This window comes from Streptomyces sp. NPDC026246 (genome assembly GCF_055567995.1).
This window is the reverse complement of sequence record NZ_JBVHPJ010000014.1, coordinates 1-206,738: the sequence shown is the minus strand read 5'-3', so window position 1 is coordinate 206,738 and position 206,738 is coordinate 1. Positions and strand designations below refer to the sequence as shown.

The window sequence follows — 206,738 nt, the reverse complement described above, 5'->3', positions numbered from 1 at the left end:
TGAGTTCTCAAGGAACGGTCGCTTCCTTTGTACTCACCCTCTCGGGCTTTCCTCCGGGCGCTTCCCTTCGGTCTTGCGTTTCCGACTCTATCAGACCTTTCCGATCCGATTTCCTCGGCGCTTTCCAGGTTCCCGCTCTCGCGGTTTCCTTTCCGGCGGATCCGACTTTATCAGAAGTTTCTGAGCCGGATTTCCCTTCCCGGTCGGAAGCGGCCGCTGAGCCTGAGCTGGCTCGGGTGCCCCGTCGGGAGGAGTTGTAAACGTACTGGAGCGGGGCGCCCCGATGCAAATCGAGGCGCCCCGCTCCCAGTTGACCCGGGTGCAGACCCGACGGGTCGTCAGACCTCCACCACGACGGGCAGGATCATCGGCCGGCGCCGGTAGTTGTCCGAGACCCACTTGCCCAGCGTGCGGCGCACGAGCTGCTGCAGCTGGTGCGGCTCGACCACGCCGTCCTGGGCGGAGCGCTCGAGGACCTCCGTGATCCGCGGGATCACGTCGCCGAAGGCGGAGTCCTCGATCCCCGAGCCGCGGGCGTGGACGTGCGGACCGCCGGTGATCTTCCCGGTCGACGAGTCGATGACCACGAAGACCGAGATGATGCCCTCGTCGCCGAGGATCTTGCGGTCCTTCAGAGCCGGCTCGCCCACGTCGCCCACCGAGAGGCCGTCGACGTAGACGTATCCGGCCTGGACCTTGCCGGAGATCTTGGCCTTGCCCTCGACCAGGTCGACGGCGACGCCGTCCTCGGCGATGACGATGCGGTCGTGCGGGACACCGGTCAGTGCGCCCAGCTCGGCGTTGGCCCGCAGGTGGCGCCATTCGCCGTGCACCGGCATCAGGTTCTTCGGCCGGCAGATGTTGTAGAAGTACAGCAGCTCGCCCGCGGAGGCGTGGCCGGAGACGTGCACCTTGGCGTTGCCCTTGTGGACGACGTTGGCTCCCCAGCGGGTCAGGCCGTTGATGACGCGGTAGACCGCGTTCTCGTTGCCGGGGATCAGGGACGAGGCCAGGATCACCGTGTCGCCGTTGACGATGCGGATCTGGTGGTCCCGGTTCGCCATGCGGGACAGGGCCGCCATCGGTTCGCCCTGGGAACCCGTGCAGACCAGGACGACCTCGCTGTCGGGCAGGTCGTCGAGCGTCTTGACGTCGACCACGAGGCCCGGCGGGACCTTCAGGTAGCCGAGGTCTCTCGCGATGCCCATGTTGCGGACCATGGAGCGGCCGACGAAGGCGACTCGGCGGCCGTACTCGTGCGCCGCGTCCAGGATCTGCTGGATGCGGTGGACGTGGCTGGCGAAGCTCGCGACGATGATCCGCTTGCGTGCGCCGGCGAAGACCTGGCGCAGGACGTTCGAGATGTCCCGCTCGGGCGGGACGAAGCCCGGGACCTCGGCGTTGGTCGAGTCGGAGAGGAGCAGGTCGATGCCCTCCTCGCTGAGCCGGGCGAACGCGTGCAGGTCCGTGAGGCGGCCGTCCAGCGGCAGCTGGTCCATCTTGAAGTCGCCGGTGTGGACGACCATGCCCGCCGGTGTGCGGATGGCGACGGCCAGCGCGTCGGGGATGGAGTGGTTGACGGCGACGAACTCGCAGTCGAACGGGCCGATGCGCTCGCGGTGCCCTTCCGTCACCTCCAGGGTGTACGGACGGATGCGGTGCTCCTGGAGCTTGGCCTCGATCAGGGCCAGGGTCAGCTTGGAGCCGATCAGCGGGATGTCCGGCTTCTCGCGCAGGAGGAAGGGGACGCCGCCGATGTGGTCCTCGTGACCGTGGGTGAGGACGATGCCCTCGATGTCGTCGAGGCGGTCCCTGATGGACGAGAAGTCCGGCAGGATCAGGTCGATCCCGGGCTGCTCCTCCTCGGGGAAGAGCACGCCGCAGTCGACGATCAGCAGGCGGCCGCCGTATTCGAAGACCGTCATGTTGCGGCCGATCTCGCCGAGACCGCCGAGCGGGGTGACACGCAGGCCGCCTTCGGCGAGCGGCGGGGGCGTGCGGAGTTCGGGGTGCGGATGACTCAAAAGACTCTCCTCACCACGCGCGCCACGTACCGGTGTGGCACGTGGCGCGCGTGACGTTCGTGCATGAGCAGTTGTCGTGTGGGGTGTGCGGGCACCGGTGGCCCGCGTATTCAGTTGTGAAGCAGGTGCGCGTGAGGCCGCGCGAAGTCTGGTGTCAGAGCTGTACCCCGCCGGCGGCAAGATCGATCTTGAGCTGCTCGATCTCCTCCGGCGCGCACTCGACCATGGGGGCGCGCAGCGGCCCGGCGGGGAGCCCCTGGAGGGCGAGCGCCGCCTTGGTGGTCATCACGCCCTGGGTGCGGAACATGCCGGTGTAGACGGGGAGCAGCTTCTGGTGGATCTCGGTGGCCTTCTGCACGTCGCCCGAGGTGTACGCGTCGACCAGGGCGCGCAGCTCGGGGGTGACCACGTGGCCGACGACCGAGACGAAGCCGACGGCGCCCACGGAGAGCAGGGGGAGGTTGAGCATGTCGTCGCCGGAGTACCAGGCGAGGCCGGAGCGGGCGATGGCCCAGCTCGCGCGGCCGAGGTCGCCCTTGGCGTCCTTGTTGGCGACGATGCGCGGGTGCTCGGCGAGCCGGACGAGGGTCTCCGTGTTGATGGGGACACCGCTGCGGCCGGGGATGTCGTAGAGCATGACCGGCAGGGCGGTCGCGTCGGCGACGGCCGTGAAGTGCCGGTAGAGGCCCTCCTGCGGGGGCTTGTTGTAGTACGGCGTCACGACGAGCAGGCCGTGGGCGCCGGTGCGCTCCGCCGTGCGAGCGAGCTCGATGCTGTGGTGGGTGTCGTTGGTGCCGACTCCGGCCACGACGTGGGCGCGGTCGCCCACGGCTTCCAGGACCGCCCGTACGAGGTCCGCTTTCTCCGCGTCGCTGGTGGTCGGGGACTCGCCGGTGGTGCCGTTGATGATCAGGCCGTCGTTGCCTGCGTCCACCAGGTGGGTGGCGAGTCGCTGAGCGCCGTCGAGGTCGAGTGCGCCGTCCGCCGTGAAGGGCGTGACCATGGCGGTGAGGACCCGCCCGAAGGGGGTCTGCGGAGTCGAGGTCGGAGCCATGGGTTACACGCTACTCGTTGCTCAGGACCGGGTCTGCCCGCGGGTCGGCCGACAAGTTCGGACAAAAGGGAGCCCGGCACTGCTTGCTCGGGGGTTCAAGCAGTGCCGGACCCGCTTGATCAGGCTAGGCGAACTTCGCGAAATGCCGCAATCGGGACACTTCGCACGGCTGAACCGTACATCTGTCCCTGATCGCCGAACCGGGACGCGTTACGGCGCCACACGTCCGTTGGCGTTGAAGGCGGCGTACGTGAGCGGCATGAGCCGGGCCCACTCGGCCTCCATCTTCTCGCCGACCATCTCGATCTCGCGCTGCGGGAAGGAGGGCACCTTCGCCAGCTCGTGCTGGGTGCGCAGGCCGAGGAAGTGCATCAGGGAGCGGGCGTTGCAGGTGGCGTACATCGAGGAGTACAGGCCGACGGGCAGGACCGCGCGGGCGACCTCGCGGGCGACGCCGGCGGCGAGCATCTCCTGGTACGCCTCGTACGCCTGCCGGTAGGAGTCCTCCATGACCCGGCCGACGAGCTCCTGCTGTGCCTGGGTGCCCTCGACGAAGACGTACTTGCCGGGGCGGCCCTCCTGGACGAGCTTGCGGGACGCGTCCGGGACGTAGAAGACGGGCTGGAGCTCGCGGTAGCGGCCGCTCTCCTCGTTGTAGGACCAGCCCACGCGGTGCCGCATGAACTCGCGGAAGACGAAGATCGGGGCGCTGATCAGGAAGGTCATCGAGTTGTGCTCGAAGGGGCTGCCGTGCCGGTCGCGCATCAGGTAGTTGATCAGGCCCTTGGAACGCTCCGGGTCCTTGCTCAGCTCGTCCAGGGACTGCTCGCCCTGGGTGGAGACACGGGCGGCGAACAGGACGTCCGCGTCGGACGCGGTGTGCTTGACCAGCTCGACGCTCACGTCGCTGCGGTAGCTGGGCTTGAGGTCGTCGGCGGGGGTGTCGGTCACGATCGGCAGGGCCTTCCCATCTCGTCATTCGGCGTCGCCACTCTACGGCTCGCCGGAAGGGGCGCGATCGGTGGCGTGCCGCAATGAAGTCGGTGAAACAGGGCACCTGCGGGGGAGCTCGTTCGTCTCTCTTGACGACAGCTGTCCATCGCACCCCTGAAGGGAGACGCACCCCCCATGTTCGGTCGGCGTGAACCCGTACCGTTTGCCTTCGTCGCCGAGGCCGACAGGTTCCGCAGCAATGTCACTCCCCCACCGCCCGAGCGGCCGTCGGCGGGTGAGCTGGCCGGGCGCTGGCTGCTCGGCCTGACGATCGTCGCGGGGCTCGTGGGGTCCCTGGTCATCGGGACCCCCGCACTGTCGCCCGGCCATCCGGCCGACCGGCCGCAGCAGTCGCAGGCGTCCGAGCGGCGCTGAACCGCCCCGCCGGGGCGTGCCTCCATCCGGCCCCCCGCCAGTGGTGACCGGGGACACAGATCGGTAGCCTCACCGGGCACAGCCCACGCATGGATCGAGTGAGGACCCGCCGTGCCCCTGCCCTTCCTGACGGCCGACCGCGTTTTCGAGGCGGCGGACGACGTTCCGCTCCCGCACGAGGACCGTGACCACTGGCGGAGGCCGTACCGGCCCGGACCCTGGCGGGTGGGCACGGCGGCGCTGGCGCTGCTGCTCGCCTCGTTCGTGCTGTTCGCGGCGGTCGTCATCGGGGCGACGGCCGTACTCACCGCGGCGCTCGTGGTGTTGGGTCTCGCCCTGCTGGTCATCGCCGCGGCCGTGCGGCTGCTGCGCATGGGCGTGTGGGTGAGCGCCCAAGGGCTGCGGCACGTCGCGTTCTTCACGACGCGTACGACGCCCTGGGCGCAGGTCTCCTCCGTCCGCACGGTGCAGCAGCCGGTGCGGTGGCTGGGGCTGCCGCGTACGGTGCAGGGCCAGGCTCTGCTGCTCGTGCGGCAGGGTTCCGGCGCGGACGCCGAGCCGCCGTTGATGAGCACCCACGACGCTGACTTCCTGGGCCGCGCGGAGGCCTTCGACCGGGCGGCGGACACCGTGGAGGCCTGGGCCGATGAGTACCGGCCGCACTGACACCCCCTTGGTCATGACGGCGGGGCCGGACCGCGTAAGGTCCGGCCCCGCCGTCATGTGTGGGGGTCGGTCAGGCCGTTTCCGGCTGCTTGCCGTCGTGCAGCGCGATCGCGCGCTGCATCGCCTTGCGGGCCCGCGGGGTGTCGCGGGCATCGTGGTAGGCGACGGCGAGACGGAACCAGGTGCGCCAGTCCTCCGGCGCGGCCTCCGTCTCCGCCTTGCGGCGCGCGAAGACCTCGTCGGCCGAGTCCCGGTCGATGCGCCCGCTGGGGGTCCGCTTCAGCTCGTCGACGGGCAGGCCGCCCTCGGCGTCGAGCTCGGCGGCGAGGGCGTTGGCCCGGCGGACGAACTGGGTGTTCTTCCACAGGAACCACAGCCCGATGCCCGGCAGGATCAGCACCGCCACACCGAAGGTGACGGTGAGGGGTGTGCCGGTCTCGATGAGCAGGACGCCGCGGCTGCCGACCAGGACGAAGTAGACGACCAGGACGGCGGCCGTGAGGGCGTAGGTGAGCTTCGCGCGCATGAGGGTCAGGGGCTCAGTTCAGGTCCAGGAAGTGTTCCAGGCCGAAGGTCAGGCCCGGGGTGGTCACCACGCGGCGGGCGCCGAGCAGGATGCCCGGCATGAAGCTGCTGTGGTGGAGCGAGTCGTGCCGGACGGTGAGGGTCTCGCCCTCGCCGCCCAGCAGGACCTCCTGGTGGGCGAGCAGGCCGCGCAGCCGCACGGCGTGCACCGGGACGCCGTCGACGTCGGCGCCCCGGGCACCGTCCAGGGCGGTGGCCGTGGCGTCGGGCGCCGGGGCGGTGCCGGCGGCGCGACGGGCCTCGGCGATGAGCTGCGCGGTGCGCGTGGCGGTGCCGGAGGGGGCGTCCACCTTGTTCGGGTGGTGCAGCTCGACGACCTCGACCGACTCGAAGTACGGCGCGGCGAGCTGCGCGAACTTCATGGTCAGCACGGCCCCGATGGAGAAGTTGGGCGCGATGAGCACGCCCGTCCCCGGGGACTTCTCCAGCAGGCCGTTCAGCTGCGCGAGGCGCTCGTCGTTCCAGCCCGTGGTGCCGACGACCGCGTGGATGCCGTGGCCGACGCAGAACTCGAGGTTGGCCATGACCGAGTCGGGGGTGGTCAGTTCCACCGCGACCTGGGCGCCGGTGTCGGTGAGCGCCTCCAGTGCGTCGCCCCGGCCGAGGGCGGCGACCAGTTCCATGTCCTCGGCGGCTTCGACGGCCCGGACGGCCTCCGAACCGATCCGGCCCTTGGCGCCGAGGACCGCCACGCGCAGCTTGCTCATCTGTTGTGCTTCTTTCACCAGGGGGGTGGTCAGGCGACGGCGTCGTGCAGGCGGGCCGCCTGTTTGTCCTTCAGCGGGCCGATGACCGACAGGGAGGGCCGCCGTCCCAGGATCTCGCGGGCGACCGCGCGGACGTCGTCCGGGGTGACCGACGCGATGTGCGACAGCATGTCGTCGACCGACATCTGCTCGCCCCAGCACAGCTCGCTCTTGCCGATGCGGTTCATCAGCGCACCGGTGTCCTCCAGGCCGAGGACCGTGGAGCCGCGCAGCTGGCCGACGGCGCGTGCGATCTCGTCGTCCGGGAGGCCGTGCTCGGCGACCTGGTCGAGCTCGTCGCGGCAGATCTTCAGCACGTCGTGCACCTGGGAGGGCCTGCAGCCCGCGTAGACGCCGAACAGGCCGCAGTCGGCGAAGCCCGAGGTGTACGAGTACACGCTGTAGGCCAGGCCGCGCTTCTCGCGGACCTCCTGGAACAGGCGGGAGGACATGCCGCCGCCGAGGGCGGTGTTCAGCACGCCGAGGGCCCAGCGCCGCTCGTCGGTGCGGGACAGGCCCGGCATGCCCAGCACGACGTGCGCCTGCTCGGTCTTGCGGCCGACCAGCTCGACCCGGCCCGCGGTGCGCAGCGCGCGACGGCCGCCGCGCGGGGCGACGGGCTCGGCGGCGAGGTCCCGGAAGGCCCCCGCCTTGTCGAAGGCGGCGCGTACCTGGCGGACGACCTTGGCGTGGTCGACGTTGCCGGCGCAGGCGACGACCAGGTGGGTCGGGTCGTAGTGCTTCTTGTAGAAGCGGCGGATGCGGTCGGCGGTGAGGGCGTTGACCGTGTCGACCGTGCCGAGGACCGGGCGGCCGAGGGCGTTGTCGCCGAACATCGTGTGCGCGAACAGGTCGTGCACGCAGTCGCCCGGGTCGTCCTCGGTCATGGCGATCTCTTCGAGGATGGCGCCGCGCTCGACGTCGACGTCCTCCTCGCGGATGAGCGAGCCGGTCAGCATGTCGCAGACGACGTCGATGGCGAGCGGCAGGTCGGTGTCGAGCACGCGCGCGTAGTAGCACGTGTACTCCTTCGCCGTGAACGCGTTCATCTCGCCGCCGACCGCGTCCAGCGCGGAGGAGATGTCCAGGGCGGACCTGCGGCCGGTGCCCTTGAAGAGCAGGTGCTCCAGGTAGTGCGTGGCGCCGTTCAGCGCCGGGGTCTCGTCACGGGAGCCGACGTGTGCCCAGATGCCGAAGGTCGCGGAGCGGACCGACGGCAGGGTCTCGGTGACGATGCGCAGGCCGCCGGGGAGGGTGGTCTTGCGGACCGTGCCGATGCCGTTCTCGCCCTTGATCAGGGTTTGGGTACGGGCGACGGCCCGCGCCTCCGAAGAGGTGCGGGCCGTCGCCTGGAAACCGCGGGACGTCACTTGTCGCCGTCGTCCTTCGTCTCGTCGCCTTCTTCGCCCTCGATGACCGGGATCAGGGAGAGCTTGCCACGGGAGTCGATCTCCGCGATCTCGACCTGGACCTTCGCGCCCACGCCGAGGACGTCCTCGACGTTCTCCACGCGCTTGCCGCCGGCGAGCTTGCGGATCTGCGAGATGTGCAGCAGACCGTCCTTGCCGGGGAGCAGCGACACGAACGCGCCGAAGGTGGTCGTCTTCACGACCGTGCCCAGGTAGCGCTCGCCGACCTCCGGCATGGTCGGGTTGGCGATGCCGTTGATCGTGGTGCGGGCAGCCTCGGCGGAGGGTCCGTCGACCGCGCCGATGTAGATCGTGCCGTCGTCCTCGATCGTGATGTCGGCGCCGGTGTCCTCCTGGATCTGGTTGATCATCTTGCCCTTGGGGCCGATGACCTCGCCGATCTTGTCCACGGGGATCTTGACGGTGATGATCCGCGGGGCGTTCGGGGACATCTCGTCCGGGGTGTCGATCGCTTCCATCATCACGTCGAGGATGTGGAGGCGGGCGTCACGGGCCTGCTTCAGGGCCGCGGCCAGGACGGAGGCCGGGATGCCGTCCAGCTTGGTGTCGAGCTGGAGGGCGGTCACGAAGTCCTTGGTGCCGGCGACCTTGAAGTCCATGTCGCCGAAGGCGTCCTCCGCACCGAGGATGTCGGTGAGGGTGACGTAGTGGGTCTCGCCCTCGATCTCCTGGGAGATCAGGCCCATGGCGATACCCGCGACGGGGGCCTTCAGCGGCACACCGGCGTTCAGCAGCGACATGGTGGAGGCGCAGACCGAGCCCATGGACGTCGAGCCGTTGGAGCTCAGCGCCTCGGAGACCTGGCGGATCGCGTAGGGGAACTCCTCGCGCGTCGGCAGGACCGGGACCAGGGCGCGCTCGGCGAGGGCGCCGTGGCCGATCTCGCGGCGCTTCGGGGAGCCGACGCGGCCGGTCTCGCCGGTGGAGTACGGCGGGAAGTTGTAGTTGTGCATGTAGCGCTTGCGCGTCACCGGCGACAGCGTGTCCAGCTGCTGCTCCATGCGGAGCATGTTCAGCGTGGTGACGCCCAGGATCTGCGTCTCGCCGCGCTCGAACACGGCGGAGCCGTGGACCCGCGGGATGGCCTCGACCTCGGCGGCCAGGGTGCGGATGTCGGTGACACCGCGGCCGTCGATGCGCTTCTTCTCCTTGATGACGCGCTCACGGACCAGGGTCTTGGTCAGCGAGCGGTACGCGGCGGAGATCTCCTTCTCGCGGCCCTCGAACTCCGGCAGGAGCTTCTCGGCGGCGAGCTGCTTGACGCGGTCGAGCTCGGCCTCGCGCTCCTGCTTGCCGGCGATGGTGAGCGCCTGGGCCAGCTCGGGGCGGACGGCGGCGGTGAGCGCCTCGAGGACGTCGTCCTGGTAGTCCAGGAAGATCGGGAACTCGCCGGTGGGCTTGGCGGCCTTGGCGGCGAGGTCCGACTGCGCCTTGCACAGGACCTTGATGAAGGGCTTCGCGGCGTCCAGACCGGCCGCGACGACCTCCTCGGTCGGCGCGTCGGCGCCGCCCTCGACCAGCTTGATGGTCTTCTCGGTGGCCTCGGCCTCGACCATCATGATCGCGACGTCGCCGTCCTCCAGGACGCGACCCGCGACGACCATGTCGAAGACGGCGTCCTCGAGCTCGGTGTGCGTCGGGAAGGCCACCCACTGGCCGCGGATCAGCGCGACGCGGACGCCGCCGATCGGGCCGGAGAAGGGCAGGCCGGCCAGCTGCGTGGACGCCGAGGCCGCGTTGATCGCGACGACGTCGTACAGGTGGTCGGGGTTGAGCGCCATGATCGTGGCGACGACCTGGATCTCGTTGCGCAGGCCCTTCTTGAAGGACGGGCGCAGCGGGCGGTCGATCAGACGGCAGGTGAGGATGGCGTCCTCGGAGGGACGGCCCTCACGGCGGAAGAAGCTGCCGGGGATCTTGCCGGCGGCGTACATCCGCTCCTCGACGTCCACCGTGAGGGGGAAGAAGTCGAGCTGGTCCTTGGGGTTCTTGGAGGCGGTGGTGGCCGACAGCACCATGGTGTCGTCGTCCAGGTAGGCCACGGCGGAGCCGGCGGCCTGCTTGGCCAGGCGGCCCGTCTCGAAGCGGATGGTGCGGGTGCCGAAAACGCCGTTGTCGATGACGGCCTCGGCGTAGTGGGTCTCGTTCTCCACTAGTGATTTCTCCTCGTCTTCGTCCCGGCTGCCCGTGTGGCAGGGGGACGGTTGCGGAGAAGCGCACGGTGCTGTGCGGGCCGGTCTTCGATCGAAGCACCCGGGGATCGCTTCTCCCGGGGGCCACTACCGAGGACCGGCGGCGGCTCGGTGCGCCTCTCCTCGTTCGTCTTACGTGATACGCCGTACCCATCTCGGTGAGGACGTATCACGCTGTGTCGCATCTTGCGTTGTGCTACCACACTACAAAGCAGGGGTGACACTCCGCACGTACGGCAAAGGGAGCGGTTCCCTTTTCCTGCCGGGAACCGCTCCCCTCACGGCGTCCTACTTGGCGCCCGCCGCACCGCGGCGGATGCCGAGGCGCTCGACCAGCGCACGGAAGCGCTGGATGTCCTTCTTCGCCAGGTACTGCAGGAGGCGGCGGCGCTGACCCACAAGGATCAGCAGGCCACGACGCGAGTGGTGGTCGTGCTTGTGGGTCTTGAGGTGCTCGGTCAGGTCCGAGATGCGGCGCGAGAGCATGGCGACCTGGACCTCGGGGGAGCCGGTGTCGCCCTCCTTCTGGCCGAACTCGGTGATGATCTGCTTCTTCGTAGCGGCGTCGAGCGGCACGCGTACTCCTCATTGGGTCTGTGATGGGCCACCGAGTGCCCCCGGTCTGCATCTCGGGGGAGCTTCCGTGACTCGGAAGGCGGGGATCCGCTGGGCGCGGCCTCCAGGGCGAGGGATCGCTCCGGGGGTGCGTACACAAACGGCCGTCGACCAGGTTAGCAGGCGGTGAGGGGAGGGTTCGCCGGGCGGCTGACCCGGACCGGCCGGGGCGTCTTCCGCCCTCCGGCGCGCGGCGCGTCGGCGGCCGACTCCCCCGGGCCCCTGCCGCCGCCCGGCACATCGTCTCAGGTCAGCCGGTCATGGACCGGACGTCGGTGAGGACGCCCAGGACGGCGAGGCACAGCGGGACCAGGGAGAGCAGCACGGCCCCCTCCGCCAGATCCAGGAACCGGCCCCAGAACGGGGACAGGCCCTTGCGCGGGACGACGAGCCCGACGGCGGTGACGAGTGCGGCGCCCGCCGCGACGGCCGCGGTCAGCCAGACCGTGCGGGCGTCGAGTGCCCCGCGGTCGTCGTGGAGCACGAACTCGGCCAGGGCCGCAGCCGGAGGGTTCAGGGCGAGGCCGAGCATCAGCAGGGCGATCGCCGCGATGCCCGCCACCAGCACGCACACCACCTGGGAGGTGTAGCGGAACAGCCGTGCCCTGATCAGCATGGCCAGCCCGGCCGCCAGGGCCAGCAGCTGGCCCCAGACGTCGTCCGAGAAACCCAGGACCGCCGCGGAGGCGATGACGACGGCCGCCGTGCCGGCCACGAGTCCCAGCAGCATCTCGTGCCCACGCCTGGCCTGCGCCGCGATCCGCTCGGCGTCCAGCGGCTCCTCGTCGGGGCCCTGCCCGGGGTCCGGGTCGAAGTCGTCCTGCGCGGCCGAGCGGGGTGAGGCGTAACCGATGGGCAGGCGCGCGAACCGTGCCGACATGCCGGGCAGGAAGGCCACCAGGCCGATCGCGGCGGGCGCGCACACGGCGGCGGCCGCCGTCGCCGAGGCGCCGGCGACGATGGCGACGAACGTGACCAGCGACCCCACCGCCGCGAGGAAGGTGGCCGCCACGAAGGGCGCGTCCGAGGCCGGGGACAGTGCGGCCAGCACCACCGACGCCACCAGCACGGTCACGCAGCCCAGCATGAACTGGAGCTTGCCGGGTCCGTGACCGGCCTGCGGGCCGATGATGCCGGTGCCGGCGATCATCAGCAGCGGCAGCGCCGAGAGTCCCAGGGCCGCCGCCGAGGCCCGGTCCGCGTAGACGCGGGTGCGGACGCCGGCGAACGCGGTGAGGAGCAGGCCGATGCCGCCGGCGAGGATGCCGGGCAGTCCGCTCATGTCGTGGCGCACCGGGTCGGCGTACCAGAGGACGAACCCGGTCAGCAGCACCAGCAGTGCGCCGCCGGCCAGCCCCGCGGCGCGCAGCAGGTCGTCGCTCCACAGGTGGCGGTCGCGGACCACGGCCGAGGCGACGGCGTCCGAGACGTCGTCGTAGACGGCCGGCGGCAGCGACTCGGCGAAGGGGCGCAGGCTCAGCACCTCGCCGTCCAGGACGCGCTCGTCGGCCAGGGTGCGCGCTCCGTCAAGCACCCGGCCGTCGCGGCGGACCAGGTGATAGCCCGTCGGGGTGCCGGCGGGCTGGGTCTGGCCGGTCAGACGCAGGATCTCCGGGTAGACCTCGGCCACGGCCAGGTCCACCGGCAGCGCCACGTCGATGCGACTGTCGGGCGCGACGACGGTGACTCGGCAGAACCCTGTTGCCGTGGTCGAACTCACCTTCACTGACCCCCTGCTTCGCGGATGCGTACGCTGCGGTGCGCCACCCTACCGACAAGCGCCGTCGGTCGTGCCGAGTAGGATCGCCGGGCAGCGCGGGACGGCCGGTACCACGGGGGTGCCGGTGGGCAATGGCCCGTCGGAGCAGGGGGATTGACCTCGGTGAGCCAGATCGTCGTCAAGCGTCCGCCTCGTGCCCTCCCGCCCGAAGTGCCCTCGGAAGAACTGCAACTGGAAGCTCCTCCCGAGTTGCCGCGCGGGCAGCAGGAGGGCGTGCTCATGCAGGTGCTGCCGACGCTCGGCATGGGCTCGTCGGTGGTGTTCTACTTCGCGTCCCCCAACGCCCATCCGTTCATGCGGATCATGGGCGTGGTCATGCTGGTGTCGACGGCCGCCATGGTGGTCGCGCAGATCGTCCGCTACCGCCGCGGTACGCAGGGGCAAATGGCCGACGTGCGACGGGACTACCTGCGGTACCTGGCCCAGACGCGCCGCCGGATCCGGCGGACCGCGCTGCGCCAGCGCGACGCCCAGTTGTATCTGCACCCCGCACCCGACCAGTTGTGGGCCGTGGTCGCCGAGGGCAGCCGGGTGTGGGAGCGGCGCGTCGGTGACGGCGACTTCGGGCAGGTGCGGCTCGGCCTGGGACCGCAGCAACTGGCCACGCCCCTGGTCGCGCCGGACACCGCGCCGGTCGACGAACTCGAGCCGCTGTGCGCGGGAGCCATGCAGCGGTTCCTCACCGTGCACGGCCAGTTGGACGCCCTGCCGGTGGCGGTGTCGTTGCGCGCCTTCTACCACGTCACGGTGTCCGGTGAGCCGGAGTGCGCCCGGTCCACGGCCCGCGCGCTGGTGGCGCAGGCGGTCACCCTGCACTCCCCCGACGACCTGCTGGTCGCCGTGGTGGCCGCGCCCGCGGCGGTGGAGCGCTGGGACTGGACCAAGTGGCTGCCGCACAGCCAGGTGGCCGGGCAGGTGGATGGGGCAGGCACCCGGCGGCTGTTCGGCGACGACCTGGGAGAGCTGGAGGCGCTGCTCGCGCCCCGGCTGGAGGGCCGCCCGAGGTTCAGCAGGGAAGGCCGCCCGCTCCTGGACCAGCCGCACGTGCTGGTGGTGCTGGACGGCGGCATGGTGCCGCCCACCTCGGCCTTCGCCGCCGCCGAGGGTCTGCAGGGCGTCACCGTGGTGGAAGTCGTCGCCGGAGACCTGGACCAGCCGCGCGGTGACCTCTCCGTCGTGGTGCGCCCGGACCGTCTGTGGCTGGACTCCGGGGGCGGCATCGCCTACGAGGGCACGCCGGACGCGATGTCGCCGGCCGCCGCCGAGGCGCTGGCCCGCCAGCTCGCCCCCCTGCGCATGGGCGGGGGTGACGACGACGAACCTCTGCTGTCCAACCTGGACTTCACCGACCTGCTCGGACTGGGCGACGCCGCCTCCGTGGACGTCCAGCGCACCTGGCGCCCCCGGTCCACCCCGGAGCGGCTGCGCGTGCCCATCGGCGTGGGCGAGGACGGCCGGCCCGTGATGCTGGACCTGAAGGAGGCCGCCCAGGACGGCATGGGGCCGCACGGACTCTGCGTCGGCGCCACGGGTTCCGGCAAGTCGGAGCTCCTGCGCACCCTCGTCCTGGGACTGGCGGTCACGCACTCGTCCGAGACGCTCAACTTCGTGCTGGCGGACTTCAAGGGCGGCGCGACCTTCGCCGGCATGGCTCAGATGCCGCACGTCGCCGCGGTCATCACCAACCTGGCCGACGACCTGACCCTGGTCGACCGCATGGGTGACGCCATCCGCGGTGAACTGCAGCGCAGGCAGGAGCTGTTGCGGTCGGCCGGCAACTACGCGAACCTCCACGACTACGAGAAGGCACGCGCCGCGGGCGCCCCGCTCGAGCCGCTCGCGTCCCTCGTCCTGGTGATCGACGAGTTCAGCGAACTGCTCACCGCCAAGCCCGACTTCATCGACATGTTCATCCAGATCGGCCGCATCGGACGGTCGCTGGGGGTCCATCTGCTGCTGGCTTCGCAGCGGCTGGAGGAGGGCCGGTTGCGCGGCCTGGACACCTACCTGTCGTACCGCATCGGCCTGCGGACGTTCTCGGCCGCCGAGTCCCGTGCCGCGCTGGGCGTGCCGGACGCCTACCACCTGCCGTCCGTGCCCGGCTCCGGCTACCTGAAGTTCGGCACGGACGAGATGGTGCGGTTCAAGGCCGCCTACGTGTCCGGCGTGTACCGCACGGGCGGCCCGGATGCCTCGGCCGGCAGGCTGCCCGTGGAGCGGCGGCCCGCGCTGTTCACGGCGGCTGCCGTGCCGGTGACGTACGCGGCTCCCGAACCGGGGCAGGACCCGCAGCCGCGCGGGGAGGACGACGCCCTCGCCGACACCGTGCTCGACGTGATCGTGCAGCGCCTGGAGGGGCAGGGCGTACCGGCGCACCAGGTGTGGCTGCCGCCGCTGGAGCAGGCCCCGGCGCTGAACGACCTGCTGCCCGCCCTGGCCGTCACCAGGGAGCGCGGCGCGCACGCCGCCGAGTACACGCGGCTCGGCGGGCTGACGGTCCCGCTGGGGCTGATCGACAAGCCGTACGAACAGCGACGCGACGTGCTGTACCAGGACTTCTCGGGCGCGGCGGGACACATGATGGTGGTGGGCGGCCCCCAGTCGGGCAAGTCCACGCTGCTGCGCACGTTGATCTCCTCGTTCGCGCTCACCCACACGCCGCACGAAGTGCAGTTCTACTGCCTGGACTTCGGCGGTGGCGGCCTCACCGCGGTGAACGACCTGCCGCACGTGGGCGGGGTGGCGTCCCGGCTCGATCCCGAGCGGGTGCGGCGCACGGTCGCGGAGGTCGTGGGCATCCTCAACCGGCGCGAGCGGTTCTTCCGCAGCAACGGCATCGACTCGATCGCCACCTACCGGCGCCGCCGCGCGGCGGGTGAACTGCCGAGCGAGGCCTGGGGCGACGTCTTCCTGGTCGTCGACGGCTGGGGCGCCTTCCGCAACGACTACGAAGGGCTGGAAGGCGTCGTCCACGACATCGCCGGGCGCGGCCTGGGCTACGGCGTGCACGTCGTGCTGTCCGCCTCCCGCTACATGGAGGTGCGCGCGGCTCTGAAGGACCAGATCCTGGGGCGGCTGGAGCTGCGGCTGGGCGACGCCATGGACTCCGAGTTCGACCGCAAGGTCGCGCTGAACGTGCCGGCGGGTGTGCCGGGGCGCGGCCAGGTCCCGCAGAAGCTGCACTTCATGACCGCACTGCCGCGCATCGACTCGCTGTCCGAGGCCGAGAGCCTCACGCAGGCCACGGCTCAGCTCGTGCGGACGGTGCGCAGCGGCTGGCAGGGGCCGCCGGCCCCGGCGGTACGGCTGCTGCCGCGCAAGCTGCCCGCCGACCAGCTGCCCAAGGGCTTCGAGTTCCCGCAGCACGGCATCGCGATCGGCATCGACGAGGCCGGCCTGGAACCGGTTTTCGTCGACTTCGACACGGACCCGTTCCTGCTCGTGTTCGGTGACAGCGAGTCGGGCAAGACCAACCTGCTGCGCCTGATCGCCAAGCAGATCGCCGAGCGCTACACCCCGGCCGAGGCACGCATCGTCGTCGGGGACTACCGGCGCACCATGCTGGAGGCGGTGTCGGAGGAACACCTGCTGGAGTACGCGCCGATGGCGTCGGCCATGCAGGTGCACATGGACGCCATCGGCCAGTTCATGGAGCGGCGCGCGCCCAAGCCGGACATCACGCCCCAGCAGCTGCGGGACCGCAGTTGGTGGAGCGGCCCCCAGCTGTTCGTCGTGGTCGACGACTACGAACTCGTCGCGGCGGGCTCCGGCAACCCGATGGCGCAGCTCGTGGAGCACCTGCCGTTCGCCCGTGACGTGGGCGTCAAGTTCATCGTCGCGCGCAGTTCGGCGGGCGCCTCGCGGGCCATGTACGAGTCCTTCCTGCAGCGGCTGAAGGAGCTCGGCGCGCAGGGCGTGATCCTTTCGGGTGATCCGAGCGAGGGCGACATCCTGGGCAACGTGCGGGCGCGTCCCATGCCTGCCGGACGTGGCGTGTTCGTGTCACGCAAGCGCGGGACGCCCCTGATTCAAGTGGGCTTGCTACCGCAACGGCACTAGGGTGATCGGGTCCGGGCGCGGAGACGGGGGCGTCTGGAAGGGAACGGGGAGGTTGCAGAGGTGAGTTCGCACGGGGGCGGCGGCACGGGCGGGGCGCCGGACACGGGCAAGGCGTTCGACACGTTGTCCGGGGTGAACCCCGCGATGGCGCTGGACATCCAGCACAAGGCCATGGCGGGCTTCAAGAAGCGCGTCGACGCCCTGCTGCGGGAACTGGACGAGTCGGAGGCGGCACCGGGCAAGGTCGGCCAGGACCGCCTGCAGCGCGCCCAGCTGGGCGCCGCCGAGTTCAAGGAGGCCCAGTTCCTCTACGACTCCTACGCCGTCGTCCACGACGAACTGGAGAAGCTGTCCAAGGCCCTGGGCACGCAGATCGAGAGCATGGGCCTGGCGGTGCACGCGTCGCGGGTGGGCTACGAGAACCTCGACGCGGACATCAAGGCGCGGATGAGGGCGGTCAACGCGGAGGCGGAGAAGTACTACGTGGCGGGGCGGGATCCGTACGCGGAGCGGCCGGCCGGTACGACGGATGCGACCGGTGGGACCGGTAAGGGTGGCGCGGCCGGCACGCCGGAGCCTTCCACCACCGAGGGGGGAGAGTACTGATGGCCGGGCAGACAGGCCGCGGAACGCCGCAGCCGGGGCGCACGGACTTCGAGTCCATGACCCACGAGCAGTTGGCGGCGCTGCTGGAATCGGCCAGTTCGGCCGGCGCGTCCCAGCTCGCGACGAAGCTCGCCAAGGCCTCGTCGACGATCACGAAGATCGGCGACGACCTCATGACGTACGTCAAGGGACTGGAGTGGCAGGGCGAGGGCGGCGACGCCTTCCGCGACTGGGGCGGGCAGAGCGCGGCCGCGACCCTGCGCCTGGGCCAGTACGCGGAGGTCGCCTCCCGCTGGATGGCCACGGTGGCCCAGGCGGTGGCCGAGGCCAAGGCGGCCATGCCGGCCACGTCCGAGACCACCCGGGCCAAGGCGGACCTGGCCGACGCGCGGAAGGCCTTCGCCACGACGCAGGAGCCGGGCGCACGGAACGACCCCGACGCGCGCAAGCTGGCGCAGACGGCCCAGTCCGACGCGACGGCGGCACAGCAGCGCATGGAGGCGGCGCGGGCGGAGGCGATCCAGCAGCTGCGGAAGCTGGCGCAGACGTATGAGTATTCGGCGCAGCAGGTGAATGGGGTGGAACCGCCTACGTTCTCGCCTCCGGCGCGGCACACTGACAACTCGACTTGGTGGGAGTCGAGTCGGGAATACGTGGCGGACGGCAGTAGCGCAGGAGGAGACGCTGACGTTCGGGGGAACCATGTCCAGTCGGCCTCGTCCAGTGGTCATCACAGCAGCTCGGCGGCACCGCTCAGTACTGTGGTCCCGACGCCTGACAGCACGCGGAGGCAGCAGGCCGTAGGCACGGTGCCTGTGGCCATGGAGATCGACGGCGTCGCAGCCCTCCCGGACACCACCGCGGCAGTTCCGCCGACGGCGCCTACCTCGCAGCCGGCGAGCCTCAAGCCCGAAACGACCTCGCCGTTCCAACCGGGCGTCGTTCCTCCTGCGTTCGGAAGTGGTGGCACGACGGGCCCGGGCGCCGTGCGTACGCCAGCAACGTTCCAGAGCCCCGTAGCGCCGTGGCAGGGCAGCACGGCGAACCCCGGGATCCGTACGCCCAGGGAAAGTGGCGTCATCGGTGGCCGTCCTGTGGCGCCCGGTACGGGACGCCCGCCAAGCATCCCGCAAGGAAACGTGATCGGTAGTGGCAGCGGAGCTGCTGGGGCGCAAGGGCGTGCCCCCATGGCACGGGGGTTGGTGCCCGGCATGTCTGCCGGGACCGGTGCCAACCCGCCTGGAGGGCTGGCAGCCGGACGTCGATTGGTGACTGAAACAGGCGGCTCTGTCGGCAACCGACCAGGTCAGGTCAGCAGCCCAGCAGGCCGGCCCTTTACGCCAGGCGGATCCGGGCTGGTCCGCCAGTCTCCTGCAGGACCGGCGCGAGAACGCGCCGGCGTATTCCCTCAAGGACCTCGGCCCGCCCAACCTGCCAGTCAGCGGAGTGACCGGCAGGACCATGAGCGACCTGACTATCTCGTCGAGGACGAAGCTACATGGGCTCGTGGGTCCCGTCGTACCGTCCCACCGGTTCTTGACTGACCGCGATCGGTTCCATCCTCAGGAAGGCACATGGGCTCCAGAAACAGCGGACTGCGCGCGGTGCGGCACATGTTGGCGTCGTCAGCGGCGTTGAGTCTCCTCTTGACAGGCGCAGCTACAAGCCCGGCTCATGCCGAGTCAGTGCGGTCCCGTCAGTGGCACCTCGACGCCATGCAAGCTGACGAGATGTGGAAATCGAGCACAGGCAGTGGCGTCACAGTGGCTGTTCTGGACTCAGGTGTGGACGACACCCTGACCGATCTCAGGGGACAGGTGCTTGACGGGAAGGACTACTCAGACCAGCGCGGTGACGAGCACACCGATCTGGCCGGCCACGGCACAAGCATCGCGTCACTTATCGCAGCCACAGGGGCGCGGGGCTCAGTCAGCGGCTCTCATGGTCTTGCCCCCGGGGTCAAGATCCTTCCAGTCCGTATGCGCTACACCGAGGAGGATTACGGTCAGGTCGACACAGGTGCCCAATTCTCACGAATCATGTCCAAGGCGATTCGTTACGCCGCCGACACAGATGCCCAGATCATCAACATCTCTATGGGCGCCTACAACGCTCCCGGCAGGCGGAATGTCGACACCCCGCAGCTCACTTCCGCTGTGCGGTATGCCATCGACCAAGGAAAGCTGGTCTTCGCCGCCGTCGGCAATGACGGGGATACGACCAACCTGGCAGGTTTCCCGGCAGCAACACCTGGCGTCGTCGGCATCGGGGCGTCCGACAAGAACGCAAAGGCCCTGGCCAACTCGCAAAGCGGCCCGCAGGTCGACCTCATGGCGCCAGGCAAGGACATGATCCACGCCTGTCTCGGAGGCACCAGGGTTTGCCGCACTGACGGGACCAGCGACGCCACAGCCATCGCTTCCGCATCCGCAGCCCTCATCTGGTCAAAGCACCCCGACTGGACCAACCATCAGGTGCTCCGGGTCCTGCTGAACACGGCGGGCAAGCCCAAGAACGGCGACGAGCGCACCGACTCCGTCGGCTACGGCACCGTGCGACCTCGGGTGGCGCTCAGGACTCCAGGTGATCCAGGCCCGGCGGACCAGTACCCCTTGCCGGACCTCGCCGCGTCCACCGCATCTCCCTCACCGCAGGCCTCCGCACCCAAAAACTCCGAGACACCGACCACAGGTGCGGGAGGAACGGACACGGCCGCTTCTGAGCCCAACGACGACGACAACGTCGCATGGTGGCTCACCCTGGGCGCCGCATCCGCCGCCGTCATCGGCATAGCGGTCACCCTCGCCCTCCTGCGCACACGCCGCCGACGAGCGACGCAGACATCGCCGCTGATGCCCCCACCACCGTCGTACTCCCCCCACGTCCACCCGCAGCAGTACCCGCCCCACAACCCGCCCCAGGGCCATGCCGCCGAACCCTTCCCTCGCGGCGGAACCCACGGCTCAGACCAGCACGGCTGAAACGGCGCCAGCCGACCGGTCAGCCGACGGATCGAGGAACCAACGTGTCATTCGATGAGATGTGGGGGCAGGCCCGCAGCACCGCGGTTGCCCGGCAGCAGAGCAGCATGCAGCTGAATCAGCTACCGGCGGAGCGAGGTGATGGAGGAGGCAAGCAGCTCGTCGCGGACTCCCACTTCCTGAGGAAGCGCGCCACGAACGCCGACACAGTGCGTGAAGCCTTCACGAAGGCGGACAACGATGCGGCCAAGGAAACCGACCAGGTCGGCCCTGGTCTCAAGGGATTCAAATCCGCATCCGCCTTCTCCACATTCATGACGCGGTGGAAAGGTCAGATGCAGTACGTGGACAGCCTGCTCAAGAACGACATCGCCGGCACTCTCCGTACCAGCGCAATCGAGTACGCGGCGCGGGAACAGCAAGAGAAATCTCGCCATGGCCGCGAGAAGCTCAAGTAGCACAACCCTTTGTTGAACGAGGAATGATGCTCGACTACCAGACGCTTCTCGAGGCAGATTTCACGGCACTGTCCGACGCCGTGGACAAGTGGCGCAAACTCCCCGGCGAGTTCCGGAAGGTACACACGCAGTACGGCAACACCGTCCAGAAGGACCTCGAAGGATCCAATTGGCAGGGTGCCGCGGCTAAAGCCGCTCTCGACAAGGTCGAAATCGTGGGCAAGCAGCTCACCGCCGCAGCGGATGAAGCCACGGATATTCACAAGCTACTGGACGATGCGCACGAGGTCTTCACCCGTTCCCAGGCCAAGCTGCGAAGACTCAAGCGCGACATCGACTCCGATGACTACGTGTCGATCAATGCGAGCGGAGACGTCTACCTCGATCCGCCCAAAGGCACCCCGACCGAACACATCGGCGCGCTGAACAAGAGTTACCAGGACACTCTCAGAGCCTACAGAGAGAGCATCCGATCTGCGATCGATGCGGCGCAGGAGGCGGATGACGCGCTCTCCTGGGCGCTCACTCAGGATGTCAATGGGCGAGGCAAGGGTTTTAATCCCAACAGCTACGGCAGCATCGCGGGCGCCAAAAAGGGACGGGAAAAGGCTGACCAGGATCTCAAAGAGCTCGAGCAGCTCATCGGGGACAAGAGCAAGCTGGCCCTGGCTGGAGCCGACGAGCCCTTGGACCTTGCAACCCTTCGTCGCATCAACCAGTTGATGGCCCGCCACGAAGGGGACCCCTACTTCGCCGAGAAGTTCGCCACCCGCCTGGGCGCTGCCGGCACGCTTGAGCTCTGGACTCGCATCGCTGACCGTGTACAGACGGGCGATGCGCACACGAAGGCGTCCGCATCCATCCAGAAGTCACTGAGCTACACGCTTGCCACGGCCTCGCACTCGGACAGCAAGGCCATGAATAAGTGGAAGCACGACGTCATCGCGCTGGGGAGCGAGCAGGTCAAGTACCTGGACATGAAGCGCGGAGTCACCCAGGACGGGCCATACGGCTTCCAGGTGATGAGCAGCCTGATGCGCTACGGGAATTACGACACCGATTTCCTCAATGCCTACGGCGAGAAACTGATCGGATACGAGAAGGAGCACAAGGACCAGAAGCCGAACGAACTCTGGCGAGCGGACGGCAACCCCTCCCCCTTCCTAAACTTCGGCTCCGGGAACGACCAAGGCATGGATCCGATGGCCGGCTACCTAGAAGCATTGGGGCATAACCCAGAGGCAGCGAAGGATCTCTTTTTCTCTAAGAATTGGGACGATGATAAACGAGATCCACATCTACAGCATCTACTGAATCGCGAGTGGCCCAACGCCAATCCCTTCGCCGAAGACAATCGAGGTTACGGCTATGATGAGTTTGGCCATGCCCTCGAAGCCGCTACGCTCGGTGTGCCCTACGATGCTTCCAACGGCATTGTGGTGCGCGACAACCGCACCGCCAACATCATGGAACAGATCGTAGTCGGCGTGTCCGAAGATATAGAATTCGTGAATGATCGACCTGGAATCGGCGATAGTCTAGCCCGAATGGCGGCAGGATATATGGACGATTTGAATTGGTCTGCCATGGACGAAGGAGGCAGGGGATCTTCGGCAGGACGCGATGGGATTTATCAATACACGGGTCCTGGTCATTTGAGTCTTTCCTACGAGACTGCAAGCAACTACCTATACAATATCGCTCAGCATGAGGGAGGATATAAGATCCTGTCCTCGGCACAGCAAGCGTTCACACTTGGCGCACTGGATGCCTACCACAATGATGCTGAGGTGGCCCGCAAAGTCCTCACGAATGGTGGCCATGTTCATGGCATTCTTGATGAGGCCAGACTCTCTTACGTGGACAAACAGTTCGGCGATCAGACAGACAAGATAAACGATAAGCTCGCCGAGTCGGCAGAGTGGAAGAAGTTCGGGATCAGTCAGGGTGCAGGGCTGGCGACAGGGCTGGTTCTCCTCCCGCTGGCCGGGCCAACCACTGCGGCAGCGGCTGCATTTGTTGTTCCCACCCTGGTCGAGGGTGTCAGTGGCGCCGTCGAAACACAATGGGGCATTGAGATTGACCGTGAAACTAAAGAAAAGGAGGTTGACCTCTCGGACAAGAATCGAATGTCGGAGAGTCGATTTGCACAGCTAGGCCAGTTGCGGGCAACTACGCCAGCACTGATTCATATGCAGCAGCACAACGGCCAGGATTACACAGAAAGCGTCCTGAACGCCTACGATCGCGGCGCCAACAACGCCAATCGCACCGATGGAGGTCGCCGCTGATGCGATACAAGCCCTGGCTGTTCCCCACAACGCTGATGGTTATCCTTTGTGCGGCTTGCGGAGGTGATGGAGTCCTGCACGGCAGGGAAGCCGTAAACCAAGCTTGCGGCGACGTACTGGACAGTGCCGCTATGAGAGAAGCAGAGAAGAGTGAGGATTTCGCGTCCTTGTACGTGAAGGGATCTGATTCTCAGTTCTCTCATCCAGCCGCTGCCGAAATCATACTGAACGAGGACCATCTCGCATATGCATGCAATTTGACGATCGATGGCACTAGCGGATGGGATAAGGGGTTTAGCATCACCTTCAAACCGGGCCGTGAGCGACTGTTCGACGAGAGCGCGAAGCGTAGCTATAGCTCGTTCAAGGCCTACGTACTCGATGGGAAAATGCAAGCAACAGTCGAAGCCGAAAGTGCTGACGTAGTCTTTCCTTGCGAGGTAGACGGCCGTCGTAGCCCTCTGTTCGTAATAGGAAGCATCTACGAGCATCTGAACCTTTCAGTGCACTCACGGCTTCGCACGCTTTTCCGCTCAGCTTCCGAGATGGCCGACCTACTAAAGTGCGACAACGCCATTACGTTCCCGGCGCCGAACACTATGAGCCCTTTGCCGACAAAGTGATTCCCTCACTCAACCAAGCACCCTCGACGAAACGCCACGAGGACCCGTCGGCCAATGCGTAGGAGAGCTGCATGTGCGGAAAGGACGGCTAGAAGCCGATCCGCCCCCACATAATTCGACGCGGCGCGCCGCATGTGTAGCACGGAGAGCCGCATCGGCGTCAGCCTTGACCCCCCAGATCGCAGCCGCCGCACGTTGCCCGGGACGCCAGCCGGGCAACTAGCCGCTGCCGCCCCGGCAGCAGCCCGACGCGCCCGTACTGTGCCTGGGAGAAGCACATTCACAATCCGGCGATCTCGCAGCCATCCGATCATTCATCGGAGTTCACCCGTCTCGCTCGCGCGCGAACCGGCCGCCGGATCAGTGCGGAAATTCAGCTTGCGACTGACTTCCTGTGAGATTTGCACCAAGCTTGCCTGTTCAACATCTGGAACGCGATAGCTGTGAGTGCCCATGAAGTCCAGAAAGTCTTTGGGCAATTCGAGTGCGTAGTGTTGCACATAAGCAGCCAGGTCAAGGCGCCATACGAACTGGCCGTCGGTCAAGACTGAAGAGCCTCCAGGCACTCGGAAGACCTTACCGATCGCATCGGTGGTCAGTTCCATGACATCGAGAATCGGATGTCCGCACCTGAGGTACCTGCTGACCTCGACACTAGGATAGTTCACCCCGGAACCCGGCGACGGCATGCTCTCACCATATACTCCTGGGCTTCCACTCGCCAATTCCCGATAAAAGCCGATAAATCTCATCAGTTTCGCCCTACGATTGGGAGGAAAATCCTCCAGTATCCTTCGCTGGCAATCTGCGGAATCTGTCCGGGCCCCAAAACAGGGTTGGTTCCCACTTTGTCAGTAGGCGCCCGCACAGTCACCCCCATTTCATTTGCTATTTGCTGAGCTATTCCGGAACCATCCGATCCAGAATGACACACCAGCAGCCGGAGTGCACCTCCAAGATAATTTGGATTATTCGTTACCGCATCGACGATTTGCCCACCATTCACATTGCCGTCTGGGAACTCGAGGAACCCATCGCGTGAACCGTGAGTGATTACGTCGTGCTCGCCCGCGTTTAGCACGTTCTGGAAGTTGCGGACACTCGCACCGTCCTCCCCGATGAGGGTACCGGTTACGCCATGAGTGACCGGCGCGCCTGCCGGGATACCACTGTCCTCCATGTAGTCCGCACCTGATCTTGCCGAAGTGCAGGGTGCGAGGCCAAGCGGGTCGGTCCAACGGTGTGGGTTGTGGACATAAGAAGCCGGGTTTACGGCTGGCGCCAAGCCGAGTGGATCACTGGTGAGATACCGCGCCGTCTCCGGGTCATAGTGCCGGAAATAGTTGTAGTGCAGTCCCGTTTCCGGGTCGAAGTACTGGCCTGGGAAGCGTAGGGGTGTGTAGGTCGTGCTGGAGGCCGACCAGGTCGTCGAGCCCCACAGAGTGCTTCGGGTGTGCCAGGCGATGTCACCCTGCTCGTCGACGAGTTCCGTCGGAGTGCCGACCAGATCGGTGACTATGGCGAAGAAGCGGGAGTCGATCTCCTGCTGGGGCGCGTCCGCCGCGGTGATGCGTTCCGTCTGGGCGATCGGGTGGAGGCCCTTGTGGTCCCACGTCAGGGTGACCGGGTTGGGGAGCGCCGGCGATGTCGTCGTCTGTTCGCAGAGAGTGGTGCCGTCCCACGTGAAGTGGACGCGTTCGGCGACCGTTTCACCGTCTTCCGCCAAGCGGAGCTTGGCGGTCCGGCGGCCCAGTGGGTCGTAGGTGTAGCGCCAGCGTGTGCCGTCGGGGGTGGTGACCGAGGTCAGGCGGTCTTCCGCGTCCCATGTGTAGCGCCAGGTGTCCGGCTTGCGGGACAGGCGGGACTTCTGGCGGAGGGTGGTGCGGCCCAGAGCGTCGTGTTCGTAGCGGACACGGCCGGCTCGGGTGAGGCGGGTGCCTGTGTAGGTACGGTCACCCGTGGCTTCCTGACCCGGGTGAGACGTCGGCCAGGAGGCCTCGGTCTGGTTGCCGGCCTCGTCGTAGGCGTATCGCTCCGTCCAGTTCGCCGCATGCACGGCCGTCACTCGACCCGTCGCGTCCAGGTCGAAGCGGCGAGGACCGGACAGCCGGTCTTCGATGCGGGTCAGGTTGCCGTCCGGTCGGTACGTGTACGCGCGGTGCTGGAGAGGCTCATCGTCGCGAGGGCGGCTGCTCAGTACCGTCTGGGCCGTCAGTCGGCCCAAGGGGTCGAAAGCATGCTCGAGGGTGAGTACGTCGGTGATGCGGCGGGTCAGTTCCCTTCCCGCCGGGTCGTAGGTGAAGTCGATGGTGCGGCCCGAGGCCGTCATGGCCGTACGGCGGCCTGTCGCGTCGTAGGACCAGGTGGTCGTCGCGCCGGCGGGGGTCGTGCGGGCCGTACGCCTGCCCAGGGCGTCATAGTTGTAGGTGAGGGGACGGCCGTCGACTGTTTCTGAGAGGACTCGGCCGTACGCGTCCCGCTCGATGGTCAGGGTCGTGCCGTCGGGCCCGTTGGCCTCGGCCAGCTGGTCGGTGACGTCGTAGGTGTAGGTCGTACGTCCGTCGGGCGAGTGCTTCGTGGTGACCTGGCCGAGCGTGTTGCGCTCGTACGAGAGGGTCTGGCCCAGCGCGTTGCTGCGAGAGGTGAGGCGGCCCGCCGCGTCGTACGTATAGGTCAGCACCCGGTCGTCGAAGTCGGTCTCCGTGGCCAGGCGGCCAGCCGGATCGTAGGTGTAGTCCCAGGTCAGGCCCTGCGGGTTGGTGACCCTGGTGAGGTTCAGTTCCGAGTCGTGGGCGAATTCGTAGCGCACGCCGTCCGGGCCCGTGCGGGCCGTCAGGAGGTCGAAGTGCGTGTACTCGAACTGCGTGGTGCCGCCGAGTTGGTCGGTGTGCGTCGTGCAGTTGCCCTCGCCGTCGTAGGTCCATGACTCGGTGGTGCCGTCGGCGGCCGTGCGGCGGGCGAGGCGGCCTTCCACCGTCCACTCGAAGCGGGTCACCGCACCTGTCGGGTCCGTATGGAGGACCGGGCGGCCGAAGGCGTCGCGTTCGTAGGTCGTGACCCCACCCAGAGGGTCGGTGATACGGACCGGGAGGCCGGCGTCGTCGCAATCAACCGCAGTCCTGTGACCGAGAGGGTCGATCACGGCCATCAGGTGGCCCTGGTCATCGTGGAGGAAGCGGGTGGTGTGGCCGGCAGCGTCGGTGACGGAGGTTCTGTTGCCGCGCTCGTCGTAGGTCTGGTGGACGGTGGTGCCGTCCGTGTTCCGGATCGCCGTGGGGAGGTGGAGGGCGTTGTGGTCGACCTCCGACCGGCGTCCGTCCGGGCGGACGATCGAGATGAGATCGCCCGCCTCGTCGTAGGTGAAGCGGGTGGTGTGCCCGAGGGGGTCGGTGCGGGACAGCAGACGGTTGTGGGAGTCGCGTTCGAAGCGGGTGATCGCGCCGAGCGGGTCGGTCTCCGCCACGATCTGGGACCAGCGGTTGACGGAGTAGAGGCGGACGTGGCCGGAACCGGTGGTGGCCGTGGTGGTGCGCAGGCCGGTTTCCGGGTCCCGCTCCCCGTAGTGGAGGCGCAGGCTCATGTGGCCGTGCGTTCCGCCCTCGGCGATGCAGCGGTCGCGGTCGTCGTACTCGTAGGTGTAGCCGCGGTCGTTGGTGTCGGTCCAGGAGGTGATGCGGCCGGCCGCGTCGTAGGTGAAGCGCAGGGGACGGCCCGAGGAGTTGATCACCTCGGTGAGGTCGCCCGTCTCCGAGTAGCCGTAACGGATCAACTCCTGGTCGGTGCCGTCCGGGGCCGCACCGGCCAGGTGCAGTGCGGTGACCCGGTCGTCCTGGGTGGTGATCCGGATGTGGTGGCCCGCGCTGTGGGTGAGCGCGGTGGGGGCGCCGGAGGCGTCGTACTCGACGGTGATGCGGTGGTCGTTGCGCTCGGTGATGTGCTGCAGGAGGGAGTAATCGCCCGTCTGCGGCGCGAAATGCCGGACGATTCCGGTGAAGGGATCGGTGACGGTGTAGGAGCCCTCGTCCGTGATGTGCAGGGGCCAGCGGGGGCCCTCCGTCGGGAGGGTGCTCTCGCCCGGCTCCGGGTGCGGGTAGGCGAGGAGCAGTCCGTCCTCGTCGACGAGGACGATGCGCTCGGGCTCGATCTCCAGGCGCTGGTCCACGGTGGAGACCCAGGACGGGCCGAACCAGCGGCCGGCGCGGTAGCCGGACTCCGCGCGGCGCCGGAACACCAGGGGCAGCGCGCCGGGCAGGGCCACGTCCGTCTGCGGCAGGTACATCTTGCCGGTGGCGAGATTGACGGGGTCGGTGGGGTCGTGATGGGCCGGTGGGCTGTTGTCGCTGTGGGTGCCCGGTTCGCTGTCGTCGAGGTGGGAGCCGGCCGTGCCCAGGCCCGTCGGCTTGCCCAGACCGTTCGGGCCGTCCATGCGGCGGCCCAAGGCGCCGGCCCCACGCATGGCCGCGCCCCCGGCCACGCTCGGGGCCAGGTAGCCGAGCATGCGGACCGGGTCCCGCTGGAACTCGTCCCAGGTGTTGGAGGCACCCTGGTAGACGTCCTTCGAGAAGCCCACCGGGTCTCTGACCGCGCCGACACCACCGTCCAGCACCATGCCCGCGTCGTGGACGTAGGCCTTCGGCTCGGTCAACAGCCTGCCCGGGTTGACGGCGAGGCCGAACTCGACCAGGTCGTCCCAGCCTTCCTTCGCGCCGTCCTTCATGCGCTGCCAGCCGCTCGGCCTCTTGGGAGCCGTCTCGGCGGCCTTGTTCAGCTTCTGCTTCGCGGCAGTGGCCGCCTCGGTGACCTCGCCCTTCGCGGTGTTGATCCGCTCGACCAGTTCCGCCATCGCGGTTCTGCCCGGGTCGGCCTCCGGGGGCCGGGTGGGCAGCGTCGTCTCACCGGCCTTGATCGCGGCGTTGTAGCCGTCTACGGCCTTGGCGTATTGGCGGGACAGGTCCCGGGCGACGGGGGCCTCGTGATCGAGGATCTGTCGGGTGAGGCGCTGAGCTCCATCGAGTACTTCGCGATAGGCGAGTACGGCGACGCCTGCCTCGACGAAGGCGTCCATGGCGCCCTCGAGATCCTTGGGCAGCTTCTTGACCGTCTTGCGGAACTCCTCGGCGGCCTCACCTTGCCAAGGGTCGGTGTCGAGTTTGCGCAGGTTCTCGGCGCCTTCGCCGAAGTGGGCGGCCGCACCGCCGAGTTTCTTGATCAGCCGGTCCAGTTCGGAAGGCCTGCCCGGTATCCAGTCCTGGACGGTGTCTTCTGGGCCGATCCATGTACGGCGAAAGAGGAACCGTTTCTCCGTCATGCTGGGTGTTCCTGCTCCTGCCTCTACTTCTCAGCCTGGTGCCGGCCTTGGGCCTGGCCCCCGTGGTCCACCGGCTCCATGCGGGCGCGGAACTCGGTGCGCTTCTCGGCGATCCCGTGTCCCTCCAGCCAGTTGGTGACCGGGTGGTCGTCCTCGAACTGCTGCTGCCGCTCGAGCATCATGGCCTTGTACTTGGTCTTCGTCTCGGTCACCAGGAAGTCGTTGATCGTGGCGCTGAGCGCGGAGACGATCATGTCGGCGTCGTCGGCGATGCAGCCCAGGCCGTGGCACCACTTGTCGAGGAAGTCGTTGACCGCCTGGGTGACCTCACCGTCCCCCGTCGTGTCCTCGGTGATCTGGAAGACGTTGTCCAGCCGTTGCTCGGCTCGCTCCCCGGAGATCTTCCGGGCCGCCGCCGTGGACTCCTCGAGCGGTCGGGCTATCGACTGGAGGAACTGGACCTCCCACTTGAACTCACCGCCGTCCGCTCCGCGGGGTATGAGCCACCCCTGCGTGTCGCTCATGCCGCGCTCCCCCGGGGCTCGTACGAGATGTGCAGGACGGGTTCCACGGCAGTGGCAGCCGTGGAGAGGCGCACCGTGTGCTCGGCGGTCGGGTCGAGCCACACGTCGAGCTCCGGCGGGAGGAGGTCGAGGAGGTCGGCGCCTGTCGTGGAGAACCAGGCACCCCCGCCGGTGAACTGCTCGAACTGGTCCAGTGACGTGAACACCGGAACCAGACGAGTCGGCGCGAGGCCGGCCGCGGGTTCGGTGGCGAGGTCGAGAATGCGTGAACGCCGCTGGGCGGCTTCGGACTCGGGGGCCGCGACCGCCAGGAAGCCCGGCTTCTCCGGGCGTTCGCAGTAAAGACGGCTGCGCAGGAACGCGTGGAAGACGTCCTGTGGGGACACTCTCCCGCGCTTCGCCCCCTTCAATGCCTCCACCAGATCGGCCGATTCCTGCTGCGGCCTGTCGTCTTGCGCCTCACCGGCATCACTGGTCGTCACCATGGCGGCGCCGCCCCCGTTCGCACGCTTGTCGTCAAAGCTCGCACACGCGCTCGGCCCGACGCCCTGCGGACGCGCCGGGCGGTGTGTGGTCGAGTGCACATGTGCGGAAGGGGCGGCGGCCCGAAGCCGGCTCGCCCCCTCCCCGTTCGGCGCGATGCGCCCTGTGTCAGCTCATCAGCATGCGGAAGCGGGCCGCGTTGCCCTTGTCCGTGTCCTGGTAGCCGAGGACCGAGTCGTCCAGGAGCTGGGCGATGCGGGCCAGCTTCTGGCACATCTGGTCCATCTCCGTGCTGCTGCTGCGCTGGATCTCGCCGTAGGCGGTCTTCGCCTCGCCCTCCCAGGTCTCGGCGACGGCCTTGACCTTGCGCATGAGGGTCTCGAGACCCTCGTTCAGCTCGCGCGCGGTCTTGCGGACGTCGATCGCGGCCTGGGTGACCGTGTCGTAATTGACGGCGGTGCGGTCGTAGTTGACACTCATGGTGCGTACTCCTCGATGGCGTTGGGCGCTGGTCAGGCGAGGTCGGTGATGCGGCTGGAGACCTGGTACGAGTTGTCCACCTTGCGGATCTCCGAGACGCGCGACTGCTCGTGCTCGCTGAAGCCCTTGACGCTCATCCGCATGACGTCCTCGAGGTCGACGAGGTTGTCCTGCAGCTTCCTCAGGTGCTGGTTCACACCGCGCTGCACGGCGTCGAACTCCTTGCCCGCGGCGCCCTGCCAGCCCGCCTGGATCATGTCCACCACGGTGTTGAGCGAGGTCACGCGGCTGCTCACGTCCCGGTGGAAGTCTCGGATCTTGTCGGCGAGGTCTGTCAGGTCCTGATCGCTGTAATCGACGCTCATGGTCTCTTGCCCTCCTGTAGAAACACCGCCTGGCGGGCAAGAACCGCTCCGACTCCCGCGCGACGCGTGGTCGCAGCGTCGCACCGCCCCCGTGCGGTACCACACTTGTGGCACCTGGAGGCACTCTAGTCACTCGGTTCGAGGGTTCCAACTGCAAAGCGGGCCAGGGTCAGTTCGTGGCCAGTAAGGTGACTGGCGATCGTTGCTGAGCAGTCGAAGGGATCTCCGCCATGGCCGGTGTGCCGGACGAGGACGTCAAAGCACGCAAGGAGCGGGAGCGGGACGAGCTGTACGGGCTCGACATCTCCGGTGTGGAGTGGCATTGCGCTCCGGGAACGGAGGCGCACGAGGAACGCGTGGAGATCGCGTATCTCCCCCACGGCGCCGTGGCCATGCGCTCGTCGCTCGACCCGGACACCGTGCTGCGGTACACGGAGGCCGAGTGGCGGGCATTCGTCCTGGGGGCCCGCGACGGTGAGTTCGACCTGGAGTCGGCTCCCGGCGGCGGCGTCACCGCCTCCTGACGAGGCGTACCGCCCCCTCGCCGTGCGTCAGGATCCGCCGCGGCGGCGCCGGCGCAGATCGCGCAGAACGACGGCCGCACCCGTGACCACCACGACCAGGGTCACGGCGACGCCCAAGGCGTAGGTGGCGTACCGCTCGTCGCGTTCCGCCGGGGTCTCGGCCAGGGAGAAGGGTGCCACGTCCGGCGCCTCGGCCCTGGCCATTCCCGGGTCGGAGGCCGGCGACGACGGCGGGTCGGCGAGGTCGGACTCCTGGACGGCGCGGACGGGGTCGACCACGCCCCAGCCGACGAAGTCGTCATGGCCGTTGACGGACCGCTCGGCGGTTCGCTCGATCTGCGTGACGATCTGCGCCGGTGACCACCTCGGGTGCTTCTCCTTCAGCAGGGCCGCCACCCCGGCGACGAACGGGGCCGAGAAGCTCGTACCGCTGTCGGTGCACTGCCCGCCACCGGGGACCGTGGAGACGATGTCGACACCCGGCGCGGCGACATCGACGAAGCTGCCGGACTGGGAGAAGGCCGCGCGTTCGTTGTTCCGGTCCGAGGACGCGACGGCGAGGACGCCGTCGAAGGTGGCCGGGTACGTCTCCTTGGGCTTGCCGTCCAGGCCGTCGTTGCCCGCGGACGCGACCACGACCACCTCTGCGTCGAGGGCCTTGCGCACGGCCCGGGCCAGCGTGGAGTCTCCGGACAGCGGCTTGGTGGTGTCCTGGGAGATGTTGATGACATCGGCGTCCTGGGCGACCGCGTGGGCGATGGCCCGGGCCATCGTGTCCGAGTCGCCGTTGCTGTCGGCGTCGTTCTGCCGGATGGGGATGACGGTGGCCGCCGGGGCGAGGCCGACGAACCCGGTGCCCTCGGCGGGACGGGCGGCGATGATGCCGGCCACCTTGGTGCCGTGCCCCACCTCGTCCTTGGTCGGGTCCCCGCCCTCGTCGAGCAGGTCCTGCCCGGCCGCCTTGTCGACGGCGCCGGCCAGCTGCGGATTCTTGTCGTCGACGCCGGTGTCGATGACGGCGACCCGCACCCCCTTGCCCTTCTCGGTGCCCTCCCACAGCTCGTCCAGCAGCACGCGTTGCAACGGCCAGGGACGCGCCTTGAACTCCTGCTCGCTGGGGAACGTGCAGGCACCGCTGCCCGTCAGCCTCGCGGGCACCCGGAGCCCGTCCTGCGCGGGGGCGACGGGGCCGGGCGCGGGTGTGCAGCCGCTCAGGGCGGTGAGCGCGAGCGCCGCGGTGAGCAGCAGGGTCTTCGTGGGCCGCACCGGTTCGGAACTCCTGTTCTTCGGTGCCCGGCAGGAGGGCACGCCGTCGAGGCGGGACGGCACGGGTCACGAACCCTGCGGCTGGCGGGCGCTGTTGGTGTCGAGCCGCGGGCCCTTGGCCAGGAACTCCGCCCACACCAGCGGCACCTTGGCGGGCCGGACGTTCTGGTAACCGAGTTTGACCTGGGCCTCACTCGGCTCCGGGCTTCCGTCCGACGGCTTTCGGTCGCCGTCGGCACCGATCTCCGACTTGTCCGCGTCGCTGTCGCCGTTGGCCTGCACCGCGTAGCGCAGACCCGTGTCGGTGACGAGGAAGAGCGCGCCCGAGTCCGTGGCGGACCCCTGGATCTGCGTGTAGAGCAGGCCGGTTCCGGGCGTGGCGTAGGTGCTGGTGCCGTCCGAGGTGATCCGGGCCGGGTAGTCCTCGCCGGCCCAGGTGCTCAGCGTGGTGCCGCCGTCCTCGTCCACCGCGCGCAGGACGCTGCACACCGTGTCGCGGCCGGTCTCGGCGGCGGAGTTGACCTGGTGGAGGCGGCGGTCCGGCCAGTTCGCGCGCTGGCCCTCGAAGGGCTCGGGGTCGGCCGTGAAGTCCTGGAGACCGACGCTGCGGGCCTTGCCGTTCATGTCGAGCCGGGCGGTCTCGGGTGAGTTGATCAGCAGCCAGGCGGTGAACTCGCTGACGGGCTGCACCTTGCCGGGCAGCACGACGTAGAACCTCGTGCCCTCGCCCGTCTCGGTCTCCAGCACCATCCCGACGCGGTTCTCGTCGTCCGACAGGGCGCCCGGGACGTTCGCGGGGGACCCTACGCCGGACGGCAGGCGCGGGAAGGCGATCGCGTCGCCCGCGTGCAGGGTGGCCAGCCACTCCTTGGTGACGAGCTGCGGCTCGCGCGACCCGACGAGCGTCTCGGTGAGCGGGTCGGACTCGGTGCCCGTCACGGGGTAGGCGCTGCCCCCGGAGGCGACGACGTACCGCTGGCCGGTCCGGGTCTTCACGTACAACGCGTCCCCGCCGGTCAGCCGGTTGCGGCCGTCCGTCTTCGCCGCCTCCCCGGACGCCAGGACGAACGTGGCCTCCTGGACGGTGTCGCCCTTGCCGCCGGGCTGCTCGCAGACCGCCCAGCGCTTGGCCTTGCCGGCCTCCTCGGCCGAGGGCAGCCGGTCGGGTGCGTAGGGGATGCCGAGGATCGGTCCGCGCGGGGGCTTCCCGGCATCGAGGATGTCGTCACTCACCTGGATGACCTGGTAGCTCGCGTCGTTCATGAGCAGCCGGGCGGAGGCCAGGTTCAGCACGGGGTGCAACCGGGTGGTGCCGTCCGTCCTGAGCACGACGTACCGGGTGGTCGACTGCTTGCCCACGATCACACGGGTGCCGGGCTTGTCCCACCCGGAGGGCGCTGTGGGCTGGAACATCCCCCAGGCGCCGAAGACCGCCAGGGTCAGGGCGCCGGCGACGAGGCTCGGCACGACCGCTCTCAGCGGCTTCGGAGCTCCCTCTTCCGTCCCGGACGGGGAGGGCTGGAGGAAGGCCGCCAGCAGGCGCCGCTTCGCGAACGTGTAGGCGTTGAGCTCGTCCCGCCGTGATGCCATCAGTGACCGTCTCTCCCCGTGTCGGCCTCGGAGGTCGTCGTCCCCCGCCCTGCGCTGTCAGACCGGCCCCCTACTATGCCTGGTGATCGCGCGGGCTGCCGGAGCGGGTACGGTAGCCGGACCGTCAAGAGCCCGGCGCGGTGCCGTCATTGCTGCCGACGCGAGGAAATCGGGGGACTCGGGGATGGCTTCCACAACACGGGTGCGCGCGCCTGGCCGCGGGCGCCCCCAGGCTTCCCCGGCGGCGGGCGCGGCGCCCGATCCGGGGACGCCCGCGACGGTGACGCCGGCTTCGGCGCCGGGTGCACCGCAGCTCCGCCTGCGCCGGGGTCCCGGCGGTTCGTCCCGGCTGCAACGGGTCGTCCTCGTCGAACTGGCCGCCGCGGTCGTGCTGGTGGGCTGGGTCGTCGGCACCGTCGGCCTGGTCGTGGCCGCCGTGCTCGCCGCGGGACTGCTGGCGCTCGCTTTCGTACGGCGTCGCGGGCGGTCCGTGCCGGACTGGTGCGCCACCGCGTGGGCGCTGCGGAACCGGCAGAAGCGTGCCGCCGCGCTGGAGATACCGCCGGGGACCGAGCCGGGCCTGGTGCCGGCCCTGGAGTGCGAACCGGCCCTGCGCACCGGGTCGTACAGCCTGCGCGACGGGCGTCCGGTCGGGATCGCCGGGGACGGCACGTTCGTGACGGCGGTGGTGCAGGTGGAGGCCGCCCCGTCGGCGCTGCGCGCCGAGCGGGGCCGTCAGCCGCTGCCGCTCGGGCTGATCCGCGACGCCCTCGAGGTGGACGGGATCACGCTGGAGTCGGCCCAGGTCGTGCTGCACACCCAGCCCGCTCCCGCACTGCACCTGCCGCAGCAGTCGGTGGCCGTGGCCAACTACGCGCCACTGCAGGCGCAGACGGGCACACCCGCGGTGCGCATCACCTGGGTCGCGCTGAAGCTCGACCCCGAGCTGTGCCCGGAGGCCGTGGCCGCGCGCGGCGGCGGGGCGGCAGGGGCGCAGCGGTGCGTCGTCCGCGCGGCGCACCACCTGGCGAGCCGGCTGACGGGTGCCGGTTTCCGCGTCACCGTGCTGGACGAGGACGAGCTGGTCGCCGCGCTGGCCACGTCCGTGTGTGCCAACCCGCTGGTGACGGCGGAGGCGGGGCGGACCGAGGCGCGTCAGCGGCGGACCATGGAGTCCCCGCGCAACTGGCGCTGCGACAACCGCCGGCACACCACCTACTGGGTCCGCTCCTGGCCGCGACTCTCGGGCGCCGGTGGTCCGACGCTGCCGCAGTTCGTCGCACAGCTCACGGCCGTGCCCGCTCTGGCCACGACCTTCAGTCTCACCTTGGCGCACAACGACGGCCAGGAGCTGGCGTTGACGGGACACGTACGGGTGACGGGCCGCAGCGACGACGAACTCGTGGCCGCACGCCGGGCGTTGGAGGAGGCCGCGCGGGGAACCGGCGCGGGACTGACCAGACTGGACCGCGAGCAGTTGCCCGGCGTACTCGCCACCCTCCCCCTCGGAGGTGCCCGGTGACGCATCCCGCTCCGACACCCTCCGGTACGCCGATGCCCGCCGGTACGCCGGCCTCCACCGGTCGGCCGGCACCCCCGGGTACGCCGCTGTCCACCGGCACGGCGGCCGGCGTCACCGGTGGCGCGCGCGCCGTCGCCGGTGCCCCGGACCGGTCCGGGGGCACTCCCTCGGCGGCCGGCCAGGTCATCGACCGCTTGCGCAAGGGCTTCGGACTGGCCGGGCCCCGCCATGGGCGGCACACGCTCAGCGCCGAGCATCTGGACGCCCTCGCCCTGCCCCTCGGGGACGACGGCGTGGTGGCCGGTGTGGACGGCGCGGGGCAGCCGGCGGTCCTCGGGGTCAACCGGCCGACGCCGTACGACGTGGTGCTCATCGGGGGCCTGTGGACCGCGCAGGTGCTGGCGTTGCGGGCCACGGCCACCGGCGCGCACGTCGCCGTGGAGACGGGCCGCCCGCAGGCGTGGCAGCAGATGGTGCACGCCATGGGGGGTGCGCAGAACGGCCTTTCCGTGCACGAAGTCGGGCGGGTCCCGCCGCAGGGCGCCTCCGCCGGAACCCCGGTGCTGGTCGTGCGCGACTGCGGCATGCGGCCGCCCCGCGGGCGGGTCGTCTCCGGGCCGTGGCAATCGGTGCTGACACTCCTGCCGTACCTGAGCCCGGTGGCGCCCCGGCTCCTCCGGCAGGCGCGGCTCGTCGGCATCCAGCGCGTCTCCCCGGACGAGGCCGCCGAACTGGGCCGCAGCATGGCCCTCACGGCTGAGCAGGTGGAGTCGCTGCCCACCCTCGCCGACGGGATGACCCTGTGGTGCGCCGACCGGGACCGTCGCTATGTGCTGACCCGGCCCACGGACGCGGAGATCGGGCTCCTGGGGACGCCCCGGCGGATGGACTGAGAGGGCCGGTTCCGTCCATGCGTCAAGTCCGTGGGGCTCGAAGCGGCTTTCCGACCGTTTCGTCGCCGTCGTCGGCTCATGGGGTTCTCGGCGCGATGTGAAAGTCCTCCGGTTCCGTGCGTTTTGTGACCTGCGGGGCCCGAGGCGGCGGACGGGCGGGGCTGCCGGGGCGGGGCATGTGGTGATTAGGCTGGGGACGGGCACGACGTCACGACCCGTGGCCCGGCGCCGGTGTTGCAGGGGAGGAGCGGGGGAGCCGATGCACCGTGCTGCCCCGGACGCCCGCGGAGTCGTTCGAACCACCGCGGACGACACAGCAGACAGAAGCAAGGGTCGCCCCAGTACGGCATGAGGGTGCTCGACCACACCAGGAGGAACACTGTGAGCAGCGATCGGGACGGGAACCGCGGGGGCTGGGCGACACCCGGCGATGACCAGCCCGACGCGGAGTCCGCAGTGGAGATGACGGGCGAGTTCACCATCGACTACGCGCCGCCCGCCTGGTACACGCAGAACGCCTCGGGGAGTTCCGGGTCCGGGCAGGGCCCGGAGACGTCCGGTGGTCTCGCGGCGGCACCGCAAGAGCCCGGAGTGCCTGGTGGTCCGTCGGGGCCGGGGACGCCCCCAGCGCCGGAGGATTCTGTGCCGCCGCATGCCGGTCCGACGCCTCCGCACCAGACCGCCGAGCCGTTCGGGCAGCCCTCTCCGCCTGCCGCCGAGCCGTTCGGGCAGCCCTCTCCCCCCACCGCCGCATCGGGGCAGGTACCGGCGCCCGGCGTGCCTTTCACGCCGCCCGCTGCTCCGTTCACTCCTCCTCTTCCGCCGCCGAGTGCGCCCTTCACGCCGGCCGCACCGCCGGTGCCGCCGGTGCCGCCGGTGCCGTCCGCCGACTCCGAGGCTCCCCCGGGGGTCCCCAAGCTCCCGACGGGCAGCGGGTTCGAGCCGCAGGGTGCGCAGCCGGGTGTGCCGCCGCAGGGGCAGTGGCCACCCCAGACCGCACCGGAGACGGGTCCGGCCGTCCCGGCCACCCCGGCCCCGCCCCCCGTTCCCGCTGCCTCCGCCGAGGAGGAGCCCGGCAACGGTGATCTGGAGAGCGGCGCCACCATGCGCTTCTCCGCGGTCGCTCTGAAGCGGGAGATCGCGGCCGAGCGGGCCGCCGCGGCGGACGCCGGATCCCCCAGCTCGGAGGACCCGGCCCCCGAGGCGCACCGGAGCGACCGTGAAGGCACGGATGCCCCGCCGTCGGCCGACGGGACGACGACCGGAACGTCCGCGCCGGAGGCCGTCACCCCTCCACGTGACGGCGAGACCCGGGACACAGGCACCGCGGGCACCGCAGGCACCGCGGGCACCGCAGGCACCGCGGGCACCGCAGGCACCGCAGGCACCGCGGACACTGAGCCGGCCTCGGCGGACGGAACGCCCGGGCCCGATATCGAGCCGGGCGCGCCGCAGGACGGTGAGACCTCGGACTCCGTGGCCGAGTCCCCCGCGGCGACGGCATCCACGGACGGCGGTGCGACGGACGACGCGGACGCCGTCGCCGCCGACGCGGCCTCCGCGGTGAACGGGCCCGTTGACGGCCCTGCCGTACAGGCAGGCGAACAGGACCGGCCTGCCGAGCCCTCCGCCGAGCCCGCCCAGCCCACCGAGCCCGCCCAGCCCGCCGACAACGTGCCGTCCGACGCCACGCCGTCCGAGGACCGCCCCGGGAGCGACGCGCCGCAGGGTGATGCGCAGCCCGGCACCACGAAGCTTGCCGCCACCGAGCCCGGTGCCGCCCAGCCCGGTGCCGCTGACGCCGGTGCCGCGGACGGGCAGCCCTCCTGGACGCCTCCGCCTCCCCAGGGTGTCCCGCCCCTGCCGCCGTCGTACCAGCCGGCCGCTCCCGCGCCCGCGAGCCAGTGGCCGGCGCAGTCGCATTCCCAGCCGACGGCTCAGCCCCAGCCGCCCGTCCAGCCTCCGGCCCACCCCGTGGACCCGAACGCCCAGTCCCAGCCGGCGGCGGCTCAGGGGCAGCCGCCGTTCCAGCCGCCCCAGGCTCCGCAGCCGGCGCCCGCCGCCTGGAACCAGCAGCCCGCTCCCGTGCCACCGCACCAGCCGTCGGCGCAGCCCGCACCGCAGCCCGGCGGTTACGGCTTCCCGCAGCAGGCCGCCCCCGCCTCGCCCGGTCCCGGTCCCGGTCCCGGTCCGCAGGGCGGTTACGGCTTCCCGCACCCCGGCACTCCAGGCCCCCAGGACGGCTACGGCTTCCCCCACCCCGGCGCCCAGCCCCCTGCCGCCGGCCGGCCCCAGCCAGGCACCCCTGCCGCACCCGTCCCCGGCCCCGATGCCCAGGGCGGCTACGGCTTCCCCCACCCGGGCGTCCCGCCGCAGGCCCAGCCGCCCCAGCAGCAGGAAGGCGCCGGGCAGCCGCAGCCCCCCGTCGACCCGCGCACGGGTGCCGCCTGGCCGCAGCCGATCCAGCACGACCAGCGGCAGCCGACCAACCCCGGGGCCGCGCCGCTCGGTTACACGGCCGCCGTCGAGCTGTCGTCCGACCGGCTACTCAACAGCAAGCGGCAGAAGGCGAAGAGCAGCCGCCCGGTGGGCGGCGGCGGGCGCTTCAAGCTCGGCGGGAAGAAGGAGGAGGCCGAGCGGCAGCGCAAGCTCGAGCTGATCCGCACGCCCGTGCTGTCCTGCTACCGGATCGCGGTGATCAGCCTCAAGGGCGGTGTCGGCAAGACGACCACCACCACCGCCCTCGGCTCGACCCTGGCCACCGAGCGGCAGGACAAGATCCTGGCGATCGACGCCAACCCGGACGCGGGCACCCTCGGGCGCCGCGTGCGGCGGGAGACCGGGGCGACCATCCGCGACCTCGTCCAGGCGATCCCGTACCTCAACTCGTACATGGACATCCGGCGGTTCACCTCCCAGGCCCCGTCGGGGCTGGAGATCATCGCCAACGACGTCGACCCGGCCGTGTCCACGACGTTCAACGACGAGGACTACCGGCGCGCGATCGACGTGCTCGGCAAGCAGTACCCGGTGATCCTGACCGACTCGGGAACGGGCCTGCTGTACAGCGCCATGCGCGGTGTACTCGACCTCGCCGACCAGCTCATCATCATCTCCACGCCGTCGGTGGACGGGGCGAGCAGCGCGAGCACGACCCTGGACTGGCTGTCCGCGCACGGCTACGCCGACCTCGTCTCGCGGTCCATCACCGTCATCTCCGGTGTGCGCGAGACCGGGAAGATGATCAAGGTCGACGACATCGTGTCGCACTTCGAGACGCGCTGCAGGGGCGTGATCGTCGTGCCGTTCGACGAGCACCTCGCCGCCGGTGCCGAGGTCGACCTCGACATGATGCGGCCGAAGGTGCGTGAGGCGTACTTCAACCTCGCCGCGATGGTCGCCGAGGACTTCGTCCGGCACCAGCAGTCGCACGGGCTGTGGACCTCCGACGGCAACCCGCCGCCGGTCGCCGCCCCTCCCCTGCCGGGCCGGCAGACGCAGCCGGGCCAGCACATGCCCGGCCACCAGCTGCCCGGTCAGGTCCCGGGTCAGGCGCCCTTCCCCGGGCAGTCCGCGTACCCGCAACCGCAGCAACAGCCCCACCCCGGCCAGCCGTACCCGCACCACCCCGGCCAGCCGTACGCCCACCCGGGGCAGCCCCCGGCCCAGCCCGGCCAGCCCTACCCGCAGGCCGCACCGCAACAGCCCTACGCCCAGCCGGGACAACCGGGGCAGCCGGGGCAACCGGGCCGGCAGCCCCAGCCGCCACAGCCCGGGCAGCCCTACCCGCAACAGCCGAACCCCGGCCAGCCGCCCGCCACTCCCCCGCAGCCCGGCTACGGCTACCCGCAGCCGGGACAGCCGGGACAGCCGGGACACCCCGGCGCCCCCGCGCCGCAGCCCCAGCCCCAGCCCGGTCACCCCGAGGACCGGACCCCGCCGCCGCCCCCTACGCAGTAACCACCTCACCCGATCGGCCCCTTTCGAGGGGCCGTTCGTCTGTCGGGCCCGCGTCGTTCCCCCTCGATGCGGGCCCCGGCGCGTTCAGGGGCGAAATCCGTTGCCAGGCCCTGGCCAGCGGCGCGTCAGTGGTCTCGACCAATGGGCGCGAAACACTCGCCAATTCGTTATTTCCGCAGGCCACAAGGGGTGAACGCGCCGTTGACGGGCGGAGACGGCCGCTGATACACACACATCAACCCTCTGACAGCTGATCAACCCGTCCTTCCCGTCCGAGCGATGACGCGAGGTCCGTCCATGGGCACGAACGATCAGAAACGCAGCCTCCCGCGCGGCCTCCGGCTCGTCGCCGTCGCCGGGGCGGCCGCGCTCACCCTCACTGCCGGTCTCGCAACCCCGCTCGACCCGGCTCCCCAGCAGGCGCGGGCGGCCGACGACGGCAAGCAGGTGCTGACCGTCGCGGTGGCGCAGAGCGTGGACTCGCTCAGCCCGTTCCTCGCGGTCCGGCTGCTCAGCACGAGCATCCACCGGCTCATGTACGAGTACCTGACCAGCTACGACCCCAAGGACAACCAGGCCATTCCGGGCCTGGCCGCCAAGTGGGAGCCCTCGCCGGACAAGCTGACCTGGACGTACACGATCCGCTCGAACTCGAAGTGGTCCGACGGTGAGCGGGCCACCGCCGAGGACGCGGCGTGGACGTTCAACAAGATGATGACCGACGACGGCGCCGCCACGGCCAACGGCAGCTACGTGGGCAATTTCCGCAAGGTGACCGCCCCGAGCCCCACGAAGCTGGTCATCGAGCTGAAGAAGCCGCAGGCCACGATGACGGCGCTGGACGTCCCGATCGTGCCGAAGCACGTGTGGGAGAAGGTCGCCGACTTCTCCGAGTTCAACAACGACAAGACCTTCCCCGTCGTCGGCAACGGCCCGTTCGTGCTGACCGGGTACAAGGCCGACAGCTACGTACGGCTGAAGGCCAACAAGGACTTCTGGCGCGGGGCGCCGAAGTTCGACGAACTGGTGTTCCGCTACTACAAGGACCAGGACGCGGCCGTGTCCGCGCTGCGCAAGGGCGAGGTGTCCTTCGTCGCCGGGTCGCCGTCCCTGACGCCCGCTCAGGCGGAGTCGCTCAAGGGCGCGGAGAACATCCAGGTCAACGACGCCCCCGGCCGCCGCTTCTACGCCCTGGCCACCAACCCGGGCGCCCGGGCGAAGAACGGCGAGAAGTTCGGCGACGGCCACCCGTCCCTGCTCGACCAGCGGGTGCGCAACGCCCTGTTCATGGCGGTCGACCGCGAGGCCGTCATCGACAAGGTGTTCCGCGGCCACGCGGTCGAGGGCGAGGGGTACATCCCGCCCCGCTTCCAGGACTACTTCTGGAAGCCGTCCGCGGACCAGAAGCTCGCGTACGACCCGGCGAAGGCGGCCCGGCTGCTCGACGAGGCGGGCTACAAGAAGAACGGCGACGGCAAACGCGTCGGCAAGGACGGCAAGCCCCTCACCTACCGCGTCCTGTGCCACGCCACCGACCCGAACGACAAGGCGGTCGGCAAGTACCTCCAGGAGTGGTGGGGCGACCTCGGCATCGGCGTCCGGCTCGACTGCCTGGACAACGTGACCGACCCCTGGCTCGCCGGCAAGTACGACCTGGCCTTCGACGGCTGGTCCGTCAACCCCGACCCGGACTTCGTGCTCTCGATCCACACCTGCGGCGCGCTCCCCGCGACCCCGAAGGACACCGGCGCGACGGACAACTTCATCTGCGACAAGAAGTACGACGAGCTCTACGCCCGGCAGCTCGCCGAGTACGACCCCGCCAAACGGGCGGACATCGTCCAGCAGATGGAGTCGCGGCTGTACGACCTCGGGTACATGAACGTCATGGCGTATCCGAACGCGGTCGAGGCCTACCGGACGGACCAGATCGAGTCGATCACGACGATGCCGGCGAAGGCGGGGAACATCTACGGCCAGGACGGCTACTGGAGCTGGTGGTCGGCGGTCCCGGCCGATGCGGGCGGGTCCTCGGACAACGCGTCCTCCACGGGTGTCGTGGTCGCGATCGTCGCGGGTGTGGTGGTCCTCGCCGCGCTCGGCGGTTTCGCGGCGATGCGCCGGCGGGCCACCGCCGAGGACCGCGAGTAGACGGGCGAACGGGCACTCATGACCGCTGACGCGACTCCCGCGCTGGTCGAGGACGGACAGACGGCGGCCGGGCCGCGGGTGCGCAAGGGCTCGGCGTACCCGCGGTACCTGGCCGGCAAGGTGGCCGGTGCGCTGGTCTCGCTGCTGGCCGTCCTCGTGACCAGCTTCTTCCTCTTCCGGCTGATCCCGGGCGACCCGGTGAAGACCATGACGGGCGGCCGTCAGGTGTCCGCCGAGCAACTGGCCGCTTACCGTGCGGAGTTCGGGCTCGACCTGCCGCTGTGGCGGCAGTTCACCGACTACTGCGGCAAGGCGCTCACCGGCGACTTCGGGACGTCGTACCAGTTCCGCACCCCCGTCGTCGACAAGATCACCGAGGCGCTGCCGAACACGCTGCTGCTGACGGTGACCGCCTTCGTCCTGTACACGGCGCTCGGGATCTTCCTGGGCACCCGCTCGGCCTGGCGGCGCGGCGGGACCGGCGACCGGATCAACACCGGTCTGGCCCTGACGCTGTACTCCATCCCGTCCTTCTGGCTCGGGCTGCTGCTGATCATCGTGCTGTCGGTGGGCATCGGGCCGATCCCCGGCATGTTCCCCACCGGAGGCATGGAGTCGGGCGGCGAGGAGGGCTTCGCGTACGTCCTCGACGTGGCCCACCACCTGGTGCTGCCGGTGGTGACGCTGGTGGCCGTGGAGTACGGGCAGACGCTGCTGGTCACCCGGTCCGCGCTGCTGGACGAGATGGGCAGCGACTACCTGACGACCGCACGGGCCAAGGGCCTGCGCGACGACCTCGTGCGCCGCCGGCACGCCGTACCGAACGCGCTGCTGCCGACCGTGACCCTGATCTTCATCAACCTGGGCCGGACGGTGGCGGGCGTGATCCTGGTGGAGACGGTGTTCTCCTGGCCGGGTCTCGGCGGGCTGTTCTACCAGGCGCTGAGCGTGCCCGACCTGCCTCTGGTGCAGGGTCTGTTCTTCGTGTTCGCCGCCGCGGTGATCGTGATGAACACCCTCGCCGACCTGGTCTATCCCCTGCTGGACCCCCGGGTGGCCCGATGACGACGACCGAACCGGCTCCGGACCCGCGCGCCCTCGCCCGGCAGCGCCGGCGGGCCTCCGCAGCCCGCTTCTGGCGGAGCTACCGTGCCGAGAGAGCGGGCCTGTACGGGCTGGCCGTGCTGACGCTGTGCGCGCTGCTGGCCCTGTTCGCGCCGCTGTTCGTCGGCTCCGACGTGAGCAGCGTGACGCAGGCCCCGGGGCGTCCGATGCAGAGCCCGAGCACCGCGTTCCCCCTGGGCACGGACCAGTTCGGGCGGGACCTGCTGGGCCTGGTGGTCTGGGGCTCGCGGGTGTCGCTGCTGGTCGGGCTGCTCGCGGCCGTGCTGTCGGTGGCCATCGGCACGCTGATCGGCGTGACGGCCGGGCACTTCAAGGGCTGGTACGCGACGGTGATGATGCGGATCACCGACTGGTTCCTGGTCATGCCGACGCTGGTGCTGGCGATCGCCCTGGCGACCGTGATGTCCCGCTCGCTCACCACGACCGTCGTCGCGATCGGCGTCACCACCTGGCCGACCACGGCCCGCCTGGTGCGGGCGCAGACCCTGGCGGTGGAGACCCGGCCCTACATCGAGCGGGCGAGGGCGCTCGGCGGCGGACACCGGCACGTCATGTCCCGGCACGTCCTGCCCAACGTGATGCCGCTGGTGCTGGCCCAGACGACCCTCATCATCTCCTCGGCCATCCTCGCCGAGGCGACCCTCGCCTTCCTCGGCCTGGGCGATCCGACGGTCGTCTCGTGGGGCGGCCTGCTGCAGGACGCCCGCGAGGCGGGCGCGGTCAGCGCGGGCGACTGGTGGTACCTGGTGCCTCCCGGCATCGCCATCGCCGTGGTGGCGCTGGCCTTCACACTGTGCGGGCGGGCCGTGGAGTCCGTCCTCAACCCCAGGCTGGGGGTGTCGCGTTGAGTCTGCTCGACGTCAGGAACCTGACGGTCACGTATCCGGGCGGGGCGGCCGCCGTGCGCGGGGTGGACCTGCGCCTGGAGGCCGGCCGCAAGCTCGGCATCGCCGGTGAGTCGGGCTGCGGCAAGTCCACGCTGGCGCTGGCCCTGCTGCGGCTGCTGCCCGCGGGCACCCGCATCACCGGGGAGGTGCTCCTCGACGGCGAGGACGTGCTGACCATGAAGTGGGGCCGGGTGCGGGCGGTCCGCTGGGCCGGCGCCTCGGTCGTCTTCCAGGGCGCGATGCACTCCCTGAACGCCGTGCACCGCGTCGGCGACCAGATCGCCGAGCCGATCCTGCTGCACCGCAAGGCCACGCCGGCCGGGGCGAAGAAGCGGGCCGGCGAGCTGCTGGAGCAGGTCGGCCTGCCCGCGGCCCGCGCCCACGCCTACCCGCACGAGCTGTCCGGCGGCCAGCGCCAGCGCGTGATGATCGCCATGGCGCTGGCGTGCGACCCGCGGCTGGTCATCGCCGACGAGCCGACCACCGCCCTGGACGTGATGATCCAGGCGCAGATCCTGCGCCTCATCGAGCAGTCGGTCGCGGACCAGGACCTCGGCCTGATCATGATCAGCCACGACCTGGCGGTCCTGGCCGACACCTGCGACCGGCTCGCGGTGATGTACGCGGGCCGCGTGGTCGAGGAGGGCCCGGCCGCCCGGGTGTACGCGGACGCCCGGCACCCCTACGCCCGGGCCCTGTCGGCCGCCTTCCCGCGGATCGGCGACCCCGCGTCCCGGTTCGCGCCCCGGGGTCTGGCGGGTGACCCGCCCGACCCGGCCGCGCTGCCGTCGGGGTGCACGTTCCATCCGCGCTGCCCCGTGGCACTGGACTCCTGCACCGAGCAGGACCCGGCGCTGCGCGAGACGGCTCCCGACCGCACGGCGGCCTGTGTGCTGGCCGGCCCGTCGGAAGCGGCGACCGGCCAGGAGCGGTCCGACGGCCGCACTGGGCGGTCCCCGGGAGCGCCCGGCGAACCGGCCGGGGATCCCGAAGCCCTGGAGGAAGCGAGGCCCGGCACACCATGACCCTCTCCCCCACGGACCCCGGGGTCACCACGGCACCCCTGCTGAGCGCCCGGAACCTGTACGTCACCTTCCCCGGCCGGCACGGCGGCCCCCCGGCACGCGCGGTGGACGGCGTCGACCTGGACATCCGGCCCGGCGAGATCGTCGCGCTGGTCGGCGAGTCCGGCTGCGGCAAGACGACCCTGGCCCGGAGCCTGCTGGGCCTCGTCGAGCCGACGTCGGGGCAGGTCTCCTTCGACGGCCGCCCGCTGCAGTACACGGGACGCTCCCTGAAGGCCTACCGCAAGCGCGTCCAGCTCGTGCTGCAGGACCCGAGCGGCTCCCTCAACCCGCGGCACACGGTGTACGACGCGGTCGCCGAGGGCCTGCGCATCCACGGCCACGGCGGCGACGAGCGCGCGGCGGTCGCCGAGGCGCTCTCCCGCGCCGGCCTGCGGCCCCCGGAGCGCTTCTTCCTGCGCTACCCGCACGAACTGTCCGGCGGGCAGCGCCAGCGCGTGGTCATCGCGGGCGCGCTGGTCCTCCAGCCCGAACTCCTGGTCGCCGACGAGCCGGTGGCCTCCCTCGACGCCTCCGTGCGCGGCGAGATCCTCTCCCTGCTGCTGCGCCTGCGCACCGAACTCGGCCTGTCCGCCCTGGTCGTGACGCACGACCTGGGCCTGGCGTGGAACATCGCCGACCGGGTCGCGGTGATGTACCTGGGCCGGATCGTGGAGACGGGCCCGGTGGAGCAGGTCCTGACGGCCCCCCGGCACCCCTACACCCAGGCCCTGCTGTCCGTCCTCCCGGAGGCCCCGGGCGACCCGGTGGTGCTCACGGGGGAACCTCCGGACCCCTCACGTGTCCCGCCGGGCTGCCGCTTCCACGCCCGCTGCCAGATCCTGGCGAGCGGCGAGGCGGACCGAGCGGGCGTGTCGGACGCGTGCCGGGGCCGGGACCCGGAGGTGCTGGGCGGCGGCGGGCAGCCGCAGGTCGCCTGTCACTGGGCGACGTCCCTCTAGGGGCGCGGGGGCCGGCGCGGCCAGGCCGGCACGGACCCGTGGACGGCCCTCAAGCGGACGGGCCGGCCTCTTCGGCCGCCACCAGCTCCCGGCACCTCTGCACGTCCTGCCCCATCTGCTCGAGCAGGGCGTCCAGCGTGTCGAACGTGGCCTGCCCCCGCACGAACGCCAGGAAGTCGACCGCGACGTGCAGCCCGTACAGGTCGAGCCCCACACGGTCGATGGCGTACGCCTCCACCGTCCGCTCGGTGCCCTCGAACTGGGGGTTGGTGCCGACGGAGATGGCCGCGGGCATGGCCTCGCCCTGGGCGTGCAGCCAGCCGGCGTACACGCCGTCGGCCGGGATCGCGCTGTGGGGCAGCGTCTCGACGTTCGCGGTGGGGAAGCCGAGCTCGCGTCCGCGCTGGGCGCCCCGGACGACGACGCCCTCGACCCGGTGCGGACGGCCGAGGATCTCCGCGGCGCCCCGGACGTCGCCCTCGGCGACCAGGCGCCGGGTCAGCGTGGAGGAGAACGGCTCGCCGCCGCCCGCCTCACCCGTCACGTACAGGTCGACGACCTCGACCTCGAAGTCGTAGGTCTTGCCCTGGGTGGCCAGGAACTCCACGTTGCCCGCGGCCTTGTGACCGAAGCGGAAGTTGGGGCCCTCGACGACGGCCCGGGCGTGCAGCTTGTCGACGAGCACCTTGACGACGAAGTCGGCCGGCGACAGCTTCGAGAACTCGGTGGTGAAGGGGAGGATGAGCACCGCGTCCACGCCCAGGTCGGCCATGAGTTCGGCACGGCGGTGATGGGGGGCGAGGAGCGGGGGGTGGCTGCCGGGGCGCACGACCTCGCTGGGGTGCGGGTCGAAGGTGACGACGACGGCGGGCACGCCGAGCTCCCGGGCCCGGTCGACGGCATGCCGGATGATCAGCTGGTGTCCGCGGTGGACTCCGTCGTAGGAGCCGATGGTGACGACGCTGCGCCCCCAGTCCTGGGGGATGTCCTCCAAGCCACGCCAGCGCTGCACTGTGCCTGCTCCTTGTCGAAAGCTCGTCGAACCCGTGTCGGTCGGTCGTTCGTGATTGCCTCGTGCGCAGGTCTAAGGGTGCCATGCCGGGTGCCTCCTGCCCGCATCGGCATGGGCGCTGTGACCGGGGGCACGGCTCGACCACACGTCCCGGTGACCGGTTCGCCGCTCAGGCGGGCACGCGCAGGCCTGCCAGGCTCTCGATCGTGCGGCGCGCACTGGGTCCGACCAGGGCGGCCCACTCCCCCGGCTCGTCGGTGAGCCAGCCCGCCACGCGTGCGGCGAAACCCGGCACGTGCCGGCCGAGGTCGACCAGGGCGCGGTCGAAGCGGGTGGCGCCGTGCGGGGTGCGGGCCAGGCGCAGGCCGATCCGGTGGGCGAGGTCGCGCAGGTCCTCGCCCGCGTCCCGGGCCGCCGCGTGCAGCAGCGCGTCGAGGACGTCGGTGTCCTGCTCGCGGGCGAGGAGCGCGTCGCGCAGCTCTCGGCGCAGCGGCCGGGAGGCGGGGATGCCGGGTGGGGTGAGGACGGCGGCCAGGGCGCAGCGCAGCCGTACGCCGCCGGTCTCCAGCAGGCCGGTGACCAGGGGCAGGAGCACGGCCCTGGCGGCGGCGCCGCGGTCGAGCCGCCGGTCCACGCACGCGGCGATCGGCCCGGCGAGGTCCGGGCGTCCTTCGGCGGCTTCCCCGAGGAGGGCGGCGACCCGGTGGGCGAGGCCGGGCGGGGTGGCGTCGGCCAGGGCTCGCAGCGGTTCCTCGGCGCCGGGGCGCTCCAGCCGCCGGGCGAAGGCGTCGAGCACCGGCTCGGGGTGGCTCGCCAGGGCACCGGTCAGCGCGTCCGGCGGGAACCGGGGGTCGCCCGCGGCGAAGTGCTCCAGTGCCCGGGGCAGATGGCGGGGTCTGGTCTGAGGGTCCTGCACGAGCAGGGCGAGGGCGGCGCCGTGCAGGGCGGCGTCCGCGGGGCGGGCGAGGAGGGTGAGGGCGGTGAAGCGCAGCAGGGCGCGGTCGCCCGCCTTGCCGGCCCGGGGTGCGACGCGCAGGCCGTGCTCGACCGCGGCGATCCTGCGTTCGGGCCGTTCGTCGCAGGCCCATCGCTCGACGGCCCGGCAGATCGCCGAGGGTTCCTCCTCGGCCAGGACGGCGAGCAGTTCGTCGGCCCGCCGGTGGCCGCGGTCGGCGAGGACGTCCGTCAGTTCGTCCGGGGCGCGGTGGCGGTGGGTGTGCAGCAGGGCCTGGGCGGCCGTGGCGACGGTCGCGTGCGGGGTGGCGGGCAGCGGCTGTTCGTCGTCGAACCAGCGGGTGAGCTGCGGCTGCACGGCGATCGGGTCGGCTTCGAGCAGCGCGGCCACGGCGTCGAGGAACCGCGGTCCGGCCTCGCACGGCGGGCCGTCGGCGTGCACCAGCCGGCGGAGCAGGGCACACCGCACGTCCTGCGGCAGCCGCAGGCCGGTCCAGAAGGCGGGACCGGCCTCCGCGGGCAGCGGCCGCTCCTGGCGCCGCCAGGCCACGATCCGGTCGGCGAGCAGCCGCAGCACCTCGGTGTACGGCGTCGCGTCGGGCACGGCCGCGAGCGTGCCGGTGAGGAGCCGGGCGGCCCACCAGGAGCCCGGATCGGCGTCCAGGGCGTGCACCAGGTCGGCCAGCCGGGAGGCGAGCCGGTCGCCGCCGTGCTGCCGGGCCAGGTGCAGCAGCGCCTGGACAACGGGTCCGGCGCGGTGGTGCGGGACCGGGCCGGGCGTCGCCTGCCCACCCCGGTGGACGAGGGCGTGCAGCGCTTCGTCGAGGTCGAGGTGCAGGCCCTGGAGCCAGTCGGCGACCTCCTCGTGGGCGAAGCGGTAACCGGATCCGGCGGGGACCAGCAGGCCCTCGGCGAGCACGGCCGGCGCCCAGCCGCTGCCGCCGGGCCGGTCGGACGCGGCCCCCCAGGGGAACACCTCCTCGAACGCCTCCCGGTCCAGGTCACCGGCGCCGGGGCCGAGGCTGCGCCGGGCCGCCTCGTGCACCTGCCCGGCGACCCGCGCGGCCAGCCGGCGCACCGCGGTGCCGTGCAGCCCCTCGGAAGCGGCCAGGCGGGTGGCGACGCGCAGGGACATCAGGTCGAGGTGGGCGGTGAGGACCTCGTGCCGGTCGAGGGCGGCCCCGGTGAGGTCCGGGGCGCCGGGCAGGGCGCCGTGGACCTCGGCGAGCAGCCGCAGGGTCAGGGGGTGCCGGGCGTCGGCCGCGGCGAGGGCTCCGTCCGGAATGCCGAGGCGCAGGCGGGCCTCGCGGGCCTGCGCCTCGGTGAGGTCGCCGAGGCGGACGCACCCGGGCGAGTCCAGCAGGGGTGCGGCCTGCTCCCAGTACTCCTCCCGGCAGGCGACCACGAGCCGCGCCCCGGTGTCGCGCAGCCACCGCACCGTCGCCTCCGCCCAGCCGGCCGCCCGGCGGGTCAGGGCGGGCGGCATCTCCTGGGGGTCGTCGAGCACCAGCAGGAGGGGCCGGCCGAGTCCGGCGGCGAGCCGGGCGAGCCGTTCGGGTGTGGCGTCGGCCGGGTCGGCCGGGAGCGGGTCCCGGGCCGCGGCCAGGACCGGGGCGGAGCGGGCGAGCGCCCGGCGGGCGGCCTCCGCGACCGAGGTGTCCTCGGCGTCCAGGTCGCTGCCGCGCAGCCAGAGCGTAGGGTGCCGGTCGGCCCGGCGGCGGGCGGCGAGCGCGGCGAGTTCCGTGGTCCGGCCGCTGCCGGGCGGCCCGACGAGCCCGAGGACGGCCGTCTCCCCGGCCGTGAAGGCGCCGAACGCGGCGGCGATATCGGGCCGTTCGACGGGATCGGGGACACCGGTGCCGCCGGGCGGGCCGTCCAGGTCCACGCAGGTGCTCGTCAGGGCCAGCACACCGGCCAGGTTGAGGTCGGCGCCGTAGGCGGGCACCGTCGCGGTGTTCTCGGCGAGGAGCGCGCCGAGCGGTCCCGCCCGGTCGGCGACCCGGGCATGCAGCGGCACGGCGAACCCCACCTCGCTGTGGCCGGAGCTGAGGGCGGTGCCGAGCACGCCGACCACGGCTCCGGTGGCGGCGTCGAGGACCGGGCCGCCGGCCGCCCCGCCGCCGAGGCGCAGCGCGTCGCGCCCCGCCGTCCCGACGGCGAGCTCCAGGGCGCCGTCCAGCCGGTGGAAGCGGTCGGTCGCCGCGTACGTCACGGGGGTGAGGCCCAGGACCCGGGCCTCGCGCCAGCCCCCGGCGGGGATGTGCACGTAGGCGCCTGTGTCGATCTCCTCCCGTACGGTGACGGGCAGCGGCGGCACCCCGAGCCCTTCGGTGTGCACCAGGGCGAGGTCCAGTGCGGGCAGCGGTGTGACGGCGTCGGCGTCGACGACCCGGCGGCGGTCGCCGGCGCCGTGCAGGACGAGCCGGGGCAGGCCGTCGACGGCCTCGTGGCTGGTGATCAGCGTGCCGTGGTGGTCGGCCAGGAAGCCGATGCCGCGGGGGCGGCCGGCGAGGTCGTGGATGCGGACCAGGGCGTTCCGAGGGAACGCCCGGTCGCCGTGCCCGGCTGCGCCGGGCTGCTCCCGGCAGTCCCGTGAGCCGTCCTCCGCCTCCCGGGACCGGTTTCGCGACGCCATCGTCCGAGCCTCCCCGCCGTACACCCGTGCCCTTGTGTTCGACAGTAGGGCGGCGAAGATCGGCGGGACAGATCACCTTGCGAAAGCGCCCCCTTCCGCTCCCCCGATTCACTCCGAGCGCTGGCACGGACGGGTGAATGGAGGAGGGCGGGTGGATACACCCTAGGGGTGGGGGAACCGAGGGGGGACCGTGGAGCGGCGGAGGTGGAGGTACCCCGTGGCCGCCGCTCCACGGACGGGCGCCCCCCGGCGGCCGTCAGCCGAAGGCGGCCAGGCTCCTGGCCTTGCCGCGCTGCTCCTCGACGAGGACGAGGAAGCGGCCCTCCGGATCGAAGACGGCGACGGGACCGCGGCCGGCGTACTCGTCCGGCATCTCCAGCCGCACGCCGTTGCCGAGCAGCTTGGCGCGCCGGGCGTCGACGTCCCAGCGCGGGAAGGCCGCCGCGGCGGCCTCGGCCACCGGCATCACGGTCAGCTCCTGCTGGAGCTGGTCGAGCGTGCGCGCGGCGTCCAGCTTGTAGGGGCCGACGCGGGTGCGGCGCAGGGCGGTGAGGTGCCCCCCGACGCCGAGTCCGCCGCCCAGGTCGCGGGCCAGGGCCCGGATGTAGGTGCCGGAGGAGCAGACGACCGAGACGACCAGGTCGAGCACGGGCGTGCCGTCCTCCGCGACGGCGTCCCGCACGTCGTGCACGCCGAAGGAGGACACCCGCACGGGACGGGCGGGGATCTCGAACTCCTCGCCCTCCCGGGCGCGCTTGTACGACCGCACGCCGTCGATCTTGATGGCGCTGACCTTGGACGGCACCTGCATGATGTCGCCGGTCAGCTCGGCGATGCCGGCGTCGACGGCCTCGCGGGTGATGCCGGAGGCGTCGGTGGAGGAGGTGATCTCCCCCTCGGCGTCGTCGGTGAGGGTGTTCTGCCCGAGCCGGATGGTGCCCAGGTACTCCTTCTCGGTCAGCGCGAGGTGGCCGAGGAGCTTGGTGGCCTTCTCGACGCCGAGGACGAGGACGCCCGTGGCCATCGGGTCCAGGGTGCCGGCGTGCCCGACGCGTCGCGTCCGGGCGATGCCGCGCATCTTGGCGACCACGTCGTGCGAGGTGAAGCCCGACGGCTTGTCGACGATGACGAGGCCGTCGGGCGTGGTGTGCTTCTGGGTCATTCGGCGGTGTCGTCCGTCTCGTCGTCCTCGTCCGGCTTGCGGTACGGGTCCGCTCCACCGGCGTACTTCGCCCCGGCGGACGCCTCGCGCACCTTCTCGTCGGACTGGCGCGCCTTGTCGAGGAGGTCCTCGATGTTGCGGGCGGTGTCCGGGAGGGCGTCCATGACGAAGGTGAGGGTGGGCGTGAACTTCACACCGGCGGCCCGGCCGACCTCGGAGCGCAGGACGCCCTTGGCGCTCTCCAGGCCGGCGGCGGCCGCCGCGCGCTCCTCGTCGTCCCCGTACACCGTGTAGAAGACGGTCGCCTCCCTGAGGTCACCCGTGACCCGGGTGTCCGTGATGGTGACGTGCGAGCCGAGCCGCGGGTCCTTGATCCCGCGCTGCAGCTTCTGGGCCACCACCTCTCGGATGAGGTCCGCCAGCCTCTTAGCCCGCGCGTTGTCGGCCACTGGTCCGTCTCCCGTTCTTTCCTGTCCGGTTCGTTCTCGGTTCGTCAGTCGTCTTCGCCGTGGAAGCGCCGCCTGACGGACAGCAACTCCACCTCGGGGTGCCCGGCCACCAGCCGTTCGCACCGGTCGAGCACGTCGCTGAGGTGCCCCGCGTCCCCGGACACCAGCGCGAGGCCGATGGCGGCTCTGCGATGGAGGTCCATGTGGTCCACCTCGGCCGCGCTCACCGCGTACTTGCGCTGGAGCTCGGCGACGATGGGGCGGACGACGGAGCGCTTCTCCTTCAGCGACCGTACGTCGCCGAGAAGCAGGTCGAAGGACAGAGTCCCCACGTACATGTGTGTCCGGATGACCCGCCGGTACGGGATCGGATGGTCCTGCGCTGTCGGGACGGCAGGAACACCAGGAACGTTACCGCGAACGGGCCGGGGGCTCGATCGGGTTTTTCCGGTGCGCACACCGCCCCAACGGCCAGCCGGCCGACGCGGCGGTGCCGCGTCGGCCGGTCAGGACACCGTGGGCGTTACGCCCGCGGCTTCTCGCGCATCTCGTACGTCGCGATGACGTCGTCGACCTTGATGTCGTTGAAGTTGCCGAGGTTGATACCGCCCTCGAACCCTTCGCGGATCTCGGTGACGTCGTCCTTGAAGCGACGCAGGCCCTCGATGTTGAGGTTCTCCGCGACCACCTTGCCGTCGCGGATGAGGCGGGCCTTGGTGTTCCGCTTGACCTCGCCGGAGCGGATGAGAACACCCGCGATGTTGCCCAGCTTGGACGACTTGAAGACCTCGCGGATCTCCGCCGTACCGAGCTCGACCTCTTCGTACTCCGGCTTGAGCATGCCCTTGAGGGCCGCCTCGATCTCCTCGATCGCCTGGTAGATGACCGAGTAGTACCGGACGTCCACGCCCTCGCGCTCCGCCATCTGCTGGGCACGTCCGGCGGCGCGGACGTTGAAGCCGATGACGATGGCGTCCGAGCCCATGGCCAGGTCGATGTCGGACTCCGTGACCGCACCGACACCGCGGTGCAGGACGCGGATGTCGACCTCTTCGCCGACGTCCAGCTGGAGCAGGGAGGACTCCAGGGCCTCGACGGACCCGGAAGCGTCACCCTTGATGATGAGGTTGAGCTGCTGGACCTCGCCGGCCTTGAGCACCTTGTCCAGGTCCTCGAGCGAGACGCGGCGCGTGCGCTTGGCGAAGGCCGCGTTGCGCTCGCGGGCGGCGCGCTTCTCCGCGATCTGACGGGCCGTACGGTCCTCGTCCACCACGATGAAGTTGTCGCCGGCACCCGGGACGTTGGTCAGACCCAGGACCTGCACCGGCGTCGAGGGACCTGCCTCGGCGACGCTGTTGCCGTTGTCGTCGTGCATCGCCCGGACGCGGCCGTACGCGTCGCCGACCACCATGGTGTCGCCGACCCGCAGGGTGCCTCGCTGGACGAGGACCGTCGACACGGCGCCACGGCCGCGGTCGAGGCGGGACTCGATCGAGATGCCCTGCGCGTCCTGGTGCGGGTTGGCCCGCAGGTCGAGCGAGGCGTCCGCCGTGAGGATCACGGCCTCCAGCAGGGAGTCGATGTGCAGACCCTGCTTGGCGGAGATGTCGACGAACATGGTGTCGCCGCCGTACTCCTCGGCCACCAGCCCGTACTCGGTGAGCTGACCGCGCACCTTGGTCGGGTCGGCGCCCTCGACGTCGATCTTGTTGACCGCGACGACGATCGGGACGTCGGCCGCCTTGGCGTGGTTGAGCGCCTCGACCGTCTGCGGCATGACACCGTCGTTGGCCGCGACCACCAGGATCGCGATGTCGGTCGACCTCGCACCACGGGCACGCATGGCGGTGAACGCCTCGTGACCCGGGGTGTCGATGAAGGTGATCTTGCGCTCTTCCTCGTTGACCTCGGTCGCGACCTGATAGGCACCGATGTGCTGGGTGATGCCGCCGGCCTCGCCCGCGATGACGTTCGTCTTGCGGATGGCGTCGAGCAGTCGCGTCTTACCGTGGTCGACGTGACCCATGACGGTCACGACCGGCGGACGGACCACGAGGTCTTCCTCGGTGCCCTCGTCCTCGCCGAACTCCAGGTCGAAGGATTCGAGCAGCTCGCGGTCCTCCTCCTCGGGGCTGACGATCTGAACCGTGTAGTTCATCTCGTCGGCGAGGAGCTGCAGCGTCTCGTCGGAGACGGACTGCGTGGCCGTGACCATCTCGCCGAGGTTCATCATGACCGCGACGAGCGACGCCGGGTTGGCGTTGATCTTCTCGGCGAAGTCGGTGAGCGAGGCACCGCGCGACAGGCGAATGGTCTCGCCGTTGCCGCGAGGCAGCATCACACCGCCGACCGACGGGGCCTGCATGGCCTCGTACTCCTGGCGCCTCTGCCGCTTCGACTTGCGGCCACGACGCGCCGGACCGCCGGGACGGCCGAACGCACCCTGCGTGCCACCACGGCCGCCGGGACCGCCGGGACGGCCACCGAAGCCGGGACGGCCACCGCCGCCGGGACCACCCGGACGACCGGCGAAGCCGCCACCGCCACCGCCGCCACCGGGACGGCCGGCGAAACCGCCGCCGCCACCGCCGGGACGGCCGGCGAAACCGCCGCCACCCGGACGACCGCCGCCGCCACCGGGACGACCGCCGCCGCCGGGACCGCGGCCGCCGGGGCCACCGCCGCCGGGACGCGGGCCGGCAGCCGGACGCTGCGGCATCATGCCGGGGTTCGGACGCGGGCCGCCGGGACCGCCGCCGGGACGCGGACCGCCCTGCGGACGGGGCATGCCGCCCGGGGTCGGACGCGCGCCACCCGGGGCCTGCGGACGGGGACCGCCCGCCGCACCCTGGGGACGGGGACCGCCCTGGCCCTGGCCCTGCGGGCGCGGGGCGCCGCCGGGGGCACCGGGGCCGCCCGGACGCGGGGCGCCGCCGGGACGGGGCGCCTGCGGGCGCGCCATGCCGGTGGAGCCGCCGGAGGTGAAGGGGTTGTTGCCCGGACGGGGACCCGCCGGACGGGCACCGGGACGCGGGGCGCCGCCACCCGGACGCGGAGCGCCGGGACGCTCACCGCGGCCCTGGCCGCCCTGGCCGGAACCGGCCGGACGCGGAGCACCCGGACGCGGCGACTGGCCGGCCGGACGCTGGGCGCCCGGACGCGGGCCGGAGCCCTGGGCCGGAGCGGCGGGGGCCGACGGCGGCGCGGTGAACTCGGGCGCGGCCGGAGCCGGGGACGCCGGGGCGGGCCGCGGCGCGGGCTTCGGGCCCGGGGTGGGACGGGGGCCGGGAGAGGCCGGTGCGGCGGGGGCCGCGGGCTTCTCGGCGGCGGCCGGCTTGGGCGCCGGCGGGCGCGGGGCGGCCGGACGGGCTGCCTGCGCCGGGGAGGGGGCTGCCGGCTTCGCCGGGGCAGCCTTGCGGGCGGGGGCGGACTTGCCGCCGCCGTTGCCCTGCTGGAGGGCGTCCGTCAGTTTGCGTACAACGGGCGCTTCGATGGTCGAAGACGCCGAACGGACGAATTCACCGAGTTCCTGGAGCTTGGCCATGACGACCTTGCTCTCGACACCGAACTCCTTGGCGAGTTCGTAGACCCGGACCTTAGCCACTTCGCTCCTTTGAGGTCCGGGTTGCGTCCGGACCGTCGCTAGTTCATGGGCGTACTCATCGCGTACTCATCGAGTGCTCATCGCAATCTCGACCTGCTTTCGACTCGCGAGGTACCTAGCCGCACGGGGTTCCGTACGGCACGTCTTACGGTGTTGCCTGCTCGGCAACTGTCGTCTGCTCGACGTGGTGGCGCAACGCCTTTGTGTCGAGCGCTCCCGGGGCGCGCAGTGCCCTCGTGAACGCCCGGCGGCGTACCGCCTGGTCGAGACAGACCGTCGCGGGGTGAACGTACGCACCCCGGCCGGGCAGCGTACCGCGATGATCGGGGACGCACTCACCCTCGATCGCCACGATCCGCAGCAGTTCGGCCTTGGCCGCTCGCTCCCGACACCCCACACAGGTGCGTTCAGGGCATGCGCGGGCGCGCGTCCGGCCAGACACTGCTAAGTCTACCTCCCCGTACGCTCCTCACCCCTTTGGGGCAGGATTCGAACAGTTGCCGCGCACAAACCTGTCGTGATCTGAACGGCGCGCGGTCCGGATCTATTCCCCGGAGCCCTCACCGGCCGGTTCGGTGTCCGGCCGGATGTCGATCCGCCAGCCGGTCAGCCGGGCCGCGAGGCGGGCGTTCTGCCCCTCCTTGCCGATGGCCAGGGACAGCTGGTAGTCGGGCACCGTCACCCGGGCCGACCGGGTCGCCATGTCGACGATCTCGACCTTGGAGACGCGGGCCGGGGACAGCGCGTTCCCCACCATCTCGGCCGGGTCCTCCGACCAGTCGACGATGTCGATCTTCTCACCGTTCAGCTCGCCCATCACGTTGCGCACCCGGCCGCCCATGGGGCCGATGCAGGCGCCCTTGGCGTTCAGCCCGGACCGGGTGGACCGCACGGCGATCTTGGTGCGGTGACCGGCCTCACGGGCGATCGCGGCGATCTCGACGGACCCGTCGGCGATCTCCGGCACCTCCAGGGCGAAGAGCTTCTTCACCAGGGCGGGGTGGGTGCGCGACAGCGTCACGGACGGGCCGCGCACGCCCTTGGCCACCCGGACGACGTACGAGCGCAGCCGCATGCCGTGCGGGTAGGTCTCGCCCGGCACCTGCTCCTGCACGGGCAGGATGGCCTCGAGCTTGCCGATGTCGACCAGCACGTTCTTCGGGTCGCGGCCCTGCTGGACCACTCCGGTGACGATGTCGCCCTCGCGGCCGGCGTACTCGCCGAGCGTCGCGTCGTCCTCGGCGTCGCGCAGGCGCTGCAGGATGACCTGCTTGGCCGTGGTGGCGGCGATACGGCCGAAGCCGGACGGGGTGTCGTCGAACTCGCGGGCCTCCTGCCCCTCCTCGAGGTCGTCCGGGTCCTCCTTCGCCCACACGGTCACATGGCCGGTCTCCCGGTCGAGCTGCACGCGCGCGTGGCGACGGCTTCCCTCGGTGCGGTGGTAGGCGATGAGGAGGGCCGACTCGATCGCCTCGACCAGCAGGTCGAAGGAGATCTCCTTCTCCCGAACCAAGCCCCGCAGGGCACTCATGTCGATGTCCACGGCTACGCCTCCTCTTCCTTCTTGTCCTTGCGGCTGAACTCGACCTGCACGCGGGCCCTGACGATCTCGTCGAAGGCGAGCCTGCGTGCGGTGGGCTTGCGGCCCTTGACCCCGGGCACCTCGGTGTCGACGCCCTCGTCGTCGACCGTCAGGATCCTGGCGACCAGCTCGCCGCCCTCGGCCAGCTGGAACCTCACCAGCCGGCCCGTGGCGCGGACGTAGTGCCGGTGTTCCGTGAGGAGGCGCTCCGCGCCCGGGGTGCCGACCTCGAGGGTGTACTCGCCCTCGCCCATCGCGTCGTCCTCGTCGAGCTTCGCCGAGAGCGCGCGGCTCACATCGGCGATCTGGTCCAGGTCCGCACCCGTGTCCGAGTCGACGACGACGCGCAGCACACGCTTCCGGCCGACGGAGTCCACTTCGATCTCTTCGAGATCCAGGCCCTGGGAGGCGACGAGCGGTTCCAGTAGCTCTCGCAGCCTCTCGCTCTGGGTGGTGCTCATCCGGGTGACTCCTCGGCCGCGTGTGCTGTTGTGGGATGGGTCGCGTGTCTGGTCAAAGGGTATCCGGTCGCAGGGAGTGTTGCCGTCCACCCGGTCACGAACGGTGCCGCTGAGTGGTCGGGGGCCGGGGCCCGGGTACCGTGATCACGGGCGTGCCGCCCCGGAAGCCGCTTCTTTCTCGCCACGAGCCCCCTGAGGACGTCTGACGTGCCGTTCCCCTCATCGCCGCGCGCCCGCTCGGGGCCGCCCAGAAGGAGTCTGCTCGCCGCCGCTCCGGCGGCCTTCGCCCTGGCGGGATGCACCGCCGGCTCCGGTGACGGGACCGGTGTCGGCGACGGCACGACGGCCGCCGAGCGGGCCGCACGCGTGCGTGCGGCCCGCGACAGCGAGGAGCTGGCGGCGCGCTACGACGCGGTGATCACCGCCCGCCCGGCGCTCGCGGAGCGGCTGCGGCCGCTGCGTGAGGAGACCGTCCGGCACGCGCGGGCCTTCGGCGGTGGCCGCGGGGCGTCCCCGTCGGCCTCGCCCGCCTCCCCGTCCGCGTCGGCGGCCACGGCGAGCCCCTCCCCCGGTCCCGAGGTGCCCGGCAACGACAAGGACGCCCTGGCCGTGCTGGCGACGGCGGAGCGGGAGCTGGCCGACCGGCGGGCCAAGGCGCTGCTCGGCGTGCCCGGCGAGCTGGCACGGCTGCTGGCGTCCGTGGCCGCCTCGGGGGCGGCGCACGTGTACCTGCTGACGGAGGGCAAGGCGTGAGCGAGGCGGATGACCGCGAGCTGCGGGCGGTGCAGGCGGCGCTGGCGGCCGAGCACGCGGCAGTGTACGGCTACGGCGTCGTGGGCGGGCGGATCGGCGACGACCTGCGCGCGGAGGCGCGGACGGCGTACGACGCGCACCGGTCCCGCCGGGACGCGCTGGTGCGCGAGGTGAGGGACCTGGGGGGCAGGCCGGTGGCCGCGGCGGCCGGTTACGCGCTGCCGTTCCAGGTGCCGGACGCGGCGGCCGCCGTACGGCTGGCCGCGGAGCTGGAGGACCGGGTGGCGGCGGTCTACGCCGATCTGGTGCGCGCGGGGGACGGCGGGCGTCGCGCCCTGGCCGCCGGGGCGCTGCGGGAGGCGGCGGTGCGGGCGGTGCGCTGGCGCGGCGAGAGCGTAGCCTTCCCTGGGCTCGCCGAGCGGGCCGGACAGGCCTCGCCCTCGGCGGCGCCCACGGCGTGACCCGGGAGGGCACGCACCGCCGACAGCAGGAAGGGAACGACTCGCGCATGGTTTTCGAACCGCCGCAGCGTCTGGTCAGGGCGCTCGGCGAGACGGCCCCGGACGGTGACGACTGGCTGGAGAAGCTGCCTGAGGCGGCTCGGCAGGCCGTCGCGCTACGCGAGTTGACCGTGGAACGGGTCCAGCTGCCGGGCGGCCGCAGCAGCCTGGTGGTGCTGGTGCGCACGGCCGACGGCACACCCGCCGTGCTCAAGCTGGCGCCCGGGCGGGCCCGGCCGGAGGCGGAGCGGGCCGCGCTGGCGCACTGGGGCGGGCGGGGCGCGGTCCAGCTGCTCGAACCTCCCCCGTCGGCCGAGGGGGTGCTGCTGCTGGAGCGGCTGCACCCGGACGTGTCGGTGCGGTCGCTGCCGGAGGCGAAGGCGCTGCTGGAGGCCGCGGGGACGCTGCGGCGGCTGTGGGTCGAGGCGCCGGCGGGCTTTCCCTTCGAGACCGTGGCCGAGCGCACCGGGCGGCAGGCCGAGGCGATGCGGGCGCGTGCCCGGGTGGACGCCGACGTGGCCCCGCTGGTCGACACCGCGCTCGCGGCGCGCGAGGAGCTGCTGGCGGCGCCGCCCGAACACCTGCTGCTGCACGGGACGTTCCGGCAGAGCAAGGTGCTGGCCGGGGAGCGGATGCCGTGGCTGGCCGTGGGGCCCGACCCGGTGGTCGGCGAAGGGGCCTTCGACCTGGCCCGGCTGGTCCGCGACCGGGTGGAGGACCTGGTCGCCCAGCCGTCCGGGGCGGCCACGACCCGGCGGCGGGTGAAGCGGCTGGCGGAGTCGCTGGAGGTGGACCAGGACCGGCTGCGCGGCTGGACGCTGTTCCGGGCCGTGGAGTCGGGGGTGCGGGCCGGCCGCGTGGGCCGGCCCCGCGACGCGGAGCTGCTGCTGGAGTTCGCGAGCTGGCTGTGAGCGCCCCGGCCCGGACGCCCACAGCCGCCGCGGGTCCTACGCGGTGAGGCGGGCCACGGCCTCCTCGACCGTGAGCTCCTCGCGCTCGCCGGTGCGGCGGTCCTTCAGCTCGACCACGCCGTCGGCCGCGCGGCGCCCGGCCACCAGGATCTGCGGGACGCCGATCAGCTCGGAGTCGGTGAACTTCACGCCCGGGGAGACGCCGGGGCGGTCGTCGACGAGGACGCGGACACCGGCCGCGGCCAGCTTCCCGGAGATCTCCAGGGCCAGCTCGGTCTGCAGGGCCTTGCCGGCGGCGACCACGTGGACCTCGGCCGGGGCGACCTCGGCGGGCCAGCACAGGCCCTTGTCGTCGGCGCTCTGCTCGGCCAGGGCGGCCACCGCGCGGGAGACGCCGATGCCGTAGGACCCCATGGTGACGCGGACGGGCTTGCCGTTCTGGCCGAGGACGTCGAGCTTGAGGGCGTCGGCGTACTTGCGGCCCAGCTGGAAGATGTGGCCGATCTCGATGGCGCGGTCCAGGACCAGGCCGGTGCCGCACTTGGGGCAGGGGTCGCCCTCCTGCACGACCACGACGTCGACGTACCGGTCGACCTCGAAGTCACGGCCCGCCACGACGTTCTTCGCGTGCGTGCCGGCCTTGTTGGCGCCGGTGATCCAGGCCGTGCCCGGGGCGACGCGCGGGTCGGCGATGTAGGTGACCTTGTCCAGGCCCTGCGGCCCGACGTAGCCGCGGACCAGGTCGGGGCGGGCGGCGAAGTCGGTCTCGGTGACCAGCTCGACGGCGGCGGGGGCGAAGTGGGCCTCGACCTTGTCCAGGTCGACCTCGCGGTCCCCGGGGACGCCCACGGCGACGATCTCGCCGTCGACCTTCACGAGGAGGTTCTTCAGCGTGGCGGAGGCCGGGACGCCGAGGTGGGCGGCGAGGGTCTCGATGGTGGGGGTGTCGGGGGTGGGGATGTCCTCGGCGGCCGGCACGTCCGAGGCGTCGACGGGCTTCAGCTCGTACGTGATCGCCTCGGTGTTGGCGGCGAAGTCGCAGTTCGGGCAGTCGGCGAAGGTGTCCTCGCCGGCCTCGGCCGGGGCGAGGAACTCCTCGGACTTGGAACCGCCCATGGCGCCGGCGGTCGCGGCGCAGATGCGGTAGTCGAGGCCCAGGCGCGCGAAGATCCGCTGGTAGGCCTCGCGGTGCAGGGCGTAGGACTTGGCGAGGCCCTCGTCCTCGGTGTCGAAGGAGTACGAGTCCTTCATCAGGAACTCGCGACCGCGCAGGATGCCGGCGCGGGGGCGGGCCTCGTCACGGTACTTGTTCTGGATCTGGTAGAGGATGACCGGCAGGTCCTTGTAGGAGGACGCCTGGTCCTTCACCAGCAGGGTGAAGATCTCCTCGTGGGTGGGGCCGAGGAGGTAGTCGCCGCCCTTGCGGTCCTGGAGGCGGAACAGCTCGGGGCCGTACTCCTCCCAGCGGCCGGTCGCCTCGTAGGGCTCGCGGGGCAGGATGGCGGGGAGCAGGACCTCCTGGGCGCCGATGGCGTCCATCTCCTCGCGGACGATGCGCTCGACGTTGGCCAGGACGCGCTTGCCGAGCGGCAGCCAGCTCCAGACCCCGGCGGCGGTGCGGCGCACGTACCCGGCGCGCACCAGCAGCTTGTGGCTGAGGACCTCGGCGTCCGCCGGGTCGTCGCGCAACGTCTTCGCCATCAACTGGGACATGCGCTGGACCGGTGCGTTCGCCATGGTTCTTCTGCTCCTGCTGACGTGGGTCCCCCCGCCCGGGCGGGCCCGGGAGCGGGAGAGGGTGATGGCAGGAGGTTAGCCGGGCGGTACGGGGCGGTGGAAATCGGTTAGCGGCGGCGCAGCGGGAGCGGGGCACCCATGACGGCGTACGGCTTGGGTGCGCTCGGGAACAGGACCTGGCGGGCCAGGTCCTCGTAGCCGAGGGAGCGGTACAGGGCGCGGGCGGGGCTGTCGGTGTCGATCGCGGAGAGGATCGAGCGGGGTTCGGCGGCGGCGTCGGTGATCGTGGTGATCAGGGAGCGGCCCAGTCCGCGGTTCTGGTGGGCGGGGTGGACGTGCAGCTCGGTGATGACGAAGGAGTCGTCGAGCCAGTGGTCGTGGCCGTTCGCGCGGAGGTAGGGCTGCACGACCGTGGACCACCAGTGGGTGCGGTCGTTGGGCATGCCGTAGACGAAGCCGACGAGGGCGCCGTCGGCGGTGGCACCCAGGGCGCGGGCGCCGGGGTAGGTCATGTGGCGCAGGACGATCTGGCGGCGGACGGCGACCTCGTCGGGGCCGAGGCCGAAGGCCACGGCTTGGACAGCCAGGGCCTCGTCCACGTGGGCGGACAGGTCGAGGGGGCCGATCACCAGGTCCATGGCGGGGAGCCTACAGGGGGTCGCCGGTCGCCGTCCGGGTGGCTGCGGCACCGCCCGGGCACACCGGTGGGGGCGCCCGGCGGGGCGGGTCAGAACAGCACGCTCATGAAGGCGCCGACCTCTTCGAAGCCCACCCGGCGGTAGGTGCGGCGGGCGGCGGTGTTGAAGTCGTTGACGTAGAGGCTGACGACGGGGGCGACGTCCGCCAGGGCGTAGCGCAGGACGGCGGCCATGCCGGGTGCCGCCCGGCCGGTCCCGCGGTACTCGGGGGCCACCCACACGCCCTGGATCTGGCAGGCGCGGTCCGTCGCGGCGCCGATCTCGGCCTTGAAGATCACCTTGCCGTCCGGGCCGAAGCGGGCGAAGGCGCGGCCGGACCCGACGAGTTCGGCGACGCGGGCCTGGTAGAGGAGGCCGCCGTCGCCGGCCAGCGGGGAGACGCCGACCTCCTCGGTGAACATCGCCACGCACGCCGGCATGATCGTCTCCATCTCGTCCTTGCGGACGCGGCGGACGTACGGGTCGGGCGTGATGTCGGCCGGGAGGCGGTCGGCGACCATGAGGGGCTGGTGGCGGCGGACCTCGCGGGCCGGTCCCCAGTGGGGTTCCAGCAGCCGCCACAGGTCGGCGGTGGCGTCGGCCGGTCCGACGAGGGAGGAGCAGCGGCGGCCGGCCCGGCGGGCGCGGTCGGCGAAGGCGCGGATCGCGCGGGGGGTCGCGCAGATCGGTACGAGGTTGGCGCCGGCGTAGCACAGGGAGGTGAGGACGCCGTCCTCGTACCAGCCCCACATCTCGCCGCCGAGCCGCCACGGGTCGAGTCCGGCGATCTGCACCCGGGACGTCACGAAGGCGTTCGCGACCGGCTCGCGTTCGAGTACGGCGAGCGCGGCGTCCAGGTCGCTCGGTTCGAGGACCCGTGAGGTGGTCTGGGTCAACACGTGCGGGGCCTCACACACTGGGGTCGGCTGTCCCCGCACTATAGCTGCGCTGCTGGGGCGGGGCGTCTCGGGCTCGGGGCTGGTGGTGGCCGGCCGGGCGCGGGACGCCCGCGGCTGGTCGCGCCCGTGCGGCGGAGCCGCGCATCCACCCGGCCCCGCGCCCCTTGCGGGGCGCGGAAGGCCCCGCCCTCAGCCCGCGACCGCCACCGACGGCTCGCCCGAGGTCACGCCGTCCTTCTCCATCTGCTCGGCCAGCTTCATGGCCTCCTCGATGAGGGTCTCCACGATCTTGGACTCGGGGACGGTCTTGATGACCTCGCCCTTGACGAAGATCTGGCCCTTGCCGTTGCCGGAGGCGACGCCGAGGTCGGCCTCGCGGGCCTCGCCGGGGCCGTTGACGACACAGCCCATGACGGCGACGCGCAGCGGGACCTCCATGCCGGTGAGGCCGGCGGTGACCTCTTCGGCCAGCTTGTAGACGTCGACCTGGGCGCGGCCGCAGGACGGGCAGGAGACGATCTCCAGGCCACGCTGCTTGAGGTTCAGGGACTCCAGGATCTGGATGCCGACCTTGACCTCCTCGGCGGGCGGCGCGCTCAGGGACACCCGGATCGTGTCGCCGATGCCCTGGGAGAGCAGGGCGCCGAATGCGACGGCCGACTTGATGGTGCCCTGGAAGGCGGGGCCCGCCTCGGTGACGCCAAGGTGCAGCGGGTAGTCGCACTGCTCGGCGAGCTGCTTGTAGGCCTCGATCATGACGACCGGGTCGTTGTGCTTGACGGAGATCTTGATGTCGCGGAAGTCGTGCTCCTCGAAGAGGGACGCCTCCCACAGGGCCGACTCGACCAGGGCCTCGGGGGTGGCCTTGCCGTACTTCTGCAGCAGGCGACGGTCGAGGGAGCCGGCGTTGACCCCGATGCGGATCGGGGTGCCGTGGTCGCGGGCCGCCTTGGCGATCTCCTTGACCTTGTCGTCGAACTGCTTGATGTTGCCCGGGTTGACGCGGACCGCCGCGCAGCCGGCCTCGATCGCCGCGAAGACGTACTTCGGCTGGAAGTGGATGTCGGCGATGACCGGGATCTGCGACTTGCGGGCGATGGTGGCGAGGGCGTCGGCGTCGTCCTGGGTGGGGCAGGCGACGCGGACGATCTGGCAGCCGGAGGCGGTCAGTTCGGCGATCTGCTGCAGGGTGGCGCCGATGTCGGAGGTGCGGGTCGTGGTCATCGACTGCACGGAGACGGGGGCGTCCCCGCCGACCGCCACGGACCCGACCTGGATCTGCCGGCTCTTGCGGCGCTCGGCGAGCCTGGTCGGAACGGACGGCATGCCGAGAGAAATCGCAGTCATCTGCTGTGCAACCCCAAGTCGTGGATCAAGGTCCGGTCCCGTGAGCAGCGGGCTCCGAGCTTCGAGATTACGGCACGGGCGAGGCCGCGGGCACATCCCACCCGCAGCACCACCCGATGGGGGGCGGCCCGGCCGGGAAACCTCCGGGCCGCCCGGAACTCCGTGCGGCTAGGAGATCCTCACCGGGTTCACCACGTCCGCGATCAGGACGAGGATCGTGAAGCAGATGAAGATCCCCGCGACGACGTACGCGACCGGCATGAGCTTGGCGACGTCGAAGGGGCCCGGGTCGGGGCGGCGCAGCAGCCGGGCGAGGTTGCGGCGCAGCGACTCCCACAGGGCGCCCGCGATGTGGCCGCCGTCGAGCGGCAGCAGCGGCAGCATGTTGAACAGGAACAGGGAGAGGTTGAAGCCGGCGACCAGCATCAGGGCCATGGCCAGCTGCTGGGTGGGCGGGATGTCGAGGGTGAAGATCTCGCCGCCGACGCGGGCCGCGCCGACCACGCCCATCGGGGAGTCGGCCTCGCGTTCGGCGCCGTCGAAGGCCGCGTTCCACAGGGCCGGGATCTTGCCGGGGAGGGCGGCGAGGGAGTCGACGGCCTCGCCGATCCGGTCGCCCATCCAGGTCACGGACTGGCCGAAGTCCTGTTTGACCACGCCGGTGGCGGCGCTGAAGCCGAGGAAGCCGGCCTGGACGTACTCGCCCTCGACGATCCGGCCGCCGGAGTCCTTCTTGGCGACCTGGTTGGTGGCGATCTCCGCGTGGAGGGTGACCTCACGGCCGTCCCGCTCGACGACGATCGGCACCTCCTTGCCGGGGTTGGCGCGGATCAGGTCGGACAGCTCGTTCCACTCGTCGGTGCGGGTGCCGGCGAAGGAGACGATCTTGTCGCCCGCTTTGAGGCCCGCGGCGGCGGCCGGGGCGGCCGGGTCGCCCTTCTCGCACTTGTCGCGGTTCTCGCTCTGGGCGATGACGCACTGGGAGACGGAGCTGACGGTGGTGGTCTGCTGGCTGATGCCGAAGCCCATCAGGACGGTGAGGAACAGCACCACCGCCAGGATCAGGTTCATGAAAGGCCCGGCGAACATCACGATCACGCGCTTCCACGGGGCGCGCGTGTAGAACATCCGCTTCTCGTCGCCCGGCTGCAGCTCCTCGTAGGCGGCGGAGCGGGCGTCCTCGATCATGCCGCGCCACGGGGAGGTGGAGCGTGACTCCAGGCGGCCGTCGGGGCCGGGCGGGAACATGCCGATCATGCGGATGTAGCCGCCGAACGGGATGGCCTTGACGCCGTACTCGGTCTCGCCCTTCCTGCGGGAGAAGAGCGTCGGGCCGAAGCCGACCATGTACTGCGGCACGCGGATGCCGAAGAGCTTGGCGGTGGACAGGTGCCCCAGCTCGTGCCACGCGATCGAGAACAGCAGGCCGACCGCGAAGAGGACTATGCCGAGGATGAACATCAGGGTCGTCATGCACGGGCCTCCGCCGTCTGTGCCGCCAGTTCCCGGGCCCGGGCCCGCGCCCAGGTCTCCGCTTCGAGGACGTCCGACACGGTGAGCGAGGTTCCCGTCCGCGGGGTGCCGTGCTCCTCGACGACCCGGGTGACGGTGTCCATGATCCCGTTGAACGGCAGTGCGCCCCGGCGGAACGCCTCGACGCACTCCTCGTTGGCCGCATTGAACACCGCCGGGGCGGTGCCCGCGAGCCCGCCGACGTGCCGGGCGAGGTTCACCGAGGGGAACGCCTCGTTGTCGAGCGGGAAGAACTCCCAGGTGGAGGCCTTGCTCCAGTCGAAGGCCGGGGCGGCGTCGGGGACGCGCTCGGGCCAGCCGAGACCGATGGCGATGGGCCCGCGCATGTCGGGCGGGGTCGCCTGGGCCAGTGTCGATCCATCCGTGAACTCAACCATCGAGTGCACATACGACTGGGGATGCACGACGACCTCAATGCGGTCGAAGGGAATGTCGTAGAGCAGGTGCGCCTCGATGACCTCCAGGCCCTTGTTGACGAGGGTCGCGGAGTTGATCGTGATGACCGGGCCCATGGCCCAGGTGGGATGGGCCAGGGCGTCCTCGACGGTGACGCCGGCCAGCTCGGCCTTCGTGCGGCCGCGGAAGGGGCCGCCGGAGGCGGTGACGACGAGTTTGCGGACGTCGGCGCGGGTGCCGGCGGCCAGGGCCTGGAAGAGGGCGGCGTGCTCGGAGTCGACCGGGATGATCTGGCCGGGCTTGGCCAGGGCCTTGACCAGGGGGCCGCCGACGATGAGCGACTCCTTGTTGGCGAGCGCGAGGGTGCGGCCCGCCTCCAGGGCGGCGAGGGTCGGGGCCAGTCCGATGGAGCCGGTGATGCCGTTCAGCACGGTGTGGCAGTCGGAGGCGGCCACCCGGGTGGCCGCGTCGGGGCCGGCGAGGATCTCGGGGAGGGGCTCGCCGGGGCCGTAGTGCGCGGAGAGCGCCTCGCGCAGGGCCGGTACGACGTCCTCGCGGGCGACGGCGACGGTGCGCACCCGCAGCCGGTGGGCCTGCTCGGCGAGGAGGGCGACCCGGCCGCCGTTGGCCGAGAGGGCGGTGACCCGGAAGCGGCCGGGGTTGCGCAGCACGAGGTCGATGGCCTGGGTGCCGATGGACCCGGTGGAGCCGAGGATCACCACGTCCTTGGGTCCGTCGCCCGCGACGGGGTCGTAGACGAGGTGCGGGTCGGCGAGAGGGGCTGGACTGTCGCTCATCCCTCCATTGTTGCCGTAAGCGCCGCGTGTGAGGACGGCGCATCCCCTCCACGGGGGCGCGCGCCGTGTCGGTTCGCGCCCCCCAGAGGGCCGGGTCAGCGGATCGGCCGGTGCACGTTCTCCCGCTGCGAGGGTCCCGGTGCCGCGTCCGCGATCCAGGGCCCGTCGGTCGACGGGTCGACGATGCCCTGCTCGAGCCACTCGTAGGTGCCGGACAGCACGCCCTTGACGACCTTGCGGTCGAGGTCGTCGGTGTTGGTCCACAGCCGGGTGAAGAGCTCCTCGATGCGGATGCGGGCCTGGCGGCAGAAGACGTCGGCCAGCTGGTAGGCCTCGCGGCCGTTCTCGCCCCGGGCGCGCAGGTGCTCGGCGCGGACGCAGGCCGCGCTCATGGCGAACAGTTCGGCGCCGATGTCGACGATCCGGCCCAGGAAGCCCTGCTTGGACTCCATGCGTCCCTGCCAGCGGGACATGGCGTAGAAGGTGGAGCGGGCCAGTTTGCGGGAGGTGCGCTCGACGTAGCGCAGGTGCCCGGAGAGGTCCACGCCGTGCTTGAACCCGGCGTAGGAGGTGGGGAGCTGGCCCGGGCCCGCGACCAGTTTCGGCAGCCACTTGGCGTAGAAGGCGCCCGCGTTCGCGCCGGCCTTCGCCTTGTCGCCCAGGGACTTCTCCGGGTCGATGAGATCACCGGCGACGGAGAGGTGGGCGTCGACCGCCTCGCGTGCGATCAGCAGGTGCATGATCTCGGTCGAGCCCTCGAAGATGCGGTTGATGCGCAGGTCGCGCAGCAACTGCTCGGCCGGGACGCCGCGCTCGCCGCGCGCCCGGAGCGAATCGGCCGTCTCGAAGCCGCGTCCGCCGCGGATCTGGACGAGTTCGTCGGCCATCGTCCAGGCCATCTCGGAGGCGTAGAGCTTGGCGAGGGCGCCTTCGATGCGGATGTCGTTGCGGTCCTCGTCGGCCATCTGCGAGGCCAGGTCCGTCACGGCCTCCAGGGCGAAGGTGGTGGCCGCGATGAAGGAGATCTTGGAGCCGACCGCCTCGTGGTGGGCGACGGGCTTGCCCCACTGCTCGCGGGCGGCCGACCACTCCCGGGCGATCTTCAGGCACCACTTGCCGGCTGCCACACAGGACGCGGGCAGCGACAGCCGACCGGTGTTGAGGGTGGTCAGGGCGATCTTCAGGCCCTGGCCCTCCTCGCCGACGCGGTTGGCGGCGGGGACGCGCACCTGGTGGAAGCGGGTGACGCCGTTCTCGATGCCGCGCAGGCCCATGAAGGCGTTGCGGTTCTCGACGGTGACCCCGGGCGAGTTCGTCTCGACGACGAAGGCGGTGATGCCGCCGCGGTGGCCCTCGCTCTTCGGCACCCGGGCCATGACGACCAGCAGGTCGGCGACGACGCCGTTGGTGGTCCACAGCTTCACGCCGTCGAGGACGTAGTCGTCGCCCTCCGGGATCGCCGTGGTGGCGAGGCGGGCCGGGTCGGAGCCGACGTCGGGCTCGGTGAGCAGGAAGGCGCTGATGTCCGTGCGGGCGCAGCGCGGCAGGAACCGCTCGCGCTGCTCCTCCGTGCCGAACAGCTTCAGCGGCTGCGGCACGCCGATCGACTGGTGCGCGGAGAGCAGCACGCCGATGGCGGGGCTGGCGGAGCCCGCGAGCGCGAGGGCCTTGTTGTAGTAGACCTGCCCGAGGCCGAGACCGCCGTACTTGGTGCCGATCTTCATGCCGAAGGCGCCGAGCTCCTTGAGGCCGTCGATCACCTCGTCGGGGATGCGGGCCTCCCGCTCGATGAGGGCGCCGTCGACCTTCGTCTCGACGAAGTCGCGGAGCTTGGCGAGGAACTGCTCGCCGCGCTGGGCCGCTTCCTCCTCGGGAACGGGGTGGGGGTGGATGAGGTCGAGACGGAAGCGGCCGAGGAACAGCTCCTTGGCGAAGCTGGGCTTGCGCCAGTGCTGTTCCCGGGCGGCCTCCGCCACCGCGCGGGCCTCGCGCTCGGTGACGGCGGGACGGGAGGAGGGGGTGGTGGAAGCGGACATGAGGGGCACCTCGCCGCATCTAGGTGGGGGACGGACCGTTTCGTTACCGACCAGTGCTACGGGATCGTTGGTACCCGAAAGCGGACGCCCCCACCAGTCCTCGCGCGTCCGTTCGGCCGAAGCCGGCCGGGGGGGCGCGGCCCGTGCCGGGCGGACGCCGCCGGTGTCGCCCCGGCGGGTGGACCGGGACGGGGGCGTCCCGGGAAACCGGAATCGAAGCGCTTCGACAACCTATGGACACCCACACCCGCCGGGGCTACTGTCGAACCACCCTCACCTGTCCGCGTCAACCCTGCGCACTGTCGAAGCGCTTCACAACCCTGGAGAGCCGGATGGTCACCCTCGCCGAGGTCGCCCAGCACGCCGGAGTCTCGGCGAGCACGGTGAGCTATGTCCTCAGCGGCAAGCGGTCCATCTCCGCGGCCACCCGGCATCGGGTGGAGCTGAGCATCCGCGAGCTCGGGTACCACCCGAACGCCGGCGCGCGCGCCCTGGCCAGCAGCAGATCGAACATCATCGCGCTGATGATCCCGCTGCGCACCGACCTGTACGTGCCCGTGATGATGGAGATCGCCATCGCCGTGGCGACCTCGGCGCGCACCCACGGCTACGACGTGCTGCTGCTCACCGGCGAGGAGGGCCCGGACGCGGTGCGCCGGGTCGCCGGGAGCGGGCTCGCCGACGGGATGATCCTGATGGACGTCGAGCTCGACGACGAGCGGCTGCCGTTGCTGCAGGCGACGGACCAGCCGTCGGTGCTCATCGGGCTGCCCGCCGAGACGGCCGGGCTGACCTGCGTCGACCTGGACTTCCGGGCGACGGGCGCGCTGTGCGTGGAGCACCTGGCCGAACAGGGGCACCGCGACATCGCTGTCATCGGGGAGGCCCCGGCCGTCTACGAACGCCACACCGGCTTCGCCGAGCGCACGCTGGACGGACTGCGCTCGCGCGCCCGGGAACTGGACGTCCGGCTGCTGCACCGGCCGTGCCAGGGCGGGTACGACGCGGTCGCCGTGACGCTCTCGCGGATCCTCGACGAACGTCCGGGCACTTCCGGGCTCGTCGTGCAGAACGAGTCCGCGGTCGAACCGCTGCTCGCGCTGCTGCGGCAGCGGGGGCGGGCCGTGCCCGAGGACATGTCGGTGGTCGCGATCTGCCCCGACCAGGTGGCCACGCAGGCCTCGGTGCGGCTGACGTCGGTCGCCGTCCCCGCCCAGGAGATGGGCCGGCGCGCGGTGGAGCACCTGGTCGCCAAGCTCGACGGGCGGGGCGGCGACGAGGTCGTGCTGCTCCCTCCCGAACTGACCGTCCGCGCGAGCACGGGACCGGCGCCGAGCCGCGGGTAGGCACACCCGCCCGCGTCCTCGCCGTCCGGGCAGCCCGCCTCCTCGCCGTCCGAACAGCCCGCCTCCTCGCCGTCCTCGATCAGCCCGCCTCCTCGCCGTCCTCGAGCAGCCCGCCTCCTCCCGGGGCACTGCCATGTCCGCGCACCGCCATGTCCGCACTCCTCCAGGAGCACAGGAGCCCGCGTGAACCAGCCTGCCGAAAATCAGCCCCAGGTGAGCCTGGCGCAGTCCTCCCCCACCGTCGGCGTCTTCCGCGAGCGGGACGGCGCGCTGGAGTGGAGCGGCCGCCAGGAGACCCTGCGGATCGAACCGTGGGGCCCGGACGCCGTGCGGGTGCGGGCCCGTCTCGGCGGCCCGGTCCTGGACCGGCTGCCGGGTGCCCTGCTCGACGAGGCGCCGGCCACACCGTCCACCGTGAAGATCGAGGACGGCACCGGGCGGCTCACGGTCGGCTCGCTCACCGCCGAGGTGAACGGCGAGGGCCTGGTCCGCTTCCTGCGGACCGAGGACCGCGGCGAGCTGCTCGCCGAGGAGCGGGCCCACTTCTGGTGGCCCGGCCCGCGCCTCTACACCGCCGTCGGCAACGGCCACCACCGGCTGGAGCAGCGCTTCGCCGCCTACGACGACGAGAAGCTGTTCGGGCTCGGCCAGCACCAGCACGGGCGGCTCGACCACAAGGGCCTGGTGCTGGACCTCGTGCAGCGCAACGCCGAGGTCACCATCCCGGTGCTGACCTCCAGCCGGGGTTACACCCTGCTGTGGAACAACCCGGCGATCGGCCGGGTGGAGCTGGCGCACAACGGCACCCGGTGGGTCGCCGACTCCGCGCGGCAGATCGACTACTGGATCACCGCCGGGAATCCGGCCGACGGCCAGCGCCGCTACAGCGCGGTGACCGGACGGTCCCCGATGCTGCCCGAGTGGGCGGCGGGCTTCTGGCAGTGCAAGCTGCGCTACCGCACCCAGGACGAACTGCTGGCGGTGGCACGCGAGTACAGGCGCCGGGGCCTGCCCCTCTCGGCGATCGTGTGCGACTTCTTCCACTGGACGCACCTCGGCGACTGGAAGTTCGACCCGAAGGAGTGGCCGGACCCGGCGGCGATGGTGCGCGAGCTGACGGACCTGGGCGTCAAGCTGGTGGTGAGCGTCTGGCCGTCGGTGTCACCGCTGAGCGAGAACCATGCGGTGCTCGAACAGCGCGGCTGGTTCATCGGCACCCAGTACGGCCCGGTGGCGCACGCGGACTGGCCCGACAAGGAGGTCGCCTCCACGGTCCAGGTCGCCTTCTACGACGCCACCCACCCCGAGGCCCGGGCGTTCGTGTGGTCGCGGATCAAGGAGAACTACCTGGACCCGTACGGCATCACGGCGTTCTGGCTGGACGCCTGCGAGCCGGAGCTGAAGCCGGGCTTCCAGGAGAACCTGCGCTACTGGGCGGGTCCGGGTCTGGAGGTCGGCAACATGTACCCGGCGGAGAACGCCCGCACGTTCCACGAGGGTCTGGCCGCCACCGGCGAGGAGGAGATCGTCACCCTCAACCGCTCGGCCTGGGCGGGCAGTCAGCGCTACGGGGCCGCCCTGTGGTCGGGTGACATCGGCACGGACTTCCCGACGCTGCGCCGGCAGATCGCGGCCGGGCTCAGCACGGCCCTGTCCGGCATCCCGTGGTGGAACACCGACATCGGCGGCTTCCACGGCGGCGACCCGGACGACCCGGCCTACCGGGAGGTGATGGTCCGCTGGTTCCAGTTCGGCGCGCTGTCCCCGCTGATGCGCCTGCACGGCTTCCGCGACCCGGGGATGCCACTGGGCCCGGAGATGACCGGCGGCCCCAACGAGGTGTGGTCCTACGGCGAGGAGGCCGGGGCGATCCTGGAGAAGTACCTGCGGCTGCGGGAGCGGCTGAAGCCGTACGTCCTGCAGGTCATGCGCGCGGCGCACGAGGAAGGGCTGCCGGTGATGCGGCCGCTGTTCCTGGAGTTCCCGCAGGACCCGCTCGCCTGGCAGGTCTCCACCGCCTATCTGCTCGGGGCCGACCTGCTGGTCGCCCCGGTGCTGCGGCCGGGCGCCACCACCTGGACCACCTACCTCCCGGCGGGGGCCACCTGGACCGACGCCTGGACCGGTGAGACGTACGGGGGCGGCGAGGCCGTCACCGTCGACGCCCCGCTGGACCGCATCCCGCTGTTCCTGCGGGACGGAGCACGGCTGCCGATAGCGGAGCACACGGGCTGAGGGGCGGGCCGTCCTCCCCGGGCGGGGAGGACGGCCCGCCACACTGGCCTGACGATCAACTGCTGGTGACCGTCAGGTTGTTGGTGGTGAAGTTCAGCCCGCCGGACGACGAGGTGATCTCGTAGCCGAACTGCACGTCGCCGATGGTCTCGTTGCCCATCCACTTCTTGGTGTCCTTGATCCACTTCAGGATCGGCAGGATGCTCACGCTGCCGGAGGTGGAGTCGGACGTGCGCAGGAACGAGAAGACCTCGTTGGCCCCGTTGCTGCCCTTGTAGACGTTCCAGGTGTGGCCACCGAGGCTGACGGTGCCCTGGGAGGTGCCGAGCGGTCCTACGGCACCGTGGTGGTTCACCCAGAGCATGATCTCGTAGTCGTGGTCGGTGTCCCAGATGTCGTACGAGGAGTTGTACGCGCCGGACGCCGGGACCGTGACGTTGTAGGAGCTGCTGAGCGAGGACAGGGAGGTGATCGTCTTGTTGATCACCTTCTTGGAGTTGGGGTAGGACTTGATGCCGCCGGTGTTCGGGTGGTCGGCCCAGACGCCCCAGTTGCTGCCGGTGTTGGCCCAGACGCACTGGTGGCCGGCGCCGGACCCCCAGATGTTGTTGTAGAGCGTGTAGCCGTTCAGGTGGGTGTTGCCCCACTGGTCGCAGGAGTTCCAGACGGCCGCGGAGGCGGGGGCGGAGGCGAGGCCGACGGTGACGCCGAGCGCGAGGGCCGGGGCCGTCAGGGCCTTGATGATCCTGCTCGGGATGCGTGATGCCATGGTGTCCCTTCCATGGGTGGGGGGATGCGCGGGAGGGCGGATCACCGCGCTCTCAGGGTGAGGACGCGGTCTTCCCCGGCGACGAGGTCGAGGGTCTCGGCACCGGAGGAAGTCCAGAGGTCGACACGGACGGTGCGGTCCGGCCGGAGCACGGCCCTGGCCTCGCCGTCCGGGTCCCAGACGAGATCGAGACCGGCTCCGAACCGGGTGCGCACGCCGCGCAGCGCGCCGGCCGTGAGGTACGCCGGCCGTGCCGGGAACAGCACCAGCCGGCCGGGGGTGGACTGCACGAGCGCCTCGATCAGCACGGCCGGCAGGGTGTGCGCCGCGTCGGCGTTGTAGACGTCCCGGCCGGGGTAGTGCGCGCTCATGAGGGAGGCGTGGAAGAAGTCGCCGTCCAGGACCCGGCCGAGGGCGCGGGCGACACCGTCCGCGTCCCGCAGCCGGGCCGCGACGAGGGCGTGGTGCAGGTGGCCGTGCGCGGAGGCGTTCCCGGCGCCGCGCAGTGCCAGCGCGCGGTGGGCCGCCGCCGCCAGTGCGGGGGTGTCGTAGGGGGTGATCTCCTCCAGCGGCCAGACGCCGTAGAGGTGGCTGAGGTGGCGGTGGTCGTAGGTGTCCTCCAGTCCCGGCCAGGCCCATTCGGCCAGCGCCCCGTCCGCGTTGATCCGGTGCGGCGGGAGCCGGTCGGCCAGGGCGGTCCAGCGGCCGGCCCGCGCGCTGCCGGGGTGGTGGGCGGCGGCGGTGCGCAGGGCGTGGCGGGCGGCCGAGAGGTCCATGGCGGCGTTGAGGGTGCCCCAGCTCGCGTTGGCGGGGCGGTTCTCCGGCGAGTAGGACGGGACGACGACGAGGTGGCCGTCGGCGTCGGTCCGGGTGAGGAAGTCCTCGTAGAAGAGGGCGACTTCGGCCAGTGCGGCGGCCGTGCGCGGGTCGCGGGTGCCGTGGGTCTCGTCGTGGTCGACGAGCGGTTTGAGCAGCCAGTCGGCGCCGGCGGTCCACAGGTGCAGCGGGTACTCGCGGCTGAAGTGGTACGCGTGCCCGGACTCCCCGTCGCTGTGGGCGGGGGCCACCACGCCCCGGGTGCCGAAGATCGCGCGGGCGTTGTCGCGCCAGTCGGGCAACTGGCCGTGGATCAGGCGGGCATGGGCCTCGGTGACCTCGGGCAGGGCGCCTGCGGCGGCGGAGGCGGTCTGGAGGTTGAGGTTGGCGTCGTGGGTGAACGCGCCCGACCAGGCGGTGTTCCAGTCGCCGGTCCACAGCCCGGTCAGGCGCGGCGGGAACAGGCCGCTGGCACTGAGCAGGTGGTAGCGGCCGGCGGCGAACAGCCGCTCCAGCAGGGCCGCGCTGCGCGGCCGCGTCAGCAACACCGAGCCGGGCAGGGCGCGTTCGGCGGGATCGGCGGCGAGGTCGAGGGTGACGCGCTCGTAGGCGGTGCGGTGCCGGGCGAGGTGGCGGTCGAGGAGCGCGTCCGGGTCGGCGGGCAGGTCGCGCAGGGCCCGGCCCTCGGCGACCACGTCGAGTTCCCCGGTGTGCCGTCGCACCCGGGTCAGGAGCAGCACCGAGCGGGCGCCTTCGACGCGCACGCCCGGTGCCACGAGGGTCGTCCGGCCGCCGGTGACGGCGATCCGGGTGACGCCCGTGCAGGCGAGGTCGCCGCCCGGATGGCGCAGATGCACGCTCAGCAGGGCACCGTCGGCGGTCAGGACGGCTCCGTGCCCGACGGCCAGGGCGACCGGGGCGCCGGGCAGCCGGTGGTCCAGGTCGACGCGGAGGGCGGGGCCCGGCCCGGTGACGTGCTGGACGATCACGTCGTCGGCGCGTGAGACGAAGACCCGGCTGGTCCAGCCGTCGCAGGACGTACGGACGGTGCCGGTGGCGAAGTCCACCTCGCGGCGGTAGCCCTGCCCGGCGCCGGCGGGCCGGTCCAGCCGGATCTGGAACGCGGGGTGGAACGCCCGCACCCACCGGAGGGGACGGCCGTCGGTGAAGCTCTCGGCCGCGCCGGTGTCGCCGGCCAGCAGCCGGTCCTGCACGGCGGGCAGGGCCGCGGCCAGCTCGGGCGGCCGGGTGCCGCCCTCGCCCGGCCGGACCAGGGTGTGATGGGTGACGACGACCCGCTCGGCGCCCGGTCCACCGAACACGAGGGCGCCGTGGTGGCCGTTGCCGCTCAGGAAGCCGTCCTCCCAGCGGGCGGCGGGCCGCGGTTCCCAGGTGCCGTGCACGGGGGCTGTGTGGGTCATGGCCGGAGCACCGCCGCCCCGTAGCGGCCGAGGGTGAGGCAGCCGGTGACGTCCGTGCCGGTCAGCAGGTCGTGGTGGGTGCCCGGCACCTCGACCGTCACCGGCTCGCGGCCGTGGTTCAGCACGAACAGCAGCTCGCCCCGGCGCACGGCCTCGACCCGGTCGGGCAGCCCGTCCAGCACCGGGCGCACACCCGCGTCCCGCGCGACGGACGCCAGCAGGTCCCGCAGCGGCCCGGGTTCCGGGAGCGTGGAGACATACCAGGCCCGGCCCTTGCGCAGGACCGCGGGGAGCCCGTCGAGCTCACCGCCCCGGTAGGGCACGATCTCCTCGGCGGTGCCGTCGCCCTCCAGTTCCTCGGACCACAGGGTGCCCCGGAAGCCCTCGCAGGCCACGGTCTCCCCCGCCTCCAGCGGCCACCACTCGTGCAGGGTGCGGATACCGAACAGCTGCCGCAGCCGGGTGTCCATCCCGCCGGGGCGCACCCGGTCGTCCTGGTCGGCGACACCGGTGAGGAAGCCGCAGACCAGGGTGCCGCCCTGCCGCGTGTACGCGAGGAGGTTGCCGACGGCCGCGTCGGTGAGCGCGTAGAGCTGGGGCACGACCACCAGCGCGTACGGCGTCAGGTCGTGCTCGGGGTGGGCGAAGTCGGTCGTCAGGTGGGCCTGCCACAGGGCCCGGTGCCAGGCGCTCAGCACGTCCGGGTACTCCACCCGGCCGGACGGGCGGCCGTCCTGGTCGCCGGCCCACCAGGCGTGCCAGTCGTGCAGGACGGCCACCCGCGCGGGGACGGGCCGCCCGGTCACGGCGGGCGCGATCCGCTCCAGGTCGGCCCCGAGCCGCGTGATCTCCTGGAAGGTGCGGCCCTCCTCACCGGCGTGGCCGACCATCCCGGAGTGGAACTTCTCGGCGCCCTGCCGGGACTGCCGCCACTGGAAGTAGCAGACGGCGTCGGCGCCCCGGGCGACCGCCTGCAGCGACCACAGCCGGTTCAGTCCGCGGGGCTTGGGGTGGTTCACCCCGCGCCAGTTGACCGGGCCCGCGGCCTGCTCCATCAGCACCCACGGCCCACGCGCCTGGGAGCGGGTCATGTCCTGCACCAGGGCGCCGTGCTGGGCGCCGAGCGGGTCGCGCGGGTCGGGGTAGAGGTCGACGGAGACGACGTCCTCCTCCCGGGCCCAGCGCCAGGCGTCCACCCCGGACCACAGCGGCATGAAGTTGGTGGTGACCGGCACGTGCGGGGAGTGCCGCCGGACGATGTCCCGCTCCGCGGTGCAGCACTCCAGGAGCATGTCGGAGGTGAAGCGGCGGAAGTCCAGCACCTGGCCGGGGTTGCGCAGGTAGTGCGGCAGGCGGGGCGGCAGGATGCCGTCCCAGGTGTCGTAGTGCTGGCCCCAGAAGGCGGTGCCCCAGGTCTCGTTGAGGGCGTCGAGGGTGCCGTACCGCGCGCGCAGCCACCGCCGGAAGGCGGCGGCCGCCTGGTCGCCGTGGTCGGTCGTGCAGTACTCGTTGTTGATGTGCCACAGGGTGAGGGCCGGGTGGCCGCCGTAGCGGGCCGCCAGGTCCTCGGTGATGGCGGCCGCGTGGTGGCGGTAGGTGGCGCTGGAGTGCGAGAAGTGCTGCCGGCCGCCCCACCACTCGGTGCGCCCGTCCTCGGTGACGGGCAGGGTGTCGGGGTGCAGCCGGCCCAGCCAGGGCGGGGGCGAGGAGGTCGGGGTGGCGAGGACGACACCGATGCCGTGCTCGTGCATCAGGTCCATCAGTGTGTCCAGCCAGCCGAACTCCCGTGCGCCCGGCTCGGGTTCCAGTTTCGACCAGGAGAAGACGCCCAGAGTGACCGTGTTGACGCGGGCGGCCTTCATCAGCCGGACGTCCTCGTGCCAGGTCTCCTCGGGCCACTGCTCCGGGTTGTAGTCGCCGCCGAACAACAGGCGGCCCCGGGTGGCGTCCGCCAGGCCGGGCATCAGACGGGCTCCCCGTACTGCACGCCCCGCCCGTTGGTCGCCACGTAGACCCGGCCGTACACGCGCGGGTCGCCGGTGACGGTGGCGCCGATCCAGCCCCACTGGTGCCGGTCGTCGTTGACGCGCACCCAGGTCCTCGCCTCGTCGTCCGAGCGGTGCACCGCGGTGATCGCCTCGGTGGCACCGACGAGGTAGAGCGCCGGGTAGGAGGCGCCCTCCGCCGCCTTGCCGAAGCCCAGGGTGTAGGAGGCCCAGCAGCTGTCCACCCTGGTGAGACTCGCGCCACCGTCGGTCGAGCGGTACAGGCCGTTCCACTTCAGGCTCAGCCACAGGTCGCCGGAGCGGCCCGGGGCGGCCGCCAGCTGGAACTCGCTGTCGCCCGCGCCGGGGGCGGACGCCCGGGCGGCGAACGTCCGGCCGCCGTCGGTGCTGGCGTGCAGGGTTCCGGTGGTGGTGTCGAAGGCGTAGAAGCGGGCCGGGTCGACCGGGTCGGCGACCGGTGTGGCGCCCCGGGGGAAGGTGGGCACCTCGGACCAGGTGCCGCCGTTGTCCGTCGAGCGGTGGGCGGGGTGGGCGGTGCCGAAGGACCACAGCAGCACGCCGCCGTCGGCACCGGTGGCGATCGGGCCGGGTGCGGTCCGGGCCGCGTCCGGCTGGGAGGCGAAGGGCGCCCACGTCTGCCCGCCGTCGTACGAGAAGGCGCCGTTGCCGTGGTCGCCCCACCCGGCCCGCACCACGTAGGAGGGTCTGGCCGGGGCCAGGGCGAGCCCGGTCGAGGTGGCGAACACCGGGTGGGAGGCCATGCCGCGCGACGGTGAGGCCGTGAGCCGCTCGTGGTACATCACGCCGATGTCCCCGCAGCCGCTGAGCAGATGGGCCGTGCCGGTGGGCGGCGAGAGCAGCTGCCGGACGGATGCCTCCTCCACGCCGCGGATCTGCGGGGCCCAGTGCCTGAGGTCGCGGGTGCCGTAGAGGGTCGCCCCGGTCCCGAAGACGACGTGCCCGGAGTCGAACGGGTCGAGTCCGAGGGTCTGGATCCACCAGCCGAACTTGGGTGCGTCGCCGCCCCATGCGAGGTAGGGCGTCTCCGAGACGTCGAGGACGGCCCGGTCCTTCAGGGACGTCCAGCTGCGGCCGCCGTCGGTGGTGCGGAAGACGGTGTCGACCGGGCCCCAGCGGTTGTTGGTGGAGACGACGACCGTGCCGGGGCGCCGGGCGTCGACGGCGGCGCCGCCGTAGCCGAAGGTGTCCCTGCCCCCGTCGTCCGTCCGGCCGCCGGGCCGGACCGGCGTCACCTCGGTCCATCTCCCGTCCGTCGTGCGCAGTTTGTGCACGCTGCCGTCGGACTGGCCGTTGGGGCCGGGGGCGTCGGCGTAGGTCACGTACAGCTCGCGGGTGTGCCGGTCGTACGCGGCCCGGACCGGCACCCGTGCGGCCGCGCCGGCGGGCTGTCCGGGGACGGCTTCCCAGGTCGTGCCGTCGGAGCTGCGGTACAGGGCGGGTTGTCCGGCCGTGGTGCCGGAGTCGCCCCAGCCGGCGTAGACCGTGCGGCCCGCGGCGACCAGGAGGGTGATGCCCTGGCCGGTGGGACCGGGGGTGGCCGGGAATCCGGCACGTGCCCAACTCGCTCCCCGGTCGGTCGACTTGAGCAGGCCGTCGTGCCGGGTCCCGAGCCAGAGGGTGTCGCTGTCGCGCGGGTCGACGAGCAGCCGCTCCCCGCAGCCGCGCCCGTCCTCGTTCGCGCCGAGCCTGACGGTCAGGTCGGTGCGCCGCCAGGTGGCGCCCCGGTCCTCGGAGCGCAGCACGGCCCCGTTGCCGGCCCAGGGCTGCGTGTAGGCGCCGAGTGCCAGGTACAGCCGGTCCGGGTGGGCCGGGTCGACGGCCATGGCCTCCACCCCGAGCAGGTTCCAGTCGTCCCAGCCGAGGTGGTCGGTCAGCGGGATCCACCGGCCGGACCGGTCCTCCCACCGGTAGGCGCCGCCGATGTCCGTGCGCAGGTAGGCCAGTCCGCGCACGGAGGGGTGGAACAGCACGCCCGTGACGAATCCGGTGCCGCCCTGGACGACGTTGCGCCAGCGGTATCCGCCGCGGGCGCCGGGCGCGGCGGCATGGGCCCGCCCCTGTGCCGGCGGCAGGGAGGCGGCCGCGGCGGCGGCCGCGGTCCCGGCGAGAACGGAACGCCTGCTCAAACCGAACGTGCTCATGACATACCTCGGTTCCTGCGCGGGAGTGGGTGGACGCCCTCCAGGGCGGGAGGACCGTGCGGCGGGCGACGGAGCGGGGCGCACGAACGCCGGGGCGCAGACCTGCGGTCAGCCCTTCACCGCGCCCGTGAGCATGCCCTTCTTGAAGTGCTTCTGGACGAACGGCGAGACCACGGCGACCGGCAGCAGCGCCATCACCATCACGGCCATCTGGATCGCGAGTCCGGAGATCTGCCCCGTCTTGATCGCCTGGCTGACGCCCACCGGCGCCTCCTGCTTCTGCACCAGCTGGATCATGACGTTCTGCAACGGCATCATGTCCTGGTCGCTCAGGTAGATCGACGCGTTGAACCAGGCGCTCCAGTAGCCCACCGCGTAGAACAGCGTGATCACCGCGATGACGGCCCGGGAGAGCGGGACGACGATCTGCCACAGGATCCGCCAGTCCCCCGCGCCGTCGATCCGCGCGCTGTCGACGAGCTCCGGCGAGATCCCCATGAAGAACGCCCGCAGCACCAGGATGTTGAAGACACTCACCGCGCTCGGCAGGATCAGCGCGAGGTAGGTGTCGGTCAGCCCGAGCGACTGGACGAGCAGATAGGTGGGGATGAGCCCCGCACCGAAGAACATGGTCGCGAGCAGGGTCATCAGCAGCCAGCGGTGTCCCAGCGAGCCGCTGCGGGAGAGCCCGTACGCGGCCAGCACCGACACGGCCGTCGAGAACAGCGTGCCGGCCAGGGTGACGCAGACGCTGACGATCGCGGCCCGGGTCACCTGCCCGCCGCTCAGCAGCTCCTGGTAGGCGATGAAGGTCAGACCCTTCGGGATCACCACGAGCCCGCCGGCCTCGTTGATGGTCTGCTTCGTGGACAGGCTGGTGACGACGACGATCCACAGCGGGAACAGCACGGCCAGGCAGGCGCCGGCCAGCACGATGCCCTTGCCCGCGACCCCCACCGGGCCGGGCTTCTCCTCCCACACGGGCCGGGGCGGGGCCTGCCACCAGCGGGTCTCGGATGCCGCCCGTTCCGGAGCGGTCCTGTCGACGACGGCACTCACTTCCTGTACACCCCCTGCTCGCCCATGAAGTGGGCCACCTTGTTCGCGGCGAGGACGAGCGCCACGCTCACCAGGCCCTTGATCAGACCGGCCGCCGCCGCGTAGCCGAAGTCCTGGTTGCGCACGCCGTTCCACCAGACGTAGGTGTCGAGGACCTCCGCGGCCCCCGGCCCGACCGCGTCACGCTGCAGCAGGATCTGCTCGAAGCCGACGGTGAGGGCGTCACCGACCCGCAGCACCAGCAGCAGGGCGATCACGGGCCGCAGGGCGGGGAGGGTGACGTGCCACAGGCGCCGCCACCGTCCGGCGCCGTCCATGGCGGCCGCCTCGTACAGGTCGGGGCTCACGGAGGCGAGTGCGGCGAGGAAGACGATCACACCCCAGCCGGCGTCCTTCCAGACGCCCTCGGCCGTCACCAGGAACTTGAAGATCCCCGGGTCCGTCATGAGGTCGAAGCCCTCGTGGCCGTGCCGGCGCAGCGTCTGGGCGATGATGCCGGCCCCGCCGAAGATCTGCTGGAAGACGGTGACGACCAGCACCCAGGAGAAGAAGTGCGGCAGGTACAGGATCGCCTGGGACACCGCTCTGATCCGTGGCCGGAGCACACTGTTGACCAGCAGCGCGAGCACGATCGGAACGGGGAAGAAGAGCACCAGCTGCAGGCCGAACAGCACGAGCGTGTTGCGGACGGCGTCCCAGAACGCCGGGTCGGCGAAGATCCGCTCGAACTGCCGCAGACCCACCCAGGGGCTGCGGAGCATGGCGGCGAAGCCGTTGTCGCCGACGTAGGGGTCGTACTCCTGGAAGGCGACGGCGTTCCCCAGGATCGGCACGTAGTTGAAGACCAGGACCAGCACGACGGCCGGCAGGGTCATCAGGATGAGGGTGCGGTCGCGGCGGAACCGCAGCCGCAGGCCGAGCCTGCCGGACGGCTTCCGTCCCGGCCGGCCGCCGGCGGGGGGACCCGCCGCCCGGGGAGCCGCCCCGGTCGTCCGCGCTTCGCCCCTGCTGCGGGGCACCGTGCTGTGGGACACGGTCTTCTCCCTCGCCTCAGCGCCGGGTCACTGTGCGGAACCGGTGTCGTCGAGCAACTTGCGGTACCAGTCGCGAAGTTCGTCGCCGCCCTGCTTGCGCCAGTCGGAGACGGCCTGCTGCACGTCACCGATCTTCCTGCGCCCGCGGACGACGTCGTCCTCCAGCTGCTCGAAGTCGTCGGAGAGGTTGGTGTAGCGGGCGGGTTCGGTGATCTGCATTCCCCAGAAGGCCGACTTCCTGGTGAAGGCACCCATCCGCTGCTGCCACTGCACCTGTTCCTCGGCGATCACCGGCAGGTCCGGGTGCGCGATCGTGGGGGCCGGACCGGCCAGCATCACATAGGCGTTGACGACCTCCTGATTGCCCCGGTCGTTCTTGGTGGGCACCCCGTCCTCGACGGTGTAGTGCGTGCCCTCCACCCCGTAGTTGGTGAGCATGTACTCCTTGGTGCCGTACGGGGCGGCGGTGACGTCGGCGGCGGCCAGGACGTCCTCGACGACGGCCTTGGAAGCCTTCTTGTTGACGAAGGCGAAGATGCCGGCGGGGGATCCCGCCCACAGGGTGGGGTCGCCGCCGTCGGCGCCGAAGACGTCCATCCCGGAGATGCGCAGCTCGGACCGCTGGCCGGCCTGCTCGGCCATCTTGCCCCACCAGTCGGAGATGTTGTTGTTGTAGATCAGCACCTGGCCCGCGGTGAACCGGTCGCCCGCCGTGCCCCGGACCGCCTTCGCGTCCGGGTGGACCACACCGGCCGCGTACAGCTTGCGCGTCCACTCCAGGGCTTCGAGGTACTCCTCGGTCTCGACCCGGTAGACCATCCTCCCGTCGGCCAGGTTCCAGCCGAGCGGCTTCTCGCTGCCGGAGAGGACCCCGAAGACGTTGAACGCGGTCCACTTCATGTCGTCGCAGGCCCACACCTTGGCCCGGGGACGGGTGATGTCCTTGGCGAGCGTGAGGAACTCGTCGGCGGTGGTGGGCAGTTCGTAGCCCTCCTCGTCGAAGACGTCCTTGCGGTAGAACGGCACGATGCCCGTGACGGAGGGGGCGGGCTGGGGCAGGCCGCGCAGCCTGCCGCCGAAGATGGAGTACTGCCAGGCGCCGGTCGGCACGGCCGCCAGGTTGGGGTACTTCTTCACGCCGTCGCCGGACAGGTACGGGCCCAGGTCGGCGAACTTGCCGATGATGGCGCTGGGGATCCTGCCGCCCATGTTCCAGCTCGGGATGACCACGACGTCCGGCAGGTCGCTGGAGGCGAGCACCGCGCCCAGTTTCTCGTCGTAGGTGTTGCCGTCCTGGTTCTGCCAGGTGATGTCCACACCGATCAGGTCGTTCATCGCCCGGTAGTAGGCGTTGTCGCCCTTCGGCGGTGTCCCCCAGAACGGCGACATGATCCGGATCGAGCCGCCCTTGCCGTGCTTCCTCGGCACCGAGGTCTTGAGACCGGCGAGGTCGAGCTTGCGGGTGAAGCCCATCGCCGAGCCGTTCCTGGCCGGGATGTCCGGCGTGACCACGTTGCTCGCGACGTAGGCGGGCAGCAGCTTCCGCGCGCTCCTGCCGGACGTGGTGCCGTCCTTCGAGCCGTCGTCCGCACCGCCGCAGGCGGCGAGCAGCGGCATCCCGCCCGTCACGGCCGCGGTGGCGAGGCCCGTGGCGGCGAGGAAACTTCTCCGGCTCTGTCCCGAGGAGGCGGAGGCGGCGTTCGGCGTCATTGCGTCAACCCTTCATGGCACACCAGGACACCCGGCGGGAGGCCGTCGGCTGCGGTGTCTCGAGTGGAACTGGCTGAGCGGAAGCGAGCTGTCGAACCCGGTCGGCCGGGCGGTGCGGTGCCTAGTCGAAGCGCTTCGATGTTGCTGCGAGGTTAGGTGAACACCCCAAGGCGCACAAGGGTCGTCACCGAAGTTCCTCGGCGCTGAGCCAACCGCCTTTCCTCATGCACGGCTTGAGCGTTGCGGACCGCTCCCTTGACACCCGACGGCACCTCCACCCAGCATCGAAGCGCTTCGAAAGCGCCTCGTCGATCCAGTGCAGGGGGAGCCCCACGTGACCGCAGACCCGCTGTCCACCGCACCCTTCCGCGACCCGCGGCTGTCGCTCGAGAAGCGCGTCGACGACGTGCTGGGACGGCTCACCCTCGACGAGAAGGTGGCGTTCCTGCACCAGTTCACCCCCGCTGTCGAACGGCTCGGCATCGCCGCGTTCCGCACCGGCCAGGAGGCGCTGCACGGCGTGGCGTGGATGGGCCCGGCCACGATGTTCCCGCAGGCGGTCGGCCTCGGGGCCACCTGGAACCCGGAGTTGGTGCGGCGGGTCGGCGACGCGGTGTCGAGCGAGGTCCGCGCGATGCGCGCCCGGGACGACCGGGTCGGCCTCAACGTCTGGGCCCCGACGGTCAATCTGCTGCGCCACCCCCTGTGGGGACGCAACGAGGAGGGGTACTCCGAGGACCCGGCGCTCACCTCGGCCCTCGCCACCGCCTACACCCGCGGTCTGCGCGGCGACCACCCCACGCGCTGGCGCACCGCGCCCGTGCTGAAGCACTGGCTGGCCCACAACAACGAGACCGACCGCTCCACCACGTCGAGTTCGGTGCGTCCGCGCGTGTTGCACGAGTACGACCTGAAGGCGTTCCGCGCCACCGTCGAGGCGGGTGCGGTGGCCGGGGTGATGCCCGCGTACAACCTGGTCAACGGCCGCCCCAACCACGTCTCCCCGTACCTGGCCGAGCACCTGCGGACCTGGACGGATCAGGATCTGCTGGTCTGCTCGGACGCGGGCGCGCCGAGCAACCTGGTCGACTCCGAGCACTACTTCGCCACCCACGAGGAGGCCGTCGCCGCCTCCCTCCGCGCGGGCGTCGACAGCTTCACCGACCACGGCACCGACTCCGCGCCGATCACCGCACGGCTGCGCGGCGCCCTGGAGCAGGGCCTGCTGACGGAGGCCGACCTCGACACGGCGGTCCGCCGCCAGCTGTCGGTGCGCTTCCGGCTCGGCGAGTTCGACCCGCAGGACGAACAGCCCGGCGCGGCGGCCGCGTTCGACACCCCGGCACACCGGGAGCTCGCCCGGGAGGCCGCCGAGCAGGCGATCGTGCTGCTGAAGAACGACGGCGTCCTGCCGCTGGCGTCCGGCACCCGGATCGCGGTGGTGGGTCTGCTCGCCGACGAGTGCAAACTCGACTGGTACAGCGGCACGCTGCTGCACCGCTCGACCCCGCTGGAGGGACTGTACGAGCGGTTCGGCGCGGAGCATGTCACCTTCGCCGAGGGCGTGGACCGGGTCCGGCTGCGCACCTCCGGGGGCGCGTTCCTGAGCGTGCCGGCGGCCGGGGACACCACCGGCGGTGGTCCGGATGCCGAAGGCGCGCTCGACCCGGCGCTTCTCACGGGCCGCACCGACCTGCCCGCGCTGACCACCGACGCGACCGGCACCGAACTGGCCCTGACCGACTGGGGCGGTGGTGTGCTGACGCTGCGCGCCCCCGACGGCCGCTACCTCTCGGTCGCCGGCGACGGGTACCTCCGCGCCTCCGCGGACCAGCCCGGCGGCTGGGTCGTGCAGGAGACGTTCCGTCTGGAACCGCACGGGGACGGGCACCTCCTGAAACACCTGGGGACGGGTCGCCCTGTGTGTGTCACCGCCGACGGCGTGAAGGTCGCCGACGAGGACCCCGAGGTGTTCGGGCTGGTCGTCGTCGAGCGCGGCGAGGAGGCGGTGGCGCGTGCCGCCGCCGGGGCCGACGTGGTGGTGGTCGTCGCGGGCAACGACCCGCACATCAACGGCCGCGAGACCGAGGACCGCACGACGCTGCGCCTGCCCGGGCATCAGGAGCGGCTGCTGCGGGCGGCCCGCGCGGCCCATCCGGCCACCGTCCTGGCCCTGGTCTCGGCCTACCCGTACGCCGTCGACCCGCGGGGACTGCCCGCCGTGCTGTGGAGCGCGCACGGCGGGCAGGCGGCCGGCACCGCGCTGGCCCGTGTCCTGGCCGGCGACGTCTCCCCGGCCGGGCGCCTGCCGCAGACCTGGTACGCCGACGACGCCGACCTGCCGGACCTGCTCGACTACGACGTGATCGGCAGCCGCCAGACCTACCTCTACTTCGAGGGCACGCCGCTGTTCCCCTTCGGGCACGGCCTGTCCTACGCCTCCTTCTCCTACAGCGGCCTGACCGCGGCGGCCGAGGGCGAAGAGGTGCGGGTCTCCTTCTCGGTCACCAACACCGGCGCGGTCACGGCCGACGAGGTCGCCCAGCTCTACGGCCGGGCCGTCGCCCCGTCCCGGCCCCGGCCGCGCCGGGAGCTGCTGGGCCACCGGCGGATCACGCTCGCCCCGGGCGAGACGGCCCGACTGGACTTCCGCGTCCCGCTGTCCGCCCTCGCGTTCTGGGACGTCGCCCGGGACCGGTGGCGGGTGGAGCCCGGCGCGTACGAGCTGCTGGCCGGCGCCTCCAGCGAGGACGTGCGGCTGCGGACGACGCTCGCTCCGGCCGGCGAGCCCGCCCTGCCGCGCGCGGTCGCCGTGCGGGGGCTGGCCGCGGCCGCGTTCGACGAGCAGCGCGGCGTCGAGATCGTCGACCGCACGAAGCGGGCCGGCGACGCCGTGACGCCGGCGGGCGGGCGTACGGCCGAACTGCTCTACCGGGACTGCGACTTCCGGCCCGGGGTGGCCGGGGTGACGGTGGAGGTGTCCGGCGCGGGCACGGTCGAGCTGTGCCTGGACGGCGGCCCGGCGCTCGCGGTGCTGTCGACGACGGAAGCCACCGCGGGTCCGTACGACTACGTCCGCCTCGGTGCGCCCGTCGCGGCGGAGGGCGTGCACGACGTGCGCCTGCGGCTGCGCGGTCCGCTGCGGCTCGCGCACGTCGCCTTCTCCGGCCGCGGGTCCGGGGCGCTCCGGCACACGGAAGAGGCCCGGCACCGGAAGGCATCGGTGCCGGACCTCTCCACAGACCCTATATGAAAATGGTTCCCATGAGCCAGAGGGGAGCCGGAGAAGGCTAGAGGCTGAGGCCGGTGAGGACCATCACGCGCTCGTAGGTGTAGTCCTCCATGGCGAAGCGCACGCCCTCGCGGCCCACGCCGGACTGCTTGACGCCGCCGTAGGGCATCTGGTCGGCACGGTAGGAGGGGACGTCGCCGACGACCACGCCGCCGACCTCCAGGGCCCGGTGGGCCCGGAAGGCGGTCTGCAGGTCGTGGGTGAACACGCCCGCCTGGAGGCCGTACTTGGAGTCGTTGACGGCGGCGAAGGCCGCGGCCTCGCCGTCCACCTTCTGCACGGTGAGGACCGGCCCGAAGACCTCCTCGCAGGAGATCGTCACCTCGGCCGGGACCTCGGCCAGGACGGTCGGCGCGTAGGTGGCGCCGTCCCGCTCGCCGCCGGTGAGCAGCCGGGCGCCGGCGTCGACGGCCTCCCGGACCCACGTCTCGACGCGCTGGGCGGCGTCCTCGCTGACCAGCGGGCCGACGTCCGTCTTGTCGTCGCTCGGGTCACCGGTGACCTGGGCCTCGACCGCGGCGACGATGCGCGGCAGCAGCCGGTCGTACACCGAGGCGTCGGCGATGACGCGCTGGACGGAGATGCAGGACTGGCCGCCCTGGTAGTTGGAGAAGGTGGCGATGCGGTTCGCCGCCCAGTCCAGGTCCTCGTCGCTCGCCCAGTCGGCGAGGACGACGGCCGCGCCGTTGCCGCCCAGCTCCAGGGTGCAGTGCTTGCGGGGCACCGAGTCCATGATCGCGTAACCGACCTTCTCGGAGCCGGTGAAGGAGATCACGGGCAGGCGCTCGTCCTGCACGAGGGCGGGCATCTTGTCGTTGGCGACCGGCAGGATGCTCCAGGAGCCGGCGGGCAGTTCGGTCTCGGCCAGCAGGTCGCCGATGATCAGGCCGGACAGCGGGGTCGCGGGGGCCGGCTTGAGGATGATCGGGGCACCGGCGGCGATGGCCGGGGCGACCTTGTGGGCGCAGAGGTTCAGCGGGAAGTTGAAGGGCGCGATGCCCAGCACGACGCCCTTGGGGAAGCGGCGCGTGAGGGCGAGCCGGCCCTGGCCGCCGAGGTCGGTGTCCAGGCGCTGGGCCTCGCCGCCGTTGAACCGCCGGGCCTCCTCGGCCGCGAAGCGGAAGACCGACACGGCACGGCCGACCTCGCCGCGCGCCCACTTCATGGGCTTGCCGTTCTCGGCGGAGATCAGCAGCGCGATCTCCTCGGTGCGCTCGGCGAGGCGCCTGCTGACGTGGTCGAGGGCGGCGGCCCGCACGTGGGCGGGGGTGGCGGCGAACTCGTCGCGCACGGCGTACGCGGCGGCGACGGCCTCCTCGACCTGCGCGTCCGTCGGCACGCTCACCTTGCCGACGAGCCGCCCGTCCCACGGGGAGCTGACGTCGAAGGTGTCCTCGCCGGTGGCCTGGCGGCCGGCGAGCCAGAAGGCGTGGGTGGAGGTCATGTGGGTTCCGGCCCTTCGGCGTCGGGGGTGATCCTGGGTGACGGATCAACGGTAGGCGCGGCACGGCCCGACGGTGTTTGTCCGGGGCGTAGCAGTGGCGGACCGGGACACTACGGATTGGCTATTCCGTGGCGGTCGCCTTCAGGGCCAGCCACAACTCCATCCGGGCGTCCGGATCGTCCAGGGAGCGGCCGAGGATCTCCTCGACGCGGCGCATGCGGTAGCGCAGGGTGTGCCGGTGGACGCCGAGGTCGGCCGCCGCCGCGTCCCACTGGCCGTGCTTGGACAGCCAGGCGCGCAGGGAGGCGACCAGGTCGCCGCGGCCCGTGGCGTCGTGCTCGTACAGCGGGCGCAGCATGCCGTCGGCGAACGCCCGTACGGCGTCGTCCGCGAGCAGCGGCAGCACGGACCCGGCCGCCATCTGCTCGTGCTCCACGAGCACCCGCCCGCGGCGCCGTGCCACCGACAGGGCCTGCTCGGCCTGCTTGTACGCGGCCGACGCGGCGATCGGCCCGGCCGGTGCCGACAGGCCGACCACCAGGTCGTCCTCCTCGCCGCCGGGCACCTTCTCTCGGCCACCGGAGCGGGCCGTTTCCAGGGCTGCCGCGTACCGGGCGCAGGCGGCCGCGGCGGCGCCGCCGTCCGCGGCCAGCACCACCAATCGCTCCCCCTCCGGTACGACGAGCACGGCCTCGCCGGCCCGGGCGGCCGCGGACTCCACGACGTCGGCGAGCGCCGCGAGCGGGTCGCCTGCGGTGTCGGCCCCGGCGAGCGCGGCGGCCGGCGGCCGGTCGGCGGCGGGGGCGGCGGGCCGGGTCTCGGCGCGGGCCAGGGCAGCCGACGCCGACACCGGCGCCCGCTCGGCGACCATCATCCGGAACGGCGCGTCCAGCAGTCCGCCGTACAGGTCCCCGGCGACGGCGCGGGCGTGGTCCGGCTCCCCGGCCAGCAGCATGCGCAGCACCGCCGCGCCGACCCGCTGCTCGGCGGCCTGCAGGGAGCGGGAGCGTTCCGTGGTCAGGGTCAGCAGGGCGATGGCCGAGTGCACGGCGTACCGCTCGGCGGTGCCGGGGGCCGCGGCGGTGCCCACGGCCAGGGCCGCGCGGGGGCGACGGCCGGTGCCGATGGTGTGCAGTTCGACGCGGTCCTCGTTCTCCGGGCCGCCGACCACGGACGAGGCGGGCGCGGGCCGGTCCCGCAGCCGCTGCACGTCGCCGGTGAGCCGTGCGGCGCGCCGGCCGGCCCACTCCGGTGCGGTGGCGACGACGGCGCCGGAGGCGTCGTACAGCGCCGCCCAGCCGTCGACCTGAGCGGCCAGGGCGGCCAGCAGCCCCTCCGGGCCGCCGGTCTGGGCCTGCCGGGTCAGCTCCCGCTGGGCGGCGAACCCGGCCGTGACGGCCCGGTACTGGTCGGCGGCGATCGCGGCGGACACGGCCTTGCTGATGGCGAGGAACGGTGTCCGGCGCGGCACCTCCAGCAGCGGCAGGCCCTCCTCCCGCGCCGCCTCGACGAGCGCCTCGGGGATCTCCTCGTAGTTCACGCCCACGGCGAAGCCCAGCCCGACCACTCCGGCCCCGGCCAGCCGCCGCACGTAGCGCCGCATCGCCTCCGGGTCCTCGGCGTCCAGTTTGAGAGCGGTGATCAGCAGCAGTTCCCCGCCCTCCATGTAGGGGACGGGGTCGGCGAGCTCGCTGACGTGGGCCCAGCGCACCGGCACGTCGAGGCGGTCCCCGCCGGCCCGCACGGTCAGCTTCAGCGCGGAGTGGTGGACGAGCGAGGCGAGCGTCGGGGGCATGGGGCCTTCTGCGTCGGGGCGGTGTGGTCACGGTGGTCATTTGGCCGCCGCGTATGAACGACCGGTGACGATTCTGCCTCACCGTATGGTCCCGGCGTACCGGAACCGGCGGGCGCCGGCAGCCCCGACGAGGGCACGGGCGGAGCCGCCCGCGCCCCCGGACGCCCTCAGCCGCGCAGATCGACCAGCAGCGGTGGCGCGTGCTCGCCCTGCACGGTGGTCAGGGACAGCACCGCGTGCCCGGCCGGCACCCCGTGCGCCAGCTCGGACGCGGACCACCGCTCACGCTCGACCTGCCGCACGGTCACCGCCCGCGCGGTCGGCGCCTTGCCGGTGATCACCCGCCGCACCGCGTGCAGGGCCTTGCCCGCCGGGGTCTCGGCGATGATCTGCCGGTCGGTGACGTCCCGCGCCTCGGTCCACTCCTTGCCCCACACCTCGGCGAAGTCCTGGCCGTCCCAGGGGGTGACTCCCGACAGCGCCATCCGGCACCCGGTCGCCCCGAGCAGCGGCCCGCGCAGCGGCCGGGCCACGTCGTCGAGGGTCCGCAGGGTCAGCACGACACCGGCGTTGCCCGACCGCAGCCGCTGGATGCCGCGCACGGCCTCGGGCGTGACGACCCCGGTCGCGTCGTCGAGCACGAGGCAGGCGAACAGCGACCGGTCCTCCCGTACGGCGACGCTGGCCGTGAACTGGGCGAGCACCAGCCGCGCCAGCATCCGGGAGGCGTCGGCGTGCCCGCGCTGGGGCAGGTCGATGCGCACCCGCACGGGGTGGTCGAGCGCCTTCAGCGTGAAGGGCCGCGACTGCCCGGAGGTGTCGAAGAACCCGGCGAAGGCGGGGCGGTCCAGCAGCGCGACGCGGTCCGCGAGGACCCCGCCGACATCTCCGGGCTGACCCATCTGCCGTTCCCGGGCGTCGAGTTCACGCAGCAGTGACTCCTGCCCGGCCTCCTGAAGCCCCTGGCGCAGCGCCGCGAACGGCCCGGGTGAGCCGTCGAGGAGCTGCCGCAGTTCCGGTACGGAGGGGAAACGTCCGTGCACGGCCCGGAACGGCCCGAGCAGCTGCGCCAGGACGGTGGTGGAGCGCCGGGTGTCGCTTCCCGGGTGCGGGTCGGCGAGGTCCCCGACCAGGGCCTCGGCGAGCACGGCCGCCGCCTCGTCCGGGTCGGCGGTCCCGCCGTACAGGTCCAGGTCGTACTCGGACTCCTGGTTCCCGATCCGCACGACGACGTCGTACGCGTCGGCCGGCCCGAGCCCCGCCCCGGCGGCCCCCACGACGACCACGGCGGCGCGCCCGGCGAGGGCGTGCAGACAGAGGGACTCCGCGAGCGGCCGGACGACCGTGCCGGTCTTGCCGGAACCGGCGGGCCCCACGGCCACCAGCGAGGTACCGAGCAGGTCGGGACCGAGGGCGAGTCCGGCCCCGCGGTAGGCGTAGGGGTTGCGGGTGTCGTCCACGGTCGTGCCGAGCCGCACCTGCCCGGTGAGCAGGTCGTGCCGGGCCAGGCGGGCGGGCAGGTCCCGCTCCCCGGAGGGGTGCAGGCAGGCCGCGGCGCCGTCCTTGAGCACGGCACCGCTGAACGTGGCCAGGCTGTGCCGTCCGGTGCGCACGCCCTGCCAGGCGCGCAGGATCCGGGCGTGGTCCACGTCCCGCATCAGCCCGGAGTGCGCCTCGGCGGCGAGCCGCTCGGCGGCGTCGGCGGCCCCGGCGGCCCGGAGCTCGTTCCACTGCGCCGGGTCGTCCTCGGGGCCCGGCTGCGCGGCCGGGGACTCGGGCCGCCGGTACAAGGGCGTGACGAAACGGCGCCAGACCTCGCCCCAGCGGCCGAGGCGGGCCACCACGATCATGATGGCCAGCGCGACCAGCAGCTCGTACCCGCGGTAGACGACGAAGGTCCCGGTCTCGCCGAGGTCGCTGTCCCCGCCCCGCCAGGCGTCCGGGACGATCAGGTCGAACGGGATCCACCACCAGGTGCCGAGGTAGTCGTTCTGCAGCAGCGACCAGACCAGCCAGCCCACCAGGAAGGCGATCAGTGCCCCGCTCAGCAGCTGCCGGGTGGGCACGTCCTCGGGTTCCTCCGCGGGCCGCGGCCGGTGCCCGAACCGCCACACGCCCGGCGCGGCCTCGGGGCGCGGCGCGCGCAGCCAGGTGAGGAAGGCCGACCCGTCGGGCCGCGGCGGCGGCGGTGCCCCGGGTGGCCGGGAAGGCATCGCCGGCACCTGTGGCGGCCCCGCCGGGCGGGGCACCGGATGCGCGTGTGTGCCCCGGGCCTCCTGCGTCCCGTCGCTGTCCATCGCCCTTGCCCCCTGACCAGCCGCTCCGTCCACCATCAGCGAGCCAATCTAACGCCCTCCCCTGGGGAGTTCACCGCTTACGCGGCCGGGTCGTGGGCACCGGTCCGGAAGGCTGCCATGTCCACCCCGGACAAGCGGCGGCGCCGACAACGCCCACATGGAGCATGCCCACCCCCCTCCGCCCGCCCTAGCCTGCGAGAAAAGAAGTCAACGGTCTGTACAAGTCCCTCCGCACCACCCCCCAGGAGCCCCGCATGAGCGCACTGCCGCAGGAGCGTCGCGTCGTCACCGCCATCCCCGGCCCGAAGTCGCAGGAGCTGCAGGCCCGCCGCACCGCCGCGGTCGCGCAGGGCGTGGGCTCCGTGCTGCCCGTGTTCACCGCGCGCGCCGGCGGCGGGATCATCGAGGACGTCGACGGCAACCGGCTGATCGACTTCGGCTCGGGCATCGCCGTGACGTCCGTCGGCGCCTCCGCCGAGGCCGTCGTCCGCCGGGCGTCGGCGCAGCTCGCCGACTTCACCCACACCTGTTTCATGGTCACGCCGTACGAGGGCTACGTCGAGGTCGCCGAGGCGCTCGCCGAGCTGACCCCCGGTGACCACGCCAAGAAGAGCGCGCTGTTCAACTCGGGCGCCGAGGCCGTGGAGAACGCGGTCAAGATCGCCCGCGCGTACACCAAGCGCCAGGCCGTCGTGGTGTTCGACCACGGCTACCACGGCCGTACCAACCTCACCATGGCGCTGACGTCGAAGAACATGCCGTACAAGAACGGCTTCGGGCCGTTCGCGCCCGAGGTGTACCGCGTGCCGGTGGCCTACGGCTACCGCTGGCCGACCGGCGCCGAGAACGCCGGCCCGGAGGCCGCCGCCCAGGCGATCGACCAGATCGCCAAGCAGGTCGGCGCGGACAACGTGGCCGCGATCATCATCGAGCCGGTGCTCGGCGAGGGCGGCTTCATCGAGCCGGCCAAGGGCTTCCTGCCGGCGATCCGCCAGTTCGCCGCGGACAACGGCATCGTCTTCGTCGCCGACGAGATCCAGTCCGGCTTCTGCCGCACCGGCCAGTGGTTCGCCTGCGAGGACGAGGGCATCGTCCCGGACCTCATCACGACGGCCAAGGGCATCGCCGGCGGTCTGCCGCTCGCCGCCGTCACCGGCCGCGCCGAGATCATGGACGCCGCGCACGCCGGCGGCCTGGGCGGCACCTACGGCGGCAACCCGGTCGCCTGCGCCGGCGCGCTCGGCTCCATCGAGACGATGAAGGAGCTGGACCTCAACGCCAAGGCGAAGAACATCGAGGCGATCATGAAGGCCCGCCTCGGCGCCATGGCGGAGAAGTTCGAGATCATCGGCGACGTCCGCGGCCGCGGCGCGATGATCGCCATCGAACTGGTCAAGGACCGCGCCACCAAGGAGCCCAACCCGGAGGCGACCGGCGCGCTCGCCAAGGCGTGCCACGCCGAGGGTCTGCTGGTCCTGACCTGTGGCACCTACGGCAACGTCCTCCGCTTCCTGCCCCCGCTGGTGATCGGTGAGGACCTCCTGAACGAGGGCCTCGACATCATCGAGCAGGCCTTCTCCCGCATCTGAGCCGCCCGGGCGCGCGTCCGGCTCCCGTCGGGCGGGGCGCGCGCCCCGGTTCCGGTCCGCAACCGCGGCTCGCAGAGCGTGTGAAGAAGGTGTGCGAGGTGGATGACAGCGGGCCTCGCGGCCTGTCCTCCGCCCGGCCTCTGCCGTAGGTTCTACCCAGATGAGAGATACACCCCGCCCGCAGGGGACTGTGGGTGACACCAGGCCGCGGCCTCCCCAGCTTCGACCTGGTCGTGCCCTCGCGCACATCACCGGAGCCTGAGCTCCGGATCTCCTCACCGATCGGACGGTCGCCCGCCCCAAACCCCCCGGGGCGCGCGACGTTCCGGTCCGGTCGGCCGCCTCGGAACCACCCCCCCTGTTCCGGGGCGGCCGACCTCCCTCCACGCCCTCGCCTCCCGTGTGACCACTCCGCGGGACCGGGGGCGTCCGTGTCCGTGGCAGGCTGTGGCCCATGCCGATCCCCGCGCACCAGGAACGCGCCGAGCCCGCCGTCCGGGGCCGGCGGCGGACGGGCCCGGGCCTGCCCGCCCTCCTGCTCGGTCTGCCCGCGGCGCTCTTCGCCCTGATCACCTGGCAGGTCGTCACCGGCGGTCCGCTCGTCGGGCTCGACGAGGACGTCAGCCGTGTGCTCGTCCGCCCGGACCGGCTCTCCGAGGCCCTGGCCGACCTGGGCAACGTCCAGGTCGCCGTCCCGGTCCTGGCCCTCGCCCTCGGGTACGTCGTCCTGCGCACGCGCGGCGACGGGCGACGCTGGCTGCCGGTGGCCGCGGCGGCCCTGCTGATGGCCCTGGTCCCGGCGCTGATCGTGCCGCTCAAGGAACTCACCGACCGCCCGGGCACCCCGGCCGTCCCGCCCGGCACCGGCTACTACCCCTCGGGCCACACCGCCACGGCCGCCGTCGCCTACGGTTCGGCCACCCTGCTGCTCCTCCCCCGCCTGGCCACCGCGCTCGCCCGCCGCGCCCTGGCCGGGGTCTGCGCCGCGCTGGTGCTCGGCGCGAGCTACGGCCTGGTCCGCCGCGGCTACCACTGGCCCCTGGACGTGGTGGCCAGCTGGTGCCTGTGCACGGTGCTGCTGGCGTCGCTGTGGCTGTTCCTGAGGGACGCGCCCGGCACGGACCAGGAGCCGGCAGGCCCCTAGTCACCGGCCCACAGAACCCTGGTCGCCGGCCCACGAGACCCCTGCTCACCCACCGGTGCACAGAACCCTCGTCACCGGTCCGCAGCCCCCTGGTCGCCGCGTCCCGTCGCCAGGCCCGCGGCCGCCTCGTGCATCGCCAGCTCCAGCAGGGCGGGGTCGGTCAGCAGGCCCGTACCGTCCGGAGGGACCAGCCAGCGCACCCCGCCCGGTGACGCGCGCCCCGGGTACGGCACGACGATCCAGGTGCCGGCCCCTGCCGTGCGGATGCCCGTGCCGAGCCAGCGGGCCGCGGTGCCCGGCGGCACGAAGAAGCCCATGCGCGCGTCGCCGAAGTCCACGAGCACCGGCCCGGGCTGGTCCAGGAAGCGGCTGAGCACGTCCAGCGTGGCGTACCCGAGGTCGCCGGGCAGGATGAGCACGTCCCAGGCGCTGCCGGCCGGGAGCAGTGCGACACCCAGCGGGTTGCGCTCCCACTCCCAGCGGCAGGCCTCCGGGTCCGGTGCCACGGACGCGAGCCATTCGACCGCCGTCTTCGCCCCTGTCATCGAAGAAGTCCCCCTTCTCTCTCGTGCGCCTCGCGGACGCACGGCACGTCACGAGGGAGAAGGGGGACTCCCGGGGGTCATTACGCGGGTTCCGGCACCCCGTTGGAGTGAACCGGCTCACATCCGCGGGTCAGCTGTCGAAGCCGAGGCCGAGCCGGTCCATCGTCCGCAGCCACAGGTTGCGCCGCCCGCCCTGCGCGTCCGCCCGGGCCAGGGACCACTTGGTGAGGGCGATGCCGGTCCAGGCGAACGGCTCGGGCGGGAACGGCAGCGGCTTCCTCCGGACCATCTCCAGCTCGGTCCGCTCGGTGCGCTGCCCCGCCAGCAGGTCCAGCATCACCTCGGCGCCGAACCGGGTGGCGCCCACCCCCAGCCCGGTGTACCCGGCCGCGTAGGCCACCTTGCCCTGGTGGGCGGTGCCGAAGAACGCCGAGAAGCGGGAGCAGGTGTCGATCGCGCCGCCCCAGGCGTGGGAGAAGCGCACGCCCTCCAGCTGCGGGAAGCAGGTGAAGAAGTGCCCGGCGAGCTTGGCGTAGGTCTCGGGCCGGTCGTCGTACTCGGCGCGGACGCGGCCGCCGTAGGGGTAGATCGCGTCGTAGCCGCCCCACAGGATCCGGTTGTCGGCGGACAGGCGGAAGTAGTGGAACTGGTTGGCACTGTCGCCGAGGCCCTGGCGGTTCTTCCAGCCGATCGAGGCCAGCTGGTCGGCGGTCAGCGGCTCGGTCATCAGCGCGTAGTCGTAGACCGGGACGGTGTAGGAGCGGACCCGTCTGACCAGGTTCGGGAAGATGTTGGTGCCGAGGGCGACCCGGCGGGCGCGAATCCCACCGTAGGGGGTGCGCACGGCCATACCGGCGCCGTAGGGCTTGAGGTCGAGCGCGGGCGTGTTCTCGTACACGCGCACGCCCAGCTCCCGGCACGCCCGCTTCAGGCCCCAGGCGAGCCTGGCGGGGTTCAGCATGGCCACGCCCCGGCGGTCCCACAGGCCGGCCCGGAAGGTGGGCGAGTCGACCTGCTCCCGCACGGCGTCGGCGTCCAGGAACTCGACGCCCTCGGCCAGCCCGAGGCGGGTCGTCTCCTCGTGCCACTCGCGCAGTTCCCGGGCCTGGTACGGCTCGGTGGCGACGTCGATCTCGCCGGTGCGCTCGAAGTCGCAGTCGATGCCGTGCCGGGCGAGTGCCGCCTCGATCTCGTCGAGGTTGCGGTCGCCCAGTTCCTGGAGCCGGTGGATCTCGTCGGGCCAGCGCGTCAGGCCGTTGGGCAGGCCGTGGGTGAGGGAGGCGGCGCAGAATCCGCCGTTGCGGCCGGAGGCGGCCCAGCCCACCTCACGGCCCTCCACGAGCACCACGTCGCGCTGCGGATCGCGTTCCTTGGCGATCAGCGCGGTCCACAGTCCGCTGTACCCGCCGCCGACGACCAGCAGGTCGCAGGTCTCGGAGGTGGTGAGGGCGGGTTCGGGACGGGGCCGGCCGGGGTCGTCCAGCCAGTACGGGACCGGCTGGACGTCGGACAGCGAGCGGGTGAACCGGTTCATGGCTCCAGCGGCCATGATGTCAACTCCCTACGGTTATGCCTTCTGCCTGTTGCGACGGTTTCCGACCACCATGGAGACCAGGACGAACAGGACGGCGACGACGAACATCGTCGTGCCGATGACATTGATCTGGACGGGTGTGCCGCGCTGGGCCGATCCCCACACGAACATGGGGAAGGTGACGGTCGAGCCGGCGTTGAAGTTCGTGATGATGAAGTCGTCGAAGGACAGGGCGAAGGCGAGCAGCGCGCCGGCCGCGATGCCCGGCGCCGCGATGGGCAGGGTGACCCGGACGAAGGTCTGGAACGGGCCCGCGTACAGGTCCCGCGCCGCCTCCTCCAGCTTCGGGTCCATCGACATCACCCGCGCCTTGACGGCCGTGACCACGAAACTCAGGCAGAACATGATGTGCGCGATGAGGATCGTCCAGAAGCCCAGCTGCGCGCCCATGTTGAGGAACAGGGTGAGCAGCGAGGCGGCCATGACGACCTCGGGCATCGCCATCGGCAGGAAGATCAGCGAGTTCACGGCCCCACGGGCGCGGAAGCGGTAGCGGACCAGGGCGAAGGCGATCAGGGTGCCCAGCAGGGTGGCCCCCAGCGTCGCCCAGAAGGCGATCTGCAGGCTCAGGGACAGCGAGCCGCACAGCCCGGAGACGCCGCACGGGTCCTTCCAGGCGTCCAGGGAGAACTGCTGCCACTCGTAGTTGAAGCGGCCCTTGGGCTTGTTGAAGGAGAAGACGGTGACGACGACGTTCGGCAGGAGCAGATAGCCGAGGGTCAGAAGTCCCGCGATGACGACGAGGTTCCTCTTGAGCCAGTTGACGAGAGGCATCAGACCAGATCCTCCGTCCCGGACCTACGGATGTAGAAGGTGACCATGAGGAGGATGGCCGCCATGAGGATGAAGGAGAGCGCGGCCGCCGTCGGGTAGTCGAGCACCCTGAGGAACTGCGTCTGGATGACGTTGCCGACCATGCGGGTGTCGGTCGAGCCGAGCAGGTCGGCGTTGACGTAGTCGCCGGCCGCCGGGATGAAGGTGAGCAGCGTCCCGGAGACGACCCCGGGCATCGACAGCGGGAAGGTGACCTTGCGGAAGGTCGTCGAGGGCCGGGCGTACAGGTCCCCGGCCGCCTCGTGCAGCCGGCCGTCGATGCGCTCCAGGGATGTGTAGAGCGGCAGGATCATGAACGGCAGGAAGTTGTACGTCAGACCGCACACCACCGCGAGCGGCGTGGCCAGGACGCGGTCGCCGGCGGTCATGCCGAGCCAGGTGGTGACGTCCAGGACGTGCAGGGTGTTGAGCGCGCCGACGACCGGCCCGCCGTCGGCGAGGATCGTCTTCCAGGCCAGGGTGCGGATCAGGAAGCTGGTGAAGAACGGCGCGATCACCAGGATCATGATCAGGTTCTTCCAGCGGCCCGCGCGGAAGGCGATCAGATAGGCCAGCGGGTAGCCGAGCAGCAGGCACAGGATCGTCGCCGTGCCCGCGTAGAGCACCGAGCGGACGAACTGCGGCCAGTACGCGGACAGGGCGTCCCAGTAGGCCGCGAAATGCCAGGTGACCTTGTAGCCGTCCTCCAGGGAGCCCGTCTGCACGGACGTGGAGGCCTGGTAGACCATCGGCAGCGCGAAGAAGACGACCAGCCACAGCATGCCGGGCAGCAGCAGCCAGTAGGGCGTGAAGCGGCCCCGGCGCTTGCGGGGCCCGGCCTCGGGCGCTGGGGGTGCGAGGGGCGGTGGCGCCTCGGTGAGTGTCGACATCAGGCCGCCTCTTCCACGCCCGCGCCGGCGTCCTGGGCGGCGTCCAGGCCGAAAGTGTGCGCCGGGTTCCAGTGCAGGACGACCTCGGCGCCGGGCACCAGCCGGGGGTCGCGGTCGATGTTCTGGGCGTAGACCTCGAAGTCGGAGCAGACCGGGCTGTCGACGACGTACTGCGTGGAGACGCCGATGAAGCTGGAGTCGGCGATCCGGCCGGTGATGCGGTTGCGGCCCGCGGGGATCTCTCCGGCGTCGTCCGCGTGGGTGAGGGATATCTTCTCCGGGCGGACGCCGGCCAGCACCTTGCCGCCGGTGCCCGCGGGCGCGGAGCAGCGGCTCTCGGGCAGCACGAGCTTGCCGCCGCCCGCCCGCAGCACGATCTCGTCCCCGCTCCGGGAGTCGACCTCGGCCTCGATGAAGTTGGAGGTGCCCAGGAAGTTGGCGACGAAGGTGGTGCGCGGGTTCTCGTACAGCTCGGCCGGGGAGCCGAGTTGCTCCACGCGGCCCCCGTTCATCACGGCGACGGTGTCGGCCATGGTCATGGCCTCCTCCTGGTCGTGCGTGACGTGGACGAAGGTGATGCCGACCTCGGTCTGGATGCGCTTGAGCTCCAGTTGCATCTGGCGGCGCAGCTTCAGGTCCAGGGCGCCGAGCGGCTCGTCGAGGAGCAGCACCTGCGGGTGGTTGATGAGCGCGCGGGCGACGGCGACGCGCTGCTGCTGTCCGCCGGAGAGCTGGTGCGGCTTCTTGCGGGCCTGCTCGCCGAGCTGGACGAGCTCCAGCATCTCGTCGACCTGCTTCTTCACCGACTTCCATCCGCGTCGGCGCAGTCCGAAGGCGACGTTCTCGAAGATGTCGAGGTGCGGGAAGAGCGCGTAGGACTGGAAGACGGTGTTGACCGGGCGCTTGTAGGGCGGCAGCGCGGTGACGTCCTGGTCGCCCAGGAACACCGTGCCGGCGGAGGGTTCCTCCAGGCCGGCGATCATGCGCAGGGTGGTGGTCTTGCCGCAGCCGGACGCGCCGAGCAGGGCGAAGAAGGAACCCTGCGGCACGGTCAGGTCCAGCGGGTGGACGGCGGTGAAGGAGCCGTAGCTCTTGGCGATGCCGGTGAGCCGGACGTCGCCGCTGGGGTCTTTCCTGTTCGTCATGGTGGTCACGCCCCCGTCAGTTTCGCGAACTTCGCCTCGAACTCGGTCTCTTCCTTCGAGCTCAGCGAGCGGAAGGCGTGGGACTTGGCGGCCATGGCCTTGTCGGGAAGGATCAGCGGGTTGTTCGCCGCGTCCTCGTCGATCTTCGCGAGTTCGGTCTTCACGCCGTCGACCGGGCACACGTAGTTGATGTACGCGGCGAGTTCGGCGGCCGGCTTCGGCTCGTAGTAGAAGTCGATGAGCCGTTCGGCGTTCGTCTTGTGACGGGCCTTGTTGGGGATCAGCAGGTTGTCGGTCGAGGTGACGTAGCCGCTGTCCGGGATGAGGAAGTCGATGTCGGGGCTGTCCGCCTTGAGCTGGACGACGTCCCCGGCCCAGGCGACGCAGGCGGCGAAGTCGCCGCTGGTCAGGTCCGAGGTGTAGTCGTTGCCGGTGAAGCGGCGGATCTGCCCCTTGTCGACGGCCTTCTGCAGCCGGGCGATGGCGGCGTCGTAGTCGTCGGCGGTGAAGTCGGCCGGGTCCTTGCCCATGTCGAGCAGGGTCATGCCGACGCTGTCGCGCATCTCCGACAGGAAGCCGACCCTGCCCTTGAGCCTGGGGTTGTCGAGCAGGTCGGAGACCGACTTCACCTCGACGCCGTCGAGGGCCTTCTTGTTGTACGCGATGACGGTCGAGATGCCCTGCCACACGTACGAGTAGGCGCGGCCCGGGTCCCAGTCGGGGTTGCGGAACTGGGCGGACAGGTTGGCGTAGGCGTGCGGCAGGTTGCTCGGGTCGAGCTTCTGCACCCAGCCCAGGCGGATCAGGCGGGCGGCCAGCCAGTCGGTGAGGACGATCAGGTCGCGGCCGGTGTCCTGGGCCGCGGCGAGCTGCGGCTTGATCTTGCCGAAGAACTCGTTGTTGTCGTTGATGTCCTCGCTGTACTTGACCTTGATGCCGGTCCGCCGGGCGAACTGCTCCAGGGTCGGGTGGTGCTTGCCGCTGTCGTCGACGTCCATGTACTCGGTCCAGTTGGAGAAGTTCACCGTCTTCTCCTTGGCCGAGTGGTCCTCGGCGGAGACGCCGCCCTGCGACTGACCCGCCGCCGGGATGCCGCAGGCGCTCAGCGTCCCCAGTCCGCCGATCGCCAGCGCGCCGCCCGTGGAGGCGCGCAGCAGGGAGCGCCGCGTGAGGGCGCCCCTGCCGTTGGTGAGACTGCGCCGCATGGCGGCCACTTGGGCCGCGGACAGGCGGTCGGGCTCGTACTGCTCCATGCGCGTGGTGCCCTTTCGAGGGGTGGGCGGCCGTTGGTCGGGCGGCCTGAGTGTGCGGCTATCGGTCCCCGAAGACGGTGCGGTGCCAGTCCTTCGCGGCCACCGCGGTGTTGTCGAACATGACGTGCTTGATCTGGGTGTACTCCTCGAAGGAGTACGCGGACATGTCCTTGCCGTAGCCGGAGGACTTGTGGCCGCCGTGCGGCATCTCGCTGATGATCGGGATGTGGTCGTTGACCCACACGCAGCCGGCCTTGATCTCGCGCGTGGCCCGGTTCGCCCGGTACACGTCCCGGCTCCACGCGGAGGCGGCGAGGCCGTATGGGGTGTCGTTGGCGAGGGCGATGCCCTCGTCGTCGGTGTCAAAGGGCAGCACGACCAGGACCGGGCCGAAGATCTCCGACTGGACGACCTCGCTGTCCTGCGCGGCGTCCGCGATCAGCGTGGGCCGGTAGTAGGCGCCCTTGGCGAGTTCGCCCCCGGGTGCCTCGCCGCCGGTGACCACGCGCGCGTAGGCCCGTGCCCGGTCGACGAACCCCGCCACGCGGTCGCGCTGGACGTGCGAGATCAAGGGCCCGAGGTCGGTGCCGGCGGCGAAGGGGTCGCCGAGCCGGACCGTCTCCATGAGCGCCGCCGTCCGCTCGACGAAGGCGTCGTACAGCGGTCGCTGCACGTACGCGCGCGTGGCGGCCGTGCAGTCCTGCCCCGTGTTGATGAGGGCGCCGGCGACCGCGCCCTGGGCGGCGGCCTCGGGGTCCGCGTCGTCGAACACGACGAAGGGCGCCTTGCCGCCCAGCTCCAGGTGGAGGCGCTTGACGGTGGCGGTGGCGACCTCGGCGACGCGCTTGCCGACGGCGGTGGAGCCGGTGAAGGAGGTCATCGCCACGCCGGGGTGGCCGACGAGGTGCTCACCGGCCTCCCTGCCGGTGCCCGTGACGATGTTGATCACACCGTCGGGGATCCCGGCGTCGGTGGCCGCCTGCGCGAACAGCAGGGAGGTCAGCGGGGTGAGTTCGGCCGGCTTGAGGACGATGGTGTTGCCCGCGGCGATCGCCGGGAGGATCTTCCAGGCGGCCATCTGCAGCGGGTAGTTCCAGGGCGCGATCGACCCGACGACGCCGATGGGTTCACGCCGGACGTAGGAGGTGTGGTCCCCGGAGTACTCACCCGCGGACTGGCCCTGTAGGTGGCGTGCGGCCCCGGCGAAGAAGGCCGTGTTGTCGATGGTGCCCGGGACGTCGAACTCGCGGGTGAGCTTCAGCGGCTTGCCGCACTGGAGCGACTCCGCGCGGGCGAAGTCCTCGGCCCGGTCGGCCAGGACCGCCGCGAACCGGTGCAGGGCGTCGGACCGCTCGCCCGGGGTGGCTCCCGCCCAGCCCGGGAAGGCGGCTGCGGCGGCGGCGACCGCCCGGTCGACGTCGGCCGTCCCCGCCAGCTCGTAGGTGAGGACCTCTTCGCCCGACGCCGGGTCGACGACGGCGTGCGTGCGGCCGGAGGTGCCGTGGGTCAGGTGCCCCGCGATGAACTGCGCGCCCTGCGCGAAGCGCTCCTCGGCCGGAAATCGGTCCGGGGTGGCAGTGCCCGGATTGTGCATGTCGCTCTCCTCCGTGTCCCGCGAAGGGGCCGGCGTGGCTCAGGCTCGATTTGAGTGCCGATCCTGACAGAGGGATGGCACGCCAACAAGTGATTCCGTTGTTGATTTTTGGTTACGCGACGGAATCTGTCGACCAGGTGTCGAGTCCGCCGGGAAAAGGCAGGACGCTGTGTCCGTGGTGCGTGCCAGACTCGCGTGCATGAAGGAGATCACGGGGACGCTCGACTCGCAGGACGCCCTGATCAGGGCGGTCGGCGCCGGGGCACAGGTGAAGTACCTGCTCTTCTGGGGTCACCGCCCGCGTCCCGACGGGCGGATCGGGCCGAGCTGTCTGAGTCAGTGGTGGCCCGCACCGTTCACGGTGGACGGCGTGGAGTACGCGACGGCCGAGCACTGGATGATGGCGGCCAAGGCCCGCCTGTTCGGCGACGAGGACGCGGAGCGCGCCGCCCTGGGCGCCGGGCATCCCGCCGAGGCCAAGAAGGCGGGCCGGCTGGTGCGCGGGTTCGACGAGGCGACCTGGGCCCGCGAACGGTTCCGGATCGTCGTGGAGGGCAGTGTCCACAAGTTCGCGGCCCATCCCGAGCTGCGGGGATACCTGCTGGGCACCGGTGACCGGGTGCTGGTGGAGGCGAGCCCCGTGGACCGCGTGTGGGGCATCGGCCTGGCCGCGGACGACGACGCGGCCCTGGATCCGCAGCGGTGGCGCGGACCGAACCTGCTGGGCTTCGCCCTGATGCAGGCGCGCGAGCGGCTGCGCTCGGCTGGGGCATGAGTGAGGGGCCGGTCCGCGGACCGGCCCCTTCCCGGGCGGGGGGCGTCGCTCAGGAGGCCGCGCCGAGCCCGCCCATGATGCTCGCGAAGAGCAGGAAACCCAGCAGCGGCAGGATCACCGTGGCGATGATGCCGCAGACCAGACCGCCGGTCGCCGCACCCTTGTTGGTGGCCTCACCGCGGTTGGCCTTCCCGCGGCCGATCGCACCGAAGATGATCGCCAGGATGCCCAGGATCACGCCGAAGAACCACAGCAGGAAGGTCACGCTGCACACCACGCCGATGATGCCCAGCACCAGACCCGTGGTCCCCATGCCGTTGCTCGGCTGCGCGGGCATCGCGTAGCCCGGCGCCTGGGGGTAGCCCACGGGCGGGGCGGCCGGGTACCCGGGCCCGCCCTGCGGGTAGCCGTACCCCGGGCCGGTCTGCTGGGGGAAGCCGTAACCGGGCGCCGGCTGCTGCGGGGGCTGGGGTGGCGGGCCGAAGCCACCGGGCGCGGGATTGGTGTTGGACATGGACGATCTCCCCTCCGTTGTCAGACCAGGGAATCGTAGTGGCCGAGTCCCGCCCCGCGTGCGGGAGTTTCAGCCCTGGAACGGCGCGGTGGCCGCGGGCACCCCGGCACCGTAGTAGGGGTCGTCGTACGGTTCGTCGCTGTTGATCGCGGCGGTGATGCCCACGGCGATCAGCACGATCACGGCGATGCCGAGGATGATCCCGATGATGCCCATGATCAGGCCGGCCTGGGCCTGCCCGTGGTTGGTGGCCACGCCGGCCTCGGCACGTCTGCGGCCCTTGATGCCGAAGACGATCGCGAGGATGCCGGTCACCAGGGAGACCACGCCGTACAGGCAGAACAGGGTGCAGGAGACGATCCCGAGGACCATCGCGGCGACGCCCATGCCGTTCTGCGGGGCCGGGGGCATGCCGGGCCAGCCGTATCCCGACTGGCCGTACCCCGGCGAGCCGTAGGCCGACTGGTCATATCCCGGCTGGCCGTAGCCGGGGTAGCCGTAGCCCCCGGCGGTGCCCGGGCCGGTGGGGGCCACGGGCGGCGGCGGGACCGCGCCCGTGCCGGAGGTGTCGTACTGGGGCGTGCCGGCGGGCGGGGTGAATCCGGGCATCGAGGTGACCGTGGCCTGGTCGTGCACGGAGCCGGGGCCCTGGGCGGGCGGCTGGTTCTTGTCGAGCGACGGCTTGCTCTCCGGGGGCGCCCACGGGTCGTGGCCGCCGCCTGCGCCGGGCTGCGTCGGGTCGGTCATCTGTGCATCCCCCCTGGGTCGTTCGTCCCGCCATGCTACGGGCCGCCCCGGGCGGGCCACAGTGCGGGTCCGCACCGGTCCACCGCCGGGTCCGTGCATCTCGGGGGCGCCGGGGCCACCGCCTAGGATGATGTCCGCGTCACCGATCAGCCGATCACCCGCGCCCGCCCGCGCCACGCGCCGGCAGGGACGCCGTTCCGGGAGGAACCCTTGACCGAGCACCTCGTCGATCCCCAGGCCCCGCGCGACCTCAAGGCGTTCGTCGCCGGACTGCCCAAGGCCGAACTGCACGTGCACCACGTCGGCTCCGCCTCCCCCCGGATCGTGTCCGAACTGGCCGCCAGGCACCCCGACTCGAAGGTTCCGGCCGACCCCGGGGCCCTGGCCGAGTACTTCACCTTCACCGACTTCGCCCACTTCATCGAGGTGTATCTGTCGGTCGTCGACCTCATCCGCACCCCGGAGGACGTCCGGCTGCTGACCTACGAGGTGGCGCGGGACCTGGCCCGGCAGCAGGTGCGCTACGCCGAGCTGACCATCACGCCGTTCTCCTCCACGCGCCGCGGGATCGACGAACGGGCGTTCATGGAGGCGATCGAGGACGCCCGCAAGGCGGCCGAGGCGGAGTTCGGGACCGTGCTGCGCTGGTGCTTCGACATCCCCGGCGAGGCCGGGCTGGAGGCCGCCGAGGAGACGACCCGGCTGGCGACCGACGACCGGCTGCGCCCGGAGGGCCTGGTCTCCTTCGGCCTGGGCGGCCCCGAGATCGGTGTGCCGCGTCCGCAGTTCAAGCCCTATTTCGACCGGGCGATCGCGGCCGGTCTGCACTCGGTGCCGCACGCCGGCGAGACCACCGGGCCGCAGACGGTGTGGGACGCGCTGACGCACCTGCGGGCCGAGCGCATCGGTCACGGCACCTCCTCCGCCCGGGACCCCGAGCTGCTCGCGCACCTCGCCGAGCACCGCATCGCGCTGGAGGTGTGCCCGACCTCGAACATCGCCACGCGCGCGGTCGCCACCCTCGACGAGCACCCCATCAAGGAGTTCGTGCGGGCGGGCGTCGTCGTCACCGTCAACTCCGACGACCCGCCGATGTTCGGCACCGACCTCGACAACGAGTACGCGGTCGCGGCCCGGCTCCTCGACCTCGACGAGCGGGGCCTGGCCGAGCTCGCGAAGAACGCCGTCGAGGCGTCCTTCCTGGACGCGGCGGGCAAGGCCCGCATCACCGGCGAGATCGACACGTACACCGCGCAGTGGCTCGCGCGGTGACGCCCGCCCCGGTCGCCGTGGCCCACCGGGGCGACCCCTACCGGGTGCGGGAGAACACCGTGGCCTCGCTGCGTTCCGCTCTCCGGCGGGGCGCGGACGCCGTGGAGATCGACGTGCGGCTCACCCGCGACGGCGTGCCCGTGCTGCTGCACGACGCGACGCTGCGGCGGCTCTGGCGGCACGAGCGGCCCGTTCACGCGCTGTCCTTCGAGGAGGTGCGCGGGCTGACCGGCGGCGGGGTGCCGGCCCTGGCCGAGGCGCTGGCCGCGACCGAGGGGCACCGGGTCATGATCGACCTGCCCGGCTCGCCGGACGTCCCGGCGGTGCGCCGCGTCATGGGGGTCGTGCGGGAGGCGGGGGCGGCGGAGCGCGTGTACTACTGCGCGGGCGCCGACGCCATGCTCGCGGTGCGCGCGGCGGACCCCGACGCGGAGATCGCCCTCACCCGGACGACCCTGGCCCCGCCCCGGCCCGTCCTGCTGGAGGCGATCCGCCCGCGCTGGCTCAACTACCGCTTCACGCTGGTGGACCGGCCCCTCGTCGAGCGGGTCCACCGCGACGGCGCTCTGCTGTCCGTCTGGACGCCCGACACCCGCCGTGCGATGCGGCGGCTGCTGGCCGTGGGCGTCGACTCGATCACGACCAACCGCATCGACGTCCTGTGCGCCGCCCGCTCGGAGGCCACCGCGCCGTCGTAGACCCGGCCCGGGGCCGAGGAGGCGCCGCGGGCCGGGCCGGCGGGCGTCAGACGGCGGGCACCGGAGTGGCCGCCGGAGCGGTCAGCGCCTCCAGCCGCTTGATCCTGCGCCGCACGACGCACAGCGGTACGACCCCGAACACCCCGAAGGCCATGTCGATCACCGACCACCACACCGGGATGCCGCGCACCGGGCCGCAGATCAGGGCGAGCGGGACGATGCCCGCGCAGGCGATCATCCCGAACTCGACGACCCAGATGTTGCGGACCGGGTCGCGGTAGGGCCCGTAGAAGGCGACCGCGATCACCAGGTGCGCGAAGGCCAGCCAGTCCGTGCCGTAGAGCAGGAAGGGGTAGTCGGCGTCGGCCCGGTCGAGGCCGGCGCGGACGCGCTCGATCCAGTCCGTCAGCCCGGGCAGGTACCGGTCCACGGACAGCGCGTGCAACAGCTCCTCGGTCCAGCGCAGTTCGTGCACCAGGGGGAAGGCCGTGGCGCCGCTCAGCACCAGGCACACGACGAAGAACACCAACCAGGCACGGATGTCCCTCAACAGGGCGGCTCTGTCGCTCATGACGGCACTCTACGCCTGTGTTGAACATGTTCAAAAAGGGGTCTCCGGGCAACGGAACGGCCCCGGGCGGGGCCGAGTGCCGCCCGGGGCCGTGAGGGGGATCCGCGTGACTACGCGTCCAGCGACGTCATGACGTGCTTGATGCGCGTGTAGTCGTCGAAGCCGTACGCGGAGAGGTCCTTGCCGTAGCCGGACTTCTTGAAGCCGCCGTGCGGCATCTCGGCGACCAGCGGGATGTGGGTGTTGATCCACACGCAGCCGAAGTCGAGCTTCTTCGACATCCGCATGGCCCGGCCGTGGTCCTTGGTCCACACCGAGGAGGCGAGCGCGTACTCGACGCCGTTGGCCCACTCGATGGCCTGGTCCTCGTCCTGGAAGGACTGCACGGTGATGACCGGGCCGAAGACCTCCTTCTGCACGATCTCGTCGTCCTGCTTCAGGCCCGAGACGACGGTCGGCGCGTAGAAGTAGCCCTTGTCGCCGACCCGCTTGCCACCGGCCTCCACGCGCGCGTGCGCCGGGAGCCGGTCGATGAAGCCCTCGACCTGCTTGAGCTGGTTGGGGTTGTTGAGCGGGCCGAAGAGCACGTCCTCGTCGTCCGGCTGCCCGGTCTTCGTCTCGGACGCGGCCTTGGCCAGGGCGGAGACGAACTCGTCGTGGATGGACTCGTGGACGAGCACGCGCGTGGCGGCGGTGCAGTCCTGGCCGGCGTTGAAGAAGCCGGCGACGGAGATGTCCTCGACGGCCTTGGCGATGTCGGTGTCCTCGAAGACCAGGACGGGGGCCTTGCCGCCCAGCTCCAGGTGGACGCGCTTGACGTCCTTGGAGGCGGACTCGGCCACCTGGATGCCGGCGCGCACCGAACCGGTGATGGAGGCCATCGCCGGGACCGGGTGCTCGACCATCATGCGGCCGGTCTCGCGGTCGCCGCAGATGACGTTGAAGACGCCCTTGGGGACGATCGAGCCGATGATCTCGGCGATGAGGACCGTCGAGGCCGGGGTCGTGTCGGACGGCTTCAGCACGACCGTGTTGCCCGCGGCGAGGGCCGGGGCGAACTTCCACACGGCCATCATCATCGGGTAGTTCCACGGCGCGACCTGCGCGCAGACGCCGACCGGCTCGCGGCGCACGATGGAGGTCAGGCCCTCCATGTACTCACCGGCCGAGCGGCCCTCCAGCATCCGCGCCGCACCCGCGAAGAAGCGGATCTGGTCGACCATCGGAGGGATCTCCTCGGAGCGGGTCAGCCCGACGGGCTTGCCCGTGTTCTCCACCTCGGCCGCGATCAGCTCCTCGGCGCGCTCCTCGAAGGCGTCCGCGATCTTCAGCAGGGCCTTCTGGCGCTCGGCGGGCGTGGTGTCCCGCCAGCCGGGGAAGGCCTCGGCGGCCGCCGCCATCGCGGCGTCCACGTCGGCCTGCCCGGACAGCGGAGCGGTCGCGTACGCCTCGCCCGTCGCGGGGTTGACCACCTCGGTGGTCCGTCCGTCGGCGGCGTCGCGGAACTCACCGCCGATGTAGTTGCGCAGACGACGCAGCTCGGTGCTCACTGCCGGCCCTCCAGTTCGGATGTCCATTGATTGAGACACCACCCTAGTCGGCGCACCCACGTTTTCAACACCCCCACTCCCGTCGTTTATGCGGAATCCGCAGTACTCGGCGACTCAAACAACGGATTTCATCGATCCAGGCTTGCGGAAGTGTCGATACCTCGTGCACAGTGACCTCGTGGCCAGTCGAAGCGCAGACCAGAAGGGGTCGCGGGAGCACCGCGAGCCCTCCCGCGAGTCCAGGAACGGCAGCTCGCCGCAGCTGGACGCCGTCTCCCTCGCCATCATCGAGCAGCTCCAGGAGGACGGCCGCCGGCCGTACGCCGCCATCGGCAAGGCCGTGGGCCTGTCGGAGGCGGCCGTGCGCCAGCGCGTCCAGAAGCTGCTCGACCAGGGCGTCATGCAGATCGTCGCCGTCACGGACCCGCTCACCGTGGGCTTCCGCAGGCAGGCGATGGTCGGGGTGAACGTCGAGGGCGACGTGGAGTCGGTCGCGGACGCGCTGTCGGCCATGCCCGAGTGCGAGTACGTGGTGATGACCGCGGGGTCCTTCGACCTGATGGTGGAGATCGTCTGCGAGGACGACGACCACCTGCTGGACGTCATCAACAAACGCATCCGGGCGGTGCCCGGAGTGCGCTCCACCGAGAGCTTCGTCTACCTCAAGCTCAAGAAGCAGACCTACATGTGGGGAACCCGATAATCGTGAGGACCCGATAGCCGTGAGCAAGGACCTCTCCCAGACCGCGTACGACCACCTGTGGATGCACTTCACCCGCATGTCGTCGTACGAGAAGGCCCCCGTCCCCACCATCGTCCGGGGCGAGGGCACGTACATCTACGACGACCAGGGCAAGCGCTACCTGGACGGCCTCGCCGGGCTGTTCGTGGTGCAGGCCGGGCACGGCCGCGTGGAACTCGCCGAGACCGCCTTCAAGCAGGCGCAGGAGCTCGCGTTCTTCCCCGTGTGGTCCTACGCCCACCCCAAGGCCGTCGAGCTGGCCGAGCGCCTCGCCCACCACGCCCCGGGCGACCTGAACAAGGTCTTCTTCACCACCGGTGGCGGTGAGGCGGTCGAGACCGCCTGGAAGCTCGCCAAGCAGTACTTCAAGCTGACCGGCAAGCCCACCAAGCACAAGGTCATCTCCCGTGCGGTCGCCTACCACGGCACCCCGCAGGGCGCCCTGTCCATCACCGGTCTGCCTGCCCTGAAGGCCCCTTTCGAGCCGCTGGTGCCGGGCGCGCACAAGGTCCCGAACACCAACATCTACCGGGCCCCGATCCACGGCGACGACCCCGAGGCCTACGGCCGCTGGGCCGCCGACCAGATCGAGCAGCAGATCCTCTTCGAGGGCCCGGACACCGTCGCCGCGGTCTTCCTGGAGCCCGTGCAGAACGCCGGCGGCTGCTTCCCGCCCCCGCCCGGCTACTTCCAGCGCGTGCGCGAGATCTGCGACACGTACGACGTGCTGCTCGTCTCGGACGAGGTCATCTGCGCCTTCGGCCGCCTGGGCACCTACTTCGCCTGCGACAAGTTCGACTACGTGCCGGACATGATCACCTGCGCCAAGGGCATGACCTCGGGCTACTCCCCGATCGGCGCGTGCATCATCTCCGACCGCCTGGCCGAGCCGTTCTACAAGGGCGACAACACCTTCCTGCACGGCTACACCTTCGGCGGCCACCCGGTCTCCGCGGCCGTGGGCCTGGCCAACCTCGACCTGTTCGAGCGCGAGAACCTCAACCAGCACGTCCTGGACAACGAGGGCAACTTCCGCTCGACCCTGGAGAAGCTGCACGACCTGCCGATCGTCGGCGACGTCCGCGGCAACGGCTTCTTCTACGGCATCGAGCTGGTGAAGGACAAGCACACCAAGGAGTCCTTCAACGACGAGGAGACCGAGCGCGTCCTGTACGGCTTCCTCTCCAAGGCGCTGTACGACAACGGCCTGTACTGCCGTGCCGACGACCGCGGCGACCCGGTCGTGCAGCTCGCCCCGCCGCTGATCTCGGACCAGTCGACGTTCGACGAGATCGAGCAGATCCTGCGCGCCACCCTCACGGAGGCGTGGACCAAGCTCTGATCCGTCGCTCCGATCGTCTGCCTGGATGATCAACACCGGCCCCGGTGCCGCCCGTTCGAGTGAGAAACGGCGGCCCGGGGCCGCGTGCTGTCCGGCGTCCCGCCGCCTTCTGCCTAGCGTGCCCAGTGACCGATCGGCCCTGCCTTCGTTCCCCCGCACGGGGGATGGCACGGGAACTACGGATCTGAACCGAGGTGTACGCCCATGGAGGCCCCGCCGGACAACGACGTGCTCTGGGCACGTGCCCTGCACTTCCAGCACGACGACGGCTCGCCCGCGCTCTGCGGTGTCTCGCTCGGCGTCCGGGAGGGCGAGATCCTCGCCATCGGCGGCCCGCGCGGCAGCGGCAAGACCACACTGCTGCGGTGCCTGTCCGGTCTGGTGCCCGTCCGGCGCGGCGAGGTCTGGTTCAACAGCGTGCCCGTGCACACCATGGGCCCGCTCACCCGCGAGCGGCTGCGCCGCGACCGCTTCACCTGGATCGACCCCTCCCCCTCCCTGGTCCCGGAGCTCAACGCCTGGGAGAACACCGCCCTGCCGCTGATGCTGCGCGGCGTCAGCCGGCGCCGGGCCAAGACCGCCGCCCTGGAGTGGCTGGAGCGCCTGGACATCGGGCACGGCGCCCGCAAGCGCCCGCACCAGCTGGTGCACTCCGAGCGGCAGCGGGTCTGCATCGCCCGCGCCCTGGCACCCGCGCCCTCGGTCCTGTTCGCCGACGAGCCCACGGCGCCTCTGCACCGCGCCGACCGCGCCCACGTCCTGCGCACCCTGACCACGGCGGCCCGCTCCCACCGCATCACCGTGGTGCTGGCCACCCACGAACCGGACACCGCGGCCCTCGCCGACCGCACCGTCTCCCTGCTCGACGGGCGGCGGGTCCAGACCGTGCACCTGCCGCCCGTGGGCGAGAGTGCCGAGCCGGGAGGCCGGGCGGCGTGCTCGCTCTCCGTCTGACCCGCGGCGCCCGCCCGGCCCTGCAGCTGCGCCGCCTCCTGGTCGCGGCCGCCTCGGCGGGCACGGGCTTCCTCCTGCTGTGCGCGCTGGGCCATGCGCTGGCCCACCCCGGGGCCACCGGTGACTCGGTGATGCGCCTGGCCTGGTGCGCGGCCCCGCTGGCCTCGACGGTGTACTTCGCGGTCGCCGTGGCCCGCACCGACCCCGGCACCCGGCCCCGCACCGGCCTCTCCGCGATCGGCCTCGGCCCGCTGCGCCTGATGGCCGTCTCGACGGCGACCACAGCCCTGTCGTGCACCCTCGGCTCGATGCTGGCGCTGCTGGTCTTCCTGCACCTGCGGGGCGACCTGTCGGGCATGCCCTTCGACGGCGCCGCCACCGCGTCCCTCGGCGGGAACCGGCCGCTGCCCCTGCCGGGCACCCTCACCCTGCTGGCGATCGTGCCCGTCGCGGCCTCGGTGGCGGCGGCGCTGGCCCTGCGTCCGCGCGAGACCCCGCCGCCCGAGGGGACCCGGGCGGCCCGGACCTACGGCCGCTTCGGCGCGTACCGCCGCACCGCCACGCGCGAGACCTTCGGCGCCTACGGCCGGTTCGGCCGGCAGATCGTCCGTCCCACCCGCCCCGCCACGCCCGGGTCCGCCGCCCCGAGCGGCCCGCCCGCCGCCCGGTCGGGCGAGCCGGCCGTCGCGGCGGCCGCCGCGAGCAACGGCGGCGGCGCGGTCAGCGCGCTGGCCGATCCCCCGCAGCCGCCCGGCCCGAGCGCCCCGGCCGGCGACACCACCGTGCAGCACCCGGCCGCCGTCCCGGCCGTGGCCGCCGTCGACGGCGCCGCCCTCGACGCGGTCCTGCCGGACCGTCCCGCCCCCGCGCGCCCGGTGACCGCCGCGCCCTCGGGGCTGCCCTGGGGCATCACCGTGCTGGCCGCGGGCCTGGCCGTGGAGACCTACACGAGCCGTACCGCCCCGGCGCCCCCCGACCTCACCTTCTCCGGTGCCTCCCCCGGCGTCCTGGCGGGCTGGGTGCTGGCCGCCCTGGGGCTGGCCCTGGCCGGTCCCGGCCTGACGCACCTGTGCGGACGGCTCCTCCAGTCGGCCCGCCCCGGGGCCCTGCGGCTGCTGGCCGGGCGCATCCTGATGGCGGAGGCCGGCCGCATCGGCCGCCCCCTCGGCGTCGTCTGCGCGGTCATGTCGGCGCTGTGGGCCATGGCCCTGCTGCACGCCCCGGACGGGCTGTCGCTCGGTCCGCTGACGCTCCTCGGTGTGGCCCTGGTGACCGGCTGCACGCTGGCCACGCTCATGACCGCCGCGGTCGAGGCCCGGCAGGACCGCGCCGAGACCACCGCGGCCCTGCAGCGGCTGGGTGCCTCCGCCTCGACGCTGCGCAGCGCCGCCGCGGTGCGTGCCGGCGCCCTGCTGGCGCTGTTCGGCCCGCTCACCCTCACGGTCGCGGAGCTTGCGGCCCTGCCCCTGGCGCACTGACGGCCGCGGGACGCGCCGGCCGGAGAACCCGTACGAAAAAAATCGCCACGCGGCGATGAGTTCGGCCCCGGGCTCCGGTCCATCCCCGCGTAACGACCCACCGAACCCGCGGGGAGAGACTTCACATGTACCAGCAGATGATCTTCGTGAACCTGTGCGTCGCCGACCTCGGCGCCTCCAAGAAGTTCTTCACCGAGCTCGGCTACGCCATCAACGAGCAGTTCAGCGACGACTCGACCGCCTCCGTCGTCATCAGCGACACCATCGTCGTGATGGTGCACACCAAGGAGAAGTACGCCCAGTTCACCAAGAAGGAGATCGCGGACGCGACGAGGACCAGCGAGGTGCTGATCGCGCTGAGCGCCGAGAGCCGCGAGAAGGTCGACGAGCTGGTCGACAAGGCGGTCGCGGCGGGCGGTTCGGTCTCCGGCGAGACCCAGGACCACGGGTTCATGTACGGCCGGGCCTTCGACGACCCCGACGGCCACACCTTCGAGGTCGTGTGGATGGATCCGGCGGCCGTCCAGGGCTGACCGAGGCTGTGCCAGCATGGGCAGGGTGCAGACGATGCCCGCCCATGCGGCCCACCACGACGACCGTGAGATAGAGACCCTCGAGGAGTTCGACGCGACCGTCTCGGCGCGCGGCACACTCGCCGGGTACCGCGTGCAGGCCGTGGACCTGACGGACCGTACGCGCGAACTGCTCGGCACGGACACGACGGGGGCCGTGTTCCTCGGCTGCGCGATGCGCGAGGACGCCGCCGCGAAGGTCCGCGCGGACGGCGCCCTGGTCTTCCCGCCGGTCCCGGGCCTGCCCTTCGACCCCTACCGCGGTCTGCTGTACTCGCCGGAGGAGCTGTTCGCGTCCCTGGCCAAGGGCTACGAGGCCACGCCCGACGCCCTCGCCTACGCCTGGTTCCAGCGGACGAAGGCCGACCGGGACATCCACGCCTCGATGCTGCGCGCCGTCCACGACGACTCCGTCTCGGACGCGCTCGACGAACTCCTCACCGGCGCCCGGGTGGTGGGCGTGATGGGCGGCCACGCGATGGCCCGCGGCACCGAGACTTACGCGGGCGCCGCCCGGCTCGGCCGGGAGCTGGCCCGGGCCGGGTTCACCGTCGCCACCGGCGGCGGCCCCGGCGCCATGGAGGCGGCCAACCTCGGTGCGTACGCCGCCCCGTTCGACGACGGCATGCTCCCCGAGTCACTCGAACTCCTCGGCGGGTCACCGCACTTCACCCCGTCGATCACCCGTTGGGCGACGGCCGCCTTCGAGGTCCGCTCCCGGTGGCCGCGCGGTGGGCGCTCCGTCGGCATCCCGACGTGGTTCTACGGCCACGAACCGCCCAACGCGTTCGCCTCCCACATCGCCAAGTACTTCGCCAACGCCACCCGGGAGGACGGGCTGCTGGCCCGCTCGAACGCGGGCGTGGTGTTCCTGCCCGGCGCCGCCGGGACCCTGCAGGAGATCTTCGACAACGCGACGCCCAACTACTACGAGTCGCGCGGCGAGCCCACGCCCATGGTGCTCGTCGACCGGGACCACTGGACACGGACGCTGCCCGCCTGGCCGCTGCTGCGCACGCTGGCCGAGGGCCGCTCGATGGAGTCGCGGATCGCTCTGGTGGAGCGAATCGAGGAGGCCCCCGAGGCGTTGAAACGTCTCGGCGGTTAATAAGAAGGCAAAGCCGGTCCCCGCGTGTGGCATATGCGTTGACACTGCTTATGGGCCACTTATAGACCTGGGAGCCTCCCGGTGGTGCTGATGCTCAGTCAACACCGCCCACCACCCCCCTCTTTACGCACCCTGCAAAGGACAAACGTGGCAGTTCTGTCCGTATCCCGCCGTACGTCCCCGCGCCTCGCACGCACCGTGCGTGCCCTCGGTGTCGTCTCGGCCTCCGCCGCGCTCGCGTTCGGCGCCGCCGGCAACGCACTGGCCTGCGACATCAGCGAGTTCTCGGCCGAGGCCAAGTGCGACGGCGCCAAGGGCGTCATCGCCGTCACCGACGTCGACCCCGCCGGTATCCCGGCGACGGTCACCGTCTACCTGCAGAACAACGGCGCCGACGCGAAGAAGGTCGGCGAGCAGGTGGTCAAGGGCTCCCGCAAGGGCACCACCATCACCTTCGCCGAGGAGTGGAAGCCGAACGCCGAGTACCGCATCCACGTCAAGGCCGCCTCGTACGTCGACGAGGACATCAAGCCCAACCTCGTGACCCCGGCCACCGCCTGCAAGAAGGAGGAGGAGAAGCCCCCGGCGACCACGCCGGCCACGGCCACGCCGAGCCCGTCGGCCCCGTCGGCCTCCCCCTCGAAGCCGGCCGAGGAGTCCCAGGCTCCGGCTCCGAACCCCTCGGAGAGCGGCAGCCCCGCGCCCGCGGGCAACGCGCCCGCCCCGGCCGGTGAGTCGAACCTCGCCGAGACCGGCGCCGACTCCAACACCGGCCTGATCGCCGGCATCGCGGCGGCCCTGGTCGTCGTGGGTGGTGGCGCGGTGTTCTTCGGCATGCGCCGCCGGGCCAAGAGCGACAGCTGACGCCCGCACGCCGCAACGCCGTGGCCCGTCCCCGACCGGGGGCGGGCCACGTCCCGTTCAGCTGAAGGTCGCCCGCTCCAGCCAGAACTCCAGCAGCGCCCGGTCGCCGAGCACCTCCACCTCCGGTGCGTCGAGCGGAAGCCGGCGATAGAAGGCCAGCAGCACGGAGGTGAGGGGCCCGCGCAGGGCCACCGTGGCCTTCGCGTGGCCCCGGTGCCAGCGGACGCCGTCCTCGGCGAGTTCGATCAGCCACTCGGCGTTCCGTTCCGGACCGGTGTCGGTGGCGTGCAGATGGATGCTGCGGCCCGCGCCGCGCAGTTCGGCCACCGGGGCGTCCGGCTGCGTCCGTTGCGCGTGGCGGAGGATCTGCAGCCACTCGTCGATCGCGTCGGCGGCCACGTCCGGCGCGACCTCGTAGGGCAGCCCGGCGGCGAGGGCCGCGTCCGCGCGGTGCACCGTGATCTCGTGGGTCATGCGACGGGCCCAGAATCCCGAGGTGAGGATCCCCGCCCAGCCCCAGACCTCGGCGTCGGGCCCGGCCTCGCGCAGGGTGGCGACGAGCCGCTCGCCGGATTCCGCCAGCCAGGCGTCCAGCGCGGCGGCGTCCCCCGACGGGTCAGGTCCGGCGCCCCCCGGCACCCGCTCCTCGGGCACGTCGTCCCCGGCCCGGGTGCGTACCAGCAGCTCCGCCCAGCGCAGGGCGCCTCCGGTGTGCCGCACCAGGTGCTCCAGCGACCAGTCGGGACAGGTCGGCACGGCGGCGGACAGGTCGGCCCCGGAGGTCACCACCGACCTCAACTGGCCGACCTGGTGGGCGATCTCGTCGCAGTAGCGCTCGTGCGGGAGTGGCGTCATGCCCGGAACCCTAGGCGCCGGCGCTCAGTCGAGCACCACGATTTCCGCCCCGTCGAACTCCACCCCGACCCGCTCCCCCACGGCGGGTGCCGCCGCCCGCAGCGCGCACGCCGCCTCCAGACGGGGGGCGTCCTCGGGCTGGAGGTGGACGGCGACGTGGGTCCCCCGGAAGGTGCGGGCGGTCACCGTGCAGGGCAGGCCCTGGCCGGCGGGCACCAGCCGCACACCGGCGGGCCGCACCAGCAGCGTCCGGGTGCCCTGCGGCGCGTCCGGCGGCACCGGCACCTTGCCCCACGGCGTGTCGGCGGCCTCCGCGCCGACGGTGGCCGGGACGACGTTCTCGAAGCCCAGGAAGCGGGCCACGAACGCGTCGGCCGGCCGCTGCCACACCTCCAGCGGCGTACCGGACTGGGCGATCCGGCCGTCCCGCATCACCACGACCCGGTCGGCCAGCGCGAAGGCCTCCCCCTGGTCGTGCGTCACGGCGAGCACGGTCGTGCCCAACCGGCCGAAGAGCTCCCTCAGTTCGACGACGAGCCGCTCGCGCAGCGACCGGTCGAGCTGCCCCAGCGGCTCGTCCAGCATCAGCAGCCGGGGGTTGGGGGCCAGCGCCCGGGCCAACGCGACCCGTTGCTGCTCCCCGCCGGACAGCGCGGCAACGGCCCGGCGAGCCGCGCCGGGCAGCCCGACGAGTTCGAGCAACTCCCGTACCCGCTCGGCCTGCTGCGCCTTCGACACGCCGTGCATCCGCAGACCGAACGCCACGTTCCCGCCGACGTCCCGCTGCGGGAACAGCTGGTGGTCCTGGAACATCAGCCCGACGCCCCGCCGGTGCGCGGGCACCCCCGCCTGGTCCCGCCCGTCGAGCAGGATCCGCCCGGCGTCCAGCGGCTGCAGCCCGGCGACCGCCCTCAGCAGCGTCGACTTGCCGCTGCCGCTGGGCCCGAGGACGCACACGACCTCGTGCTCGGCGACCCCCAGGCCGACCGCGTCCAGCACGGCTCGCCCGCCGAACCGGACCGTCGCCTCGTGCAGAGCCAGCAGCATCAGAACTCCCCCGTCCGATCGGTGCGCAGCCTCTCCAGCACCAGCAGGGCCACGGCGCACACCACCATCAGAATCGTCGAAAGGGCCATCGCCTGGCCGTAGTTGAGGTCACCGGGCCGACCCAGCAACCGTGCCACCGCCACCGGCAGGGTCGGGTTGTCTGGCCGTGCGATGAAGACCGTCGCCCCGAACTCCCCGAGGGAGACGGCGAAGGCGAACCCGGCCGCGATCAGCAGAGCACGCCGCACCATCGGCAGGTCCACCTCCCGCCACACCCGCCACGGCGAGGCCCCCAGCACCGAGGCCGCCTCCCGCAGCCGCACGTCCACCGCCCGCAGTACCGGCAGCATGGTGCGCACCACGAACGGCACCCCGACCAGCGCCTGCGCGAGCGGAACCAGGATCCACGAGGACCGCAGGTCCAGCGGCGGCTCGTCGAGCGCGATCAGGAACCCGAAGCCGACGGTCACCGCGGACACCCCGAGCGGCAGCATCAGCAGCGCGTCGAAGCCGCGCACGAATCGCCCCGCGTCCCGGCGGGTCAGCGCGACGGCGGCCAGCGAGCCGACCAGCACGGCGATGGCGGTGGCGGCGACGGCGTAGGACAGCGAGTTGCCGACCGCCTCGATCGGCGGGACCAGGAACATGCCGCCGTCCTGGCGGGTCAGCGCCCGGTAGTAGCCGAACCCGGGGGCGCCGAGGGAGCGCTGCACCAGCACGGCCAGCGGCAGCACGATCAGCACGGCGACGGTGGCGAGCACTCCCCCCAGCAGCGACCACTGCCCGGCCCCGCGCGGGCGGCGCGCGGTCACCGCCGCGTCCACGAGCCGCAGGGCCGTCTCGCGCCGCCGCACGGTCCAGGCGTGCAGGGCGAGGACCGCGCCCACCGCGGCGAACTGGATCAGGGTCAGCACGGCCGCCGTGGACAGGTCGAAGATCTCCGACGTCTGCCGGTAGATCTCCACCTCCAGGGTGGAGAAGGTGGGCCCGCCGAGGATCTGGACGACACCGAAGGAGGTGAAGGTGAACAGGAAGACCATCAGCGCGGCGGCGGCCACCGCCGGGGCCAGGGCGGGCAGGGTCACCTTCCGCCAGGCGGTCGCCGGGGAGGCGCCGAGCATCCGCGCGGCCTCCTCCTGCCGCGGGTCGAGCTGCGCCCAGAGCCCGCCCACGGTCCGCACGACCACGGCGTAGTTGAAGAAGACGTGGGCGAGCAGGATCGCCCACACCGTGGTGTCCAGCCGTACGCCCCACAGCTCGCCGAGCAGGCCGCCGCGCCCGGCCAGCGCCAGGAACGCCGTACCGACGACGACCGTCGGCAGCACGAACGGGACGGTCACGACCGCCCGCAGCACCTGCTTGCCCGGGAAGTCGAAGCGTGCGAAGACGTACGCGCCGGGGAGCGCGATCAGCAGCGTGAGCGCGGTGGAGACGAGGGCCTGCCAGGTGGTGAACCACAGCACGTGCCGTACGTCGGACTGCCCCAGAACCGCCCCGATCCGCCCCGGGTGCCAGGCCCCGCCGGTCCTCAGACCGCGCGCGACGATCGCGGCGACGGGGTAGGCGAAGAAGACCGCGAAGAACGCGACGGGCACGGCCAGCAGACCGAACCGCGCCGCCGCGCCCCGCCTGCGGGCGGCTACTTCAGTACGAGCGAGGTCCACGACTTGACCCACTGGTCACGGTGGTCGGCGATCTTGGCCGGGTCCATGGTCTCCGGATCCTTCGCCTGCGGCCCGTACTTCACGAACTCCGGCGGCACCTGGGCGCCCTCGGTCACCGGGTACACGAACATGTTGAGCGGCATGTCCTCCTGGAACCTCTTGCTGATCAGGAAGTCGAGGAGGGCCTTGCCACCCTTGGTGTTCCCGGCGTTGTCGAGCAGCCCCGCGTACTCGACCTGCCGGAAACAGGTGCCCTCGGCGACGCCGGTCGGGGCGGTGTCCGGCTTCGGGTCGGCGAAGACGACCTCGGCGGGCGGGGAGGAGGCGTAGGAGACGACGAGCGGCCGGTCGCCCTTGGCCTTTCTGCCGCCGGCCGAGCCGGAGAACTCCTCGTTGTAGGCCTGCTCCCAGCCGTCGACGACCTTCACGCCGTTGGCCTTGAGCTTCTTCCAGTAGCCCGCCCAGCCCCGGTCGCCGTACTTCGCGGCGGTGCCGAGCAGGAAGCCGAGGCCGGGCGAGGACGACGAGGCGTTCTCGGTGACCAGCAGGTCCTTGTACCGGGGGTCGGCCAGGTCGTCGAGCGTCCGCGGCGGCTGGAGCTTGTGCTCGGCGAAGTACTTCTTGTCGTAGTTGACGCAGACGTCACCGGTGTCGACGGGCGTGACCCGGTGCTCGGCCTGGTCGACGCGGTACTCGGGCTTGATGCGGTCCGAGCCCTTCGGCTCGTACGGCTGGAACAGGCCGTTGTCGAGGGCGCGGGAGAGCAGGGTGTTGTCGACGCCGAAGAAGACGTCGCCCTGCGGGTTGTCCTTGGTGAGGATGGCCTTGTTGACGGCCTGCCCGGCGTCGCCGTCCTCCAGGACCCTGACCTTGTAGCCGGACTGCTTCTCGAAGGCCGCGACGACGTCCTTGGAGGCGGCCCACGAGTCGTGGCTGACGAGCGTGACGGTCTTGGAGTCGCCCGACCCCTGACCGCCGTCCGAGGACCCGCACGCCGCGAGCGTGCCGGCCAGGCCCAGCCCGACGACGGCGGCCGTCAGGCGCTTTGCGTTGATGCTCACTGGATTCCTCCTGGGGTGACCAGGAGAAGACGCGGCCCTGCCCGGGACTTCCGTGGTCCCGGGCAGGGCGCAACAGCTCGAGTGGTGACCGATCTCCCTACCCAGAATGACCTGGGCCAGGTTCGGAGGGTCTGCGGCCGTGCCGCACTCTCAGCGCTGTGGCGCTCCCCTGTCGGAATATGCAGATGTGGATACGGCGATCAGACTACCGTTCGGTGGCCGCGAGCTGACCACACGCCCCGTCGATCTCCTGACCACGGGTGTCCCGGATCGTCACCGGCACACCGTGGGCGGCGATGGCCTCCACGAACGCCTTCTCGTCCTCGGGCCGGGAGGCGGTCCACTTGGAGCCCGGCGTGGGATTCAGCGGGATCAGGTTGACGTGCACCGGCTTGCCCCTGAGGAGCCGGCCGAGCCGGTCGCCACGCCACGCCTGGTCGTTGATGTCCCGGATCAGCGCGTACTCGATGGACAGCCGCCGCCCGGACCTGGCGCTGTACTCGAACCCGGCGTCCAGCACCTCGCGCACCTTCCACCGGGTGTTGACCGGCACGAGGGTGTCGCGCAGCTCGTCGTCCGGGGCGTGCAGGGAGATCGCCAGCCGGCACCTGAAGCCCTCGTCGGCGAAGCGGTGGATGGCCGGGACGAGACCGACGGTGGAGACGGTGATGCCGCGCTGCGACAGCCCGAGCCCGTCCGGCTCGGGGTCGGTGAGGCGGCGGATGGCCCCGACGACCCGGTTGTAGTTCGCGAGCGGCTCGCCCATGCCCATGAACACGATGTTGCTGAGCCGCGCGGGACCGCCCGGGACCTCGCCGTCGCGCAGGGCGCGCATGCCGTCGACGATCTGGTGCACGATCTCGGCGGTGGACAGGTTCCGGTCGAGACCGGCCTGCCCGGTCGCACAGAACGGGCAGTTCATCCCGCACCCGGCCTGCGAGCTGATGCACATGGTCACCCGGTCCGGGTAGCGCATCAGCACGGACTCGACGAGCGTCCCGTCGAACAGCCGCCACAGGGTCTTGCGAGTGGTGCCCTGGTCGGTGGACAGATGCCGCACGACGGTCATCAGCTCGGGCAGCAGCGCCTCCTGCAGCCGGCCACGGCTGCCGGCGGGGATGTCGGTCCACTGCTCCGGGTCGTGCGCGTACCGCGCGAAGTAGTGCTGCGACAGCTGCTTGGCACGAAACGGCTTCTCCCCGACCGAGGCGACGGCCTCCTTGCGCTCGGCAGGAGTGAGATCGGCGAGATGCCGCGGCGGCTTCTTGGCTCCGCGGGGGGCGACGAAAGTGAGTTCTCCGGGTGCAGGCATAACTCCCCCAGTGTCGCAGATCGATTCCCGTTGCCGGGCCCGAGCGGGCTGGGGGCACTCACCCGCGGGTGGCGACTGCCGGCGTCGACCGGCTCGGGCGGCCCGATGACGGCCCGGGAGCCGGGCGTCCCCCGGCGGCGCCGAGCGGTCACGGCGGTGCCGAGCGGTCACGGCGGTGCCGGGGGGCGCGGGACGTCTCAGGCCCCGGGCCGCTCCAGCCGGTCCTTGAGCAGCCGCTCGTTGCGCGGGAGTTCCTTACGGGCCTGGGCGCGGACGACCAGCGGGACCAGGACCTTGCCCATGCCGTGGCCCTCGAAGTCGACGTCGATCGTGACGTGGGAACGGCGCCCCTCGTCCAGGGGCTCGACCTCGCCGTGCACGCGGGCCCGGACCGGTCCGTCCACCGTGCGCATGCCCCAGCTGTGCGGAGGGTCGTACTCGGTGACCTCCATGGTCATCGGCACGATCCGGTCGCGGCCGACGTGCCGCCTGACCCGGACCCGGGTCCCCACCCCCACCGGCCCCTCGTCCAGCCACTCGGCGGACACGGCGCTCAGCTGCCACTCCGGCATGCGCGGGGCGTCCGTGACGTAGGCGTACACCTCCTCGGGACGGCGGTCCACGTCGATGCTCTCTCGGATGACGGCCATGGCGGCCTCCTTCGGGAGGTACAGGTGCATCGTCCCACCTCGGCTCCCCGAAGTCGCCCGCAACGGCAGTGGGCCCCCGTCCTGCCGGACGGGGGCCCACGCGTCACACCGCTCGCCTCAGCCGGAACCCACGAAGAGCACCAGCAGCAGCCACACCACCGGAGCGGTCGGCAGCAGCGAGTCGAGCCGGTCCATGATGCCGCCGTGCCCCGGCAGGAGCGTGCCCATGTCCTTGATGCCGAGGTCCCGCTTGATCATGGACTCGCCGAGGTCGCCCAGCGTGGCGCTGACGGCGACCGCGAGGCCGAGGACCAGTCCCTGCCACCACGCCCCGTCGTCGATGAGGAACTGCAGGCACAGCGCCCCCGCCACCATGGCGAAGGAGACCGCGCCGAGCAGACCCTCGCGGGTCTTGCCGGGGCTGATGCGCGGCGCGAGCTTGTGCCGGCCGAACCGCCAGCCGACGGCGTAGGCGCCCGTGTCGCTGACGACGGTGAGCAGCAGGAAGGTGAGCACCCGCTGCGGCCCGTCGTCCGCGGTGAGCATCATCGTCACGAACGTCGCGAGGAACGGCACGTAGAACGCCGCGAAGACACCGGCGGTGACGTCCCGGAGGTAGTTCTCCGGCGGTTCCGTCATGCGCCAGACCAGTACCGCCAGCGCCGTGAGCGCCATGGCGACCCAGGCACCCTCGGCGCCCCGGACGTACCCGGCGACGACCATCGCGGCTCCGCCGAGCGCGAGCGGCACGAGCGGTGCCCGGATGCCCTTGCGCTCGTCGAGCCGCTTGGTCAGCTCCCACAGACCCACCACGACGGCGACCGCGACGACGCCGACGAAGACGGCCTTCACGATGAACAGCGACGCGACGATCACCGCTCCGAGACCGACCCCGACCCCTATCGCGGCACTCAGGTCGCGACCCGCGCTCTTCTTCTGCGGCTTGGGGGCCGGCTGCGAGGCGTCGGGCATGGGCTCCGGATGGGTCTCGTCGCGGACCGGGGGGCCGCTCGGCCGAGCGATCCCCCGGTCGTCGTCCTGGTTTCCGCCGGATTCGGTCACGCCGGGAACGATGGGCATGGGGCGAGTCTGAGGCGCTTCATACGCATCGTATGCGGGACCCGCCGGAGCGGCCCCCGGGGCGTGTCCGTGGCCGGGACCGTAGGCGTACCCGTGACCGGGGCCCTGCACGGGCGCGTGGCCCTGGCCTCGGTCGGTGGGTCCCCAGTACCCGGCCTGTGGCGGCGCCCCCCAGGAAGAGTCGTTCATCAGACCTCGAGCAGCTCCGCTTCCTTGTGCTTCAGGAGCTCGTCCACCTGCGCGACGTACTTCGCGGTGGTGTCGTCGAGCTCCTTCTCCGCACGGCGGCCCTCGTCCTCGCCGACCTCGCCGTCCTTGATCAGCTTGTCGATGGCTTCCTTGGCCTTGCGGCGCACGGAGCGGATCGAGATCTTCGCGTCCTCGCCCTTGCCCTTGGCGACCTTGATGTACTCGCGGCGGCGCTCCTCGGTCAGCTCGGGGAACACCACCCGGATGATGTTGCCGTCGTTGCTCGGGTTGACGCCGAGGTCGGAGTCGCGGATCGCCTGCTCGATGTTGCGCAGCGCGCTCTTGTCGAACGGGGTCACCACGGCCATGCGCGGCTCCGGCACCGAGAACGAGGCCAGCTGGTTGATCGGGGTCGGCGCGCCGTAGTAGTCGGCCACGATCTTGTTGAACATCGCCGGGTGCGCACGGCCGGTGCGGATCGCGGCGAAGTCCTCCTTGGCGACCACGACGGCCTTCTCCATCTTCTCCTCGGCCTCGAGGAGGGTCTCTTCGATCACCACTTGCTCCTGCGTGTGAGTAGGCCCGGCTGCTTTTCCTCAGGGGCGGCGGCCGGCTGCGTCGCGTCTTCTTCTGCACGGTTCCCGACCGGCGGGACATTGTCCATCCCCCGGCCCGGCTCCGTCCCGTCCGTCCCCCGGACGGGGTTGTTCTCGGGGACCTCAGTCCCGGCTGCCGGCGTCCCCCACCAGCGTGCCGATCTTCTCACCCTTGACGGCCCGCGCGATGTTGCCCTCCGCGAGCAGCTCGAAGACCACGATCGGGAGCTTGTTGTCGCGGCACAGCGTCACGGCCGTGGCGTCGGCGACCTTGAGGTCGCGGGTGATGACCTCGCCATAGCCGAGGTGGTCGAACTTCACGGCGTCCGGGTTGGTCTTCGGGTCGGAGTCGTAGACCCCGTCCACGCCGTTCTTGCCCATGAGCAGGGCCTCGGCGTCGATCTCCAGCGCACGCTGGGCGGCGGTGGTGTCGGTGGAGAAGTACGGCATGCCCATACCGGCGCCGAAGATGACCACGCGGCCCTTCTCCAGGTGGCGCACGGCGCGCAGCGGGATGTAGGGCTCGGCGACCTGGCCCATGGTGATGGCGGTCTGCACCCGGCAGTCCACGCCGACCTTCTCCAGGAAGTCCTGCAGGGCCAGGCAGTTCATGACCGTGCCGAGCATGCCCATGTAGTCGGAGCGTGCCCGGTCCATGCCGCGCTGCTGGAGTTCGGCGCCGCGGAAGAAGTTGCCGCCGCCGATGACGACGGCGATCTGCGCTCCGTCGCGCACGACGGCCGCGATCTCGCGGGCGATCTTGTGCACCACGTCGGGGTCGACGCCCAGGCCCCCGCCGCCGGAGAAGGCCTCTCCGGACAGCTTCAGCAGGAACCGGCCGGGTACTTTGCCGTCGTCGCTCTTCTGGGCCTTGGTCGTCATGGGGGATCCCGCCTCTTTCACGTGGTGCACATGCGAAGAAGGCCATTGCCGGTGGGGCGTGATTCGCATCCCATACGGCAATGGCCTCCTCGTCAGATCTGCTGTCGTCCGCCACTCATGTGACGGCGTACGCGGACGACTGCTCCGACCCTATCGGGGCCGGGCGCCGATCGCGGTACGGACTCAGATGCCGACCTTGATGCGCGTGAAGCGCTTCAGGGTGACACCGGCCTCGTCCAGGACCTTCTGGACGGACTTCTTGTTGTCGAGCGCGTACGGCTGGCCGAGCAGCGTGGCGTCCTTGAAGAAGCCGTTGAGACGACCCTCGACGATCTTCGGCAGCGCGGCCTCGGGCTTGCCCTCGGCGCGGGTGGTCTCCTCGGCGACGCGGCGCTCGGACTCGACGACCTCGGCCGGCACGTCCTCCTTGGAGAGGTACTTCGGCGCGAAGGCGGCGATGTGCTGGGCGACGCCCTTGGCGATCTCCGCGTTCGGCTTGTCCAGCTCGACGAGGACACCGATCTGCGGGGGCAGGTCGGGCATCGTGCGGTGCATGTAGGCCGTGACGTAGCCGTCGGCGTACTGCGCGAAGCGGTCCAGGACGATCTTCTCGCCCAGGTTGGCGTTGGCCTCGTCGACGAACGCCTGGACGGTCTTGCCGGACTCGATCTCGGAGGCGAGCAGGGCCTCGAGGTCGGCCGGGGAGGTCTTGGCGACGTGCTCGGCGATGGTCTTGGCCACGGCCTGGAACTTGTCACCCTTGGCGACGAAGTCCGTCTCGCACTTCAGCTCGACGAGGACACCGGAGGAGTTGTCGTCGGCGATGATCGAGACGACGGCACCGTTCTCGGCGGAGCGGCCCTCGCGCTTGGCGACGCCCTTCTGGCCCTTGATGCGGAGCGCCTCGACGGCCTTCTCGACGTTGCCCTCGGCCTCGTCCAGCGCCTTCTTGCAGTCCATCATGCCGGCGCCCGTGAGCTCACGGAGCTTCTTGACGTCGGCGGCGGTGTAGTTCGCCATGAGTCTGTGAATCTCTCTCGAAGTCTGGAAGATCGAAGATCTGCGGATGCGCTCCATGGAGCCGGAGCGCGCTGTCCTGCCGCTGACCTACGGGTGAACGGCGGGAGCGGACTTCACCGCGCCGGTGGGCGCTGGTTGCGGTGCCGCTCCCGCCGTCACCTCGGACTGACGGGTCAGGCCTGCTCGGCCTCGGCCGGCTTGTCGCCCTCGGCCGGCTTCTCGGCCTCGGCGGCCGGAGCAGCCTCGGCGGCCGGAGCAGCCTCGGCGGCCGGAGCAGCCTCGGTGGCCGGGGCGGCCTCGGCGGCCGGAGCAGCCTCGTCGGCCTTCTTCTCGCCCTCGAGCAGGTCGCGCTCCCACTCGGCCAGCGGCTCGCCCGCGGCCTTCTCGCCCTTGCCCTCGGTGGCGACACCGCTGCGGGCGATGAGGCCCTCGGCGACGGCGTCGGCGATGACGCGGGTGAGCAGGGTGACGGAGCGGATCGCGTCGTCGTTGCCCGGGATCTTGTAGTCGACCTCGTCGGGGTCGCAGTTGGTGTCGAGGATCGCGACGACCGGGATGTTCAGCTTCCGGGCCTCACCGACCGCGATGTGCTCCTTCTTGGTGTCCACGATCCAGACGGCGCTGGGCACCTTGGACATCTCGCGGATACCGCCGAGGGTCTTCTCCAGCTTGGCCTTCTCGCGCGAGAGCACGAGAAGCTCCTTCTTGGTGAGACCGGACGCGGCGACGTCCTCGAAGTCGATCTGCTCGAGCTCCTTGAGGCGCTGCAGACGCTTGTAGACGGTCGAGAAGTTGGTGAGCATGCCGCCCAGCCAGCGCTGGTTGACGTAGGGCATGCCGACGCGGGTGGCCTGCTCGGCGATGGCCTCCTGCGCCTGCTTCTTCGTGCCGACGAACATGACCGTGCCGCCGTGGGCGACGGTCTCCTTGACGAACTCGTAGGCGCGGTCGATGTACGACAGCGACTGGAGCAGGTCGATGATGTAGATGCCGTTGCGCTCGGTGAAGATGAAGCGCTTCATCTTCGGGTTCCAGCGACGGGTCTGGTGACCGAAGTGGACGCCGCTCTCCAGCAGCTCCCGCATCGTGACGACGGCCATGGCCGTATCTCCTTGATTTTCTCGGTTGTGCCGCGGGTGCCGGACGGCTCCCGCGCCTGACGCCCGCTGCGCGCCGTGCCACGAGGGACCGAGGGGCGCTGATACGGACCGTCTCCGGCCGTCGTATCGGGGCGTGCGAAGTCGACCCGGTGACCCGGATCGCCACCAGAAGTGTACGGGACCCGGGAGGCCCCGGGTGACGCCGATGTCCACAAGCGGGCCGCGGTCCACAGGCCCGGGCGGCGACGGGGGTGTTCCGCGACGATTCTCCGCATGCGAGCGAACCGATGTGTGCGCGTGATCACGCGGCTGGTCCTACTGATGGTCCTGACGGTGACGGCCCTGCTGGCCCCTCCGCCGCCCCTGCTGGCGGCGGGGTCCACCGCCGAGGCCCCGAGTCCACGGGCCGCGGACCGCGGACGTCCGGCCGCCGACCGAGAGGGTCCGGTCGCCGACCGAGAGGGTCCGGTCGCCGACCGAGGGGGCCCGACCGCCGACCGCGGGGGTCAGGCCGCCGACCGAGGGGGTCAGGCCGAGGGCCCCGCCGTACCGGCCCTCGGCCGCGTGTGGCCCGTCGGTACCCGGCCGCCGGTCCTGCGCGGCTGGGAACCACCGGCGACGGTGTACGCGGCGGGCCATCGGGGCGTGGACCTGACGGCGCCCCCGGGCGCGCCGGTGCGGGCGGTGGCCGCGGGGAGGGTGTCCTTCGCGGGCAGGGTGGCGGGGAGAGGCGTGATCTCGGTGGAGCTCACCGGGACGGGCGACCCCCCGCTGCGCACGACCTACGAACCGGTGACGGCGTCGGTGGAGAAGGGCGAGGAGGTGGCGGCGGGCCAGGTGATCGGCACGCTGGCGGGGACGGGGTCGCACTGCACGGCCACCTGCGTGCACTGGGGCCTGCGCCGGGGCGGGACCTACCTGGATCCGCTGTCCCTGCTCCCACCCTGGCTGCTGCACAGGGGACCCTCCAGGCTGCTGCCGGTACCGGCGGCGCCCGGCTGACCGACGCAGTGACGTTGTGCATACCGCGCCACCCCGATGCCGGCGGGACGGCCCCGGCAGCACCGGTCCGCGCAGGGCTCAGCCCCGCACACCCCGCAGGGCCATCGACACCGCCGCGTCCGTGATCGCCTCGGGCTCCTCGGCCGCCCCCAGCTCGATCCGGCGTACGGCCGCGTCCACGACGCCCTGGACCAGCATCGCCGCGAGCCTCGGCTGCTCGTGCCCGAGTTCCCCCAGTGCCTCGACGATCATGGCGACCAGGCCACCGTGAGCCGCGCGGATCTTCTCCCGGGCCCCTGCGTCCAGCTCGCTCGCCGAGATCGCGACCACGGCCCGGTGCCGACGGTCGCCGACCAGCAGAAGCTGCTGGCGCACGTACGCCTCGACCTTGGCGTCGGGGGTGGGGGCCTGCTCCATCGCCGCCGCCACCTCGGCCGCCCAGACGGGGAAGTCGGCCTCGCACAGCTCCTCGACGACGGCGGCCCGCGACCTGAAGTACTCGTAGACGCTCGAACGCGCGAGTCCCGTGCGCTCGGCGAGGGCCGGGAAGGTCAACGCCTCCGTACCGCCCTCCGACAACAAGGAACGAGCCGCGTCCAGCAGGGCGGCTCGCTGCATCGACCGGTGCTCGGCCACGGAGGCCGCTCGAATCCTTGGCACGTCAACCACTCTACGGACGCGCCGCGCCCGACGGGAGTACCTCCTCCCCAGCCGGCGACATCAGGCCAGGTCAGCGGCCGAAGCTCGCCAGTTTCGCTCTGAGCTGGAGCACCGACTTGGTGTGGATCTGACTGACCCGGCTCTCGGTCACGCCCAGAACGTTGCCGATCTCGGCGAGGGTGAGGCCCTCGTAGTAGTACAGCGTGACCACGGTCTTCTCCCGGTCGGGCAGCGTGTTGATCGCCCGGGCCAGGAACCTGCGCAGCTCCCGGTCCTCGGCGACCTCCACCGGGTTGTCGGCGGTGGTGTCCTCCAGCGTGTCCAGCACGCTCAGCCCGTCGCCGCCCTCGCCACCGATGTGCAGCAGCTCGTCCAGCGCCACGACGTTGGCCAGGGACAGCTGGCTGAACACCGCGTGGAGGTCCTCGACGGCGATGCCCATCTCGCCGGCCACCTCGCCCTCCGTCGGCGTCCGCCGCAGCCGCGCCTCCAGCGTGGCGTACGCGCGCTCCACGTTGCGGGCCTTCTGCCGCACCGAGCGGGGGATCCAGTCCAGCGCGCGCAGTTCGTCGATCATGGCGCCGCGGATACGGGTGATCGCGTACGTCTCGAACTTGATCTCCCGGTCGATGTCGAACTTCTCGATCGCGTCGATCAGCCCGAACACCCCGGACGAGACGAAGTCCGCCTGCTCCACGTTGGACGGCAGACCCACGCTGACCCGTCCGGCGACGTACTTCACCAACGGCGAGTAGTGCAGGATCAGCTGCTCCCGCAGCCGCTCGTCCCCCGTCGCCTTGTACGACCGCCACAGCTCGTCGAGCGTCGAGGGAGCGGGCGGCCGCACGCTGCCACCGTCACGGGCGGCTGGGGGGATCGCCGCCCGGTCGGACCCGGAGGTGTGCTGGGGCATTCGTCGCCTTGTGCCGTTCTGCTGCGCAGGGGTGCTGCTGAGGTGGGCTGTCTGTCTGATGTCGAGTTGCCTGTCCGTGTCGGGATCCTCGTGAGCGTAGCGTGACTGCGGAGTCGCGGTGCGCGAGTGGTGAGGGCGCGAGCAGGCGCAGAGACGTTCCTCGGGGCGCCCCGCAGCGCCCTCCGATCCGGTCGGTGTGACAACCCGAGAAGCCCAACTGGGCGCATTTGCAAGGGCTCTGGGGGTTCCCCCGGACGGCCGAACCACGAGCGTCAGCCCGGCGCCCGCCCGTCCCGGACCGACATCACCGCCTGGCGTGTCAACTTCCAGCCGTCGCCGTGTCGTTCGACGTAACCGAGTGCTCGGAGTTCGTACAGTCTCGCGATCGCGTCGTCCGGTGCGGTCAGGGCGCGGCGTGCGATCTCGTCCGGCCGGGCGGTCCCCCGGGCCGGGAGTGCGGCGAGGACCTGCCGGGTGGCTGGTTCCAGTAGGTCCCGAGGCAGTACCGGCCCCCGGCGTTCGGGTGCCAGCTGCCCGATGTCGCCGACCAGTTCGAGGATCTCGGCGGCGTCGGTGACCAGGACGGCCTCGCCGCGCAGCAGTTCGTGGACGCCTGCGGACCGTGCGCTGGTGGCGGGGCCCGGCACGCCCATCGTGAGCCGGCCGAGGCGCTGGGCGGCCCGGGCGGTGACGAGCGAACCGCTGCGGTGGGCGGCCTCGACGACCACGGTGCCGCGGGTGAGCGCCGCGATCACCCGGTTGCGCAGGATGAACCGGGTGGGCGTCGGGTGATCGCCGGGCGGCAGCTCGCCGATCACCAGGCCCTGCTCGGCGATCCTGCCGATGAGCCGGGTGTGCCCGCGGGGGTAGGGCCGGTCGACGCCGCAGGCCAGGACGGCGACGGTGGCGCCCCCGGCCCCGAGCGCGCCGCGGTGGGCCGCTCCGTCGATGCCGTAGGCGCCGCCGGACACCACGACCCAGCCCTGCTCCGCGAGACCGGCGGCGAGGGTGGCGGCCATGTGGGCCCCGTACTCCGTGCAGGCGCGGGCGCCGACGACGGCCACCGACCTCAGTGCCCACAAGCGCAGGCCGGCCGGGCCGCGGACCCACAAGCCGAGGGGCCGGGCGTCGCCGAGGTCGTCGAGCTGCCCCGGCCACTCCGCGTCCCCGGGGCACACGAACCGCACGCCTGCCTCCCCGGCGACGTCCAGGTCCCGTTCCGGCCGGGCGAGGGCGGCCCGGGCGGCCATCCCGGCCCAGCGCTTCCCGCTCACCCCGGGCAGCACCGGCCCGCCCTCCACCAGCCGCCGCGCCACTTCCGCGGCCCCGAACTCCCGCACCCACCGCCCGGCGGCCTCGTCACCGGGTTCGACGACGCGGGTGAGGAGCACGCGGTGGAGCAGGTCGTCGCCCCGTTCAGCGGTGGCCCTCACGTCATCGCCCCGATGGCCATGGGCACGCCGCGCGGCACGCCCGTGCGCAGTTGGAGGGCAAGGGCGACGTCCGTCGCGTCGGGACGGTCGTGACCGACGAGATCGGCGACCGTCCAGGCGACCCTGAGCACCCGGTCCAGGCCGCGAGCGGTCAGGGCACCCCGCTCCAGATTGCGCTCGGCCTCGTCCATCGCGCCCGGCACGGCGTACCAGCGGCTGCGCAGCTCACGGCCGGGAATCTCGCTGTTGGTGCGCCAGGGGGTGTCCGCGAGGCGCTCCGCCGCCCGGTCACGGGCCTCGCGCACCCGGTCGGCGACCGTCGCGGTGGACTCCCCCCGGGCCCCGCGTGCGGTCAGCTCGGTCCGGGTGACGCGATCGACCTCCACCCGCAGGTCGACGCGGTCGAGCAGCGGCCCGGAGAGTCTGGCCTGGTACCGGCGGATCGCCGAGGGCGGGCACTCGCACAGGTCGTCCCGCAGCGAGAACCGGCCGCACGGACACGGATTGGCCGCGAGCACCATCAGGAACTTGGCCGGGAAGCGCACCACGCCCGCGCTCCGGGCGATCACCACGTGCCCGGCCTCCAGCGGCTGCCGCAGGGCGTCGAGGGCCTGGCTGCGGAATTCCGGCGTCTCGTCCAGGAACAGCACCCCGCGGTGCGACAACGACACCGCGCCGGGGCGCGCGATGCCCGCACCGCCCCCGACGAGGGCCTGCATCGTGGCCGAGTGGTGCGGGGCGCAGTAGGGGGCGACGTCGATCAGCGGTTTGCCGGGAGGCAGCAGGCCCGCCACCGAGTGCACGGCCGTGACCTCCAGGGACTCCTGCCGGCCGAGCCTGGGCAGGATGGCCGGCAGCCGCTCGGCGAGCATCGTCTTGCCTGCGCCGGGAGGCCCCTCCAGGAACAGGTGGTGTCCTCCTGCCGCGGCCACCTCCACGGCCGTGCGCGCCGAGGTCTGACCGACGACGTCCGCCAGGTCGTGGCCGTGATCGTGCTGGGCCGCTCCCGCGCTGTGCATGCCGGTGGCCGCGCCCGTGCCCGGCACACGCAAGCCGGCCAGCAGCGGGTCCGGGCGGCCCGGCTCGTCCGGCTCCTCGTCGGGCACGGGCTCGTCGGCCAGCACCGCGATCAGCTGCCGCAGGCTGCGCACACCCAGCACCGACACCCCCGGCACCAGCGACGCCTCCGGTGCCGCGCACTCCGGGACCACCACCTGCTCGTAACCCGCGTCCGCCGCCGCCAGGACGGCCGGAAGCACGCCGCGGACCGGCCGGACCCGCCCGTCCAGCCCCAGTTCCCCGATCATGACGATGTCGGCGAGGACCCGGGGGTCGATGCGCTCCGCCGCGCCGAGGACGGCCGCCGCGACGGCCAGGTCGAAACCGCTGCCGGACTTGGGCACGGAGGCGGGGCTGAGCCCCACGGTGAGTTTCTTCTGCGGCCAGGCCGCTCCGCTGTTGACCACCGCCGCGCGGACCCGGTCCCGGCTCTCCGTGAGGCTCTTGTCGGGCAGCCCGACGAGGGTGAAGGCGGCGACTCCCGGCTCCAGGTCGGCCTGGACCTCGACGACCACGCCCTCGACGCCCACGAGCGCCACCGAACACGTACGGGCGAATGCCATTCAGGCCACCCCCCGCACGTGTTCGACCACGGCGGCCCCGCGCGCCGGCAGCAGCACTCCGACCAGGTCGATGCGGACTCCGCCGGGCGGGGCTCCCCCGTGGGCCTGGATCCAGCGTTCGGCGAGATCCCGCAGCCGTTCCGCCTTCTGCGGCGTCACGGCCGCCATCGGGTGCTCGAAGGGGCCCTCCCTGCGGGTCTTCACCTCGCAGACGACCAGGACGTCCCCGTCCCGGGCCACGATGTCGATCTCTCCGCTGCGGCCCGCGCGCCAGTTGCGCTCCAGGACCGTCAGGCCCTTCTCCGTCAGCCGCCGGGCCGCCAGGGTCTCTCCGTACCTGCCCATCGCACCGCGTGCGTTCATGTCGGCACCACCTCCGGCGCCAACGATCACGCAGCCGGGCCACCGGAGTGGATCTTGGTGGACGGATCAGCGGATGTGGACAACCGCGTCACTCACACGAGTGAGTCGGCGGCCCCTGCAGCCGTCGGCCCCTGCAGCCGCCGCCCGAGAGCACGCCGCTCAGCCGCTGGGCAGCTCCAGATCGCTCTTGTTGAGCTCCTCAATGTTCACGTCCTTGAACGTGAGCACCCGGACCTGCTTCACGAAGCGCGCCGGCCGGTACATGTCCCACACCCAGGCGTCCGCCATGGACACCTCGAAGAACACCTCACCCTGGACGGAGTGCACCTGCATCTCGTAGTCGTTGGTGAGGTAGAAGCGCCGTTCCGTCTCGATCACGTATTTGAACAGACCGACGACATCGCGGTACTCCCGGTAGAGCTTCAGCTCCATCTCGGTCTCGTACTTCTCGAGGTCCTCGGCGCTCATGGCATGTTCCCCTTCAGCCGTGCGATCCCCCCATTGTGCGCCAGTACCGTGCGCCCCTAGACGATTTCCGGGTCGAGGATCACGGGCCTGGCCGGGGGACCCTCGTCGAGCAGCGTGCGCAGCAGCCCGGCGAGTCTGGTCGGATACACCGTCTCATGTGCCCGGCTCAGTTCCGGACACGTCCACCAGCGTGCTCCGGCGACGCTGCGCCGTTCCAGCTCGGTCAGTCCGGCGGCGGCGACCGTCGTACGGTCCGTGCGGGCCAGGAAGTACCACTCGTCCTGGTCCCAGCGGCGCCCCGCGAACGGGAAGGAGCAGCGCCGCTGCCACAGCACCGGTCCGAGGTCGACGTCGGTGATGCCGGTCTCCTCGGCGAGTTCCCGCAGGGCGGCCTCTTCACGGGTCTCGTCGCCCTCGACACCGCCGCCGGGGGTGAACCACCAGTCGTCGGCCGGATCGTCCGGCTCGTGCCCGTGCAGCAGCAGGATGCGGTCCCGGGGGTCGAGCAGCACGACCCGGGCCACCTTGCGCAACCCGCCCTCGTAGGTGTCCTGGCCCGCACCCGCGGTCTCAGCGGGCACGCGCGGGCTCCGCGTCCGCGCGCCGGGCCGGGCCCGTGCGCTTGGCGATCGACCCGTACGCACCGCCGCCCAGTACGAGCACGGCCCCGACGATCACGAGGAGCACCATCGTGCGCAGCGGACCGGGCGAGGAGAGGGAGCCGAGCTGCTCGAAGCCGGTGGGGCGCTCCAGCATGCCCTTCATGGGCCAGACGACGGCGTCCACCCGGGCGTCCACGCTGGAGCGCGCCACCGTGCCGCTGGCGGCGTCGGTCAGGTGGGCGGTGGAGTCCAGGGAGCTGCCGCGCTCGTCGCCGAGCAGGAAGAGGCGTCCTTCCGGGACGGTCACCGTCGGGAAGTTGGTGACCTCCGCGGGTGCGCCGTCCGGCAGATACGGTTCGTCGATCTCCTTGCCGTTGACCTCGAGCTTGCCGTCCTGGCAGCAGGAGACCGTGTCACCGCCGACGGCGACCACACGCTTGACCATGGGGGCGTTGCCCCAGTTCGTGTCCTTGAAGACCACGACGTCGCCGCGGCGCACGTCGTCGCCGTCGACGCGCTGCGCCATGATGCGCTCACCCGCGTCGATCGTCGGGGTCATGGAGCTCGTGGGCACGGTGTACGGCAGGTAGACCACCGCTCCCCAGGCGAAACCGCCGAGGAAAAGCACCAGGCCCAGCGCGACGGCCAGCCCGGACAACCGCTGTCCGGTCCGGCTGCCCACCGGGCCCGTACCTGAGCCGCCGCCGCGCGCGGCCGTGTGCGTCATGCTCTCGCCACCCATGGGTCCGCACCCTACCCGGGGGTACGGTCCGGGGTCAGCCCATGTCCGGCGTCACCTTCACCGGTCGGCCCGGCCGGGCCGTCTCCTCGCGGGCACGTCCCCGTGCCCCGGCCTCACTGCTTGCGGCGGCGCCACCACACCACCGGCAGCACGCCGGCCAGTGCCAGGCCCTGCGGCGCGACCGTCCAGCCCGCGGCGGCCGGCTGGGCGTTCAGACCGCTCTGGTCGAAGGTGTCCGGCACCGGCAGGGTGTCCCAGCGGTTGACCGGCCAGGCGATGACGACGGCGCGGCCCACGACGTCCTTCACCGGGACCATGCCGTTGTGCTTGTCCGCCTGGTTGTAGCGGGAGTCGCGCGAGTTCTGCCGGTGGTCGCCCATGACCCAGATGAAGCCCTCGGGGACCTTCACCTTGAACTGGCCGCCCTGGTCGTCCTGGCTGCACGGGGTGTTGCCCGCGTAGACGTAGGGCACCTCGTCCAGCGCCTTGCCGTTGACCTTCAGCGGGCCGGTGCCGTTGCACTCGACCGTGTCGCCGCCGACGCCGATGACGCGCTTGATGAGGTCCTTCTCCTCCGAGGACGGCATGAGGCCGATCCAGCTGAGGAACGTCTGCAGCGCGTTCGGGTCGGCCGTGGGCTCGCCCGCCAGCCAGTTGTCCGGGTCGTGGAAGACGACGACCTCGCCGCGCTCGGGCTCGGAGCCGAACCAGGGGGTGAGCTTGTCGACCAGGACGCGGTCGCCCTGCTGGAGGGTGTTCTGCATCGAGTCGGAGGGAATGGAGAACGCCTGCACCAGGAAGGTCTTGATCAGCAGCGCCAGGACGAGCGCGATGCCGATCAGGATCGGCAGCTCCTTCCAGAAGGAGCGCTGCTTCTTCGGCGCCCGCGGCGTGCCGCCCGGCCCCCGGTCATCGGCTGTCGTGTGCTCGCCCGTCACCCTGTCGTCCTCGGCTGTTGCCCCGGAGTCATTCCCGGAGGTCACGGCGCTGTCCGCTGCCGGGGCGGCGGATTGCGCGGGACGTCCGCGGTGTTCCTCGCCGTCGTGTCCGGACCGTGCGCCGACCGCCACATCCCCCACGCCAACTCCTCACTCTGTGCCGCCGCCCGCGCCAGATTCGGCGCAGGCCCACCACTCCCATAACGAGCGGGAGTTCCGCAGGAGTCGGGAGCTGGATCGTTCCGTTCGCATCGTAGGGGGCAACCCTATGCGACGGTTCGGGAGCGGCGGTCGACCCGGTGGCCGAGTCGGACACGGAGGCATAGGTGTTCGGTTCGTCCAGGGTGGTCCAGTGCCCGAAGGGCCAGGCGATCACCATGGCCCGGCCGACGACCTCGTCCTCGGAGACCGTGCCGCCGTAGTCGGTGTCCTGGTGGACGCGGGAGTCCGCGGAGTCGTTGCGGTGGTCGCCCATCACCCACAGCCGGCCCTGGGGGACGGTGACGTCGAACGGCGTGTCGGACGGGGCGGCGCCCGGGTACAGGTAGTCCTCGTTCAGGGGGACGCCGTTGACGGTCACCCGCCCCTGTGCGTCGCAGCACTTGACGCGGTCGCCGCCGACGCCGACGACCCTCTTGATGAGGTCCTTCTCGTTCTCCGACGGCAGCAGGCCGATGAAGGTGAGCCCCTCCTTGACCTGCTTGACGACGACGGGGTCCTCCTTCTTGGGGCCCGTCTGCTCGTCACGGAGCCAGCCGCCGGGGTCCTTGAACACCACGACGTCCCCGCGCTCGGGCTTGGAGCCGAACCACGGGGTGAGCTTGTCGACCAGGACGCGGTCGCCGATCTGGATCGTCTGCTCCATGGAACCCGACGGGATGACGAAGGCCTGGACGAGGAACGTCTTCAGGACCAGGGCGATCAGGACGGCGACACCGACGAGGAGGGGTATCTCCTTGACGGCACTGCGCCTGCGGCGCCGCTTGACCTTGCGCTGGAGCCGGCGCCGCTCGGCGCGGCTGCGGCCGCTGGAGGGCGCGGAGGCGCGCCGGGCGCCGGTGGGCAGGAGGTTCTCCGCGGGGCCGGCGGGGACGCCACGCGGTTTGCCGCGGTTACCCATGGGCGCCCGCCCTCGCGGCGGCGGGCACGCGCGCGTAGGCGCCGGGGCGGTCGAGCCCGGTGGCGTGGCCGAAGGGCCACACGATCCAGTCGGCGCGCCCGATGACGTCGTCGACCGGGATCATGCCGCCGCCGGGCGAGCCGAGGTGGTCGCGCGAGTCGCTGGAGCGGCTGCGGTGGTCGCCGAGGAGGAACAGCCTGCCCCGGGGCACGACGACGTCGAAGGGCACCGCGGAGGGGCTGTCACCGGGGTACAGGAAGCCCGACTCGTCGACCGGCCGGCCGTTCACCTGGATTCTCCCCTCCTCGTCGCAGCAGACCACATGGTCCCCGCCCACACCGACAACGCGCTTCACGTAGTCGGCGTGCCCGAAGTACCCGGTGCCGTCGAACACGACGATGTCTCCCCGTTGCGGCGCGGCACCGAAACGGTACGCCAACTTATTTACGAGAACGCGGTCACCGATCCTCAATCCCCGCTCCATGGAACCGCTGGGAATCTGGAAGGGACGCAGCACGAAGGTGCTGACCAGCAGCAGGAACAGCAGGCAGAGCAGCAGGGTGAGGGTGATCCGGCCGCCGGGGAACCACGAGCCGGGCCTCGACAGCAACGCGAAACGCGACCGTTCCTCCGGCCCTGCGGAGTCCGAGGCCGGCTGACCGGCGTCGGAAGGGCGGGAGGAGCGGTCGCGCTCCGTGTGCTGTGCTTCGGTGTCCATCGGAGCCAGATGCTATCCGGCTCCGGCGCGAACCCCGGAGAGCGCTCAGCTCTCGCGCTTCTCCTTGATCTTGGCGGCCTTGCCGCGCAGCTCGCGCAGGTAGTACAGCTTGGCGCGGCGGACGTCACCCTTGGTGACGAGCTCGATCTTCTCCACGATCGGGGTGTGCACCGGGAAGGTGCGCTCGACGCCGACGGAGAAGGAGACCTTGCGGACCGTGAAGGTCTCGCGGACGCCGGAGCCCTGGCGGCGGATCACGACGCCCTTGAACTGCTGCACACGGGAGCGGTTGCCCTCGATGACGCGGACGTGCACGTTGACCGTGTCGCCCGGGCGGAAGGCGGGGACGTCGCTGCGCAGCGACGCGGAGTCGACGGTGTCGAGCAGGTGAGACATTTCGTCTGCTTTCCTCGCTGATGCCACAGGTCATCAACGGAAACTAGGTGTTTCGGGATCAGGGCCGTGCCGGTCGGACGGGCGTCGTCTCCCCCTGTGGCAGGGGCGCGCGCCGGACCTGGGCACAACAGCTGGCTATTCTTCCACGCCGTCGGTCCTGCGCCAAAATCGGCCGTACGGCTTCCCCGCCGGGTCCGGTGCCCAGCCGAGGATGGAGAGCATCTCCCGGTCCTTCTTGTCGAAGGCCGCGGGGTCGCAGCGCTCGATGAGGTCGGGCCGGTGCGCGGTGGTGCGCCTGAGGGCTTCGTCACGCCGCCAGCGGGCGATTCTGCCGTGGTGGCCGCTGAGGAGCACCTCGGGGATGTCCCGGCCGCGCCACTCGGGCGGCTTGGTGTAGACGGGGCCTTCCAGCAGGTTGGCCATCGCGCCGGGCGCGAAGGAGTCGTCGCGGTGGGACTCCGCGTTGCCGAGGACGCCCGGCAGCAGGCGCGCCACGGCCTCGGTGACGACCAGGACGGCCGCCTCTCCCCCGGCCAGGACGTAGTCGCCGATGGACACCTCGTACACCGGTATGCGGGTGGCGTACTCGTCGACGACGCGGCGGTCGATGCCCTCGTAGCGGGCCGGGGTGAAGATCAGCCAGGGGCGCTCGGAGAGGCGGACGGCGAGTTCCTGGGTGAAGGGGCGGCCGCTCGGGGTGGGCACGACGAGGGCGGGCTCGCGGGAGCCGGCCTCGTAGCCGTCGGCGAGGACGGAGTCCATTGCGTCCCCCCAGGGCCCCGTCTTCATGACCATGCCGGGGCCGCCGCCGTAGGGGGTGTCGTCGACGGTGTTGTGGCGGTCGTAGGTCCACTCGCGCAGGTCGTGGACGTGGACGTCGAGCTGTCCACGCGCGCGTGCCTTGCCGACGAGGGAGACGTTCAGCGGTTCCAGGTACTCGGGGAAGATCGTGACGACGTCGAGGCGCATCAGGACTCGTCCCGGCTGGAGGCGATCTCGGCGCGGTCGTCGATCAGGCCCGGGGGCGGGGTGATGACGGCCCTCTGCTCCTCCAGGTCGATCTCGGCGACGATCTCCTCGACGAAGGGGATCATCACCTCGCTGCCGTCGGGGCGCTCCACGATGAACAGGTCCTGGGTGGGCAGGTGGGAGATCTCCGTGATGCGGCCGACCTCGGTGCCGTCGGCGGTGACCACGTCCAGGTCCATGAGCTGGTGGTCGTAGTACTCGTCCTCGCCCTCGGGCAGTTCCTCCGGGTCGATCTCCGCGATGAGGAGGGTGTTGCGCAGGGCCTCGGCGCCGGTGCGGTCGCCGACGCCCTCGAAGCGCAGCAGGAGGCGGCCGCTGTGGACGCGGCCCGTCTCGATGGTGAGGGGTCCCGCGGAGGCGGGGTCGGTGGCGAGCACGGCGCCGGGGGCGAGCCTCAGCTCGGGCTCGTCGGTCCGTACCTCGACGGTGACCTCGCCCTTGATGCCATGGGCACGGCCGATCCGTGCGACTACCAGCTGCACGTGTGCGATCTCCTGTCGTACGACTACGGGCCGGGGACGGCCCTCAGGCCTTCCCCGGCCCGAGCCGGTTGCGTTCAGCGTCAGCGGACGTGGTCCACGTCGACGAGGTCGACGCGGACACCGCGACCGCCGATGGCGCCCACTACGGTGCGCAGGGCGCGAGCGGTGCGGCCGTTGCGGCCGATCACCTTGCCGAGGTCGTCCGGGTGGACCCGGACCTCGAGCACTTGCCCGCGGCGCAGGTTGCGCGAGGCGACCTGCACATCGTCGGGGTTGTCGACGATGCCCTTCACGAGGTGCTCGAGAGCCTCCTCGAGCATGATCAGGCCTCGGTCGAAGCGGACTCGGCGGCGGCCTCGTCCTTCTTCTCAGCCTTCTTCTTCTGGGTGATCGCCTCACCCTTGCCCTCGTCGTCACCGCCGAGAGCCTCGAACGACGGGCGCGCGGCCTTCTCGGGCTGCGTCAGGAGCGGCGCCGGAGCCGGCTCGCCCTTGTACTTCTGCCAGTCGCCGGTCTTCTTCAGGATGGCGAGCACGGGCTCGGTCGGCTGCGCGCCGACACCCAGCCAGTACGCGACACGGTCCGCGTCGACCTCGATGACCGACGGGTTGTACGTCGGGTGGTACTTGCCGATCTCCTCGATCGCACGGCCGTCACGACGGGTACGGGAGTCGGCGACGACGATGCGGTAGTGAGGCGAACGGATCTTGCCCAGACGCTTCAGCTTGATCTTGACTGCCACGGGAGTGGAATCTCCTGGATTTGACGTGGTTGGGCACGGCGAGACGCCGCGTGGGGTTGCGGTACCCGAGTGCCCGATGGACGCGTCAGCCGGAGGAGAGAGGGGTCCTGTGCGGCTGTCGAGTACAGCTAGCCATTGTGCCACACCCGGCGGGCCGCTCCAGGCCGGGGGCAGTGGGCGCCGCCTGCGGGCACGCCTGAGCGGCACCCGGCGTGGAGGTGGGACACGTCGGGTGCCGGCCACGGTCCGGCGTCGGTCCGACCGGCAGCCACGAGTTGCCGGTGGGAGACGTCAGCCGGCCACCGCTCCCACGACGTCCGGGATGCGGAACGGCTTGCCGCAGCCGCCGCAGACGATGGGTGCCTGGGCGAGGACCGAGGGGACGACCCGGACGTTGCGGCCGCAGTCGCAGACCGCCTTGACGCGGACGCCGCCGCCGGAGGAGCCGTGCCGGGCGGCCGGGCCCCGGAAGGTGCGGGAGGTGTCGGAGGAGGTGGCCGCCGTGTGCGCCTTCAGGGCGCGCTGGAGGCGCTCCATGGTCGGGCGGTAGCGCCGCTTGGCCTCGGGGGTGAGCGTGACCAGCGAGAAGCCGCTGCTGGGATGCGGTTCCTCGGGGTGGTCCAGGCCCATCTCCTCGGCGATCGCGAGGAATCTGCGGTTGTGGTAGCGGCCCGCACGGGAGGTGTCGCGTACGCCGCGGGCTGCGGCGATGCCATGGACTGCCTCATGGAGCAGTCGCTCGAAGGAGAGCTCGTGACCGCACGCGGACGACGACTCCCCGATCAGGGACTCTGGCGCGGCAAGGTCGGGCAGCTCGGGGTGGTACCGCTGAATGTCGGCCCACGCCTGTGCCAGCTCTGCGGCGAGAACAGGTGGTGTCTGTGTCGTGCTCACGTAATGACAACGAGCCGGGGTGCCCCAGTGTTCCGATTCCGGGGCATCCCAAATATTTTGCACGTACCCGTCAGTTGCCTCTGATGCGTCCCGACGAGGGCGGGTGCGCTGATCTGCGGAGAAGCCTCGCAGCTCACCACAAGCTGGTGCGTACTTCTCGCTACGCCCCGGCGCGTAGGGCATCTGCGCACGCCGGGACGGCGGAAGTGCGCCGGGGCGCAAGGGGTGTTCCGGCCGCCTTGCGCCCCGCCGGACGGCGTCTGCGTGCCTCAGTAAGCGCGTGCGACGACCGCGACGTTACCGGGAGCGTCCCCGTCGTCCGGCACCGACCCGTCCTCGGCGACCAGACACCGTACGGTCACCGCGTGATCGGCCAGCTTGGCCTCGCCCTCCTCGCCGAGCACCGACCACGGGATGCGGGCCCAGCCGCCGGCCGTGGCCGCCTCGACGGCCTCCTCGATCGTGGAGACCTCGGCGGTGCGCGACTCGCGGCGCGCGCGGGACTGCCTGAGCAGCAGCTCCTGGTCCTCCTCCAGGACCTTCGGGAGCAGCTCCGGCAGGGCGTCCAGGGACACCGGCTCCTTGCCTCCGGGGATCCGGCGGGCCAGCATCGCGGTGCCGTTCTCCAGATCGCGCGGTCCGATCTCGATGCGGACGGGTACGCCCTTCAGCTCCCAGTCGACGGCGCGGCGGCCGAAGGGGGTGTCAATGCGGTCGTCGACGTGGACGCGGACACCGGCCGCCTCCAGCCGGTCGCCGAGCTCGCGGACCTTGGCCAGAACCGGCTCGTCGCCCTTGATCGCGAGCACCACGGCCTGGATCTGCGCCAGCCGCGGCGGGACGCGCAGCCCGCCGTCGTCGCCGTGCATCATCACCAGGGCGCCGATCATGCGGGTGGTGGAGCCCCAGGAGGTCTGCCAGACCAGTTCCTGCCTGCCCTCCTTGGACAGGTACCGCGTGTTGAAGGCCTTGGCGAAGTTCTGGCCCAGTTCGTGGCTGGTCGCCATCTGCAGGGCCTTGCCGTCGCCCATCATCCCTTCGAGCGTGAGGGTGTTGACGGCCCCCGCGAAGCGCTCCTTGACGGTCTTGCGGCCGGGGACCACGTCCATCGCGAGGACGTTCAGCATGAAGTCCTCGTAGACCCGGCGGTGGATGTGCGCGGCGAAGTCACGCGCCTCCTCGTACGTGGCGTGCGCGGTGTGGCCCTCCTGCCAGAGGAACTCGCTGGTCCGCAGGAACAACCGGGGCCGCAGCTCCCAGCGCACCACGTTCGCCCACTGGTTGATGAGCAGCGGCAGGTCCCGGTAGCTCTGCACCCACTTGGAGAAGTAGTCGTTGATGATCATCTCGGAGGTGGGGCGGACCACCGCGGGCTCCTCGAGCTCCTTGCCGCCGCCGTGGGTGACGACCGCGAGTTCGGGCGCGAAGCCCTCGACGTGGTCGGCCTCCCTGGTGAGGTAGGACTGCGGGATCAGCAGGGGGAAGTACGCGTTCTGGGTGCCGGTCGCCTTGATGCGGGCGTCCATCTCCGCCTGCATCCGCTCCCACAGGCCGTAGCCGTACGGTCGGATGACCATGGTTCCGCGCACCGGCCCGTTGTCGGCGAGCTCCGCCTTGGTGATCAAGTCCTGGTACCAGCGCGGGAAGTCGACCGCCTGGGGCGTGAGAACGGGTGCCTTGGCCATGGCGCGATGGTACGGGCCCGGGTTGCCGGAATGTGAAATCTCGCCACAGGCACATGACATCTCACAACCCCTGCCGCATCCCACTGGACGACGGGTCGAGGGGGGAGTTTCCTGGCATACGGGGGTAGTGCGAGCGCACTGTCACGGGGGCCAAGGAATCGGGCAAGAGGAAACTCGTTGCGGATTGGGGCGCTTACTTATGACACCTACGCTCGTGCGGCAGCACCTGCCTCACGCGGGGGCCGCACCCCGCGTGGACCGGAGTGCACGCGCGCGTGACTGGTCCGAGATCCAGGAGCGGATGCTGGTGCCGCTCTACGAGGCCGTCTACGAGCGACTGGACGTGGGTCCCGCCACGCGACTGCTCGGCCTCGGCTGCGGTTCCGGACTCGCCCTGCTGATGGCCGCCGCTCGGGGAGCGGCGGTCACCGGTGTCGACGCATCCCCCGAAAGAATGGCCCTGGCCCGGGAGCGGCTGCTCCCCGAGGCGACGGGCGCGCGTGGGCGTACGGACGCGCGACTGGTCGACGGATCGGCCCGGGACGCCGGCAGGCCCGCCGCCGGCTACACCCTGGTGACGGCGTTCGAGCCGATCGGGTGCCTGGCGGGCGACTCGGAAGGGCTGAGCGGACAGCTGAGGGAGGCGAGGCCGCTCGCCGAGCGGGGCGCGGCCGTGGTGCTGGCCGGCTGGGGCCCGCCGGAGCGCTGCGCCACCGCGTCGGTGATGCGGGTGGCCACGAAGCTGGCGGAACCGGAGCGCACCCGGGGCAGCTGGCGTCCGGCCCTGCGCGACGACCTGGAGGACGTCGCCCGGCGGGCCGGCCTGAGGCCGGACGGCTCGGGCCGGGTGGCCTGCCCCTTCGGCTACGCCGACGTGGACAGCGCGGTGCGCGGGCTGAAGTCGACGGGCCTGTTCGACGCGGCGACGGCGGCGACGGACCAGGTGCAGGTGGACAAGGAGCTGTCCGAGGCGCTGCATCCGCACCAGCGGCGGGACGGCACGGTGTGGATGCCGAACGTGTTCCGCTACCTGATCGCCCGGACGCCCTGACCGTCCGGGCGCCCTGACCGTCCGGGCGCCCTGATCGCCCGGGCGCCTGACGCACGGCGCCGCACCGGACATCCGAGAGGGCGCCCCTTCGGAGGAAGGGGCGCCCTCGGCGTCATGACGGGACAGGGCCGTCAGCCCATGAACTTCTTGAACTCGTCGGGCAGTTCGAAGTCCTTGGCGCCCTGCTGCGGCAGGCCCAACGCGCCGCCGCCCTCGGCCGCGGCCGCGCGGCGGGCGGCGGCCTCCTGCTCCTGCTGCTTGCGCTTCATCGGGTTGCCGGACCGCTGCTTGCCCTTGGCCTGCTTCTGCTTCTTCTTCGCCCGGCCGGGACCACCGCCCATGCCCGGCATCCCAGGCATCCCGGGCATGCCGCCCTGGGCCATGCGGGACATCATCTTGCGGGCCTCGAAGAACCGCTCGACCAGGTTCTTCACCGCGCTGACCTCGACACCGGAACCCCGGGCGATACGGGCGCGGCGCGAGCCGTTGATGATCGTCGGGTCCTGGCGCTCGCCCGGGGTCATCGACTTGATGATGGCCGCGGTGCGGTCGACGTCCCGCTCGTCCAGGTTCTGGATCTGGTCCTTCATCTGGCCCATGCCCGGCAGCATGCCGAGCAGCTTGGAGATGGAGCCCATCTTGCGGACCTGCTCCATCTGGGCCAGGAAGTCGTCCAGGGTGAAGTCCTGGCCCTTCTTGGACGCCAGCTTGGAGGCCATCTTCTCGGCCTCTTCCTGGCTGAACGTCTTCTCCGCCTGCTCGATCAGGGTGAGCAGGTCACCCATGTCGAGGATGCGGGAGGCCATCCGGTCCGGGTGGAAGGCGTCGAAGTCGTCGAGCTTCTCGCCGTTGGAGGCGAACATGATCGGCTTGCCGGTGATCTGCCGGATCGACAGGGCGGCACCACCGCGGGCGTCGCCGTCGAGCTTGGAGAGCACCACGCCGTCGAAGCCGACGCCGTCGCGGAAGGCCTCGGCGGTGTTGACCGCGTCCTGGCCGATCATCGCGTCGACGACGAACAGGATCTCGTCCGGGGAGACGGCGTCGCGGATGTCCGCGGCCTGCTGCATCATCTCCTGGTCGATGCCGAGGCGGCCTGCGGTGTCCACGATCACGAGGTCGTGGACCTTGGCCTTGGCGAAGTCGATGGAGTCCTTGGCGACCTTGACCGGGTCACCGACGCCGTTGCCCGGCTCCGGGGCGTAGACCGCGACACCGGCGCGCTCGGCGACGACGCTGAGCTGGTTCACGGCGTTGGGGCGCTGGAGGTCGCAGGCGACGAGCAGCGGCGAGTGACCCTGCTCCTTCAGCCAGCGGCCGAGCTTGCCCGCGAGGGTGGTCTTACCGGCACCCTGCAGACCCGCCAGCATGATCACGGTGGGCGGCTGCTTGGCGAAGCGCAGGCGCCGGGTCTCGCCGCCGAGGATGGTGACCAGTTCCTCGTTGACGATCTTGAGGACCTGCTGGGCCGGGTTCAGCGCCCGGGAGACCTCGGCGCCGAGGGCGCGCTCCTTGACGTTCTTGATGAACGTCCGGACGACCGGAAGCGCCACGTCCGCCTCGAGCAGCGCGATGCGGATCTCGCGCGCCGTGGCGTCGATGTCCGCCTCGGAGAGCCGTCCCTTGCCGCGCAGGTTCTTGAAGGTCGCTGAGAGGCGATCGGAAAGAGTATCGAACACGGCGCTCGCGGTCCTCGGGGTCGGAGACAGACTGGGGAATCGCCCTCCAGGGTATCCCGGCGTGACAAGTCGCCGGGTCGCCCTCACCCCCTCAGTGTCTCCTCCAGCTTCCGGGCCACCGCGGCCGCCTCCTCGCCGGGCAGCGGCGCGCCCTGCGGTCCGGTGACGTAGAAGGCGTCGACGGCGTTGGCGCCCAGGGTCGACACGTGCGCGCTGCGCACCCGCACGCCCGCGTCCTCCAGGGCGCGCCCGATGCGGAACAGCAGGCCGGGGGCGTCCTGGGAGCGGACCTCGATGACGGTGGCCAGCCGGGAGGCGGCGGGGTGGACGGACACCGTGGGCGGCGGCGCGACCACGCCCCGGCGGCGCGGATAGGCGGCGTCCCGTTCGGCGAGGCGGGCGGCGATGTCCAGTGAGCCGTCCAGGGCCCGGACCAGGTCCGCGCGCAGCCGGGCGGCCTGCGGCAGCGAGCCGTACTCGGCGGCGACCCGCCAGTCCAGCAGCAGCACGGAGCCGTCGACGCCGTCCGGCAGGGACAGGGAGCGCAGCTCGGCGGTGCGTACGGTCAGCCGGTGCACGGCGAGGACGCCGGCGACCGCGGGCAGCACCCTGGGCTGGTCGGGGACGGCGATGAGCAGTTCGACGCCGAGCGGCTCGGGATCGCCGGCGGGTTCCTGCCCGGCGGGCGCCTCGGCCTGGGCGCGCAGGGCCAGCACGGGGCTGCCGGTGGCGGCCGCCTCCAGCGCGAGCCGTTCCTGCCCGGCGGTCGGGGCGGCCTCCTCGGGCTCGGCCGGGGCGTCCCCGGAGAGCACCGCCGAGACGCGTTTCACCAGGTCGGCGACGAGGGAGCCGCGCCAGGAGGACCACGCGGCGGGCCCGGTCGCGAGGGCGTCGGCCTCGGTGAGCGCGTGCAGCAGCTCCAGGGTCCCCTGGGTGCCCACGGCCGCGGCGACCGAGCGCACGGTGGCCGGGTCGTCCAGGTCGCGCCGGGTGGCCGTGTCGACGAGCAGCAGGTGGTGGCGGACGAGGGTGGCGACGACCGTCACGTCGTGGTGGTCGAAGCCGATGCGGGCGGTGACGTCCTTGGCGATGATCTCGCCGGCCACCGAGTGGTCGCCGGGCCAGCCCTTGCCGATGTCGTGCAGCAGCGCGGCGACCAGCAGCAGGTCGGGCCGGCTGACCCGGCGGGTGAACGCGGAGGCGCGCACGGCGGTCTCGATGAGGTGCCGGTCGACGGTCCACAGGTGCACGGCGTTGCGCTGCGGGCGGCAGCGGACCCGCTCCCAGTCCGGCAGCAGCCGGGTGATCAGCCCTTCCGCCTCCAGCGCCTCCCAGACCTCGACGGTGGGGCGGCCGGAGCCGAGCAGCGTCACGAGCTGCTCGCGTGCCTCGGCGGGCCAGGGCGTGGGCAGCGGGCGCACGGTGGCCGCCAGACGCCGCACGGCGTGCAGGGACAGCGGGAGCCCGGCCTGCGCCGCGGCGGCCGCGGCGCGCAGCGGCAGGACGGGGTCGCGCTCGGGGCGCGCGGCCCGGGCGAGCACCACCTCGCCGTCCTGCTCGACCACGCCCTCGGCCAGCGGGGACCGCTCGGCGGTGGGCTTGCCGCCGCCCAGCATGGCGCGCAGCCGGGGCCGCACGGCCCGTGAGCGCAGTACGCGCCCCACCTCGCGCCAGGTGACGTCGCTCGCGTAGGAGACGAGCCGGGCCGCCTCGTAGACCTGACGCAGCAGGGTGTCCGCGTCGAGCAGGCCGAGCCCGGCGGCCACCTGGTCCTGCTCCTGGAGGGCGAGCCGGTCGGTGGCCCGCCCGGTGGCCAGGTGCAGGGCGTCCCGGACGTCGAGGAGACGGCGCCGGGCGTCGGCGAGGCCCTCGCGCGGGGCGTCGGCGAGCCAGGAGGCGGCGACGGCCCGCAGGGCGGTGGCGTCGCGCAGTCCGCCGCGGGCCTCCTTGAGGTCGGGCTCCAGCAGGTACTGCAGCTCGCCCTGCCGCTCGGCGCGTTCGGCGCACAGTGCCTGCAGTTCGGGGAGGCGCTTGGGGGCCTGGTTGCGCCAGTCGGCGAGGACGGCGGTGCGCAGGGCCGCGGTGAGGCCGAGGTCGCCGGCGATGTGCCGGGCGTCCAGCAGGCCGAGCTGCACCTTGAGGTCGTCGGCGGCGGTCCGGCGCGCCTCGGCGGGCGTGCGCACGGAGTGGTCGAGGTCCAGGCCCAGGTCCCAGACGGGGTACCAGAGCCGGTCGGCCAGGGCGGCGACGGCCTCGGTGTCGCCGCCGTCGTGCAGCAGGAGCAGGTCGAGGTCGCTGCGCGGGGACAGCTCGCCGCGTCCGTAGCCGCCGACGGCGATCAGGGAGGCGCCGCGCAGCCCCTGGGCGCCCGCGCCGAACAGGTCCGCGAGCCACTGGTCCGTCAGCTGGGCCAGGGCGGCACGGCGCGGCGGCCCGGACCGCGTCTCCTCGGTGAGGAGGCGCAGCCGGGCCGCCGCGTAGCCGCCGGGTCCCGAGTCCTCTGCTTCGTTGCGCACGTCCGTACCCGTCACCCGGCGACTCCTGTTCGTGTGCCTGCCTGGAAGACCGTCAGAGCGCGTCCGGACCGCGCTCGCCGGTCCGGACCCGTACGGCCGTGTCGACCGGGAGGGACCAGACCTTGCCGTCACCGATCTTGCCGGTGCGGGCGGCCTTGACCACGACCTCGATGAGCTGTTCGGCGTCCTCGTCCTCGACCAGGACCTCGATGCGGATCTTGGGGACGAGGTCGACGGTGTACTCGGCGCCCCGGTAGACCTCGGTGTGGCCGCGCTGGCGGCCGTAGCCGCTGGCCTCGGTGACCGTCAGGCCGTGCACGCCGAAGGCCTGCAGGGCCTCCTTGATCTCGTCGAGCCGGTGCGGCTTGACGACTGCGGTGATGAGCTTCATGCGTCCACCTTCTTGCTCGCGGCTGCGGCGACGGGGGCCGTGACGGCCGTCTTGGCGGCGCCGCCACCGGCGCCGCTGAAGTCGTATGCGGTCTCGGCGTGCTCGGCCTGGTCGATGCCGGTGATCTCGTCGTCCTCCGGCACCCGCATGCCGAGGGTCTTGTCGAGGACGAAGGCCAGGATGGCGGAGACCACCAGGGAGTAGGCGAGCACCGCGAAGACACCAGCGCACTGCTTCCAGAACTGGGTCAGTCCGCCGCCGTAGAAGAGGCCCTCCACGGTGGACTGGCCCTTGCCGCTGGCGAAGAGGCCGATCAGCAGGGATCCGGCGATGCCGCCGACCAGGTGGACGCCGACGACGTCGAGGGAGTCGTCGTAGCCGAACCTGTACTTCAGGCCGACGGCCATGGCGCACAGGACACCGGCGATGGCGCCGACCGCGATCGCGCCGAGCGGGCTGACCGCGCCGCCGGCCGGGGTGATGGCGACCAGGCCCGCGACCGCGCCGGAGGCGGCGCCGAGGGTGGTGAACGCGCCGTGGCGGATCTTCTCGTAGGCGAGCCAGGCCAGCATGGCCGCGGCGGTGGCGACCTGCGTGTTGACGAACATCAGCGCGCCCACGCCGTCGTCGTTGCCGAGCCAGGAGCCGGCGTTGAAGCCGAACCAGCCGAACCACAGCAGACCGGCACCGAGCATGACCAGGGGCAGGCTGTGCGGGCGCATCGGGTCCTTCTTGAATCCGACGCGCTTGCCGATGACCAGGATCACGCCGAGGGCCGCGGCACCGGCGTTGATGTGCACGGCCGTACCGCCGGCGAAGTCGATGACGCCCAGCTCGAAGGCCCAGCCGCCGGCGCCCCACACCCAGTGCGCGACGGGGAAGTAGACGACCGTGGCCCACAGGGTGATGAACAGCGCCCAGGCGCTGAACTTCACGCGGTCGGCGAGGGCGCCACTGATCAGGGCCGGGGTGATGATCGCGAACATCAGCTGGAAGACCAGGAACACGAAGACCGGGATGGTGTAGCCGTCCCACAGCTCGGTCAGGCCGATGTTGCTCAGACCCACCCAGTCGGAGTTCCAGCCGATGAGGCTGCCCGAGTCGGTGCCGAACGCCAGGGAGAAGCCGTACAGCACCCACAGGACGGTGACGATCCCGAGGCTGATGAAGCTCATCATCAGCATGTTCAGGGTGCTCTTGACGCGGACCATGCCTCCGTAGAAGAAGGCCAGGCCCGGGGTCATGAGCATCACCAGGGCGGAACAGATGAGCATGAACCCTGTGTTCGCGGCAGAGAGCTTGGGCGCCTCTGCGGCCAGGGTGATGGCTGGTGCCATCGGCGTCTCCTCGTCTTGGTACGGCCCCGTGCGGGCGAAGCCTCGAGCGGATTGAGGGGTGGGCCGGTTATGCGCCACGAGATTGGCGCAGCGCGGTTTCGGTGGGGGCCCCTCGTTGTTTCGCCGCCGTGACGAAGGCGCGTGGCGTGTTACGCGTCGGTGAACTGCCGGACCCGGGATGCGCCGGTCGCCGCCGGGGCGCATCCTCGGGCCCGCACGGCCTTCCGGGAACGCGGGCCGGCCGCGTCCGGCCTTCCGATGACCTGGCATGGGGGAGCCGAGTCGGGCAGTTCGGGAGGGCCGGCCGCGGCCGGGGTTCTGGGGTCGTGCGGCTGGTCAGACCGCTTCGGCGGTCTCAGGCAGTTCGGCGGCGAGCCGTTCGGTGAGGTCGACGACCTCTCCGAGGTCGCCGAAGTCGCGTGCGGCCGTGTCGACGGTCTTGCGGATGCGGGTGTTGACCCGCTCGGAGCGGACCTTCTTGGCGACCCGCATGGCTTCGGAGGCGAAGACCGTGCTCTGCTCGGGCTCGCGCCGCAGCAGGTGCACCGTGGCCATGCCGATCAGGTTCAGCGCGTAGGACCGCTGGTGCTCGCCATCCTCGGCGAACAGCTCCACGGCCCGTTTCATCAGCGGTTCGGCCAGCGAGGCGTACGCGGGGCTGCGGCCCGCGACGTAGGCCAGGTCCCGGTAGGAGTGGCTGTTCTCGCCGTACAGCTCGGCCTCGGAGAAGAAGCGGATCCAGTCGGGGTCCGGCTCGTCCCACTCGTCGGCGTCGGCGAAGGTGTCCTCGGCCATGCGGACGGCCCGCTTGCACTTGCCGGGCTGCCCCATGTTGGCGTAGGCGCGGGCCTCCATCGCATACAGCATGGACTGGGTGCGCGGGCTGGCGCAGTCGCGACTGCCGTACTGCGCGAGATGGATCAGCTCCAGCGCGTCGTCGGGCCGGCCCAGGTGGATCATCTGCCGGCTCATGCTGGACAGCACGTACGACCCGAGGGGCCGGTCCCCTGCCTCCTTGGCGGCGTGCAGCGCGAGGACGAAGTACTTCTGCGCGGTGGGCTGGAGCCCGATGTCGTACGACATCCATCCGGCCAGCTCGGCGAGTTCCGCCGCGACCTTGAACAACCGGCGGGTGGTGTCCTCCGGTTGGGACTCCTGGAGGAGGTCGGTCACCTCGTGGAGCTGGCCGACGACCGCCTTGCGGCGCAGGCCGCCGCCGCACTGGGCGTCCCACTGGCGGAACATCACCGTCGTGGACTCCAGCAGGTCCAGCTCGGGCCCGGAGAGCCGGCCGCGGGCGCGCCCGGATCCGGCCGCGGTGTCGGGTTCGGAGCGCGGGGCCGCGGGCGAGGGGACGAGCCAGCGCTGCATGGGCTCGATGAGGGCCGGGCCCGCGGACAGGGCCAGCGAGCTCCCGAGGAAGCCGCGCCGCGCCAGCATCAGGTCGCTGCGCGAGAACTCGCTGAGCTGCGCCACCGTCTGCGGGCCCGTCCACGGCAGGTCGACGCCGGTCGCGGAGGGTGACTGGCGCGCGGTGCGCAGCCCCAGGTCCTCGACGGAGACGACGACGCCGAAGCGCTCCGAGAACAGCTCGGAAAGGATCTTGGGGATGGGCTCGCGGGGGTTCTCGCCGTCGAGCCAGCGGCGCACGCGCGAGGTGTCGGTGGAGATGTGGTTGGCGCCCAACTGCCGTGCCCTGCGGTTGACCTGGCGGGCCAGCTCGCCCTTGGACCAGCCGCTGCGCACGAACCACGAGGTGAGGAGCTCGTTCGGGCGCTTCTCAGTGTGCGTCGCGCTCGCAGCGTTCGTCCCGCTTCCGCCGTTGCCGCTCACTGGAACGCCCCCACTCCCTGGACCACTTGTCGCCGAGTGCGCCAAGCCCTAACAGCATGCCGGTTCGTACGGCCCTCCGTCCGGCCCTTGTCACCCTTCGAACGGAATGACGACTTGCCTCCGGCATACCCATGAGTGCATGTGCCCCCAGGGCTCGTGCACACACAGTAATCCTACGATCACCCGTCCAGCCACGGCTCACACGGAAACGCCACCATTCGCCACCCCATCGAATGAACTCCCGTACGGCTACGCACGATTCACTTGACACAGCACAACCAGGAGTGGGTGCAGCGATGCGTTCGAGGGCGCGCGTCGCCGGACACACCACCCCGGACACCTCCGGACGCCGAGTGAAGCGGCCGGAGCCCGGGAAGCCGGAAACAGAGAGTCACGCGCCGCGTCCGTTGCGTAACCACCGCTGCGTCGCACCCGTTGGAGGGGGCATGGGCTTCACGATCGGCATCAGCCGGGGCATGCGCGACATCCGGACCGGCTCGCGCCGCCGCGGCCGCACCTCGGACGGCACGGCCGTCGCCGAGTTCACCGGCCTGTGGGGCTGGGACGTGGTGCCGGGTGCCCGCGCCTCAGCGGGCGCCTGCTCCTGCGGCCGCCGGGACTGCTCCGCTCCCGGTGCGCACCCCCTGGACTTCGCGCCCGTGCTGCCGGCCGGGGCGACGCTGGACGACGTGAGCGAGGTGTGGGGCGAGTATCCCGGCGCGTCGGTGATGCTGCCGGTGGGCCGGGCGTTCGACGTGGTCGAGGTGGCCGAGCCCGCCGGCTGCCGTGCGCTGGCCCGGCTGGAGCGCATGGGTCTGCCCGTCGGGCCGGTGGCGGCCACCCCGGACGGCAGGGCCCAGTTCTTCGTCGCCCCCGGTGCCGCGGCGGACCTGCCGGGTCTGCTCTACCGCATGGGCTGGGACGACCCGGCCGCCCTCGACCTGCGCGGCCTGGGCCCCGGCACGCACATCACGGCGCCCCCGTCCGACCGCGGCGGCCTCGGCCCGGTGCGCTGGCTCCGCTCCCCCGCCCTGGACTCGGCGTCCCGGCCGCCGGAGGCCCGGCTGGTGCTGGGCACCCTGGCGTACGTGGCGCACCGGTCCCGGGCCTGACGGCGGCCCGGACACGAGCGAAGCGCCCGTCCCCGACTGCACCTCGGGGGCGGGCGCTTCTCACGCGCACAGGGATTCTCGCGGGTGGTTCCTCGGTGAGGGCCGAGGTCACTCCCCGATAAGGGCGTCAACGAACGCCTCCGGCTCGAACGGCGCGAGGTCGTCCGCGCCCTCGCCGAGCCCGATGAGCTTGACCGGGACGCCCAGCTCACGCTGGACCGCGACCACGATGCCGCCCTTGGCCGTGCCGTCCAGCTTGGTGAGCACGATGCCGGTGATCTTCACGACCTCGGAGAAGACCCGGGCCTGGACGAGGCCGTTCTGGCCGGTGGTGGCGTCCAGGACCAGCAGCACCTCGTCGACCGGGGCCTGCTTCTCGACGACGCGCTTGACCTTGCCCAGCTCGTCCATCAGGCCGGTCTTGGTGTGCAGCCGGCCGGCGGTGTCGATGAGCACGACGTTCGCGCCCATCTCCTTGCCCTCCTTGACCGCGTCGAAGGCCACGGAGGCGGGGTCGCCGCCCTCCGGTCCGCGCACGGTGTAGGCGCCGACGCGCTCGCCCCAGGTCTGGAGCTGGTCGGCGGCGGCGGCCCGGAAGGTGTCGGCCGCACCCAGGACGACGCTCTGGCCGTCGGCGACCAGGACGCGGGCGAGCTTGCCGGTGGTGGTGGTCTTGCCGGTGCCGTTGACGCCGACGACCATCACGATGCCGGGCTTGCGGTCCTCCGGCTCGGTCTTCACCGCGCGGTCCAGGTCGCGGCCGACCAGGGTGATCAGTTCCTCGCGCAGCAGGGTGCGCAGTTCCTCGGGGGTGCGGGTGCCGAGCACCCTGACCCGCTCGCGCAGGCGCTCGACGAGTTCCTGGGTGGGCTGCACGCCGACGTCGGCGGTGAGCAGCGTGTCCTCGATCTCCTCCCAGGTGTCCTCGTCGAGGTGCTCACGGGACAGCAGGGTGAGCAGGCCCTTGCCGAGGGCGTTCTGCGAGCGGGAGAGCCGGGACCGCAGCCGGACCAGACGGCCGGCGGTGGGTTCCGGGATCTCGATCTCGGGGGCGGGCGGCTCCTCGACGACGACCGGAGCCGAGCCGTCCGGAAGATCCACCTCCTCTATCGTGCGCCGCGGTTCCTCCCGCGGCGTCTCGGCCTCGTCGCCGACGTGCGGCTCGGCCGGTGGGGCGGTGATGTCGGGCGCCGCGGGCGGGGGCGGCGGCAGCTGCTTCTTGCGCCGGCTGCCGACGATGAGCCCGCCGAGCGCGCCGAGCACGACCACGGCGATGACTACAGCAAGGATGACGATGTCCATAACGCGTCCAGTATCAGTCATGGCTCCCCCGGTCACCCCGCTCGCACCGCACCGGAGGGCCGCGGCCGCCGGATCTCCACACCTCTGGATGCCTCACCCACCGGCCCCCGCCCGACCGCCGGCTCCGCCCACCCCGGCCGCCGGCTCCGCCCACCCCGGCCGCCCACTCCGCACACCCCCAACTCCGGCCCGGCGCACCCCCGGCGGCCCGCCCCGGCCTCGGGGGGCGCCCGCTTCCTGCCGGTGCCGGCCGGCGCGGACCACGAGAGCTCGCGGAGCACCGGCAGGGACCGGTGAGGCGCTGCGGAACCTGGAGGTGGCGGCCCTGCACGCCCGGGTGATCGACGGCGGCGCCGGCGTCCGGTGAGACGGCAGACCGCCGCCCCGGCTCGGGCAGTGGCCGAACCGGGGCGGCGGCGGGTTACGGGGAGAGGGGCAGCGGGGACTGTGGCCCTTCTCCCCGAGCGGGTGGGACGGGCTCAGCCCATCTCCTCCAGGGACTTGCCCTTCGTCTCCTTGACGAACTTCAGGACGAACGGGATCGAGAGCGCGGCGAAGGCCGTGTAGATCACGTAGGTCGCGGAGAGGTTCCAGTCGGCCAGCGACGGGAAGCTCGCGGTGATGGCCCAGTTGGCGATCCACTGCGCGGCGGCGGCCACACCCAGGGCGGCGGCGCGGAGCCGGTTGGGGAACATCTCGCCGAGCATGACCCAGACGACCACACCCCAGGACAGGGCGAAGAAGAGGACGAAGATGTGCGCGGCGATCAGGGCGACCCAGCCCTGCGTGGCCGGCAGCTTGCCGTCGACGAGGTGGTAGGAGAACGCCCAGGCCTCCAGCGCCAGGCCGACGACCATGCCGACCGAGCCGATGATCGCGAGCGGCCGTCGGCCGATGCGGTCGACGAAGATCATCGCGATGACGGTGCCGAGAATGTTGATGATCGACGTGGTGAAGGAGTAGAAGAACGAGTCCGCGGGGTCGACGCCGACGGACTGCCACAGCGTCGCGGAGTAGTAGAACGCGACGTTGATGCCGACGAACTGCTGGAAGACCGACAGGCCGATGCCGATCCAGACGATCGGCTTGAAGAAGAAGCTGCCGCCGAGCAGGTCCTTGAAGCTCGACTTGTGCTCGCTCTTCATGGCGCCCTCGATCTCGGCGACACGGGCGTTCAGGTCGACGTCCTTGCCCTCGACCTCGGTGAGGATCTCGCGGGCGCGCTCGTGCTTGCCGACGGAGATCAGGAAGCGCGGCGACTCGGGGATCGCGAAGGAGAGCAGCCCGTACAGGATCGCCGGGACGACCATGACGCCCAGCATGACCTGCCAGGCCTCCAGACCCATCAGCTTGCCGCGCTGGTCGCCGTCCGCCGCGTTGAGCAGACCCCAGTTGACCAGCTGCGACACGGCGATGCCGATGACGATCGCGGCCTGCTGGAAGGAGCCGAGCCGGCCGCGGTAGGCGGGCGGGGCGACCTCGGCGATGTAGGCCGGGCCGATCACGGAGGCCATGCCGATGGCGAATCCGCCGACGACCCGCCAGAAGGCGAGGTCCCACAGCGCGAACGGCAGCGCGGAGCCGACGGCGCTGATGGTGAACAGGACCGCGGCGATCTGCATGCACCGGATGCGGCCGATGCGGTCGGCTATGCGTCCGGCGGTCGCGGCGCCGATGGCGCAGCCGATGAGGGCGATGGCGATGACCTGGGCGAGGGCCGCGGACCCGACGTCGTAGCGGTCGCGGATGGCCTCGACGGCGCCGTTGATCACGGAGCTGTCGTAACCGAAGAGGAAACCGCCCATCGCGGCCGCCGCCGCGATGAAGATGACGTGCCCGAGATGATCGGGATGAGCCGTTCCGGCTCCTGACTTGGGTGCCTGCGCTGTGCTGGTCACGTGTACTCCTGGGGCCACCGGCAACGCTGCCGGAGGGGATCAGCCCTTCGAGGTGCCACCTGAAGGTACCTGAAGGTAAAAGGAACGTTGCCGAGACTATGCCTTCAAGTTTCGAAGTCAATAGGACCGCGGTCGGGAATCCGACGCGAGAGCGTGTCGGTGATGTGTTTAAGAAATGAAGTCACACGGAGGTGCAGGTGAGAAAGGTGTAGACCACATCTGTCTAGCGGAGGCGCTGGGAGATGACCTTCGACACACCGTCGCCCTGCATCGAGACGCCGTAGAGCGCGTCGGCGACCTCCATCGTGCGCTTCTGGTGCGTGATCACGATCAGCTGCGAGGCTTCCTGGAGCTCCTGCATGATCCGGATGAGCCGCTGGAGGTTGGTGTCGTCGAGGGCGGCCTCGACCTCGTCCATGACGTAGAACGGGCTGGGGCGCGCCTTGAAGATCGACACGAGCATCGCCACGGCGGTCAGCGACCGCTCCCCGCCCGAGAGCAGCGACAGCCGCTTGACCTTCTTGCCCGGCGGCCGGGCCTCGACGTCCACGCCCGTGGTGAGCATGTTGTCGGGGTCGGTCAGCACCAGCCGCCCCTCACCTCCGGGGAACAGCCGGCTGAAGACGCCCTCGAACTCACGGGCCGTGTCCCGGAAGGCCTCGGTGAAGACCTGCTCGACGCGCTCGTCGACCTCCTTCACCACCTGCAGCAGGTCGGCCCGCGTCTTCTTCAGGTCCTCGAGCTGTTCGCTGAGGAACTGGTGGCGTTCCTCCAGTGCCGCGAACTCCTCCAGGGCCAGCGGGTTGACCTTGCCGAGCTGCTGGTAGGCGCGCTCGGCGGCCTTCAGCCGCTTCTCCTGCTCGGCCCGGACGAAGGGCCTGGGCCGGTTGCGGGGATGCTCCGGGTCCTCCGGCAGCTCCTCGCCCTCGGCGGGGGGCGAGGGCGGCACGAGCTGACGCGGACCGTACTCCGCCACCAGCCCGGCCGGTTCGACACCCAGCTCCTCCAGTGCCCTGGTCTCCAGCTGCTCGATCCGCAGCCGCTTCTCGGCGCCGAGTACCTCGCCGCGGTGCACCGAATCCGTCAACTTGTCGAGTTCCGCCTTGAGATCGCGCCCCTCGGTGCGGGCGCGGGCCAGTTCCTGCTCGCGGCGGGCCTTGGCGGCCTCGGCAGCGGTGCGCTCCGCCTCGGCGCGGGCCAGGGAGACCTCGACGTGCGCGAGCAACTGCCGGGCGCCGGATCCGACGGCGCCGGCCACGGCCGCCTCGTGCCGCAGCCGGGCCCGTCGCTGCTCGGCACGCGCGCGTGCCTCGCGCTCCGCCCGGGCGGCCCGGTCCAGCGCGTCGGCCCGCCCGGCCAGCCCCTTGACCCGCTCCTCGTGCGTACGGACCTGGAGCCGGGCCTCCATCTCGGTCTGGCGTGCGTTGGCGCCGTCGGCGGCGAGCCGGTCGCGCACCGCGGTGTCCGGCTCCTCCTCGATCGGCATCTCCTCGGCCACGGCCAGCCGCTCGGCGAGTTCCTCGACCTCTTCCAGCGCCCTGTCGAGGGCGTCCTGGGCACGGGCCGCCGCGGCGGTGGCGCGCTCGGCCTCACCGGTCGCGCCGCGGGCCTGGCCCGCGAGCCGTCCCAGCTGCTGGGCGACGGCGGACTTCTCCCGGTCGGCGGCCCGGCGCCGCTCCCCCAGTTGCTCGACCGACGCGGCGCAGTCCGCGCGTCGCGCCGCGGCGGCCTGCTGCGCGTCGCTCAGCTTCGCGCAGCGGACGGCCAGCTCCTCCAGCTCTGCGGCGGCCTCGTCGACCGACGCCTGCACTTCGAGCAGGCTGGGGGCGCCGGCGGAGCCGCCGTGGGCGAAGTGGGCGCCGAGGAGGTCGCCCTCGGCGGTGACGGCGGTGAGGTGGGGGTGGGTGTAGACGAGGATTTCGGCGTCTTCGAGGGTGCCGACCACGACGATGCCGTGCAGGAGCCGCCTGACGGCGGGCATGAGGTCCGTGGGGCCGTGGACCAGCTCGGCGGCGTAGGTGTGACGGGCGTCTGCGGCCTGGTCGTGGCCGGTCGCGCGGTTCTCCGCGCCGCTGAGGGCGTCGTCTCCTGCCAGGAGCAGGGTGGCCCTGCCGCCGTCCTGTTTGCGCAGGAGCCGGATCGCGTCGGCCGCGGATGCCGGGGACGTGACCGCGATGGCGTCCGCGGCCGCCCCGAACGCGGCGGCCAGGGCGACCTCGTGGCCCGGCGTCACCGTCAGCAGTTCCGCCGCCGGGCCGAGCACGCCGGAGAGGCGGTCCTGGGCGGCGAGCAGTATGCCGGTGCCGTCCTTGCGGCGCAGGCCGAGGGCGAGTGCCTCGTGACGGGCCTGGGTGGCGGCGCGCCTGCGTTCGGCCGCGGTGAGTTCCTCGCGGGCGGCCGTGAGGGCGGCCTCGGCGTCGGTGAGCCGCTGTTTGGCCGCCTCGTGCTGCTCGGCGAGTTCCGCGTCGCCGGCGTCGAGGCCGTCGACCTCGGCCTTGAGGGCCTCGTACTCCTCCTGGGCGGTGACGGCACGTTCCTGCGCCTCGTCGCGGGCCGCGGCCAGGCGCTCGATCTCGGCCTGGGCGGAGGTCGCGCGGGAGCGGGCCGCGTTGACCTGGCCGCTGAGCCGGGCCAGTCCTTCCCGGCGGTCGGCGATGGCCCGGGCCACGTCCTTGAGGCGCCGTTCCTCCTGGGTCAGTGCGCGCTCCAGCTCGGCGCGGTGGGAGACCGTGTCCTCCAGGGCGCGCTCGGCCGCTTCCAGGGCCGCCTCCAGCTCGGCCTCCTGCTCGCGGATGCGGGCGGCCTCGCGCTCCATGTCCTCGGGGTCACGGCCGCGCCGTTCCTCGGGGGGCGCGGAGGTGGCGCTCTTCACGCGGGCGTCGGCCAGCGAGACGGTGCCGCGCACGCGCTCGGCGAGCTGGGAGAGTTCGTACCAGGTCTGCTGGGCGCGCTGCAGCCGCGGAGTCAGCCGGCGGACCTCGTCCTCCAGGAGGGCCTCGCGTTGCAGGGCCTTGCGCAGCTCCTGCTCGGCGGCCTCCTTGCGCTCCTTCAGCGCGGCCTCGTCGGCGATCTCGGCGTCGAGGGCCTCCCGGAGCCGTACCAGGTCGTCGGCGAGGAGGCGCAGCCGGGCGTCGCGCAGGTCGGCCTGGATGACGGCGGCCCTGCGCGCGACCGCCGCCTGGCGGCCAAGGGGCTTGAGCTGGCGGCGCAGCTCGTCCGTCAGGTCCTGCACGCGCGCGAGGTTGGCCTGCATCGCGTCCAGCTTCCGCAGCGCCTTCTCCTTGCGCTTGCGGTGCTTGAGGACGCCGGCGGCCTCCTCGATGAAGGCGCGGCGCCCCATGGGGTCGGCGTGCAGGACGGAGTCGAGCTGGCCCTGGCCGACGATGACGTGCATCTCCCGGCCGATGCCGGAGTCGGAGAGCAGGTCCTGGATGTCGAGGAGACGGCAGGTGTCGCCGTTGATCTGGTACTCGCTGCCGCCGTTGCGGAACATGATCCGCGTGATGGTGACCTCGGCGTACTCGATGGGCAGCGCCCCGTCGGAGTTGTCGATGGTCAGCGACACCTCGGCGCGGCCCAGCGGCGGGCGGCCGGTGGTGCCGGCGAAGATGACGTCCTCCATCTTGCCGCCGCGCAGCGACTTGGCGCCCTGCTCGCCCATGACCCAGCTGAGCGCGTCGACGACGTTGGACTTGCCCGAGCCGTTCGGTCCGACGACGCACGTGATCCCGGGTTCGAACCGGAGGGTGGTCGCGGAGGCGAAGGATTTGAACCCACGGAGGGTCAGGGCCTTGAGGTGCACGCCGCCGGACTCTACCGCCCGGTTTCGTCTCACTCCATGAACCCGCGGTTTCGCCGTTGAACACGGAGGGCAGACCAGACGTTGAAGACAGTGAGGATGCACCGGGGGGAAGAAAGAAGGGACGCCGGTGGCGTCCCTTGCACTTCTGACAACGTGGCGGTTGTGACGGGCGGCCCGACCGCTGCTGTGCCGATGTGGAGCGGTGCAGTGATCAGGTCAGCGCAGGCTCCGCCTGGTGTGCGTCAACGCTCTCCATGATCCTGTCGTGAGAAGCGGCAGCCGCCAGCGCCTCGTTCTCCGCCTGGATCCGTACGAGCTCGGATTCCAGGTCCTGGACGCGCTGCTGGAGCCGTCGCATCTCGGCGAGGAGTCGCGGGTCGGAGCCGCCGACGTAACCGAGAAGCGCCTTTGCCATGATGGATGGTCCTCCACAATGAGTGACCGACCGATGCGGTGTGGGTCGTGAGGGATTCGCACCCGCAGTCTTGGCAGGGCCTGGAGTTGTGCTGCCGTTCAGCCATGCCAAACAGCTAAGGTGCGCGGGGTGCTTTCAGCGTCTCACCAAAAAGTTTGACGGTCAACACGATCACACCCCGTATTGGCGGACGACCCGGGCGCACACGGCGTTCGACGGCGGCGTGGCGGCTTCTGCGGGCCCCGGGGGCGTGGCGATCATCCTTGCCGCCGAAGTCTTCCGGCGCAAGGGGTTCTCGGCAACCACCAGCGACTTTCCGTTTTCGACCCCGGCCCGGCGGCGCACCCCGCACCGGGTCCGGGGCCGCCGGGGCGTCCCGGTCAGCGGATGGCGAAGCCCTCGTAGCCGCCGCGCGGTGTGTCCCACATCTCGGTGACGCCGTCCACGCGTCCGGGCGTGTCGTCGCCCTGGAGCCAGGCGAGCAGACCTTCGCAGCCTTCACGGGACCCCTCGGCGACCACTTGGACGCGTCCGTCGCCCAAATTGAGAGCAAAGCCACTCAAGCCGCCGATCTCCAGCGCCTTGGCCCGCGTGAACCAGCGGAAACCCACACCTTGGACGCGTCCCCGCACCCAGGCGACCAGTCGCACATCCTCGCTCATGGGTGCAACCTAACCGCCCCGAATCGCTCCGGGCACTTCCTCCCCACGCGCCATGCGGTACCGTCCCCCCTCAACGCATCTCATATGAAACTCACACGATCGAGTGAGTTTCGTGTTGATCTCGAGGACGAGTCGACCGCCAGGACGAGGAAGGCCAGGACATGGGACGCCACCGACGCTCCGCCGACGGCCGCGCCGCCGAGGGCCGCGCCACGGGGTTCACCCACGCCGACGGCTTCGCGGAGGGCCACGACCCGCTGTACTCCACCGCGGACGACGCTCCGACGATGGGCATCGCGCCCTACCTGAACCCCGAGGCGTACGCCGGCACCTACGCCAGCACCGAGGCCTACCTGTTCGGGGCGGACGGGCCCACCGCGGACGGGTACGGGGCGGACGACCGCTTCGTGGAGACGACCGCTTTCGCCGGTGACGCCTTCCGGGGCGACGGCTTCGGCGGGGCCGGCGACGGTTTCACGCCCGACAGCGGTGCCCGCCGCGCCGGTACGCACCGCCGCCGCAAGAAGGCCGCCCGCCCGGTGCGCACCGGGCTGCTGGGCGTCTCCGCGGCCGTGGCCCTCGGCACGGTGGCGGTCGCCACGGGCGCGGTGCCCGGCCTGGACAACTACAAGCTGGGCGGCACCAGCGGCGCCGACGAGGTGCAGGCCGGCGACACGCCGACGAACACGCCGGTCGAGCAGGGCGGCACGTCCGGCAGCGCCGACAGCCGCGAGAGCGCGCCGGCCAGCCGGGACGCCGAGCGCACCGTGTCTCCGTCGCCGTCCGCCTCGAAGTCCTCGCCGGCGCCGAGCAAGACGCCGGAGAAGGCCGAGAAGACGAGGGACGAGAAGGACGGGAAGCCGGAGCGGAAGAAGCCGGCGGCCACGCCCAGCCAGAAGCCGGACGACACGCCCTCCCGTACGGCGACGAGCGCGCCGAAGAAGCCCGATGCCTCCGCGTCGCTGTCCGGGGAGTCCTCGGCCGCGGCCCAGGTGCTCGCCCTGGTGAACGAGGAGCGGGCCAAGGTGGGCTGCCGCCCGGTCGCCGCGAACAGCGCGCTGACGGGCCTCGCGCAGAGCTACAGCGAGGACATGCGGGCGCGGGGCTTCTTCGACCACACCGACCCCGACGGCCGCACGCCGTGGGACCGGGCGGAGAAGGCCGGCATATCCAACCTCGGCGGCGAGAACATAGCCCGCGGCCAGGCCGACGCGGCGGCCGTGATGGACGCCTGGATGAACAGCCCCGGCCACCGCGCGAACATACTGAACTGCGACTTCAAGACCCTGGGCGTCGGCGTCGAGCTCGGCTCGGGCGGCCCTTGGTGGACGCAGAACTTCGGCTACTGAGGTAACGGCAGGTCAGAGCTCCATCGCACCTGATAGAACACGCGTGTGACCTACAGATTCACTGCGGACATCGCCTATGGGTGCCACGAGCCTGGGCCGGAGGTCTACGCCCTGACCGCCGGAGTTGCCGAGTCGGACGACGGACAGGGCTTCGCGCTCGAGTTCCAGTGCCGCGCGGGACAACCCGATGAGCAGAACATCCGCAACGGCACCGACTCGCACTGTGTGGTCACCCCCGACCAAGGCACCGCGTACGGATGCGTGCGCACGGTCGAGCTCGAGGGAGACATCCTGCGGGTCACGTTCGACCTCGACTCCTTGGAGTCCTTGTTCCTGGACGACCCGGTGGTCGAGGCGGTGCTTCGTGCACCAGCGGCGGACGTGGTCCGCATGAGGAAGGCCCTGACGCGCATCCTCGGTTACGGCCGACCCGATGCGATCCCGATCGTGGTCGGGGTCTGACCTACGGCTGCGGCCCGGGGCGCCCGGAGAAGCAGTCGAACTGAACCCGGTCGGCGACATGGTCGGCGGGTGGGGGCCCGGCCCGGCGGCTCCCCTGGCACCGATGCCGCTCACGCCGCGGCCAGCCCCCGGAGGAACACCCTCGCCGTTTCCGTCACGCGGCGGCCCAGGTGTTCCGCCGTGGCGATGTCGGCCTTGTGGACGGCCTCGGGGCCCTCGTCCGCGTTGGTCTGGGCGGCCGCGCCCGCGAAGACGCCGAGGCGGTTCAGGTCGTTCTCCGAGCCGGTCGTGCTGTTCCAGCCGGGCAGCAGGCCGAGGTTGACCCAGTGCATGCCGAGCTGCGCGGCGAGGATCTGGAAGAACTGCAGGGTGTGCAGCTTGTCTCCGCTCTTGGAGGCCGAGTTGGTGAAGCCGGCGGCCAGCTTGCCGCTCCAGGCCTGCGTGGCCCAGCGCTTGGAGGTGGCCTCCGCGAAGACGTGGAAGGCACCGGAGGCCGTGCCCATGTAGGTCGGCGAGCCGAAGACGATGACGTCGGAGCGGTCCAGCACCGCCCACTGCTCGTCGGTGATCTCGTCCACCTTGATCAGATGCACGTCGGCGCCGGCCTCCAGGGCACCGGCCCGGACGGCCTCGGCGAGGACGGCGGTGTGGCCGAAACCGGAGTGATAGGCCAGGGAGACGACAGGGGTGGTCACGTGAGGGCTCCTCGAATGAGCAGGTCGCTGACAATGACCAAAGGAAAGCACTAACTTCTGGTTAGTGCAACCTGTCAGATAGCGCTGCGTTGACGTAGGCTTGCTGCATGACCACCACCCAGGAGCCGACGGAGGGGCTGGACGGCCTCCCGTACAACGTGTTCGCCAAGGCCTGCCCCTCGCGCGGCACCCTGGAGCACGTCACGGGCCGCTGGGGCGGACTGACGCTCGGCGCCCTGTACGAGGGCTCGCTGCGCTTCAACGAGTTGCGCCGCCGCGTCGACGGCGTCAGCGAGAAGATGCTGTCCCAGACGCTGCACGCCCTGGAGCGGGACGGCCTGGTGCACCGCGAGGCGCAGCCCACCAACCCGCCCCGCGTGGACTACGAGCTGACGCCCCTGGGACGCGGGGTCGCCGAGCGTCTGCTGACCCTCATCCACTTCGTGGAGGGGCGGATGGACGACGTGCTGGAGGCCCGCCGGCGTTACGACGAGACGCGCGGCACCGGCTGACACTTCGGGCAGAAGTAGCTCGACCGGTTCATCCAGGGCCGCCGCCGCATGGGCGTCGCGCAGCGCCGGCACGGCAGGCCCTCCCGGCCGTACGCGTCGAGGGACCGGTCGAAGTAGCCCGACTCGCCGTTGACGTTGACGTACAGGCTGTCGAAGCTGGTACCGCCCACGGCGAGGGCCGCGTTCATCACGTCCCGCACGTGACCGAGCAGTTGCAGCGTGCGCGGGCGCGTGAGGGTCGCGGTCGCGCGCTCGTAGTGGAGGCGGGAGCGCCACAGCGCCTCGTCCGCGTAGATGTTGCCGACTCCGCTGATGAGCGACTGGTCGAGCAGAGCCCGCTTGATCGTGGTCCGCTTGCGGCGCAGGGCCTGGTGGAACGCCTCGTCGTCGAAGAGCGGGTCGAGCGGGTCGCGGGCGATGTGCGCGATGACGTCGGGGAGCCCGTCCGGGGTGGTCTCGTGCAGCGACAGCCCGCCGAAGGTGCGCTGGTCGACGAAGCGCAGTTCGGTGTCCGCGGTGTCGGTGAAGTGGACCCGGATGCGCAGGTGCTTCTCGTCCGGCGCGGTACGCGGCTGCACCAGCAGCTGGCCGCTCATGCCGAGGTGGGCCAGGACCGACTGGTCGGTGTCCTCCAGGGGCAGCCACAGGTACTTGCCGCGGCGGCTGGGGACGCCGATGCGATGGCCCGCCAGCCGGTGTGCGAAGTCCTCGGCGCCCGCGAGGTGGCGGCGCACCGCGCGCGGGTGCAGCACCTCGGCGTCGGCGACGGTGCGGTGGGCGACCCACCGCTCGAGTCCGCGCCGTACGACCTCGACCTCGGGCAACTCGGGCATGGGACTCCCCCGTCACGTACGTGCGGACGACCCGAGCGCCCACCCCGGCGGGGGCGGGCGCTCGGATGCGCTGTGCTGTGGCCGGCCGCCCGCCGAGGGGGCGGCCGGTGCGTCAGCCGTCGACGCCGCTGCCGTCGACGGTCGCGTGGGCGGCCTGGGCCGCGGCCGCCTGCGTCGCCTCGGCGGCCTCGGCCGCCTTGGCGCGCTCGTCCGCCGCGGCCCGGATGGACCGCCACGCGGACTCGGCGGCCTGCTGCTCCGCCTCCTTCTTGCTGCGGCCGGTGCCGGTGCCGTACGAGACGCCTCCGACGCGGGCGGCAGCAGTGAAGGTCTTCTCGTGGTCGGGGCCGGTCTCCGTGACCAGGTACTCGGGAACACCGAGTCCTTCGGTCGCGGTGAGCTCCTGGAGACTGGTCTTCCAGTCCAGGCCGGCTCCCAGGTTCGAGGACTTCTCGATCAGGGGGTCGAACAGGCGGTGCACCAGCTCCGCCGCCGAGTCCAGTCCCTGGTCGAGGTAGACCGCGCCGATCACCGCTTCGAGGGTGTCGGCCAGGATGGACGCCTTGTCCCGCCCGCCCGTGCCCTCTTCACCGCGGCCGAGCCGGATGAAGGAGCCCAGGTCGAGCCCGCGGCCCACCTCGGCGAGCGCACGCGAGTTGACCACCGCGGCCCGCAGCTTGGCCAGCTGGCCTTCTGGCAGGTCCGGGTGGGTGCGGTACAGCGTGTCCGTGACCACGAGGCCGAGGACGGAGTCCCCGAGGAACTCCAGACGCTCGTTGGTCGGCAGACCGCCGTTCTCGTATGCGTACGACCGGTGGGTCAGTGCTCGCACCAGAAGGGCGGACTCGACCTGGTAGCCGAGCCGCCCTTCCAGAAGCGTGTGGGACGAGGCCTGATTGTCCGCCGGAGCACTCCCGCTCACACGGGAAGACTTGTTCTTAGGCGTGGACACAGTGCCTCTCACCAGCCGCTCAGACCTCGAGGACCTGGCGCTTGTTGTAGGTGCCGCAAGACGGGCACGCGATGTGCTGCTGCTTGGGCTCGTGGCAGCGCTCGCACGCAACCAGGGTGGGGACCGCAGCCTTCCACTGCGACCGGCGGTGGCGCGTGTTGCTGCGCGACATCTTCCGCTTCGGAACAGCCACGGCTACTTCTCCTGCTTCTCGTCGACGCCCGCTTGCGCGTCAGCGCCGCTCATCTCGTCCTTCTCGCCGTCCGACATGGTGTCGGCGAGTCCCTGCAGTGCCGCCCAACGGATGTCGACGGCGTCATGGTGGTGGTCCGGGTCGTCCGCCAGCCGTGCGCCGCACTCGGCACACAGACCAGGGCAGTCTTCCTGGCACACCGGCTGCATCGGCAGTGCGAGCACCACCGCATCACGCAGCACGGGCTCGAGGTCGAACAGGCCGTCCTCGAGATGGAGCCTGTCCTCGTCGTCCTCGGCGTCGTCGCCCGGTTCCGCGATCACGCGGCCCCGGTCGTCGGCGTCAGGGTACGAGAACATCTCCTGGAAGTCCGCTTCGAGCTCCTGCTCGAGCGGCTCCAGACACCTTACGCACTCCCCCTCGGCCCTGGCACGGGCGGTGCCTGTGACGAGCACCCCTTCCATGACCGACTCCAGCCGGAGGTCGAGCTCCACCGGGGCGCCTTCCGGCACTCCGATGACTCCCTTGATACCGAAGTCCTTGGGAGCGTCGACCGTACGGGACAGGCGCTGCAGCGCACCAGGCCGCCGGCCCAGCTCGTGTGTGTCGAACACGAGGGGGTTGCGGTGGTCGAGGCGGGCGTTCAGAGCCATTCCTGCTTTCGGTCTTTCGAGCTCAGGGGGACGCTGCCCCTCGGTGTCCTTCGGGCAGCGTGGATCGCGGACGTACGCGCGACCGAAGAGCCAGGATACTGGACCTTTCGCTGTCGGCCCAATCCGGTGCTCAGCCCTGGCCGCGCCCCTGCTCGTAGGCCCGCAGCTGCTCGGCGCTGATCATGCTGGTGTCGAAGAGGCTGGTCTCGTCCAGGGCGTACCCCTGGGCCTGCTGTGCCTGGTGCACCTGCTGCTGGGCGTGCTGCGCCTGCTGCTGGGCCTGGTGCGGGTCGTAGGCCGCCTGCTGGGGGTCGTAGCCCTGGAAGTGGCCGTCTGCCGCCGGGGCGTAGCCAGAGGCGGAGTAGGGATCGGCCTGCGGGTAGCCGTACGGGTCGGGCTGGGCGGCGTAGGGCTGCTGGGCGTAGTCCGCGTAGGGGTCGGGCTGCTGCCCGTAGCCGTACGCAGGCTGCGGCTGGGCGTAGTCCTCCTGCGGTGCGGCAGGGCGCTCGGCCGGGGGCTCGGCGGCCAGGGCCGCCAGGTCGGCGAGGTAGTCGGCGTCGCTGGAGTGCTGGATCGTGCTCGCGTCGTCGGCGAGGGCGCCGAGGTCGTCGGTGGCGATCCGGCCGTGCAGCTTCTGCCGGCCCCGGCCGACGGCCTCCAGGGTCTTGGCGAGGACCGCCTCGAAGGCGCCGAGCTTGGCGTCGACGTACTCGTCGGCGGTGCGCCGCTGGGTGTCCGGGTCGTGGCTGCGCTCGGGGGAGTCCTCGTCCTCGTAACCCTGCTCGTCGGTGCCCGGGCCGGTGCCGAGGAGCTTCTCGCGGCCGCGGCCGACGGAGCCGAGGGTCTTGGTGAGGACGACCTCGAAGTTGGCGAGCTTGGAGTCGACGTACTCGTCCGCCTCGGCGCGGACCTCCTCGGCCTCCTGGCGGGCCTCGGCGAGGATCCGGTCGGCCTCGGCCTGCGAGCGGCGGACGACCTCGGTGCCGGAGATCAGCGAACCGCGCTCGGCGTGCGCACTGTCGATGATCCGCCGGGCCTCCTGGCGGGCCTGCTCGACCATCTGCTCACGGTCGCCGATCAGCTCCCGGGCCTCGGCGAGGGAGTCGGGCAGCGCCGCGCGCAGCTCCTCCAGCATCGCGAGCAGCTCGGCGCGGTTGACCACGCACGAGGCCGACATGGGCATGGACCGGGCGCCGGAGACCGCGGCGACGATCCCGTCGAGCTTCTTCTGCACGTCCACCGTGTGCTCGCCACTCTCTACAGATGCGTTGGAGACGGACGGGACGACTGTACGGCCACGGGGCGCCGGGGAACACCGGGTGACGGGTCGTCAGGTCTCCGGCGGGGTGCCGGGGACGCGTCAGTCCTTGCGCAGGCGCTCGGTGAGCTCCCCGAGGACCTCCGCGGGCACCAGGTGGGAGACGTCGCCGCCCCAGGTCGCGACCTCCTTGACCAGGGAGGACGACAAGAAGCTGTAGGTGGGGTTGGTGGGGATGAAGAGGGTCTCCACCCCGGACAGGCCGTTGTTCATCTGGGCCATCTGCAGCTCGTAGTCGAAGTCGCTCACCGCGCGCAGGCCCTTGACGATGGCGGGGATGTCGCGCTGCTTGCAGAAGTCGACGAGCAGGCCGTGGAAGGCCTCCACGCGGACGTTGCCGTACTCGGCGGTGACCCGGCGGATCAGGTCGATCCGCTCCTCGATCTCGAACAGTCCCTTCTTGGACTGGTTGATCATCACCGCGACGTAGACCTCGTCGTACAGCCTGGAGGCGCGCGAGATGATGTCGAGGTGTCCGTTGGTGATCGGGTCGAACGACCCGGGACAGACGGCGCGGCGCACTTGTGATCCCTCGCTCTCCGGTCCGGTCATCGTGCGTCTTCGCACGTAGAGGCGGCGCGACCGTACCAAAACGTTCCCTCGCCGTAGCGACGGGCCCGCAGAGGTGCGAAGCCCTCGGGCCACCGGAATTCCCCGCCTCGGGTGCTGCGCTCCACGGTGACGAGGGCTTCCGCGGCGAGCCAGCCCTCCGAGCGGAGTGTGAGGAGGATCTCCCGAAGATCGTCGTCCGTGACGGCGTACGGCGGATCCAGGAACACCAGGTCGTACGGCTCGGCCGGGGGCGCGGAGCGGATGATCTGTTCGGCTTTGCCTGATCTGACCTCGGCGCCGGGCAGGCCGAGGTTCTTCACGTTCTCGCGGACCGTGCGGACGGCCCTGGCGTCGGCTTCGACGAGGAGGGTGTGGCCGGCGCCCCGGGAGAGGGCTTCCAGACCGACGGCTCCCGATCCCGCGTAAAGGTCCAGGACGCGTTCGCCGTCCAGGGGGCCGCCGAGGAGGGACTGCCAGGTGGAGAAGAGGCCTTCGCGCGCGCGGTCGGAGGTGGGGCGGGTGCCGGTGCCTGGGGGTACCGCCAGGCGACGTCCACCGGCTGCGCCGGCGATCACGCGGGTCATCTTCGGTCCTTGGTCGTGGGCGGCTTCAGGTCCATTGTGGCTGGTCGCGCAAGTCCCCGCGCTCCTGAAAGAGAGTCAGTCCACTCACCCCTTCTCCAGGTACTGCTCACGCTCCTCGTCCAGGAGGGCGTCCAGAGCCGTCCGTAGGGCCGGGAGGTGGGTCAGCTCCGGGTCGGCGGCCACCACGGCCGTCGCTTCCTCCCTCGCCTCCGCGATGATCTCCTCGTCCTCGATGACGGCGAGGACCTTCAGGGAGGTCCTGGCGCCCGACTGGGCCTGGCCGAGGACGTCGCCCTCGCGGCGCTGTTCGAGGTCGATGCGGGAGAGTTCGAAGCCGTCCAGCGTGGCGGCGACCGCGCCCAGGCGCTGGCGGGCCGGGCTCGCCTCGGGCATCTCGGTGACCAGCAGGCACAGGCCCGGGGCGGAGCCGCGGCCCACGCGGCCGCGCAGCTGGTGGAGCTGGGAGACGCCGAAGCGGTCGGCGTCCATGATGACCATGGCGGTGGCGTTGGGGACGTTGACGCCGACCTCGATGACGGTCGTGGCGACCAGGACGTCGGTCTCGCCGGCGGCGAAGCGGCGCATGACGGCGTCCTTGTCGTCCGGGTGCATCCGGCCGTGCAGGACCTCGACCGTCAGCCCCTGAAGGGGTCCCTTGGCCAGCTGGTCCGCCACGTCGAGCACCGCGAGCGGGGGGCGCTTGTCCGCCGCGTCCTCGGGGGGCTGCTGGGCCTTCTTCCGGCCGGCCTTGCCCGGGGTGTCCTCCTCGTCGCCGATGCGCGGGCAGACGACGTAGGCCTGATGGCCGTTGCCCACCTCCTCGCGGACCCGTTCCCAGGCGCGGGCGAGGAAGTGCGGCTTGTCGGCGGCCGGGACGACGTGGCTGGCGATCGGCGAGCGGCCGGCGGGGAGCTGGTCGAGGACGGAGGTCTCCAGGTCGCCGAAGACCGTCATCGCGACCGTGCGCGGAATGGGCGTGGCCGTCATCACCAGCAGGTGCGGGGGCTGTTTGCCCTTGCCCCGCAGGGCGTCGCGCTGCTCCACGCCGAAGCGGTGCTGTTCGTCGACGACGACCAGGCCCAGGTCGTGGAACTGCACCTTGTCCTCGATGAGCGCGTGCGTGCCGATGACGATGCCGGCCTCGCCGGTGGTGAGGTCGAGCAGGGCGTGGCGGCGGGCGGCGGCGCCCATGGACCCGGTCAGCAGCACGACCTTGGTGCCCTGCTCGGAGCCGCCGAGCATGCCGCCCTCGGCGAGTTCGCCCATCATCTCCACGATGGACCGGTGGTGCTGCTGGGCGAGCACCTCGGTGGGCGCGAGCATGGCGGCCTGCCCGCCCGCGTCGACGACGGCGAGCATGGCCCGCAGGGCCACCATCGTCTTGCCGCTGCCCACTTCTCCCTGCAGCAGCCGGTGCATCGGGTGGGAGGTGGCCAGGTCGTCGAAGATCTCCCGGGAGACGCGCTGCTGGCCGTCGGTGAGGGTGAAGGGGAGACGGGAGTCGAAGGCGGTGAGGAGGCCGTCCGGGGCGGGTCTGCGGGGGACGGCGGGGAGTTGGGCGTCCGCGTGGCGGCGGCGGGCGAGGGCGACCTGCAGGACGAAGGCCTCGTCCCACTTGAGGCGGGAGCGGGCGTCCTCGATGTCGGCCTTGGTCTGCGGGCGGTGGATCTTCAGCAGGGCCTCGGGCAGGGGGACCAGTCCGCGGCCCTCGCGCAGCGGGACCGGGAGCGGGTCGACGGCCTGCTGGGCGGTGGGCAGGACGGTCTGGACCGCCTTGCCGATCTTCCAGGACTCGAGTTTCGCGGTGGCCGGGTAGATCGGGATCAGGGCGCCCGCCCAGGACTCGACGGACGCGCTGGGCTCGTCGGGGTCGCCGCGCAGCAACTCGTATGCCGGGTGGGCGAGTTGCAGACGGCGGTTGAAGACGGAGACCTTGCCCGCGAACATCGCGCGTGTGCCCGGCAGGAGCTCCTTGTGGGGCTTGTGAACGCCGTGGCCGAAGAAGACCAGTTGGAGCCGGCCGCTGCCGTCGGTGATCGTGACCTCCAGGCGCTGGCCCTTGCCGCGCGGGGCCTTGGCGGAGGCGAAGGTGTGCAGCCGGGCGTCGGCGACCTGGGCGACCACCGTGACGTGCTCGTCCAGGGGGAGGTCCGCGAGGTGGGTGAGCTGCCCGCGCTCCTCGTAGCGGCGCGGGTAGTGGTGGAGCAGGTCTCCGACGGTGTGCAGGCCGAGGTGCTCGGCCATCACCTTCGCGGTGGCGGGGCCGAGCACCGACTTCAGCGGTTGGCGCAGGGGTTCTTCCAGTGCGGGCACGAGATCCATTGCACACCACGTCACTGACATCGGTCTGCAAGGCCCCGGGCGCCGCCGTCGTAAAGATCCGGGAAACTGCTGCTCAGGCGGGTGAACCGGGCCCTAGGATGACGCGCTACCGGCTCTTTCTCCCGCGGTCACCGTCTCCTCCCGGGCCGCCCGACCCCGCGCCGCGGCGAGTCCCGCGCCGGCGCCGTGAAGATGGATTCCCAGAGATCACTGCCTTCGCCGGCCCTTCCCTCGCACCTCCTCCCTGCCGCCTTCCGGGCCGGTCCGCGCGACCGGGCGGACCTGCCCTGCGACCGCCCGGGACCCGGGGTCCGGCCGCCCGACCGGGCGTGCGCCGGCCTGCCGGCGGCGCCCGCCCACCGTGAGGACGCCCACGTATGAGCGGGATCCAGGACATCGACGCCCTGCGCCGGGCCATGGCGGACAACGCGGGGCGACCGGAGGGCCCGGACCGCAACACGCGCGCGCAGGAGCTGGTGGCGGCGGCCGAGGGCCTCGGCGAGCCGCAGGCCCTGGTCGAGGCGCTCGGGCACCAGGTGAGGGTCTGCCACCACAGCGGCGACAGGGGCAGGACGTTCGCCCCGTTCACGCGTCTGCTGCGCATGTGGGACGAGCGGCCCGGGGACTTCGACGCGCACGAGGCCCGGTCGCTGCACTGGGTGTTCAAGTGGGTCTGCGTCGGCCTGCTCGACCAGCCGGACGTGCCGCTCGCCTCGGTCGAGGAGTGCCTCGGCGAGATGGAGCGCCGCTACCGGCTCGCCGGGTACTCCGAACGGGCCGTGCGCAGCGCCGAGCACCGGGTCGCGGCCCACGTCGGGGACCTGGAGCGGGCCGGGCGGGCGTACGCCGCGTGGCTGGCCGCCGACCGGGACGGCATGGCGGACTGCCCGGCGTGCGAACTGCACGGGCAGGGCTGGTGGCAGGCCGAGCGGGGCCGGGACGCGCAGGCGCTGCGGCTGTGGCGGCCCATGCTGGAAGGCGAGTACGCCTGCGCCCACGAACCCCACACGGTCCTGGCGTCGTCCCTGCTGCCGCTGCTGCGGCTGGGCCGTGCGGACGAGGCCGTCGCCGGGCACCTGCGGGGCTTCCGGCTCGTCCGGAACCTGGAGAGCATGCGGGGCGCCCACGCGGAGCACGTGGAGTTCTGCGCGCTGACCGGCAACGAGGCGCGGGGGCTGGAGCTGCTCGCCGGGCGGCCGGCGTTCTTCACGGACGACGGGAACCCGCGCAGCAGGCTGGAGTTCCTGAGCGTGGTCACCCTGCTCATGGACCGACTGGTGGCACGCGGACTCGGCGACCTCCGGGTGCCGGGCCCGGCCGGCCGGGAGTGGACCGCGGGCGTACTCGCCGTACACGCGCGTGCGGACGCCCTCGCCCTGGCCGCCCGCTTCGACGCGCGCAACGGCACGGCGTACGTGGGTGAGCGCGCCCGCGCGCGGATGGCGCAGGAGCCGCTGGTGGACCGGCTGCCGCTGGGAGTGCGCGCGGCCCGGCCGCTTCCCGTGCCCGCTCCCCCGCCGGCTCCCGCTCCCGCCGCCACGCGGCCGGACCTGCCCGCCCTGCTGGCCGAAGCGCGGCGGCTCTCGGACACCCTGCGGCCCGGAGCCGTGGAGGCGTGGGCCGCCGTCGCTCGAGCCGCCGAAGCCGTGGGCGCCGGGCTGGAGGCGCGCGACCGGGCCGAGATCGCCGAGCACACGGCGACGGACCTCGGTCCGGACGGTGCCGAACTGTTCGAGCGGGCCGCGGCGTTGTACGCGGCGGCGGGTGATCCGGGAGAGGCCCTGGCGGCACGCGCGCGTGCCGCATACGTGCGGGCGCTGGCCGGAGAGGTCACCGCCGCGACGGCCTCCGTCGCCGGTCCGTACGAGGAGGTCCTGGCGCTGTACGCGGCGGGCGGCACGGGTCTGCGGCAGACGGCGTCGGTCCTGATGTCCCGGGCACGGGTGCTGATGCGCGCGGCGCACGCGGCCGCCGGACCCGGGGGCGAGGCGGCGCGGGCCGCAGCGGCGCGGGCCGACGCGGAGGCCGCCGTCCGCGAGGTGCCGGCGCTGGTCGGGGAGCGGGGCGGCGAGGACGTGCGGCTGGCCGCCCGGGTCGCCGAGGCGCGGGCGATGCTCGGTGAACTGGCCCAGCTGGCCGGGGACCTGCGGGCGTCGGCCGAGCTGTTCACGCAGGGGGCGGCGGCGTTCGTCGCGGCGGGACTGCCCTGGTTCGCGGTCGAGTACGAGGCCCGGCTCGCCACCCTGGCGCACCAGCTCGGCGACGCGCGGGAGACGGAGCGCGCGCTGCGGGCGGCCCTGGAGCACGGCGGAGCCCAGCTGGAGCCGCCCGGACGGGCCCGGCTGCACCTGCAGCTCGCCGAGGTGACGGGGGGCCGGGGCGACGCCGCGGAGGCCGCGGCGCACGCCCTCCAGGCCGCGCACTGGGCCGACGAGGCCGGGGAGAGCGCGTCGCTGGGCGCCTGGGCCCGGCAGCAGCTCGGCGGTTTCCTGCTGCTGCAGGGCCGGTGGGCCGAGGCCGCGGAGGTGCTGGAGTGCGCGCTGCCCGACCTGGACGCCGAGACGCACGGCGAGGAGGTGGTCGTGCAGACGCTGTGGTGGCTCGGCGACTGCCTGGAGGAACTGGGCGAGCACCGGGCCGCCGCCGAACGGCGCCTGCGGGCCGCCGGGATCGCCCGCCCCTGGCCGGAGCAGCACGACCACGCGACGCTGACCCACCTGGCCGGGGAGTCGCTCGGGCAGGCGGGACTGACCGCCGAGGCGGACCGGGCCTACACGCGCGCGGGCGACCTCTGGCGTGCTCTCGGCGACACCCCCGGCGTGGTCCGCGCCCTGCGCGCCCGCGCCTGGCTGGCCGTCGACGCGGGCGAGGATCCGTCCCGGGCGCGGGAGCTCATGGCGAGCGCGGTCCGGGAGTGCGAGAGGGCACGGGAGGCCGCCGCGGACGAGGAGACCCGGCAGCGGCTCACCGCCGAACTGGGCGACACTCACCGCCAGTTCGGCGACCTGCTGGCCGCGGCGACCGGCGAGGACCCCGAGGACCCCGAAAGCGGCGCCGCACGGGCCGCCTTGGAGGAGGCACACGCCCACCTGATGCGGTCGGTCGGGGTGTTCGCCTCCCTCGGGCCGGCCGCCCTGCACGACCGCACGGGCGCCGAACTCGCGGCGGGACGGCTGGAGGCCGGCCTCGCCCGCACCATCGAGGCCCGGGCACGCGCGCGTGGGGTGCTCGCCGCCTACGACGGGTACGACACCTACGGCGGCTGCGGCGACGGGGACGGCCTGGACGGCTCCGAGAGTGAGCGGGAGACGGTGGCGGCCCGGCGGACGGAGGCCGAACGGCTGCTCCGCCTGCTGACGGACCGGTCGGCCTGACCGCGCTGCTCCTACTCCACGCCGATGAGGAGCAGGGCACCCTGCCGCCCGCCCCGGTACACGACGGTGTCGACGGCGAGGTACCCCTCGCGGACCCGGCCCTCGAGGTACTGGGCGACGGCGTCGGGCACGTCCTCGCCGAGCACCAGGGTGACCATCTCGCCCCCGGCGGCGAGCATCCGCTCCAGGACGGTCTCGGCGGTCGTGGTGAGGTCCGGGCCGATCACGGCCACGTCCCCGTCGATCAGGCCGAGGACGTCCCCGGCCTGGCAGATGCCGGCCATCGTCCAGGACTCGTGCTCGGCGACCGTGACCTCGGCGTACCGGGTGGCACCGGCCGCCGAGGTCATCGAGACGACGTCCTCGTCGAAGCGCCGCTCCGGCTCGTGCACCGCGAGTGCGGCGATGCCCTGGATCGCCGACCGGGTCGGGATGAGGGCCACGCGGACGCCCTCCGTACGGACCTGCTCGGCGGCCGCCGCGGCGGTGTGACGCAGCTCGGCGTCGTTGGGCAGCAGCACGACCTCGCGCGCGTGGGCCCGCCGCAGGGCCTGGACGAGCTCCCCGCTGGCCGGCGGTTCCCCGGGGCGGGCGAGCACGGTCGTCGCCCCGGCCTCGGCGTACAGCCCGGCCAGGCCCTCGCCGGGCACGACGGCCACGACGGCCCGCTGGGCACGCTCCCGGGGCGGCCGCTCGGCGCCGGTGGTGTGCACGTCACCGGCACCGAAGTGGGTGATGCGGATGCGGTACGGCCGTCCGGCCTCGATGCCGGCCTCGACGGCGGCGCCCGGGTCGTCGACGTGGACGTGGACGTTCCAGAGTCCGTCACCGCCGACGACGACGAGCGAGTCCCCGAGGGCGTCGAGCCGCCCGCGCAGCCGCGCGACCGCCGCGTCCTCGGCCTCCAGGAGGTAGATCACCTCGAAGGCGGGCCCGTCCGGGCCGTGGGTCGTCGCGTCACCGGGGGCCCGGCCCGGATCGGCGCACGCCGCGACGGCGTCCGCCGGCGGCACCACGCGCGCGTGCGGTTCGTCACCGCCGCCGCCCCGGACGTCCTGCCCGCCCCGATCGGCACCGGGCGTGACGTCCCACTCACCGGAGTCCTCCTCGTGCCCGGCGCCGGAGGGCAGCTGCGGGCCACCGGGGTCCGGCTGCGCCCCCACGCGCGCGTGCGCTCCGGCGGCGCCCACCGCCTCCGCCGCCCGCGAGGCTTCGACGACCCGGACCCGCTCGGCCGCCCCGGCCGCCTCCGCGGCCCCGTGGCCGGAACCCCGGGCCTCCGGGACGCGCCCCGCGTGCGCGACCGGTCCGCGCGGCCGCTCCCCCGTGAAGGTCTCCACCAGCGCTCCGAGCACCGCGACCAGCCCCCGCCCCCCGGCGTCGACCACCCCGGCGCGTTCCAGGACGGGCAGCCGCGAGGGCGTCTCGGCGAGGGCCGTGCTGGCTCCCGCGTAGGCCGCCCGGGCCACCGTCCCGCAGTCGCCCCCGGCGGACTCGGCCGAGTCGGCGGCGGCCGAGGCGACCGTGAGGACGGTGCCCTCGACAGGATGGGCGACGGCCTCACGGGCCGAGTCGGCCGCGTGCCTCAGGGCGAGGCACAGGTCGTGGCCGCCCGCCTGCGCGCTCTCGCAGCCGGCCAGTACCTGGGCCATGCCGCGCAGCAGCTGCGCGAGGATCGTGCCGGAGTTCCCGCGGGCGCCGATGAGCGCCCCGTGCGCCATCGCCCGGACCGCGTCGGCGAGGGTCGGGCCGGCGTCGGCGGGGGTCGGGAGGGCGTCGGCGAGGGCGGGGCCGTCGTGACCGCTCTTCGCCGGCAGGGGCGCGCCTGCCGCGTGCCCGGCGAAAACCGCCTCCACGGCGCCGGCGGCGGACTCCACCGTGAGGTACAGGTTCGTGCCGGTGTCCCCGTCCGCCACCGGGTAGACGTTGATCGCGTCGATCTCCTCGCGGGCCCGTCCCAGGGTCTCCAGCGCGAGGCCGCACCAGGTGCGCACCGCGAGAGCATCGAAGAATGTCTGCGGCACCTGCGCCACTGCGCCTCCCTGAGCTGCTGGACGTGGCAGGCAGCGTAGACCCCGGGGGCGCCGTCCACCGGAAGAGGGCCGGGGCGGGCCCCTGAGCTGCCATGGTAGTTTCGCTTCACGGGTGCAGCCGTTGTATGCTGCTCCGGTTGCCCGATCCGATCGGGCCTTCCCCCTGGCAGCGCCACTCAGATCCAGCCGGCTTCCGAGTCCAAGGATCTCGATCCCGGCATGCCGGGATCAACCGTAAGTGCATCTGAAGTCTTTGGAGTGACCCGTGGCTGCCAACTGCGACGTCTGCGGCAAGGGGCCGGGCTTCGGCAACAACATCTCGCACTCGCACCGCCGTACGTCCCGTCGCTGGAACCCGAACATCCAGCGCGTGCGTACCGTGGTGGGCGGGACGCCGAAGCGCGTGAACGCTTGCACCTCGTGCATCAAGGCCGGCAAGGTCTCGCGCTGACGCTCCGCTAGCGCGCGGCCACTGCTGGTTCGCTGTAGAGCCGGTCCACCCAGGTGGACCGGCTCTTTGGCGTACCCGCGGCCGCGCCGGCAGCCGGCACAGGCGCGGGCGGTCACGAGCCGCTGCGGAAGCGCCAGCCGTGGTCCACCGGCCCGATGCCGCCGCCGAGCGCGAAGCCGGCCGCGATCGCCCCGGTGACGTAGTCCTTCGCGGCCGCCACCGCCTCGGGGACGGTGTCGCCCTTGGCGAGCTGCGCGGCGATCGCGGAGGCCAGGGTGCAGCCGGTGCCGTGGGTGTGGCGGTTGTCGTGCCGCGGCGCTCGCAGCCAGTGCTCCTCGGAACCGTCCGTGAGCAGGTCCACGGCGTCACCGGACAGGTGGCCGCCCTTGATCAGCACCCAGCGCGGGCCGTGGTCCAGCACGGCCGCCGCGGCGTCCCGCAGCTGCGCCTCCGACTCCACGCGCACACCGGTCAGCTGCGCCACCTCGTCGAGGTTGGGGGTCGCCACCGTCGCCAACGGCAGCAGCTTCGTGCGCACCGAGTCCAGTGCGGAGGCGGCGAGCAGGGAGTCGCCGTGCTTGGAGACGCCGACCGGGTCGACGACCGCCGGGGCGTCCGTCCCCGCGAGCAACTCGGCCACCGCCTCGACCAGTTCCGCCGAGGCGAGCATGCCGGTCTTGACGGCCCGTACGCCGATGCCGTCGACGACGCTGCGGTACTGGGCCCGGACGGCCTCCACCGGCAGTTCCCAGGCGCCCTGCACGCCCAGGGAGTTCTGCGCGGTCACGGCCGTGAGGACGCTCATGCCGTGCACACCGAGCGCCAGCATCGTCTTGAGGTCGGCCTGGATGCCGGCGCCTCCGCCGGAGTCGGAGCCCGCCACCGTGAGGACGTTGGGGATCATGAGTCGAGGTCCCCGAAGTGGTCCCAGCCGCCCTTGCTGGTCCACGGCGCACCGTCGACCGTCACCTGCGGCAGCGCCGAGGGGTTGAGGACCTCGCCGATGACCTTCCAGCGGGCGGGCAGCTTCACGTCCGGCGGGAAGGTCGCCACGATGGCGTGGTCCTCTCCCCCGGTCAGCACCCACTGCATCGGGTCGACGCCGACGGCCTGCCCGATGTCGTTCATCTGCGACGGGATGTCGATCGCCTGGGAACGGACGTCGATGCGCACCTTGCTGGCCTCGGCGATGTGCCCGAGGTCGGCGATCAGCCCGTCGCTCACGTCGCACATCGCGGTCGCCCCGAGCCCGGCGGCGGCCGGACCGGCGTGGTACGGGGGTTCCGGGCGCCGGTGGGCCTCCACGAACGCCCGGGGCGAGCGGAAGCCGCGCGAGAGCACCGCGTACCCGGCCGCCGACCAGCCGAGCCAGCCGGTCACCGCGACGAGGTCGCCGGGCTGGGCTCCCGCCCGGGTCACCGGCTCCTGGTTGCGCAGGTCGCCGAGCGCGGTGATCGAGACCATGATCGAGTCGCCGCGTACGACGTCGCCGCCGACGACCGCGGCGCCCGCGACCTGGCACTCGTCGCGCAGGCCGTCCATCAGCTCGCTCGGCCAGGTCACCGGCAGCTCGGCCGGGACGACCAGGCCCAGCAGCAGCGCGGTCGGGACGGCACCCATGGCGGCGATGTCGGCGAGGTTCTGCGCGGCCGCCTTGCGGCCCACGTCGTAGGCCGTCGACCAGTCGCGGCGGAAGTGCCGGCCCTCCACCAGGATGTCCGTGCTGGCCACGACCCTGCGGTCGGGCGCGGCCACCACGGCGGCGTCGTCGCCGGGGCCGACCCGGACGGCCGGTGTGGTGGTCAGACGGGAGGTGAGCTCCCTGATGAGCCCGAACTCACCGAGCTCACCAACAGTGCCCTTCATTGCTCTTGCTCCCCTTCTGTCCCTGTCCGTGCCCGGTCGCGGGGCGTTGCGGTCCTCGCTACCGTCGAGGTGACCGTCTTGTTCTGCCGGACACCGGCCCCGGCGCGCAAGACCCGGGTCCCCCGGGTCTCCCCGCGGCGAGCGGCGACGCGATACCGTGGCGTTCCTTTTCCCCACATGATCCTCGTGGCCGCCCTGGAGGTTCCGTGGTACAGGCGTACATCCTGATCCAGACCGAGGTCGGGAAGGCCTCGGTCGTCGCCGAGACGATCAGCAAGATCCCTGGGATCATCCAGGCCGAGGACGTGACGGGACCCTACGACGTCATCGTGCGGGCCCAGGCCGACACCGTCGACGAACTCGGCCGCATGGTGGTCGCCAAGGTCCAGCAGGTGGACGGGATCACCCGCACCCTGACCTGCCCGGTCGTCCATCTGTAGCCCCCGTCTACCCTGGGCCGGTGAACTCCTTCCGTCACCGGCACCGTCGTGTGCTCCGCCTGTCCCGCCTGCCCGCTCTCGCGCTGTTGATCACTGCGGCGGGCTGCTCCTCAGCAGACGACAGCGCGTCGACGGCGGTTCCCAGCCCCGACGCGAAGGTCGCGGAACTGTGCCGGAACCTGGACAAGGTACTGCCCGCGAAGGTGGACGGTGAGCGCCGCGGGGATCCCGAGCCCGCGTCCGCGCTGACGGCGGCCTGGGGCAGCCCGGCGATCATACTGCGCTGCGGTGTGCCGCAGCCGCCGAAGATGGTCGATCCGAAGGTGGCCGAGGGGCGGGACTCCGACGCGGTGGCCGGCGGGGTGAACGGCGTCGACTGGCTCATGGAACGGCAGGGTGACGGCCACCGGTTCACCACCGCCAACCGCGAGGCGTACGTCGAGGTCCGGGTGCCGGAGGGGGTCGACAGCTCCGCCGCCCTGATCGACCTGGCCCCGGCCGTGAAGAAGGCGATCCCCAAGGGGATCGCCTCCTGACCTCCTGCGGCCGGGCGCGCGCCCGGCCCGTCTGTTCAGCGCAGGCCGGTCGGGCGCCGCAGGGCCGCCCGCACCAGCAGGTCGATCAGCTCGGGGTAGCTCACCCCGCTCGCCTGCCACATCTGCGGGTACATCGAGATGGGCGTGAAGCCGGGCATGGTGTTGATCTCGTTGATCACGAACTCGCCGTCCTCGGTGAGGAAGAAGTCCGCGCGGACCAGCCCCTCGCAGGACGCCGCCTCGAAGGCGTCGACCGCCAGGCGCTGCACCTCGGCCGTCTCCTCGGGCGTCAGCGGCGCCGGCACGATACCGGGCGTGGAGTCGATGTACTTGGCTTCGAAGTCGTAGTACGCCTGCGCCTGGGGCGGCGGGATCTCGGCGGGCAGGGAGGCACGGGGGCCGTCCTCGAACTCCAGGACCCCGCACTCGATCTCACGGCCGCGCAGGGCCGCCTCGACGATGATCTTCGGGTCGTGCCGCTGGGCCTCGGCGACGGCCTCGTCCAGGCCGGAGAGGTCCTCGACCTTGGTGATGCCGATGGAGGAACCCGCCCGCGCGGGCTTCACGAAGAGCGGCCAGCCGTGCTCACCGGCGAAGTCCACGATCTTCTTGCGGGCAGCGGCCCGGTCGCCCTCCCACTCGCGCGGCCGGATCACCACGTACGGGCCGACCTTGAGCCCGAAGGAGGTGAACACCCGCTTCATGTACTCCTTGTCCTGGCCGACGGCCGAGGCGAGCACGCCCGAGCCCACGTACGGGACGCCGGAGAGCTCCAGCAGGCCCTGCAGGGTGCCGTCCTCGCCGTAGGGGCCGTGCAGCACCGGGAAGACCACGTCGACCTCGCCGAGCGCCTTGGGCACCGAACCGGGCTCGCTGTAGACGACTTCGCGGCTGGCCGGGTCGACCGGGAGGATCACCCCTCCCTCGGCGGACTCGGCGATGGCGTCCACGCTCGGGGGGCGCCGGTCCACGATCGCCATCCGCTCCGGTTCGTCCGCCGTGAGCGCCCAACGGCCGTCCTGGGTGATGCCGATCGGCAGGACGTCGTACCTCGTCCGGTCGATGGCCTTCAGGACGGCGCCGGCGGTGACCACGGAGATCCCGTGTTCGGAGCTGCGCCCGCCGAACACGACGGCCACACGCGGCTTGCGAGGCGGCTGCTCGGGGCTCTGGGGGAGGTTCTCGGTGCTCATATCGCGATGAGAGTACCCGGTGGTAGGGCCCGGAGACAGCGCCGCGGGGCCGCGTCGCTCAGCGTCGTTCGGGCTTCGCGCTGCGCGACATCAGCTCCTTGAGGGCGACCACCGGAGGCTTGCCCTCGTGCACGATGCCGACGACCGTCTCCGTGATCGGCATGTCGACGCCGTGCCGGCGAGCCAGATCCAGCACCGACTCGCACGACTTGACGCCCTCGGCGGTCTGCTTGGTGACCGCGATGGTCTCCTGCAGGGTCATGCCCTTGCCGAGGTTGGTGCCGAAGGTGTGGTTGCGCGACAGCGGGGAGGAGCAGGTGGCCACCAGGTCGCCCAGGCCCGCGAGTCCGGAGAAGGTCAGCGGGTCGGCGCCCAGGGCCATGCCGAGCCGGGTGGTCTCGGCGAGGCCGCGGGTGATCAACGAGCCCTTGGCGTTGTCGCCGAGCCCCATGCCGTCCGCGATGCCCACGGCCAGGCCGATGACGTTCTTCACGGCCCCGCCCAGTTCGCACCCCACCACGTCCGTGTTGGTGTACGGGCGGAAGTACGGGGTGTGGCAGGCGGCCTGGAGCCGCCGGGCGACGGCCTCGTCGGTGCAGGCGACCACGGCCGCGGCCGGCATCCGCGCGGCGATCTCCCGGGCCAGGTTCGGGCCCGTGACCACGGCGATCCGGTCCTGGCCGACCTTGGCCACGTCGTCGATGACCTCGCTCATCCGCATGGCGGAGCCGAGTTCGACGCCCTTCATCAGCGACACCAGGACCGTGTCCGGAGCGAGCAGCGGGGACCATTCGGCGAGGTTGCCGCGCAGGGTCTGTGAGGGGACCGACAGGACGGTGAAGTCGGCGCCGGCCGCGGCCTCGGCCGGATCGGTCGTGGCGCGGACGCGCTCGGGCAGCTCGACGCCCGGGAAGTAGTCGGGGTTGGTACGGGTGGAGTTGATCGCCTCCACGAGCTCCGGGCGGCGTCCCCACAGGGTGACCTCGCACCCGGCGTCGGCCAGCACCATGCCGAAGGCCGTGCCCCACGAACCGGCGCTCAGGACCGCCGCCTTGACCGGCTTGCTCACGTACCCAGCCCCTCTTCCTGCGTCGACTGCGAGGTCTGCGACGACGGCGCCGAGTGCACCGTGCGCTCCGGCCGCTGCTCGGCCCGCTGCGCCTGCGCCTGCGTGCGGCGCCGCTGCTCGATCCGCTCCCGCCGCGGGTCGTAGGGCGTCTCGGGCGCCTTCTCGCCGCGGATCTGCTCCAGCTGGGCGGTGACCGCGGCCATGATGACCTCGGTGGCCTCCTTCAGCAGGTCCGCGGTCATCTCCCGGTCGTAGAACCGGGAGAGGTCCACCGCGGGCCCGGCGAGCACGCGGTGCGTCTTGCGCGGCAGCAGGTGCGGCTTCTTCGTGTACGGCGGCAGCAGTTCGTTGCAGCCCCACTGCGCCACCGGGATCACGGGGCACTTGGTCTGCAGGGCGACGCGGGCGGCCCCGGTCTTGGCGGTCATGGGCCAGCCGTCCGGGTCACGGGTGAGGGTGCCCTCGGGGTAGAAGGCGACGCATTCCCCGCGGTTCACCGCGTCGATGGCGGCCCGGAAGGCACTCAGCGCGTCCGTGCTCTCCCGGTAGACGGGGATCTGGCCGGTGCCGCGCATCGCTGCCCCGACGAATCCCTTCTTGAAAAGACCGCTCTTCGCGAGGAATCGCGGGACGCGTCCGGTGTTGTACTGGAAATGCGCGTAAGCGAAGGGATCGATGTGTGAATTGTGGTTCACCGCGGTGATAAATCCACCCTCGGCCGGAATGTTCTCCATTCCGCGCCAGTCCCGCTTGAGCAGAACCACCAGCGGCGGTTTGCAGATCACCGCAGCGAAGCGGTACCAGAAGCCGATTCTGCGGCGGGACACGCGGACACCTTCCTCTAGGGCCTGGAGCGGGGGCCTCGGGGGGCCGCACAAGTGTCGCCCCAGCCCGCCGGTCTGTCGAGAACACCGTACGCCCCGGCACGCCGCGCCCCTCAGGCCCCGGGTGACAATGACCGCGACAAGAGGAGGACGGACCCCCGTGCAGTGGACCCTGGTCGTACCCCTGAAGCCCTTGGCCCGGGCCAAGAGCAGGCTCGCGGACACCGCGGACGACGGGCTGCGGCCGGATCTGGCGCTCGCCTTCGCCCAGGACACCGTCGCGGCCGCGCTGTCCTGCCCGGCGGTACGTGATGTGGCGGTCGTCACGGACGACGGCCGGGCGGTCCGCGAGCTGGCCGCACTGGGCGCCGCGATCGTCGCCGACGAACCGGCGAGCGGTCTCAACGCCGCCCTGGCCCACGGGGCGGACGTCGTACGGTCGGGCCGCCCGGCGGCCCGGGTGGCGGCGCTCAACGCCGACCTGCCGGCCCTGCGCCCCGGCGAATTGTCCCGGGTGCTCGACGCCGCCGGGGAATTCCCGCGTGCATTCCTCGCGGACGCCGCCGCAATCGGCACGACGCTGCTGGCCGCGGGCCCGGGCCGGGAATTGCGCCCGGCGTTCGGCGCCGATTCCCGTGCCCGGCACCGGGCGTCCGGGGCGGTGGAACTGGCCCTCGCCGGCGTCGACTCGGTCCGCCAGGACGTGGACACCGGCGACGACCTGCGCACCGCGCTGGCCCTGGGCGTCGGCCCTCATACGGCCGCGGCCGCCGCGCGGTTGCTGATACCCGGGCAGTAGGCTGCGGCCATGCAGGCGACCGCGTACACGTACGACCCCGAAAGCCGCAGCGGGCAGGTGCTCCTGGACGACGGCACCCCGGTGCCCTTCGACGCCGCGGCGTTCGACGCGGGCGGCCTGCTCCTGCTGCGTCCGGGGCAGCGGGTGCGCATCGAGGTGGAGGGCGCGAGGGAAGACCTCCGGATCACTCTGGTGACCCTGCAGACCCTCTGACCACCAGCGACCACACGCCGGACACGCCGCGGGCCGGGCTCCCCAGGGGAGTCCGGCCCGGCGTGTGAGTACCCGGCGCCCTTACTTCTTGCGGGCGGTGGTCTTCTTGGCGGTGGTCTTGCGCGCAGTGGACTTCTTGGCCGGCGCCTTCTTGGCCGTGGCCTTCTTCGTGGCGGGGGCCGTCTTCGCGGTGGTCTTCTTCGCCGCGGTGGTCTTGGAGGTGGCCGCCGTCTTCTTGGCGGGCGCCTTCTTCGCCGTGGTCTTCTTCGCGGCGGCCGTCTTGGACGTGGCGGCCGTCTTCTTGGCGGCCGTCTTGCGCGCCGTGGTGGTCTTCGCCGCTCCCGCCGTCTTCTTCGCCGCGGCCTTCTTGCCCGCGGACTTGGCGATCGTGGCGGGCGGGCCGGACAGGCTGCCCTTGGGGGCCTTCTTGACGGCGATGTCACCCTTCGGGAGCTTCTTCGAGCCGCTGACCAGGTCCTTGAAGCCCTGGCCCGCACGGAAGCGCGGAACGGAGGTCTTCTTGACCCGAACCCGCTCGCCCGTCTGGGGATTACGGGCGTAGCGGGCCGGACGGTCGACCTTCTCGAAGGAACCGAAGCCGGTGACCGAGACCCGGTCACCCGCGACCACCGCGCGGACGATGGCGTCCAGTACATGGTCGACAGCATCGGCGGCCTGCTGGCGGCCGCCCATCTTGTCGGCAATCGCTTCTACGAGCTGCGCCTTGTTCACGTCTTCCCCTTCGGAGACATCGCCAGAACGAAAGTGTTCAAGCTTTTTCGCACGTTAGGCAGATATATACCGCAAATCAAACACGAAACGGGCTTATCACCCTTGTGCCGCAACGAACTCGACGGTGCCGTACGGTTCAGCGTTCCTCGACGGGGAGACGTCCCTCGTCGAGATCCGCGGTGAACCGCTCCAGCCGCCTTGCCGCGTCGGCGAGATCGTGCTTGGCCGCGGCCGTAATGACCAGCAGCTTCCGGGTCAGCGCCATCCGTACGCCCTCCGGGACTTGCAGTGCGCGCACCCTTGCATGCGCTTCTTTGAGTTGGTCCGCGACCGCCGCATAGAGCTCGAGTTGGCCGTCGTGTTCCATGCACAGATTGTGCCATCTGGGGCGAGTTGTCGCCTGCGCAGGGCACAACTGCGGCCCCGGACGGCCTTCCAGGCACCTGTGGAAGTCACGGCTGTGACACCCGCCTACCCCGGCAACCACCTGCATAACGTGGGAAGTTGCCCTCGCTCCGGGGGGCGGGCAGGGCCGTTCGGGTGCAGAAACGCCCGTACCCCCGATCGGGCTGATCGGGGGTACGGGCGGGGTGTTGCGGTGGCCGAAAGTCGCCTTGCTCGGGCGCCGGGGCCGTGCTGTGGCTCAGACCGGCAGCGTCCGCGGCTTGAACGACGGGCGCTTCGCCTCGTAGGCGGCGATGTCCCCCTCGTTCTGCAGGGTGATCGAGATGTCGTCGAGGCCGTTCAGCAGCCGCCAGCGGGAGTTCTCGTCCAGCTCGAAGGAGGCGGTGACGCCCCCGGCGCGCACCTCGCGGCGCTCCAGGTCGACGGTGATCTCGACCTGCGGGTCCTGTTCGGTGAGCTCCCACAGCGCGTCCACGGTCTGCTGCTCCAGCACCACCGTGAGCAGGCCGTTCTTCAGCGAGTTGCCGCGGAAGATGTCGGCGAAGCGGGAGGAGATCACGGCCTTGAAGCCGTAGTTCTGCAGCGCCCAGACGGCGTGCTCACGCGAGGAGCCGGTGCCGAAGTCGGGCCCGGCGACCAGGACGGTCGCCCCCTGCCGTTCGGGGCGGTTGAGGACGAACTCGGGGTCCTTGCGCCAGGCCTCGAACAGTCCGTCCTCGAACCCGTCCCGCGTCACCTTCTTGAGCCAGTGGGCGGGGATGATCTGGTCGGTGTCGACGTTGCTGCGGCGCAGCGGGACGGCCCGGCCGGTGTGGGTGGTGAAAGCTTCCATGACTGATCAGACTCCAGCGGGCGTGGGAACGTCGGCGTCGGACAGGTCGGCCGGGGAGGCCAGGTGGCCCAGCACGGCCGTCGCCGCCGCCACCTGCGGTGACACCAGGTGCGTACGGCCGCCCTTGCCCTGCCGACCCTCGAAGTTGCGGTTGGAGGTGGACGCGGAGCGCTCACCCGGGGCGAGCTGGTCCGGGTTCATGCCCAGGCACATCGAGCAGCCCGCGTGCCGCCATTCGGCGCCGGCCTCCTTGAAGACGACGTCCAGACCCTCGGAGACGGCCTGCAGACCGACCCGCGCCGAGCCCGGGACGACCAGCATCCGTACCCCGTCGGCGACTTTGCGGCCCTGGAGCAGCTCGGCGGCGGCGCGCAGGTCCTCGATGCGGCCGTTGGTGCAGGAGCCTACGAAGACGGTGTCCACGTTGATGGAGCGCAGCGGCTGCCCGGCCTCCAACCCCATGTACTCCAGGGCCCTTTCGGCGGCGTGGCGCTCCGATGCGTCTTCGTACGAAGCGGGATCGGGGACGGACGCCGAAAGCGGTGCGCCCTGCCCGGGGTTGGTGCCCCAGGTGACGAACGGGGACAGCTCGGCGGCCTCGATGACGACCTCGGCGTCGAACTCGGCGTCCTCGTCCGTCCTCAGCGTCTTCCAGTAGGCGACGGCCGCGTCCCAGTCCTCGCCCTCGGGGGCGTGCGGACGGCCCTGGAGGTAGGCGAACGTGGTCTCGTCCGGGGCGATCATGCCCGCGCGGGCGCCGGCCTCGATCGACATGTTGCAGATGGTCATGCGGGCCTCCATCGAGAGCTTCTCGATGGCCTCGCCGCGGTACTCCAGGACGTAGCCCTGGCCGCCGCCCGTGCCGATCCTCGCGATGATCGCCAGGATCAGGTCCTTGGCGGTGACGCCCTCGGGCAGTTCGCCGTTGACCGTGATCGCCATGGTCTTGGGGCGGGTCATCGGCAGCGTCTGGGTGGCCAGCACGTGCTCGACCTGCGAGGTGCCGATGCCGAACGCCAGCGCGCCGAAGGCGCCGTGGGTCGAGGTGTGGGAGTCGCCGCAGACGACGGTGGTGCCCGGCTGGGTCAGGCCCAGCTGGGGGCCCACGACGTGCACCACGCCCTGCTCGACGTCGCCCAGCGGGTGCAGGCGCACACCGAAGTCGGCGGCGTTCTTGCGCAGCGTCTCCAGCTGCACCCGGGAGACCGGGTCGGCGATCGGCTTGTCGATGTCGAGGGTGGGGGTGTTGTGGTCCTCGGTGGCGATGGTGAGGTCGAGGCGGCGCACGGTGCGGCCGCTCTTGCGGAGGCCGTCGAAGGCCTGCGGGCTGGTCACCTCGTGCAGCAGGTGCAGATCGATGAAGAGAAGGTCGGGCTCGCCCTCCGCGCGCCGGACGACGTGGTCGTCCCAGACTTTCTCCGCGAGTGTCCTACCCATCGCTGTTCCCTCCGGCCGGCGACGGTCCGCCGACCCAACTAGAGATCTTGAGGAGGCGGCGCCCGTTCCCCTGATTCCGGGCGCACACCGCCAGGCCCTTACGTCACGGGCCCGTTGTGACTTCGTGATTCCAGGGTGGCGCGTTCGGAAGAAAATTGAACTTGCGTTTCACAGAGTGAGACGGGAGTATCGTTGCATGGACAACAGTAGCGGCGTCGGCGTTCTGGACAAGGCGGCCCTCGTCCTGAGCGCTCTGGAGTCCGGTCCGGCCACCCTCGCGGGTCTGGTCGGCGCCACCGGACTGGCACGACCCACGGCCCACCGCCTGGCCGTGGCGCTGGAGCACCACCGCATGGTGGCGCGGGACATGCAGGGCCGTTTCATTCTCGGCCCTCGGCTGGCCGAGCTGGCCGCGGCAGCGGGTGAGGACCGTCTCCTGGCCACCGCCGGCCCGGTGCTCACACACCTGCGGGACGTCACGGGCGAGAGCGCGCAGCTCTATCGCCGTCAGGGCGACATGCGCATCTGCGTCGCCGCGGCGGAGCGGCTGTCCGGACTGCGGGACACGGTCCCGGTCGGTTCGACGCTCACGATGAAGGCCGGCTCCTCGGCGCAGATCCTGATGGCCTGGGAGGAGCCGGAGCGGCTGCACCGGGGGTTGCAGGGCGCCCGCTTCACGGCGACGGCCCTGTCGGGCGTGCGCCGGCGCGGCTGGGCCCAGTCGATCGGTGAGCGGGAGCCGGGCGTCGCGTCCGTGTCCGCGCCGGTGCGGGGGCCGTCCAACCGTGTGGTGGCCGCGGTGTCCGTGTCCGGGCCCATCGAGCGGTTGACGCGTCACCCGGGGCGGATGCACGCGCAGGCCGTGATCGACGCCGCGGGGCGTCTCTCCGAGGCGTTGCGGCGCACCGGCTGAGGGGACGGAGCGCTTCGGGGTGGGCCGGCCTCAACGCCGCGGCAGGCCTCCCCCGACCCGGCGCCCGGCAGAGCCGGTTTCGACGTCGCCTGCGGGCCGTCCAGTGGCCGTTCGCGCAGTTCCCCGCGCCCCCACGGCATACGCAAGAGGCTCCTCACCGAAGTGAGGAGCCTCTTGCGATGTGTACCCCCGACCGGATTCGAACCGGCGCTACCGCCTTGAGAGGGCGGCGTGCTAGGCCGCTACACAACGGGGGCCTGGACACTGCGTTTCCGCAGGCCCGAGCTGGTCTACCTGGACTCGAACCAAGACTAACTGAACCAGAATCAGTCGTGCTGCCAATTACACCATAGACCAATGTGGTTTAGACCAGTCAGTACCCCCGACCGGATTCGAACCGGCGCTACCGCCTTGAGAGGGCGGCGTGCTAGGCCGCTACACAACGGGGGCCCTAGCAGTTCCGGGGCGATCGTCGATCTGCCGATCTCCGGAACCAGTACCCCCGACCGGATTCGAACCGGCGCTACTGCCTTGAGAGGGCAGCGTGCTAGGCCGCTACACAACGGGGGCTTTGCAGATGAGCTCTGCGAGCTGGCCTACCTGGACTCGAACCAAGACTAACTGAACCAGAATCAGTCGTGCTGCCAATTACACCATAGGCCACTGGAACGCAAGCCCCTGGGGGGATCGTGTTCTAGCTGTGCGCCCTGGGGTTCCGGCCTTCCGGCCCGCTCCCCGCGGCGCAGGAAGAACATTACCTGAAGGTGGACGGGGCTCCAAAACGAGTATCGGCACCCAGCACAGAGGGCAGTTCGGCCAGGGACGCGATGCGGTGCGGCCCGGAGGGCGGGTCGATCGTGGCGTACCGGCCGCCGCGGTCGATCCACACCGACAGCAGTCCGGCGTCGGCGGCACCCCGGCCGTCGATCTCCGGGTGATCGCCGACGTAGGCGACCTCGTGCGGCGGCAGGGCCAGGGCATCGCAGGCGGCGAGGAAGGCGCCCGCCTCGGGCTTGGAGACGCCCAGCTCGGCGGCGCACAGGATGCTCTCGAACCGGTCGTGGACGCCGAGGGCGCGCAGCTTGCGGTCCTGGACCTGCAGGCTGGAGTTGGAGAGCACCGCGTGGCGGTGGGTGGCGGAGAGGGCGTCGAGGACGGGCAGGACGTCCGGGAACAGGGACCAGGCGGCCTCGTAGTGGGTGAGGTAGCGCCGGAACCAGGCGTCGGCCTGCTCGTCGGTCAGCTCCCGGTCCAGGAACACCCGCACGCGGTCGCGGCGCTGGGCCTCGAAGGTCGCCTCGCCGGCGGCGAAGCGGGCCCACTGCCGGTCGGTGACGTCCCGCCACTGGGCGAGGGCCTGCTCGGCCGTGCCGTAGTGGTCGAGCAGGCCCTCGGCCACGAGGTGGGCGCGCATGCCGATGCGGTCGGCGCTGGTGTAGTCGAAGAGGGTGTCGTCGACGTCCCAGACCACGGCTCGGATGCTCATGCCCCGACCGTACCCACCCCGGCGGGCCTTCAGCCCGGGGTCGTCGTGCCGCGGCGAGGGCGGCACCCGGAGTGGGCGCCGCCCTCGGGGGTCGTGCTCGGGGGGTCGTGCTCGGGGTCAGGCGGCCAGCCTGGCCAGCGCCGCGTCGATACGGGCCAGGGTCGTCTCCTTGCCCAGGATCTCCAGGGACTCGAAGAGCGGCAGGCCGACCGTGCGGCCGGTGACGGCGACGCGGACGGGCGCCTGGGCCTTGCCGAGCTTGAGGCCGTGGGCCTCGCCGGCGGCCAGGACGGCCTCCTTGAGCGACTCGGCGGAGGTCCAGTCGGCGGCTTCCAGCTTCTCGCGGGCCGTGCGCAGCAGGGCGTCCGAGCCCTCCTTCATGGCCTTCGCCCAGCTGGCCTCGTCCTCCACCGGCTCCGGCAGGAACAGGAAGTCGACGTTGTCGGTGATCTCCGACAGGACCTTCAGCCGGGTCTGCGCGTGCGGCGCGACGGCCTGCCACTTCGCCTCGTCGAAGGCCTCCGGGGCCCAGGGGGCGAACGGCGCCTGGAGCCACGGGCGGCAGCGCTCGGTGAAGTCCTTCACGTCGAGCATGCGGATGTGGTCGCCGTTGATCGCCTCGCACTTCTTGAGGTCGAAGCGCGCCGGGTTGGGGTTCACGTCGGAGATCTCGAACGCGGCGACCATCTCCTCGATCGAGAAGACGTCCTGGTCGGCGGAGAGGGACCAGCCGAGCAGCGAAAGGTAGTTGAGCAGGCCCTCGGGGAGGAAGCCACGCTCGCGGTAGAGGTTGAGGGAGGACTGCGGGTCGCGCTTGGAGAGCTTCTTGTTGCCCTCGCCCATCACGTACGGCAGGTGGCCGAAGGACGGGATCTCCTTGGCGACGCCCAGCTCGATCAGCGCCTTGTACAGGGCGATCTGGCGGGGGGTGGAGGAGAGCAGGTCCTCGCCGCGCAGGACGTGGGTGATCTCCATCAGGGCGTCGTCGACCGGGTTGACCAGGGTGTACAGCGGGGCGCCGTTGGCGCGGACGATGCCGTAGTCCGGGACGTTCTCCGGGGTGAAGGTCAGCTCGCCGCGGACCAGGTCGGTGAAGGTGATCGTCTCGTCGGGCATCCGGAAGCGGACGATCGGCTCGCGGCCCTGGGCCGTGTACTCCTCGACCTGGGCGTCGGTCAGCTCGCGGCAGTGGCCGTCGTAGCCGGAGGGCCTGCCTGCGGCGCGGGCGGCCTCGCGCCGGGTGTCCAGCTCCTCCTGGGAGCAGTAGCAGCGGTAGGCGTGGCCGGCGTCGAGCAGCTTCTGCGCGACCTCCTTGTAGAGGTCCATGCGCTGGGACTGCCGGTAGGGCGCGTGCGGGCCGCCGACCTCGGGGCCCTCGTCCCAGTCGAAGCCCAGCCAGCGCATGGAGTCGAGCAGCTGGTTGTAGGACTCCTCGGAGTCGCGGGCCGCGTCGGTGTCCTCGATGCGGAAGACCAGAGTGCCCTGGTGGTGCTTGGCGAACGCCCAGTTGAACAGGGCGGTGCGCACCAGACCCACGTGGGGGTTGCCGGTGGGCGAGGGGCAGAAACGGACACGGACTGCTGGGGCGGATGCGCTAGCCACGCTTGACAACCTTGTTGGTGAGAGTGCCGATGCCTTCGATGGTGACGGCGACCTCGTCGCCGACGGTGAGGGGGCCGACCCCAGCCGGGGTGCCCGTGAGGATCACGTCGCCGGGGAGCAGCGTCATGGCCTCGGAGATGTTGACGATCAGGTCCTCGACCGAGTGGATCATCTCGCTGGTGCGGCCGAGCTGGCGCTGCTGTCCGTTGACCGTGAGCTGGATGGTCAGGTCGGAGGGGTCGAGGTCGGTCTCCACCCAGGGGCCGAGCGGGCAGGAGGTGTCGAAGCCCTTGGCCCTGGCCCACTGCTTCTCGCGCTTCTGGACGTCGCGGGCGGTGATGTCGTTGGCGCAGGTGTAGCCGAAGACCACGTCCTTGACGCGCTCGCGCGGGACCTCGCGGCACATCCGGCCGATGACCACGGCCAGCTCGGCCTCGTGGTGCACCTCGGTGGAGAAGGAGGGGTACTGGATCTCGTCGCCGGGGCCGACCACCGAGGTGGACGGCTTGAAGAAGGCGAAGGGCGCCTCGGGGACCTCGTTGCCCAGTTCGCGTGCGTGCTCCGCGTAGTTGCGGCCGAAGGCCACGACCTTGTTGGGCAGCACCGGCGGCAGCAGCCTCACCTTGCCGACCGGCACCTTCGTGCCGGACAGCTCGTAGTCCGCGAACGGGATGCCCTTGATGATGTCCAGGACGAGTTCGTCCTGCTTCTCGCCCTCGATGGCGCCGAAGGCGACGTTCCCGTCGATGGAGAATCTGGCGATGCGCACGGGATGCTTGGCCCCTTGACTGAAGCGGCTGGAGTCTGACGCTCCAGGCTAACGCGGGGAGGACGCCGAGCCCCGCGCACATCGGCGGGACGCCGTACATGCACAAGGGGCGCCCCCCGTCGTGGGGGCGCCCCTTCGCGATCCGTGTGCCGCCGCCGTGAGCATCCGGCGGCCGGCGCGCGTACTTCCTGGTGTCACTCGGCGGCCGCGCCGGCCGCCACCGGGATCTCCATGAGGACGGTGCGCCTGGGGTTGGCGGTCTGGGTCGGGAGTTCGACGGGGTGCTCCGGCTGCTGCGGCGTCTGCAGTTCGTCGGCACCCGCGAGGTGCGCCAGCGTCGTGCGCCGCGGGTTGGCGATCTTGTGGAACATCGTCGTCGTCTTCACTGTTTACTTGACCCTGTCCTGTTGACGGGCGCCGGGAGGGCGCGTGCGAGCCCCCCACGCGGGCGCGGGTTGTCGGTTTTGCCATGTCTGTAAAGCGTCAGGCTAAACACCGGATTCCCGGCTCAACCGTCGGGTGCTCATCTTCAGCGTGTGAGTTTGCTCACCAGCCAGGGGGCGAATCGGTCAATCCGGACGGCCACTCCGAGGCGACTAAGCGGACATTGCCCCCCTGAAGCCATCATTCCGCTCCTGATCATGGCGACTGGGACACCTGCGGCCGCTCGGCGACTCGCGGGCATACGTCCGAAATGGACGAACTCCCTTTCTACGTCCGGTGATCCGGCCCTCACGTGGTGTCACCTAGGTCACGGCTCGGCTTACGGGCCTTGTTGGAGATCCTGTGCTGTGCTGGAATCTCACGGACCGCCGCAGGATCGAGCCGGCGCACAGGGGGCGCACCGACGCGCCGTGCGGCGGGTGAGAAGGGGGAGCCAGCGCCGGTCACCCACGACCACCACGGGGGCGTAATTCAGGGCGTCCCCAGAACGCCGACACCGTGCTCCGCCGTTCACACGACGGGGTGCCTGGTCCAGAGGTTGCGACGCTAGTGCAGGGACGTTTCAAGAGGGATGGCAACGCTTCGGCGGAGCCGGAGCCGCACGGCGGGACTGGCCCCATGAATGGCGGCCCCTCGCCCCAGCACGCCCAGAACCCGGGCCCTTCGGGCAACGGTGGTGAGCGTCCCGGTGCGCCGGCTCCTTCGGGGGCGACGGGCCAGGCCGCGTCGCTGAAGCCGCCGTTGGGCCCCACCGGTCCCGGTCCGCGAATAGCCCTGCGCAACTGGCGCATCTCCACGCGACTGGTGTCGCTGCTCGCGCTGCCGGTGGTCGCGGCCACCTCGCTCGGCGCGCTGCGCATCAACCAGTCGATGGACGACATCCAGCAGCTCGACAACATGAAGCTGCTGACGGACATCACCAAGCAGGCCACCGAGCTGTCCGCCGCCCTCCAGGACGAGCGCGACCAGTCGGCCGGCCCGCTCGCGCACGGCGGCAAGGCCACCGACTTCGCGGTCAAGGGGCTGCGCGAGAAGACGGACCGGGCGAGGAAGAACTTCCTCGACAGCTCCGAGGAGATCGACAGCGCCAGCAAGGACGGCAACCTCGCCGGCGTCCGCGAGTACCTCGTCCAGCTGGCCAGCGAGCTCGGCGACCTGGAGCAGATCCGCAAGGGCGCCTACGAGACCAAGGGCAACTCCACCCAGACGGTCGAGGCCTACCACCGTCTGATCGAGAGCCTGATCGACCTCTCCCAGGACATGGCCGAGGCGACCAGCAACCCGGACATGATCCAGCGCACGCGTGCGCTCGCGTCGTTCTCCGCGGCCAAGGAGTACTCCTCCATCCAGCGCGCGGCCCTCGCGGCGGCGCTGCCCGCGAACGACACCACGACCGGCAAGCTCTCGCCGAACGACCGGCTGTACGCGCAGTCGGCCTCGGAGAGCCAGAAGTCCGAGATCCGCAGCTTCAAGAGCATCTACGGCGAGGAAGCGGCCGCCAATCTGCTGAAGCCGATCGAGGACGGCGGCAACAGCACGATCAAGGCCACCGACACCTACGCGGACCGCGTGCTGATCTCCGCGAGCGGTCTGGCCCAGCAGGACAAGCGGTCCTACCGCGACTGGCTGGACGACAGCACCACCAAGATCCAGCAGATGAAGAACATCGAGCACACGCTGCTCGAGGAGATGGAGCAGAAGGCCCGCGAGCTGCGCAGCGCCACCGAGCGCGACGCGATCATCTCCGGTGCCCTGATCCTGCTCGTGCTCGGTGTGTCGCTGGTCGGCGCCTTCGTCGTGGCCCGCTCCATGATCCGCTCGCTGCGGCGCCTGGAGGACACCGCCACCAGGGTCGCCTCCGACCGCCTGCCCGAGCTGGTCAAGCAGCTGTCCGAGTCCGACCCGCAGGACGTCGACACGTCCGTGGAGTCGGTCGGCGTGCACTCCCGGGACGAGATCGGCCGGGTGGCCGCGGCCTTCGACGACGTGCACCGCGAGGCGGTCCGCCTCGCCGCCGAGCAGGCCCTGCTGCGGGGCAACGTCAACGCGATGTTCACCAACCTCTCGCGCCGCTCCCAGGGTCTGATCCAGCGCCAGCTGTCGCTGATCTCCGAGCTGGAGTCCCGCGAGGCCGACCCGGACCAGCTGTCGTCGCTGTTCAAGCTCGACCACCTCGCCACCCGCATGCGCCGTAACGGTGAGAACCTCCTCGTCCTCGCGGGTGAGGAGCCCGGCCGCCGGTGGACCCGTCCGGTCCCGCTGGTCGACGTGCTCCGCGCCGCCGCGTCCGAGGTGGAGCAGTACGAGCGCATCGAGCTGGCCTCCGTGCCGACCACCGAAGTGGCCGGCCGCGTGGTCAACGACCTCGTGCACCTGCTCGCCGAGCTGCTGGAGAACGCGACATCGTTCTCCTCGCCGCAGACGAAGGTGAAGGTCACCGGTCACGCCCTGCCCGACGGCCGGGTGCTGATCGAGATCCACGACACCGGCATCGGCCTCTCGCCCGAGGACCTCGCGGCGATCAACGAACGCCTCGCCTCTCCCCCGACGGTGGACGTCTCCGTCTCCCGCCGCATGGGTCTGTTCGTGGTCGGCCGGCTGTCCCAGCGGCACGGTATCCGCATCCAGCTCCGCCCGTCCGACTCCGGTGGTACGACCGCGCTGGTCATGCTGCCCGTCGACGTCGCCCAGGGCGGCAAGAAGCCCCAGCCCAAGCAGGGCGGTCAGCCGCCGGCCGGCGGTGGCGGTCCGGCCGCCGCGCAGGCGGCGGCGGGCGTGGCGGCGGCCCGGCGGGCCGTCCCGTCCGGCCAGGGTGCCGGCACCCCCGGTATCGCGGGTGCCTTCGGCGGCGGTGGCCGGCCGGCCGTCGGCCAGGGCTCGCGCGCCGCGCTGCCCGGGCGGGACGGCGACGCCGGCCGCCCGGCCGGTCCGGGTGCGCCGCGCGGACCGCAGGGGCAGGGCAACTCCATGTTCGAGCAGGGCCGTCCGAACCAGGCCCCGGCCGGTGCCGGGTTCGGCCAGGCCCCGGGTGCCTCGCAGGGCCTGCAGGCCGCGGGCGCCGAGGGACCGCAGGGCCAGGACGCCTTCGGCGGTGGCCGCGGCCGGCCGCAGCAGGGCGGCGACGCCCAGCAGGGCAAGGGCCGCGGACGTGGCCGCAGGCCGCAGCTGCCGCCGCGCGGCGGTGGCGCGCGTGCCGAGCTGCCCGGTGGTGACGCGCAGCAGCCGCGCCAGCCGAGCTGGAGCGACGAGAACGCCCAGCCGCCGGTGCCCCGTGCCTCGCTGGACACCCCGCGTGGACACGAGGACGCGGACGGCCCCCGTACGGCCGCGCTGCCGCGGATCGACGACCGGCAGGGTCCGGGCGCCACGGCGGAGATCCCGGCCGTGCCGCGCGACGCCGGCCGGCAGAACCCCGGCGGGCCCGCCGACTACACCGTCCCCCAGCAGCAGGACCCGTACGCCCACGACCCGAACGCCCAGCAGGGGCCGGGCCAGTTCGTCCGCCCGGACGTCTTCGGCACCCAGCAGGGCCGCCGCGAGGCGTCTCCCGCGCCGGGCCAGTACCAGGTCCCGCAGCAGTCGTACGACAACGGCAACGGCTCGACGGGCCAGTACCCGGCGCCGCAGGCCCCGCAGTCCTACGGCAACGGCTCGACCGGGCAGTACCCGGCGCCGCGCCAGGACAACGGCTCCACGGGTCAGTACCCGGTGCCCCACCAGGGCAACGGCGCCGGCCGGCCGACCCTCCCGGGTCCGGCCACCCCGGCCGACCCGGCGGGCACGGGCCAGTTCGAGCGTCCGCAGGCCGACGGCGGGCGGAACGGAGCCGACTTCGGCGCCCCGCGCCCGCCCGCCCCGCAGGCCCGGCCCGTCCGGCAGGAGCCCGAGGCCCTGCCGCCGGCGACCGGCCCGGGCGACGGCCGTACGCCGCTGTACGACACGCTGGAGACCAACTGGTTCCACGGCCAGCAGGAGCAGCAGCACGGCAACGGCTCCGCTCCGGCCGCCCCCCAAGCACCGCAGCAGCCCACCGGCCCGCAGCGGTCCGCCTCCGCCGGCTGGCGCACCTCGCCCAACGACGACCTCGTCCGCCAGGCCGAGCGCGTCCGCCAGCCCGCCGCGGGCGGTATCACCACCTCCGGCCTGCCGCGCCGGGTGCCCCGGGCCAACCTCGTCCCGGGCACGGCGCAGCAGCAGTCCCACCAGAGCGGTCCGCAGGTCTCGCGCGCGCCCGATGACGTGCGCGGCCGGCTGACCAATCTCCGTCGGGGAATCGCACAGGGTCGTCAGGCCGGGTCCACCCAGACCGGCAGCCACCCACGGCCCACTCACCAGCAGGAGCGTTAGTTGAGTCCGATGAGCCAGGCGGCACAGAACCTCAACTGGTTGATCACCAACTTCGTGGACAACACCCCCGGGGTGTCCCACACCGTCGTCGTGTCCGCCGACGGTCTCCTCCTGGCGATGTCGGAGGGCTTCCCGCGCGACCGCGCGGACCAGCTCGCGGCCGTCGCCTCGGGTCTGACGTCCCTGACGGCGGGCGCCTCCCGGATCTTCGAGGGCGGTGACGTGGCGCAGACGGTCGTGGAGATGGAGCGGGGGTTCCTCTTCCTCATGTCCGTCTCCGACGGCTCGTCGCTGGCCGTCCTCGCGCACCCCGAGTGCGACATCGGCCTCGTCGGCTACGAGATGGCGCTCCTGGTCGACCGCGCGGGCGCGGTCCTCACCCCGGACCTGCGAGCCGAGCTCCAAGGCAGTCTGCTCCACTGATCGGCCCCGGCACCACCCGTCTCACCACATCACCGTCCGGCCGCCACATCCCCCACACAGGCCTCTTCAGACGGCTCGACCGACCGACTTGCTGTCCAGCCCGGAGGACTCATGACCCCGCCCACCGCCTCTCATGATCCGTACGCGGAGCCGTACGAGGACGAGGGCGACCAGCCACTGGTAAGGCCGTACGCCATGACCGGTGGCCGGACGCGGCCGCGCTACCAGCTGGCCATCGAGGCACTGATCAGCACGACGGCGGACCCCGCCGCGCTTATGGGACTGCTCCCCGAGCACCAGCGCATCTGCCACCTCTGCCGTGAGGTGAAGTCGGTCGCCGAGGTCTCGGCCCTGCTCAACATGCCGCTGGGCGTGGCCCGGATCCTGGTCGCGGACCTCGCCGAGGCCGGCCTCGTCGCGATCCACCAGCCGGGCGGCGACGAGACCACCGGCGCACCGGACGTGACACTGCTCGAAAGGGTGCTCAGTGGACTTCGCAAGCTCTGACGCGGGTCGTTCCACCACCTCCGCGAAGATCGTGGTGGCGGGCGGCTTCGGCGTGGGCAAGACCACGTTCGTCGGTGCCGTCTCGGAGATCAATCCGCTGCGCACCGAGGCCGTGATGACGTCCGCTTCGGCGGGCATCGACGACCTGACCCACACCGGGGACAAGACCACCACCACGGTGGCCATGGACTTCGGCCGTATCACCCTGGACCAGGACCTGATCCTGTACCTGTTCGGTACACCGGGCCAGGACCGCTTCTGGTTCATGTGGGACGACCTGGTGCGCGGCGCCATCGGCGCCGTGGTCCTGGTGGACACCCGGCGGCTGGCCGACTGCTTCCCGGCCGTGGACTACTTCGAGAACAGCGGTCTGCCGTTCGTCATCGCGCTCAACGGCTTCGACGGCCAGCAGCCGTACACGCCGGACGAGGTCCGCGAGGCGCTGCAGATCGGGCCGGACGCCCCGATCATCACGACGGACGCCCGGCATCGGGCCGATGCGAAGAGTGCCCTGATCACGCTGGTCGAGCACGCTTTGATGGCACGACTGCGGTAGCACCCAAATCAAAAGCGACATACGGCAGTTGTCGTAGATGCGCCGGAGCCGGCTGTGTCCTTTGACACGGTCGGCCAAGGTGTTCATAACGTTTCGGCAGAGGAATCGGGTGGTACCGCCACTCGACGCGCACACCCGGTCTCACTGCGCGCACAACCGCCCCGCCTTTTGGCGGGGCTCGCTCTTTATGACCGTTTTATCTGGGCCTTACATCACGGGGATTCACCGCCTCGGACTGTTTGGAAGAGCGCAGGTCGTCGTGCTGGAATGCCTGAACTGCCCAATAGTCAATGACGTACTCGTCCGTAGATGGTGCGTGGGGCTCTGAGAAACTGCGGCACAACGTTGGTGCCGACCGCCGAGAGGTTGTTGGTCGAGTGAGGCGAAGCAAGAACAGTCCCGAGCCGTCGGCCCGGGGCAACTTCACCCCGCCGCCGCGGACAGCGGCGCCCGCCCCCGTGCCCGGTTCGGAGCCGACGGCCGCCCCCGCCCCGAGCGGAGGCCGCTTCTCCCCGCGCAACTGGCGTGTGGCGACCCGGCTGAACGCGATCCTGCTCATCCCGGTGGTGGTCGGCCTCGTCATGGGCGGCTTCCAGGTGAAGAGCTCGATCGACACCTGGCAGGAGGCCGAGGACGCGGAGAACACCGCGCGTCTGGTGCGGGCCTCCCTGCTGTACGCCAACGCCCTCTACAACGAGCGCGACATCACCGCCGCCCCGCTGCTGCAGGGCAAGGGCAAGGACGACAAGACCGTCGTCGAGGCCCGCAAGCTCACCGACAAGGCGGCCGACGAGTTCGACGCCGCGGCGCAGGACATGCCGTCCAAGCCCGGCCTGGTACGCCGGCTGGACCTGTTCCACGATGTGGAGCCCAAGCTGGCCACCCTGCGCCAGGCCGCGTACACCTCCAAGCTCAAGGGCGTGCAGACGGAGGAGGGCTACGTCGAGATCGCCCACCCCCTCACCGAGTTCGCCAACGAGCTGGGCCTGGGCACCGGCAACATCACCAGCTACGGCCGGACCGTGTACGCCATGGAGCTGACCAAGGCGGCCCTGTCGCTGCAGCGCTCCATCGGCATGCACATCCTGATCAAGCCCGGCCCGGACGACGGCAACCTCGCCAGCCAGCGCGTCGCCCTGTCCTCCTACGCCTACCTCGAGCGCATCGCCATCGGCGAGTACGTCGGCGGTGGCACCGAGCAGGACGCGGCCAAGCTCAAGACGGCCGAGGCCGACATCAAGGCCGAGGGCGCCGCCATGGCCCGCGAGGCCAAGGCCAAGGACCCGGATTACGTCCCCCCGCCGTCCAAGCCCGAGACGATGGTCGGGGCCCTCGTCACCCTGCCGAGCACGGACCCGAGCGCCCGCGCCGCCCTCGCCACCAAGGGCATCACCGCCGAGAACTGGTGGGCGGTCAACACCCTCAAGTTCAACGCGTACGAGAAGATCGAGGCGGACATGGCCGACAAGGCCGTGAGCGAGGCCTCGGACATCGCCGCCGACGCCCAGCGCGACGCCTACATCACCGGTGCCGCCGTCGTCCTCGCCCTGCTCCTCGCCTTCATCCTGGCCGGTGCGGTCGCCCGCCAGATGAGCCGCTCGATGCGCCAGCTGCGCACCGCCGCCTTCGGCATCGCCGAGCAGCGCCTGCCGATGCTGGTCGACCAGCTCTCGCGCACCGACCCCGGCCGGGTCGACACCCGCGTGGCGCCCATCCCGATCACCACCACCGACGAGATCGGCGAGGTCGCCCGCGCCTTCGACCAGGTCCACCGCGAGGCCGTCCGGCTCGCCGCCGAGCAGGCCCTGCTGCGGGGCAACATCAACGCGATCTTCACCAACCTCTCGCGCCGCAACCAGTCGCTGATCGAGGGCCAGCTGACCCTGATCACCGACCTGGAGAACAACGAGGCCGACCCGGACCAGCTGGAGAACCTCTTCCGCCTGGACCACCTCGCGACCCGTATGCGCCGCAACGGCGAGAACCTCCTCGTCCTCGCCGGCGAGGAGCCCGGCCGCCGCTGGGACCAGCCGGTGCCGCTGGTCGACGTGCTGCGCGCCGCCTCCTCCGAGGTGGAGCAGTACGAGCGCATCGAGCTGTCGGGCGTGCCGGAGGCGGAGATCCACGGCCGGGCCGTGACCGACCTCGTGCACCTGCTCGCCGAGCTGCTGGAGAACGCCACCACGTTCTCCTCCCCGCAGACCAAGGTCCGCGTCACCGCGACCCGGCTGCCCGACGGCCGCGTGATGATCGAGATCCACGACAAGGGCATCGGCCTGACCGCCGAGGACTTCGCGGACATCAACCACAAGCTGGCCAACCCGCCGACCGTGGACGCCGCGATCTCGCAGCGCATGGGCCTGTTCGTGGTCGGCCGGCTGTCCGACCGGCACGGCATCCGCGTCCAGCTGCGCCCCTCGGGCGAGCAGGCCGGCACGACCTCGCTCGTCATGCTGCCCGACGCGATCACCCACGGCGGTGGCGGCGAGAGCCACGTGGACCGCGACGAGTTCACCGTCTCGCAGATCATCCCGGAGCAGAACTTCGGCGGCGGCGAGAACTTCCACCAGCAGCCGATGCGCACGGCCGCGGAGCTCGGCTTCGACGACAGCCGTTACACGGATGTCCCCGACGACATACGCGAACTGGACCCCGTCGGCCGCTCCCTGATGCGCGAGGAGCGCCGGGCGGCCCTGGAGAACCAGTCCCAGCAGCAGGCCGCGCTGCCCGCCCAGGGCTCCCAGGAGCCCGCCCAGGCGTACGACGAGTACAACGGGCAGCAGGGCTACGACAACGGCCAGGGCTATGACACGGGCCGGCACGGTTACCCCGACCGGCAGCAGCCCTCGTACGACCAGCAGACGCCGTACGAGGAGCAGCAGCAGGGGGCCTACGAGGACCAGCAGCAGAGCTCGTACGAGCAGCAGCAGGCGGCCTACGACGACCAGCAGCGGTCCGCGTACGACGACCAGTACTACGCGCCGGGCGGCGGACTGCCGCAGAACGACACCTCCTCGGCGGGCGGCGGCTACCCGGAGCCCTCCTATGCGGAGCCGGCCCGGGAGGAGTCCCCGGCGCAGGGCGCGGGTGGGTCCGAGGGCTTCCCGGCCTTCGGGCAGCGACGTCACCAGGACGACTGGCCGCAGCAGGAGGGTTACCGCAACGGCTACCCGAACCAGTACCCTGCTCAGGCCCCGGAAACGGAATCTGCGCAGGCCGCTGACGCCAGTGAGCGCGACCGCGTAGGCTTCGACCGTCCGGGACAGGCCCCCTCCGCCGCCCAGGCGCTGACCGACGCCGGGCTTCCCCGCCGCGGAGCCACCGCCGGCGGTGCGAACGGCACCGGCGGCGCACGGCACGTGAGCCAGGAGCAGCCGGCCTCCTCCCAGGAGAGCAACGGCGACGACGACTGGCGCTCGGCCAACGACGAGCGGTGGCAGCAGGCCTCGCAGCTCCGGAAGCCCAAGGCGGGCGGGGTCACCTCCTCCGGCCTGCCGCGGCGGGTGCCCAAGGCCAACCTGATCGAGGGCGCCGCCGAGAGCACCCCCCAGGGAGGCCCACAGGTCTCCCGCGCCCCGGAGGACGTCCGGGGCAGGCTGAGCAACCTGCGTCGGGGCGTCCAGCGCGGACGCAGCGCAGGCAGTGAAACGAACGGCCAGGGCTTCGGTCCTGACAGCACCTACAACCAGGAGCGTTAGTGTGAGCCCGATGAGCCAGGCGGCACAGAACCTGAACTGGTTGATCACCAACTTCGTGGACAACACCCCGGGGGTGTCCCACACGGTGGTGGTCTCCGCCGACGGACTCCTTCTGGCGATGTCCGAAGGCTTCCCCCGCGACCGCGCCGACCAGCTCGCGGCCGTCGCCTCCGGTCTGACGTCTCTGACGGCAGGCGCCTCCCGCATCTTCGAGGGCGGCAGCGTGAACCAGACGGTCGTGGAGATGGAGCGGGGATTCCTGTTCATCATGTCCATCTCCGACGGCTCGTCGCTCGCGGTGCTCGCGCACCCCGAGGCGGACATCGGCCTCATCGGGTACGAGATGGCTCTGCTGGTCGACCGAGCCGGTACGGTCCTGACACCGGACCTTCGTGCGGAGCTCCAGGGGAGCCTGCTCAACTAACAGACGAACGGTGCGTTTTGGCGTCCCTTGGCCGTAAGGTCTTGGGACGCGGCTCCACAGCGTTGGATGCCGGGCACAGTCGGAGGAGGAGAAAGTGGCAACACCCCCAGGCGGTTCGTCGGGCAACTGGTCGTACGGCCCTGCCCAGGGTCAGGGCGACGGTGGCCAGAACCCGAACCGTTACAACTTTCCCTCCGCACCGAGCCACCGGCAGCCGTACACGCCGCAGGGCCCCGGCCCGTCGCCGTACGACCAGCCGCACGCCCCGCGCATCCAGCCGGTGCAGCCGCAACGCCGCGCCCCCGAGCCGGCGCCCGCCGGGGCGTCGAACAACCCGCTGGTGCGTCCGTACGCCATGACCGGTGGCCGGACCCGCCCGCGTTACCAGCTCGCCATCGAGGCGCTGGTGCACACCACTGCGCAGCCGCACCAGATGCAGGGCCAGTTGCCCGAGCATCAGCGGATCTGCAACCTCTGCCGAGAGATCAAGTCGGTCGCCGAGATCTCGGCGCTCCTCACGATCCCTCTCGGCGTGGCCAGGATCCTCGTCGCCGACTTGGCGGAGGCGGGACTGGTCGCCATCCATCAGCCCGGCGGCGACGAGAACGCCGGCGGCCAGCCAGACGTGACACTGCTCGAAAGGGTGCTCAGTGGACTTCGCAAGCTCTAGCGGAGGGCCTTCCCGCTCCACCACCTCCGCGAAGATCGTGGTGGCTGGCGGCTTCGGCGTGGGCAAGACCACGTTCGTCGGCGCCGTCTCGGAGATCAATCCGCTGCGCACCGAGGCCGTGATGACGTCCGCTTCGGCGGGCATCGACGACCTGACCCACACCGGGGACAAGACCACCACCACGGTGGCCATGGACTTCGGCCGTATCACCCTGGACCAGGACCTGATCCTGTACCTGTTCGGTACACCGGGCCAGGACCGCTTCTGGTTCATGTGGGACGACCTGGTGCGCGGCGCCATCGGCGCGATCGTGCTGGTCGACACGCGGAGGCTCGCCGACTGCTTCCCCGCCGTCGACTACTTCGAGAACAGCGGTCTGCCGTTCGTCATCGCGCTCAACGGCTTCGACGGCCAGCAGCCGTACACGCCGGACGAGGTCCGCGAGGCGCTGCAGATCGGGCCGGACACCCCGATCATCACGACGGATGCCCGGCATCGGGCCGATGCGAAGTCCGCGTTGATCACGCTGGTCGAGCATGCGCTGATGGCTCGTCTGCGGTAGTTCTCCGTTGCTGTGGGACAGCCCCTGGCGGCCTCTGGGCTGCCGGGGGCTGTCGCGTTGCCGGGGGCGGGCTTGTGGGGGCTTGCCGCGGCGTTCCCCGCGCTCCCGAAGCAAAAAGAAGGCCCCTCCGTGAGGGGCCTTCTTTCAGGTTCTTCGCTCAGCGCCAGCTGTGCGGGGCGCGGAAGCCGGGCTCGCGCTCCAGGCGGCGCCAGCCGGCCTTCACGCGGCCGCGGTGGGCCGGGGCCGGGTCCGTGGGGCGAGCGGCCGCACGGGCCAGCAGGAGGGCCGTGATCGCGGCGACCTCCTCGGGCTCGGCGTGGCCCTTCTCGACGCGGATGTCAGGAGTGTCCATGGGTGTCAGTCTCCGTGGCTCAGATGTCCGCCGGGTTACTGCGGCGGGTTGCCGTGCTTGCGCGACGGCAGATCGGCGTGCTTGCTCTGGAGCATCGCGAGGGACCTGATCAGCACCTCGCGGGTTTCCGCGGGGTCGATGACGTCGTCGACCAGGCCGCGTTCGGCCGCGTAGTAGGGGTGCATCAGCTCGGACTTGTACTCCTTGACCATGCGGGCCCGCATGGCCTCGGGGTCCTCGGCCTCGGCGATCTGGCGGCGGAAGATGACGTTGGCCGCGCCCTCGGCGCCCATGACCGCGATCTCGTTCGTCGGCCAGGCGTAGGTGAGGTCGGCACCGATGGACTGGCTGTCCATGACGATGTACGCACCTCCGTAGGCCTTGCGCAGGATCAGGGAGATCCTCGGCACGGTCGCGTTGCAGTAGGCGTAGAGGAGCTTCGCGCCGTGGCGGATGATGCCACCGTGCTCCTGGTCGACGCCCGGCAGGAAGCCGGGGACGTCCAGAAGAGTGACGATCGGGATGTTGAAGGCGTCGCACATCTGGACGAAGCGGGCGGCCTTCTCGGAGGCCTCGATGTCCAGGACGCCCGCCAGCGCCTGCGGCTGGTTGGCGACGATGCCGACGACCCGGCCGTCCATCCGGCCCAGGGCGCAGATGATGTTGCGGGCCCAGCGCTCGTGGACCTCGAGGTACTCGCCGTCGTCGACGATCTCCTCGATGACCTTGGTCATGTCGTAGGGCCGGTTGCCGTCCGCCGGGACGAGGTCCAGCAGGACGTCCGAGCGGCGGTCGACCGGGTCGGAGGACTCGGCGCGGGGCGGGTTCTCGCGGTTGTTCTGCGGGAGCAGGGACAGCAGGTAGCGGACCTCGGCGATGCAGGTCTCTTCGTCGTCGTAGGCGAAGTGGCAGACGCCGGAGGTCTC

The 206,738-nt window shown here is 71.7% G+C and carries 175 protein-coding genes, 5 tRNA genes and 1 riboswitch; of the genes, 57 read left to right on the top strand and 123 right to left on the bottom strand.

Going from position 1 to position 206,738, the window contains the following annotated elements; translation table 11 throughout:
* Positions 1–338: 338 nt before the first annotated feature.
* The 3 genes from ACZ4M5_RS29660 to thyX all read right to left on the bottom strand — a co-directional run bounded on the left by ACZ4M5_RS29660 (position 339) and on the right by thyX (position 4,029).
* On the bottom strand, positions 339–2,024 hold the full coding sequence (locus ACZ4M5_RS29660; protein WP_467741257.1) for a ribonuclease J: 1,686 nt from the start codon (positions 2,022–2,024) through the stop codon (positions 339–341).
* Positions 2,025–2,178: 154 nt separating this feature from the next.
* Positions 2,179–3,078 carry a 4-hydroxy-tetrahydrodipicolinate synthase gene (gene dapA, locus ACZ4M5_RS29655; protein ID WP_467741255.1) on the bottom strand — a complete coding sequence of 300 codons (900 nt, stop codon included), beginning with the start codon at positions 3,076–3,078 and terminating at the stop codon, positions 2,179–2,181.
* Positions 3,079–3,288: 210 nt separating this feature from the next.
* A complete protein-coding gene (gene thyX, locus ACZ4M5_RS29650) occupies positions 3,289–4,029 on the bottom strand; it encodes an FAD-dependent thymidylate synthase (RefSeq protein WP_467741253.1) in 741 nt (246 codons plus the stop codon).
* Between the two features lie 177 nt (positions 4,030–4,206).
* On the opposite strand from thyX, the gene ACZ4M5_RS29645 reads away from it, so the two are divergent.
* On the top strand, positions 4,207–4,446 hold the full coding sequence (locus ACZ4M5_RS29645) for a hypothetical protein (RefSeq protein ID WP_369193406.1): 240 nt from the start codon (positions 4,207–4,209) through the stop codon (positions 4,444–4,446).
* A 111-nt stretch (positions 4,447–4,557) separates the two neighbouring features.
* Complete coding sequence (locus ACZ4M5_RS29640) at positions 4,558–5,112, top strand: hypothetical protein (protein ID WP_467741251.1); 555 nt, start codon at positions 4,558–4,560, stop codon at positions 5,110–5,112.
* Positions 5,113–5,182: 70 nt separating this feature from the next.
* Here ACZ4M5_RS29640 and ACZ4M5_RS29635 read toward each other — a convergent pair whose 3' ends face one another.
* The 6 genes from ACZ4M5_RS29635 to eccD form a co-directional block, all read right to left on the bottom strand.
* On the bottom strand, positions 5,183–5,638 hold the full coding sequence (locus ACZ4M5_RS29635) for a tetratricopeptide repeat protein (protein WP_467741249.1): 456 nt from the start codon (positions 5,636–5,638) through the stop codon (positions 5,183–5,185).
* Positions 5,639–5,651: 13 nt separating this feature from the next.
* Positions 5,652–6,404: a 4-hydroxy-tetrahydrodipicolinate reductase gene (dapB, locus tag ACZ4M5_RS29630; RefSeq protein ID WP_467741247.1), complete on the bottom strand. Its 753-nt coding sequence runs from the start codon at positions 6,402–6,404 to the stop codon at positions 5,652–5,654.
* A 29-nt stretch (positions 6,405–6,433) separates the two neighbouring features.
* Positions 6,434–7,813 carry a M16 family metallopeptidase gene (locus ACZ4M5_RS29625; protein WP_467741246.1) on the bottom strand — a complete coding sequence of 460 codons (1,380 nt, stop codon included), beginning with the start codon at positions 7,811–7,813 and terminating at the stop codon, positions 6,434–6,436.
* Positions 7,810–10,026 (bottom strand): polyribonucleotide nucleotidyltransferase, encoded by a 2,217-nt coding sequence (locus ACZ4M5_RS29620; RefSeq protein WP_467741244.1) that lies wholly within the window; start codon positions 10,024–10,026, stop codon positions 7,810–7,812. Before ACZ4M5_RS29620 ends, ACZ4M5_RS29625 begins: the two co-directional genes overlap by 4 nt.
* A gap of 327 nt (positions 10,027–10,353) precedes the next feature.
* Entirely contained in the window at positions 10,354–10,641 is a 288-nt protein-coding gene (rpsO, locus tag ACZ4M5_RS29615; protein ID WP_286065081.1) for a 30S ribosomal protein S15, read from the bottom strand.
* Positions 10,642–10,930: 289 nt separating this feature from the next.
* Positions 10,931–12,400 (bottom strand): type VII secretion integral membrane protein EccD, encoded by a 1,470-nt coding sequence (gene eccD, locus ACZ4M5_RS29610; protein WP_467741241.1) that lies wholly within the window; start codon positions 12,398–12,400, stop codon positions 10,931–10,933.
* 162 nt (positions 12,401–12,562) lie between these two features.
* On the opposite strand from eccD, the gene eccCa reads away from it, so the two are divergent.
* From eccCa to ACZ4M5_RS29575, 7 genes are read left to right on the top strand one after another with little or no spacing between them, the layout of a single operon-like run.
* Positions 12,563–16,519 (top strand): type VII secretion protein EccCa, encoded by a 3,957-nt coding sequence (gene eccCa / locus ACZ4M5_RS29605; protein ID WP_467741239.1) that lies wholly within the window; start codon positions 12,563–12,565, stop codon positions 16,517–16,519.
* 60 nt (positions 16,520–16,579) lie between these two features.
* A complete protein-coding gene (locus ACZ4M5_RS29600; protein WP_467741237.1) occupies positions 16,580–17,125 on the top strand; it encodes a hypothetical protein in 546 nt (181 codons plus the stop codon).
* Positions 17,126–17,181: 56 nt separating this feature from the next.
* Entirely contained in the window at positions 17,182–18,669 is a 1,488-nt protein-coding gene (locus tag ACZ4M5_RS29595) for a WXG100 family type VII secretion target (protein ID WP_467741235.1), read from the top strand.
* A gap of 30 nt (positions 18,670–18,699) precedes the next feature.
* A complete protein-coding gene (gene mycP, locus ACZ4M5_RS29590; protein ID WP_467741233.1) occupies positions 18,700–20,106 on the top strand; it encodes a type VII secretion-associated serine protease mycosin in 1,407 nt (468 codons plus the stop codon).
* 44 nt (positions 20,107–20,150) lie between these two features.
* A complete protein-coding gene (locus tag ACZ4M5_RS29585) occupies positions 20,151–20,564 on the top strand; it encodes a hypothetical protein (protein WP_467741231.1) in 414 nt (137 codons plus the stop codon).
* Between the two features lie 23 nt (positions 20,565–20,587).
* Complete coding sequence (locus ACZ4M5_RS29580) at positions 20,588–22,855, top strand: DUF6571 family protein (protein ID WP_467741229.1); 2,268 nt, start codon at positions 20,588–20,590, stop codon at positions 22,853–22,855.
* Positions 22,855–23,478, top strand: a complete 624-nt coding sequence (locus ACZ4M5_RS29575; RefSeq protein ID WP_467741227.1) for a hypothetical protein — start codon at positions 22,855–22,857, stop codon at positions 23,476–23,478. Before ACZ4M5_RS29580 ends, ACZ4M5_RS29575 begins: the two co-directional genes overlap by 1 nt.
* Before the next feature lie 314 nt (positions 23,479–23,792).
* On the opposite strand, the gene ACZ4M5_RS29570 is transcribed toward ACZ4M5_RS29575, so the two are convergent.
* The 6 genes from ACZ4M5_RS29570 to ACZ4M5_RS29545 all read right to left on the bottom strand — a co-directional run bounded on the left by ACZ4M5_RS29570 (position 23,793) and on the right by ACZ4M5_RS29545 (position 30,638).
* The gene (locus tag ACZ4M5_RS29570) at positions 23,793–24,083 is read right to left on the bottom strand and encodes a hypothetical protein (RefSeq protein ID WP_467741225.1); all 291 of its coding nucleotides are present in this window, start codon (positions 24,081–24,083) and stop codon (positions 23,793–23,795) included.
* Positions 24,084–24,229: 146 nt separating this feature from the next.
* Entirely contained in the window at positions 24,230–28,786 is a 4,557-nt protein-coding gene (locus tag ACZ4M5_RS29565) for a putative T7SS-secreted protein (protein WP_467741223.1), read from the bottom strand.
* A 23-nt stretch (positions 28,787–28,809) separates the two neighbouring features.
* Positions 28,810–29,310, bottom strand: coding sequence for a hypothetical protein (locus ACZ4M5_RS29560; protein WP_467741221.1), 501 nt, complete (start codon positions 29,308–29,310; stop codon positions 28,810–28,812).
* Positions 29,307–29,795: an SseB family protein gene (locus tag ACZ4M5_RS29555; RefSeq protein ID WP_467741219.1), complete on the bottom strand. Its 489-nt coding sequence runs from the start codon at positions 29,793–29,795 to the stop codon at positions 29,307–29,309. The genes ACZ4M5_RS29560 and ACZ4M5_RS29555 overlap by 4 nt, the downstream gene beginning before the upstream one ends.
* A 166-nt stretch (positions 29,796–29,961) precedes the next feature.
* On the bottom strand, positions 29,962–30,273 hold the full coding sequence (locus ACZ4M5_RS29550) for a WXG100 family type VII secretion target (protein WP_369193424.1): 312 nt from the start codon (positions 30,271–30,273) through the stop codon (positions 29,962–29,964).
* Between the two features lie 32 nt (positions 30,274–30,305).
* A complete protein-coding gene (locus tag ACZ4M5_RS29545) occupies positions 30,306–30,638 on the bottom strand; it encodes a WXG100 family type VII secretion target (protein ID WP_369193425.1) in 333 nt (110 codons plus the stop codon).
* A gap of 230 nt (positions 30,639–30,868) precedes the next feature.
* Between ACZ4M5_RS29545 and ACZ4M5_RS29540 the strand changes: the two genes are divergently transcribed.
* Complete coding sequence (locus ACZ4M5_RS29540) at positions 30,869–31,162, top strand: DUF397 domain-containing protein (RefSeq protein ID WP_369193426.1); 294 nt, start codon at positions 30,869–30,871, stop codon at positions 31,160–31,162.
* 27 nt (positions 31,163–31,189) lie between these two features.
* Here the strand turns inward: ACZ4M5_RS29540 and mycP (ACZ4M5_RS29535) are convergent, their stop codons facing one another.
* Together mycP (ACZ4M5_RS29535) and eccB are read right to left on the bottom strand one after the other, a co-directional pair.
* Positions 31,190–32,428, bottom strand: a complete 1,239-nt coding sequence (gene mycP / locus ACZ4M5_RS29535; RefSeq protein WP_467741216.1) for a type VII secretion-associated serine protease mycosin — start codon at positions 32,426–32,428, stop codon at positions 31,190–31,192.
* A 66-nt stretch (positions 32,429–32,494) separates the two neighbouring features.
* Positions 32,495–34,018, bottom strand: coding sequence for a type VII secretion protein EccB (eccB, locus tag ACZ4M5_RS29530; protein WP_467741214.1), 1,524 nt, complete (start codon positions 34,016–34,018; stop codon positions 32,495–32,497).
* Between the two features lie 184 nt (positions 34,019–34,202).
* On the opposite strand from eccB, the gene eccE reads away from it, so the two are divergent.
* The 8 genes from eccE to ACZ4M5_RS29490 all read left to right on the top strand — a co-directional run bounded on the left by eccE (position 34,203) and on the right by ACZ4M5_RS29490 (position 46,582).
* Complete coding sequence (gene eccE, locus ACZ4M5_RS29525; protein WP_467741210.1) at positions 34,203–35,540, top strand: type VII secretion protein EccE; 1,338 nt, start codon at positions 34,203–34,205, stop codon at positions 35,538–35,540.
* Positions 35,541–35,572: 32 nt separating this feature from the next.
* The gene (locus tag ACZ4M5_RS29520) at positions 35,573–36,433 is read left to right on the top strand and encodes a hypothetical protein (protein WP_467741207.1); all 861 of its coding nucleotides are present in this window, start codon (positions 35,573–35,575) and stop codon (positions 36,431–36,433) included.
* Positions 36,434–36,781: 348 nt separating this feature from the next.
* Positions 36,782–40,393 (top strand): SCO5717 family growth-regulating ATPase, encoded by a 3,612-nt coding sequence (locus ACZ4M5_RS29515; RefSeq protein ID WP_467741205.1) that lies wholly within the window; start codon positions 36,782–36,784, stop codon positions 40,391–40,393.
* Between the two features lie 297 nt (positions 40,394–40,690).
* Complete coding sequence (locus ACZ4M5_RS29510) at positions 40,691–42,544, top strand: ABC transporter substrate-binding protein (RefSeq protein ID WP_467741203.1); 1,854 nt, start codon at positions 40,691–40,693, stop codon at positions 42,542–42,544.
* Between the two features lie 18 nt (positions 42,545–42,562).
* Entirely contained in the window at positions 42,563–43,609 is a 1,047-nt protein-coding gene (locus ACZ4M5_RS29505; protein ID WP_467741201.1) for an ABC transporter permease, read from the top strand.
* A complete protein-coding gene (locus ACZ4M5_RS29500) occupies positions 43,606–44,517 on the top strand; it encodes an ABC transporter permease (protein ID WP_467741199.1) in 912 nt (303 codons plus the stop codon). The genes ACZ4M5_RS29505 and ACZ4M5_RS29500 overlap by 4 nt, the downstream gene beginning before the upstream one ends.
* Positions 44,514–45,581, top strand: a complete 1,068-nt coding sequence (locus ACZ4M5_RS29495; protein WP_467741197.1) for an ABC transporter ATP-binding protein — start codon at positions 44,514–44,516, stop codon at positions 45,579–45,581. Before ACZ4M5_RS29500 ends, ACZ4M5_RS29495 begins: the two co-directional genes overlap by 4 nt.
* Complete coding sequence (locus tag ACZ4M5_RS29490) at positions 45,578–46,582, top strand: ABC transporter ATP-binding protein (protein WP_467741195.1); 1,005 nt, start codon at positions 45,578–45,580, stop codon at positions 46,580–46,582. Before ACZ4M5_RS29495 ends, ACZ4M5_RS29490 begins: the two co-directional genes overlap by 4 nt.
* A 49-nt stretch (positions 46,583–46,631) precedes the next feature.
* Here the strand turns inward: ACZ4M5_RS29490 and ACZ4M5_RS29485 are convergent, their stop codons facing one another.
* The 9 genes from ACZ4M5_RS29485 to rimP form a co-directional block, all read right to left on the bottom strand.
* Positions 46,632–47,594: a bifunctional riboflavin kinase/FAD synthetase gene (locus ACZ4M5_RS29485; protein ID WP_467741193.1), complete on the bottom strand. Its 963-nt coding sequence runs from the start codon at positions 47,592–47,594 to the stop codon at positions 46,632–46,634.
* A gap of 169 nt (positions 47,595–47,763) precedes the next feature.
* Positions 47,764–51,183, bottom strand: coding sequence for a trypsin-like peptidase domain-containing protein (locus ACZ4M5_RS29480; RefSeq protein ID WP_467741191.1), 3,420 nt, complete (start codon positions 51,181–51,183; stop codon positions 47,764–47,766).
* Positions 51,184–51,439: 256 nt separating this feature from the next.
* On the bottom strand, positions 51,440–52,345 hold the full coding sequence (truB, locus tag ACZ4M5_RS29475) for a tRNA pseudouridine(55) synthase TruB (protein ID WP_467741189.1): 906 nt from the start codon (positions 52,343–52,345) through the stop codon (positions 51,440–51,442).
* The gene (gene rbfA, locus ACZ4M5_RS29470) at positions 52,342–52,794 is read right to left on the bottom strand and encodes a 30S ribosome-binding factor RbfA (protein ID WP_467741187.1); all 453 of its coding nucleotides are present in this window, start codon (positions 52,792–52,794) and stop codon (positions 52,342–52,344) included. Before rbfA ends, truB begins: the two co-directional genes overlap by 4 nt.
* A 44-nt stretch (positions 52,795–52,838) precedes the next feature.
* On the bottom strand, positions 52,839–53,132 hold the full coding sequence (locus ACZ4M5_RS29465) for a DUF503 domain-containing protein (protein ID WP_369193440.1): 294 nt from the start codon (positions 53,130–53,132) through the stop codon (positions 52,839–52,841).
* A 185-nt stretch (positions 53,133–53,317) separates the two neighbouring features.
* Complete coding sequence (infB, locus tag ACZ4M5_RS29460) at positions 53,318–56,398, bottom strand: translation initiation factor IF-2 (RefSeq protein WP_467741185.1); 3,081 nt, start codon at positions 56,396–56,398, stop codon at positions 53,318–53,320.
* A gap of 145 nt (positions 56,399–56,543) precedes the next feature.
* Positions 56,544–56,840, bottom strand: coding sequence for a YlxR family protein (locus ACZ4M5_RS29455; protein ID WP_467741183.1), 297 nt, complete (start codon positions 56,838–56,840; stop codon positions 56,544–56,546).
* 102 nt (positions 56,841–56,942) lie between these two features.
* Complete coding sequence (gene nusA / locus ACZ4M5_RS29450; RefSeq protein ID WP_467741181.1) at positions 56,943–57,941, bottom strand: transcription termination factor NusA; 999 nt, start codon at positions 57,939–57,941, stop codon at positions 56,943–56,945.
* Positions 57,942–57,943: 2 nt separating this feature from the next.
* Positions 57,944–58,441 (bottom strand): ribosome maturation factor RimP, encoded by a 498-nt coding sequence (gene rimP / locus ACZ4M5_RS29445; protein ID WP_467741179.1) that lies wholly within the window; start codon positions 58,439–58,441, stop codon positions 57,944–57,946.
* A 207-nt stretch (positions 58,442–58,648) separates the two neighbouring features.
* On the opposite strand from rimP, the gene ACZ4M5_RS29440 reads away from it, so the two are divergent.
* Genes ACZ4M5_RS29440 through ACZ4M5_RS29430 form a run of 3 tightly spaced genes read left to right on the top strand, consistent with a single transcriptional unit; the run spans position 58,649 to position 60,605 of the window.
* The gene (locus tag ACZ4M5_RS29440) at positions 58,649–59,194 is read left to right on the top strand and encodes a hypothetical protein (protein ID WP_467741177.1); all 546 of its coding nucleotides are present in this window, start codon (positions 58,649–58,651) and stop codon (positions 59,192–59,194) included.
* Positions 59,191–59,655 (top strand): ferritin-like domain-containing protein, encoded by a 465-nt coding sequence (locus ACZ4M5_RS29435; protein ID WP_467741175.1) that lies wholly within the window; start codon positions 59,191–59,193, stop codon positions 59,653–59,655. The genes ACZ4M5_RS29440 and ACZ4M5_RS29435 overlap by 4 nt, the downstream gene beginning before the upstream one ends.
* 47 nt (positions 59,656–59,702) lie before the next feature.
* Positions 59,703–60,605 (top strand): aminoglycoside phosphotransferase family protein, encoded by a 903-nt coding sequence (locus ACZ4M5_RS29430; protein WP_467741173.1) that lies wholly within the window; start codon positions 59,703–59,705, stop codon positions 60,603–60,605.
* Between the two features lie 36 nt (positions 60,606–60,641).
* On the opposite strand, the gene ACZ4M5_RS29425 is transcribed toward ACZ4M5_RS29430, so the two are convergent.
* From ACZ4M5_RS29425 to ACZ4M5_RS29395, 7 genes are all read right to left on the bottom strand, one after another.
* Entirely contained in the window at positions 60,642–62,342 is a 1,701-nt protein-coding gene (locus ACZ4M5_RS29425; protein ID WP_467741171.1) for a proline--tRNA ligase, read from the bottom strand.
* 107 nt (positions 62,343–62,449) lie between these two features.
* Positions 62,450–62,980, bottom strand: coding sequence for a GNAT family N-acetyltransferase (locus ACZ4M5_RS29420; protein ID WP_467741169.1), 531 nt, complete (start codon positions 62,978–62,980; stop codon positions 62,450–62,452).
* A gap of 89 nt (positions 62,981–63,069) precedes the next feature.
* Entirely contained in the window at positions 63,070–63,918 is an 849-nt protein-coding gene (locus ACZ4M5_RS29415; RefSeq protein ID WP_467741166.1) for a GNAT family N-acetyltransferase, read from the bottom strand.
* 189 nt (positions 63,919–64,107) lie between these two features.
* Positions 64,108–65,265, bottom strand: a complete 1,158-nt coding sequence (ispG, locus tag ACZ4M5_RS29410) for a flavodoxin-dependent (E)-4-hydroxy-3-methylbut-2-enyl-diphosphate synthase (RefSeq protein WP_398106283.1) — start codon at positions 65,263–65,265, stop codon at positions 64,108–64,110.
* A gap of 168 nt (positions 65,266–65,433) precedes the next feature.
* Positions 65,434–66,726, bottom strand: coding sequence for a M50 family metallopeptidase (locus ACZ4M5_RS29405; protein WP_467741266.1), 1,293 nt, complete (start codon positions 66,724–66,726; stop codon positions 65,434–65,436).
* 8 nt (positions 66,727–66,734) lie between these two features.
* Entirely contained in the window at positions 66,735–67,991 is a 1,257-nt protein-coding gene (dxr, locus tag ACZ4M5_RS29400; protein WP_467741163.1) for a 1-deoxy-D-xylulose-5-phosphate reductoisomerase, read from the bottom strand.
* A gap of 95 nt (positions 67,992–68,086) precedes the next feature.
* Complete coding sequence (locus ACZ4M5_RS29395) at positions 68,087–70,027, bottom strand: acyl-CoA dehydrogenase family protein (RefSeq protein WP_467741161.1); 1,941 nt, start codon at positions 70,025–70,027, stop codon at positions 68,087–68,089.
* Positions 70,028–70,359: 332 nt separating this feature from the next.
* Between ACZ4M5_RS29395 and ACZ4M5_RS29390 the strand changes: the two genes are divergently transcribed.
* Entirely contained in the window at positions 70,360–71,373 is a 1,014-nt protein-coding gene (locus ACZ4M5_RS29390; RefSeq protein ID WP_467741159.1) for a LacI family DNA-binding transcriptional regulator, read from the top strand.
* A gap of 183 nt (positions 71,374–71,556) precedes the next feature.
* Positions 71,557–73,608: a glycoside hydrolase family 31 protein gene (locus ACZ4M5_RS29385; protein ID WP_467741157.1), complete on the top strand. Its 2,052-nt coding sequence runs from the start codon at positions 71,557–71,559 to the stop codon at positions 73,606–73,608.
* A 55-nt stretch (positions 73,609–73,663) separates the two neighbouring features.
* Here the strand turns inward: ACZ4M5_RS29385 and ACZ4M5_RS29380 are convergent, their stop codons facing one another.
* The 7 genes from ACZ4M5_RS29380 to ACZ4M5_RS29350 form a co-directional block, all read right to left on the bottom strand.
* The gene (locus ACZ4M5_RS29380; protein WP_467741155.1) at positions 73,664–74,377 is read right to left on the bottom strand and encodes a glycoside hydrolase family 12 protein; all 714 of its coding nucleotides are present in this window, start codon (positions 74,375–74,377) and stop codon (positions 73,664–73,666) included.
* Positions 74,378–74,418: 41 nt separating this feature from the next.
* Entirely contained in the window at positions 74,419–76,614 is a 2,196-nt protein-coding gene (locus tag ACZ4M5_RS29375; protein ID WP_467741153.1) for a glycosyl hydrolase family 95 catalytic domain-containing protein, read from the bottom strand.
* On the bottom strand, positions 76,611–78,578 hold the full coding sequence (locus tag ACZ4M5_RS29370) for a beta-galactosidase (RefSeq protein ID WP_467741151.1): 1,968 nt from the start codon (positions 78,576–78,578) through the stop codon (positions 76,611–76,613). The genes ACZ4M5_RS29375 and ACZ4M5_RS29370 overlap by 4 nt, the downstream gene beginning before the upstream one ends.
* Complete coding sequence (locus ACZ4M5_RS29365) at positions 78,578–80,782, bottom strand: 1,4-beta-glucanase (RefSeq protein WP_467741149.1); 2,205 nt, start codon at positions 80,780–80,782, stop codon at positions 78,578–78,580. The genes ACZ4M5_RS29370 and ACZ4M5_RS29365 overlap by 1 nt, the downstream gene beginning before the upstream one ends.
* Before the next feature lie 108 nt (positions 80,783–80,890).
* Complete coding sequence (locus tag ACZ4M5_RS29360) at positions 80,891–81,841, bottom strand: carbohydrate ABC transporter permease (RefSeq protein ID WP_467741147.1); 951 nt, start codon at positions 81,839–81,841, stop codon at positions 80,891–80,893.
* Positions 81,838–82,875 (bottom strand): ABC transporter permease, encoded by a 1,038-nt coding sequence (locus ACZ4M5_RS29355; RefSeq protein ID WP_467741145.1) that lies wholly within the window; start codon positions 82,873–82,875, stop codon positions 81,838–81,840. The genes ACZ4M5_RS29360 and ACZ4M5_RS29355 overlap by 4 nt, the downstream gene beginning before the upstream one ends.
* Before the next feature lie 27 nt (positions 82,876–82,902).
* Entirely contained in the window at positions 82,903–84,585 is a 1,683-nt protein-coding gene (locus ACZ4M5_RS29350) for an extracellular solute-binding protein (RefSeq protein WP_467741143.1), read from the bottom strand.
* 334 nt (positions 84,586–84,919) lie between these two features.
* Between ACZ4M5_RS29350 and ACZ4M5_RS29345 the strand changes: the two genes are divergently transcribed.
* Positions 84,920–87,838 (top strand): glycoside hydrolase family 3 C-terminal domain-containing protein, encoded by a 2,919-nt coding sequence (locus tag ACZ4M5_RS29345; protein WP_467741141.1) that lies wholly within the window; start codon positions 84,920–84,922, stop codon positions 87,836–87,838.
* Positions 87,839–87,875: 37 nt separating this feature from the next.
* Here the strand turns inward: ACZ4M5_RS29345 and ACZ4M5_RS29340 are convergent, their stop codons facing one another.
* From ACZ4M5_RS29340 to ACZ4M5_RS29330, 3 genes are all read right to left on the bottom strand, one after another.
* On the bottom strand, positions 87,876–89,321 hold the full coding sequence (locus ACZ4M5_RS29340; RefSeq protein ID WP_467741139.1) for an aldehyde dehydrogenase family protein: 1,446 nt from the start codon (positions 89,319–89,321) through the stop codon (positions 87,876–87,878).
* A 121-nt stretch (positions 89,322–89,442) separates the two neighbouring features.
* Positions 89,443–91,116, bottom strand: a complete 1,674-nt coding sequence (locus tag ACZ4M5_RS29335; protein ID WP_467741137.1) for a PucR family transcriptional regulator — start codon at positions 91,114–91,116, stop codon at positions 89,443–89,445.
* Positions 91,117–91,283: 167 nt separating this feature from the next.
* Positions 91,284–93,413 (bottom strand): ATP-binding protein, encoded by a 2,130-nt coding sequence (locus tag ACZ4M5_RS29330; protein WP_467741135.1) that lies wholly within the window; start codon positions 93,411–93,413, stop codon positions 91,284–91,286.
* Between the two features lie 254 nt (positions 93,414–93,667).
* Here ACZ4M5_RS29330 and gabT point away from each other — a divergent pair, with 254 nt between their 5' ends.
* Both gabT and ACZ4M5_RS29320 read left to right on the top strand, forming a co-directional pair.
* The gene (gene gabT, locus ACZ4M5_RS29325) at positions 93,668–95,002 is read left to right on the top strand and encodes a 4-aminobutyrate--2-oxoglutarate transaminase (RefSeq protein WP_467741133.1); all 1,335 of its coding nucleotides are present in this window, start codon (positions 93,668–93,670) and stop codon (positions 95,000–95,002) included.
* A 454-nt stretch (positions 95,003–95,456) separates the two neighbouring features.
* On the top strand, positions 95,457–96,146 hold the full coding sequence (locus tag ACZ4M5_RS29320) for a phosphatase PAP2 family protein (RefSeq protein WP_467741131.1): 690 nt from the start codon (positions 95,457–95,459) through the stop codon (positions 96,144–96,146).
* A 71-nt stretch (positions 96,147–96,217) separates the two neighbouring features.
* Here ACZ4M5_RS29320 and ACZ4M5_RS29315 read toward each other — a convergent pair whose 3' ends face one another.
* The 7 genes from ACZ4M5_RS29315 to ACZ4M5_RS29285 form a co-directional block, all read right to left on the bottom strand.
* Positions 96,218–96,691, bottom strand: coding sequence for a hypothetical protein (locus ACZ4M5_RS29315; RefSeq protein ID WP_467741126.1), 474 nt, complete (start codon positions 96,689–96,691; stop codon positions 96,218–96,220).
* A 130-nt stretch (positions 96,692–96,821) separates the two neighbouring features.
* The gene (locus ACZ4M5_RS29310; protein WP_467741124.1) at positions 96,822–98,240 is read right to left on the bottom strand and encodes an NAD(P)/FAD-dependent oxidoreductase; all 1,419 of its coding nucleotides are present in this window, start codon (positions 98,238–98,240) and stop codon (positions 96,822–96,824) included.
* A gap of 18 nt (positions 98,241–98,258) precedes the next feature.
* On the bottom strand, positions 98,259–99,059 hold the full coding sequence (locus ACZ4M5_RS29305) for an ABC transporter permease (protein ID WP_467741122.1): 801 nt from the start codon (positions 99,057–99,059) through the stop codon (positions 98,259–98,261).
* On the bottom strand, positions 99,059–99,988 hold the full coding sequence (locus tag ACZ4M5_RS29300) for an ABC transporter permease (protein ID WP_467741120.1): 930 nt from the start codon (positions 99,986–99,988) through the stop codon (positions 99,059–99,061). The genes ACZ4M5_RS29305 and ACZ4M5_RS29300 overlap by 1 nt, the downstream gene beginning before the upstream one ends.
* On the bottom strand, positions 99,988–101,133 hold the full coding sequence (locus ACZ4M5_RS29295) for an ABC transporter ATP-binding protein (RefSeq protein ID WP_467741118.1): 1,146 nt from the start codon (positions 101,131–101,133) through the stop codon (positions 99,988–99,990). Before ACZ4M5_RS29295 ends, ACZ4M5_RS29300 begins: the two co-directional genes overlap by 1 nt.
* Positions 101,134–101,138: 5 nt before the next feature.
* Positions 101,139–102,386, bottom strand: coding sequence for a polyamine ABC transporter substrate-binding protein (locus ACZ4M5_RS29290; protein WP_467741116.1), 1,248 nt, complete (start codon positions 102,384–102,386; stop codon positions 101,139–101,141).
* Positions 102,387–102,444: 58 nt separating this feature from the next.
* Complete coding sequence (locus ACZ4M5_RS29285) at positions 102,445–103,980, bottom strand: gamma-aminobutyraldehyde dehydrogenase (RefSeq protein ID WP_467741114.1); 1,536 nt, start codon at positions 103,978–103,980, stop codon at positions 102,445–102,447.
* 199 nt (positions 103,981–104,179) lie between these two features.
* Between ACZ4M5_RS29285 and ACZ4M5_RS29280 the strand changes: the two genes are divergently transcribed.
* Complete coding sequence (locus ACZ4M5_RS29280) at positions 104,180–104,755, top strand: NADAR family protein (protein ID WP_467741111.1); 576 nt, start codon at positions 104,180–104,182, stop codon at positions 104,753–104,755.
* 49 nt (positions 104,756–104,804) lie between these two features.
* Here the strand turns inward: ACZ4M5_RS29280 and ACZ4M5_RS29275 are convergent, their stop codons facing one another.
* On the bottom strand, positions 104,805–105,269 hold the full coding sequence (locus tag ACZ4M5_RS29275) for a DUF4190 domain-containing protein (protein ID WP_467741109.1): 465 nt from the start codon (positions 105,267–105,269) through the stop codon (positions 104,805–104,807).
* Between the two features lie 69 nt (positions 105,270–105,338).
* The gene (locus tag ACZ4M5_RS29270) at positions 105,339–106,016 is read right to left on the bottom strand and encodes a DUF4190 domain-containing protein (RefSeq protein WP_467741107.1); all 678 of its coding nucleotides are present in this window, start codon (positions 106,014–106,016) and stop codon (positions 105,339–105,341) included.
* 153 nt (positions 106,017–106,169) lie between these two features.
* Here ACZ4M5_RS29270 and ACZ4M5_RS29265 point away from each other — a divergent pair, with 153 nt between their 5' ends.
* Both ACZ4M5_RS29265 and ACZ4M5_RS29260 read left to right on the top strand, forming a co-directional pair.
* Entirely contained in the window at positions 106,170–107,288 is a 1,119-nt protein-coding gene (locus ACZ4M5_RS29265) for an adenosine deaminase (protein ID WP_467741264.1), read from the top strand.
* The gene (locus ACZ4M5_RS29260) at positions 107,285–107,986 is read left to right on the top strand and encodes a glycerophosphodiester phosphodiesterase (protein WP_467741105.1); all 702 of its coding nucleotides are present in this window, start codon (positions 107,285–107,287) and stop codon (positions 107,984–107,986) included. Before ACZ4M5_RS29265 ends, ACZ4M5_RS29260 begins: the two co-directional genes overlap by 4 nt.
* A gap of 46 nt (positions 107,987–108,032) precedes the next feature.
* On the opposite strand, the gene ACZ4M5_RS29255 is transcribed toward ACZ4M5_RS29260, so the two are convergent.
* Both ACZ4M5_RS29255 and ACZ4M5_RS29250 read right to left on the bottom strand, forming a co-directional pair.
* On the bottom strand, positions 108,033–108,557 hold the full coding sequence (locus ACZ4M5_RS29255; RefSeq protein WP_467741103.1) for a hypothetical protein: 525 nt from the start codon (positions 108,555–108,557) through the stop codon (positions 108,033–108,035).
* Positions 108,558–108,667: 110 nt separating this feature from the next.
* Positions 108,668–110,107, bottom strand: coding sequence for a gamma-aminobutyraldehyde dehydrogenase (locus ACZ4M5_RS29250; protein ID WP_467741101.1), 1,440 nt, complete (start codon positions 110,105–110,107; stop codon positions 108,668–108,670).
* A gap of 163 nt (positions 110,108–110,270) precedes the next feature.
* Between ACZ4M5_RS29250 and ACZ4M5_RS29245 the strand changes: the two genes are divergently transcribed.
* The 7 genes from ACZ4M5_RS29245 to ACZ4M5_RS29215 all read left to right on the top strand — a co-directional run bounded on the left by ACZ4M5_RS29245 (position 110,271) and on the right by ACZ4M5_RS29215 (position 117,167).
* Positions 110,271–110,810, top strand: a complete 540-nt coding sequence (locus ACZ4M5_RS29245; protein WP_467741099.1) for an Lrp/AsnC family transcriptional regulator — start codon at positions 110,271–110,273, stop codon at positions 110,808–110,810.
* Positions 110,811–110,829: 19 nt separating this feature from the next.
* The gene (locus ACZ4M5_RS29240) at positions 110,830–112,191 is read left to right on the top strand and encodes an aspartate aminotransferase family protein (protein WP_467741097.1); all 1,362 of its coding nucleotides are present in this window, start codon (positions 110,830–110,832) and stop codon (positions 112,189–112,191) included.
* Positions 112,192–112,395: 204 nt separating this feature from the next.
* The gene (locus ACZ4M5_RS29235) at positions 112,396–113,145 is read left to right on the top strand and encodes an ABC transporter ATP-binding protein (RefSeq protein WP_467741095.1); all 750 of its coding nucleotides are present in this window, start codon (positions 112,396–112,398) and stop codon (positions 113,143–113,145) included.
* Entirely contained in the window at positions 113,127–114,623 is a 1,497-nt protein-coding gene (locus ACZ4M5_RS29230) for a hypothetical protein (RefSeq protein WP_467741093.1), read from the top strand. The genes ACZ4M5_RS29235 and ACZ4M5_RS29230 overlap by 19 nt, the downstream gene beginning before the upstream one ends.
* A 125-nt stretch (positions 114,624–114,748) precedes the next feature.
* A complete protein-coding gene (locus tag ACZ4M5_RS29225) occupies positions 114,749–115,156 on the top strand; it encodes a VOC family protein (RefSeq protein ID WP_369193488.1) in 408 nt (135 codons plus the stop codon).
* 25 nt (positions 115,157–115,181) lie between these two features.
* A complete protein-coding gene (locus tag ACZ4M5_RS29220; RefSeq protein ID WP_467741091.1) occupies positions 115,182–116,303 on the top strand; it encodes an LOG family protein in 1,122 nt (373 codons plus the stop codon).
* 156 nt (positions 116,304–116,459) lie between these two features.
* On the top strand, positions 116,460–117,167 hold the full coding sequence (locus ACZ4M5_RS29215) for an LAETG motif-containing sortase-dependent surface protein (protein WP_467741262.1): 708 nt from the start codon (positions 116,460–116,462) through the stop codon (positions 117,165–117,167).
* Positions 117,168–117,224: 57 nt separating this feature from the next.
* Here the strand turns inward: ACZ4M5_RS29215 and ACZ4M5_RS29210 are convergent, their stop codons facing one another.
* The 11 genes from ACZ4M5_RS29210 to rpsB all read right to left on the bottom strand — a co-directional run bounded on the left by ACZ4M5_RS29210 (position 117,225) and on the right by rpsB (position 128,623).
* Positions 117,225–118,022, bottom strand: coding sequence for a maleylpyruvate isomerase family mycothiol-dependent enzyme (locus ACZ4M5_RS29210; RefSeq protein WP_467741089.1), 798 nt, complete (start codon positions 118,020–118,022; stop codon positions 117,225–117,227).
* Positions 118,023–118,046: 24 nt separating this feature from the next.
* Positions 118,047–119,069 carry an ABC transporter ATP-binding protein gene (locus ACZ4M5_RS29205; protein ID WP_467741087.1) on the bottom strand — a complete coding sequence of 341 codons (1,023 nt, stop codon included), beginning with the start codon at positions 119,067–119,069 and terminating at the stop codon, positions 118,047–118,049.
* The gene (locus ACZ4M5_RS29200; protein WP_467741085.1) at positions 119,069–120,733 is read right to left on the bottom strand and encodes an ABC transporter permease; all 1,665 of its coding nucleotides are present in this window, start codon (positions 120,731–120,733) and stop codon (positions 119,069–119,071) included. Before ACZ4M5_RS29200 ends, ACZ4M5_RS29205 begins: the two co-directional genes overlap by 1 nt.
* The gene (locus ACZ4M5_RS29195; protein ID WP_467741083.1) at positions 120,709–121,794 is read right to left on the bottom strand and encodes a thiamine ABC transporter substrate-binding protein; all 1,086 of its coding nucleotides are present in this window, start codon (positions 121,792–121,794) and stop codon (positions 120,709–120,711) included. Before ACZ4M5_RS29195 ends, ACZ4M5_RS29200 begins: the two co-directional genes overlap by 25 nt.
* A 76-nt stretch (positions 121,795–121,870) precedes the next feature.
* Positions 121,871–121,975: riboswitch (TPP riboswitch) on the bottom strand.
* Positions 121,976–121,999: 24 nt separating this feature from the next.
* The gene (gene rlmN / locus ACZ4M5_RS29190; RefSeq protein WP_467741080.1) at positions 122,000–123,106 is read right to left on the bottom strand and encodes a dual-specificity RNA methyltransferase RlmN; all 1,107 of its coding nucleotides are present in this window, start codon (positions 123,104–123,106) and stop codon (positions 122,000–122,002) included.
* Between the two features lie 197 nt (positions 123,107–123,303).
* A complete protein-coding gene (locus tag ACZ4M5_RS29185; protein WP_398106326.1) occupies positions 123,304–123,756 on the bottom strand; it encodes an SRPBCC family protein in 453 nt (150 codons plus the stop codon).
* Between the two features lie 117 nt (positions 123,757–123,873).
* Complete coding sequence (locus ACZ4M5_RS29180) at positions 123,874–125,025, bottom strand: phosphatidate cytidylyltransferase (protein ID WP_467741077.1); 1,152 nt, start codon at positions 125,023–125,025, stop codon at positions 123,874–123,876.
* A complete protein-coding gene (gene frr, locus ACZ4M5_RS29175; RefSeq protein ID WP_006136598.1) occupies positions 125,025–125,582 on the bottom strand; it encodes a ribosome recycling factor in 558 nt (185 codons plus the stop codon). The genes ACZ4M5_RS29180 and frr overlap by 1 nt, the downstream gene beginning before the upstream one ends.
* 162 nt (positions 125,583–125,744) lie before the next feature.
* Positions 125,745–126,503: a UMP kinase gene (pyrH, locus tag ACZ4M5_RS29170; RefSeq protein ID WP_376332084.1), complete on the bottom strand. Its 759-nt coding sequence runs from the start codon at positions 126,501–126,503 to the stop codon at positions 125,745–125,747.
* 183 nt (positions 126,504–126,686) lie between these two features.
* A complete protein-coding gene (tsf, locus tag ACZ4M5_RS29165) occupies positions 126,687–127,523 on the bottom strand; it encodes a translation elongation factor Ts (protein WP_369193499.1) in 837 nt (278 codons plus the stop codon).
* Between the two features lie 173 nt (positions 127,524–127,696).
* Entirely contained in the window at positions 127,697–128,623 is a 927-nt protein-coding gene (rpsB, locus tag ACZ4M5_RS29160; RefSeq protein ID WP_467741074.1) for a 30S ribosomal protein S2, read from the bottom strand.
* 273 nt (positions 128,624–128,896) lie between these two features.
* On the opposite strand from rpsB, the gene ACZ4M5_RS29155 reads away from it, so the two are divergent.
* A complete protein-coding gene (locus ACZ4M5_RS29155) occupies positions 128,897–129,625 on the top strand; it encodes a murein hydrolase activator EnvC family protein (protein WP_467741073.1) in 729 nt (242 codons plus the stop codon).
* 78 nt (positions 129,626–129,703) lie between these two features.
* Here ACZ4M5_RS29155 and ACZ4M5_RS29150 read toward each other — a convergent pair whose 3' ends face one another.
* The 18 genes from ACZ4M5_RS29150 to proS all read right to left on the bottom strand — a co-directional run bounded on the left by ACZ4M5_RS29150 (position 129,704) and on the right by proS (position 144,432).
* Positions 129,704–130,261: a TetR/AcrR family transcriptional regulator gene (locus ACZ4M5_RS29150; protein ID WP_467741260.1), complete on the bottom strand. Its 558-nt coding sequence runs from the start codon at positions 130,259–130,261 to the stop codon at positions 129,704–129,706.
* Between the two features lie 94 nt (positions 130,262–130,355).
* Entirely contained in the window at positions 130,356–131,198 is an 843-nt protein-coding gene (gene whiG, locus ACZ4M5_RS29145; RefSeq protein ID WP_451877080.1) for an RNA polymerase sigma factor WhiG, read from the bottom strand.
* A 272-nt stretch (positions 131,199–131,470) separates the two neighbouring features.
* Positions 131,471–132,631 carry a DNA-processing protein DprA gene (gene dprA, locus ACZ4M5_RS29140; RefSeq protein WP_467741070.1) on the bottom strand — a complete coding sequence of 387 codons (1,161 nt, stop codon included), beginning with the start codon at positions 132,629–132,631 and terminating at the stop codon, positions 131,471–131,473.
* Positions 132,628–134,253: a YifB family Mg chelatase-like AAA ATPase gene (locus tag ACZ4M5_RS29135; protein ID WP_467741068.1), complete on the bottom strand. Its 1,626-nt coding sequence runs from the start codon at positions 134,251–134,253 to the stop codon at positions 132,628–132,630. The genes dprA and ACZ4M5_RS29135 overlap by 4 nt, the downstream gene beginning before the upstream one ends.
* Entirely contained in the window at positions 134,254–134,646 is a 393-nt protein-coding gene (locus ACZ4M5_RS29130) for a YraN family protein (RefSeq protein ID WP_467741066.1), read from the bottom strand.
* Between the two features lie 129 nt (positions 134,647–134,775).
* On the bottom strand, positions 134,776–135,084 hold the full coding sequence (locus ACZ4M5_RS29125) for a DUF2469 domain-containing protein (protein WP_003993268.1): 309 nt from the start codon (positions 135,082–135,084) through the stop codon (positions 134,776–134,778).
* Positions 135,085–135,140: 56 nt separating this feature from the next.
* Complete coding sequence (locus tag ACZ4M5_RS29120; protein WP_467741064.1) at positions 135,141–135,665, bottom strand: NUDIX hydrolase; 525 nt, start codon at positions 135,663–135,665, stop codon at positions 135,141–135,143.
* A complete protein-coding gene (lepB, locus tag ACZ4M5_RS29115; RefSeq protein ID WP_467741062.1) occupies positions 135,655–136,428 on the bottom strand; it encodes a signal peptidase I in 774 nt (257 codons plus the stop codon). The genes ACZ4M5_RS29120 and lepB (ACZ4M5_RS29115) overlap by 11 nt, the downstream gene beginning before the upstream one ends.
* A 113-nt stretch (positions 136,429–136,541) precedes the next feature.
* Positions 136,542–137,507, bottom strand: a complete 966-nt coding sequence (gene lepB, locus ACZ4M5_RS29110; protein ID WP_467741060.1) for a signal peptidase I — start codon at positions 137,505–137,507, stop codon at positions 136,542–136,544.
* Positions 137,395–138,486 (bottom strand): signal peptidase I, encoded by a 1,092-nt coding sequence (gene lepB / locus ACZ4M5_RS29105; RefSeq protein ID WP_467741058.1) that lies wholly within the window; start codon positions 138,484–138,486, stop codon positions 137,395–137,397. The genes lepB (ACZ4M5_RS29110) and lepB (ACZ4M5_RS29105) overlap by 113 nt, the downstream gene beginning before the upstream one ends.
* On the bottom strand, positions 138,479–139,204 hold the full coding sequence (gene lepB, locus ACZ4M5_RS29100) for a signal peptidase I (RefSeq protein WP_467741056.1): 726 nt from the start codon (positions 139,202–139,204) through the stop codon (positions 138,479–138,481). Before lepB (ACZ4M5_RS29100) ends, lepB (ACZ4M5_RS29105) begins: the two co-directional genes overlap by 8 nt.
* Positions 139,205–139,249: 45 nt before the next feature.
* Positions 139,250–139,600 carry a 50S ribosomal protein L19 gene (rplS, locus tag ACZ4M5_RS29095; protein WP_003993262.1) on the bottom strand — a complete coding sequence of 117 codons (351 nt, stop codon included), beginning with the start codon at positions 139,598–139,600 and terminating at the stop codon, positions 139,250–139,252.
* Between the two features lie 135 nt (positions 139,601–139,735).
* Positions 139,736–140,569 (bottom strand): tRNA (guanosine(37)-N1)-methyltransferase TrmD, encoded by an 834-nt coding sequence (trmD, locus tag ACZ4M5_RS29090; RefSeq protein WP_467741054.1) that lies wholly within the window; start codon positions 140,567–140,569, stop codon positions 139,736–139,738.
* Positions 140,569–141,111 (bottom strand): ribosome maturation factor RimM, encoded by a 543-nt coding sequence (gene rimM / locus ACZ4M5_RS29085; protein ID WP_398106344.1) that lies wholly within the window; start codon positions 141,109–141,111, stop codon positions 140,569–140,571. Before rimM ends, trmD begins: the two co-directional genes overlap by 1 nt.
* An 80-nt stretch (positions 141,112–141,191) precedes the next feature.
* Positions 141,192–141,431 (bottom strand): RNA-binding protein, encoded by a 240-nt coding sequence (locus ACZ4M5_RS29080; RefSeq protein WP_115744409.1) that lies wholly within the window; start codon positions 141,429–141,431, stop codon positions 141,192–141,194.
* A 2-nt stretch (positions 141,432–141,433) separates the two neighbouring features.
* Positions 141,434–141,853: a 30S ribosomal protein S16 gene (gene rpsP, locus ACZ4M5_RS29075; RefSeq protein ID WP_467741051.1), complete on the bottom strand. Its 420-nt coding sequence runs from the start codon at positions 141,851–141,853 to the stop codon at positions 141,434–141,436.
* A 291-nt stretch (positions 141,854–142,144) separates the two neighbouring features.
* On the bottom strand, positions 142,145–142,747 hold the full coding sequence (locus ACZ4M5_RS29070) for a hypothetical protein (protein ID WP_333937174.1): 603 nt from the start codon (positions 142,745–142,747) through the stop codon (positions 142,145–142,147).
* A 269-nt stretch (positions 142,748–143,016) separates the two neighbouring features.
* A complete protein-coding gene (gene proS / locus ACZ4M5_RS29065) occupies positions 143,017–144,432 on the bottom strand; it encodes a proline--tRNA ligase (protein WP_467741049.1) in 1,416 nt (471 codons plus the stop codon).
* A 199-nt stretch (positions 144,433–144,631) separates the two neighbouring features.
* Between proS and ACZ4M5_RS29060 the strand changes: the two genes are divergently transcribed.
* Positions 144,632–145,483, top strand: coding sequence for a methyltransferase domain-containing protein (locus ACZ4M5_RS29060; protein WP_467741047.1), 852 nt, complete (start codon positions 144,632–144,634; stop codon positions 145,481–145,483).
* A 131-nt stretch (positions 145,484–145,614) separates the two neighbouring features.
* Here the strand turns inward: ACZ4M5_RS29060 and ffh are convergent, their stop codons facing one another.
* From ffh to nsdA, 5 genes are all read right to left on the bottom strand, one after another.
* Positions 145,615–147,162, bottom strand: coding sequence for a signal recognition particle protein (gene ffh, locus ACZ4M5_RS29055; protein ID WP_467741045.1), 1,548 nt, complete (start codon positions 147,160–147,162; stop codon positions 145,615–145,617).
* Positions 147,163–147,245: 83 nt separating this feature from the next.
* Positions 147,246–149,693 (bottom strand): [protein-PII] uridylyltransferase, encoded by a 2,448-nt coding sequence (locus ACZ4M5_RS29050; RefSeq protein WP_467741043.1) that lies wholly within the window; start codon positions 149,691–149,693, stop codon positions 147,246–147,248.
* 37 nt (positions 149,694–149,730) lie between these two features.
* Positions 149,731–150,069: a P-II family nitrogen regulator gene (locus ACZ4M5_RS29045; RefSeq protein WP_333937169.1), complete on the bottom strand. Its 339-nt coding sequence runs from the start codon at positions 150,067–150,069 to the stop codon at positions 149,731–149,733.
* Positions 150,066–151,406, bottom strand: coding sequence for an ammonium transporter (locus ACZ4M5_RS29040; RefSeq protein ID WP_467741041.1), 1,341 nt, complete (start codon positions 151,404–151,406; stop codon positions 150,066–150,068). Before ACZ4M5_RS29040 ends, ACZ4M5_RS29045 begins: the two co-directional genes overlap by 4 nt.
* A 336-nt stretch (positions 151,407–151,742) precedes the next feature.
* Positions 151,743–153,239 (bottom strand): transcriptional repressor NsdA, encoded by a 1,497-nt coding sequence (gene nsdA / locus ACZ4M5_RS29035; RefSeq protein ID WP_467741039.1) that lies wholly within the window; start codon positions 153,237–153,239, stop codon positions 151,743–151,745.
* Between the two features lie 446 nt (positions 153,240–153,685).
* Here nsdA and ACZ4M5_RS29030 point away from each other — a divergent pair, with 446 nt between their 5' ends.
* Complete coding sequence (locus ACZ4M5_RS29030) at positions 153,686–154,351, top strand: bifunctional DNA primase/polymerase (RefSeq protein ID WP_467741037.1); 666 nt, start codon at positions 153,686–153,688, stop codon at positions 154,349–154,351.
* Between the two features lie 108 nt (positions 154,352–154,459).
* Here ACZ4M5_RS29030 and ftsY read toward each other — a convergent pair whose 3' ends face one another.
* The 5 genes from ftsY to ACZ4M5_RS29005 all read right to left on the bottom strand — a co-directional run bounded on the left by ftsY (position 154,460) and on the right by ACZ4M5_RS29005 (position 162,430).
* Positions 154,460–155,653 carry a signal recognition particle-docking protein FtsY gene (ftsY, locus tag ACZ4M5_RS29025; protein WP_467741035.1) on the bottom strand — a complete coding sequence of 398 codons (1,194 nt, stop codon included), beginning with the start codon at positions 155,651–155,653 and terminating at the stop codon, positions 154,460–154,462.
* 479 nt (positions 155,654–156,132) lie between these two features.
* On the bottom strand, positions 156,133–157,551 hold the full coding sequence (locus tag ACZ4M5_RS29020) for a sugar porter family MFS transporter (protein WP_467741033.1): 1,419 nt from the start codon (positions 157,549–157,551) through the stop codon (positions 156,133–156,135).
* 223 nt (positions 157,552–157,774) lie between these two features.
* Entirely contained in the window at positions 157,775–161,353 is a 3,579-nt protein-coding gene (smc, locus tag ACZ4M5_RS29015) for a chromosome segregation protein SMC (RefSeq protein ID WP_467741031.1), read from the bottom strand.
* Between the two features lie 211 nt (positions 161,354–161,564).
* Entirely contained in the window at positions 161,565–161,768 is a 204-nt protein-coding gene (locus tag ACZ4M5_RS29010; RefSeq protein WP_200262846.1) for a hypothetical protein, read from the bottom strand.
* Positions 161,769–162,148: 380 nt separating this feature from the next.
* The gene (locus ACZ4M5_RS29005) at positions 162,149–162,430 is read right to left on the bottom strand and encodes an acylphosphatase (RefSeq protein WP_369193523.1); all 282 of its coding nucleotides are present in this window, start codon (positions 162,428–162,430) and stop codon (positions 162,149–162,151) included.
* Between the two features lie 161 nt (positions 162,431–162,591).
* Here ACZ4M5_RS29005 and ACZ4M5_RS29000 point away from each other — a divergent pair, with 161 nt between their 5' ends.
* Together ACZ4M5_RS29000 and ACZ4M5_RS28995 are read left to right on the top strand one after the other, a co-directional pair.
* Entirely contained in the window at positions 162,592–163,779 is a 1,188-nt protein-coding gene (locus ACZ4M5_RS29000; protein ID WP_467741028.1) for a CAP domain-containing protein, read from the top strand.
* Positions 163,780–163,824: 45 nt separating this feature from the next.
* Complete coding sequence (locus ACZ4M5_RS28995; protein WP_467741023.1) at positions 163,825–164,241, top strand: Imm10 family immunity protein; 417 nt, start codon at positions 163,825–163,827, stop codon at positions 164,239–164,241.
* A gap of 110 nt (positions 164,242–164,351) precedes the next feature.
* Here the strand turns inward: ACZ4M5_RS28995 and ACZ4M5_RS28990 are convergent, their stop codons facing one another.
* The gene (locus ACZ4M5_RS28990; protein ID WP_467741021.1) at positions 164,352–164,936 is read right to left on the bottom strand and encodes a flavodoxin family protein; all 585 of its coding nucleotides are present in this window, start codon (positions 164,934–164,936) and stop codon (positions 164,352–164,354) included.
* Positions 164,937–165,043: 107 nt separating this feature from the next.
* On the opposite strand from ACZ4M5_RS28990, the gene ACZ4M5_RS28985 reads away from it, so the two are divergent.
* Entirely contained in the window at positions 165,044–165,448 is a 405-nt protein-coding gene (locus tag ACZ4M5_RS28985) for a winged helix-turn-helix transcriptional regulator (RefSeq protein ID WP_467741019.1), read from the top strand.
* Here the strand turns inward: ACZ4M5_RS28985 and mutM are convergent.
* The 8 genes from mutM to recG form a co-directional block, all read right to left on the bottom strand.
* The gene (mutM, locus tag ACZ4M5_RS28980) at positions 165,421–166,281 is read right to left on the bottom strand and encodes a bifunctional DNA-formamidopyrimidine glycosylase/DNA-(apurinic or apyrimidinic site) lyase (RefSeq protein ID WP_467741017.1); all 861 of its coding nucleotides are present in this window, start codon (positions 166,279–166,281) and stop codon (positions 165,421–165,423) included. The genes ACZ4M5_RS28985 and mutM overlap by 28 nt on opposite strands.
* 112 nt (positions 166,282–166,393) lie before the next feature.
* Positions 166,394–167,245, bottom strand: coding sequence for a ribonuclease III (gene rnc / locus ACZ4M5_RS28975; RefSeq protein ID WP_467741015.1), 852 nt, complete (start codon positions 167,243–167,245; stop codon positions 166,394–166,396).
* A gap of 7 nt (positions 167,246–167,252) precedes the next feature.
* The gene (gene rpmF, locus ACZ4M5_RS28970) at positions 167,253–167,426 is read right to left on the bottom strand and encodes a 50S ribosomal protein L32 (RefSeq protein WP_003951102.1); all 174 of its coding nucleotides are present in this window, start codon (positions 167,424–167,426) and stop codon (positions 167,253–167,255) included.
* Positions 167,427–167,428: 2 nt separating this feature from the next.
* On the bottom strand, positions 167,429–168,079 hold the full coding sequence (locus ACZ4M5_RS28965; protein WP_467741013.1) for a YceD family protein: 651 nt from the start codon (positions 168,077–168,079) through the stop codon (positions 167,429–167,431).
* A gap of 130 nt (positions 168,080–168,209) precedes the next feature.
* Complete coding sequence (locus tag ACZ4M5_RS28960; RefSeq protein WP_467741011.1) at positions 168,210–169,319, bottom strand: ATP synthase F0 subunit B; 1,110 nt, start codon at positions 169,317–169,319, stop codon at positions 168,210–168,212.
* A gap of 120 nt (positions 169,320–169,439) precedes the next feature.
* Positions 169,440–169,919 carry a pantetheine-phosphate adenylyltransferase gene (coaD, locus tag ACZ4M5_RS28955; protein WP_398107096.1) on the bottom strand — a complete coding sequence of 160 codons (480 nt, stop codon included), beginning with the start codon at positions 169,917–169,919 and terminating at the stop codon, positions 169,440–169,442.
* 26 nt (positions 169,920–169,945) lie between these two features.
* The gene (gene rsmD, locus ACZ4M5_RS28950; RefSeq protein ID WP_467741009.1) at positions 169,946–170,533 is read right to left on the bottom strand and encodes a 16S rRNA (guanine(966)-N(2))-methyltransferase RsmD; all 588 of its coding nucleotides are present in this window, start codon (positions 170,531–170,533) and stop codon (positions 169,946–169,948) included.
* 84 nt (positions 170,534–170,617) lie between these two features.
* Complete coding sequence (recG, locus tag ACZ4M5_RS28945; protein ID WP_467741007.1) at positions 170,618–172,855, bottom strand: ATP-dependent DNA helicase RecG; 2,238 nt, start codon at positions 172,853–172,855, stop codon at positions 170,618–170,620.
* A 377-nt stretch (positions 172,856–173,232) separates the two neighbouring features.
* On the opposite strand from recG, the gene ACZ4M5_RS28940 reads away from it, so the two are divergent.
* Positions 173,233–176,229, top strand: a complete 2,997-nt coding sequence (locus ACZ4M5_RS28940; protein WP_467741005.1) for a tetratricopeptide repeat protein — start codon at positions 173,233–173,235, stop codon at positions 176,227–176,229.
* An 11-nt stretch (positions 176,230–176,240) separates the two neighbouring features.
* Here the strand turns inward: ACZ4M5_RS28940 and ACZ4M5_RS28935 are convergent, their stop codons facing one another.
* Positions 176,241–178,262: a DAK2 domain-containing protein gene (locus tag ACZ4M5_RS28935; RefSeq protein WP_467741003.1), complete on the bottom strand. Its 2,022-nt coding sequence runs from the start codon at positions 178,260–178,262 to the stop codon at positions 176,241–176,243.
* Between the two features lie 265 nt (positions 178,263–178,527).
* Between ACZ4M5_RS28935 and rpmB the strand changes: the two genes are divergently transcribed.
* On the top strand, positions 178,528–178,713 hold the full coding sequence (gene rpmB, locus ACZ4M5_RS28930) for a 50S ribosomal protein L28 (RefSeq protein WP_003993230.1): 186 nt from the start codon (positions 178,528–178,530) through the stop codon (positions 178,711–178,713).
* A gap of 112 nt (positions 178,714–178,825) precedes the next feature.
* On the opposite strand, the gene thiD is transcribed toward rpmB, so the two are convergent.
* Together thiD and ACZ4M5_RS28920 are read right to left on the bottom strand one after the other, a co-directional pair.
* The gene (gene thiD / locus ACZ4M5_RS28925; protein WP_467741001.1) at positions 178,826–179,617 is read right to left on the bottom strand and encodes a bifunctional hydroxymethylpyrimidine kinase/phosphomethylpyrimidine kinase; all 792 of its coding nucleotides are present in this window, start codon (positions 179,615–179,617) and stop codon (positions 178,826–178,828) included.
* On the bottom strand, positions 179,614–180,579 hold the full coding sequence (locus ACZ4M5_RS28920) for a thiamine-phosphate kinase (protein ID WP_369193537.1): 966 nt from the start codon (positions 180,577–180,579) through the stop codon (positions 179,614–179,616). The genes thiD and ACZ4M5_RS28920 overlap by 4 nt, the downstream gene beginning before the upstream one ends.
* 206 nt (positions 180,580–180,785) lie before the next feature.
* On the opposite strand from ACZ4M5_RS28920, the gene ACZ4M5_RS28915 reads away from it, so the two are divergent.
* Together ACZ4M5_RS28915 and ACZ4M5_RS28910 are read left to right on the top strand one after the other, a co-directional pair.
* Positions 180,786–181,019: an Lrp/AsnC family transcriptional regulator gene (locus tag ACZ4M5_RS28915; RefSeq protein WP_381462503.1), complete on the top strand. Its 234-nt coding sequence runs from the start codon at positions 180,786–180,788 to the stop codon at positions 181,017–181,019.
* A gap of 20 nt (positions 181,020–181,039) precedes the next feature.
* Positions 181,040–181,555, top strand: coding sequence for a DUF3515 domain-containing protein (locus tag ACZ4M5_RS28910; protein WP_467740998.1), 516 nt, complete (start codon positions 181,040–181,042; stop codon positions 181,553–181,555).
* 35 nt (positions 181,556–181,590) lie between these two features.
* Here ACZ4M5_RS28910 and ACZ4M5_RS28905 read toward each other — a convergent pair whose 3' ends face one another.
* The 3 genes from ACZ4M5_RS28905 to ACZ4M5_RS28895 are packed head-to-tail and all read right to left on the bottom strand — an operon-like array spanning position 181,591 to position 184,644.
* Positions 181,591–182,748 carry a D-alanine--D-alanine ligase family protein gene (locus tag ACZ4M5_RS28905; protein WP_467740996.1) on the bottom strand — a complete coding sequence of 386 codons (1,158 nt, stop codon included), beginning with the start codon at positions 182,746–182,748 and terminating at the stop codon, positions 181,591–181,593.
* Between the two features lie 58 nt (positions 182,749–182,806).
* A complete protein-coding gene (locus tag ACZ4M5_RS28900; protein WP_467740994.1) occupies positions 182,807–183,817 on the bottom strand; it encodes an NAD(P)H-dependent glycerol-3-phosphate dehydrogenase in 1,011 nt (336 codons plus the stop codon).
* The gene (locus ACZ4M5_RS28895) at positions 183,814–184,644 is read right to left on the bottom strand and encodes a lysophospholipid acyltransferase family protein (protein ID WP_467740992.1); all 831 of its coding nucleotides are present in this window, start codon (positions 184,642–184,644) and stop codon (positions 183,814–183,816) included. Before ACZ4M5_RS28895 ends, ACZ4M5_RS28900 begins: the two co-directional genes overlap by 4 nt.
* A 157-nt stretch (positions 184,645–184,801) precedes the next feature.
* Here ACZ4M5_RS28895 and cofC point away from each other — a divergent pair, with 157 nt between their 5' ends.
* Positions 184,802–185,440 (top strand): 2-phospho-L-lactate guanylyltransferase, encoded by a 639-nt coding sequence (gene cofC / locus ACZ4M5_RS28890; protein ID WP_467740990.1) that lies wholly within the window; start codon positions 184,802–184,804, stop codon positions 185,438–185,440.
* 9 nt (positions 185,441–185,449) lie between these two features.
* Positions 185,450–185,653 (top strand): hypothetical protein, encoded by a 204-nt coding sequence (locus ACZ4M5_RS28885; protein WP_451877111.1) that lies wholly within the window; start codon positions 185,450–185,452, stop codon positions 185,651–185,653.
* 81 nt (positions 185,654–185,734) lie between these two features.
* Here the strand turns inward: ACZ4M5_RS28885 and ACZ4M5_RS28880 are convergent, their stop codons facing one another.
* The 4 genes from ACZ4M5_RS28880 to leuC form a co-directional block, all read right to left on the bottom strand.
* Positions 185,735–186,385, bottom strand: a complete 651-nt coding sequence (locus ACZ4M5_RS28880) for an HU family DNA-binding protein (protein WP_467740988.1) — start codon at positions 186,383–186,385, stop codon at positions 185,735–185,737.
* Between the two features lie 136 nt (positions 186,386–186,521).
* Positions 186,522–186,752, bottom strand: coding sequence for an SCO5555 family protein (locus ACZ4M5_RS28875; RefSeq protein ID WP_333933759.1), 231 nt, complete (start codon positions 186,750–186,752; stop codon positions 186,522–186,524).
* A 276-nt stretch (positions 186,753–187,028) separates the two neighbouring features.
* Positions 187,029–187,622: a 3-isopropylmalate dehydratase small subunit gene (leuD, locus tag ACZ4M5_RS28870; RefSeq protein WP_467740985.1), complete on the bottom strand. Its 594-nt coding sequence runs from the start codon at positions 187,620–187,622 to the stop codon at positions 187,029–187,031.
* Positions 187,623–187,628: 6 nt separating this feature from the next.
* The gene (gene leuC / locus ACZ4M5_RS28865) at positions 187,629–189,059 is read right to left on the bottom strand and encodes a 3-isopropylmalate dehydratase large subunit (protein ID WP_467740983.1); all 1,431 of its coding nucleotides are present in this window, start codon (positions 189,057–189,059) and stop codon (positions 187,629–187,631) included.
* A gap of 196 nt (positions 189,060–189,255) precedes the next feature.
* On the opposite strand from leuC, the gene ndgR reads away from it, so the two are divergent.
* Entirely contained in the window at positions 189,256–189,972 is a 717-nt protein-coding gene (gene ndgR, locus ACZ4M5_RS28860) for an IclR family transcriptional regulator NdgR (protein ID WP_020270051.1), read from the top strand.
* A 184-nt stretch (positions 189,973–190,156) separates the two neighbouring features.
* Here the strand turns inward: ndgR and ACZ4M5_RS28855 are convergent.
* From ACZ4M5_RS28855 to ACZ4M5_RS28815, 9 genes are all read right to left on the bottom strand, one after another.
* Positions 190,157–190,229, bottom strand: a tRNA-Glu gene (locus ACZ4M5_RS28855).
* 28 nt (positions 190,230–190,257) lie between these two features.
* Positions 190,258–190,329, bottom strand: a tRNA-Gln gene (locus tag ACZ4M5_RS28850).
* A gap of 20 nt (positions 190,330–190,349) precedes the next feature.
* Positions 190,350–190,422: transfer RNA gene (locus ACZ4M5_RS28845), tRNA-Glu, on the bottom strand.
* 47 nt (positions 190,423–190,469) lie between these two features.
* A tRNA-Glu gene (locus ACZ4M5_RS28840) sits at positions 190,470–190,542 on the bottom strand.
* Positions 190,543–190,563: 21 nt separating this feature from the next.
* Positions 190,564–190,635, bottom strand: a tRNA-Gln gene (locus ACZ4M5_RS28835).
* Between the two features lie 91 nt (positions 190,636–190,726).
* Positions 190,727–191,458 (bottom strand): HAD family hydrolase, encoded by a 732-nt coding sequence (locus tag ACZ4M5_RS28830; protein ID WP_467740981.1) that lies wholly within the window; start codon positions 191,456–191,458, stop codon positions 190,727–190,729.
* Between the two features lie 117 nt (positions 191,459–191,575).
* Positions 191,576–193,060, bottom strand: a complete 1,485-nt coding sequence (gltX, locus tag ACZ4M5_RS28825) for a glutamate--tRNA ligase (RefSeq protein ID WP_467740979.1) — start codon at positions 193,058–193,060, stop codon at positions 191,576–191,578.
* Positions 193,053–193,829 carry a fumarylacetoacetate hydrolase family protein gene (locus ACZ4M5_RS28820; RefSeq protein WP_467740977.1) on the bottom strand — a complete coding sequence of 259 codons (777 nt, stop codon included), beginning with the start codon at positions 193,827–193,829 and terminating at the stop codon, positions 193,053–193,055. Before ACZ4M5_RS28820 ends, gltX begins: the two co-directional genes overlap by 8 nt.
* Positions 193,830–194,023: 194 nt before the next feature.
* The gene (locus ACZ4M5_RS28815; RefSeq protein WP_467741268.1) at positions 194,024–194,215 is read right to left on the bottom strand and encodes a hypothetical protein; all 192 of its coding nucleotides are present in this window, start codon (positions 194,213–194,215) and stop codon (positions 194,024–194,026) included.
* 607 nt (positions 194,216–194,822) lie between these two features.
* On the opposite strand from ACZ4M5_RS28815, the gene ACZ4M5_RS28810 reads away from it, so the two are divergent.
* The 8 genes from ACZ4M5_RS28810 (at position 194,823) to ACZ4M5_RS28775 (ending at position 205,460) form a co-directional block, all read left to right on the top strand.
* Positions 194,823–198,620, top strand: a complete 3,798-nt coding sequence (locus ACZ4M5_RS28810) for a sensor histidine kinase (protein ID WP_467740975.1) — start codon at positions 194,823–194,825, stop codon at positions 198,618–198,620.
* 9 nt (positions 198,621–198,629) lie between these two features.
* Positions 198,630–199,043 (top strand): roadblock/LC7 domain-containing protein, encoded by a 414-nt coding sequence (locus ACZ4M5_RS28805; RefSeq protein WP_005479910.1) that lies wholly within the window; start codon positions 198,630–198,632, stop codon positions 199,041–199,043.
* 111 nt (positions 199,044–199,154) lie between these two features.
* On the top strand, positions 199,155–199,550 hold the full coding sequence (locus ACZ4M5_RS28800) for a DUF742 domain-containing protein (RefSeq protein ID WP_159535968.1): 396 nt from the start codon (positions 199,155–199,157) through the stop codon (positions 199,548–199,550).
* Positions 199,531–200,106, top strand: coding sequence for a GTP-binding protein (locus ACZ4M5_RS28795; protein WP_003993187.1), 576 nt, complete (start codon positions 199,531–199,533; stop codon positions 200,104–200,106). The genes ACZ4M5_RS28800 and ACZ4M5_RS28795 overlap by 20 nt, the downstream gene beginning before the upstream one ends.
* A gap of 377 nt (positions 200,107–200,483) precedes the next feature.
* A complete protein-coding gene (locus ACZ4M5_RS28790) occupies positions 200,484–203,804 on the top strand; it encodes a nitrate- and nitrite sensing domain-containing protein (RefSeq protein ID WP_467740972.1) in 3,321 nt (1,106 codons plus the stop codon).
* Between the two features lie 10 nt (positions 203,805–203,814).
* The gene (locus ACZ4M5_RS28785; RefSeq protein WP_004983065.1) at positions 203,815–204,228 is read left to right on the top strand and encodes a roadblock/LC7 domain-containing protein; all 414 of its coding nucleotides are present in this window, start codon (positions 203,815–203,817) and stop codon (positions 204,226–204,228) included.
* A 94-nt stretch (positions 204,229–204,322) separates the two neighbouring features.
* Entirely contained in the window at positions 204,323–204,898 is a 576-nt protein-coding gene (locus tag ACZ4M5_RS28780) for a DUF742 domain-containing protein (protein WP_467740970.1), read from the top strand.
* Complete coding sequence (locus ACZ4M5_RS28775; RefSeq protein WP_014675207.1) at positions 204,879–205,460, top strand: GTP-binding protein; 582 nt, start codon at positions 204,879–204,881, stop codon at positions 205,458–205,460. The genes ACZ4M5_RS28780 and ACZ4M5_RS28775 overlap by 20 nt, the downstream gene beginning before the upstream one ends.
* Before the next feature lie 157 nt (positions 205,461–205,617).
* Here the strand turns inward: ACZ4M5_RS28775 and ACZ4M5_RS28770 are convergent, their stop codons facing one another.
* Positions 205,618–205,812, bottom strand: coding sequence for an acyl-CoA carboxylase epsilon subunit (locus ACZ4M5_RS28770; protein WP_333933783.1), 195 nt, complete (start codon positions 205,810–205,812; stop codon positions 205,618–205,620).
* 35 nt (positions 205,813–205,847) lie between these two features.
* The coding region (locus tag ACZ4M5_RS28765) for an acyl-CoA carboxylase subunit beta (protein ID WP_467740968.1) at positions 205,848–206,738 on the bottom strand (891 nt) is incomplete at its 5' end.

What these genes read in the sequence shown, in the direction of transcription:
- ACZ4M5_RS29390 (WP_467741159.1), top strand. Translation starts at nt 70,360, where the DNA reads ATGGTCACCCTCGCCGAGGTCGCCCAGCACGCCGGAGTCTCGGCGAGC.
- ACZ4M5_RS29350 (WP_467741143.1), bottom strand. Translation starts at nt 84,585, where the DNA reads ATGACGCCGAACGCCGCCTCCGCCTCCTCGGGACAGAGCCGGAGAAGT.
- ACZ4M5_RS29320 (WP_467741131.1), top strand. Translation starts at nt 95,457, where the DNA reads ATGCCGATCCCCGCGCACCAGGAACGCGCCGAGCCCGCCGTCCGGGGC.
- ACZ4M5_RS29490 (WP_467741195.1), top strand. Translation starts at nt 45,578, where the DNA reads ATGACCCTCTCCCCCACGGACCCCGGGGTCACCACGGCACCCCTGCTG.
- ACZ4M5_RS29300 (WP_467741120.1), bottom strand. Translation starts at nt 99,988, where the DNA reads ATGTCGACACTCACCGAGGCGCCACCGCCCCTCGCACCCCCAGCGCCC.
- proS (WP_467741049.1), bottom strand. Translation starts at nt 144,432, where the DNA reads ATGGCCAAGGCACCCGTTCTCACGCCCCAGGCGGTCGACTTCCCGCGC.
- rimP (WP_467741179.1), bottom strand. Translation starts at nt 58,441, where the DNA reads ATGAGCACCACCCAGAGCGAGAGGCTGCGAGAGCTACTGGAACCGCTC.
- ACZ4M5_RS29595 (WP_467741235.1), top strand. Translation starts at nt 17,182, where the DNA reads ATGACCCACGAGCAGTTGGCGGCGCTGCTGGAATCGGCCAGTTCGGCC.
- lepB (WP_467741056.1), bottom strand. Translation starts at nt 139,204, where the DNA reads ATGGACACCGAAGCACAGCACACGGAGCGCGACCGCTCCTCCCGCCCT.
- rplS (WP_003993262.1), bottom strand. Translation starts at nt 139,600, where the DNA reads ATGTCTCACCTGCTCGACACCGTCGACTCCGCGTCGCTGCGCAGCGAC.
- mutM (WP_467741017.1), bottom strand. Translation starts at nt 166,281, where the DNA reads ATGCCCGAGTTGCCCGAGGTCGAGGTCGTACGGCGCGGACTCGAGCGG.
- leuD (WP_467740985.1), bottom strand. Translation starts at nt 187,622, where the DNA reads ATGGAAGCTTTCACCACCCACACCGGCCGGGCCGTCCCGCTGCGCCGC.
- ACZ4M5_RS29010 (WP_200262846.1), bottom strand. Translation starts at nt 161,768, where the DNA reads ATGGCAAAGGCGCTTCTCGGTTACGTCGGCGGCTCCGACCCGCGACTC.
- pyrH (WP_376332084.1), bottom strand. Translation starts at nt 126,503, where the DNA reads ATGACGACCAAGGCCCAGAAGAGCGACGACGGCAAAGTACCCGGCCGG.
- ACZ4M5_RS28905 (WP_467740996.1), bottom strand. Translation starts at nt 182,748, where the DNA reads ATGAGCACCGAGAACCTCCCCCAGAGCCCCGAGCAGCCGCCTCGCAAG.
- rsmD (WP_467741009.1), bottom strand. Translation starts at nt 170,533, where the DNA reads ATGACCCGCGTGATCGCCGGCGCAGCCGGTGGACGTCGCCTGGCGGTA.
- dxr (WP_467741163.1), bottom strand. Translation starts at nt 67,991, where the DNA reads ATGAGCGACAGTCCAGCCCCTCTCGCCGACCCGCACCTCGTCTACGAC.
- ACZ4M5_RS28830 (WP_467740981.1), bottom strand. Translation starts at nt 191,458, where the DNA reads ATGAGCATCCGAGCCGTGGTCTGGGACGTCGACGACACCCTCTTCGAC.
- trmD (WP_467741054.1), bottom strand. Translation starts at nt 140,569, where the DNA reads ATGCGCCTCGACGTCGTCACGATCTTCCCCGAGTACCTGGAACCGCTG.
- ACZ4M5_RS28940 (WP_467741005.1), top strand. Translation starts at nt 173,233, where the DNA reads ATGAGCGGGATCCAGGACATCGACGCCCTGCGCCGGGCCATGGCGGAC.
- ACZ4M5_RS29290 (WP_467741116.1), bottom strand. Translation starts at nt 102,386, where the DNA reads ATGGAGCAGTACGAGCCCGACCGCCTGTCCGCGGCCCAAGTGGCCGCC.
- ACZ4M5_RS29310 (WP_467741124.1), bottom strand. Translation starts at nt 98,240, where the DNA reads ATGGCCGCTGGAGCCATGAACCGGTTCACCCGCTCGCTGTCCGACGTC.
- rpsB (WP_467741074.1), bottom strand. Translation starts at nt 128,623, where the DNA reads ATGGCCGTCGTCACGATGCGGGAGCTGCTGGAGAGCGGCGTCCACTTC.
- truB (WP_467741189.1), bottom strand. Translation starts at nt 52,345, where the DNA reads ATGACCCAGAAGCACACCACGCCCGACGGCCTCGTCATCGTCGACAAG.
- ACZ4M5_RS29555 (WP_467741219.1), bottom strand. Translation starts at nt 29,795, where the DNA reads ATGGTGACGACCAGTGATGCCGGTGAGGCGCAAGACGACAGGCCGCAG.
- ACZ4M5_RS29375 (WP_467741153.1), bottom strand. Translation starts at nt 76,614, where the DNA reads ATGACCCACACAGCCCCCGTGCACGGCACCTGGGAACCGCGGCCCGCC.
- ACZ4M5_RS28800 (WP_159535968.1), top strand. Translation starts at nt 199,155, where the DNA reads ATGACCCCGCCCACCGCCTCTCATGATCCGTACGCGGAGCCGTACGAG.
- ACZ4M5_RS29420 (WP_467741169.1), bottom strand. Translation starts at nt 62,980, where the DNA reads ATGGACCTGGTGATCGGCCCCCTCGACCTGTCCGCCCACGTGGACGAG.
- ndgR (WP_020270051.1), top strand. Translation starts at nt 189,256, where the DNA reads ATGGACAACAGTAGCGGCGTCGGCGTTCTGGACAAGGCGGCCCTCGTC.
- ACZ4M5_RS29635 (WP_467741249.1), bottom strand. Translation starts at nt 5,638, where the DNA reads ATGCGCGCGAAGCTCACCTACGCCCTCACGGCCGCCGTCCTGGTCGTC.
- ACZ4M5_RS29210 (WP_467741089.1), bottom strand. Translation starts at nt 118,022, where the DNA reads ATGACGCCACTCCCGCACGAGCGCTACTGCGACGAGATCGCCCACCAG.
- mycP (WP_467741233.1), top strand. Translation starts at nt 18,700, where the DNA reads ATGGGCTCCAGAAACAGCGGACTGCGCGCGGTGCGGCACATGTTGGCG.
- ACZ4M5_RS29280 (WP_467741111.1), top strand. Translation starts at nt 104,180, where the DNA reads ATGAAGGAGATCACGGGGACGCTCGACTCGCAGGACGCCCTGATCAGG.
- ACZ4M5_RS28885 (WP_451877111.1), top strand. Translation starts at nt 185,450, where the DNA reads ATGCAGGCGACCGCGTACACGTACGACCCCGAAAGCCGCAGCGGGCAG.
- ACZ4M5_RS29315 (WP_467741126.1), bottom strand. Translation starts at nt 96,691, where the DNA reads ATGACAGGGGCGAAGACGGCGGTCGAATGGCTCGCGTCCGTGGCACCG.
- whiG (WP_451877080.1), bottom strand. Translation starts at nt 131,198, where the DNA reads ATGCCCCAGCACACCTCCGGGTCCGACCGGGCGGCGATCCCCCCAGCC.
- gabT (WP_467741133.1), top strand. Translation starts at nt 93,668, where the DNA reads ATGAGCGCACTGCCGCAGGAGCGTCGCGTCGTCACCGCCATCCCCGGC.
- ACZ4M5_RS29545 (WP_369193425.1), bottom strand. Translation starts at nt 30,638, where the DNA reads ATGAGCGTCGATTACAGCGATCAGGACCTGACAGACCTCGCCGACAAG.
- ACZ4M5_RS29155 (WP_467741073.1), top strand. Translation starts at nt 128,897, where the DNA reads ATGCGAGCGAACCGATGTGTGCGCGTGATCACGCGGCTGGTCCTACTG.
- dapB (WP_467741247.1), bottom strand. Translation starts at nt 6,404, where the DNA reads ATGAGCAAGCTGCGCGTGGCGGTCCTCGGCGCCAAGGGCCGGATCGGT.
- ACZ4M5_RS29235 (WP_467741095.1), top strand. Translation starts at nt 112,396, where the DNA reads ATGGAGGCCCCGCCGGACAACGACGTGCTCTGGGCACGTGCCCTGCAC.
- ACZ4M5_RS29430 (WP_467741173.1), top strand. Translation starts at nt 59,703, where the DNA reads ATGGTTTTCGAACCGCCGCAGCGTCTGGTCAGGGCGCTCGGCGAGACG.
- leuC (WP_467740983.1), bottom strand. Translation starts at nt 189,059, where the DNA reads ATGGGTAGGACACTCGCGGAGAAAGTCTGGGACGACCACGTCGTCCGG.
- ACZ4M5_RS29570 (WP_467741225.1), bottom strand. Translation starts at nt 24,083, where the DNA reads ATGGAACTGACCACCGATGCGATCGGTAAGGTCTTCCGAGTGCCTGGA.
- ACZ4M5_RS29405 (WP_467741266.1), bottom strand. Translation starts at nt 66,726, where the DNA reads ATGTTCATCCTCGGCATAGTCCTCTTCGCGGTCGGCCTGCTGTTCTCG.
- ACZ4M5_RS29125 (WP_003993268.1), bottom strand. Translation starts at nt 135,084, where the DNA reads ATGAGCGCCGAGGACCTCGAGAAGTACGAGACCGAGATGGAGCTGAAG.
- ACZ4M5_RS29500 (WP_467741199.1), top strand. Translation starts at nt 43,606, where the DNA reads ATGACGACGACCGAACCGGCTCCGGACCCGCGCGCCCTCGCCCGGCAG.
- ACZ4M5_RS29060 (WP_467741047.1), top strand. Translation starts at nt 144,632, where the DNA reads ATGACACCTACGCTCGTGCGGCAGCACCTGCCTCACGCGGGGGCCGCA.
- ACZ4M5_RS29510 (WP_467741203.1), top strand. Translation starts at nt 40,691, where the DNA reads ATGGGCACGAACGATCAGAAACGCAGCCTCCCGCGCGGCCTCCGGCTC.
- ACZ4M5_RS29225 (WP_369193488.1), top strand. Translation starts at nt 114,749, where the DNA reads ATGTACCAGCAGATGATCTTCGTGAACCTGTGCGTCGCCGACCTCGGC.
- ACZ4M5_RS29520 (WP_467741207.1), top strand. Translation starts at nt 35,573, where the DNA reads ATGCCCGCCGGTACGCCGGCCTCCACCGGTCGGCCGGCACCCCCGGGT.
- ACZ4M5_RS29550 (WP_369193424.1), bottom strand. Translation starts at nt 30,273, where the DNA reads ATGAGTGTCAACTACGACCGCACCGCCGTCAATTACGACACGGTCACC.
- ACZ4M5_RS29505 (WP_467741201.1), top strand. Translation starts at nt 42,563, where the DNA reads ATGACCGCTGACGCGACTCCCGCGCTGGTCGAGGACGGACAGACGGCG.
- ACZ4M5_RS29340 (WP_467741139.1), bottom strand. Translation starts at nt 89,321, where the DNA reads ATGACCTCCACCCACGCCTTCTGGCTCGCCGGCCGCCAGGCCACCGGC.
- ACZ4M5_RS28965 (WP_467741013.1), bottom strand. Translation starts at nt 168,079, where the DNA reads ATGGCTCTGAACGCCCGCCTCGACCACCGCAACCCCCTCGTGTTCGAC.
- ACZ4M5_RS28805 (WP_005479910.1), top strand. Translation starts at nt 198,630, where the DNA reads ATGAGCCAGGCGGCACAGAACCTCAACTGGTTGATCACCAACTTCGTG.
- ACZ4M5_RS29425 (WP_467741171.1), bottom strand. Translation starts at nt 62,342, where the DNA reads ATGGCGAACGCACCGGTCCAGCGCATGTCCCAGTTGATGGCGAAGACG.
- ACZ4M5_RS29515 (WP_467741205.1), top strand. Translation starts at nt 36,782, where the DNA reads ATGAGGGTGCTCGACCACACCAGGAGGAACACTGTGAGCAGCGATCGG.
- ACZ4M5_RS29575 (WP_467741227.1), top strand. Translation starts at nt 22,855, where the DNA reads ATGCGATACAAGCCCTGGCTGTTCCCCACAACGCTGATGGTTATCCTT.
- ACZ4M5_RS29205 (WP_467741087.1), bottom strand. Translation starts at nt 119,069, where the DNA reads ATGCTGCTGGCTCTGCACGAGGCGACGGTCCGGTTCGGCGGGCGAGCC.
- ACZ4M5_RS29255 (WP_467741103.1), bottom strand. Translation starts at nt 108,557, where the DNA reads ATGAGCGACAGAGCCGCCCTGTTGAGGGACATCCGTGCCTGGTTGGTG.
- ACZ4M5_RS29465 (WP_369193440.1), bottom strand. Translation starts at nt 53,132, where the DNA reads ATGTACGTGGGGACTCTGTCCTTCGACCTGCTTCTCGGCGACGTACGG.
- ACZ4M5_RS29540 (WP_369193426.1), top strand. Translation starts at nt 30,869, where the DNA reads ATGGCCGGTGTGCCGGACGAGGACGTCAAAGCACGCAAGGAGCGGGAG.
- ftsY (WP_467741035.1), bottom strand. Translation starts at nt 155,653, where the DNA reads ATGGACATCGTCATCCTTGCTGTAGTCATCGCCGTGGTCGTGCTCGGC.
- ACZ4M5_RS29080 (WP_115744409.1), bottom strand. Translation starts at nt 141,431, where the DNA reads ATGCTCGAGGAGGCTCTCGAGCACCTCGTGAAGGGCATCGTCGACAAC.
- ACZ4M5_RS29180 (WP_467741077.1), bottom strand. Translation starts at nt 125,025, where the DNA reads ATGAACGACTCTTCCTGGGGGGCGCCGCCACAGGCCGGGTACTGGGGA.
- ACZ4M5_RS29045 (WP_333937169.1), bottom strand. Translation starts at nt 150,069, where the DNA reads ATGAAGCTCATCACCGCAGTCGTCAAGCCGCACCGGCTCGACGAGATC.
- ACZ4M5_RS29565 (WP_467741223.1), bottom strand. Translation starts at nt 28,786, where the DNA reads ATGACGGAGAAACGGTTCCTCTTTCGCCGTACATGGATCGGCCCAGAA.
- ACZ4M5_RS29580 (WP_467741229.1), top strand. Translation starts at nt 20,588, where the DNA reads ATGATGCTCGACTACCAGACGCTTCTCGAGGCAGATTTCACGGCACTG.
- lepB (WP_467741058.1), bottom strand. Translation starts at nt 138,486, where the DNA reads ATGGGTAACCGCGGCAAACCGCGTGGCGTCCCCGCCGGCCCCGCGGAG.
- ACZ4M5_RS29305 (WP_467741122.1), bottom strand. Translation starts at nt 99,059, where the DNA reads ATGCCTCTCGTCAACTGGCTCAAGAGGAACCTCGTCGTCATCGCGGGA.
- ACZ4M5_RS29480 (WP_467741191.1), bottom strand. Translation starts at nt 51,183, where the DNA reads ATGGCGTCGCGAAACCGGTCCCGGGAGGCGGAGGACGGCTCACGGGAC.
- eccE (WP_467741210.1), top strand. Translation starts at nt 34,203, where the DNA reads ATGGCTTCCACAACACGGGTGCGCGCGCCTGGCCGCGGGCGCCCCCAG.
- ACZ4M5_RS28985 (WP_467741019.1), top strand. Translation starts at nt 165,044, where the DNA reads ATGACCACCACCCAGGAGCCGACGGAGGGGCTGGACGGCCTCCCGTAC.
- ACZ4M5_RS29395 (WP_467741161.1), bottom strand. Translation starts at nt 70,027, where the DNA reads ATGTCCGCTTCCACCACCCCCTCCTCCCGTCCCGCCGTCACCGAGCGC.
- tsf (WP_369193499.1), bottom strand. Translation starts at nt 127,523, where the DNA reads ATGGCGAACTACACCGCCGCCGACGTCAAGAAGCTCCGTGAGCTCACG.
- recG (WP_467741007.1), bottom strand. Translation starts at nt 172,855, where the DNA reads ATGGATCTCGTGCCCGCACTGGAAGAACCCCTGCGCCAACCGCTGAAG.
- ACZ4M5_RS29295 (WP_467741118.1), bottom strand. Translation starts at nt 101,133, where the DNA reads ATGACGAACAGGAAAGACCCCAGCGGCGACGTCCGGCTCACCGGCATC.
- ACZ4M5_RS28920 (WP_369193537.1), bottom strand. Translation starts at nt 180,579, where the DNA reads ATGAAGGGCACTGTTGGTGAGCTCGGTGAGTTCGGGCTCATCAGGGAG.
- ACZ4M5_RS28875 (WP_333933759.1), bottom strand. Translation starts at nt 186,752, where the DNA reads ATGGAACACGACGGCCAACTCGAGCTCTATGCGGCGGTCGCGGACCAA.
- ACZ4M5_RS29335 (WP_467741137.1), bottom strand. Translation starts at nt 91,116, where the DNA reads ATGCCCCCGACGCTCGCCTCGCTCGTCCACCACTCCGCGCTGAAGCTG.
- ACZ4M5_RS29040 (WP_467741041.1), bottom strand. Translation starts at nt 151,406, where the DNA reads ATGGCACCAGCCATCACCCTGGCCGCAGAGGCGCCCAAGCTCTCTGCC.
- ACZ4M5_RS29365 (WP_467741149.1), bottom strand. Translation starts at nt 80,782, where the DNA reads ATGAGCACGTTCGGTTTGAGCAGGCGTTCCGTTCTCGCCGGGACCGCG.
- eccB (WP_467741214.1), bottom strand. Translation starts at nt 34,018, where the DNA reads ATGGCATCACGGCGGGACGAGCTCAACGCCTACACGTTCGCGAAGCGG.
- rlmN (WP_467741080.1), bottom strand. Translation starts at nt 123,106, where the DNA reads ATGCCTGCACCCGGAGAACTCACTTTCGTCGCCCCCCGCGGAGCCAAG.
- ACZ4M5_RS28770 (WP_333933783.1), bottom strand. Translation starts at nt 205,812, where the DNA reads ATGGACACTCCTGACATCCGCGTCGAGAAGGGCCACGCCGAGCCCGAG.
- ACZ4M5_RS29005 (WP_369193523.1), bottom strand. Translation starts at nt 162,430, where the DNA reads ATGAGCGAGGATGTGCGACTGGTCGCCTGGGTGCGGGGACGCGTCCAA.
- ACZ4M5_RS28785 (WP_004983065.1), top strand. Translation starts at nt 203,815, where the DNA reads ATGAGCCAGGCGGCACAGAACCTGAACTGGTTGATCACCAACTTCGTG.
- ACZ4M5_RS29275 (WP_467741109.1), bottom strand. Translation starts at nt 105,269, where the DNA reads ATGTCCAACACCAATCCCGCGCCCGGTGGCTTCGGCCCGCCACCCCAG.
- ACZ4M5_RS29330 (WP_467741135.1), bottom strand. Translation starts at nt 93,413, where the DNA reads ATGGACAGCGACGGGACGCAGGAGGCCCGGGGCACACACGCGCATCCG.
- ACZ4M5_RS29030 (WP_467741037.1), top strand. Translation starts at nt 153,686, where the DNA reads ATGGGCTTCACGATCGGCATCAGCCGGGGCATGCGCGACATCCGGACC.
- ACZ4M5_RS29135 (WP_467741068.1), bottom strand. Translation starts at nt 134,253, where the DNA reads ATGGCATTCGCCCGTACGTGTTCGGTGGCGCTCGTGGGCGTCGAGGGC.
- ACZ4M5_RS29000 (WP_467741028.1), top strand. Translation starts at nt 162,592, where the DNA reads ATGGGACGCCACCGACGCTCCGCCGACGGCCGCGCCGCCGAGGGCCGC.
- dapA (WP_467741255.1), bottom strand. Translation starts at nt 3,078, where the DNA reads ATGGCTCCGACCTCGACTCCGCAGACCCCCTTCGGGCGGGTCCTCACC.
- ispG (WP_398106283.1), bottom strand. Translation starts at nt 65,265, where the DNA reads ATGACTGCGATTTCTCTCGGCATGCCGTCCGTTCCGACCAGGCTCGCC.
- ACZ4M5_RS29560 (WP_467741221.1), bottom strand. Translation starts at nt 29,310, where the DNA reads ATGAGCGACACGCAGGGGTGGCTCATACCCCGCGGAGCGGACGGCGGT.
- thiD (WP_467741001.1), bottom strand. Translation starts at nt 179,617, where the DNA reads ATGATCCCCAACGTCCTCACGGTGGCGGGCTCCGACTCCGGCGGAGGC.
- ACZ4M5_RS29285 (WP_467741114.1), bottom strand. Translation starts at nt 103,980, where the DNA reads ATGCACAATCCGGGCACTGCCACCCCGGACCGATTTCCGGCCGAGGAG.
- ACZ4M5_RS29270 (WP_467741107.1), bottom strand. Translation starts at nt 106,016, where the DNA reads ATGACCGACCCGACGCAGCCCGGCGCAGGCGGCGGCCACGACCCGTGG.
- ACZ4M5_RS29645 (WP_369193406.1), top strand. Translation starts at nt 4,207, where the DNA reads ATGTTCGGTCGGCGTGAACCCGTACCGTTTGCCTTCGTCGCCGAGGCC.
- lepB (WP_467741062.1), bottom strand. Translation starts at nt 136,428, where the DNA reads ATGGGTGGCGAGAGCATGACGCACACGGCCGCGCGCGGCGGCGGCTCA.
- ACZ4M5_RS29380 (WP_467741155.1), bottom strand. Translation starts at nt 74,377, where the DNA reads ATGGCATCACGCATCCCGAGCAGGATCATCAAGGCCCTGACGGCCCCG.
- ACZ4M5_RS29370 (WP_467741151.1), bottom strand. Translation starts at nt 78,578, where the DNA reads ATGCCCGGCCTGGCGGACGCCACCCGGGGCCGCCTGTTGTTCGGCGGC.
- ACZ4M5_RS29185 (WP_398106326.1), bottom strand. Translation starts at nt 123,756, where the DNA reads ATGGCCGTCATCCGAGAGAGCATCGACGTGGACCGCCGTCCCGAGGAG.